We start from the raw sequence: 230,686 nt of genomic DNA on the forward strand, positions 1-230,686 counted from the left end.
CATAAGATTTTTATGTATTTTATGGACAAGGAGTAAGGTAAGAGTTACTCTTTGCCATTTTAGGAAAGTACCAAAATTTTATAAATGCTTGGCAATAATTTTCGCCAAATTCCTCTCTTATCATTCTTATCGTCACCTTTCATTTTGGAAAAATAATATCCCCCACTTAAGAATCCTTACGTTGCATATAACTCATGAAGTTGTAACATTCTCATTCCAATATCTAAAATTTTATAATTGTTCCCTAGATACGAATCATTTCTTATAAGGGCGCTCTGTACTTGCGCCCTTATATAAATAATTTGTTCCCCCGCATATTTTTATAAATTGTATACAGTTCCATATGGAATTGTTGAAACAGAAATTCCGTATGGTGTAATATGATGCATTGGGTAATAATACTCCATAGATGGATAGTAAGGTTGCATGCCTTGCTGTATTTGTTGCATTTGCTGCTGTGCTTGTAACGCTTGTTGAACAGCTTGAATTGTACTTTGTGCTCCGCTATACGTAATACCCGCCGTACCATACGGACGCATTCTATCTCGGGTATCAAAATATGAATAAAACATTATTATTCAACTCACTCCCATATAAGTTATTACAAAGTATGTTATGATTCTTAATTTCAGTGAGTGTTAAAAACTAGTCCACTAGCTTTTATTCAAATAGCGTTTTTGTTCACCTTCCTTCTTTTGATCCTCGCTATTTTGCATTCAAGGCCGATCTTTTCACCGACAATCAATCGGTCTACATTTGCAAGCATCCACGGGTATTCATGATGCTGCAGGATTGCATTTCTGAGTTGTACCTTTAAATTCGTACGCTTGGAAAATTCTTTTGCAACTACCTCTTCCAAAACGTTTCCGAAATATGCCGATTCACTTTGTACATCTTCCTTTTCAATCGCTTGTGTTTTTTCAAAGAATACTTGAACTGCTGATTTTCATTTATTTAAACCTGCCTGCAATTGCAGAAACATCTGAGCCACCAATAGCTTGCAACCACTTAGTGTGGTCCATGTTTAGTGTGTTAACCAATACTTTTGCTTGCATGTTCTATTCACTCACCTTCCGTGGTATACTGATACCAACATATATTTTTTATGAGGACTCATTGCCGTGAGTCCTTTTTTATTGCTCCAAATACTTTTGTAACAATTCCAACACTTCATTTATGCTCCCATTCACGCCCTCAGGTTCCGCACCTTCTGGATATTACTGTAAAAATCCACCACTCGACTGATAGCATCTTGTAGCTTTTCCATAGCCATTGTGCATGGACATCTGGTTTTCTAGCATCTAGCTCACCCCCTTAAAAAATGCAGGATTTTCCTTTCTATTATCGAATTAGTAATGTTTGGAAAGGGGGTGTAGCATGGCAGAAATTAAAGTAGGACTTACACAATTTTTAGACTTCACACTGAAAAGTAGTGCAGCTAAAACAAACTTTGTAAAAAATCTAAAATCTCAACCTGAATACCAACCAGCTTTTGATTACTGGAAACAATTACGAGACACTGTTATTAAATTTCATCAAAATGAACTACCTTTTGAATGTTTCGAAACATTAGTACAAACGGTTGATCAAAAGAAAAAGCAAAACTATATCGATGTCATAAAGCAGTACAAAAAATTTATTAAAAACAACGACGTCTCTTGGTTCGATCCAGGTAAATCACATTGGATATCAGATGATTTAATCGTCCGCTCATCACCTGAACTCGGTTTGCTCATTAATGATGAGCCGCATCTAATCAAACTATATTTCAAAGGAAAAAAAGAGCGAATTGATAAATACAACATCAACTCAACACTGACATTATTAAATGAATCAACATTTTCAAATGAACATAACGATGTGAATTATACGGTTCTTAACATCCAAAAGAATAGAATGTATACGAATGACTCTATTAATAATGATCATTTAATAGCGCTTGAATCAGAAGCTAACCAGCTTTGTTATATATGGAATAAGGTGTAAAGAGTACTATTCATCTCTTTCAATACCTTTTTCATGCATAATTTGGGCACAATTTTCACAGATCCTATCAGTTTCGTTTAATTGAAGCTCACCTTCTTGTTCCTCACAAACAATGCAGGGTGGGCGTTTTTTCGAAAATAGTTTCTTTAGCCATTTCCGCATCCTAAATCAGCGTTTACCCCCTGGTTTTTTAATCGATGAAGAAGTTCTTCGTTTTTTAGAACATGCAAAAGAAAACCGTTATTATATCGCTTATCTTCTTGCTATTACATGTGAAATGCGTAAAGGTGAAATCACAGGTCTACAATGGAAAGATATTGATTTTGAGAGACGAACGTTATCTGTTAACCGTTCCCTTTCTCACATTACAAAGGGATTCCATGAACTAAAAACCTCTTCAGGAAAGAGATTGCTGATTTTTCCTGACATTACTTTAATAGTACTAAATGACCATCTGCAAAAAATCTCTGATGAAAAAGAGCGATATGATGAAAGCTATAATGACTACGATTGGGTCTGCCGTTTCAGAAGTTTGACACAGCTCTGGAAAAAGCTTATAAAGAAAAGTGAGGTTCCTGATATTCGGTTCCATGATCTGAGACATACTCGTGTAACAATTATGTTAAAACAAAGTATATATCCTAAGATTGTAAGTGAACGATTAGGACATAAAAGAGTAAGTATCACACTGAAGACCTACTCACATGTTGTACCAGGACTTCAGGAAACTGCGGTGGATCAATTTGCAAACGAATTATTTGGAAAGAAAAACTTTTGTTAAAAGTTTTCGTTTCTAGGCAAAAACACCGCCTAAATAACCCCAAATATTATAAGTGAAAAAGGAGCAACAAAACATGAAAGAAATCAAATCTGAACAAGAATTCAAAGACATCATCGCAAGCGAGGAACCAGTTGTTGTTAAGTTCTTTACTACATGGTGCCCGGATTGCGTGCGTATGGACAACTTTATCGGAGATGTAATGGAAGAGTTCAATAAGTTTGAATGGTATTCTATTAATAAAGATGAGTTCCCAAGTATTGCGGAAGAGTATCAAGTAATGGGCATTCCAAGCCTACTTGTTTATCAAAATGGCGAGAAGCTTGGTCACTTACATAGTGCTAACGCAAAAACTGAAGAGCAAGTTACTGAGTTTTTAGAAGCATACTAAGATTAAAACCCTCTGAAAAATAATTTTTAGAGGGTTTTAATCTTTTTTCACAATTATCTTTCGTAGTTGTTTCGTCATTTCTTCAGAAGTGTAGTATACAGTTTCTTCATGACCAATGTACATAATTACACTCCTTTCTCCTTCATCTCCGAGGTATAAATGTATACCCTTCGTATCACTATTTTCATATGTAATTAGTATATCGTATTGTGGTATTTCACCTCTTCTCTTTTGTTTTTTCATGCTATTAAACATATTATTAATTCCATTGATTATTTGTTTGTCTTCTATGTTTAGAAAATAATTTTCATTTAATCCACCGTAGCCATTAAAAGTAGATATGGATACTTTAGAAATATTATGTTCCTTCACATTTTCAATATTTGATGAATTACACCCAGTCATTATAAGAACAATACATAGTAAGAAAAATATTAGTTTTTTCATCACCTTACCCTCCCACTCTTTAATTGTAAATGAATTCCAATTAATTCCAAACCTAAACTTTGTACTTTTCAACATTTTTTTCCTTAACGAAACTTTGTTATCCCCTTCTTAAAAAGCTATAAAACGTCAACAATGTTTGTATAGACCCACACGAGTTTCGTTTGATACTCTATGTATAGAAAGAAATTCCTAATAGGAAGGTGAGTGATTAAAATGGATTCTCTTTCTCATAAAGAAGCTGATAAAGGTGCTATTGTCAGCATTATGGCCTACATATTTTTATCCTCTATGAAAATTATCATCAGTTATATTACCCTCTCTAGCGCATTACGTGCTGATGGATTGAATAACTTAACGGATATTGGTGCTTCTTTAGCAATATTAATTGGCCTGAAAATTTCTCGTAAGCCTCGCGACCCAGATCATCCATATGGGCATTCGCGTGCAGAACAAATCGCATCACTTGTTGCTTCTTTTATTATGGCAACGGTCGGATTAGAAGTTGTGATTAGTGCAATTCAATCGTTTTTAAATCCGAAACAAGCAGCGCCTAATGTACTCGCTGCGTGGGTTGCTTTATTTTCTGCCGTCGTAATGTATTTCGTATATAAATATACGAAAAAGATTGCGATTCAAACAAAGAGTAAGTCGTTAGAAGCCGCTGCAAAAGATAATTTATCAGATGCACTCGTAAGTATTGGTACAGTAATAGGTATAGTCGGATCACAGTTCCAAATGCCTATTTTAGACCCTATTGCCGCTTTAATTGTCGGTCTTATTATTTGTAAAACCGCATGGGAAATTTTCGTAGAAGCTTCTCATATGCTAACGGATGGAATCGATCCAGATAAGATGGAAGAGTACGCTGATGCCATTGAACATATTGGTGGCGTGGAAAACATCGTAGATATTCGCGCTCGTATGTACGGGAATCAAACATACGTTGATATTACAATCGAGGTAGATGCCCGTATGGATGTTGGAGAAAGTCACTGTATTACTGACAACATCGAGGCTATGCTTCGAAAGAAATTCGGAATATACCATGCTCATATTCATGTGGAGCCCATGCAAAAAGAACCTATTATGACATAGGTTCTTTTTTGATGAACGCCTTATGAAATATAACACATAAAACGAGCCAGCTACCGCCCGCTGCCCATCCGGCTAATATATCAGATGGATAGTGCACGCCAAGATAAATCCGGCTAACTGAAATAGATAATACAACAAAGCTCGCTATAAAAATAATCAGCAACTTTTTATGCAATGAAATACGATCTTCTGTAATTGTGACGTATGCAATAAATCCTAAAAAAGCAGTAGCATTCATCGTATGACCGCTCGGAAAACTATATCCAGTTGCAGTAACAAGCTGCGTTACATCAGGTCTTGCTCGTTCGTACCATAGTTTAAGCATACTGTTTAAATAACGAGATCCATAATAATTAATTGTTAGAAGTAATGCACTAAGCAACTTTTTTCTAACGAGAAAATACATTACAAGTATAATGAGTAACGGAAAATATATTCTTTTGGAACCGATAAAAGACACCCAAGTAAAGTAGGCTGTCAAGTAGTCGTTTCGAAAACTTTGAATAAAATGCGCAACTATATTGTCAAATTTCTCAATACAAGCGGTATGATACGAAAGTGATAATACGACAAAACAAATGAGTAGCGTAAAACTTAACAAGTATAAATGTCGATATCGTTTCACATACATAACCTCACTATGCAAAAAAATGGAGCGGTTGTTTTAGTTTTCCTCTCCATTTCTTTTTTATGCATAGTTTATTAAAAAATATAATTGTTAATTTTTTCTTTCATCGCTGGAATATCTTCATTCGTTACTGTAAAGCGAATCACTTTCTCGTCAAGATCAAGCGCTTCCGTAAATAAACCTGCTAATCCACGAGATTTTCTGTCTACTTCCATAATAATCTCTAGGCGATCGTAAGTGCTTGGCAAAATTAATAATTCTAGCTCGTCTAATTTCCCATAATACTGTCCGGAAACAGGAACAAACTCAAACTCTTGTGCGAATGGAACTTGCTTACGTAATCGATACGGCAACTCTTCACATTCTATATGACGCGCTTTAAAACCTAATTGATTTACACTCTCTAACACACTATTTAATAGTGCATTTGGCAACACTTGAATGTAATCACGATCACTTGGGTCTATACTACGTTTAATATCAAGGCCTGTATGTACCCAAACTGTTTTCATTCCAAGTGTAAGCGGTGTTTCAACTGGCAGTTTAAATGAAAATGAAATTTCCTTTTTTTCATTCGGCTCAACAGAAAAAGGTTCTGTTAAACGAACTCGCTCTAAATCATACGTTGCCGTTACTTTTTTATCATCCACTTCTCTTACATAAGACGTCGATAACGTTAAGTAAATGCTTTCAATTTGTTGGCTAACTGAGCCTCCAGTTATATGAACCTTTCCTACTATCTCTTCTCCAACTATATACTCATCTTTTTCAAGAACCGTATCTACTTTTGCACTACCAATACCAACGCTTGCTAAAAACTTTTGAAACATGGGGTCTCCATCCTTTCTAAAGTGTAAGCTACATCTTTTTTCAGATCTTGTACATTCTCATAGTATGGCGCTTTCATTTGTAACATTCGCATTAGCATTTCGCGATTATATTCTTCCAATACTAACTCTTCATACCAAGGTTTTTCTTTTTTTTCAGTTGATTCATAACTAGCATACAGTAAAAATAATACGAAATGACCGAGCGCATAAAAATCGCTACGAAAGTGAACTTCTCGCATCAAAGCTTGTTCCCCTTCATAAGTTGTAGCTCTCTCATCACCCTCACCTTTCAATTTAGCCAAACCAAAATCAATAATACTAATTTGATTTTCTTTCATTAATATATTCGGAATACGTAAATCTCGGTGAATGATACCTTTACTATGAAAAACTGAAACAATTCCTAATATTTCATATAAAATTTTAAAAACCTCTCGTTCTTTATATACATGCCCATCTAAGAAAATATAATCTTCGAAATTTTCTCCCGGCATATACTCCATCACAAAAAAGCTCTTTTTCTCCCATACGAAATGATCATATAGACTAGGAATTGCATGATGATTTAATGTTTGTAAAATCATTTTCTCTTGTTCAAATGATTTTCTACCAGACTCATATCTTTGTTTACTTTGTCTTAATTGTTTTAAGACTTTATATTTATTTATTTGTAAATCATTAACGACATATGTAATCCCATAACTGCCCATTCCAATTACCGATTCAATGCTATAACGTTCTGCAACAATTGTATTTTTTCGCAGTGGTCTATCAAATAAAGCTAGTATACGACGCCATTTCATCAACTACTTGAAAAGAAGCTACGGCTTTTACGTTTTCTTTTATAATGATGATGCCCATAATCAGATGAACGTCGTTTATAATCGCTACTTGAATAAGAGCGCCCTCTATGACGATAATCACTACTTGAATACGAACGATATTTTTTCTTTCCTAATAAAGAATCAATAATTTTTTTGAACATCCCTTCACCTCTTGTATAAAAATTTCTTTTAATTATACCAATAATTGTTGACTCTGTTTGTGACAAGTTTGTAAAGAGTAAAAAACGACGAGTTAAGCCCGTCGTTACTTTCAATCTTCCTCTTCATCAAAAACTTCATCAATCATGCATTTCTCTAATAAATACTCAAATGTAATATCTGCTAGGTCCTCAATTTCTTCTCTTTTTGGAACGTATCCTCTTTCAATTAGTTGCTCATAAAAAAACTCCGCAATCTCTTCCGTATCAATTACGACTTCAATTTCCTTCATGAGCATCACTCCTTTATTTCTGTTTTATGAAAAAATCTCAAAATTATGTATATGAGATTAGAAAAATAGTTTTTCTTTTTTTATAGGTCATATCTTTTGGACGAGGTGCATACGATGGTAGTACAAGCTATCAAAAAGGGGGAAATAATTATGGAATACCAATATGAAGTAGATCAAGAAGTAGGGCAAACAAAAGAAGAGTTCATGCATGAAGATCAATGGGCAGACTCTCTTATTAAATGGCTTTTTATTTTTTTAATAATTGTAGGCATACCTTATACTGCATATGTTGTTGTTCAATTTATTCTCTCTTTCTAGTTAACTATTTTTTCTCTGTCAATTTAACTAAATAATTATGAACAACATCCATAACAATTTTGTATTCTTCATCTTTAAATGTATCGAATAACAAATGATAATCATTATAAATATCTAATAATCCATCAATAATTTCTTGGCGATTCGTCTTTACACTTACTTTTTTCGAATTGTTAATTGACTTCAACTTTCCTAAATCCAATTTATTCATACCAGCTTTATCTTGTTTCATTTTCTTCAAAATTGCATTTGCCGTTTGTGCATTAGCAAGTAATGTTAAATCCGATTCATCAGCTTCTAACCATTCACCATCCGTAATTCGTGACAATTCATATATAGTATCTTCCCATGCATCATTTTTATATCTCCATACTTCTGTACGAAAACCAACAATACGAAAAACGTCTTTATCATACCCAGTTACTTGCACGAGATCACCAAACGTAAAGTTATAATTTAATTCAATCCACTCTGTGTCGCCCTTTTTCATTTCTTGCTCCGTCACATGCTGCAGAGTTTGCTCTACATAAAATCCATCGTGATTATTTACTTCGTATACGTAAACTCCATCTAAAACCTTCATATTTGTAACTTTCCCAACGGTTCCATATAGCGTAATCACGACAATGTCCCCTACGTTGTATTTAGGTTGTTTTTTCCTTGCCATCTATATCTCTCCTTTTTTTAACGTCGTGATTTTGATAACAGTATATGCAACCTACATAAAAACGCTTATCACAGAAGCTTATATTCATAAATTTTTTCAATAAAAAAGTAGAATGTGTGTATAACTCAAAAAAGCTAGTATATATACTAGCTTTTACTTAACATTTATGTTCTAACAGCAAGGCGAAATTTAATAAAAAAACATAAGAAATACTTCACTTTTTTAAAGTAATGTATTCCTTATGTTTTCATTTACGTAGCACTCCAATATCGTTATCTCTCTTGTATATATAAATCCCATGCTTCATCAAATATAGACATACTCTCTAGCATTCCACTTAACTCTAAATATGAACTAATTTCATCATAGTCTTCAGATTGCTTCGGAAAACTTAAATCATCATACATCGCCTCTGCTAAATCTGATATTTCATTTTTAAATAAAGCTGCACGGTGCTTCATCATATAATGGTAAAATGTCTTTTTCAAAAATATTCCCTACCTTTCTAACTTGGGTACATTATACAAGGCGAAATAGAAAAAAACCAGCATAAAAGCTGGTTAAAAGTCGAAATAATTCCTTTTTAATAGACGAGGTCTTCCCATCAACTCTTCGTACGTTAGTTGTTTTGGCAAATCTTTCGTATAGATTAAAAACAACTGGTCTTCAATTTCTTTTACAGTATGGTCTGATTGATAATCCATTCCACATGAGGAACAAGTTATACATGGTGTTTCTTGGATTTCAATGGCTTTCGTACCATCTGGTAATTCCCAATATACAGTATTCAAGCTTTCTTTCGCTTCTGTACTGTCACACCACATACAATTCATACTGCGTCACCCTCATTTTTTTTGTCATCTTCTAACTTTGCCATTTGTGCTTGATATTTTTTATCTTTTAATTGATCACGCTTATCACGTTTATCTTTTAAAGAAGCATGCGTTTCATTGACTTCATAATCTTTACGGCGATTCATACGTTGTAAATCATCTGGAACAAGATTAAATTTCTTATCACTCATCAATCCTGCAACGCCGATATCAGAACGTTTCTCTTCATAAGTCGGATAAATTTCTTTAAAGTAGCCTTCTGCTCTTCCTGGGATATAATTTTCTGGTTCTGGATACGTTGTAATAACCCCTTCAAAGTTACGAAGTACCACTTTATCCGCACTTTGTGAAATTAAATAGTTTGGCTGAAGCGCAATTTTTCCGCCTCCGCCCGGTGCATCAACAACGAATGTCGGTACTGCATAACCAGATGTATGTCCACGTAAGCCTTCAATAATTTCAAGACCTTTAGAAACTGGTGCACGGAAATGACCGATACCTTCTGATAAATCACATTGATAAATGTAATATGGACGAACACGAATTTTTACTAAATCGTGCATAAGTTTTTTCATGATTGGAACGCTGTCATTAATTCCAGCTAAGATTACAGCTTGGTTTCCAATTGGAACACCTGCATTTGCAAGCATTTCACATGCTAGTTTCGATTCTTCTGTAATCTCAATAGAAGTGTTAAAATGCGTATTTAGCCATACTGGATGGTATTTTTTAATAATGTTACATAGGTTTTCTGTAATACGTTGCGGGAATACAACCGGTGCTCTCGTTCCGATACGAATAATCTCGACATGCGGGATTGCTCGTAAATTCTTTAATACATATTCTAAAATTTTATCATTAATTAGAAGTCCATCACCGCCAGAAATTAAAACGTCACGTACTTGTGGTGTTTCACTAATATAAGCAATCGCATCATCTAATTGCTTTTTCGGTACGCCCATCCCAATTTGTCCACTAAAACGACGACGTGTACAGTAACGGCAATACATAGAACATTGATTCGTTACTAAAAATAGTACACGGTCTGGATAACGATGCGTTAACCCTGGAACTGGTGAATCTTCATCTTCATGAAGAGGATCTTCTAAATCATATTTTGTTTTATATAACTCTTCCGAAATCGGTACTGATTGCATCCGAATCGGACAGCGTGGGTCATCAGGATTCATTAGCCAAGCATAGTACGGTGTAATGTTTAACGGGATTGTTTTCGTTGAAATTTTAACGCCTTCTTCTTCTTCAGGTGTCAAGTTAATTACTTTCTTTAAATCATCTAAAGTTTTGATCGTATTCGTTAATTGCCAAACCCAATCATTCCATTGTTCCTCTGTAATATCTTTCCATAATTCGATATCTTTCCAGTGACGATTTGGTTTGTATACATCATGTAACATTGCTATTCCCCCTTTTTATACGCTCATCCTTTATATAAGCAATAATTATGCCAACTTCATATTCTTGATAAGTAAATGTGAGAAATACCCTATTATATATGAGAAAAAATATTTTCAAGTGCAGTACTAAAACAATATTTACTATCATATTCATTACTTTTTATATATGTAAACGCTCTTTTATTGGTGCAAACACACAAAAACCGCCGATTATTCGGCGGTTTTGTCGTACTTGCTCAGTTTATATTGAAGCGTTTGACGCGGAATACCTAACATTTTTGCTGCTTGCAAAATATTCCCTTCCGTTTCAATTAACGCTTGATCTATTAATTCTTTTTCCGTTTGATGAAGAGCTTCCCTAAGCGGTAATATACTTTTCTTCTTTGGAAGTTTCTCTTTCCTAAATATACGTGGTAAACACTTTGCGGTTAATGAACTCCCTTCCGCAATAATGACTGCATGTTCAATCGTATGTTTTAACTCACGAACATTTCCTGGCCATTGATAAGCTTGTAATCTTTCTTTTGCTTCCTTATCCATTTGAAGTACACCTTTTTTATAACTTTTATTATATTCTTTCAAAAAATAAGACGCTAATAACAGTACATCCTCAGTTCTTTCGCGAAGTGGCGGGATATATAATGAAAACACATTTAATCGATAGTATAAATCAGTGCGGATTTTATTTTCTCTTAAACATACTTCTGGAGGCTGATTCATCGCAGTAATAACGCGAACATCTACTTTTCTCGTCTTATTATCACCAATGCGACGAATAACTCCATCCTCTAATACACGTAGCATTTTCGCTTGTAAATCGAGTGGCATTGAATTCAGTTCATCTAAAAACAATGTTCCTCCATCTACAAGTTCAAACAATCCAGCTCGTTCAATTGCCCCTGTATAGCTTCCTTTTGTCGTTCCAAACAATAAACTTTCTAATAGCGACTCTGGCAAAGCTGCGCAGTTTTGTGCAATAAATGGCTTATTTTTCCGTTTAGACGCTTCATGAATGGCTTGCACAAATAGCTCTTTCCCTGTTCCAGTTTCACCATATATTAAAACATTTGCATCAGTTGGCGCTACTTTTTGCGCTAATTCTTTCGTCTGTTTAAACCGAGCATCATTAGTTACTATCGTCTCAAACGCAACATGCTTTTTTATCGCTTTTTTGCCAGATGATCGCTTTATTTTTGACTGTAAATCGACTATTGTATCAGTAAGTTTTTGAATTGTAGAATAGTCCTTTGCAATTTCAACAGCACCAGCAATATTTCCATCTATAAAAATAGGTAACGTCGTATTTACCGTACAAACATCTTCTCCATTTAAATTTTGATAATGCTGCGCTTGATGTACAATTGGTTTTTTTGTATCTAACACCTTCATCAATGTACTCGTGTCCCTAGATAAAGAAGGGAACGCTTCTAACAAATGCTTTCCTAACACTTTTTCAATTTTGGATCCATCATGTTTTGCTGCAACGGTATTGTAAAAAATTGTAATTCCATTTTCATCTACTGCGTGTATAGCCTCATCAATACTGCCCAAAATCGCTTCAATGACTTCTTGTGTCGAAACTGCTAGCAATGTCATCCCCCCTTTTGCCGAAAATCTGGCAAATACATGCTGAATTTTCGGCATCCCTCTGTGCGATTATAAGCATGACGATCCCGTTCCATTATTTTGATGAAATTTGTATATATTTTTATCGCTTATTTATGGTTAAGTGAAACTTTAATCAGTGGGGCTTTATTCATCCCCACTGATTATTATCCTGACTCCCACCTAACTGCTTTGCTTTACAGCCGAATTTTGAGGCGGGAATCTTACTGCGTTCGAATAGCTTGATAAATCTTTCACCCATATATTCATATCTTCCAACTTATCAAAAATGTAGCAATTATTCGCGAGCCTTCCCGTATATGTATAGCCTAATTGATGAAAGGCTGCATTCATACCGAAAGATAGCGAACGAGCAATTGTATACGAACAAAAAATAGATCTTTCTTGAAGTTCTTCCTCTAACTTAATTAGCAAACTTTTCATAAAACCATGTTTTCGATATTCAGGTAATGTAGCACAATTCGTTAATTCTGCATTACCTTCTTTCACATTCATCTCAGCAGATGCTGTACTAATAATTTTCCCTTTAAATTCATAAACATAGTAAATTGTATCGTCTTCCTTCATCGTCTGCTTTACATAACTCGCTTCATTTAAAGGTGTCGGATAAACTTCAAATACTTTCCCAAAGACAATTGCTAATTCTTCCGCGTCTTCTTCTGTCGCTTTTCTTAACACAAACTCCTCTGGGACTATTTTTTCTTTCACTTCTTTTGCTTTTACACCACTTAAAATGCTATCTTCCTCATTCCAATGAATACTATTTCGTCTTTCATTGGAATGATATTTCACGAAGAAGTACGCAGCGTGACCTTGAAAATAATGAGGTATCGTTGCTTCCAATAAGAAACCGAAAGAGAGCCATGTTGAAACATGCTCTCCCTTTCCTTTAATAATACATTTAGTGAAAGAATGTTTCTCTGCTAATTCATCGATTGTTTGTATAATGCGTTCAACATTTCCTGTATAGTGATCAACTCTAACACGTTTATTAAAATAGTCTAATACCCCTTCTACTGTGTAATACTTTGTCTGTTCACTAAAAGATTCATAGTATTTCATTTCTTCACCTCACACCAATCTAGTAATGTACATGCAATTATTTTCGCGGCAGCAATCATTTTATCAACTTCTATATATTCGTTTGGATAATGTGCTACTTTCGTCTCTCCTGGACCAAATACTATCGTTGGTACGTTAGCGATTTGTGTGAACAAACCTCCATCTGTTCCCCATGGCGATGCTTCTATAATCGGTTCGTTCCCTTCAATTTCAACAAAGTTATGCCCAAGCGTTGTAATAAGCGGATGATTTTCTTCTAGTTCACCAGGAACCCATCTCGCTCCAAACCATTCTACTTCTACAGGATTTTTTACAAACCAACTATCCACTTCTTTTAATTCACCAATCCAGCCTTCAAACTCTTCTTTTGCTGCCTCTATAGTCTCATTCGGCGCAATACCACATCTTCCTTCTAAAATTAATGAATCGGGAACAGAACTTGGCCAGCTTCCCCCTTCAATTTTCCCAATGTTAATTGGAATCGGAATCGGAATCCCCTTAAATAATGGATCTGTAATTCGACTATTTCTCTTCTCTTCTAATTTTCTCAAATGATCTACAACAAACATACTTTTTTCTATAGCACTTACTCCTTCATAACGTGTACCACCGTGTGCTGCTTTGCCTTTTATATGTAGACGAAACCACATTGACCCTTGTTGTTTCGGAAAAAATTTCATATTCGTCGGCTCAGGAATAATAACGCCATCTGCCTTATACCCTCGTAAAATAGCTGCTAATGTTCCTGCCCCACCGCTCTCTTCTTCTATTACACTTTGAAAATGTATATCACCTTTTAGTTCAATACCACATTCAATAATCGCTTCCATCGCAAGCATAAGTGAGACATTGCCGCCTTTCATATCTGTTGTTCCACGTCCATATATGCGGTTTCCTATTTTCTCTCCACTATACGGATGATGGTCCCACTGATTTACATCGCCTTCTGGCACGACATCAATATGGCCATTTAAAATCATAGATTTCCCTTCGCCACTTCCTTTTAAAGTCGCTACAATGTTCGGGCTATCTGTAAAGCTTGTACGAGGTGATACGAAATAAGGGTGATCTTTTATTTCATTAAAAGCAGGCTCCCAAATGTCGAGGTCTAGACCTAACTCACGCAACTTTTCAATAACAATTGCCTGCGCACCACTTTCATCACCAGATACGCTCTTTTCTTGAATTAATCGTGTTAAAAATTTTACGCTCTCTTCTTCATGACTCTCAATATAATCACAAACTTGTTTTTTTAATTGCTCCATATATTACAGCTCCCCTCATTCAATTACTAGTAAATTTGAGCTTATTTGAAAATCAGCCGTCGTATGTCGTTTTACATCTTCTACATTGTACGGACTCATTAATTCTTGTAAGACAAGTCCACTTGGAGTCACTTCCATTACAGCCATGTCTGTAATAATTAAATCTACACATTTTTTCGAAGTTAATGGCAATGTACATTCCGAAACAATCTTTGCATTTCCGTATTTATCCACATGATTCATCACAACAACGACTCGCTTCGCTTTTTGCGCTAAATCCATCGCTCCTCCAATACCTGGAACGCGTTTTCCTGGTACAATCCAGTTTGCTAAATCACCATTTTCACTTACTTGTAACGAACCAAGTATCGTAACATCAAGTAATCCTTTTCGAATCATGCCAAACGCCATACAGCTATCGAAATAACTTGCTCCTGTAATGAGCGATGTTGGTAAACCAGCTGCATTACATAAATTCTCATCTTCATTCCCTTTACTTGGCGTTGGTCCCATACCGACAATACCGTTTTCTGCGTGAAACATAACATTCATATCTTCTGGCAAATGATTCGGTACAAGCGATGGGATTCCAATACCTAAATTTACAATCATGCCATTTTGAATTTCTCTCGCTGCACGTCTTGCAATCTTATCTCTCACTTCTACGCCCATACCCATTTCCAATTCACTCCTTCCGATGGCACGATATAATTTACAAATACACCCGGGACGACAATTTCTTCTGGATCTAAACTTCCAAGTGGAACAATTTCTTCTGCTTCTACAATCGTTATGTCCCCAGCCATAGCTACGTGCGGATTCATATTACGAGCGCTTTTATCAAATACCAGATTTCCAAACGGATCCGCTTTTTTCGCATATACAATTGCGACTTCAGCCGTTAAAGCTGTTTCAACTAAATATGTCTTTCCATTCATTTCAACTGTTCGTTTTCCTTCTTCTACAATCGTATCGACACCAACATCAACTAAAATACCACCAAGGCCTACACCACCAGCGCGAATACGCTCTGCTAATGTTCCTTGCGGAGAAAACTCAATCTGCAATCTGCCTTCATTTAATTGTCTTCCCGCATTTGGGTTTGATCCAATATGAGAAGTAACTAAAGATTTAACCCTTTCATTCGTAACAAGACGACCGATTCCTACATCAGGAAATCCAGTATCATTTCCTATTAAATTTAAATTCGTAATGCCTTTATCTAAAACAGCTTGAATTAAAGATGGAGGGGATCCAATCCCTCCAAATCCCCCAAACATTAATGTCATATCATCATGGAACAAAGAAATTACTTCCTCTACTTCTTTTAATTTACCGAATGTATTTGTAATAGTTGTCATGCGATACTATGCCCTCCTTTTTGCATCATCTCTTCCACGCTCTTTACAAAAATTGAAAGTAATTCATCTAACTCGGAATATGTAGTTGTCATTGGTGGTGCAACAAGCAGTGCACTATCCTCTTTTCCTGCTTGCCCTGAAACAGCTTGGTATAAGAGTAATCCATTTTTAGCCGCAACCGAAATAAGTTCCGACGCTTTTGTAAACGGTTGCAATTCTATTCCAATTAGCAATCCTTTTCCACGTACATCGGCAATAATTGTCGATTGTTGCTGAACTTTCTGTAAACCTTTTAATAAATACTCTCCCTTTTCTGCTGTTTTTTCAGGTAGATTATGTTTCTCCATATATTCAATAACAGCTAATGCCGTTGCTGCAGACAATGGATTTGCACTAAGCGTATGCCCGCTCATTACAGAACGTGATCCACGTAAAATCGGCTCCATAACACGGTCACTTACAACTGTCGCTGCCATTGGTGTATATCCCGCTCCGAGCCCCTTACCAAGCGTCATAATATCCGGTTCTACACCCCAGTGCTCCATCGCAAACCATGCACCAGTACGACCAAGTCCAGTCATTACTTCATCCGCAATAAATAATATATCGTAATGACTACAAATATCTTTAATTACTTTATAATATTCTTTCGGCGGGACAATCGCGCCTCCAGCAGCCCCAATAATCGGTTCAGCGATAAAAGCTGCAATATGTTCTGCACCAATTCGGTCAATCGCTCTTTCTAGTTCAGTCGCACAAGCAAGCTGGCAAGTTGGATATACCTTCTGTACAGGGCATCTAAAACAGTAAGGAGCTGGAATAGTTGGATAATCTTCCAAAATAGATACGAAACGTTGTCTGCGCAGCGGATGCCCAGACATTGATAAGGCTCCCATAGTAATACCATGATAGCTCATCCATCGTGACAAAATTTTATGTTTCCCTTGAATACCGCGCTCCTGAAAATGCTGAATTGCAATTTTCATAGCTGTTTCATTTGCTTCCGTACCACTATTTACAAAAAAGCTCCAGTTCAAATCTCCTACACTTAAATCACTTAACTTCTTCGCTAATTTTTCAGCTGGTTCACTCGTAAACTGTGACCTATATACGAAAGCAATCTCCTCTGCTTGCTTTTTAATAACGTCTGCAATCTCCTTTACGCCATGCCCAATACCTGCCGTAATTGCTCCTGACGAACCATCAAAATATTTGTTTCCGTTTTGATCATACAAATAAACACCTTCTCCATGTGAAATCATTGGATACGGCTGACCAACAAGTGGTTTAATTAAGTAATCGCGCATAGCGCTCCCCCATTTCTCCAATTTGTATATATATATGAAGAAAATTGACGTTTCTTTCATAAAAAAGAACCCTCTGCGAAAGCAGTGAATTTATCAAAAAACTATTATAAAATATACAAATGAGTGCAAAATATTAGTTTAAAAACAGAAAATTCAGAACATGAATTAAAGACCAATCCTTATCTGTCCGCTTAAACACCCCTCCTTGATTTAAGATAACAACAAATTAAATGCTTTTTTAACATAATATCAGCTTCCTTCAATTGCCGACATTGTGTAAACTTCGACGGAACTCCCGTTAATCTCCTTCCTATTATCCTACTTTATATTGCATATTTTCAAACAAAATTCGACATTTCACTTCACTATATAGATAACAAATCACAATTATCGTAACTATTACTAAACAAGTAGTACCATCTATTTAAAACAATAAAAAAAGAACCGATTAACCACAGTAATCAGTTCGGCACGACGCTCTTTTATCCGATATTACCTTTTCCAGCCAGTTCACTTATTGGGAATAGAAATACTTATAGTGCAAATCCAACATTTGTACCACAGCCTAAAGCACGAAATCCTCCATAACTAAATTCACACTACATACCCGGGATATCCACATCCCCATTGTGCTCCTTCCTTCAAAGTCAAACTACCTTTCCTTTATAAATTATGTAGGACAATTACCGATTTGTATGTGTGTTTGCCTATAAATAAAAAAATCCCTATTTTAACTTTTCCTTTTAGAAAAACAGTTTTTTTCGCATATCTTCTTTCCAGCTTCGCATATAGTTGTAATGATGAAGGAGGAATGTTTTATGACTCAACCCGAAATTGAAAAATACGGACAAGAAGCTGCACGTTACGAACAACTTGCTCGTTACTACCAATATAGCAATCCTAAAAAGTATGTGGAACTCTATATGAAATATCATGATGCAATTACAAAACTTGTACAAGCATATGAAAAGAGAGATTCACAAGAAGCAACTTTGCCGTCACATATGAGAATTTTCCACACAGCTCCCCATACACCAGCAGTTGATATTATTGTAAATGGACAAAAAGTGATTAAAAATATTTCCTTTAAACAATTCAGTCCTTACTTATCATTAGTACAAGGTAAATACCGTATTGATATTGTCCCTGTTGGAAACGAAACTCCAATATTCTCAGCATTAGTACCCATAATGGGGAATCACACTTATACCCTTGCAGCAGTCAATAGCGATAATCATCTCCAATTACAACCTATTCTTGATAATACTCATTTACCATCTGGTCAAGCAAAAATACGGTTTGCACATTTTTCACCAGACACTCCGGTTGTAAATGTTAATTTGAAAGATGGGGATCATTTATTTGAAAATGTACTCTTTAAACAAGTAACAGATTTTTTACAAGTTAGCCCTGGTACAGCAGATATTGAAGTTTCACTTGCTGATTCAAAAAAAGTACTATTAACCATTCCTAAGTTCAACGTTGAACCAAATTCAATTTACACAATTTCAATAATAGGTTATTCAACTGAGGATCCAAAGTTAGAGGCCGTTATACTTACAAATTAAAACAGTCTACACCATTCCTATGGTGTAGACTGTTTACTTTTGAAACTCAATTTGAAATTCTGTCCAGTCGTTATTCGAACGACATAATATGGATCCTTTATGCTTTTCTACAATTTGTTTACATACAAATAGTCCAATTCCAGTTCCTAGCTTTTTAGTAGTTACAAATGGCTCAAAAATGGTTTCTACACTTTCCGCTGGAATCATAGGCCCATTATTTTTTATAACAATGCGAATAGTGGTATCCTCTTCAAATACATCAATGATAATTTTCCGCTCTTCTTTCACCGATTCAAGAGCATCAATTGAATTCATTAAAATATTTAAAAATACTTGTCTCACTTCACTCCGGTAGCCAATAAGTGGAATAGGATATGGCAATTTTTTTTCAATCAAAACATTTGCATTTACTAAACTTGGATACAAAAATTGTATAATATCTTGAAACAAATCATTTAGCCAAAAACGTTCAGATTCATTCCACATTTCTTTTTTCGACACAAGTAAAAATTGTGAAATCCTAAAATTCAATTGATCTAATTCATGTGAAATAATATCTAAATACGATAGATTAGGATGGTCTGTCTTCAATAACTTTACAAATCCCATAATTGAAGTTAGCGGATTACGAAATTCATGGACAAAACTAGCCGACATTTGCCCTAGAATCGTAAGCCTTTCTTTATGTGTTTCGTTTATATATTGCTGTTTTTCTTCTAAATTTTTCGATATAATTTCTGAGTATTTTAAAACGGTATAATAAATTAATTTGTCAAAACAAATATGTATTTTGGCCATAATCGGTTTCAGTTCACGAGCGCTTACATCCAATTCGCACATTGCTTCAAAAAGTTCATTTCTTCCCACATTTGCATTATAGACAAAATCTCCAATATTCACATCTGCCCCTGCACGCTCAATGGCAATTTTCTCACATAATGGTTGAAGATAATTAATATCTTTATCTTCCATAACAAGTTCGATAATTAACTCTAATAAATCTTCTCCATTTTGAACTACTTCTTGTTTAAATGGATCTTTTTCGGAAATTATCATTTTGTTTTTCCAGTTCTCTACGAATTGGTGCTTGTTGTTTTTCAAGTGCGAACAAAATACTTCTTTAATATCCTTATCGATTGGAAAAACCTCCATTCCCTCCATTTCCATACGACGAATACCCTTTATATTTTGAATATTAACACAAAAAATACATTTCGTTAATAGATTATTGTCACATTTTGTTAATTTCTGTTGATAAAATTTATTTTTCCTTTCTTATTAAATAAGTTTTATTCATATATCTCTTTTTCTTTCTCATTTTTTAATTATTTTTCTGTTCAAAACTACTTTTTTTTGCATCCTTTTTAATTCTTGCGTACAATAAGAATTGAAAGGTGTGAAAAATATGGTAAATAAAAATGTGGAAGATTATCTCCAAGAAGGCATATATGGCCAAAAGCAAAACAAACCAGAAGAACGTAATATGTACTTAACTACATTACGTGAGCGTGTAGAAGTCGCTTTAACAATCGGTCAAGTAATGCAAAGTAATGTGTATACAGAAGTAACGGGTAGCATACGTTCTTCTCAATCATTACAACTATTCCTAAATGGTAGCATTGCTTACCCACATTTATCAAAATACATTAAATTAGCAAATGAAAAAAATGTTCCTTTTACAATTGTTCAAAATAAAGGTACAGAAACACCAATCGGTTTAGTACTATCTCATAGCACTGCTGTTGACAAAGAACAAATTTATGTAGAAGATGCTATTTTCAAACAAGAAATGAAGTAAAAGGTACACTTGATTAAATGAAATCGTTCCGAGAAACGTAAAACAAACAATAAAAAACGAGTATGGAATCGTAAACATTTCCTGCTCGTTTTTTATTGCGATGTTTAAGCTCGATCTACTTTATTTTTTAATACACACTAATTTCATTTCTGTCATTTCTTCTATTGCATATTTAATTCCTTCACGACCTGTGCCACTCTCTTTCACACCACCATAAGGCATATGATCAACCCTGAACGTTGGAATATCATTAATCATGACACCACCGACTTCTAATTCATCAATTGTACGCATTGCTTTACATAAATTGTTTGTAAATACACCTGCTTGTAATCCATAACGTGAATTATTTACTTGTTCTAAAGCCTCATTAAATTCTATAAATGGATTTACAGTCATAAGTGGACCGAAAACTTCTTGGCACTGAACAGATACATACTCTGGAACATTTGTTAATACAGTTGGTTCAAAAATCCTTGCATCACGTTTGTTACCACCGTATACAACATTTGCTCCTGCCTTAACTGCCTCTTCTACCCATGAACTTACACGTTCTACATCTTTTTTTGAAATAAGTGCTGATACATCTGTTTCTTCATGAAGCGGGTCTCCTACTACAACGTTTTCCATTGCTTTTGTTAATTTTGTAATAAACTCATCTATTTTGCATTCATGTACAAAAACACGTTGTACAGAAATACAAACTTGTCCATTATTCACAAACGCGCCCCATTTTACACGTTCAATTATTTCGTCTGTCAATTCAACGTCTTCATCAATGATAACAGCAGCATTTGATCCTAATTCTAACGTCACTCGTTTCAATCCAGCTTTTTGCTTAATTCCAATACCTACTTTTGGACTTCCTGTAAAAGTAATACAAGCAACGTTCTCATCTTTTACTAATGCCTCACCTACAACAGGTCCAGGTCCAGAAATTATATTGAAAGCTCCCTTTGGTAAACCAGCTTCTTCAAATAATTCCACCAATGCATATGACGAAAGTGGCGTTTGGTCGGCTGGCTTTAGCACTATAGTATTTCCAGCCGCAATTGCCGGACCTACTTTATGTGCTACTAAATTAAGTGGAAAATTAAACGGTGTAATAGCACCAATAACTCCGATTGGTTGTCGAATTGTATACGCTATACGGCCCTCTGCTCCTGGTGCCGCATCTAATGGTAACGTCTCACCATATATTCGCTTCGCTTCTTCAGCTGCAAACTTATATGTTTGAACAGTGCGATCTACTTCTCCCCGTGCAGCACAAATTGGTTTTGCAGCTTCTTTTGCGATAATCACTGCAAACTCTTCTCTTCTCTCATCCATTTTTTGTGCAACCTTTTCTAAAATAGTTGCGCGATCGTATGCAGATAATTTTTTCATTTCTTTCATTGCATTTTTAGCCGAAACTATTGCTTCCTTTACGTCATCCTCTGTACCTTGCGCAATCTCCGCTAATTTTTCTTCAGAATATGGTGCATACAATGGTTTATACGTCCCTACTGATTTCCATACCCCATTTATATATAAATGCTTTTTCATAGTGGTTCTCCTTCCGAATATACGCATACAATAATACGTTACATTTATTTCACCTAGTGAAAGGTCTGACTTATGTAATTGTATCATAGCCCTAACACCCCAAAAAACATTTTGCTCAAAAAAAACTCTGCTACAAAGCAGAGTTTACGAACTAATTTGTTCTTGGAGCGAAATTTTTTTTTCATCCCCCACAATAACAATCGATTCTGAAGGTTTCGTTACTTCCAACCTCTTAATATAGTGCCCATCTAATTCCTTCACACAAAACTTATAGTTCTCAATTTCAACGGTATCTCCTTCGGCGATCTCAATATTTTTCGTTAGTATCCAGCCGCCAATCGTATCGACATCATCGTCATCAATAGTCAAACCTAATAATGCATTCACTTCACTAACAAGTACTTTTCCTTCTAAAATTGTTTTCGTCTCACTAACTTGTTGGATTTCCGGTTGTTCATCAGTATCGAACTCATCTTGAATATCCCCTACAATTTCTTCTAAAATATCTTCAACGGTTACAAGACCTGATGTACCACCATATTCATCAATTAATATAGCAATATGCGTCCTTTCCCTTTGCATTTTTAAAAATAGATCATGAATTGGGATAGATTCAATTACTAGAATAATTGGCCTAATATATTGCTCCACTGTCTTTTCACTAACAACTCGATGCTTCACAAAATCTGTAAATATATCTTTAAAATTCACAAAGCCTATTACATGGTCCTTATCGCCATCAACCACCGGATACCTCGTATATTTTTCATGAGACATTTTTTGTAAAGCCTCTTCGGCAGGCATTTCTTTATTTAATATATTCATTTCTGTTCGTGGTACCATTATTTCTTTTGCGATACGATCGTCAAATTCAAATATTTTATTTACATACTTATATTCAGATTGATTAATCTCACCGTTTTTATAACTTTCTGAAACCAACAACCGCAATTCTTCTTCTGAATGCACTTCGTCATGCTTTTTTGGTGGTTTCAACCCAAAAAATTTCGTAATTAGCCGAGCTGATCCATTTAAAAGCCAAATGAATGGGAATGCAATACGATAAAACAAAATGAGTGGCTTAGCAACAAAGAAACTCACTTGTTCTGCTTTTTGAATCGCGAATGTTTTTGGAGCTAACTCTCCTACTACCACATGAAAAAATGTGATAAACAAAAACACTAAAATTATAGCCAAAATATCTGCGAGTTGAGTGGGGACATTCCAATTTGCAAACAGCACATCAAACATGTGCTTTAGCGCAGGTTTACCAGACCACCCAATCCCAAGAGCTGTAACAGTTATTCCTAACTGACAAGCTGATAAATATTCGTCTAAGTTTGTAATGATTGTTTTGACAGATATTGCACGATTATTTCCTTCTGCAATTAAATAGTCAATTCGTGAACTCCTCACTTTAACAATTGCAAATTCTGCTGCAACGAAAAATGCCGTTAAGGCAATTAAAACAATCACTATACTTATACTATATATGTCCAAATACTTTTCCTTACTTACAGTGTAAGCAAGGAAGCCACCTCCTACTTAAATTTATTCAAGTGAAGTAAGCATTCTTATACTCTAATAAAATTCTACATTAGCAACCACCTTTTTATATATTATATGCATACATAAAAAAGATATTTATAATTATGATAATCTAATTAGATTATCATCGTCAAACTATAATAATCCCAATTTTTAGATAAATAAAAAATATTTTCTTTAAATCGTATATGCTAAACAGCTCAATTTCGTGAAAAAACACTTTCTTTGCCGATTCCACACTTCTTTTGTCACACCTGAAGGGAACTTACTACATAACTAGAAATCATTCAATAGGATATATATAGGAGGGATTATTTTGGAATATAAAACACCATTTATCGCGAAGAAATTAGGTGTTAGCCCAAAGGCTGTTGTCCGGATTGCACAACAATTAAATCTTACGATAGAAAAAAATAAATATGGTCATTTTATTTTCACACAAGGTGATTTAGATCAAATGTTAGACTACCATCGTTCTCAAGCAGACCAACCTCACAACGTTCAACCTACTCAAACAACATCATCAAATGATTTTGAGCAATTAGCAGCTCAATTAAATTCAATTACGAGAAGACTAGATCGAATGGAAGAACAAATGCTAGATAAAGCAAATGATGTCGTTACATACCAACTTTTACAACATCGCCGTGAAATGGAGGAAATGTTAGAGCGAATTCAAAAACTAGAAGCTGCCTTAAAAAAAGAAGAACCAATATATATTACTCCTGATTCAAAACCAACATATGAAAGAGAAAAGAAACCTAAGCGCCGCAAAATGATTTTTAGTATATTTGGACTATAACCTTGTAGACCCTTATTACAAGAATAAGGGTCTACTTTTTGTATGAAGAAAGAAGGCTGTAACATGACACCCTTCTTCATATTATACATATTCATATATTTTTATTTTGTTAACATAATATTTTTACTGTATTCTGCAATAAGTGCCTGCGCATGAGCATTCCCTTGAATAATATCACGGAATTCTTTCAAAGAATACAAATGTGCAGCCCCTTTTCGAGCATGAATCCGTACTGGTACACCTTGTAAAGTATCATGAAACTGGAATGGACTATCTATCGGCTCAATTGGAAAACCGAGTGTAAGTAAATACATATACATTCTTTTTGTAACTGCTGCAATATACCATTCAGCTTTGGTCTCTAACGCATGCATAAATAAAATAGCTGCCAACCTTTTGAAATGTCCTCTCCCCCGAGACGTTTTCGCAATGCTTAACTTTCCTATTTCATATACATTTTTCAAATCTTTCACTAAATCATTTTTAGAAAACGGATAGAAAAACTCCGAATTTGATTGTTCAGGTACTGTATACTTAATACATTCTACTGTACCGATATGATGTTCATCTTCTATTAATAAAAATCGTGATGGATTTAAATTACGTTCTACAAACATTAAGTTTCTTTCTTCACAAAAATCTCCCCACAGTTGCTCGAACCAAAAATGTTCTTCCTTTGTTTGAACACGCTGGAACATATTTACCCGCCTTTCCCATCGCCGCTCTGTTTTTGATAACGCTTTCACCTACTATCATATAAGAACAAACCTTCGTATGCAACTAAAAATATTTACGTCTTATTATATTCTGTAAATTGAATTAAATTCCTATTTCACACTCTGTTCCCCCACATGTACCATTTCTTACTTTCTTATACAATCGTACATACAAAAAAAGTTAATTTCTCTAATGAAAGATGATTATCATTTCAAATTCGACCCATGTTATGCTTCTTTCCTTATGGCATATAATTCTTCTTAACCTAAAGAAATCCTTTATAAAAAAAGGATTTCTTTTACATTTTATTGCTTTTTAACCATTTTTCAAAAATTTGAATCATCCCGTGCTTTCCCGCCAACTTCTCTTCTCCTTGTTTCGTCTTATACGGATATAATTGCAAAAACACACCACAACCAGATTCTATTTTTTTACTATGCATATGACTCCCTGGATATACACAAATCACTTCATAAATTGCCCTACGATGAAAAACTCGTTTTCCACTTTGTTCTTCTACATACTTAATAGACCAGTATTTATACATTTGCTCCGTCGCTTTCGTATTACCAATAGGTTGAAAAATATTATACATAGGGCTATATTTCACTTCAATAATTATAGATGATTTATATACGTACTTCTCTTCTTCCTTTACATAACAATCTAGACGTATATCTGGCTTCTTTGTGTCCTCTCCATTATAAAAATTACTTCCTTTGCTAAGTGCAATAAGGGGGTGTGTTTCAATTAGATCATTAAATGCGACGTGCACTTTTATATTATCTCTATGCAAGATAACAGTCGTTCCATCTTGTAATCCGTCTAAATAAAAATGTTCTTGTATTTGTTCACGGATAGGATTCTTATCTTCAAATCCGATTTGTTCTAATATAGAAATAACGATAAAAAAAGCGTAATACTCATACACTAAAAACGTTGGTTTATATACGAATAATAAAGATGGGGATTGCTCCGTTTGTTGCGGTAACAATTCTAAATGATGGAGTAATTGTTGATGTGGTATAGATAAAGTGTGCGAATTAATGTTAGCTGTTTCAGAAACTTCCCTCCAAAATGGAGAATACAATAAATTTCGAAAGTATTGCACGCTTTCATGTACGATATGAGCTAATATTTTATATTCTTGGATTTTCACAGAACTTTTACGTAAATCTGCTTCTTTTAGTAAATGTATATTTCTATATTTTTGTTTTTCTCTGTCCGTCACTGATCCATTTCGTTCAATCGTTTTCATAATTGTTTTAACAGCTTGGAATTCATCTGATTTTTTCTTCTTTTCTCCGTCTAGTATTTCAATCGTTTTACGTACAAAACTTTCTGCTTCAAGTAAATAATAATAGCATTGCATTGTTTTAAATTTAAGGAATGCATTTTCAATACTATTTTTTTGCTCCTTAAATTTACGGTTGTAATATTTCGCATAAAGCTTTCTTTCTGTCATAATGGCAGTTTTTCTCGTTGTCTTCCGCTCTTTCGTTTCCCAATTAAATTCGTGTACAAATTCCGCATTCGATTCTACTTTCTTAAAAATTTGTTTTATTCTTTTCATTTTTTGTGGCAATTTTCTTAACAATACCAAATAAGAAGAATCTTCAATATCGCTCAGTGCTGAGAAAGTTTTCTTGTAATAACCTCTATCTAAAATTAACTCGTTTAAAATTGACTTCACATAATCTTGAATCATTTCAAATTGGTCATCAAAAAAGTTTTTAGGAACAACTTGAAACGCCCCATAATAAGTTTTATCTTCTATACGCACTTCAAAATGATATAAGCCACAGCGCCACGGATAAAAAAATTCAGTTTTTCCATGTTCATACACTAATACTCTTTGTTTTTTTTCATTTAATTCATATTGTGACTCTTTTATATTCTTTTGTCCCTCATATACTTTATTCCATATGAATGTAATATCCATTGGATTTTGATAATGGAAATGCAATTTCAGTGGTTTTAATTCCTGTACCTTATAAATACATTGAACTAATGCTGTAGTAGACGTACAGAGCCTATTTAAAAGGATAAAATCGCCTTTCCCCTCCGTACCAATGATTAGCTTCAATACAAACGGGAGCGTTTCTTTCGTATCAACGATTGCTGTTTCATAACGCTCCTCATTTTGCATATCCATACAACTCCAGTTCTCTACGCTTTTGTCTTATATAAGCTAAAGAATGTTCAAATGTAGATACACGATTTGCAAGCGGAGACTGTAAAAGTGGTATCAATATCGCTCCCCTTTTTGCTTCTTCAGAAAGTAGAGAGCCCACTGTCATTTCTGTCCCCCTTAATTTCGTTAATACGCGTTGCTTTATTTGCAAGTCAAAGCCTTCTTCCCTGCTAATCATATAGGACTGATTATTTTGGAACGGTATATTCTGCAAATACGTAGCGATTGCGTTTGCACATCGGAAAGAAATTCCTTTTGATATATCGTGTGATGATAATACATCATGTAACTTATCCAATAACTCTAATTCCTCTTCAGTAAACACTTCAATCATCTCTTTATTCCTAAACCAATTAATTCGAAATTCTCCTGTTGTTACTTTCAGTGGGGGTTGCTGAACTACTTTCTCTTGTTCTATACTCATCTCGCAAAACGGAATTTTTTGTAACGTAATCAAATTTGTTCGATCTAATAATCGATCGGAAAGCTCTTTCGTCGTTTCATCAAAATTTACAGTACCTACGAAAATAACATTCTCACCAATTTCCACTGAAGGCGGAATTTGATTTTCTATTTCTTGTACTTTCTCATACAAATTCAAAATACGGTTTTGCTTTTCAAGTTGAAGAACGGATAGAAATGGAGTAAACCAATGCTCAATATGTGACATGTTCATTTCATCAAACACAATTATATACAATTGATTTGGGTTTTCTTTAGCCTTCAATAATGTCCGAACTAACTTCGTTTCACTTTCAATAAAATTACCATTCGGATGAAGGTAGCCGAGAATATCATGTGGTTCTTGATACGATGGTGAAATTGGAATCCAAATTAATTCTTCACCATAACGTAAGCCAAGTGCTTCTGCATATGCTTGCACAAAGCGTGATTTCCCAACACCTGGTATACCACCAACAATCGTTAACATATTGGTTTTAACACTAATGTGAAAATTATATATATCTGTATCATCCAAATATAGACCTTTTTTACGAACCATACTTTGTACATACTGCAAAAAAGAGGATTCACGCTCATCCCATTCCCAGTCCTCCTTTTGCATTTTAATATCCTCTGCTTCAACTAACTTACCTTCTTCAACAATTCGTTTATTTAATTGCTCATACACATTCTCACTCACAAAATATAAATGTTCATCTACTGCTATTTCTACATGTTTCATCCAATCGTTTATTTCAATATATTTGCATTCTTTTCTTTGCTCAAAATATGAAATTGAACTTATTGATGATTTTAACGATAAATTCCCATATAGTCTTCCTTCATACCATAATAATTCTGGAGGCTCAAAGTCTTTTGGTAATTTAGGCATAAGAAATGATAAATAACCGTTGCTTAACTTACGTTCCAAAGACGCTCTCTTTTTATAATTCGAGACCTTTGGTGAAGGAATCAATTTATATGAAGATGCTATTTCTCTAGGCTCTTCTGTACATATTAATTCCAAAAATAAATTTCCTCGATCATAATAAAGACGAAACATAACCAATTGCTTTTCTAATTTACGCTTCTTTAAATCAGTAAAGATTTTTTCATTTTTTTTATTACTGCATAATCCTTCAAATAAATATTTTCCATCCGGAAATAACTCTTGTAAAGTGAAGGGTAATGGAGAAAGGCATTGTACAAAGAAATTTTCTCCATTCTTCTCTCCCTCCGATTTTGCAAACGTTCCAATAAATCTCATATAATACATTCGTTTTATAAAACTTGGATGAAGAGCTTTATGTAATTTCAACGTAGTCACCTTCTTTTTTCATACTATTCTTAGTGTATGAACTACAATCTAAAACTAGAAATAAAAAACCTGACGTCATCCGTCAGGTTCAAAATTAAAACGTATATTAAAGAGAAGGAAATGCTTTTTTTTCTTGTAAAATAGCATTATGAGCAATTTTCATTTTAGCAAGTACGTACCGTAATCGATCTTCGGCATTTTCATCTTTATTTTGTTGCAAACTCGCCAAATTCTCTACAGAACTCGCTAAATTTTCAATCACACCTCGAAGTTCAGGATGATGATTAAAAAAAGATTCTTGTACTAATACTTTCCTCAAATCACTAGCTAAATCCATAATTCTAGACAACTGTTCTTTTTCTTCCATTTTCATCCCTCCTGAATATCTTATGTATTAAATATTCTCTAAACTAAGAAAAAAGCCCTTTAAATTTTGAACTGCACCCCAATTGTTAGACACGACTAACAATTGGAGGTGCAGTTTTTTTATGGCTAAATTTTCTTCAAAAGAAAAAATACAAGCAGTAAAACGATATTTAGAAGGCCCAGAAGGCGGGACAAGCATTGCTAAATCTATAGGCGTGGATCAGCGGGTATTTTATCACTGGATTAGCCGATATGAATATTCCGGTGAAAAAGCTTTTGAAAAACGCTATACATCTTACTCTACGCAATTTAAACTAGACGTACTTAACTATATGATTGAAAATAGGACGTCTATCAGGGAAACAGCGGCAATTTTTAATATTCCATCTTATGAAACGGTTCGTAAATGGAAAGTAGCTTATGAAACAGAAGGATTGGATGCCCTACAACTTAAAGAAAAGAGGCATCCGTCTATGAATAATAAAAATCACAAAATAGTGAAAAAGCAATTACCAGTCGAAGGCTCCATTGAAGAACTCCAAGAGGAGTTAGAAAGGTTACGTATGGAGAATGCGTATTTAAAAAAGTTGAATGCCTTAGTTCAAAACAAACAGAAGTCACAAAAAAAGACAAAGCGCAAGTAGTTTATGAATTAAGGCATCAATTTCCGGTACAATCACTTTTAGTGCTTGCCAATATTCCACGTAGCACATATTATTATTGGTTAAAAAATGCCAAACGTCCGGATCCAGATGCAGATTTGAAAGTATTAATTCAAGCTGTTTATCATGAACATGAAGGCCGTTATGGTTATCGCCGTATTCGTGATGAACTTACTAATCGTGGACATAAAATAAATCACAAAAAGATACAACGCATTATGAAAGAATTAGGATTAAAGTGTTTGGTCCGTATGAAGAAATATCGCTCTTATAAAGGAACTGTTGGAAAGATTGCCCCTAATATTTTAGAACGTAATTTCAAAGCAGAAAGGCCAAACGAAAAATGGGTCACGGATATTACGGAGTTTAAATTATTTGGAGAGAAATTATATGTATCGCCAATGTTGGACTTGTTTAATGGTGAAATTATCACGTATACAATTGGTTCAAGGCCAACCTACGCCCTTGTTTCTAATATGTTAGACCAATCCTTTGAACGCTTAACAGATGAGGATGCCCTCCTTATTCATTCCGATCAAGGTTGGCACTATCAAATGAAAAAATACCGTGATTCTCTTCATAAACGTGGTATTACACAAAGTATGTCTCGGAAAGGGAACTGTTACGATAACGCAGTTATCGAAAATTTCTTTGGTATTATGAAATCTGAATTTTTATATCGAAAAGACTTTAAGAATATGGAACATTTTGAACAAGAACTAGCAAAATATATATCTTACTATAATCATAAGAGAATTAAGGCAAAATTAAAGGGTATGAGTCCGATACAATACCGGACCCACGCCCAAAACGCTGCCTAATGAAATAACCATGTCTAACTTTTAGGGGTCACTTCATTTAAAGGACTTTTACAATTTTATATTTCCTGACATTAACATATAAATTGAAGTGATAGCCGCAATAACAATTGCCCACATCACATATCTCTCAATACCTGCAAAACAACGATTCCCTTTTTCTTTTCTTGCAAACATATACACGAGAATCCCAATACCATATACAATTGAAACAAGCAGTAAATTCTTTAAACCAGCTGCGTAAATGAGCCATACAGAATATACAGAAGCAATTAAAGCTAACAAGCCATTTTTCACCCTCGCAACTTCAAGCTCTTTCGTAATGACTAATTTCAATTGATATAAAGCTGATAATAAGTACGGCAGTAATATAGATGTTGATGCAATAAAATACATAATTTGGTATGTCGATTCTGAAAACAGAACGATTATAAAAATAACTTGGGCAACAGCATTTGAAATCCATAATGCCATATGCGGTGTTTGCTTTTTATTTGTTTTCGTAAAGACTTTCGGAAACACTCCATCTTTTCCAGCTACGTGAGAAATTTCAGAAACAAGTAAAAACCAGCCAATTAATGTACCTACAAGTGATGCAACTAACCCGATGTTTATCGCAACTGCACCCCATGGACCAACAACATGTTCTAATACATGTCCCATTGACGGAGTTTCTAAAACGGAAAGTTCTCCTCGTGTCATTGCTCCCATTGACAGAACAGAAATTAAAATATAAATAGACATTACTAAAATTAATCCAAGTACTGTCGCTTTTCCAACGTCTCTGCTATTTTTAGCTCTTCCTGATAATACAACTGCTCCTTCAACCCCAATGAACACCCATAGCGTTACAAGCATTGTATTTTTCACTTGACCAAGGATAGCGGAAAGTGAGATTGTTCCTTCTCCCCAAAAATCATGCGTAAATGTATCCCAGCGAAAGGCTGTTACCATTACAACAATAAATAATACGATTGGAACTAATTTCCCTACTGTTGCGATAACATTCATAATGGAAGCTTCACGAATTCCAAATAAAATTAGAAAATGTAGTGTCCATAATAAAAGAGATGCACCAATGATAGACGCAACGTTATTTCCTCCTTTAAAAATTGGGAAGAAATAACCTAATGTGCTAAACAGCAACATAATTGTTGCGACATTTCCTAAAATTCCTGCCAGCCAGTACCCCCAAGCACTGTTAAAACCAATATATTCACCGAAACCAGCTCGTGCATAACTATAAATTCCGCCCTCAAGCTCCGGTTTTTGTCTTGCTAACGTTTGATATACGAGCGCAAGTGGAATCATTCCCATTGCTGTAATACACCAACCAATTATCGTTGCACCACTATTTGCTCCTACTGCTAAATCATGCGGTAAACTAAAAACACCGCCTCCAACCATCGTTCCAACTACTAATGCGATTAACGGAAAAAATCCTAACTTCTTTTCTATTTGTACCACCCCATCTGTCATTCTAGGTGTTATGCTCGTTCAACTATTAAAGTCACCTTTTTCTCTAATAGACGTTTCTCTTATATTTTTTCAGGAAAACATTACTTATTCTAAAAGAAAATGAAGAAAAATGGAATACTTTTTTGAAAAAATGTATAAGTATGCACAAAAAAACCGTCCATTTTGTAATGAACGGTCATTTCAAACATATAAAATTGTATATTTCTTGTAAAATTAACGAAGTAAATTCTCTTTTTGTAAAAATTGTTTTGCTACTTCTTCACTACTTTTCCCATTCACATTTACTTCGTAATTCATTTTTCGCATTTCTTCATCTGTAATCTTTCCAGATAATTTATTTAATACTTTTTCGAGTTCAGGATATTTCTGTAACGTCTCTTTTTTTAATAATGGTGCTCCTTGATAAGGCGGGAATAATCCTTTATCATCTTTTAGCACTTTAAGTCCATATTGCTCCAATTCACTATCAGTTGAATATGCATCAATTACGTTCACATCACCCGATTGTATTGCACTATAGCGTAGTTTCGGTTCCATCGTTTTAACATTTGAAAACTTATAGTTATATAATTTTTGCATTCCTTTATAACCATCTTCACGATCAGCAAATTCTAATGTAAATCCTACTTTAGCTTCCTGTGCAATTTTTCCTAAATCAGAAATTGTATTTATGTTATTTTGATCTGCTATTTTTTTCGGCATGGCTAGTGCGTATGTATTGTTATACTCCATTGGCTTTAACATAACCATATTATATTTCTTTTCCATTCCCATGCGAGCTTGTTCATATACTTCATCACGATTTGTACTTTTCGGTTCTTCTTTCACGAAAGTAGATAAAGCTGTACCTGAAAATTCTGGGTATATATCTACTTCACCTGATTTTAACGCTTCAAATACAAATGCTGTTTTCCCAAGACCTGGTTTTAATTCTACGTGTAAATCTGTATCCTGTTCAATTAGCTGCTTGTACATTTGAATTAAAATTTCTGGTTCAGATCCAAGTTTGCCAGCAATAACTATATCGTTCTTTTGTGTATTCCAAAGAAATGGCGAAGCAATCATTACGACAACAATACATATTGTCAATATAACGCGCTTAGAAGAGCGTCTTGGGCTCTCGAGTGTGCGAAGTACTACATCAAAGAATAAAGCGAGTAGCGCGGCTGGTACGGCCCCTAAAATGATAAGCGCATGGTCATTTCGATCGATACCTAGTAATATAAGTTTACCAAGCCCACCTGCACCTATTAAAGCAGCTAATGTAGCCGTTCCAACAATTAATACCATTGCTGTACGAATACCCGCCATAATAATTGGCAACGCGAGAGGAAGCTCCACCTTCCATAACCTTCTCCAGCTATTCATTCCCATAGCTCTCGCCGCTTCTATAAGTGATTCATCTAATTCTCGTATTCCTGTATATGTATTTCGTAAAATAGGTAATAGTGCATACACAACTAATGCGATAATGGCTGGAAGTTTACCGATTCCTACTAATGGAATTAAAAGTCCAAGTAATGCAAGTGATGGCACAGTCTGCATAACAGCAGAAGTCCCTATTATAAATTCAGCCATCCGTTCTTTTCTCGTTAATAAAATGCCAAGAGGCACCGCAATAATTACTGCAAAAAATAGTGAAATAAGCGATATTTGTAAATGCTCACTTAATGCACTTAGCAATTCTACTTTTCGTTCTTGGAAGGTTTGAATAAAATCAGTCACTGTTTAGCCTCTTTCCTTCATTTGTTCAACAATGTAATTGACAATATGACGACTTGTTAACGCTCCAACATATTGACCATGCTCTTCAACCGGCACTGACTCTTCAGTTTGTAAGCGGACTAGTGCTTCTTGTAATGACGAATGTAAAGATAAAGCATTCCCTTCAACTCGTATACCATCGTCTAGCGGCAATACCTCTTCTATACTCTTCCCCTCATACCAAGGTCGTCCACGATTTCCAATGAACTCCTCTACAAACTCATTTTTCGGGTTATGTATAATTCCTTCTGGTGTATCTAATTGAACAACTTTCCCTTCTTTCATTACACAAATACGATCACCAAGTGATAAAGCCTCTTGCATATCGTGCGTTACGAACACGATTGTTTTTTGAATCTTTTTTTGCAGTTGTACGATATCCTTCTGGAGCTGCTCCCTACTTAACGGATCTAACGCACTAAATGGTTCGTCCATAAGTACAATTTTCGGGTTTGCGGCTAATGCCCGTACGACACCAACACGTTGTTTCTGTCCTCCCGACAATTCATCTGGCATACGATCACGATATACATCTGGATCGAGCCCAACCATCTGTAGTAAGTCATCGACACGTGCTTTTATTTCCTTTTTGGTCCATTTTCTCATTTCAGGGACAACTGCAATATTTTCAGCAATTGTCATATGTGGAAACAGCGCAATCTGCTGCAACACGTACCCTATATTCCAACGTAGTTCGTTTATGTTATATTGTTGAATATCTTTTCCATCGATTAAAATTGATCCTTCCGTCGTTTCAATTAAACGGTTAATCATTTTCATTGTCGTTGTTTTCCCGCAACCACTCGGACCAATGAGAACAAAAAATTCTCCTTTTTTAATTTCTAAATGCAATGAATCCACTGCTTTTGTGCCATCTTCATACGCTTTTGACACATGATTAAATTGAATCACAGACACAACTCCTTTCATGTTGTTTCCTTTATTTTGATGGAATATAGCATTCATTTCAAATGATACGCTTTATTATACAAAAAAGAGCTCTCATTTGAGCTCTAACGGTCGAACAATATTGTTTTCATAATTGCAGCATATTCACGCACATACGCTTTTTTCTTAGAGCGCCTCGGTGTTTCAGCAGCCAAAGCTTCCATCTTTATCCCTAAACGCTTGGCAATTATTTTCGTTCGGTATAAATGATACGTATTACTTACAACTACCGCATGCTTTACATCATATAAATCCATACTAAACTTTAAATTTTCATATGTATTTGTAGAGCGGTCTTCAATTAAAATACGATTCTCATCTATACCATGTACCATTAAATAGTTTCTCATACTGTGAGCTTCCGGTATATCTTCATCTTCCCCTTGACCACCTGAAACAATTACTTTCACCTCAGGGTGAGCATGTAAATATTCCAACGCTACATCCAAACGATTTTGAAGAGATAAAGACGGTCTATCTCCAAATAACTTTGCACCTAATATAAGAACGTATGGAGAGTGATTACTCAATGTTTCACGAGCAGCTTTATTCATTCGAAATGTCATATAAATGATGTATAGCGGAGGTAGTAATAAGATTATAAGTAATATCCATTTGTTCATAAATAAGTTAGCACTCCCTTTCTTTTTATTATATAGAAAAAGAAAGGGAGTAAGAAGTGTTTTTTAAACGATGGATTTATTAGACACATTCGCTTCCATTTTACGTTTTGAAATTACATAATAAAAAGCAATCCCTAATGATAGGATCAATATAAAGCTTAGTACGTAAAACGGGATCATTACCCCTGCTTTAGATACGCCTGCCGTAAACAACATTAATAATACAATTCGAATTCCTGTACCAATTAATCGAAATAAGCTGTCCACACGTCCCATTACTTCATTTGGGATTTCTTCCATCATTAATACATTTCTCGCCACTCTCGTTCCAGCATTTCCAATAGCATGAAAAATTGCAAGTCCATATAATAGCATAATGGAAGGCTCAATAATCATTACGGTAATTGAAATTACATAAATGAACATCGTCATAACGATTGAAACTTCTGTTTTGACATATTTCATCATGATTGGAATACTTATTCCTGCAAGAACCGCTCCGACACCGTACATCATACCTTCAATTGCGTATACAGAGGCACTAGCTTTGAGCATATCTGAAATATATACTGGGATTAAATAATTTGCCATCATGACACCGATAAACGGCATATAAGTCGCTAGTAAAAACCAAAATAACTTAGGGCGCTTTTTCATAAAGTGAATTCCTTCGAACAATTGCTTCTTAAATGTTATTTTCCCTTTTACCTCTTTTTTCTTTACATATGGTATACATAAGAACAGGAAAAATGCTCCTGCAAAAGTTAACATATCCACTAACAAGATCCATTTCAAAGAAATAATCTCAATTAAAAAGCTAGCAGCTGCACCTGAAATAACTTGCGTTAATTGTCCTTGTATTTCCATTGTGCCACTTAAACTTTTATAATGCTCTGATTGAAATATTTCTTGGTTAAATGCAAATATTGTGGGATAGAATAATAGATAATAGAAAGATCCTGCTATATAAATAATAATGTAATGAATAGAATTGTATGATTGCCCAGCAAATCCCCAAATAGCCATCATTCCTATAATGGCTATCCCGATACCTTCGTTACATAACAATAAAGATTTTCTTGAAAAACGATCTATGCTTTGCCCAATGAATGGCGTTAGCAAAAACATGATGAGAGTTGCAACGATAGAAATATACCCAAACGTTGTCTCTCCCCCACTTTCCTTAATCAACAGCCATGGAATCGTTATCATAACAATCCCAGAGCCAATAGCAGATAAACTATTGGCTCCTAGAATGTAATACAAGCGAGAATCATGATAAAGAGAGGACATATCACTCAACTCCTAATTGTTTTTTCACCTCTTTATATACGCTCATATATGCTTTTAATTCTTTAACTAAATCATGAATTAATGGTTTTGCATCTTCTCCAAGTTCACCATCTTGCACATGTAATCCATCAAGTACTACTTGTTTTGGGATTGCATTTGCGTAAACGCCTCTAGCGACAGTCCGCATACTATTTAATGCGTTTATTCCCCCTTTACCTCCTCCAGCAACTGCTAACAATGCGACAGGTTTATGGATGAATTCACTGCTACTTAAGTAGTCTAATGAATTTTTCAGTGCTCCACTCATCGCATTATGATATTCTGGTGTACATAGTACTACTCCATCCGCAGCTTTCACTAAAGCTTTTAATTTTTTTACTGCCTCCAATTCACGTTGTGATTCTTCTCCATTATATAAAGGTAATTCCGCTACTGCTAAATCGTATAACTCCCCTTCAAATTGCTCTGCAATGTATTTTGCCACAACGCGAGTTCTACCGAATTTTCTTGGTGTACCGTTAATAACGACTAGTTTCATAATTATTTCTCCCCTTTGTTTTCAAGTTATATTTATATATTATCAGAAATTTCTATACAAAACACAGTAAAAAGAGGGAAAAACTTTCATTAAATAGTATGAGAAATAAAAAAGAACTCATACTTTCGTATGAGTTTCACAAAACTAATATTTCCTATTTTTTCACAACCTCATGTCCACCGAATTGATTACGAAGTGCAGAAACCACTTTTCCGTGGAATGTATCATCTTCTTGTGAACGGTAGCGCATAAATAATGACATTGCGATAACTGGTGCCGCTGCTTGTAATTCAAGCGCAGTTTCAACAGTCCATTTCCCTTCTCCTGAAGAGTTCATTACACCTTTAATGCCATCAAGTTTTGGATCATCTGCAAATGCTTTTTCAGTTAAGTCCATTAACCAACCACGGATAACCGATCCGTTCGCCCATACTTTTGCAACATCTTCATAATTGAAATCAAAATCACTTTTATCTAGTACTTCAAATCCTTCAGCGATTGCTTGCATCATTCCATATTCAATACCGTTATGAACCATTTTTAAGAAATGCCCACTACCAACGCGGCCCGCATATGAATAACCATTTTCTACTGCTAAGTCTTTAAATAAAGGTTCTAGTTGATCATAAATTTCTTTTTCTCCACCAACCATTAAGCACGCACCGTATCTAGCTCCTTCCACACCGCCTGATGTACCGATATCTACGTAATGTAAGCCAAAGCTTTTCGCTTCTTCAGCACGACGCAACGTATCTTTATAGAATGAATTTCCACCTTCAATAACGATATCGCCTTCCTCTAATAATGGATATACCTCTTTTAGTACTGACTCAACAACTTCTCCTGCAGGTACCATTACCCAAATTGTACGAGGTGCTTCTAGTTCAGCGATCATTTCTTTTAATGTATGACGTGCAGTAATCCCTAGTTTTCCTGCCTTTTCAACAAGCTCATTATTTACATCGTATACAACTACTTCATGCTTGTCTTCATGTAAGTGTTCAGCTAATGGGAATCCCATTTTTCCTAATCCAATTAAACCTAGTTTCATATTAATCAATCTCCCATTCTATACAAATATATTTAATAACGAAATTAGTCCCAGTGCTACAACAGATAGTATTGTCTCCATTGCAGTCCATGTTAATAATGTTTCTTTCACAGTCATTCCGAAATACTCTTTAATCATCCAAAATCCAGAATCGTTCACATGTGATAATATTAATGATCCTGCTCCTGTTGCAAGTGCTAGTAGTTCAACATTTACACCCGGTGTACTTGCTGCAATTGGCGCTACAATTCCAGCTGCTGTCATCATAGAAACTGTAGCAGATCCAGTCGCGATTCGGATAAGTGCTGCAATTCCCCAACCTAATAATATCGGTGAAATATGAGATTCTTTCGCCATTTCTGCGATTGTCGTTCCTATTCCAGAATCTAACAATACTTTATTAAAGGCGCCGCCTGCACCAATAACTAACAGGATGTTCGCAATAGGTCCTAAGCAATCATTTGTAAATTGTAATACTTTATCTTTTGAGAAACCTTTTGCATAACCAAGACTAAAGAAAGAATATATCGTTGCAATTAATAATGCGACTATTGGATCTCCAATAAAGTGCAATATTTGTGCAAGTTGACTTGTTTTGCTTAACGCTACTTCCGCAATGGATGCACCTAGCATAAGAAATACTGGAAGTAAAATAGTAAACAATGTATTTCCGAAACTAGGAAGTTCCTTCTTCTTATCTCTTTCAATAAATTGCTCCGCTATCTCTAATGGTACTTCTTTATGTATACGAGCACCGATCCATTTCCCGTAAAGCGGACCTGAAATTATTGCAGTTGGAAGTCCGACAATTAATGCATATAAAATTGTCTTCCCTACATCTGCTTTAAATATACCTACCGCTGCCATTGCTGCTGGATGCGGTGGAACAAGTCCGTGTACAACCGAAAGGCCTGCTACTAGCGGAATACCGATTGTAATAAGTGATACCCCTGTTTCTAACGCAATTGTAAATACTAACGGAATTAATAGTACAAATCCAACCTGGAAAAACACCGGAATCCCTACTAAAAATGCAACGAACATCATTGCCCAGTGAACACGCTTTTTCCCAAAACGTCCAATTAATGTGTTTGCAATTCGTTCAGCACCGCCAGACTCAGCCATCATTTTTCCAAGCATTGTTCCTAAAGCTAAAACAATTGCCAAAAACCCTAACGTATTACCAAGACCTAATTTAATAGAATCGATAATCCCCGGATGTTGTGGTGAAGTTCCAATTAAGGGCATCCCCATTGCTAGCCCAACTCCGATTGCTGTTAAAATTAACGCGACAAATGGATGCCATTTTACTACCGTAATTAGTAAAAGTAATATGACAACAGCCGCTAGTACAATCCCAACTACCATTTCTCCCAATCCCCCTATTGTTTACGTTGGAAAGCAGCTATACAATCAAATTCTTCTTTCAAGCGATTGTAAAGTCGTTCATACATATAAAACATCTCTAAATATAAAGCCGTATTTTCTTTATTCGGTACATGGTGATGGACAATATCAATCCAATCCTTCACCTCTTCAAGAGAATCAATTTTCCCAATTGCATACAAAGCAAGTGCCGCTGCCCCAAGCGCAGATGCTTCATGACTTTCTGGAACAAGCAATTCTTTCCCCATCATGTCAGATAACATTTGTCTCCAAAACGCAGACTTTGCAAAGCCTCCTGAAACACGTATTTCAGAAAGTGGCCCCGTACAATCACGAATGGCAAGTGCAACTGAATACACACTCATACAAACCCCTTCCATGACAGCACGTATGAAATGTTCACGTTTATGCTGAAGGTTAATTCCGAAGAATGTACCACGAGCATTTGCATTCCAGTAGGGTGCACGTTCTCCAGATAGAAACGGTAAAAATAGTAATCCATCTGCTCCAGCTGGTACACTTTCTGCATATTTAATCAATAAATCATAAGGATCAATCCCAAGCTTCTTTGCAACTTCTTGCTCTGGACTACCAAATTCATCACGTAGCCATCTTAATAAAATCCCGCCATTATTCGTCGGTCCACCGATTACCCAGTGCTCTTCTGTTAATGCATAACAAAACGTTCTTCCTTTTTCATCTGTATTAACACTTGATGAAATTGTTCGAACCGCTCCACTTGTTCCAATCGTAATTGCAGCTGAGCCAGTCGATATTGCACCGACACCTACATTTGCAAGAACACCATCACTTGCACCAATAACAACCGGAGTATCCTCACTAATACCCATTTTTTGTGCTAATTCCGGCTTCATTCCCGATAAAATATATGTAGTTGGTACAGGTGTTGATAATTGTTCTGGTGACATATTTAACATAGTTAAAACATCTTCATCCCAGTTTAATGTTTCTAAATTAAATAACCCAGTAGCTGATGCTATCGAATAATCCACTACGTAACGCGAAAACAGTTGATAAATAACATACTCTTTAATGGAAATAAATTTATAAGCACTCGCATATAATTCTGGCTCTTCCTCTTTCATCCACAATAATTTAGAAAGCGGCGACATCGGATGAATTGGTGTACCCGTTCGTCTATATATGTCATGCCCATTCATATGTTGTAATAATTTTTCTGACTGTTTCGTACTTCTATTATCTGCCCAAATAATAGAGCGCGTTAACGGCGCACCGTTTTCATCTACTGCAATTAAGGCGTGCATTGCAGTACTAATACCGATTGAAGAAATATCTTCTGGTAACACGTTACTTCTTTCAATGGCAACGCTTACAGTTTTATATACAGCAGCACATATTACATCTGGATCCTGCTCAGCCCATCCGACATTCGGTTGAATAATTGGATAATCAACTGCATGTGATGCAACGACTTTTCCTTTTTCTGTGAACACAACCGTTTTTGTACTTGTGGTACCGATATCAATCCCGATTACTCTCCCCCTTGTTTCCATACGAATCTTCCCTTCATTTCTAGCAAAATACGATCTAGTAAACCGTTTACATGAATTAGTATATAAAAAATTTTTTCTTTAATCAAGGTTTAAAAAGAAAATTTTTTTCATAACGAAAAATAAATCCCCTCCTTCCATTTCAATTACATACTAAATTTAGATTTTCCACTTGGTAGAGTTGCGTTATATTCGTTACGCAACACAATCTTTTTCTTTCATTAACAACACATACATGGTCCTTCAATACGTTCTACACATTTGCATGAAAAAGAAGTTGAAAAGCCATATTCATTTTTATCGGTCACGTAACATAGCCATCAAGCTAAGAAAAGCAACTACCTCCACAATAGGAATTCTGTGCATTTTGCTCTTTTTATTGTTTTAATTTCACTCTTCCTTTGATCTTGATGGACATAGAGCCCGGCTCACTACTATCACTTTTTTACCTTGTAAATATATGCTCCATACTATAAAATCTAATAGTATTTATATTTTTCAGAAAAATAAAACAATATCTTTAAACTTTATTGTTTAATATTGTAAAAAGATGTCGGAGGGATTTAATGTTAAATAAAATATCTCAATTCACAATTAAGCTTTCATCAATTCTTTTATCACTCTTACTATTATTAAATTTACCTTATTTATTTATCACTCAACAAGGATTCACCTTTCAACCCATTTATTTTTTTAATCAGATCGTTACTATGTTAAAACAGGTTTTCTCCCCTGAATCATTAGTGGTTATAGGATCAGACCCGAAATTTGGTAGTTTCAAAAAAATACCATTATTTCCAACTGTTTTAGAACCTTACCTATATTCATTTACTGTATTATTTGTAGCCTTTTTGCTTGCGCTCTTTATATCATCTAGCATGGCATTTTTTTATTTTTTAGCAAAAGATTATATCAAAAAATGGATAAACCGAATTGTGTTCATATTAGAAGCTGTCCCTGATATGATGATGATGATTTGTTTGCAAATATTTTTCATATGGGTACTTCAGAAATTCGGGGAAGCTCCTTTCACCATTATTTCTTTTAATGAAAATCGAGCTTATTTACTCCCTATTTTATCTTTAGCTGTCTTACCTACATTACAAATGTTTCGGATGATGGTGTTATACATAAAAGAAGAACATGGAAAACATTACGTAGAGGTTGCATATGGAAAAGGCCTTTCATCAAGTTATATACTATGCATTCATTTATTCAAAAATATATCTATCCACTTTTTCCACCATTTAAAAACGATTTTTGTTTTCTTACTTTCTAACTTATTCATTTTAGAATTTGTTTTTAATATGCAAGGCATTATTCAATTTTTATTTAAGAAGGCGTTTATTTCACCTCCAGCTGCATTTATCATACTTGTCATGATTATCTTACCGTTTTATTCCATTTTTCAAATAATCTCTCTCATGATGAATAGATGGCAAAAGCAATTGAAAGGAGCAGCTCTATGAAATCTATTTGGAAATCAAAACGCTTTTTAATCGGCTTTACTTATTTATTCATACTTGTTTCAGCTAGTTTTATTTATAGTTGGTTCTTTAAAGATAACATCCCAAAACCTCCTCAGTTACTTTACAATGACAATAACGAATTACTTGGAAAGGCTCCCTTTCCACCATCATTAATGCCACCTTTTGGATCTGATCGTTTTGGAGAGTCTGTTTTCTTACAAATTGTAGAAGGAGCAAAATTCACTATTTTATTAGCCGTGGCAATTAGCTTCTTTCGAATTTTATTCGGAACATGTATAGGAATCCTCTTAAGTTTATATGCTCCAAAATTCAAGAGATTTTTCCAGTCATGCTCAGAAGTTTTTTATTATATTCCAACTTTATTTATCGCATTTATACTCATCACGCCCGTTAATATTGTAATCACCTCAAACGCTGATAGATTAGACCCAAATATTTCATTTATGTTTTATCAAGTACTCGTACTTATTTTCGTCGCTCTGCCTACACTTTCTTTATATATATCCTCAGAGGTTGATGAATTTATGAAACAAGATTACATTTTAAGTTCCCAATTGCTGGGGGCTAGTCGTTTTCATATCATCAAAAAACACTTACGAGTCTTATTACTTGATCGCTTATTTGTATTATTCATGGAACATATCGTTCAAGCACTCATACTCGTTATCCATTTAGCGTTGCTTGACATTGTAATTGGCGGGATACAAATGCGAGAACTCTATGACGGAGTGCCCAAACCTGTTTCTCTATCTAATGATTGGGCAGGCCTTATTGGATTAAATCGTTATGAAATGAATCTTTCATGGTGGATTATTTTTTATACTCTCGTTTCATTCTTTATTACGATTCTTTTTATTAAGCTTATGACCATCGGGATACAAGATGCATTGAAAGCAAGAGATTCGCAAGTTGTAGCCATTCAAACCGTTCCAGATCATAAAAAATTTGTTAAAAATAAAGATTCTTTTTCGTTTGCAAATAAAGTGAAACTTTAATCAGTGGGGGTTTTCTTCATCCCCCACTGATTATTAGCCCTCACCAATCGGGCTTTTACGGGCAGTTGATTCCCCACCTAACTTCTTTGCTTTCACCGAATTTTGAAGTGGGGGGCTTACTGCCCGGCAAATAGCGGGATAAATTGAACCTTTAATCATTTCTCATTAATCGGCATTGATATTAGTGGAATATAAAGAAGATGATCCCTGTATTCAACAGGGATCATCTTCTGGATGCCGTCTAACTTTTTTACATGTCCTTTGCTAGACTCATGCTTTTTATATTTAAAATGAATTATTTACAATCACAATTATGCTGTTTAAAATCGATTACCATACGCCCTTGAATTCTACCTTGTTCCATTTCTTCGAATACATTTTGCACTTTATCTAAAGAACAAGTTTGAACAACCGGCACTACTTTTCCTTCTGCACCGAACATAAATGCCTCTTCTAGATCCTTACGAGTACCGACTAGAGAGCCAACTACTTCAATTCCATCTAGTACAAGTCGCGGAATGTTCAAATCCATAGTTTCTACTGGTAAACCTACTGCAACGACTTTACCACAAGCACGTACTGCATCAACTGCTGAGTTGAATGCTACTTTAGAAACTGCTGTTACTACAGCAGCATAAGCGCCACCAAACGCCTCTTGAACAATCTTATCAGCAGGGCCTTGAGTAATTGGATTGATAGTCATATCAGCACCAACCTCTTTTGCTAAGGCTAATTTATCGTCATTAATATCAACTGCAATTACCTTTGCACCAAATACGTTTTTAGCATATTGAATAGCTAGGTTACCTAATCCACCACAACCATAGATTACGATAGGTTGACCAGGTTTAATGTCTGATACTTTTATAGCTTTATATGTAGTTACGCCCGCACATGTGATTGATGATGCTTGAGCAGGGTCTAATCCTTCTGGTACTTTCACCGCATAATCAGCTGTAACAATACATTGTTCAGCCATACCACCATCTACTGAATAACCAGCATTTTTCACTTCACGGCAGAATGTTTCTCTACCCGTTACGCAATATTCACAACGTCCACAAGATTGGAACATCCATGCAATACTTACACGGTCACCTATCTTTAGTGAAGTAACATCATCAGCAAGTTTCGTAACAATACCTACACCCTCATGACCAAGGATGCGGCCATCTGTGTTTCCAAAATCATGATTCGCAACGTGTAAATCAGTGTGGCAAACTCCACAATACTCTACATCTACTAGCGCTTCACCCGAGTGTAACGGACGTAATTCCTTTTCAATAACTTCAATGTTTGCTTTGCTGTTTTTATTAACTACTACTGCTTTCATATGTGATCTCCCCTTTAGTGTTTTAGAGTTTTAATGAGTTTATCTCACAACTACTGTCCTCACTATTTTGGCTAATTATTGTACCAAATTTAAGTGTTCAATCATCATTACAAGTTCATCATAACATGGAAATTCATAAGCTCATTGTAAAATATTGAACAATATTTGAATTATTACCCAATACGTATTTTGATGTATCAAGCTATGTGTTAAATTTCATATGCAAAATATCGAGGTTAAAAAATGAATGGTCTAAAAGATGAGAGATTATTACTATAGGTAAGTGGTATATTTCTATAGACACTTAGAACAAGTAGATCTAGAGGGTATATCAACAGACTACTCGCCAATATAAAAAGCTCTTCATTTGAAGAGCTTTTTATATTCGCTTCATCGAAATTGTTTCACGTATACTTTGTAAATTTTGTAGTGTTTCCTCTTGTCGCTGCAATGACAATCCCACATACAAAGTATCTAATAAACTAAGCTGTGCTAATCGTGACGAACTTGCTTCTGTACGAAATTCCGTCTCACGCGTCGAAGTATATAGCGTTATATGAGCAAGTTGGCTTAATGCCGATTTTTGATAGCTCGTAATCGCAATAATGCGAGCCCCTCTTGCTTTCGCTACTTCTAATGCTTCAAGCAATCCTTTATTACTACCCGAATGAGAAATTGCAATGACCACCGCTTCTTTTGTCAGCAAGCCAGCTCCCATAATTTGAAAATGTGAATCCGTATGAGCAATACAAGAAATACCCGTTCTCATAAACTTATGATAAGCATCCATCGCAATAATACCCGAACCACCATTTCCATAAAACTCAATTCGTTTCGCTTCATTTAGCGCACTTACTGCCTGTTCCAACGCGTTATCATTTAACAAATGTAATGTATCTTGCAGTCCTGTAATATGTGAATGAAAAACTTTTTTAGCAACAGTGACCATATTATCTTCTACCGATACTTCCTCATGAATATTTTGCATCGGGGTATGTACAATTTCACGAGCTAATGTAATTTTCAGGTCTTGAAACCCTTGAAAACCTAGGTGTTTGCATAAGCGGAATATCGTTGCTTCAGAACTATTCGTAACTTCAGCTAACTCCGTAATCGATTTATGTACAACATCTTGTGGATGTTTCAAAATATGTTCGGCAATACTTCGTAATTTCGGTGATAAACCATTTAACGAAGCCTGAATCTTTCCAATCCCGCTTTTTGTACCAGGCATATCGTATCTTCCCCTTCCATAGTAGCTATATCCCGTATTAACGGGCAGTTAGACTCCCTCCTCAAAATTCGATGAATGCAAGGGAGTTAGATGGGAGATCAACTGCCCGTAAAAACCCGATTGGTGCGGGCTTATAATCAGTGGGGATGCCCCCCACTGATTAAAGTTTCACTTTATTGTACCTAATAATCGAAAGAAGAAACAACTTTATTTAGCGCATCACTATACATTTTATTTGCTCCTATGTATTCTACCGTAACATATGACACAATTATTCATACTTATTTCTAGTTTTCCCCATGCTTTACTGCGTATAATGCAGCTTGTGTACGATCATCTACTTCTAATTTAGCCAATACGTTAGAAACGTGTGTTTTCACCGTTTGTTCTGTAATATGAAGCTCCGCTGCAATCTCCTTATTGCTTCTTCCTTTCGCAATTTCACGAAGTACTTCTTGCTCCCTTTTCGTTAACATAGAAAAAGGATTCTCTCTTTCTTTCTTGACTGCTGACCGTCCTAATAGTGCAGGTGTTACTTTTGGGTGAAAATTTGCATTTCCTTGATATACCGCAACAATTGACGCAACAAGTTGATCTGGCTGCACTTCTTTTAATTGATAACCATCTGCTCCAGCTTCTATTGCTGGTAAAACATAATCTTGTTCTGCAAAACTACTGAGCATAAGTATCTTTATCGTCTCATCGTATTGTTTTATACGTTTTGTCGCTTCAATACCATCCATTTTCGGCATTGATAAATCCATTAATACTACATCTGGCCTTTCTGTTTGGACGAATGTTAATGCTTCTTCACCATTTTCTGCTTCCCCGATAATTTCAAATTCTTCTCTCGTCTTCAAAAAAAATACAAGTCCCCTTCGAACAATATGATGATCTTCTACAAGTAATAATTTAATTTTCACAGACGTTCTCCCTCTCAAACTGGTAATTGAATTTCTATCTTCGTCCCCTTTTCTGGTTCTGCTTTTATTCGAAAAATCCCCCTCATTAATTCAATTCGTTCTTTCATACTTTTCAAACCAAGTGCGGACTCTCTTACTTGATCCTGTATAAATCCAATTCCGTTATCTTCTATGTAAAAGTGCAGCTTATTATCTTCAATCCTTAAATGAACACATACTTTTTCACACGAAGCATGCTTTTTACAATTATGTAATGCCTCTTGGCTTATACGCCATAAAACTTCTTCTATTTCATCTTCAATTAAAACCATTCCATCAATTCGAACCTCCACTTGAATCCCTAACAGTTTTCCGTAATTTTGTATCGCTTCTGCTAAACCTTTCTCTAATCCTTCAGGCCTTAATTGCCAAATCAAAAGCGTCATCTCTTGTAATGCTTCCTGTGATAATTCTCCAATATAACTTAACATCTCTTGTAAGTCTCTATCCTTCGTCATATTTAGAGTTCCTTTCGCTGTTAGCATAATTGAAAATAACAATTGTTTAACGGAATCATGTAAATCACGAGCCAATCGGTTTCTTTCAGCTACAACTACATATTTCCGTTCTTTCTCAACTAATTGAATACGTTGTATTGTCGTTCCAATTTGAAATGCAATCGCTTCTAATAACGCTAACTCTTCCTCAGAAAAATGTGTTTTATGAGGCGAGGCAACATTTAATAGACCAAATTTCTCTGATCCAGATCTTAGTGGGATTGTCGCATGATGTGTAACATCTTCGGTCTCTCCCCAATTACATTCAATCGCATCCTCTATTCGTTTACATTCAATAATATTTGTCGCTTTTTCCAATCTTCCATTCACAAAACGTTCTACACACCAACAATCTCCTTCACACATCGGCTTCTTTTCTTGCCACGTAAGAGCTGGTGGTAAGTTTTGGTCTACAAGCCTACGATGCTTTCCACTTTCATCAATAAAGAATATCCACCCTGTTTGTAAATTCATAACTTGTAATAATGTATGTAACACTTTTTCTAACATTTCCTGTAAGTTTGTCGCTTCATTCAGTAACTCAGCAATTTCTTTTAACGCTTCTAAACGATGCATCTCTTTTTCATCTATATTCATTCTCATCACCAACTACCATTATAACATTAAGAAATTTCTAAATACTACAAACAAAAAAGAGCTGAATTCCTTCAGCTCTTTTTCACGAGATATCCCATACAGTTCATTCAAATCCAAATTCTAAATAAAAACAGAAATCAGCTAATTTTCTTTAACTGTCTGATAAAGATTGTCCCCCATGAATATGCTGTAAACTTTCAGTGTTAACGAACATATTCGCTGCTGGCATTTGCACTTGATTTTTATGGAACATAGACATTAATTCAAATCTTACTTGTCTAGAAGTTTCAAAATAATCTTCCGGTTTAATCAAACCTGTAATACAAAATTCATATCCAACATATTTAAGGTTAGGATTTAGGTCTGTAACTCCAACATATTTAAATGGTTCAACAGCTTCATTATCTACTCTATAAAGATTTTGATCCAATTTTTCATTACAAATAACACATACTTCTTCTAACAATTCCTTAACTCTTGTAGGATCTTCCTGATAACTTACCGTGATGCGTTCAATAACTCGCATCCATCCTTTATTAAAATTCTGTATCGTTCTAATCTCTCCGTGTGGTATGGTAAGGAGTTTCCCTGACCATTCACGAATTTGCATAAAACGAATACTAATTTCCTCAATAGTTCCTGAATTTGTTCCGTTAAAAGTTACAAAATCGCCAACACGAAACTCTTTGTCCGCTAATCTTGCAAAGCCTAATATGACATCTTTTAGCATCTGTTGTGCAGCAAAACCGATGACAACCCCCGCTATCCCTGCACCTGCAATAATACTTTTTATATCTACAAATTGACTAATTAAATATACGATCAGACTGATGATAATGATATATCTAAAAATAGATCGAATAACACTTTGAATCGTCTGCTCTACCTCTTCATCAAAAAAGCTGGATTTTTTAAAGAACCAATCAATAATGCGGTTTATGACAAAAGAAATAATGATAAGAACTAAAGCAAATAGTAAAAACCTTAAAAGCAAAAACTCCCTTACATAATTAAAAAACTCCTCAGTATACGCTAATACACTCATCTATCCACTTCCTTATTTTTTTAAAATTTCATGCAGAGCTAATTTATTGTAATTACTTATTGATTATCTCAAAATTTGCTTTCGCAACTTTTTTCCCTGATCTTTCATTTTACTTTCTTAACTATGTATTTGTATCCCTAGTTCATCTCCAACAATATAACCCTTTCATCAATCTTTCAACTTCAGATGTCCTTTTCTATTTACTATAAATATACCCTTTTTAATAATCTAAAGGGAGATTACAATAGAAATTTTTATAAGCAACTTTGTAACTCTCACCTCGTTCAAAGGAATACATTCACATAACACCGAATAGTTCATTTGATACTTTTTTCATGGAGGTTACAATTAATGGGATATATCGAAGAACTAAGAGCAATTGTTGGATCTAGACCACTCAATCTAGTAGGAGTTGCTGTAGCTGTTTTCAATGAACAAGGTCAAATATTACTACAACAAAGACGAAATGGCATTTGGGGTGTTCCTGGAGGTTTTGTGGAACTTGGTGAATCCACAGAAGAAGCTGGGAGACGAGAAGTGCTTGAAGAAACAGGTATTGAAATTGGTACACTTCAGTTAGTAAGTGTATTTTCGGGTAAAGAGTTTTTTGTACAATTACCAAATGGAGATGAATTTTATCCCATTACAATCGCATACCTTTGCAAAGACATTACAGGTGGCTTGTTAAAAGCAGACGGAGTTGAATCATTACATGTACAATTTTCCGATTTAAACCGACTACCAGAAAAGATTAGTCCGTTCATTAAAAAGTTAATTCAACAACAATTCGTTTCTATTTAAATGCAAAAAAAGAGACCTTTTTGAAGGCCTCTTTTTTACTTCACTTCTGCATTTAAACAAGATTTAAAATGTCCAAGTGCATATTCATGTCCTTGCGCATTAAAAGATGCAACCGCCTTTTCATAAACGACAATTTTAAATCCTTTATTATAAGCATCTACTGCTGTATGTAGAACACAAATATCCGTACATACCCCTACAAGATGAACTTCTTCTATTCCTCTTTCTCTTAGCTTCATCTCTAGATCCGTTCCTGCAAATGCACTGTATCGCGTTTTGTCCATGTAATATACATTCTCATCATTTTTATATTTTTCGTATACATCTTGTAATTCACCAAACAAGTTTCTTCCATTTGTACCTGCTATATTATGAGGTGGAAACAATTTGGCTTCAGGATGATATACATCATTGTCTTCATGTTTATCGATTGCAAACACTACATAATCTCCATCTGCAATATACTGCTTCGTTACACGCACAAGTTCTTTCTCAATTTCTTGACCTGGCTTCCCGCAAGTTAAAGCACCTTTTTCAGCTACAAAATCATATGTATAGTCGATATTAATAAGAGCTCGTTTCATTACTACTATCTCTCCTTCTTCTGTTTCACAGTAAACAATAGAAAATTTGTTATTACGACATCGTATGTACTATTCGACATTTCAAATGAAATCCCTACATTTCCAACTCAATACTTACCTTAATCCGAGTTTATCATAAAGTGAAACTTTAATCAGAGGGGGGGCCATCCCCCTCTGATTATTAGCCTTCACCAATCGGGCTTTTACGGGCAGTTGATTTCCCACCTAACTTCCTCGCATGCGCCGAATTTTCAGGTGGGGTTCTTACTGCCCGTTAATACGGGATAAAATCGGTACACAATGACAAAACATACAGCTCCTATTAGCATGTCATGTATTTGATAATTGAGCGTCATTTGAATAACCTCTTGTATAGTAAACCAAATTACTGACATTATCATACTAATCAAAACGATACGAACAAACCGATTCATATCTTCAACCTCTTCCCCTTTCGTAGTAGTAAAGAGTAATTTCTTACTATTCATTCGTACTAGAAAGTGAAACATATTACTCTCAACAACCTAATTCTATCCAAATTAAAAAGCACACTACCACTTTAAGTAATGTACTTTTTATCCCTATTTAAGACGCAGGCTTCGTTTCAAACGTCGCTTGATTAAAGCTAATGACTTTTCCTTTTGGGTCATTGTTTTCAAACTGAGCTGCGGTAATCGTATGACTACCTGTCTCAAGCATTTTTTCTTTTAATTGTACTGTTGTCTGTGTTGAACTAGTTACTTGATGTTTATCTGCAAATATTTGATCTACAAATACGAATGTTTCTTTATCGTTTTGAAAATTGGAAAGTTCTAATTCGACTTGCTGAATTAAAGTATCCCTTTTTATGAATACAGTTGGTATATTTCCATTTTCAGAAGTACCATCAGGTGTAATGACTTTTACTTTCCCTTCTCCAACTGGTATTGCCCCTTCAGGAAATACAACCATATTCTCATCACTGGCATTTACAACCTGTTCTTTCTGATTAGACTGTGCGTCCTCTTTTTCCTTTGGAGTACCACAACCTACTAATAACAATACAGACAGTCCAGCGATTATGAATTTCTTCAAAATTCATCCCCCCTGTAATTTCATTATATTTTATTATACAAAAATAATTTTAATATTTTAAAACTACTTTTAACACTTTCATGAACAAATACTATCTTGCTCACGATTACTGTATCATACTTTCCTTAATAGAACATTATTTTTTTGTAAGCAATAAATAGAAATTCTTTCTTATTCATCATTTTAGCCCAAAATCACCCCACAATATCCCAAAAAATAAAAAGACATCGTTATTTCCAATGTCTTTTTTATCTATTATTTAATAAATGTTGTAATCTCATCAACTTCTTTTCGAGAAAGTTTCTTCGGCTTATCTTTCGGAAACCCGAGTGAAATTACCATATTAATTTGTTTTTGAGGCTCAATTTGTAAATATTGTCGCAGTTCATCCTGAGCTAATAATACAGGTCCTGTCATTGGACAAGTGCCAAGTCCTCTCGCATGTGCAGCTAGCATTAAGTTTTGTGCTGCTAGACAGCTACTCTTAATTCCTTCCTCTTCCCACACTGAATCAGGAACGAAGGCAATTGGATCAAATATCTTTTCCCGAAACTTGGATTCATATGGTGTTGCCAAACATACGATTAATACTGGTGCCTCAGAGAAAGCGGTCGCATACGGTCCGAAAGAACGTGTAAGTAATTTCCCTGCTTTCTCTTCTCCATTTTCTGTTGCTTTTGCTGCAAGTTTATGTAATGCATCCCATGTCATTTGTTCAATTTCTTTAATTTTCTCTCGATTCATAATGACCAAGAACTCCCACGTTTGTGAGTTCGTATCACTCGGTGCATAACGAGCACAATCAATAATTTCTTTTATGTCACTAGTGGATACTTCTTGTTCTGTAAACTTTCTAACACTTCGTCTACCGTGAATTACTTCTTTAAAATCTTCATAATTCATACATTAAATCCCCTTTTTACAGCGTTTTCAAAAATTGTCCTATGGTTGAATTATATCATGAAAAAAAGCTGGAGGAATACCAGCTTTTTTCCTCATTATTAATTTGTCACTTTAAACAAACTAATACTTTCTTCATATGCAGCTTGTAGTTTTTTCGTAATTGATCCTCTTTCACCACTTCCAAACTTCTCATCACCAATTTGAACAACTGGGAATATTTCAAGTGGTGTCGCTGTGAAAAAGCACTCATCGGATTCGTACACTTCCTGTAATGAGAATTCACGCTCTTCTACCTCTATATGTAACGCTTTCGCTAATGTAATAACGTAGTGACGAGTAATGCCATGTAAAATAAAATGATCCGCCGGATGTGTAATCAATTTATTATTTTTCACCATAAAGAAATTCGAATGACACCCCTCTGTTACAATTCCATCTCGCACCAATATCGCTTCTTGGTATCCTTGTTCGTTTATTTTATTTTTAATCATGATATTAGGGAGCAGATTTAATGATTTTATATGGCAGAACTTCCAGCGTATATCCTCTTCGACAGTAACCTTTATTCCTTGTTCCATAGTAGCAGTAGGTCTTGGAAACGAAACGATATTCGCAAAATATGTTGGTTGTAAATCTTTTTCATACACATGATTTCGTGCTTGAGCACCACGTGATATTTGAAGATACACATTCCCATCTTCCTGAAATTGATTTTTTTCAATCATTTGATGTAACTCTTCCACTAACTCTTCTTTAGTAAACGGTGGAATTAGTTTTATTTCTTCCATAGAATTAAAAAATCGTTCCAAATGTAAATCCAATAAATGTGGCTTCCCATCATATAACCTAAAAACCTCATATATACCATCACCAAATTGAAAGCCCCTCTCCTCTAATGGGACCATCGGCTGTTCTTCCTTCGTATTCACAATTCTTCCGTTAAATAAAATCCAATCTTTATGAGTAGCTTTCATTCCTTCCCACTCCTTTATTCCATAATTGATTTTATTGTACAACTTATCCACACTTAAAAGAAGGAATTTTCTGTATTTAAACAAATTAAAAAGTACATCACCTATTTAAAGTGATGTACTCAACCATTCATTTATTTCAGAAAATATTTTTCAATATCATCTAACATTAAATTTGCTGCTTTAATACCGCCTGCTGTATTCCAAATTACTTCATCCACTTGGAATACTTTATTGTCTTTTGAAGCTTGTAGCTGCTTAAAGAGTGGATCCTCTGTCCATTCTTTTGCTAACGTATTTCCTTCGTTATTCTTATCTGCATCTTTATCAGATGTGAAGTAGAATATGTAGTCCCCATCCATATTCGGAATTTGCTCTTTTGTAATTCCTTTTATCGCAAATTCATCTTTATCTTGTAGTGGTGGGCGCTTAAATCCAACATCATTTAAAACAACACCTGAGAATGAGTTTTTCTGATAAATCCGGACATCACCTGGTACGAAGCGAATAATAGAAACTTTATAATTCAATTTATCTCCTAACTTCTCTTTCATTCCTTCAATACGTTTTTTATAATCTTCAAGAGCCTTTTGCCCTTCTTTTTCTTTATTTACAGCTTTTGTATAGAGTGTAAAGTTTTCCTTCCAATCCCCGCGCAATGTTTCAGCGTATACAGTTGGCGCTATTTCGTTCAATTGCTCATATATTTTTTCATGACGCATTTTATTCCCGATAATTAAATCCGGCTTAAGCTTCATAACTGCCTCTAAATTAATATCACGCTCAGTTCCTACTGGTGTTACTCCAACAGCTATAAGTGCCTCCGCACCCTCATTTGTTAAAACAACTACTTTTTTAGGTGTACCATTTACTGATGTTTCACCCATGGCATGCTTTACAGTATACGAATCTTTTGCTTTAGCTGCTGTATCATTTTCTTTTTTCTCTTCTTTGCTACACCCTGCGATTATTACCATAAGTATCATAATGCAGAACATAAATTTTTTTACTATGTACCATATGCCCTCTCTAGATGAAATTGATTATCATTAACGATTAAAGACTAATGTATATTACATACATTGTCAATGTATATCAGAATTTTTTTAATATATACAATTTAGATTCTATCCACTATTCAAATGTTTATTTTTAAAATAAAGTGTATAAGTATGAAAATAATAAACGTTCTTAAAATGCGTATCTACGTTATACATAAATACGCATTCATATTACATTATAAATCCATTCCCTAATATTGATTATATTTAATATATGATGGATCATTGTACACCCATTGATTTCCACCAAGGTTTAACCAACCGTTTTGATTAATATATACTAAATAAGATTCTGGATTATTTAATTTACGAATAACTGAAGAAGATGTTGATGGGCCACTTCTTAAATTCACATTCGTTCCTTGTATATATGCGACACCAATTGCACTTCCATCACTATTGCTCGTCTTTACAAAATTAATGTACGAAGGGTCATTATACACCCATTGTCCATTTCCTAAGTCCAACCATCCATTACTCTCCTGATATACGACATACGACTCTGGGGAGTTTAGTTGACGAATAACTGAAGAAGACGTTGATGGACCACTTCTTAAATTCACATTTTTCCCAAGTATATAGGCAATCCCCTTCGTTTGTGGTGTTGGCTGGGGGTTTGGAGGTTGTGGATTTGGAGGATTGGGATTTGGAGCAACTCCCAAAATAGCTGCTATCCCATTTGCATACGCTTGACTTAAGTCTGCAATAAATTGTGGGTTTTTCAATAAATTAGCATCAAACGTTGTATCAATAAAAGCAGTCTCAGTTAAAATTGCATCCATCGCAGTCTCTCGTAGTACCGCATAATTTGCTTTTTTGGCTCCTCGGTCACGAAGACCATATTTAGTTAATACAGGATTGACTGCTGCATGCATTTTTTGTTGCTTTTCATATGCGGAACTACTATTAGATAGCGCATTGTAAATATAGCTTTCAAATCCAGTGCCACCGCCGCTATTAATGTGAAATGAGATAAAATAATCTGCACCAAATGAATTAGCAATATTAGCACGTTCTGATAAAGAGATGAACACATCGCTGTCACGTGTCATTTTAATATTGATTGGATAATTTGCAGATAAAATATCTCGTACACGTCTAGCAATTTGAAGTGTTAACTCTTTTTCCACTAACCCATTACCAACAGCACCAGAATCATATCCACCATGCCCTGCGTCTATAACAAGTTTCATATATCTTTTTCGTTCCTTTCGTTAAGGTAATAAGCTTACATTTCTACTCGTCCTATTTTATGTTAGTTGTACAAGTTTCGTTACAAATACAAAGAAAAAACCCCCTTATGTAAGGCGGCTTCTATCACTTTTCTTTAACCAATTTAAAATGAATATGTACGATTGATAGTGGATGTAACGTATGCAAAACAAAATAAATATAAGAGCTATTCCAACACCGCTGTATAACAATCCAAACTTTAAAAAGATGTTCAAAAGAGGTGAAAAATGAATTGCGTTTTGTAATGCAAATAACATGCAAAACAAAATTACAAACACGGGTATATATTGTAATTCATATGGTTTTCTCTTCTTATACATTCTTTTTCGAATAAAAATCTGGCATAGTTCTGCTACAATAAAACAACTTCCAACTAATACAAGACCAGCAGTCATTGTCATACATTCACCTGCCCCATATTCATTTCATCAAGTGATCAATATCCACTACATTTTCTTTACATATATTCCATTTTCCTCAATAAAACCAGATCCCACTATGAAAGATTTAGCTTGTTCCGTAAACACCTCTTGCAATACTTTTATTTCTTTCACATTTCTCTGTTTCATTATTTCTTCAAATGTAAAATACGTATTTGTCCCGTATCCATAACCTTGATAATCAAAATGAATAATTAACTGTGACAAAATAGCACTCTCTTCTTGGACACTATAATCTATTACACCAATATATGTATCATCAACTTTTACACAATACTGAACCTTTTTCATATCTAAGCTGTGTGAGTGAAACATTTCTTTTACAACGCCTTCATTTTCTGTATTTACTTTCTCAAATGTAATCATATGTTGTCCATCCTTTTACTATTATTGTATCAATTATAATTATAATTTATGAAAAAAACCTTAAGGCCGAATACGACCTTAAGGTTTTTTATTAAACTAAGCTATACGCACGCTTTGTTTCTTCGTGGAACTTATTTGTATCATATTTATGCTCAACATAAATTTGATGCCATACCATAAACGCAAGTACAGTCCAAATTTTACGGCTATAATCGCCTTTATCTGCACAATGTGCTTCCAGTAAGTTTAATACATACTGTTTGTCGATTAAATGATCCGTTTTGCTTTCTTTAATAATATTTATAGCCCAATCGTGCATTTCATCTTTTAACCAGTGACGAATTGGTACTGGGAATCCAAGCTTTTTACGATCTAATACGTGATCTGGAACAATGCCACGTGCTGCTTCACGTAAAATAGCTTTCGTAGTGCCGTTAGCAATTTTAAATTCAGTCGGAATTTTAGATGCAACGTCAAATACTTCTTTATCTAAGAACGGTACACGAAGTTCTAATGAATTTGCCATCGTCATTTTATCAGCTTTTAATAAAATGTCACCGCGTAACCATGTGAACATGTCAATGTACTGCATTTTGCTTACATCATCATAATCTTTAATTTCGTTATACAATGGTTTTGTGATATCCATATAGTTAACACTTTCATCGTAATACTTCATTAATTCAGCTTTCTCTTCTTCACGGAAGATTTTCGCATTTCCATAGTAACGCTCTTCAATTGGCGTACATCCACGCTCTAAGAAGCTTTTCCCTTTAAATCCTTCTTTAAGAGCACCACTTAATGCCTTTAGAACGCTCTTTCCTGGGCTAGGAATGTAAGAGAACATTTTTAAAGAGTTTGGCTCACGATAAATGTTATATCCACCAAATAGCTCGTCTGCACCTTCACCAGAAAGAACAACCGTTACATGTTTACGTGCTTCTTTCGCAACGAAATACAATGGTACAGCTGCTGGATCTGCTAAAGGATCATCCATATGCCAAATGATTTTTGGGAACTCATCCATAAACTCCTGCGCTGAAATGAATACGTTATGGTTTTTAACTCCTAATTTTTCAGCAGTTTCTTTCGCAACGTCAACTTCACTGAAACCGCGTTGCTCAAAACCAATAGAAAATGTTAAAAGATTTGGGTTCATTTCTCTTGCGATAGAAGCAATAATAGATGAATCGATACCACCAGAAAGGAATGAACCTACTGGTACATCACTACGCATATGCACTTTTACAGAATCGTATAATACATCACGAATTGCTTGGATATGTTCCTCTTTCGTTGCGCTTGAAGCGTTGAAATAAGGATTCCAGTAGCGATGGATTTCCATCTCTTTACCGATTTCTTTTACGAAGTAATGACCAGGCTCAATTTTATTAACATCAATTGTTAATGTTTCTGGCTCTGGACCATATTGGTACGTAAAGTAATGTTGTAGTGACGTTGGGTTTACCCCTTTGTCTTCCATTACATGCATAATACTTTTCTTCTCAGATGCGAAGAATGTAGTATCACCTTGTTGTGCGATGTATAAAGGCTTAATGCCGAAGTGGTCACGCGCACCGAAAAGTGTCTTTTCTTCACGATCCCAAATCATAAATGCGAACATACCACGAAGGTAGTCTACACATTTTTCTTTCATATGTGCATACAATGCAATGATAACTTCTGTATCAGATTGCGTTGCAAACGTCGCGCCTTTTTCAAGTAACATTTCACGTAATTCTACATAATTGTAAATTTCACCATTAAAAATAATTACATATCGATCATTTTCATAAGTTAGCGGCTGATGTCCTGCCTCTAAGTCAATGATGCTTAAACGGCGGAAGCCAAATTGTACATGTTCATCACGAAAATATCCTTCGTCATCTGGACCTCGGTGGAAAATCATCGTGTTCATATTTTCAAATTGATGTTTTTCTGTTTCTGAAAACTCTCTAGGGTTTTCACATAAACATCCTACAAAACCACACATACTTCTTACCCTCTTTCAGTTTTCATTCTGTCTCTATACTACTATATCAACCCTATTTATACTAGCATAATCAACTGAATATGGCGACCAAAAACTATAAAAAAATCACTCCATTTCACATTTTTAACAATTTTTTATGAAAACATGAAAACTAGGCAATCACCTTTCTCCGCTTTTGTCATATGATATTGCATATTGATTTCTAGGAGGGAATACCATGAGTGAAGAAAAAAAAGATTCTTCTCGCCCACCGGTTCGCAATTATTTAAAGCAAATTGATGATTTTTTCGAACAAACACCACTTCGCAATGTAATCGCTGATTTAAATCATTTTTTCCAAAAAGGAAACCGTTTATTAACATTCCCTGTAGATTTATACGAAGTTGGTGACGAACTCTTCGTAACAGCTGAACTACCAGGCATACAAAAAGAACAAATTCAAATTGAAATACAAAGTGAATACTTAAAAGTCTCTGTTAAAGAAGATATACTTGAAGAGGCAGACGAAAAAACATCTCATAACTATTATCGCCGAGAACGTTCCATTTCAGAAGCTTCAAGAATTATTAAGTTACCATATTTAATTAATAAAAAAGCAGCGAAAGCTTCTTATCAAAACGGTGTGTTAGAAATTCGTGCACAGAAACTTCCGCAACAACACGATATATTATCCATAGACTAAAAGACAAAAAAGAAGGGTGCTAAGCACCCTTCTTTTTAATCCACTAATCGCTTCATATCACGTATAATATCTTCGTATGGCGTATTACTAATACCACTATATTTCTTCATTACTTTTCCATTTTGATCAATTAAATAAAATGATGTACCATGCATTACTTGCCCATTCTCTGGTTTATCTACAAGCGATTGGAAGTTCTCTTTTGCGAACTTTGTAATATCCTCCAGCGAATAACCTGTTAACAAGTTCCAATTACTTGTATCTTCTGTAAACTTTTGAATGAATGCTTTCAAATTTTCTGGTTTATCAAGGTCAGGGTCTACACTAAACGATACAAACTGAACGTCTAATTTCTCTTCCTTCGCCATCTTCTGTAATTTCGCCATATTAGCAGTCATTGGCGGACAAACTGTTTGACAGTTTGTAAACATGAAATCAGCTACCCAAACTTTCCCTTTTAAATCTTTTGTACCAAATGGCTTTCCTTCTTGATTTGTAAATTGGAAAGTTTCTAAATCCCAGTTTAACGGTTTACGTAATTTTGAACCTGAACTGCTACAACCTGCAAGTATAAAGAGACAAAATACAACCATAAGACCAATTAACCTTTGATAACGTTTCATTATTAAACCTCTTTTCTCTTTCCTTAATTTATGTAAGTAATGTATATCATAACAAAAGTAAACACTATGAGAAAATTGTTTACGCCATTTGTTCACGAAATCGTACGATTTTACGTATGTTACTTCTTTATTTAAAGCTAATTACTAGACAAAATATATTTTACTACTATTATTTCTCTAAACATTATTTACGAGACAAAGTTCATTGTTAAATTTGTAAATGCCTATCTCCTGTTTTTTTACAATTACTTAAACATTAATCCATGTTAAACACTGTATTCCTTAACAACATTTCGGTACAATACAACTACAACGATTTTAAATGAGGTGATGTTCATGGCTAAGCGCTATGAAAATATGGATAATGTAAGTACAAAAAAATCGATTCGCTCCTTCCTACGCTGGCGTAAAGAGAGAAAACAAACAAAAAAAGACTTTTCTTTTCTAGTAGAACAATCACCTGTTAAACAAAGTAAATTTTTGCTCAATAACTTTGAAAAAACAACTGTCACATGGATTGGTCATTCCACTTTTCTCATTCAAACGAACGGCTTAAATATTTTAACAGATCCAGTATGGGCAAATAAATTAAAGTTGGTTCCACGACTTACTGAGCCAGGGCTCTCTATAAAAGAACTACCGAAAATCGATATCGTTCTTATTTCACACGGTCATTACGATCATTTAGACTTTTCATCTCTTCGCCAACTAAATGATGATGCCTTATACCTTGTTCCTATTGGGCTTAAAAAATTATTCACTCGTAAAAAATTTACCAATGTAGAAGAATACAACTGGTGGGAAAGTACAACAATTGATGAAGTCTCTTTTCACTTCGTACCTGCCCAGCACTGGACGAGAAGATCATTATTTGATATGAACACCTCTCACTGGGGAGGATGGATCATTGATAATATGACTTCTTCAGAAACCATTTATTTTTGTGGTGATAGTGGTTATTTCCAAGGTTTTAAAGAAATCGGAAACCGTTTTTCAATTGATATTGCACTTATGCCAATTGGTGCCTATGAACCAGAATGGTTTATGAAAGTGTCTCACGTTTCACCTGAAGAAGCTGTGCAAGCCTATTTAGATATAAAAGCTACACATTTCATTCCAATGCACTACGGTACTTTTGCTTTAGCAGATGAAACACCAAGAGAAGCAATAACAAGACTACGAAATAACTGGAATTTACGAATGCTACCGTGGGAACAACTACATGTTCTCTTTTTAGGTCAAACTTTCACTTATAGCCCCAGTATTTCAGAGGAAAAAACAGAAAAAATCACAGAAACCACTCATGTATAACTGCGCTACTTTTTTTTAATGATTTATCATATACTTTAGAAAATCGAAAAGGGTGATTTCTATGAAAGATTATTTACAGACTCGCTATATCATTAGCGGTAGCGCCTGTATAGCCCTTCTCATTTCCTATATTATTTTCACATAAAAAAGCTACTTGAAAATATATTTCAAGTAGCTTTTTTATTACTCTGCTAAATACATAAAACCAATTGCTCCTGGCCCTGTATGAGTACTAATAATAGGTGTTGTATAAAAAATTTCTGATTGAGTAAATCCACTCACTTTTTCAACCGCTGCTTTCATACTTTCAGCTAAAGGAATTGCTTTTGCATGCGGAATTGCAACAGCCTTTATAGACTTTCCTGCTGTATCTTGTTCAAATATTTTAGTCAGTGTCTTTACAATCTGTCCTTGACTACGAACTTTTGTCACTGGATTGTATGCTCCACCTTCAAGGTTTGCAATTGGTTTGATGTTCAGTAAAGAACCGATAAATGCTTTTCCTTTACCAATACGTCCACCTTTCACTAAGTTCTCCAATGTATCTACAACTACATATAAGCGGGTATTTTTTCTCACTTCATCAATTCGCTTTATAATATCCTCTAGTGAGCGTCCTTCATTTGCCATTTTAGCAGCTTCAATTACTTGATATGCTAAAGCATGTGTAATAAATTGAGAATCAACAACTGTTACTTTTGTATCGGTCATTGTTGCAGCACTATTGGCAGTTGCGACAGTACCACTCATTCCACTCGTCATATGAATAGAAAGTACTTCACTTCCATCTTCGCCTAACTTGTCATACATTTCTACAAATGTCCCCATTGCCGGTTGTGATGTTTTTGGTAGTTCTTCTGATTTAAGCATTTCTTCAATAAATTCATCCGGTTGTAGATCAACGCGATCTAAATATGTTTGTCCATTTACAGAGATTGATAATGGTAGAACATGAATGTCATACTTCTCAATTACCTCTTGTGATAAATCCGCCGTTGAATCTGTTACAATTTTAATTTTTTGCATATTATATTCTTCCCTTTCCAATACGCTCTCCTTGTTATTATACTAGTATTCCCATTGCTTTCAACAATTTAGAACAAATTTCACCAAATTAATTATATTTTTATATCTAAAATAAAAAAGACAGAGCTCTTAACCCTGTCCACACTCTATATCATGCATTTTTTTCAAGAGTATTTGTTTTATATACATTTGAATAATCATTCCACTTCAAACAACTTTGTAAATATTCACGGAAAGAGTACGAGAATCTTGGATTTTTATGTTTTTGAATTTTTGCAATAAACAATTGAAGACGAGACTGAATTAGAAACGCTAATGGATGCTGTGTTTGTAGGACAGGGATTTCAAATATTTTAATACAACTCCCTGTTGCATGAGTGAAATAAAAACTTTTCGTAATCACAATATCAATCCTCTTTTTCGTTGGATTTTTGAACTTCCTCCACTTTATTCTTTAACACGTTTTTCAAGTGTAGGTTTCCTATGAAAACTAAAATATTCTTAAGCGGCCCCCGTTTAGAAGTTAATACTTCATTTATATCCACCTAATTCGGCCCCTGTCCTATATATCCCTTGAGACGGGAGTCTTATTATCCATATATAGCTCGATAACTTCAGTATAAACTTATAAAAGTGAAAAGTTTGTCTAAATTTTGGAGATTCTATAATTTTTTTCTTCTATATATTGTATACGATTATATCTAGAGTATAACAAATAAATTAAAAAGTGCCTTTATAAAGAGGCACTTTTCGACTGTTTTTCTTCTCTTTTTTGTTTTCGCTTACTAACAATCTTTGATAAAGCGATGCTAATTTCATAAATACAAATAAGTGGTACCGCAACTAAACTATGTGATAAAAAATCAGGTGGTGATATACATGATGCAATAATAATCAATATTACATATGCATACCTTCTTATTTTCACAAGAAATTCTGCCGTTAAAAGTCCAATACTCGTTAAAAACATTACAACTACAGGTAATTCAAAAATGACAGCAAATGGTACTGTTAAATTCAATACAAAATGAAAATATTTTTCTGTCGTAAACATCGTATTAAACATTTCATTACCAATCGTAGTTAAAAAATGAAATAGAAACGGCATTACAATAAAATAGCCAAAACATAAACCTGCAATAAATAATATAGACAATACCGGTATATACATCACTGTCATCTTTTGTTCATTTGAATGTAAACCTGGTTTTACAAATAACCAAATTTGTATAGCAGCAAAAGGAATTGTACAAACGATAGCAAATACTGTAGCAATCGAGAAAAAAATCCACAATACATCACTTGGACCGAGAACAGTTAATTTCATTGGTAAATCTTTTACGAGCCAAAAATAAATGTCCTTCGTAAAAGTAAATCCAATAATTAAAAATAGTACAAAGGATAAAACTGTATATATTACTCGTTTACGAAGCTCAACAATATGTTCTACTACGCTCATTTCCCGATCTTCCATCTCGTTCACCACACTTTATTTATCCCATTACGAGGAAAATTCATCACATTTTTTCCTTCTTTTCCTTCTCTTGAAATGCGTCATCTGTCAATTCTTTCGTTGATTTTTTAAACTCTTTTAACGTTTCTCCTAAAGCCTTCCCGATTTCCGGCAATTTTTTAGGTCCAAATAAAATGAGTACAGCTACTAAAATTAAAATTAACCCTGGAAAGCCAATATTTGAAAACATTTCCCCATCCCCTTTTTTTAGTAGATTCCTTGTCCTACTATTACATAATTTTATTTTGTCAAAAAAGTTTGAAAACGTCAACAAGTCCGTTGTCTTTTGTCAAAAAAATTCAAAAATATAATCAATTATACAAATTTCATTTTCTATTGTCTTTGTGTATGATATGGTAAGGGAAACGACATATTATTTTATGATAGTAGAAAGGATTTGCATTATGACTGAAAAAATGACACGAATGACACATTTTGTGAAAGAAGAAATTGCAAATGCAATTACACATGGTATCGGTGCCATTTTAAGCATCCCTGCCTTAATTATATTAATTATTCATGCTTCTAAACATGGTACTGCATCTGCTGTTGTTGCATTTACTGTTTATGGTGTAAGCATGTTCTTACTGTACTTGTTTTCGACGTTGCTACATAGCATTCACCATCCAAAGGTAGAAAAATTATTTACTATTTTAGATCACTCAGCCATCTATTTATTAATCGCTGGCACATATACTCCGTTTCTACTTATTACACTTCGTGGACCTTTAGGCTGGACGTTACTCGCTATTATATGGACACTTGCAATTGGCGGTATTGTCTTCAAAATTTTCTTTGTACGTCGCTTTATAAAAGCATCAACTTTATGTTATATCATTATGGGATGGCTCATAATCGTTGCTATAAAACCACTTTATGAAAATCTAACTGGTCACGGTTTTTCACTACTATTAGCAGGTGGAATTTTATATTCTGTCGGTGCTATATTCTTCCTTTGGGAAAAGCTACCTTTCAATCATGCCATTTGGCATCTTTTCGTATTAGGTGGTAGTGCAATGATGTTTTTCTGCGTACTATTTTATGTATTACCAGCAGCATAAAAAAAAGGTTTCAGCTTAATTTAAGCTGAAACCTTTTTTTTATTACTTATGTAATTGAGATGCAATAACGTCTTGTGTATGTTTTGTTAATTCTTTAATATCCATACTTGCATATTCTTCTTGTGTAATTGGCTTAGAAATTGTTACCGTTGCATGTGCCGGCTTCATACGATTTCCATTTGCCTCAAACATTTTATATGTACCATCTAACGTTACTGGTAAAATAGCTACGCCAGATTTTACTGCAAGGTGAAAACTACCAGCTTTAAACTCTCCAATTTCGCCACCCTTACTTCTCGTTCCTTCAGGGAAAATTACGATAGAATGTCCATTCTTTAATAGTTCAATTCCATCTTTAATCGCTTGAAGAGATTGACGACGATCATTACGAACCATAAATACACAATTCATAAGTTCCATCCAAGTTGGTACAACTGGAAACTTCTTAATCTCTGCTTTTGAAACAAATCCAATTGGTTTATTTAAGTAACCTAGTAAAACAGGAATATCCATATTACTCTGATGATTACTTACAACTAGTACCGGCTTATCTTTTGGAACATTTTCAAGTCCTTTTACTTCGACTGTTCCCCCAGCTACACGTACCATTTTCTTACCAAACCAATTTGTCGTTTTGTACACAGCATTATCTTTTTCTTGCGGTGACATCGTATTTACTTGTTTTTTAAGACGCCACATTCTCGGTGTAATCGCAATTACGATTAAAATTAAATAAAAGATTTTAAAAAACGTTTGAATCATACAGAACCCCCACCTATTATCATTCCGACCTTCATTATACTAGACAAACGAAGGAAAAAGAAGAAAAAATGTCCAAACAACAAGTGTTTGGACATTTTTAAGTATTCTATATTAGAAACGTTTCGCTAATTCACGTGCGTTAGCAATTGCTGCTTCTTTAATTTCTTGTGCTTTTTCAGGATTAGCATTCATACCTTCAACTGCAATATATTCAGTTTCATTTACACCGATGAATCCTAATACTGTTTTTAAGTGATTACGGCCGAAGTCTACAGCTGCATATGCTCCTTCAGAATAAACGCCACCTGTAGCTTGAATGTGAAGTGCTTTTTTGCCTTCTAATAAGCCAACTGGACCATTTTCAGTATATTTGAATGTTTTACCTGCGATTGCTACGTTATCTAAGTATGCTTTCACTACTGGTGGATAGCTAAAGTTCCACATTGGAGTTACGAATACATAACGATCTGCATGCATAAATGTTTCTAAGTTTCCGTTCATTGCTGCAACTTTTTGTTGTTGAACTTCCGTTAAAGTTTCAAAACCTTCACCTGCTGCAAATTTACCCCAAGCAGCAAATACATCTGCATCAATTGCTGGTACAGTTGTATTGAATAAATCAATTGTTACAACTTCGTCTTGTGGATGTTCGTTTTTATATGCTTCGATGAAAGCTTCTCCTACTGCCATACCGAAAGAACCTTCTGCTGAATTTGGATTTGCTGTGATAAATAGTACTTTTGTCATTGTATTCTCTCCCTTTTTCTAATTTATCTTTAATTCAAGATTTATAATTCGAAAGTAAATAACTTACCTTATGTAAGTATAATACAAAAAGTCTTACGTAATGTCAATAAAAATAGCTACTTTTTTTTCGTAAGTTAATAAAAATTATATTGTTTATTTTTTTGTATATAAGCATTAGGATTTTAACCAATAAAAAAACTACCTCCACATTTCATGGAGATAGTCTTTATTAATCATTACTTTTGAAAAACATGTTTCACTTTTTCAGCCGGAATATTACTTCCACCTCTACCTTTTACATCTTCAATCATCATTGTAATGACCATATCAGGTGAATTTAAATCAAACGCAGCAAACCAACCTAGTTCTTTTCCTTCTGCCTCTTTTGATGCTTTTAATTCTGCTGTTCCTGTTTTACCAGCAAGAGTCATACCATCAATTTTAGCAATTTTTCCAGTACCATCTGGATCGTTAATTACTTTCGTTAATGCTGTTTTTAATATATCCTGATTCCCTTTAGAAATCACATTTTCTTTCCAAGCTTTTGGTTGTTTATCTGTTTTAATGATGTACGGCGTGGGAATCGTTCCATCATTGACAATTGGTGCATACGTTAAGGCTAAATGAAGAGGAGTCATTAAGACTTCTCCTTGTCCGTATCCTGTATCTGCCATTTGAATATCATTTTTAATGCCGTCATTTGCAATTTTAGAAGCAGGGAATCCGTATTCGATTGGTAATTTCTCATCGAATCCGAATTTTTTCGCTTCAGTCATAAATTTATCTTTACCTATTTTCAAAGCTTCTTGTGCGAAGTAAATATTATCCGAGTATTTCATCGCCTTATCAAAATCAATCGGATTTGCATCTTTTACACGTGTTACATAATAATTACCCCAAGAAGAATCTTTCGTCCATTTCAATCCTTCAATTTTCAATTCTTCTTTCGGATCAATCGTTTTTGTTTCAAGACCAATTGCCCCTGTAATAGGCTTAAATACAGAGCCTGGAACCGATAATTGTGTGAATCGATTCGTCATTGGTTTTTTCGGGTCATTATTCCAAGCTTCACGTTGAGCTTTTGATGTCCCTCTCGCAATAAGATTAGGATTGTATGCTGGACTACTCACAAGCGCAATCGTTTCTCCACTTTTCGGATTGATTGCTGCACTTGATCCAGCTTCTCCTTTCATTTCATTATAAATTTTTTCTTGTACAACACTATCGATAGTTAAAGTTACATTCTCTCCATCAACAGCATCTGTCTTCGCTAAATTTTTAATTTCTTTTCCTTGTGCATCTTCCATGAAGACACGGCCACCTTTTTTACCACGTAGCTTTTCTTCCAATATTTGCTCTAAACCAGCTTTACCTACTGGATCATCAGCTTGATAGCCTTTCTTTTGTAGCGTTTTTAAATCTTCCGCATTCACTTTTCCAATATAACCAGTAAGATGTGCTGCTGCTTCTCCTAATGGATATGAACGAACATTTACTGGTTTTGTTGCAACACCTGGTAAATCAATGTACGTATTTTGCGTTTCTCCCTCAGGTAAAATTCCAATTGGTACGAGATACCCTGGTTTTACCCATTTAGCAGCTAGTTTCTGATCAATTTCTTCTACAGACACATTTAACAACTTCGCTACAGTTTCTTTCGTTTGTGGAGCAGCATCTCCTAATTTTTCTGGAATCATTCCGATTTCAGAAGCTTTACCATTCGTCGCAAGACCTTTTCCATTACGATCGTAAACTTCACCACGTTTTGGCTGTGTTGTCTGCATACGCACTTTACTATCCTTTGTCATACCTGGGAATATAAAATCAGGAGTCCAATCTATTTTCCATGATTCTTTATCTCCGTCTTTTTCTTTCACCATTTTTGCTTCATGGCTAAAAGTGATTTTACCACCAACTGTATCCATACTTACCTTAAAAGGAACAGGGCCTTCATCTTTTTTATCTTCTTTTACTTCTCCTGTTTCTACCTTTAAGTCTTTCACTTCGATACCAGAATAAATCTTTTCATATTTCTCAGTAAACTCTTTCTTTGAAATATCTTTTTTTGCATTTTCTGATAATTGATCATACATATCAGCAAATTTTTGCTTATTCCACGCTTTTGCATATGTATCAAACGCTTCTTGTGGTTTTTCTTCTTTGCCGCATCCGACTAGCATTAATGCAAAGCAAAGAAAAAGAATCCCCCATATTTTTCTCAACCGATTCTCCTCCTCTTTCTATCTTAATACTCTTGAAAATTTTAGCATTTTCACATGCTATATTTCATTATAGCACTATCGAATATCATCTATAAACTTATATCGATGAATATAAATAAAAAGATTGATGCAAATTTTTACATCAATCTTTATTATTATTGTTGCTTCTCATATACATGGTAATAGTACGTATACGGATTTTTTTCATCCGTTAAACCTTTTTCTACAAAAATCTCTTTCCAATTTGTCATGTCTATTTCCGGGAAAAATGTATCCCCTTCAAATGCATAGTGGATTTTTGTTATATATAGCTTGTCTACGTAAGGTAAAAAGAGATCATAAATTTGCGCTCCGCCAAAAATAAAGATTTCTTCTTCATTTTTGCATAGTTCAAACACTTCTTCTACAGAATGTGCTACTTCACAGCCTTCAACATGATACCCTTCATTACGCGTTACAATAATATTACGTCTTCCAGGCAGCGGTCTACCAATCGCTTCGTAGTTCTTTCTGCCCATAATAAGCGGGTGGCCCATCGTCGTTTTTTTTACATACTGTAATTCACTTGGTAAACGCCAAGGTAAATTATTATCTTTACCAATTACTCTATTTTCATCCATTGCGACCATAAATGAAATAATCATTTTTTCATCTCCTCTACAATTACACTGCAACAGGTGCTTTAATTGCTGGGTGTGGATCATATCCTTCAATCGTTAAATCTTCCATTTCAAAATCGAACACAGATTTCACATCTGGATTTAATGTAAGTTTCGGGAATGGACGTGGTTCACGTGCTAATTGCTTTTCTACTTGTTCAAAATGATTTGTATAAATGTGTGCATCTCCAATTGTATGAACAAATTCGCCAACTTCAAGACCACATTCATGTGCAATTAAATGTGTCAGTAATGAATAGCTTGCGATGTTAAATGGAATTCCAAGGAATATGTCACCGCTTCTTTGATATAACTGACAAGAAAGCTTTCCATCTGCTACATAAAATTGAAATAGCGTATGACAAGGCGGTAAAGCCATGCTTGGTACATCCTCAGGATTCCAAGCAGAAACAATTAGTCGACGTGAATCTGGTGTTTTCTTAATCATTTCAATTACATCTTTTAGTTGATCAAGCGTTTCACCAGCTGTCGTTTTCCAAGCACGCCATTGCTTTCCGTATACGTCTCCTAAATAACCATATTTATTCGAAAAATCATCATCTTCTAGAACGTTCTTTTTAAACAATTCCATTTGCTCATCGTATTGCTTCTTAAATTCCTCATCTTGTTGTGAGCGAAGACCGAAATCTGTCATATCAGGGCCATTATATTCGTCACTTTCTACCCAGCTCTTAAACGCCCATTCATTCCAAATATTATTATTATGTTGCAATAAATAACGAATATTTGTATCACCTTTCATAAACCAAAGTAGTTCACTTGCTACAAGGCGAAATGGGACTCTCTTTGTCGTTAATAAAGGAAACCCTTTACTTAGATCAAAACGCATTTGGTAACCAAATACAGATACAGTACCTGTCCCCGTACGATCTTCTTTCTTCGTACCGTGCTCCATTACATGACGGCATAAATTTAAGTATTCATATTCAGCATGTTTCATATGTAAGAAAACCTTCTTTCAATCTTATATGCAATTTATCATAACATGAAAAACAGCGAATTTAATAATCCAAATTAATAAAAAACATTTCTATATTAACAGAATTCTACCTCATTTATTTTCTTACAAAATGTAAATTCATAATCGCCCGATCCTAGTTCCTTTTCAATCCTATCTCTCGTTTCCCATTCAGCTTCCTGAATTCGTAACGTTGCTGTAGTATTTGCTGGCACTGAGATATTTAATATAGCTTGTTCATGTTCTACACGCCAATCAATTTTAATTTCTCCATACGCTGTTTCACGCTTTATATTAATCCATTCTAGATTGGAATCAAAATGAGGCTGGATATAAAAATGTTTATATCCAGCCTTTGTTTCATTCACTTCTAGCCCAACAATATATCGGTATATCCATTCAACGATAGAACCGTATGCGTAATGATTATAAGAATTCATGCTATCCTTCCAAAGTGTTCCATCTTCTTTCACACCATCCCAATGTTCCCAAATCGTTGTAGCACCTTTTTTCACTTGATATAACCAAGATGGATAATCTTCATGAAATAGAAGCTTACAAGCAAGGTCATGACGTTTAAACTTGCTTAATATTAAATTTAAATACGGTGTTCCTATAAAACCAGTTGTTAAATGATTTTTATTTTCTTTTAAAAGCTCAATTAAGCGATTAAATATTTTCTCCTTCACATTATCATTTACCAATTCAAACAAAAGCACCAATACGTGGGCCGTTTGGGTATCTGAAATTAATCTACCATTTGGTGTAACGAATTCATTTTGAAATGCTCGAACAATATTTGCGTGTAACTCTTCATAAAACTTAGCATCTGTATTTTCACCTAAAATCTCAGCAATTTTTTGTAGTAGCGATGTAGAATACGCATAAAACGCTGTCGCAATAAAATGCTTGTCAGTTCCACCTTCATATACATCCGGTTTCGTATCTAACGCAAGCCAATCTCCTAAATGATAACCTGTATCCCATATATACTCGTTCTCACCTTGTGAACGTATGTAATCTATATACTTCTTCATACTGTCATATTGTTCTTTTAAAACCGATACATCTCCGTAATGCAAATAGTGAACCCACGGACATATAATTGCTGCATCCCCCCAACCTCCAGAAGTATCAAGATCAAAAGCTTCTCTTTTTCCAAACGCATCCGGAATAACTAAAGGCACAGCCCCATTAACATTTTGATCTAACGATAAATCTTGAAGCCATTTCTTAAAAAACGATTGAACATTCATTAATTGTGTAGCTGTTCCGATGAACATTTGCGCATCCCCAGTCCATCCAAGTCGATCATCTCGCTGAGGACAATCTGTCGGCACATCAAAGAAGTTACCTCTTTGGGACCATTCTACATTATGATGAAGCTGATTGATTAATGGGTTGGACGTTTCGAACTTAGACGCTTTTTCCATATTAGTATGTAATACGATCCCCTCAAAATTTGTTAATTGAGGTGGCTGAGTTAATCCACTTATTTTCACATACCTAAAACCTTGATATGTAAAATGAGGCTCAAACTTTTCCTCTTCTTCTCCTTTTGCAATATACACTATTTTTTGTTTTGCCTTTCGGAGGTTTCCAGTATAAAAACTACCGTCTTTATTTAATATTTCAGCATGTTGTAATTCTATTTTTTGCCCAATATAAACATGACGGACTGTAAATCGCACCCATCCTACCATATTTTGTCCCATATCAATGAGCCACTCGTGATTTGGTAGTTTTGAAATAGAGATTGGTTTTATGACTTTCATTTTACGAATCGATTCGTTTTCTTGTGCAACAATTATTTGTTTAGAATACTCAATTACTTCAACATCCTCAAGCTCTTGTCCACTTTCTTCTAACCTAGCGTCGTAAACTTCTCCTTCATAAATTTCAGAATACAAAATAGGGCTTTTTTCTACCTTCCAAGTTTCATCTGTTACAATTTTTTCTTTCGTTCCATCCTCATACGTTATATGTATTTGAGCAATGATCGCACGCCTTTCCCCGTAATAATTACGTATATGATTCATTGTAAGCGGTCCTTTAAACCATCCATTACCTACCAGTACAGAAATAGCATTGTGCTCATCCTTTAATAAATGCGTTATATCAAACGTTTGATACAATATTCTCTTATCATAACTTGTCCATCCAGGAGTAAAGTAACACTCTCCAATACGCTCTCCATTTATAGCAGCCTCATATAATCCTAAACTTGTTATATATAAACGTGCTTTTTTTACTAATTTTTCAATAAAAATATTTTTATTAAAAGACATAACTTGTGTTCGCTCTTTTTTTGCAGCAATCCAGTTTCCCGTCCAATTGTCACTTTGTAATCCAGTCTCCCAAAATGCTACTTTTGACCAAGATGACTCTTCTGCATGATTATCCCACACCTTCACTCGGTAAAAATAGCGTGTCTCCGTTCTATATAGAAAGGAATTGATCGGTATATGTAAACTTTGATCTGTTTCTACTTTCTGTGAATCAAATACTATATTTTCAAAATCTTTATCCTTCGCAACTTGCAATTGATAAGCATGTTGTTTTACATTTCGGTTATTCGATTCGAGCTGCCAACTAATTTTAACAACTTTTGAATCTATGCCTATCGGATTAATTTTATTATCGCAAAGTACTTTCTTTATTGTTAACACGCTTCTTCACCATCTTTTTATTATAATTAATTTAAATTAATTATAATAAAAATAAAATTCTAAATAAATAATAAATTTATTTATTCTTACAAAATTATTAACTTTCTGTATTTAAAAAGGGTTTCACTTTTCTATTACAGAAAGTATAGTGCGGAACATAAAAATTATATTTGGAGGTTGGAAGCATGTCTAAAATCAAAACTCCTGTTTTAAGTACGTTACAACATAAGGTTGAGAAGATGATGAAGGATTTAAACGTTCCTGGCGCTGCTGTAGCTGTTATAAAAGACGGCGAGGTCATTATTTCAGAAGGTTTCGGTTATCGTAGCATAGAGAAAAAAGAGGCTGTTACTCCGCAGACACGATTCGCAATCGGTTCCGCAACGAAAGCATTCGGAACACTTTCATTAAGCTTATTAGCACAACAAAAAAAGTTTAATTGGGATACTCCTATCCAAACTTACGTACCTAACTTCTCTCTATCCGATATGCTCGCTAACTCGCAAGTTACAGGACGAGATTTAGCTTCTCATCGAACTGGTGTAAGTCGTCATGAGGCTCTCTGGTACAGCTCTTCCTTATCTCGAAAAGATCTAGTTGAAAAAATAAAACATTTACCACTTGATGCGCCGTTCCGAACAGCGTTTCTATATAACAACTTAATGTATGCGACAATTAGCTACATTGTGGAAAACATTACAAATCAAACGTGGGAACAATACGTTACAGAACATATTTTAGAGCCTTTAAATATGAATCAAACAAATTTCTCTGTTACAGACTCACAAAATACAGACGATTATGCTTTACCTTACATGGAAAATGACGGTGAAATAAAAGAAGTTCCATTCCGTAATATCGATACAGTTGGCGCTGCTGGATGCATTAATTCTACAATTGAAGATATGGCAAATTGGGTACTTCTTCACTTAAACGAAGGAAAGTTTGGAGATCATGAATTAATCTCCTCTGAATTATTACAACAAATGTATACACCACACAATTCCATTCCAGATCAACCAGTTTTATCACTCCCTGAATCTCCATTAAATAGTTACGGCCTTGGTTGGTTTATTAGCGCTTATCGTGGTAATAAAGTGATTCATCATGGCGGTAATATTGATGGATTTTCGGCACTTGTTTCATTCATGCCAAAAGAAAATGTAGGCCTTGTCATTTTAACGAATGCTGGAAGCACATTACTCCCTACTTATCTTGCTAACCAAATTTATGACGATCTACTTGAATTAGAAGGTATCGATTGGCATAAACGTGCTGTAGAAGATACTGAAAAAATGAAGGAAATGATGAAAGAAGCAACTGAATCCCTTCCTGAACAAATTAAAGGGACTGCACCTTCTCACAAATTAGAGGACTACACTGGTACTTTTGAGCATCCTGCTTATGGAGCATTACAAGTATATAAACGGGATGATTCATTACACGTACAATTTATGGAGATGGAGATTCAATTACAGCATCATCATTACGACATTTTCTCCGCACCAGTTGACTTGTTCCAAGCAAAAATGAATCTATTATTTGCATATGAAATGAATGTGAATGGTGAATTCCCATCACTTCAGTTACATGTGCCCGCTATGCTAAGTACTCAGCCGCTTACATTTACTAAAATTGAATAGTTAATTTCATAGAGGGAAGCTTTCGCTTCTCTCTATTTTTTCACAAGTAGAAATTCCATCTAAAACCAATAATTTATTTATCCGATTAAACAAATAATACTTTAGTACTACTCAAACCATTCATCATTATATAAGCTCAAAATACTCCTTTAGCTTGTAAAAAAAGAGCAATCTTATTAGTTGGTTCATATAAACTATTGGATATTTGTAAGTCTGTAAATGCAAAGATACATAGTAAAATAGCAAAGCTAGCAATTAATATCACTTTTCTATTTTTCATCATGCTCCCTACTTTCCACTATGCTTTAATATAAAATTCCCCATTTCAATTGCTAAATCTTCACTTTGAGGATAGACACCTACGTTATCTCCATAAGCGTGCCCTAAACCACGATAAAGAACTGTTTCGGTATCAACTCCTTTGTTAGTTAATTTAGCTGCATAAGCTAAGCATTCTATCATTAAAAAATCATGCTCTCCTACCGTAATAAATGTACTTGGATAGTCTGAGGATACATCAACATATGGACTTAAATACTTAGAATTAATTTCTTTCGTACCAAGTACTTCTGACATACCTCCAACCATTGAATGCATAATATTAAGCATTTTTTCTAATCCTTTTTTATACTTTGGAGCAATTTCATATTTATCTATACTCCAAGAATAAAACTCATCTTCATAATCACACATGTTAATTGTAGGATACAGTAGCAACTGTCCCTTCACGTACTTCCTACCATCTTCCAAATCTTTAGTTGTACAATACTGTGTTAAGTTCCCTCCTGCACTATCACCTGCTACAAAGATATTATTCTTATCACCGCCTAATGTGCCAGCATTCTCATAAATCCACTTTAGAGTAGTGTAACAATCTGTATGCCCAGTTGGAAAAGGATTTTCTGGAGCTAATCGATAATCCACAGAAACGGCTAGTATATCTGTTTTTTCTACTATCAATTTCACAAGTTCTTCTACCACATCAGGTGATCCTGCCATAAATCCGCCACCATGAATAAAGTATAAAATTGGTGCATTCTCTCGTTTAGTACTACTGTTATAAATTCTTATAGGTATATCATAGCCATCTTCCGCTTTCACTGTTTTATGCGCAATATTTATGTCTTTAGTGACAATTGGAACACTTTTAATTCCATTAAATTGTTTTCGCATATTCTTTACCGATTTTTCAGAAGCATCCATTTTCATCATATTTTTAGGCATAAACCTCATTACATTCATTTGAACCTTCGTATCCTTATAAAGGCGTGGATCCATCGCTCCTTTTTCATCACAATCTGGTATGTTTTTTACTAAGACTTTTGCCCCCTTCACATTGATGGTTTCTTGTTTTTCTTGAATTTTTTCTAATAAGTCTAAGTCATATTTTCTAGTCATCTAATATTTCTCCCCTCTAAATTCAAGCGCTTTCATTATTCGGGATTATATAACTTCCCGTTTACTAAATAAAAATACGTTCCATGTACAAAATGTACCATGGAACGTATTTTTATTGTTGTTCATATTTGATTCGATTATAGTCATTTTTTGATATGATATTTTTCCTATACTGTAATGGTGTATATCCATATTTGTCTTTAAACTGTGAAATAAATGATTTCACATTTGGAAATCCATGTTTCAGCGCTATATCTTGTATAGAATTTGTACTTCTAATAATATCTTCATACGCTTTATAGAGCCTGTATCTCGTTAAAAAAGTGGTGAAATTTGATCCGAATGATTTTTTAAACATACGTGAAAAATGTTCTTCACTTACAAAAAAATGTTTAGCCACATCTTTCAGTTTTAGTTCCTCATCATAATGTTTGTAAATATACGTAATTATTTCTTTCTGTCTATTTTCAAGTTGAAAATCATTGTTTATATTCTCCCCATCTTTGCAATATCGCAATAGAATATAAACAATTTCATAAATTAAACTATTAATTTTTATGTAAGTTAAATCATCAGAGTTTGTGACTAACCCCTTTAATTCATAAAACATTTGCTGGAGGTTAGTTTTCTGAACAACTGATTCTTTTATATTAAATCTATATTTATCAAAATCTTCATTTAGCTCTTTAAGAAATTCATAAGAAATAATTAGCATCATGACTGCACAACTTGTATTTTCAACTTTTTCAAATTCATGAACATCTCCACTATTTACAAAAATAAATTCACCCGCGGATACTTTCTTTTTTTGCCCATTCACATACAAGAAAACTTCTCCATATACGACTAGACTAATTTCAATACTTCTATGCCAATGCGGAGGAATATAATAGTGAAAACCAGTAGGTAACATTGTGTCCTCTATATATTCAACCATTCCTGGAATTCTATCGTGTAATTTTATTTCTTCATATTTTCCTTGCCTGACTTTCAATATTCCACCCCCCTTTTTATATTATAAAGTAAACGTCAAGTTTCTCATTACATTTCTGCATTTGGAGTATACACAACCTCTACGATAAATCCATTAGAATCGTAAAAATCAATCGAAATGAATCATCCAAATAATGATTCATTTCGATTGGACCACGCATTATTTTCACCTTAGTATTGGAAAGAAACTCTGCTACTTCATCGACCATTTTTCTTTTAATAGCTTGCTAACAAATATGTCTCGGTCCTAACGTCCTTACACTTTCCACGTCTACTTCTTTAAAATACATTTCACTTTCTCCTGTACTTTATGCCACTTCATTTAATTTCCCACATCCAAATAAAGGATAATAAGGGTACAGTACAGAATTCTTTTATTCGACTAATCAAATTATAAGGAGGAAAAGTTGTGTACACAGAAATTTTCAAAGAAGTTGTTTCAATTACTCACCACGATTATTCGGGGTTTCTCGATAAAAAAGGATGGGACGACCCTACTACATATTTACATAAGATTGAACGATTAGAGAAACATGGAGAGTTAACACCAGTACAATTTACTGAAATTGTAGGAGATTACTTATTAGACTTTAAAGATAATCATATGTTTTTCAAAATGACTACAAAAAAACAACCACTTAATAGTGTTGGGTTTCAAGTTAAACGATATGAAGATCGGTTATACATTACATCAGCTAACCAAGAAAAACGAGTGAAAAAAGGACAGACTATTCTTGCATTAGATAACATAAAAATTCCTGAGCTATTAATAAAATATAAAAAATATTTAAATGAGACTACCTATGATCGTGAAAAATGGGACTATGCTTTATCGAAGTCATCCAATTGTACAATTATAGATGAAAATGGAGTAACCCAAACTATTCCTTTACAAAAGTATAAACAAATCGGTTACACGCCTAACTATTCATTAGAAAAGTATAATGAAGATACACTCTTAATTACTTTGACAGACTTCACAAATACTGAAGCTGTTAATCAATTAATAGATACATACAAAAACGAGCTTGATTCTTTTCCGAACTTAATTATAGACGTCCGAATGAATCTCGGTGGAAGTGATGACGTTTTTTTCAACTTACTTCCGTACTTATTTGAAGACAAAGAGATTTCGCTTTTCGATTCTTCGGATACAATGCAATTAAATCATACAGAAAGAAACTTTCATTTACGAATGAAAGACTTCGAAAATGAAGATTATGATTCTTTAGACGAACTTTCAAGATTATTCACTGATATGTTTATTCAAGATTTAAAAAAGAATTATAAAAAAGGATTCGTTACATTTGATACTTCTGGGTTACCAAAAGAACTTCAATCATTAAAAATACACGGAAGAAAAATGCCAAGTAAAGTATTAGTACTAACAGACGTAACATGCGCAAGCTCCGGCGACTCCTTTGTAGAAGTAGCAAAAAAATCATCTAAAGTGAAAGTAATAGGTCGCCCTACCGCTGGTGTAAATGATTATTCTAATTTAGCAGTAATGGAATGGGTTGATACATTTGCTCTTTGCTACCCTACTTCACGGCTTTCTATTATAGATAAAGGCGAAGGAATGTCCGGAATTGGTATACAACCGCATATACATATCCCTTGGACTCCGGAACATATACAAGAAGATGTGGATTTAAAGTTAGCATTACAACTGCTTCAAAACGAAGAATGGTAAAAAATAAAGGTAGATGTGAATCACACCTACCTTTTCTATTTCATATCAATCTTTTCTGGCTGAAACCAAATTGGCTTTGATAACTCAAAGTCTTTATGATCCTCTAAAACTATAGTAAGACGTTCTAACATATCATCTAACATATGCGGCGCTGCTCGTAAACACCAAACAACTGAAGAGAAAACCGTCATGCCAACGTACACCGCATACAATTTCCAGAACTCCTCTGGTATTCTACCATTAAAGTATCCTTCTATTTGTCCGATTGAATACGGGATACTAACGTCTCTTGCAAATAATGCAATTTTTACAAAATCATGCAGTGGATCGCCCCAATCATAGCCATTAAAATCAATAACACCTACATATTTTCCATCCCGTACAATTATATTTTCTAAATGAAAATCATCGTGTTGAAATCGATTCGGACGGTTCTTTACATACATTTCATTTTCATCTATAAACTTAATAATTCTATCATCATTTTCTATTTTGATTCCGCATGTTTTATATGCCTCTAAATATTTTCTATGTTTTTCCATTGCTCTTTCATGCCAAGGCAGTAAGTCCTTGGGAGCTTCATATACATGCATTTTTGCTAAATCTTTTCCTGCTTCTATACCAATTTCATATTGTTCTTTTGGCGTATATGTAGGCAACAGCTTTTTCGCATCTTCCCCCTCTAAATATGAAAAAACACTATAGCATAAACCTTCTTCTTCCAATATGCTAAGTTCAATTGGTCTTTGTACCTGCACGTTTCGTTCCTGCATTTCATTCAAAATTTGAAACTCTATTTTCTTTCTTTCAAACTCTTTTATATCGCCTGTCCGTAACAAATACTTTTCATCTTCAGTAGTCGTAATGATATATTTTTTATCAGGAGAGAAACCTTTAGAGATTTCTTCAATATTTGCTGCATCTTTTACTATTTGTATATTGTTTTGCCATGCTGTAATTGTCTTCATGTCTATTCCCCTTACATTTCCGCATTCGGTGTATACGCAACCTCTACAATAAAACCATTCGGGTCATAAAAGTCTATTGTATAGTACCCATCCGAATAATGATTTATTTCGATAGGACCACGTATAATCTTCACATTAGTATCGACTAAAAATCCTGATACCTCATCAACTACTTTTCTATTAATAGCTTGATAACAAATATGTCTCGGTCCTAACGTCTTTACAATTTCCTCGTCTACTTCTTTAAAATATATTTCACTTTCTCCCGTACTATATGCTCCTTCGCTTAATTTTCTCCATCCAATTATTGAAAACAACATATCGTAAAAAGAAATAGACTCCTCTAAATTTGCTACCCAAAATTCAATATGATGAATACCTGCTCTAAGTGTATTCATATTAAGAATGTGCTCCTTGTACTACTTGCATTATTTCCATTGGCGTATTGACCATATAATCTGGCGCATCCCCTTTTACCGTTTCAATAACGTCATATCCCCAAGAAACCCAAATTACATTTACACCAGCTTTTTTACAAGCTGCTATATCACGTTGTTCATCACCGACATACAACATATCTTGTTCTGTTAGCTTTTTCGATTTTAAAAACCTTTTAATCATTTTATCTTTACCGAATAAGTTTTTAGAACAATACACTTCTTGTATATTTCCGATGCCATTATTATGTAAAAATGTCCTAATATGCTCTTCTGAGTTCGATGATATGACCGCAATCCCGTATCCTTTTTTATGTAATTCATCTAATACATCCTTCATCCCATGGAATAAAACGAGATCTTTTATAGCGGGTTGATATAATTTATAAAACTCTAATGCTAATATAGGTAGTTTATAAAGAGGTACATCAAGCTTTTTACATCTCTCCGACATAGTTAATTTTCGTAAAGGCTCAATTTCTTCCTCACTAACTGTCTTATACCCATGCTTTTCAGCAAGTTGATTATAAATCGGTACAAATATATTTTGTGAATCTACTAATGTGCCGTCAAAGTCAAAAACAATGTATTTTTGCATCCCCCATACTCCCTTTGCTTTTTTTCCTAAACATATGTTATTCAACAACATAAATGTCTTACCCTTTCATAAATATAAAAAAAGAACAAGATTTTCTCTTGTTCTTTTTTAAGACAGCCATTTCGGCGGCACATTCGTATTCCAATAAATATTTCCTAACTCATGGTGTCCTGAGTATCCATCATCAAAACGATGATAGTGGAAATTAAAATAATATCCATCTTGCGGTGGATGATCTCTCCTCACATGAAATCGCAGTAAATCATTTCCTGTTTTCGTGTCATAAACATGAAAAATCTTTTCATTATTTCCACCAGCTGGTCTTTGAGAAATCGCTAATGATTGTAACGATTCTTCTGGCACATCATTGGCAAGTTCCGCAATTGCCTCTTCAATTTTAGGTAATACAACATCTTTAAATTCATCTTCAATTACAGGCCCAATTTTAGAGCCAAATTTTTGCATAGATTGCTTCTCTGCTTCTTGCATCGCATAATTAATAAAGGTATCGGTGGTTAACCTATCATTCGTTTCTTCATATGTATAGGACGTACTCTCCAAATTTTGTTGCCCAGCTGTGCTCGTAGGCTTGTCCGCAGCTTTGGCATTATCAAGTAATATGGAAGGAGGCGTCACTAGACCAAATGTAAATACGGTAATTAATGCGACTAAGGTTTTTCTAAACCAATTTGGCATTTATGTTCCCTCCCCTTTCGCTCATTATATTTTATATAACGATTGTTTCTTCTATTATACAAAATGATTATAATTTTTGCACTTTACAAATTTGTTAACGTTCACATATTTTTCACTTGAATATGAAATTGTAAGATTTCATACACTATAAATACAACAACAAGGAGGCGATCAGATGACTTTAGATGCCATGTACTCCGCTGCAAGCATACTCCTTTTAGTATATTTTATTTATCAGTGTGTTACAGACTAGAAAAAGAGCCGTTTCCGGCTCTTTTTCTATGGTAAAAATACAATCCAACCAATGAATACTATAAAAATTACCCCAATAATTACTGCTGGCAATAAATAAAACTGAGAAAGGATGACCGTCCCGTATATGAATACGGCTGGAAAGAGCAAATAACGATCCGCCTTCCATCTTAATAATAGTAATTTTCCTTCGTCACAATATAAGTGTAGAAACATTTTCTTCGTAAATTCATTCCAATAATCACGTGCATAGCGAGAAATAGCAATTAAAGCAAATACAAGAATAATAGCTGTTATCCACTTCGGAGTTACGATAATGCTTACAGTACTTATTAAAACAATTTGAACATAAAACATTAAAGCACTACTTGTACGCAAAAATTCTTTTAAAAAAGATTCAATAATACGTGAATCCGCTTTTTTTCCTAATATCTTTTTAGAGTGAGGGAACATCCACGGTTTTTTATTCGAACTACTCGGTTTCGCCGCATGTCCACCAACTTGCATAATCCCTCTCATCCAGCGCATACTTTCTTCTTTTTCTTTCTCAACTTCTTTAAAAAAGTAATTTTTATAATTCATCTTTTCTTTTACTAAGACTACAGTAAGTAAAGCTGCTAGACCGATAAATAATACTGAGTACAACGGATTTTTATAAATAAAAAATATACTGATTCCAAAAAAAATTAAGCTAATAGAAAATACAACATCTTTTACTATCCATAAAACCCATCGTTTCCCCACACGTACATTTATGAATCTCATCAACAACGATAGCATAAATCGAAAAACAGTAAAGAAAATCCAAAATAGTACGATTTGTATACTTGTCGCTCCCATACTTTTCATCAATATAGGTAACATAATAAATATTACAATTACGTTCGTTATTGCAATCCGAATAAACGTATACATCATGCCAAGCCTCATTAATTTTTGCATATGATTTGGATATGAAATTAAAAATAAGCTATCTGCTTGCTCAAAAAATGAGCGAACTCCTCTTGAAAATGTGACAAAATAAAACGCGAGTAAGCCTAATCCAAAATAAACGGTCTCTTCCATCGATAATTCTTTCATCCATAGTGAACGATAGTAAATCCCCGCAAATATAAGTGCTGGAATAATAATATATAATGCGACTGTCCAATCTGTAACAGAACGAATCGACTTCCATTTTCTTTGCAATTCATGACGTAACCTTTTATTAAACTGTTGTTTAATCATGCTGCTCTCGCCTTACAACTGCATCGAAGCAATCTAACAGTGTGCTTCCTGGCATTTCTGCTAACGATTGTATCGCCTCTAAATGCCCATCTGCTACTAATGCACCTTGCGAAATGAGTAAAAATCTTTCACAAATTCTTTCAGCTGTATCTAGTACGTGCGTACAAAGTAAAATTCCAGCTCCTCGCTCTTTTTCTTTATATAAATAATTCAAAAATTCTTTCGTAGCTACTGGATCTAAACCGATAAAAGGCTCATCAATAATATAAAAATCTGGCTCTGTTAAAAATGCTAATATAAGCATCGACTTTTGTTTCATACCTTTTGAAAACTTTGATATGTATTCGTGTATATGTTTTTCCATTCGAAACGTATGTAATAATTCCCTTGCTTTGTCCTCCCAATTTCCCACTTCATTTCCACGGGCAGCCATTAGCAATTCAATATGTTCCCACAAAGTTAAGTAATCATAATAAGTGGGGTGCTCCGGTACATATGCATATGGATTTTTCTTTTCACCAAACGAAATTTCAGCATCCATATTGACTAGCAAACCGAGCATCGATTTAATTGTCGTACTCTTTCCTGCGCCATTTGCACCAATAAGAGCCACTAACTCGCCTTTTTCAATTGCAAATGCAATATCACGAACTGTCTTTTCACCAATTTCATATCCAGCTGAGCGGATATTCACCTCTAGCATACATTTCCCTTCTTTCCATTTACAATACAATCAAGGGAAATGATAACATATCCCTCTTAATATAGTATTATATCATTTCTAAAATATTTGTTTCGGTAGCAGGAAAAAAAACACTTTAACAGAATATTTAATGTTTGAAGATTTTAAAGTAAATGGGGTTGATCATATGTCAGTTCAAATTCGTGAAGCGACTATAGATGATATAGATTCACTTTGTTCTCTTACAAAAGAATTAAAAGGATCCTCTATCTCTAATGAAGATATGAAGAATCGTCTACAATTCGTAAAAATGAGCCCTTTTGATTTTTTATATGTATATGAGGAAGATAATACTATTTTTGGATTACTAGGATTTCGTATACGTGAAAATTTAGAAGATGTAACTCGTTATGGAGAAATTTCAATTATTAGTGTTGATTCTACAATACGTCGAAAAGGTATTGGACAAGTGTTAATGGATTATGCAGAACAATTAGCAAAAGAGCATGACTGTATTGGTACTTGGCTTGTTAGTGGAATGAACCGCAAAGAAGCACACCCCTTTTATGAAAAATTGGGCTATGAAGTAAATGGGTATCGATTTGTAAAATATTTTTAAACTACTGGTACAAAGAAAGGACTATAACTATGACAAACATTGAAGCAATATTCATTGATCGTGACGGAACAATTGGTGGTGATACTACAATACATTATCCAGGTTCTTTCACATTATTTCCTTTTACGAAAGAATCTCTACAAAAATTAAAAGCAAAAAATATAAAGCTTTTCTCTTTTACAAATCAACCAGGTATCGCAGATGGACTAGCGACCGTGAATGATTTTGCGAAAGAATTAAAAGAGTTTGGTTTTGATGATATTTACCTTTGTCCTCATAAACATGGTGATGGATGTGAATGTCGCAAACCGAGCACAGGTATGCTCCTACAAGCAGCGGAAAAACATGGGCTTGATTTAACAAAATGCGCTGTAATCGGTGATCGCTGGACGGATATTGTTGCTGGGACAAAAGTAAATGCAACGACTATATTGGTTCGAACTGGTGCTGGATATGATGCTTTACATACGTTCCGAGATAAATGGGCACATATTGAACCAAACTACATTGCAGAAAACTTTGAAGATGCTACAAATTGGATTTTAAATCATCAATAAAAAATTAAATGAGACGTCTTCACTTTGCAAACGTCTCATTTAACTATGTGTATTTCAAAAAGTTAATTCATAATGGAAATAACGATTATCTCTTAAATACCCATTTTCAGCATATAGTCGCTGTGCTGATAAATTATCAATTTCTGTTTGTAGTTTTAAACCTTTTGCACCATTTTCTAATGCAAATTCTTTTGCGGCCTCTAATAATTTTTTACCTGTTCCAGCTCCGCGCTTCGCCTGTTGTACAAACAGATCATTTAAAATCCATAACTCTTTCATTGAAATAGAAGAAAATGATGGATATAGTTGCGTGAACCCGATATATTCTCCATCTTCAACTGCCACGAAAATAATGGATTCTTTTCTCTCAATTCGATTTCGTAAAAATACTTTTGCTCCTTCAATATCGGAATCTTGTCGATAAAATACGCGATAATTATTAAAAACCGATGCTAGTCCATCTAAATCTGCAATTGTTGCCTCATATATTCTCATTTTACTTTATTCCCCTTCCAATATTGTTTCATAATATCCGTTGCCCATTCAGGCTGCCTTATTTCTTCTCTCGGTATAAATTCTTTCATAACAGGCTTAATATCCAATATAGGTGTACCATCAATTGCGTCTAATCCTTCAACAACGATTGTTTTTCCATCTCTTCTTATTACTTTAACAATTGTCGCTCCTATTCGGTTCGGACGATTTTTTCCACGCTGTGCCAAAATCCCTACTTTTGGGTAATTACTATTATTTCTAGGGTGTCTAGCAGAATATTGAATTTGTTCATCTGTTACTTTATGAAAATAGAAAATAACTTCAATATGGGAAAAGTCTTTAATCCCTTGTATACTTTCCTCTGTATACATATCAGTTAAAGTAATACAGGATTTTACATCTCCCCACTCATCATCTTTTATTTCCTTTCTTTCATTATGTACAAATGCGATTGGTTGAACTGAAAACATCCGCATTCCCCCTTGAATGTAACCACTTACATTATAAAATATTTTCTGAATGTTTTCCACTCACACGATCATTGTTTACATAATAAAATTATCTTCACTTTCCAAAGACATATTCACAGCTTCAATTGCGTGTATGCGCGCTGTATCAAATAAAGGAACTAATGAATCTTCCTGTTTTACTAATAGTCCTATTTCCGTACACCCTAATATTATGCCTTTTGCTCCTCTTTGTACTAAATCTTCCATTACACTTTTAAAATATTCTCTTGATTGTTGGTTTATTTTTCCTAAGCATAATTCGTTATATATTATTTTATTGACTGTCTCTCTATCTTCTTCTGTTGGTACGATTACTTTTATATCATTTTCCTCTATACGTAATTTATAGAAATCCTGCTCCATCGTGTATTTTGTCCCAAGTAGACCAACTGATTGAATTCCATGTTGTTTTATTTCCTTCGCTGTTGCATCGGCAATATGTAATATCGGGATACTGATTTTATTTTTTATATGCTTAATAACTTTATGCATTGTATTTGTACAAACTATTATAAAATCAGCACCACCCTTCTCCAAAGAAGAAGCTGCATTTCCCAATACTTCTCCCGCTTTATTCCAATCCCCTTCAGATTGATATCGCTCAATTTCTTCAAAGTTAACACTGTAAAGTAGACATTTCGCTGAATGTAATCCACCTAGCCTCATTTTTACTTCTTCATTTATAATTTTGTAATACTCAGTAGATGACTCCCAGCTCATTCCGCCAATAAGACCTATTAATTTCATATATTCTCCTTTAAAATAATATTTTCAAACAGATAATTCATACTGTAATTTATATATAATAAATAACGTTTCATTACTATAATAAATCAAATCCCCATCCTTATATGCGATTGAATGTATAGAAATATTATTCATTTCCACGGAAATAATTATAGAATATTCAGAAAACGCCTCTTGTAGTAGGCTCATATTGATAATCAAAACACTTGCGATACAATTCTTTTATTTCTTCATATGATGGAACTCTCGGGTTATTGCTTGGGCTACCACTTGCAATTGCATCTTTCGCCATTTTAGAAATAGCATTTTCAAATTCAACTTCCCCAATTCCATATTCTCTTAAATTAGGAATACGAAGATCAAAGCAAAGTTTCTTAATTTCAGCAATCGTGTAGTTGGCTACTTCTTCATCAGAATGAGAATACAAATCTTTGTTTAAGTTATGTCCTATGTCAGCTAATCTTCTTACTGCTTTCGCTTTTGTATATTCTAAAACTGTAGGTAATAGTATTGCATTCGATATTCCATGTGGTACATGGAATAATGCTCCCACTGGACGAGACATACCATGCACTAATGTAACAGATGCATTTGAAAAAGCGATCCCAGCTTGCAATGAAGCAATCATCATTGCTTCTCTTGCTTCCATATTATCTCCATCTTTATATGCGATACGTAAATATTTCATAATGCTTTCAATAGCCGACAGAGCAAGAACATCTGTAAGAGGTTGTGAAACTTTAGAAAAATAAGCTTCAATTGCATGACATAATGCATCTACCCCTGTTGCTGCAGTAATATGAGGTGGTAACGAACGTGTTAAAATCGGGTCAATAATCGCTACTTGTGGGGTGAAATTCGGATGCTTTATCATCATTTTTACATCCGTTTTTTTATTCGTAATTACCACTACACTTGTTACTTCCGATCCAGTACCAGAAGTTGTTGGAATTGCGATAAGCGGTAGCGGCTCTTTTTCTATTTCAACATCCTTTTGTACATAATCTTCAATTTCCCCACCATTTGTATATAACACTGCAATTGCTTTCGCAACATCAATACAACTTCCTCCGCCGATACCGATAATAAAATCACATTTTCCTTCTTTACAAATAGATAAAGCTTCTAATACGTGTATATTTGTAGGCTCAGCGTTCACTTTATTGTATGTACTAACAGTAATCCCTTTCGCATTTAATTGCTTAATACAACTTTTAACATACCCTAATTTCTCCATAATTGTATCACTCACAATAAAAGCCCTTTTCCCTAACTTCTTTGATTGCTCCCCTAGTTTTTCAAGCGAATTTCTCCCATATAATACAGACTTCGGCATACGAAATTCAGCAACTTCTTGCAAGTACTCCACCCCTTCTTATCCTAATTAATATTTTCTTTTCATCTATTAACTCTTATTAATAGATTCCTGTTAAAGTATAGAACGTGATGACTGCAAATACAGCAACCGTTTTCAAAACTGTAATAGCAAAAATATCTTTATATGATTGCTTATGTGTTAATCCCGTTACCGTCAATATTGTAATAATTGCACCATTATGCGGCAATGTATCCATTCCACCTGACGCCATTGATACAATTCGGTGCATAACTTCTAATGGAATGTTATATTGCGTTGCTGCAGCAATAAATTTATCCCCCATCGCACTTAACACAATTCCCATTCCGCCTGATGCTGAACCTGTAATTCCAGCTAAAATATTCGTCGTTACTGCCCCATTTACTAATGGGTTAGTAAACGTTGCAGAAATGCCATCTCTCATTATCGCAAAGCCAGGAAGTGCGGCAATAACACCACCAAACCCAAACTCAGCTCCTGTATTCATTGTTGCAAGTAGCGCTCCACCAATACTTGTATTCAAACCAGCTTGAAATCCAGTTACTACCCGTTTCCAATATAATAAAAGTGTTGATAGAATCCCTATAATAAGTGCCAATTCTACAGACCAAATTCCAACTACTGCACTTAATTCAACTTTTCCAAATGCTTTCATACCAATAGCTGAGAAATCAAAGCCATTCGGATACCACTTCGGTATCATGATTGTGAAAACTTTATTCATTACACCTACTAAAATAAGTGGTACAAACGCAATCACCTGTTGCACTCTTGTGATTTCAATACCGCTTAGTATCGGCATATCTTTTTGTTCTAATTGTAAAGATGCTGCCATTTCAGAATTTCCATCATTAAAACCAAAATACCCTTCTCCTGCGGCTTTTGCCTTCTTACGTCTACTCTCTAAATATAGTAAACCTAATGTAAGAACAAAAATTGCCCCTACAATACCAAGTATCGGCGCAGCATAAATGTCCGTTTTAAAAAAGGTTGTAGGTATTACGTTTTGAATTTGTGGTGATCCAGGTAGCGCATCCATTGTAAACGTTACTGCTCCAAGAACAATCGTTCCAGGGATTAGACGCTTCGGAATATCCGCTTGTCGAAACAACTTATCCGCAAACGGAAATATAGCGAACACCACTACATATACGCTAACACCGCTATACGTTAAAATAGCCCCCATTAGAACAATCGCTAAAATTGTACGTTTTTCTCCAACTAACTCTACAATGGTCTTTGCGATGGAATCAGCGATTCCTGACATTTCTACTACTTTTCCAAATATTGCTCCAAGTAAAAACACAGGGAAATATAATTTAATAAATCCTACCATTTTCTCCATGAAAATATTTGAAAAGAAAGGTAATACAAAACTAGGCTCTGTCAAAAATACCGCAAATAATGCAAAAATCGGTGCGAATAATATTACAGAAAATCCTTTATATGCTACAAACATGAGTAAACTAAGTGCTAATAAAATAATAACTAGCTCCAATTATAACCCTCCTTTTAAACTGAAAATTCAATCTTTTAATAACGAACTTTTACTGGGATTTCAAACCCTTTTATTTCATGACATTCCTCCTCTTTTTATCCCGCTATTTGCGGGCAGTAAGACTCCCGCCTTAAAATTCAGCAAATGCGCGGAAGCTAGGCGGGATATCAACTGCCCGTAAAATCCCGATTGGTGAGGGCTGATAATTTGTGAAGGATGGAAAAAGCCTCCACTGATCAAAGTTTCACTTTATTACAAATTTTTCATGCTAAAATTGTCTAATTATAGTATTCGATTACATATGTAAAATCCCTTTAAACAAAAACGATTTCATCGTCATATGTTATAAAGGGATTTCTAGGTTCTATTTCTATAGTTTTATCGTACTATTCTCTATACAAAATCTTTGTAATTCTTCGACATCTTTCACTATATGAATCGCCCCAGCATCACTCAATTCAATCTCACTACCATATCCATACAATACACCTATTGAAGCAATTCCGTTACTGTTCGCACCGATTACGTCATGCTTTCTATCACCAATCATCACCATTTCTTCTTTTTTAAGTTCTTCATTTGTTTGTAAAATATGAGCAATTATTTCTTCCTTTTTTATTTTTGTCCCGTCTAAATTACTCCCTACAATCTCTTCAAAAAAAGTTGTTAACTGAAAGTGCTCTATTACTTGTTTCGCAAATACAGTAGGTTTTGATGTTGCTACAAACAAACGATTGCCAGCATCCTTTAATTCTTGCAATAGAGTTGGAATTCCATCGTATACTGTATTCTCTAATAAACCACTTCGCTTTAAATATTCGCGAAAATAAAATACTGCTCGTTCTACTTCTATTTCGTTCATATTATATCTATCTATAAAAGACTGTTGTATTGGTGGACCGATAAATGAATCTAACTCGCTTATATTTACTTCTTCAATCCCGATTTTTTCTAACGCGTATAGAACAGAATTTATAATCCCTTCTTTCGGATCCGTTAATGTTCCATCTAAGTCAAATAGAAATGTTTTATACATATTTAATTCCCCCACTGATTTTATATGTACCCCATTAAAGCCATTCTCCTAATTAGCCCTTTACTATACTATCACGATTTAACTTTTCAGAAAATTACTTCTTCTAATCCTTATACTTTCAGTTACAAAATCACAAAAGATATGATAAAGTGAAAAAGTTATACTTAATTTAATAGAAACTGGTGAATCAAATGTCAATTACATTAATTTTTATTATGGCTTTCACAATTGTTATCCACGCGGTTGAAACTAGCTCTTATAGTATTCGATTAGCTGGTGTACGTTTAAAAAAAATTGCCGTTGCCTTATCCGTCGTAGGAATGGTACTGCTTATTTCAAGAACATCTAACTTACTACAAGCCTTTTTAATCGGTGGTATTGTCGATGAAGCAAAACTAGATTCTTCTATTAATTTAGAGCATATTATACGGCTCGTTCTATTATCTGCTTCTGTCGGTACTTTGCTCGCGATTATACTCTATCCAACTTTGACAAAGCTATTTGGATACGTCATTCAAAACTTTGAAACAGATGGTTCATTCATTCGAATGATGAAGACGAATAACATTCAAAAATTAAAGTACACAAAAAAATATGTACGCTTCCCTAAATTCGAAATGATTCATCGAATGAGGATCGGTGGTATCCCAAAGCGTATTATGCTTATTAACATGTTTGCTACTGCAATTTATACAGCGGGGGTACTTTCAGCCCTTTACGCTTCCTTTTTAAACCCAGATTACGCAACAAATGCAAGTACAGCTTCTGGTCTAGTTAATGGTTTTGCTACCATTTTATTAACAGTGCTACTCGATCCACGCATTGCTCTTTTAACAGAACGAGCTTTACAATCAGAAAAGGGTGCCGATGCAATGAGTAAAATGTATGGTTGGCTAATGATTTCTAGACTTCTCGGCACCTTATTAGCACAACTTTTATTTGTACCAGGTGCTTACTGGATTTTATGGATTATTGAGCTGATGCATTAATCTACAAGGAAGGTGTATTTATCAATGAATATAAAAACAGAGCAAGATTTAATTCACTTAATAGAAAACGACGAATGGATGATGAATGTATTACAAATGGCAAAATCACTAGAGCTACCTGATTGGTGGGTTTGCGCTGGATTTGTCCGTTCTAAAATTTGGGATGCTTTACATAACTACGAAGTACGAACAGCTACACCCGACGTCGATGTCATTTATTTTGATCCATTACATAAAGATGAGGTATATGAACAATCATTAGAACAGAAGCTGACGAAGATGGATGCCTCTATCCCTTGGTCAGTAAAAAATCAAACTCGCATGCATGTAGTGAATGGAATGCCGCCATACTCTTCTTCTGTTGATGCTATTTCTAAATTTCCTGAAACAGCAACTGCTTTAGGCGTTACGCTTGACGAACAAAACAATGTCATATTAACGTCTCCATGCGGAATTGAAGATGTGCTCTCATTACAAGTGAAACCTACACTTCATTTTCTTGAAACGAAAGAACGAATACATATGTACAAAAAAAGAGTTATGAAAAAGAATTGGCAAAGCAAATGGCCCAACATTACAATCACTTATCCCGAAATTTAAAAAGGGTGCTTCTCATTATTAGAAGCACCCTTTCCTTTTTCAATTCAAAAAATGAATAACTGTTTCAGCGAAGCGATCTGCTACCTCGTAATGGGGTGTATGACCACTTTCTTCGAATATGATATGCTTTCCATTTAGAGAATCTCGATTGAATATTTCAATTTGCTTTTCACACGTTACTACATCATATTTTCCTACTATTAATAACATTGGATTCTGTACATCTTTTATTTTAGATAATAATGACGTATGACATGCTCCCTCTGATTTTAATCTATCGAAATGGATTTTGGAACGATTCGAAAATACTCCCCACTCTTCGTCACTATATAAACTATCGTCTGTCTCATCTTCCTTATAATTGTAAATCTCCATTCTTTTTTCTTCTAATTCATTACTTAATCTTATATAAGCTTCTAGCAATTCTTCTGAACTAGCATTACTAGATGAATAAGCTAGGCACTCTTCTGCCGCTTCTTCTTTTCCGTACTTCTTTAATAAACTCCCTGTCTTTTGTAATAAAGCCCTACTTGTTAATGCAAAATCGAAAGTCGGACCTTCAAATATTATTTTCTCTATTGAATTTGGGTATGTCGCCGCATATAATAACGCTAAATATCCACCGAAAGAATGTCCAATTACAGACCATTTCTCAATTTGTAATACTTTTTTTAGTTCCTCACAATCTTCAATCAAATCATTTAATCCAAGAGCTTCGTCCTCATTAATTTCTTCTGAGCGACAAACACCTCTTTGATCTATCATAATTACATATAAAGAATCTTTTAAACGTTCCGCTTGATGAAATGAAAAATCATAGCAGCTTTCTCCTGGTCCACCATGCAAGTATAGGACTGGTTTATTTTTAGGGCTTCCATGCGTTTCAACGTATAACTTTTTCCCTCTAATATTCATATACTTCCCTGCTTCTATCAAATTCGCTTTTATAATCATCACCTTCTTTTTTTACTGAATATTATAACATTTAATGTTAAATAATTCCTATTACATTTAAAAAGACGATGATTATTGCAAGTGGCGCTACAAATCGAAGTAAAAATGCCCAACAAGTAAATACTTTCTTTCCGTAATTTCCACCTACAAAAAATTCTGCTTCTAACACTTTCTTTTCCATTTTGAATGATACGAAAATACTAATAAATAGCGCTCCGAGCGGCATTAAAATATTACTAGATAAGAAGTCTACTGCATCAAAAATATTCTTCCCAAAAATCGTAATATCACTCCATACTCCAAATGATAACGCAGATGGTATACCCACTAAGAAAATACAGAAACCAATGATCCATGATAGTTTTGTTCTTCTTTCTTGTTCACCATTTGCTAATGCTGAAACAACCGTCTCTAGTAGAGAAAATGCCGAGGTTAATGTCGCAAATGTAAATAGCGCAAGAAATACCGTTAAGAACAATCCTCCGAATGGAATTTGGCTAAATACAGATGGCAATACAATAAATAGTAAGCCCGGCCCCTCTGTCGGCTCCATTCCTAATGAAAATACTGCTGGAAATATAGCAAGGCCTGCAAATAAAGATACGAATAAATTCAATCCAACAATCGTAACTGCTGATTTTGGTAAACTTTCTTTTTTATTTAAATACGAACTATACGTAACCATAATCGAAATCCCTATGCTAATCGCAAAGAATGATTGTCCCATTGCGAACAAAATACTTTCTGAAGTAATCTTTGAAAAATCTGGTTGTAAGAAAAACTTCACACCTTCCATTGCATTATCAAGTGTTAGTGAGCGAACAATAAGAGCGACAAATAAAACGAACAATGCTGGCAACATATATTTACTTGCTTTTTCAATGCCATTTTGTACACCTTTTGATACAACCCATATCGTAATGAACATAAAAGCGAAATGCCCAATAATAGCCCAAACCGGATTTCCAATTGTTTCAGTAAATAACGAACCGTAATTTTGTCCCGGAGTAATAAGTTGTCCAGTTACTCCTCTGAATAAATAAATTAGTACCCATCCACCTACAACACTATAAAACGAAAGTAATATAAAACACGTTCCAACGCCAAGGCGTCCAATCCAGTGCCACCCTGTATTTGGTGCAATACTTTTAAATGCTCCAACTGCTTGTTTTTGTGTACTGCGTCCAATCATAAATTCAGCTATTAGTAGTGGTAGTCCAATTAACACAGTAAATAATATAAAGATTAAAAAGAATGCTCCTCCCCCGCTCTTCCCAGCGATATAAGGAAACTTCCATATTGCGCCAAGTCCAATTGCTGATCCTGCTGCAGCCATTATAAATCCTAATTTCGAAGTCCATTGCTCCGTCTGTTTCATCTTATTTTCCTCCTAATTAAATCTTTTTATATAAATAAATAAATTTTATATACCTATCCGAATAAACCCTCCATTTCTTTTTCTATAAAATAAAAAATGGCTCAGCATCTCTTTATATAAAGAGACGCTAAGCCATTTACTTAACGCGGTACCACCCTTATTGATTCCATTATGAATCCACCTTAGTAGTAATCGTTTGATTACAAACCTAATATCGAAGGTTAACCGTTAAGATTTACTAAGAATGTGATTCCGTTCCACCTTACTGCTCCTAGGCGAGTTCAGGATGTCATTTGACTATGTCACACCAACCCATAGCTCTCTGTACAAATATACGACCTTACTACTCCTATTCAACACATTTTAATATTTAGAATATATTTTCTTTTGAAATTAATATGAAGTATATCGGTTATATTTGTAACTGTCAAGGTATATATAGATTTTTTGTCGAAAAAAGATTTTTATAAAATCACATAGAAAATATTTACAAATAAAAATATAAGGAGAAAATACGTTATGTCACTTTTAAAGAATGGATGTTTTTTATTATCCGCTCATTTTTCATCATCTTTGGTATTATTGCGATTTTTTCCTTGCCACAATTATTTTTCGGTGCACCTCCAAGTCCAACAACATCACTAGCAATGCCGCCTACACCAACTTTACAATTGAATTTTAGTAACTATTTCGAACCATTTCATTTAACATTGCTGGTACACTTGTTTTACTTGGCCACAATCATCAGTTTTTAAATATTTTGCCTTGGATAGCATTCGGCCCCGTTTTATTTTTCACTATCGTTATTTTAGCTGTATACATGATGTTATCAGGTATGCAAAATGTATTAGAAAAAGATATAAATTATATGGAGAACTCGCTTTTATTAAGTGTTTTATCAAAAGACAAAAGAGAAAGAAAGAGAAAATATTTTTCACTTTTTAAACAAAATGTAAAAATGAAAGAACAGTAAAAAAGAATCTTCGCGATAATCGCGAAGATTCTTTTTTATGGTGTAAGACGTGTACAATCTCTCGGAAAAGCGCTCGCCTCTCGTACGTTTGTTAATTCTAAAAGTTTATATACAGCCCTTTCTAATCCAATTCCAAAACCGCCATGCGGTGGACAACCATATCGGAATGTATTTAAATAAGATTGAAATTTCTCTGGATGTAATCCTTTTTCTTTAAAAGATGCGAGTAACATTTCATGATTATGAATACGCTGTGCCCCTGATGTTATTTCTAATCCCTTATATAATAAGTCGAATGAATCGGTAATAGATGGATTCTCTTTATTCGGCATCGTATACATCGGCCTAGCTTCTTTCGGATAATGTGTAATGAAAACTAACTCACTCTTATATGTTTCCTTCACATATTTCCCTAATAACTTTTCACCTTCTGTATCTAAATCCCCAATCGGCGATTCTTTCCGGTATTTATTTTTCAAAATATCTTGTGCTTCTAACAATGCGATTTTAGGAATTTCAGTAATGACAGGTACTTCTATTTGGAGTAGTTGTAATTCTTTTTTGCAATTTTTTGCTACTTGTTGAAACATATATCGTAAAACATCCGTTTCTAATTGCATCACTTCATGAAAATCATGAATAAATCCAATTTCTACGTCTAACGATATATATTCATTTAAATGTCGTGAAGAATTATGATGTTCCGCCCTGTAAACAGGCGCAACTTCAAATACACGCTCTAGTCCCCCAGCTACCATCATTTGTTTATAAAACTGTGGTGATTGTGCTAAATAAGCTTCCTTCTGGAAATATGGAAGCTTAAAAACATTCGCGCCTCCTTCTGCCCCTTGTGAAACAATTTTCGGAGTAAATATACGTGTGAAATCGTTTTCTATCAGAAATTCACTAAAGCTCTGAGCGAGTATAGATTTCACTTTAAATATCGCCGCGATTCGCTCATGTCTTAACGATAATACCCGCTCATTCAATAATTGATCTAAGCCAACTTGTAACTTCTTTTTATTTATTTCAAATGGGAGTGATTCTGCACCATTTAGTACTTTCACTTCATGTGCAAGTACTTCAACCCCTAATTCTGTTTTCGAAGTCTCTACAATTTCACCAACTATTTCAACGACACTTTCTACATCAACTTTGTATCCAGCTAACCCGTTTTCTAATACACATTGAATAACTCCCGTTCGGTCCCTTACTAATAAAAAACTAACATTACCTAGATGACGAATTTTTTTTACCCATCCTTGTAGTAATACAACCCTTCCTACATGCTCCGTACATTCTCGTGTGAGTGAACGCTTCATTACTTGATCCATTATATTTCCCTCCATTAATTTTATTTTTATTTACGTTATTGTTATTGTTGTTGTCGTCGTCATCATCCACGGTCACTCACCTCCTTTCAAAGAATACAAAAATCCGCCCCTATAAATAGGGACGGATTTTTCCGCGGTACCACCCAAATTGTCATAATGACCATCTTAGCCCTGATAACGGTAGGTACCGTTTGCTTTTACTAATTATCACGTTCAAAGCAACACTCACAGGTGTCTTTCCATCATGCGGTATCGCAATCTTCCCAGCAACCGATTGCTCTCTGTAGACCCTTGCATCATGTACTTTTCCTAATCATCACTTTTTATATTTACAGAGTATTCTATCTCTTTAATTTATAAAACACAAGCCTTTTTTAAATATATACTGTTTTTTTTACATCCACTTTTGTACAATCTCTTCTAAAGCCATTCCACGTGAGCCTTTTAATAATACGACATCCTTTTTCGTAATAATCTTCAATACTTCCTCTGCTAACTTAGCTTTATTATTATATGACCGAACTTGCCCTGTAGCATATGTCTTCATTGCTTCTTCCGCTACTATTTTTGCCAGCTCTCCATAAGTAAACACATGTGAAATATTCTCTTGATTTAGCATTTTACCAATTTCTCTATGATACGTTTCAGCTTCCTTCCCTAACTCCAACATATCCCCAATTACTATGATTTTTTTCTGATAAACATTTAACTTCTCTAACGTATCAATTGCAGCCTTCATTGAAGATGGACTAGCATTCCATGCATCATTAATAATCGTAAAACCTGTTTTTGCAATTGAAAATTGAAAGCGCATATGAGTAATATTTATTTGCCGCAGTGCTTCCTTTATTTCTTCTGGAGATACATTGTAAAATTGACCTACAGCGATTCCAACAATCGTATTTAAAATATTATGTTTTCCATGTAAGGGGACATCATACTGTATTTTGGAATCATTTAATTTAAAATGAACACCATATTCATCTAATTGCACGTTTGTTGGAAACAAATCATTTGTATCCTTTTCACCAAATGACTTACATTCTAGACCTAGCACATTATTATTTCGAGAAAGTAATGTCTCATCACCATTATATAAAAACAGTCCTTCATCTTTTAATCCGTCTATAATTTCTAATTTTGCCCTCGCAATCTCTTCTCGTGATCCAAGTGTTTCTAAGTGAGACTGCCCAATCATTGTAATTATCGATACATCTGGCTGTGCTATTTGTGATAAGTTTCGAATTTGTCCTTTTTCACTCATTCCCATTTCAAGTATTAAAAACTCTGTATCTCGTTTCATTTCTAAAATCGTTAGCGGCAAACCGATTTGACTATTTAAATTCCCATTTGTTTTATGCACACTATAAGTTGTACTTAAAATGCCTCCTATTATATCTTTTACTGTCGTCTTTCCGTTACTACCTGTAATACCGATTACTTTTACACCTAGCTCATTCCGATAAAATTGTGCCAATTGTTGCAAAGCAAACAAAGTGTCATCTACAAATATAATTGGTATCCCTTTTGGCGGAGTACCGTAAGACTTTTTCCACATGGAAGCAATAGCTCCATTATCCATTGCCTCTTTCACATAATCATGTCCATCTTTCACCCTAATGATTGGAATAAATAAATTTCCTTCTTTAATGTTTTTTGAATCTATGCAGACACCATGTATTTCTATATGATGAAAAGATTCTTGTAATCCTTCTCCATCTACTACCTCTTCAAGTTTTTTTAAATTCATTTGAATCAAAGTATCACCTTTTTCCATTTTATTACATAGATCCCATTTCATTTACGCATATTAATAAAAATTTTGTAGCGAGGTGTTTATATGAAAAAAGTGATTAGTTTCTTTCTCCTTTTGTTATGCCTAATTGTAGTAAACGAAACGTACGCCTATTCACCAAAATCTTTACCAATCTCCCAAAACTCTGATCAATGGCAAGTGAATATTGATGAACCGAAAAAAATAAGCAAAAATATGCTTCAAGCTAAAAAAGATGAATTTCAAACATATCAATTTTCAGTAAAGAATGTCGGAGAAAATGAAGTATATAACGTACAAGTTGAAGTCTTCCGCAATGAACCAAATATGAAAACAAAATATGAACTCTTTTCCCTGAAAGAAGGTCGTCTCGCAAGTGGAAAAACTGGATTTAGACATGCTAACTTCCCTGTTTCTACAAAAGCCAATGAGGTTGACGTGATCATTACATGGCAAGAACATCCTTTCCGCTCTATGAGAAACGGTCAAAAAGTCGAGTCTAGAAAATTTAAAGAGCATTTTGTTTTTAAAGACGAAAAAAAATAAATGGAATGCGGATAAATTCACACTATCATTGATATAGCTTACTTTACTAGTACCAGTTCTTAAGCAAATTAAAAAGTCGTGGCTTATAATGAACTGCACCCCAATTGTTAGACACGACTAACAATTGGAGGTGCAGTTTTTTTATGGCTAAATTTTCTTCAAAAGAAAAAATACAAGCAGTAAAACGATATTTAGAAGGCCCAGAAGGCGGGACAAGCATTGCTAAATCTATAGGCGTGGATCAGCGGGTATTTTATCACTGGATTAGCCGATATGAATATTCCGGTGAAAAAGCTTTTGAAAAACGCTATACATCTTACTCTACGCAATTTAAACTAGACGTACTTAACTATATGATTGAAAATAGGACGTCTATCAGGGAAACAGCGGCAATTTTTAATATTCCATCTTATGAAACGGTTCGTAAATGGAAAGTAGCTTATGAAACAGAAGGATTGGATGCCCTACAACTTAAAGAAAAGAGGCATCCGTCTATGAATAATAAAAATCACAAAATAGTGAAAAAGCAATTACCAGTCGAAGGCTCCATTGAAGAACTCCAAGAGGAGTTAGAAAGGTTACGTATGGAGAATGCGTATTTAAAAAAGTTGAATGCCTTAGTTCAAAACAAACAGAAGTCACAAAAAAAGACAAAGCGCAAGTAGTTTATGAATTAAGGCATCAATTTCCGGTACAATCACTTTTAGTGCTTGCCAATATTCCACGTAGCACATATTATTATTGGTTAAAAAATGCCAAACGTCCGGATCCAGATGCAGATTTGAAAGTATTAATTCAAGCTGTTTATCATGAACATGAAGGCCGTTATGGTTATCGCCGTATTCGTGATGAACTTACTAATCGTGGACATAAAATAAATCACAAAAAGATACAACGCATTATGAAAGAATTAGGATTAAAGTGTTTGGTCCGTATGAAGAAATATCGCTCTTATAAAGGAACTGTTGGAAAGATTGCCCCTAATATTTTAGAACGTAATTTCAAAGCAGAAAGGCCAAACGAAAAATGGGTCACGGATATTACGGAGTTTAAATTATTTGGAGAGAAATTATATGTATCGCCAATGTTGGACTTGTTTAATGGTGAAATTATCACGTATACAATTGGTTCAAGGCCAACCTACGCCCTTGTTTCTAATATGTTAGACCAATCCTTTGAACGCTTAACAGATGAGGATGCCCTCCTTATTCATTCCGATCAAGGTTGGCACTATCAAATGAAAAAATACCGTGATTCTCTTCATAAACGTGGTATTACACAAAGTATGTCTCGGAAAGGGAACTGTTACGATAACGCAGTTATCGAAAATTTCTTTGGTATTATGAAATCTGAATTTTTATATCGAAAAGACTTTAAGAATATGGAACATTTTGAACAAGAACTAGCAAAATATATATCTTACTATAATCATAAGAGAATTAAGGCAAAATTAAAGGGTATGAGTCCGATACAATACCGGACCCACGCCCAAAACGCTGCCTAATGAAATAACCATGTCTAACTTTTAGGGGTCACTTCAATAAAAGCCACGACTTTTTATATTAATTTGTGCTAATTCCTCTCGCTGCCCAAATGCGATCAATTTCAGCCGCATGTTGTCCGCCATATAAAAGAGCATCCGCTTGCTTAATTGCTTTTGCCCCATCACGGAATTTAGCATTTGGCGTTAATGACCAATGTGATTGTAAAATAATTTTTGTTGCCACATCACGTCCAAAAGATTGCGCCATTTCGTATTGACCTTGGGCCCAAATTTCCCCATCATTATGCACTTCATTCGTTATATCTTTCGGGTATACTTTATTCGTATCTAATCGGCGTAAGCACGTCGGATCTGAACTAGAATAAGCAGTCGCATCCCATTCTCCAATACATGCTTTTCCGTAACCAGTTGTCGATACTGCATCTTCATACGTAGCACCTAAGAAGTCTCCAAACCCTTCTCCCATCGCTCCACCTTCTGGTGAACTTCCGAATCCTGGTACTTGATTATCTTGAATAGAATGTCCATATTCATGCGCGATAACGCCCGCATCTTCTGCGTCATCTACACCGCCAGTACCGAAAGTTAAAGCTTTCGTTGATGGGGAATAGAATGAATTATCGTCAGTTGTACCATTTACATTTACTTTAATCGAACGATTATTAATATTTTTAAAGCCCAATCCTTGAATGTAACGCTGTAATGTATCAATATGATAATATGACATAACATCTTCAAAACTATCATTTGCACGTGTGTAATTAAATTGTAAATTTGTAGATTTCGTCTTCGCTTTTGAAGAAATCGTAACATACTCTCCAATTAAAAATCCTGTACCATCTAAACCTTTTAACGTAACAGTTTTTAATTGATTCGTTAGTGCTGTCGAATCTGCATCATTATTATCTTTTAACCCTACTTTACTACCGCTAGATACGACGGGGTTAGGTAAAAACACTTTCCCAGTCCCTTCTGCTTTTCGGTTTATATCAACCTTTTTAATTAGCTTTCCATTTTCTGCATCAATAAATGTTTCCCATGCACCGAAAGGTTTATTAGAATGGACTAAAACTTTGTATACTGGGATAGCTACTCCATCCTCAATAATATATCCGAATTCTTTCTCTGTAGGAGCCCATAAGTTTTGCTCGCTTTCTCCTCCAACATACGCCATTGATTTTTGTTCTGCGTCTTTTTCACTAATCTTTTTCGCTATTTCTTTCACACTTTGAACTGCCTGGTAATCAGAAACAGCAAGTAATCCCTGTCCCTGTCCATTAATAGTAACTGTTATTTGTTTTGAAAATACAGGAGCACCATTGACCACTTGTTGGAATCTAACATATGAAGCTACTGGTGTTTCTGTTGTAGAAATATATTGTAAGTCTGAAAGGTCTGCCTTCAATCCATATTCCGTAGCATGTCCTTTTAAATATTCAATTGCTTTTTTCTGCGGTGAATAACCTTCAAGCTTTACTTCCTGTTGTTTTTCCAGTGCTGAAACAGTAGAAATTGTCCCCATTACTAATGGTACAGTCATTGCCATTGCCACCATTTTTTTATTAAACATAAAACCACTCCCCCTAATAAATTGAAACCTTTACCCCATTCTTATAAGGCTATTCCTGTCCACAAGTAGCGAAATAAAGTGAATCTACGAGTAATTCTATACGAGCAATTCTATTACCTTTCCATTTCGGATGAGTGAAATTTTCTCAATATTTATGTGTAAATGGAGAAAAATACTGTAGAAATATATTACTTTATTCATTTCCTAAACCCTATAATTTTTAATAGAACATCAAACACCATTATTCGTTTTATTATTTGCTACTGGATTTTTCATTTTCAGTGTATTATTTAGCGTTTTATGGCGAAAGAAATTTTCTAGAGGACCTATCGAATGGATTCTGCGGAAAATAACTGGTTAATTTATCTTCACACAAAAAAGGAAGTTGGAATGATTCCAACTTCCTTTTTTCTTTAATTAGCCGGGCTTAATTTAATTCGGACTTTTGTCTCACCTAAAGGAAGTTCATCGTCTTCATTCGTTAAGTTATCAAATGTAAATTGCTTAACGAGTAAGTTTTCTTCCAACAAATCTTTATGATTTGTTAAAGTTTTCTGTAGTTCTTCCTCTGTATCAAGAATAACATCCACTCTTAAATTAACTGGTAAATTCAACTGCTTACGATATTCTTGGACTGCCCGAATGAATTCACGAGCCACTCCTTCTTGTAACAATTCCTCCGTTACATTCGTGTCTAACATAACTGTATATTGTCCGTTAGTCGTATTTGAGAATCCTGTTTTTGCTACTTTTTCTACTAATACATCTTCAGACGTTACAACTACTTCTTCCCCTGATGCTGCTTCATATACTGCTCTTTCAGTTGAAACAAAGCTTTGTACTTCTTCTTGTGATAATTGTTTTAACCAGCCGTTTACTGCATTCACATTTTTACCAAACTTCGGCCCTGCTGTTTTAAAATTCAACTTTAATTGATATGATGTGTACTTCGTTTCATCCAGTTCAACATGAAATGCTTTCACATTTAGCTCATCCATTACGATATCACGATAAGATTCCCAATCGATATTATTCTCTTTATTCTCAAGTAATACAAGCTCTGCTAACGGCTGTTTTACTTTTAAAGAATGCTGATTACGGTTACTTCTTCCAAGTTCAACAACTTGTAAAACTGCATCCATTTCCACTTCTAATTTCGGCTGGATAAGTGATTCATTTACAACTGGATAATCCTCTAAATGAACGCTACGTCCTTCTAAATTCAAATGAATATCTTCAGCGACAAATGGTGTAAATGGTGCAATTAATTTACTAATCGTTACAAGCACTTCATGAAGTGTTTCATACGCCGCTGCTTTCTCAGTATTCATACCAGATTCCCAGAAACGATTGCGTGAACGTCTTACATACCAGTTACTTACTTCATCTACAAGCGCCGCGATTTCACGAGCTGCATTCGTAAATTGATAATCATCAAGTGCTGTTCTCACTTTTTTCGTTGTGCTATGCAATCTTGATAATACCCATTCATCCAATTTCGTTCGCTTTACATCATAGGTTTCATTCGGATTATACTCATCTAAATTTGCATATAAAACGTAGAAGCTATATACATTGACTAACGTATCTACAAATTTAGATTTTGCTTCCAGTACTGTTCTTTCAGAAAAACGCTTCGCATTCCATGGAGCACTGTCCACAAGTAGAGCCCATCTTAAAGCATCTGCACCAAACTGATTTACTAAATCAACTGGATCTAGTGCATTTCCTTTACTTTTAGACATTTTCTGTCCTTCTTCATCTAGAACATGCCCTAGTGATAAAACTCGTTTATATGGAACTTTTCCTGTATATAGCGCTGATACTGCCAATAAACTATAAAACCAGCCACGTGTTTGATCAATTCCTTCTGCAATAACATCTGCTGGAAACTGTTCTTCAAATAACTCTTTATTTTCAAACGGATAATGATATTGTGCAAACGGCATGGAGCCACTATCAAACCAAACATCGATTACTTCTGGTGTACGATTCATTGTACTTCCGCATTTTTCGCAGTAAACTTGCACTTCATCTACATATGGCTTATGCAATTCTAAATCTTCTGGTGTTTCTTTCGCACTATGCTTTCTTAATTCAGCAATGCTTTTCGGTGCGAATTGGTGGTCGCAGCTTTCACATTCCCATACGTTTAACGGTGTTCCCCAATATCTATTCCGGCTAATATTCCAGTCCACCATGTTTTCTAAAAACTTACCAAACCGTCCGTGCTTCATATGGTCTGGATACCACGTAACAGAATCATTATTTCGTAAAAATGTTTCTTTAATCTCAGTTGTTCGGATTAACCAGCTTTCTCCTGCATAATAAAGTAATGGTGAATCACAGCGCCAGCAATGCGGATAGCTATGTTCATATTTTTCTTTATGATATAGTAACCCTTCTTTCGCTAAATAACGAACGATATCAACGTCACAATCTTTTACAAACTTACCTTTAAGAAATGGTACTGCATCCGTATACTCACCTTTCTCATCTACAACATGTAAGAACGACAATCCTTCACTTTGAACGACTCTATAATCGTCCTCCCCATATGCTGGAGCGATATGAACGAGTCCTGTGCCACTATCTGCAGTTACAAAATCTGCTGCAATTACGTGGTACCCATTTGTAACTTCCTTCATCGGAAACGGTGCTGTATAAGATGTGTTTACTAATTCTTCGCCTTTATGAACGGATACTACTTCATAGTTTTCTTTTAATACTTCTTGTACACGCTCTTTCGCAACAATGTATACATATCCTTCTTGTTTCGCTTTAACGTATTCCATATTCGGATATACGGCAAGTGCAACATTCGCCGGAAGCGTCCACGGTGTTGTCGTCCATCCAAGGAAATATTCATTTTCACTATCTTTTACTTTAAACTTTACCGTTGCGCTTAAATCTTTAACCGTTTTGTACCCTTGTGCAACTTCATGTGAACTAAGCGATGTTTGACAGCTTGGACAGTATGGAGAAACTCTATGTCCTTTATATAACAAACCTTTTTCATGAATCGTCCCTAAAATATTCCATACACTTTCGATATATGGATTCTCTAGAGTAACGTATGGATCATCCATATCTACCCAATATCCAATGCTCTCCGTAAATTCACGCCACTGCTTCTCATATGTGAATACACTCTCTTTACACTTTTGAATAAATGGCTCAATGCCGTACTCTTCAATCTCATGCTTACCTGAAATACCAAGTTGTTTTTCAACGCCTAATTCTACAGGTAATCCATGTGTATCCCAGCCAGCTTTTCTTAACACTTTATATCCAGCCATCGTTTTATATCTTGCTACTAAATCTTTAATTGCCCGACCAAGTGCATGGCCGACGTGTGGTAAACCGTTCGCCGTTGGTGGTCCTTCATAAAACACAAACGATTGTGCGCCTTCTCTATTCTGAATTGATTGTTCAAAAATGCCCTGTTCGTTCCACTGCTTACGAATACGTGTTTCTCTCCCTACAGCTGACTCTTTTACATCTACTTTCTTCATCTACAATCACTCCTTTGAATGTTTTAAAAGCACACAAAAAACCCGTCCCTATGAAGTAGGGACGGGTTTACCCGCGTTACCACCCTAATTCTATTAGCTTTTCACTAATAGCACTTAGCAACGTACTAACATACGCGTTCTTTGTAACGGTAGACATCCGTCCGAGCTTACTTTATTCAGCCACGGCTCCTCGGAGATGATTTTCAAATAACGTCTGCACACCGGCTTTCAGCAATACACCGGCTCTCTGGAGAACAGCTCACTATTTTACTCTTTCTCGTCTTCAGATTTGTATACTTTATTAAAAGTTATTTTATGCCATTAGGCAATTAATTGTCAACTAATTCAAAATATATTTTTATTTATATCCTTTTTATCTATTTCTATACAATTACTTTTCAAATTCTCGTAATCCCGCTAAATCTTCATCTTCCTCTGCAAGTTCAGCAAAGAATCCCGTCTCATCTTCACGAAGCACAATTTCAAGTTCTTCTTTCGCCTCTTCATTTCTGTTTAATAATGCTAAGTAGCAAGCATGATCGTATCTTGCTAACAAGTGTGTAGCATCAATTTCTAATATATCACTTGTTATTTTTTCTGCTTTGGCAGTTCGCCCAGTTCTATGATACGAAGATGCTAAAGCAATAAGAATTGCCGTTTCATTTGGATGATGTACAGAAGCATCTTCTAATAAATGAATTGCATCCTCAAACCTCTCTTGACTTTGGTATATTTCTGCTAAAGTAAGGAACCCTCTACTTACAAACGATGTTTTCTCCGTTAATTGTAAACATATTTTTTCTGCTTTTCTTTCTTCCCCAGCTTTCAAGAATACTTGCGCTTGTAAAAGAAGCGTATCATAATCATCCGGTAGCTCTCGAACCATTTGTTTCGTTAATTCCAACGCATCTCGTAACATGCCTTCTTCTTCACACTCAATGAAAAGATTTACAAGTTGCTTCGCTACATCATAATCCCATTTATTTTCTAGCGACGTTTGCAATACTTCTATTGCTTCTTTATTCATTGCCGCATTCTCGTAAAATAGTGCAAATCGCTGCGCTGCCATACTATTTTTCGGATTTAATTTTAACGAGATTTCATATAAATCAATGATTGTAGTAATCATTGAAATTTCTTTCGCGCGATTTTTCATACGATAAAAAGCTCTCGTAAATATAGATTTTTTCGGCTGTTCATTTTGTTGACGTTCAATCCATCTTTCTGTAACCGCAGCTGCTGCATACATGAATGCCATACTTCTATCCGATTTTTTCACCTTTAATGTATGAAGAGAATCTCTTATGTGAGACAATTTTTTATGTTGTTCTACTGCTTTTATATATACATCAAATATACGTTCACTATCCATATTCTTTTGGATTACTTTCAGTGCAACCTCGATTGCTTTTGCATCTCTTTTTTTCACTAATACTTTTGCATAATGATATAGAACTTCTGTATGTCCCTCATCTAATTGTAGTGCTTCTTCAATTCGTACCTTTTCTTTATCTATTTCATTCATCGCTCCATACACATATGCAATCGCATCTAAGCGCCATATTTCAGGTACTTCGTCCGCTAGCTGTTCTAATTCCTTTAGCAACTCTTCCTGAAGATTTATTTCTACTGAAAGCTGTGCCAAATATTCCATATTTATATGCAATGGCTCTTCTTTCATCGCCTGAACCATATGACTTTGTTCTTTTAAACGATTTTCTTCTTTTTCATATATTTCTGCTAGTTGCAAATGTACACCCGGGAAGTTTTCATCAAGCTCTAAACATGTTTCATACGCTTGCTTTGCTTCTGTCAATTGTCCTAATGCCATAAGTGTTTCGCCAATTCGGTAATATGGCAATGTCGTTTTCTTTTGTTCGAGTGCCTTGTTGTAGCTCTTCATTGCCTGATCATATTGTCCAATAGATTCATATAAAATACCAGCATAACAACCGTATTCAATTACTTCCGTTTTTTCTTTTTGTAACGTTCTTAAAAACGCTATGCCTCGTTGCACGAAAGCTGTTTCCTTTATTCTATTTACATACTCTTCTAATACGTTCTCTATATTACTGTATAACTTTCGTATACCGTCCTCTAATTTAGAAAGTGCTGTTTTCAACTCAGCTTCATTCCCGCCTAACGCAATTTCAGCATCCCACAGCACCATACCAGCATTCATAAGGAAATCTTGATTGTCCTCAAATTGCTTATTGATACTAACAATATAATTTTTTGCATCCTCATATTGTTCCTTTGCCATGTATACTTGAATTAAACCAAAATGAGAATATACATCTTCATTATTTTCTTCTAAAGAGCGCTTATATATAGTTTCTGCTTCTTCAAGTTCATCATTTTGAAAATAAAAATCTCCTAAACGAACGTATAAAGACGCCTGATCTTCACAATTTCGAATTCCTTGTAATAAAATTTCCTTCGTACTTTTCTCATCATCCAAATCTGATTCATAGATTTCCGAAAGCTTCGTATATAAATAAGCTGCTGTTTTATCTAACTGAATTGCTACTTTAAGTCCTTTTACCGCTAAATACACTTTTCCTAAATGTTGAGCACATCTTGCACGTTCATACCAAATGTGTGCTTCATACTTATATTCTTTTAATAAATCATTAAAGAATATATATGCTTCTTCATATCGTTCTAAATCTATTAAAATTAAACCGTGATTTACAAGTGTAAACCTTTCTGGGCTACGTTCTATAGCTGTTAGAGAATACTCTATCCCCTTTTCGGATTGATCCATATACATGTATGATAATGCTAAGAAACTCCACGCAACTGGTTGGTCTGCATCCAGTTGTAATGACGAACGAAAACTAGCAATCGCTTCTGCATAATTATCTTGCTCAAAAGAATACCGCCCATTTATAAAATGATACAACGCTTGATTGCTTTTCTTCTCCACATTTTGAAGCATATGTCCTGCTTTTTCCATATCTTGCAGACGAATAAAACACTGTGCACTATGCAATTTCACAAAGTCAGAGCTCGGAAACTTTTCCATTAATTTTTCTATACAAAACTGAATAAACTCTTTATCTACTTCCGCATCTAAATGTTTAATCGTATATAACCAAGTGTTTGGATTTTCACTTGTTTCTTTTAAAAATAATACTAACTTTTCAATTCCCTCTTTATCTTGCTCAGCTAAATGATCAGTTAGAGAAAAAATTGATTTATAATAATTATGTTCTTCCTCATCCAAAAATGAAAGTTGTTCCATTCTATCTTTTGGTGTAAACGTAATAGCTAAACAATCTGTATAACGATATTTTTCTTGCAACTTATCATATTCCACAAGAATCGGTTCTAAGAAATTCGGATCTTGAATATAAAAAGCTTGCAGCACGTCGTCATAACCAGAAAGTACTTGTACATGGGAAGCGTGCTCAATATCTATACTTAATAAAACAGGAATACCTTGATCAAGTAATCTCTTATATTTTTCCACATTCCCTTGAAAATAACGATATTCGTAACCTTGCTCCTCTATATATGTAACTGTATCTGAAAACTTAGAACCTGTTACATCAAAAATATGTTGTGCTATTTCATCTTGCGTACGTTTTTCTCCCCATATCCCTAACATCATTTCTAAACTTGTCGGAACACAATAGTTATCCTTTTGTACAACCGGAACTATTGGTAAACGAACCTTTTTTCCATCAGGATTTTTTTCTATATGATGATATAGAGAATTTTTCAAACTCTTTTCACTTTTCAATAGTGCTTGCAAATCATGCATATTATTTATTTTATAAAATGCTTCTGCACGTAAATGTATAAAATAAGTTGTATATGCATGATGCGGAAGCATGTGATTGATTTTATCTATTACCGCTAACATTTCTTTATAGCGCTCTAAATCTAATAAATATTTTACTTTTTCAAAATAGAAATATGGTACTTGAGGGAACTTTGCAATCGCATCATTTATAAGTTGTAATGCTCGCTGCTGTTCACCTTTATATGCATATAATTGCGCCAATAAGTACGTAGCTAGCTCTTCACAATCTTTATGCTGCTGACCGGCTAAAAGTTGTTCCTCTGCCTTCTCCCACTCACCAGTCTGTATATATAAGTAACCCCATTTATCAAAAACTGCACGTGTACTATACTTTTCCGCCTTATGCATATAGGCATAGGCCTCTTCATTTCGCTTCATATCTAACAAACATCTAACTAACGTAAAATATGCTTTCGTTAAAACGTCCGCATCAGTTTCCTCTTCATTTACCTCTTCCAAAGAATCTTTTAATAATTGTTCCGCATCAAGGATTTTACGCTCATCAATTAACTCATCACAATATAAAGAGAGCGTTCTCATATTTGGGAATTTTTTATAAGTATAACGAATTAAAAAGGAGCTATATTGATGCATCAAACCTTCATCAGCAAGGCGAATTAATGTATCGAACTCTGTAAATGATGAAACGTTAGAAAGCCAGGTCTTCACGTATGATAACTTATTCGTTTCTTTTATATGTGCAATTTCATTATTTATCTCATGTAATCCATCTACAAATCTCTTTTCTTTCAAACAAACTTCTAATTGTTTAAAATCTAGCATGTATTCACCTCAAATAATTATTTATACTGCCATTTGCAAGCAGTATTCTAACCTACTTGCTTAGATTTTACACATCATATAGTATGCATTCAACTAAAACCTCATATAATGAACGATATTATTTAATATTATTCAAGTTTTTAACTAAATATCTTAAAAACGATACTTTTTCTCGTTATTTTGTTTAATTTGATGAAATAATGTATAATCTTTTTCTGGTAAATGAAATTATACAGACGATAATTGATATATATATCAATCGAATCTTTTATTATATCGGCGATTCTTAAAATATATCAGCGATTCAACAAGGTATATCGATTCACTCATCAAACTTTAAATCTACAAAAACACCGTAATGATCACTTGGAAATACGTGTGATGAAGTTAATGCTGAATCTCCAAATACAGCTACATTTTCTATATTTAGAGATTCAAACGAATCATTTTCTTGTATCAATATCCAATCATATCGTTCTTCTTTCTTTACATCCCCTATTAAATTTGTATTCTTTCCATAATCTAAAGTTGGCTGAGCCAAGGTGCAATCATGTTCTTCTTTAAACTGAGCTACATCTATCCATTGGTTATCTACTAAGTATTGATGAACACTCGAATCAGGATTGGCATTAAAATCACCACAAAGTACTTCATATGTACTAGTTTTACTTTTACTCTTAATCCAATTATGTACTGTGCTAATTTGTTCTTGCCTTATCAAAATTGACTTCCAATTCAAATGAACATTTGTTATTCCGAGTTTGTAATCTCGATATTTAAATATAATTCTAATTGCACAATAATTAGCTTCCTTTGCATCAGTTTCCCAAATAGCCTCTTCCATTAATATAGGAACCTTACTTAAAAAAGCTAATCCTTCATCTGGAGAATCTGGATATTCTTTAAATATACAAAATGGATAATTTACTTGCTCCGCAATATATTGTGCAACATTTGTCTTCTTTCCTTTATTATTAATACAACTCCGAACTTCTTGAATTGCTAATATATGAGGAGCAATATTTTGGACTTCTTCACAAATAGCCTCTAACCTTTCAGACCACAATGTTTCATGATTCCAAATATTAAAAGTAGCAATTTTCATTATATCGCTACTTTTTAACATTGTATTTCACCAAATGTAATTTTCATATTCGGAGCATATACTAAAGATGAATGCATATGAAATGCTTTAAAAAACCGTAGTTCCGCTTCATATTGAGCTAACGCTTCATCATATGTTAATCCTCTTACCATTAAACGTTCTATAAATTGCTGTTTATCACCTGGATTGCCCGCAATTCCCTCTTCTTTTAATGAATGATACAAACTATGTTTATCATTATGATGCATATTAGAATCTAAAAAGTTCACTTTATCACTTACTCTACACTCGATATTTTTCACACCTAATTCACTTAAATACATCGGTATTTTCATACCGATATTGCCATCGTTACCGTTTCTCTGTGTGTCCCTTTCAAATAACTTCTGCAAAACACCTAGCTGAATAATTTCCGATTGATTCTCTCCATCTAATACGTAAGAAGACATATTTGACATCCAATGTGGTTCAAAACAGATTATTTTACCACCTTCCTTAATTGAATGTATCATTTTCTCTAGCATCGTTTTTTGGGAACTCATATGTAATAAGAAAGCATGACAGACCGCAATATCGTTTTTATTTTTCAATTCAATTTCTGTAGCATTTCCTTCAATAAATTCTGATTCATATGGTAGTGTACGAAACAACTCTCTCGCTTCAGCTATTAATGCTTCCCCGCTATCAATGCCTGTATACTTTGATCCATTTGGAAGCAACGGCAACAAAACTAATCCTAAATAACCATATCCACAACCATAATCAACAATATGTACCGGCTCAGTAATCTTCCAAACTGTATTTACTAAAAAACTTAAATAATCGTCATTGTAATATAAATCTCTCGTATTTTTTAAATATGTTAGTTTACTGTTCCAATCATACTCTTCCAAAACCCACGCCTCCTTTTATATATAAAACTATAGTTCTCTATTTAATAAATGTATTCCTATGTGTCTAAAAATTTTAGAGATGTTTAATTTTAATTGAAACGTTAAATTGTACATGTTCTTTACTCTCCACCTATTTGACAAACTAATTTTGAAAAAATAAATAGGATTACATACCTGAAACGATATATAATCCTTTTCATAATAATATTGAAATAAACAGAAGTTTAGTTAGTACAATCACAATCTGAGCAATCGGTACAATCTATTACGTCACAATCTAAATTTCTCTTTTTTTTGCTTCTTTTTAAATAACAATATAGTAGCACCATAAATAATACGCAAATAACAAAAGCTATTGTGGCTTCTACATATTTTTCATGAATGATAAAACCAATTCCACTTCCACCTGATATAAAAATTAGAATTATGTAAATCCAGAACATGTAAGTAGCTACCTCCGTTGATATGTGGTTTAAGATGTAATCCATATAATACTAGATGCAATAAATAGTCCCATACCATTACCGCTTAATAAGCCGGTAGTTACTCTTAGCAAATTTGTGCTGCTTCTCCATTTCCACTTTTGGGTGAATCCATCAATTATTAATGGAATTTGGGCAAAAAAGGATAGCATTAATGAGAGACTAAACGAAGGTGTTATTAAAAAGTAAATTGGAAACATACAGAAACCAATTAACATACCCGTGCATCGCGCACATAAAGGCATGTATTTTTGTAATTTAAGAAAACTCCTTTCCGGTAGTCTATGACAAGGAATATGTAAAATGAAACCTCGAATCAATACGGACCATCCTCTCTACAAATATTTTAATTGATTTCGCAACAAAATTATAGAGTTCTTACACTTCACAGCGTATAACTCTATATAGATAAGAGTTTATTTAAGAAAATACAAAAAGACAAAACAGGATAATAATCGTCTGATTTGTCTTTTTGTTACTCTATATTACGCTTTAATTTGATCTGCAGTTTATTAGTAAAGTGATGTGAATATTTCTCTCTGCGCATAAGCACAAAATTATTATTTACATCTCCTCAGGTGCCTCCACCCCAAGTAAACGTAATCCTTCTTTTAATACAACCGTCACAGCGTAAGCTAATGCGAGTCTACTCTCTTTTTCTTCGTTCTCTTCTAAAATACGAACATTTCCATAATATTTATTGAACGCTTGTGCTACATCTAATACGTATTTTGAAATAATAGATGGCTCATTTTTGTTGAAGGCCGCTTCAATTACTTGCGGGAATTTGTTGAATAATTTTACTACACTCCAGCTATAATCATCTTTTAATTCAAAAGTACACGTTTCAAATTCTACACTTTCTTTTCTTAAAATAGAACAAGCACGCGCGTGTGTGTATTGTACATACGGTCCCGTTTCCCCTTCAAATTTCAACATATTTGCTAATGAGAATTCAATATTATGCATACGCTCATTTTTTAAATCGTGGAAGATAACTGCCCCAACACCTACTTGCTTTGCCACTTCTTCCTTTTGTTTTAAATTCGGATTTTTCTCTTCAATATTTTGTTCCGCAAGTGCAACAGCTTCTTCTAGTACTTCTTCTAATAAAATAATTCTGCCCTTACGTGTCGACATTTTCTTGCCATCTTTTAATATAAACCCGAACGGTACATGTTCCATTCCATCAACCCAAGTATAGCCTAGCTTTTTTAATACAGTGAAAAATTGATTAAAATGTAAACTTTGTTCTGGTCCAACTACATAAAGTGCTTTATCAAATCCATATGTGTTTTGACGATATAAAGCCGCCGTTAAATCACGTGTTGCATAAATAGTCGCACCATCTGATTTTCTAATTAAGCATGGCGGCATTCCTTCCTCTTCTAAATTAACGACTAATGCGCCTTCTGATTCTTCAAGCAAATCATGTTCTTCTAAAATTCCAATAAAATCTTCCATTAAATTATTATAGAAAGCTTCTCCTTGAAAATTTGTAAATTCCACACCGAGAAGTTCATAAATACGTGAAAATTCTTTTAAAGATTCGTGACGGAACCAGTTCCAAAGCACGACTGCTTCTTCATCACCTTCTTCTAATTTTTTAAACCAAGCGCGTCCCTCTTCTTCTAGTTCTTCGTCTTCTTTTACTTCTTCATGGAATTGAACATATAACTTAAATAACTCACGTATCGGATCCTCTTTAACTACCTCTTCATTTCCCCATTTTTTATACGCGGTAATTAACTTCCCAAACTGCGTGCCCCAATCGCCAATATAATTGATTCCGACAACTTCATACCCACATTTTTCGGCGATATGTTTCAGCGAATTACCAATCATTGTAGAACGTAAATGCCCCATTGAAAAAGGTTTCGCGATATTCGGAGAGGAATAATCGATAACTACCGTTTTTTCACATCCAAAGTGATTTTGACCGTACTCTTCTTTCTTAGCTAAAATCGTTTTTAATACTGCATCACTTACAGTTTCACGATTGAAAAATACATTTACATAAGGACCAACGGCCTCTATTTTCGTAAAGAACGGATCATTTAATTTCTCCGCAACTTCCTTTGCGATAATAGCTGGTGATTTTTTATATTGCTTCGCTAGTGAAAAGCATGGGAATGCTGCATCTCCGAATTCATCTTGTTTTGGTGCTTCAATTAAATCTAAAATTTGATTTTGCGTTAATTCATTCGTAAAAATATTCGATAAGCTTTTTGCAAACTGCGTTTTATAATCCATAATACAACCTCCTTATTTTTTGAATACAAAAAACTCGTCTCTAAAAAAGAGACGAGTTTTAACCCGTGGTACCACCCTTGTTGTTCATTCCGAACCACTTTCCCGTTTATAACGAGGACAGGGGGCCTCGGCTTACTCTACTATTCGTTCAAGAAGCGTCTCCGAAGTGCGCTTCATCTTTTTCTTCTGCACTAGGCTCACACCATCCCTAGCTCGCTTTCCTTCTGAAAAAGACTACTCTCTTCATCACAGACAGTATATTTAATTAATTATTGCTTATTATACATCTTTTCAAACAATTAGCAAGGGTCAATTACACCAAAGTGAAACTTAGCACTTTTTCTTTTGTATACATGAAAATTATGTTTTTCAAATCTAGAACTACGAAAATGATCTTTCAGAACGACACGCTTTCTCGCCACACGCTTCGCTTCCGCAATTGTTTCGTCAGTAATATCATGATACAAAGCGAAGTGTTTTAATCCTTTTATTCCATCTGATTCTATGACAGTTTCTTCAAACATCGGATCAAGGTAAACAACATCGTAACTATTGTCTTCACATTGCGTTAAAAATGCGAAATGCTCTGTTTGCTTTACATGAATTCTTTGCATTGCCTCATCAATTTCTGCAACGGACGAAGACCAGGTTTGCAAGCCTTTTTCCATGAAATAAGCCATATATTCATTTCCTTCAAGTCCTGTTACTTTTCCGCTTTCACCAACAATATAACTAGCTACAATACTATCTGATGCCATACCGAGCGTACAATCTAACACTGTCATTCCGCTCTCTAATTTAGCAGCTTGTACGAACGGATCATGTTCTCCGCGCATTAATCTTTTCACACGAAACATCGCTGAATTCGGATGAAAGAAAAACGATTCTTCCGTTCCTTTTGGATAAATGGCTAATCGATTTTTCCCTACAACAAGCACATCTTGTTCATGCTGTTCATGCAATTTATGTACAGGTATATCATTACGTATAACGAAAGAACTATTTAATTCTGCTGCTACCTTATTTGCATAAGCTGTCATTTCTTTATTTGTTCTTCCTGCTGTTGTTACTATCATTATTTCACCTCTATATAAAGAAAAGAGGGAGATTTACTCTCCCCCTTCTTTAGCAATTCTTTTCGAAAGCTTGTTCTAAGTTCGTAATAATTTCGTCCATAGTTGCACCTTCAATTTCATGACGGTGAATGAAGTGAACAACTTCTTTTCCTTTTAGTAATGCCATAGATGGTGAAGATGGAGGAATTTCTCCGAAGTATTCACGCATTTTTGCAGTAGCATCTTTATCTTGACCTGCAAATACAGTTACAAGATGATCAGGTTGTTTTTCAGCACGAACAACCGCTTGACCTGCTGATGGACGTGCTAAACCAGCTGCACAACCACAAACTGAGTTTACAACTACTAAAGTTGTACCTGATGCATTCTCCATAAATTCTGTAACAGCTTCTTCTGTAGTTAATTCTTCAAATCCAGAGCGCACTAATTCTTGGCGCATTGGAATTACCATTTGACGCATGTATTCTTCATAAGCATTTGACATCTTGTAATCTCTCCTTCAACTTTCATTCCAAATTCATCATATCACGCTCTATTAATAGGTGCAAAAGAAAGATAACGATGATTTCATTTTTTTGTAGGGATTTCACAAACCCCTTCACGGCAATGTCCAACTGGGACAAGTTTTCTATTGTTAGCGATATAATCGTATACTTTACTTCCAAATCCTAGTACGATAGATAGCTTTATAAAAGGCACTGCAAACCAATAAGATGGAACGGCTTTTGCTAATACGTTGATGCTATGAATTCCGTCATACCACTTATTATTTTTTAAAATATACAATCTTTGTTCCATCTTACTTTGTAATTCTTGAGAAAGTTCATACTTCTCAACTACATCTTCATCTCGAAATGAAACAAATTTCATCTTACCCTTTTTATCTAATCTTCTCGTACGCTCTGCAACTGCTGTACACATCGGACACCAACTATCATAGAAAACAATCATAAACTATTCCCCTTTACGAGACTCCGTCATTTGCTTCCATACTGATCCTTTTGCTTCTTCGCCGCCTTCAATACGTTCTAAAGCTAAACGCGCTTGCATCGCCACTTCAAACTCCGGATCATCTTCTGCTGCTTTTAGTGCCGGAATTGCACTTTCATCACCAAGTTCAAATAAGAACATTGCTGCACGCCAGCGTACTAATTTACTTGAATCTTTCAGAGATTTAATCATAACGAACATCGCTGCTGGATCACCTACGTCTGATAAGCAATCTCCTGCTGTACGACGAACACTTACAGAACGATCTAATAACGCTTTATATAATAACGGCAATACTCCATCACCTTTTACCATACCTAAATACGCTGTTGCTAAACGGCGGATAGATACTTTCTCATCATCTAATGCCATTTTCAACACTGGAATATCTTCTTCAGTAGGATCCATTTGTTCTAATGCTGCAAAACGGTTTTTCCAGTCAGAATCTTTCATCATCTCTTCTGTTACTTTATATGGCTCGCGCTTTTGAATCGTTACTTCAACAGCACCTGCCTGATTTAATAATTCTTTAACCGTTTCATTTACACGTTCTTCTGAATAAGCAGCAACAATTTCTTCTACTACTTCTTTCCCGATTTCTTCAAAATTACCGTAACGTGTACTTTGCTCTACCCATTTGCGCTCTTTCACAACGTTAGGTGCAGACATTTGCACTTTCATAATAGATTCTTTAAAACGATCAGGTAAGCCTACACGCTCTTCCGATGTTCCATCTGTTAACTTCACTTGCATTGGAATTGTAAAGAACATTTGAACAAACACTTTCACTTCCCCAAAATGAGCAAGTTGTTGTTCTTCGCTCTCTTCCACTACTTCTTCGCCGAAAACAGCACGAACTTGTTGTAATAAAACTTTCCAGTCATACTTTGCATTTCGCTCCACTGCTAAAAAGTCGGCTACATGATATACACCTTTAATGCCTTCAATTTTCAAAATTTCTTGCACTTGCATCGGTGCTTGTTCTTTATTTTCATTTGTATAATTATTACGCGCTCCTGATGGTAATACTTCATTCAAAATAACTTTCATTGTATTTGGACTTGGCGTCGGTTCAATTGCTTTAATCTTCACGTAAAAAACTCTCCTTTATTGCATGTTCTTAGCTGTATTGTAACATGTTACCCCTTTATACTCCTACTCGGATGCTTAATTTTGCTGATTTCTTCCCGCTACCATACTATTTCATTCTTTTTTTACATTTCAAATTAGGAATGAGATTTTAAAACCGTTCGTTTCCGATAAGTTTTGTTTTAAGGAGGGAATTTATGTTCTTTTCCCTACATAAAAAGAGGTATCTGTATCATAATTAGATCATTCATTTTAAAGTGAAGTTAATAAATAAATCCCTGGAGGATATTACTAAAAAAAAGAAGAACGATTAAAAACTATAAAAGCGTTGATACGAATGCGCTCTGAGGGACTTATTGATGGAGAATTGATTTCTGAAGACATTTTGATTGTGGATGTTCCGGAAGATGAATTAATGGAATTGCTACAGGCCGACAAACTGTAACTAAAACATGGAGAGTTTATTGACTGATAGTGACCTCCCTCCTATTGATGTCCATACTCCATTATGGTTGTGAAGTCGTGCAGGCCTCTCGCAACTTTCAAGTTTAGAAACATTAGGAGGCAACACTTTATAGAAATGGATAAAAAAATATAGATATATTTATTTTTTATCCATTTCTTGAGGTACCGCCAGCATTTATGAAGAACAACACGCTAAGCAAAAACATACAATAAGCTGTCCATATGGACAACTTATTTACATAATTTTCAATATTTTCGATATAGGAAGTAACCATTCTATCCTTTTAACTGTTGTTAACAGTACAAATTAATTTTTCTAATACTTGAGCTACACCATCTTTATCATTGGTATCGGTAATAAAATATGCAGCATCCTTCAATTTAGGTATTGCATTTCCCATAGCAATTGGAAAACCACACGTATAGAATAGCTCTAAATCATTCCAATCGTCTCCAAAGACCATTATGTTACCCATAGAGATATTATTTTTGGCGCAGATTTCCCTTACAGCTCGTTCTTTAGAAACACCTTTTGCCATGATTTGAGTTAAAGTTCCTGCATCGGTACATATAGTACTTACTTTATGTGCAAACTGTTTTTGTAGTTTTTCATAATAAGTATATTGTGAGATTAATAATTTTGATGCACTAACTTTTTTTAATTCATTTAATGGAACTACAATTGGATTTACAACTGCATTCATGGTTTTGTTGTAATCCAATGTTTTATTACTGTACCATGTATCTTCCGATTCAACTGAGAGGCATGCATCAGCCTGGTGAGTAATAACAAATTCTATAATTTCATTTGTGATTGCTGATTCAATCGGGTAATGTTGTCTGTAACCTAATGCGTTATCTACTACCAAAGCTCCATTGTAGTAAATCATAGTTGCAATGTCTTGAAGTTCGTGAGGAAGAAAAACTTTAACTGATCGTGGCGCCCTTGCCGTAGCAAAAATAATTTTTATTCCTTTCTTCAGACACTCCAGTATAGCCTTTCTATTTCTTTCTGACACTTTCTTTTGTGAATCTAATAAAGTACCATCTAAATCTAAAACGATTGCTTTAATCTCGGATTCTAGTTCCATATGTATGTCCCCTTATTTACAGTATAAACTCTTCCTTTTATGTTCTATATCAAATTATAAATCCCTGTATATTCTATACATGATCGGTTAACATAACGTCTCATTATAGGGATTCAATGTATTTAAAAGACTATTAAAAGTCCTCCATTTCGTTTAACTGGAGGACTTTCGTGTTCACATAATTATAGTTATCAGAAGTTGTTTTTAGATGATCAGTTCTTATATTTTATAATAGTGCCATTTGTATCTTTAAATTCTAAAACAGTCGTAATAAGATCAAAAGACTTTAAATCATCATCTAATTTATTAGGAAGGATCACGTACCATAAACTCCATCCTTTATACTTTGTTTCATTTGGTAAGAATTTATCTAAATCTACAATATGTCCTGAGGTAGATTCATATGATACCTTGCTAATAGATGGGTTCTTAAGATAACCAGAAATAACTTTTCCATTTGATATTCCCATAGTAGGTGATATACCAGAATCTTGTACTTCTAACTCACTTACATTTGTTCCTCCTGTTATCCCACTAACAGTCCATTTTCTATTTTCTATTTCTAAATCTGCTATTGAAATGTAATTATCTGGTGTAACAAAAAAGGCTATTTTTTCATCTATTTTTATAATACGTTTTAGAGCATTATATTTATTTAGTTCTGTATTATTTGTTGTTTTTAATCCTTGTTTTAATGCTTCTTGTTGTGTGTCGTATCCTTTTGAAATTGAGCAACCACTAATGATAAAAATTATGGAACCTAATATAAGCTGTTTTCTAAGTTTTTCATACAAAAGTTTTCCCCCTTTTATATTTTGGTGAAATATGGATTATTTATATTCTATCAAGAAGAAATTAGAATAAGTCATACATTTTTTAGTGTATATTTTATACATGTTCTGTTAACATAACCTCTCATTATCAGTAGCAATAAAAAAGGGGATTCCTTCTGAGAGTAAGGAATCCCTTTTTTATTTTCTATCACTCGATTCATCTTTCTATACATTCCTATCCTGGCATGGGTTTTACGGTTCTCGTTTGTTACTGAATTAACCGAAAAACTGTATAAAATCTTACATGCTCTTAACTTGTTTTTTCTAAAATATTGGCGGTATCCCTTCTTTAAGTTTATTAAAATACTTTCTACAATTTTTAGCGAAGTTATTACTTAAAATCTCCTTTTATTACGATGCCCCTTCCCTCCTTCTCTCCAAAAAGGTAATACTCTCAATCACAACTTCAGTTCTATATATTCTCTTTCCCTGTTCATCATCGTAATTACTCGTATGAATACGCCCTGTAATCCCAACAAGTGAACCCTTCGTACAATATTCTGTTACATTTTCAGCCGCCCTTCGCCAGACGACACAATTTATAAAATCGACTTGTTGTTCACCTAAACTATTTCGAAATCCTCTATTCACCGCAACACATATTCGTGAATAAGCGACTCCTTGTTTTGTGTAGTATAATTCTGGCTCCTTTGTCAATCTACCGATTAATACAACTCGATTCATCATAAGTTATACCACCTCACATATTTTTCTTCATTGTAAAGAGAAATATGCGAAAGGTAAAAAACGGAAAAAGTTATTTCTGTATGTAAAAAGTATTATTTTATACCTTACAAAAGAAAAAAAGAAACCTTACATATTTTAAACATGTAAGGTTTCAAAAAATTATACTTCACTGCAAGAGATGTAATATCCACCGCGAGCCATCTTTATTTCAGCACAGTACATTACATTTTCTAAGTAAAAAGTAATCGGTTTAGCTTTACTCTCAAATGTTAGTCTTTCATTGCATTCAGCTGCGTATCCTTCAATCGCTGAAGTAATAACTTCTGATGATGGATACGTTAAAGCTTCATCTAGTTCTATGAAAAAACTTTTAGAAAATAGTTTTTTCATAATCCCTTTCTTATCTTTCATCATATTCGATCTCCTTCAATTCAAGTTGCTAATATCCATATTATACCACGAACTCGATTTATCTTTGAAAATAAAAAAATCCTGCACATTTCATGCAGGATTTTTTTATTAGTCATTTTTCGTAAAGTAAGAAACGAAACGAAGAATTTCTAAGTATAGCCATACTAGAGTCATCATTAGACCCATTGCACTGTACCATTCCATATATTTTGGAGCTTGGCTACGTGCACCGCTTTCGATTAAATCGAAATCTAGTAATAAATTTAATGCAGCAACTACAATAACAACCGCACTAATGATAATACCGATTGTACCGCCCTGGTGAATATATGGAACAGTTACACCGAACATATTTAATAAGAATACGATTAAATACATAACCATAATTCCCATTGTCGCTGCAATTACACCCGTACGGAATTTATCAGTTACCTTTACAACGCGTGTTGCATATAAAACTAACATTGCAAATAGGATTGAAATTGTAAGTAATACAGCATTTAAAACGATAGAATCGCCAAATTTCATTGTATAAACTGCTGAAATACTTCCTAATACAACTCCTTCTACCGCCGCATAAATTGGCGCCCCAATTGGTGCCATTCGCGGGAAGAAGATAGATGCAAATGCGATGATTGCCGCAATTACTAATGCACCTATTAACACTGGCATTTTCATCGTACCCTGCATCATCTGTATGTATGAATAGACAGACGTTGCAAGTAGCAAGATAAGCATTATAAACGTTTTGCCTACTGTTCCGCCAATAGTCATCGCAGAAGCGCTTGCTCCCTCTTTACGAAATGCCTCTTTTTTCAACATTGGATTAGATGTTCTCATTTTTTCCCTCCTAAAATAGGTTCTACCAATAGTGTAAAGTTTTTCTCTTTACTTTTCAATATATGCAGCTTGTTTTTATTTTAATCCTTCAACGATGTCTGATAGCTCACTCCATCTTTCCATCGTTTTTTCTAGCTCTTCTTCTGTTTTCTGCTGTGCTTCAGATAATTCTTGTGCCTTTGTGAAGTCAGATCCAACTTTCGAAAGTTCTTCTCCAATTGACTCAATTTTCTCTTCTAGTTCGGCAATTGTATCTTCAATTGTTTCCCATTCACGCTGCTCATTGTATGAAAGTTTACGTTTACGTTGTTGTTTTGGAGCTTCTTCTACTACTTTTTTCTCTTTTTGAACTTCCGCTTTTTCAATAAGTTCTTTCGTTTTTTCCATTTCTAAATAATCTGTATAACTACCTAGGAACTCACACACTTCGCCTCCGCCAGTAAAGATGAACAGTTCATCTACTACTTTATCTAAGAAGTAACGGTCATGCGATACAGTTAAAACGACACCTGGGAAATCTTCTAAATAATCTTCTAGTACTGTTAATGTTTGTGTATCTAGATCATTCGTAGGTTCATCAAGTAATAGTACGTTTGGTTCTCCCATTAAAATACGTAATAAATATAAACGTCTTCTTTCACCACCAGATAGTTTACCAAGCGGTGTACCATGTGAATGCGTCGGGAATAAGAAACGTTCTAACATTTGAGATGCACCAATTACTTTTCCATCTGTTGTATGAATAACTTCTGCAATCTCTTTAATGTATTCAATCATACGCTGGTTTAAATTCATCTCTTCATTTTCTTGCGTATAATAAGCAACTTTTACAGTTTGTCCTACTTCAACTTCACCACTATCAGGAGATAACTTGCCTGCAAGCATATTTAATAGAGAAGATTTCCCGCTTCCATTCGCCCCAATAATTCCGATACGATCGCCTGGTTTCACAATATGATTAAAATTATGTAATACCGTCTTATCACCAAATTTTTTCGTTACATCTTTTAACTCAAGTACTTTCTTTCCTAGACGACTTCCACTTAGTGCAATATCAACTGACTGTTTTGCAGCTGGTCCTTCTTGTCCCTTTAGCTCATCAAAACGCTGAATACGTGCCTTTTGTTTCGTAGAACGGGCTTTTGCGCCACGACGAATCCATGCTAATTCACGACGATATAAATTTTGGCGTTTTGATTCTTGTGCCGATTCTTGCTCTTCACGAAGTGCTTTCGCTTCTAAAAATGTACTATAGTTTCCTTCGTAGCTATATAGTTTACCGTTATCTAATTCAAAAATACGGTTTGTCACACGATCTAAGAAATAACGATCATGGGTTACAAGTAATACCGCACCTGTATATCTTGCTAAATATTCTTCTAACCATTCAACTGTCTCATGGTCAAGATGGTTCGTAGGCTCGTCTAAAATTAATAGATCAGGTGTTTCAATAAAACATTGTGCCATTGCGATACGTTTTTTCTGTCCACCAGATAAATTTCCAACAGTTGCAGTGAAATCTGTAATTCCTAATTTTGTTAAAAGAGATTTCGCATTTGCATTTGCTTCCCATGCACTCATTGCATCCATACGTTGCTGCACTGCAAATAATTGTTCCTGTACTTTTTCATTACTTGGATCTTTTTCGATATTTAATAGTGCTTTTTCATAATCACGAAGAAGACGAATTAAAGGTGTATCACCATGGAACACTTGCTCTAATACTGTTAGTTTTTCATCAAACTCTGGTTGCTGTGATAAATAACTAATTGTATACCCACGTGAATGCGTCATATCACCTGTATCAGGAGTTTCTAACCCTGCAATAATTTTTAATAATGTCGATTTACCAGTACCGTTTACACCAATAATTCCGACACGTTGTCCTTCTGTAATACTACATGATAATCCATCAAATAACGGTTTTTCTCCGTATGATTTCGATAAGTTCTCCACAGTTAACATTTTCATATTTGTGCATTCCACTCTTTCATAAATTGTTCAATAAACTCTTCCATATAACGATGACGAACTTCAGCCTCTTGTTTTGCCGCGTTCGTATTCATTAAGTCTTTTAATTTTAAAAGTTTTTCATAAAAATGATTTAAAGATGGATCGTTATTTTTTCGGTATTCATCTTTGGTCATCACTTCACGAGGCGGAACATTTGGATCATACATTAATCTCCCTTTCGCTCCTCCGTATGCAAATGTACGAGCTATTCCAATTGCACCAAGAGCATCTAAGCGATCCGCATCTTGAACAATTTTCCCTTCAAGTGACTCTACTATGCCGCCGTGACCACCCTTATAAGACATATTGGCGATGATATGAAGAACATGCTTACCTTCCTCTTCTTCAACATGTAACTCTTCTAACCAATCAGAAACTTTTTTCATTCCTGCTTCTTCACTATCATTTAACTTCTCATCTGCCACATCGTGAAGTAATGCTGCCATTTCAATTATAAAACGATTTCCTCCTTCTTGCTCGGATAAAGAAATCGCCAATTTATGTACGCGTTCAATATGATACCAATCATGCCCACTCGCATCTTTTTCTAAAATATGCTTTACGAAAGTTATTGTCTTTTTTATTTTTTCTTGTTTTATCATTTTATCTTCACCCAGTTACTTATTGTAACACGCCTACATTTTTTCATCACATATTTTCTTGTCCGCCCATACACTAGGTGGTAGGCATCATTATGAAGGAGGAATCAATATGTTCTATAATAATCAACCGCCTTATCCACAGCAACCATTTTATCCTCAGCAGCAGGAACAAAGATACACAGAACAATATGAGGAACAAGAGCTTCAACAGCAAGAACAACAATACGAACAAAATCCATACGCAACACCGCAAAATCAAGAAGCTGAATATCCACAAAATCCATATGACACACGTCCAAATTATGAATATCCTCAAATTCCATATGCAGCACCACAAAATCAAGAACAACAATATCAGCAAATTCCATATACAGCACCGCAAAGTCAAGAACAACAATATCAACAAATTCCATATGCAGCACCGCAAAATCAAGAACAACAATATCAGCAAATTCCATATACAGCACCGCAAAATCAAGAACAACAATATCAACAAATTCCATATCCAACTCAGCCACAACAACCGCAATACCAACAACAAATGTATCAACCACACTATGACGCACGTGTTTCACCACCTGCACCACCAACAATTGATCCGACACAACCACAAATCTTACCTCCTGGACCGACACTCGATATTACACAGCCTCAAATTTTACCACCTGGACCTATTACAGAACCAACGCAACAACAAATCCAGCAAGTTGTCGGCACACAGTTTTTACCTTTAAAGAAACCTGTACTTGATTTCGTAAAACCTTGGGTAGATTACGGTTTAAATGAAGCGAAACATACATCACACAAACATGCTTTAACAGAAGTTGCTGCGATTATGTTCTTAGTTGGTAAAGGATTTAATCCGACGATTGCACATTATATCGTTGAATCTTGGGAGAAGAATGAGCAATTTTAGGGTTGTTCATTTTATTTTAAATGAAACTATAAAAGTGCCACAAACGCCTGTTATACAAGCATTTGTGGCACTTTTCATTTGAAATAGTATATTCTATTTCAAAAAGGTATTTCATATTTTTTCACGTGTTTTTATATTATTTGTGAGCAAAATGCGAGCAAATAATAGCCTTTTAATTAAACTTTATTAGATCGATTTTTATTTTAAAAACCATTCATTTAACATAAATTCTACAATAAATCTTGTATTACAATCACCTTGATAAATAGGTATTACCGTTCCCATTGTTGAACATTTGCTTATTTCAACGGAATTGTAAATAACTTAATGGACAAGTTCTATTTTGATAGTGAATCTATGGGAGCATAAAAAAAGCTCCCATACATTGAGGAACCAATAAGGGGATTTTTTCAAAAAGCATACGGAGCGGGATTTTCTACAACCGTAATACATGTTTTCATATTGTTAAAACGCCCAAAATTCCTCTTAAGGATGAGAAAACTTCATATCTTATTTATTTAATTTATGCTATGGTACAATATGTTAATTAATTACAATAATTTCTAAATGGAGGATACATAATGAAAGCAACGAAACTCGTATCATTAGCAATACCTATTTTATTATTAGTAGGTTGCGGGATAGGAGATAAAGGTTCTACCCCTAAGACTGAGGAAACTAGTAAAGTAATGTCGAAAACAGTAATATCTGAAAAACAGTATCCGTATTATATTTGTGAGCAACTGGTAGAGTTTCAATACAAGAAGGATTTAATAGTGTTAAAACTAGGAGAAGCTACAAAGAATAATAAGGGGTATAAAGATGTATTCAAAACAGCAGACGATATGGTTGAAGCCTTAGACCGTATGGAGAACATAGAAGCACCTGATAAATACAAAGACATTCATAGACTCATACAAGAAGGAGTAACAGATGCAAGAAAGGGAACAAAGTTAATACAAGACGCTAATAAAGAAGATGGACAGGAGATTCAACTAGCTATATTAAAAAGCGCTCCATATATGTCAGGTGTAGATGGAGAACAGTGGAAAGAAGCAATTTATAAGTTAAATCAGGAAACTAAGGATGCCTACGCCAAAGCACTTGATAAGCAAATGGAAGAACATACAAAGTAATAGAGTAACTTATAATAATACATACTTGATATATTATTTGATTTAGGGGGCATCTTCATGAAGGTTGTACGCTCTATATTTAAAAGTTTTCGTTTAATAGGTCTGATTATAAAACCAATATTAAAGGCATTATCTAAAAGTAAATTTTAAATATCATAGCAATAAAAAGGAGCCAACTCATAAAGCAGTGTCCTTGATTCTTATGGACGAAGACGGATATATGAGAGTAACTAATTAAAGTAAGGAATAACGTATATGAAAATTAAAGTATTACTAGCAAGCATAATCGGACTGATAATCGGACTGATGCTCGTATGGTGTCTATCAGCTAAGGATACTATTACTATAGAAGAAGGGTTCACACATCAATTAGACTTTGAAAACAAGTTGAAAGAATACTCAAACGGTATGATTGAGATTGAGGATTCAAAGATAGAGTACCGTGAAAAGGAAAACGACAGGGTCTATTCCGCAAACTGGAATGGATTCACGATTTATTCAAAGATGGGTAAGAGTGATTGGGTATCAAACTCCGTTTCAGTTGCAACAAACATGAGAGTATTTGAGGATAAGACAAAATATGAACAGTATCATAAACTAATGGAATGTTTGATTCGTATTGCAGACACAAAACTATCTATAGAAGAGATAGATAAGTTAATCGCTAAAGGGGTAGACGAAAACGAGTCACCAAACACGTATGATTTTGGATATGATAGGTACGTAGGAAAAGACAAGACAAATAACATTAGTTTTACCATAACGGATAGAAAATGATAAGACCATAGTGATTGGTCTTATTTTTTTGTCTCCTTTTAACCAATAGCATTTTGAAAAAACACGCTAAGCAACAAATAAAAAAAGCCGCCCAATTAAGGACAGCCCTTGTTTTTACTTCACATACACATAGGCTTCATTTGCTGTTACATAGTATGTTTTGCCTTTGCTATTGTGTACTTTATATTGTGACGATCCATTGACAGTTACTTTCACATCAATTGTGAATCCTAACCCTGCATCTACAGAGCCAGCAACATCTTTATCCTGCCAAGATGGAGCATCATAGAAACGTAGATTGTTAACTTTTGAAACAACATGCTTCCCAACAATAGAAGAATCTACTGTGCTTTTCTTACTAAACTTCACATAAGATGGATCGTTTTTAATCCATTGCTCACCGCCAAGATTTAACCAACCATCCTTTTCGCCCCACACAATATATGATTCTGGTTTATTTAACTGACGAATTTTAGAATAGCTTGTACCTGGTCCTTTACGTAAGTTAACATTGTACCCTTCAATATAAGCGATACCATCTGTTACAGCTGTTGGCACTTCTTCTGGTTTAGATGGCTTTTCAGGAACTGAAACTTCTACATTAGAATTATTGTATGCACGTTGCACATCAGCACGAAATTGAGCATCTGAAACACCGTGACTACATAAATAATCAAGTGGATCTTCATGGTCTGTACCGCCAAGGTACTTTGTAACATCGTAGTGAGTCCATAATCCTTTTTCATAATTTTTGTGTGGTCAAATAATCCACTTGCAGATAGTCCAATGATGATTCCTTGAAATACATTTGTTTTGATATCTCCGCCCAAAAATAAAACGCCTAGCACAATGCCAAGCGTTAAATTCAATAACGGAACATATTTTGTTTGTAATCCAATTGTTTTTACGATTTGTGAAAGACCAACTACAATTCCAATCATTACAGTAATTTCAAACATTACATACCACCTCCTTTCATTAAAAAAGTGAGTGCTGCGCCTATAATCCCACCTACAATAAGCCGTAAGATCCAGGTAGTATTGGCGCTAATTTTATCTAACTGTTTGTTGATATTGATAATATCTTTTTCGTTACCCGTTGTTCGCATCTCTAAACTTTTAATTTCTAAACGAATGTCCTTGATATCTTGCTTTATTTCATGAACATCGTTCCTTACATCTTGTAATCCTTCCACTTTGACCACCCCATTCCAAAATAAAAAGAGAGACATTTATTTGTCCCTCTTTTGCTATAAAAGCCGTATTTTATTAAAATTTACTAATATAAAACTCACCGTTGGCAAAAACTAACTAACCAATCTTTACAGTAGTGAAAACTTGGCGCTACAATCTTCATCCACCCCACAAATGAAGTCCACAAAATTAGAGAAAATAAGCCACCCCATAATAACCCTACAAAAAATTTAACGTCTTTATCCATAATATCTACCCTCTTATTTCTGTATGAAATTTACCGTAGAATATTTTATCTTATATTTTTGAAATTTTAAAGGTATATATGATGTATACTTATTGAAAAAACAAAAAAGAGTAGATCAGAACCACTCTTTGCTTACCTTGTTCATTTGTTGTAATAGAAAGCTGGCCGACATTACTTTCTAGACCCTCTAATGATGTTTTAAATTCTGCTGTTCGTTCATCAAGTTCTTTTACATCTTCTCCATAGTCAGGAACAAGTTCTTCCCATACCATACCAGTCCATATCTTTAAAACACCTGGCTTCCCTTTGCTAATATCACGCCAAAGTGTTTTATTTGGTTTTAAATTTGCTGTTGGTGGATTAATAGATTCAATGATATCTACAGTATTATTTTGTAGATTTTCTTGTACTTTTTCAGCTAACTTTTTCGCTGCTTCAGATTCTTTTTGAGCATTGTTAGCTTTCTCATCGGTTTCTTTTATCAATTTATCTAGCTGATCTAGTATTTCTTGTTTGTTCCCTAATGAAGCAAGGATTTTATTATATAACTTACGTAATTCTTCATTAGGATCAATAATCTCCCGATAGTCACCAAATACATATTTATCTTGTGTAGGATCGGTAAAAGATTCATCACCCGCGATAACGCGTGCTTCAAGATATAATTTAGGCGTAAAACCTGTATCTTTAATTTTGATTGTATCGCCTTCATTAATTAATTCATGCACTAATCCGAATACGCGGCCAATAGACTGCGCCTCCACCTCATAAGAAACGAAAGTATTTACACGTTTTTTTAACTCCGTTTCATGGTAATTCATACGTTTTGTTATAAATTCTTCACGGTTTGAAGGATTATTTTCTAATTGTTTATATTGAGTTAATACCTTTTTAAATAATTGTTTAGCATAAGAACTTCTCGGCTCGCTAAACATCGGATTCGCTTTTTCCCATACATCAGGATTATCAATTTCTTCTGGATTATCTATCTTGCAAATGAAAGGAAACAATGGATCTTCTAAATCTTTTCCTTTTAGAATGTTCATTGCTCGCTCTTTCGTCTTGTCCAGGAATCCATCACGAACAAAACCATCTGTACCAATAAAAAATTCTCTAGCATTTGGCACTTTTCCAAGTCCACTAGAGAATACATTTACTACATCAAAGTTTTCATATCGATGTATTTCATCGTAAATAACACAACCGTCACGAAGTCCATCCTTAGAACCAGCATTAGATGTATGATATTGCATAATGCTTTGAGTATCGTTACTCAGTATCTCTACCTTAGTTCGATAAAACATATCTTCTAGTATTTCTTTTCCTTTAATAGCATCATAGACTTCACGAAAAGAAACTTTAGCCTGCTTCTCGTTGTTAGCCACAATCGAAACATTGTAGCGATCTATTCCGTGTAGTGGACTAATAAAGAAATGGCATAACGATGAAATTAAACCGTTTTTACCACCACCACGAGCCATCATAATTAAGAATTGCTCGTAAAAAACAGAATCATCTTCTTTATAAAAAAGAAAGACAAATGCTGTTAGGAATTTTTGAAATGGTTGCAATTCAAAATACCATTTCTCAGTGAATTTTATATAGTCTTCATGCATTTCATTATCGAAATACAAATCATCACGTATTAAGATGTATTTCTCCAGGTACTCAATTAGCATTATGCGCTCTTTATTTAGCTTAATTTTCCCTGTACGATACATTTCGATATATTCACTGACGTATTGATTATGAATCATGTTAAATCTTTCGCAGAGCTCTTAGGTTTTGAAGGTGTTTTCTGTTCTTCAGCTGATGCTTCCAAGCCAAGTGCATCTAAAATCTTTATCATTCGATCATTGGTTTTATGTAAATCAGTAATAGAAGGATTGGATTTTGGACCGTGCATGCCAGATACTTTTATTCCTATTTCCTCAATGTCATCAAAAAGAACACACTTTAAATCCCACAATGATAAATAGTCTTGAATTAAGTCTGCATAGTGATTACCTACAATCTTTTTTTCTTTTAATTGATTCATTAAATCCTTTTCAATTCTTTTTCTCATTGTTTCACGCTTAACTCTAGCCACAACATCCCCCTTCTGATTTATATCTTTTTCCAATTTGATATAACGCGCGAATTTGCTTATAAATTTAGAAAATCGACCCCCTCCTCCGGTGCCCTTTAGACGAAAAAAAGCTGAAATATTTTAAGGGGGGGTTATTACCGAATCATTTTTACCACTTTTCATCGTTTTCCCATTTGTTCTGTTTCTTTTTGAATGTTCTACCGTGTTCTTTATTGTGGCAATCCACACAGACTGTTTCTAGATTATCTATTTCTAATGCAAGTTCTGGATGATGTTCGAGTTCTTTTATATGATGGACAACGAGCTGTATCTTCTTACGCTTTGCACTCTCACTGTACTCATTGGTGTCCACACGAACACTACCATTACGTTTGCATTCCTGACACTCACTGTTGTCTCGCTTCTTTACTTGTTCTCGTATACTCTTCCACTCACCACTGTCATAAAACTTACGCTTCTGTTGTTTGGTTTTATATTCATTCATCTGTCTTTACCCAACGTTCTTGATTACCTTTATCTCTTCCCAATAAATCTTTTATTGGTGTTTGCGTGAGATATTCTACAGAGTAGAACATTGGCTTCTGTTCATACAACTTATAATATTTGAATCGATTAACATCAATCACAGCCTTCTTGTACGCTTTCTCATGTGACTTAAGGTATTTGATATATGCTTTCTTATCAATAGGTATAAGACCAAGCGCAGCAATCTTACCATTTAAAACGCTGTTCATCTATCCTCACTCCTTAATCCCCAGGAATTCAACCATTGTCTTATCTAGCAAACTAACCATCGATTCTCTCTTTTGCTTTGGTGTTGTATTATCTTCTAACTCATTAAAGATTGGAATTACACTTTCTAATTTCTGTTTATCGATACGTTCGTTTACAAGATCTTGTCCTAACATTGAAATGAATGTACCAATTACAATTGCTTGTTCTTGTTTATTTGGTTTCATTTTTTACTCCTTAATTTTTTGTAAGATTTTCCACTCTGTGTCGAATTAATCAGATGGAAGGAAGTGATATTATGCCAGAGTATAAACACACATACACTGCTACTGCCACTGATGGTGAATTTTAAATTAATACTGATTTCGGGATAGACTTTTCTGAAATTAAACACAATCAAATTGAGCACTCAGACGATAGAATAGTTAGAGAATCTATCTATCCAAATGGTTTTGCAATTAAATTCGAACAAACAGCGGATAAAATTGTATGTCATACAAACAAAGAATTAATTAAGGGCAATGACGGTAGTTATTCTGTTAAATTAGATTAGTTGTATAGCCTATCTTTAAATTCAACGCTACATTTACCCTAAAAAAAGAACCTATTAGAGTTATATAAAGGTATAAGAATAGAGGATAATTAGTCTATTTTAGAGCTGTACAGTCATTTATGAGATAAAAGTAAAAGCCACTCCAAAAGTTTGGAATGGCTTGTTTATTTATTTATTTCACATTATCCTTTTGCCATGGTTTTTGGAAGCTTTGTCTTAATTCATCTGCAACACTCACTAATTTACCCCTCAATCCAACAAACCAAGATGGAGTTTCATTTATTTCACCGTAATCCAAAGACTTTAATATCTTGGAGAACTTATATAAGTTTGCATATCTTTGAAACTGTGGAAATTGAGCCACTACATCATTTTCTAAATCCATTTTGGAACGATATCCGTTAAAAAAAGATTGAATCAGTAATTTTGAATGAGGATTGTCATCGTCATTAAAATCATCAAGTGCTGTTACAATATCAAGTGCATACCAGTGATATATTGCATCATCAAAATCGATTATATTGAAACTATGGTCATTATCCTCTTCAAAAAAGATATTATCCAATTGAAAATCATAGTGTATCAATCCGAACACATCTTTATTGGTAGGTAATGATTGAAGCCAATTCGTCACCCTACTTAGCTCTTGGAGAGCTATTTGTTCTCCTGGATGCTTTTTAAATACACTTTCCATGAATTGTACTGTGTCCAGCCAACTCTTTCTTCTTTCGGACACTGGCTCAAAAGTTTTTGACAAAAAATGAAGTGAAGCAAGTGACCTTCCCCAATCCTCCATCTGCTTAGCAGTAATTGCATTGGAATCCAAGTTGATTCCGTTTGCTGCACTAAAGACAACAGCTATATACATTCCTTCTGGTGTTTTTAGTGTTTCAATTAGTTCTCCACTTATTGATTGAATTGGTGTTACCGATGGAAATCCATTTAATTGTAAATAATGCATAAACTCTAACTCAGCTTTTATTTGTTCAATAGATTTATCCTGCTCAAAACTAAATCTCAAAAAATATTGAACTTGATTACGTTCAAAAGCATACACAAAGTTTGAACTTACACGCCACAATTCCAAAGTTCCCTCGTCATATTCCCAGAATTGAACTAAACTCTGAGCGACTGCATCAGAAGCTACTCCTCTTACCATGTTTCCTAAATTCATCATCTTTTATTTTTCCTCCCATTACCTTTGAGAGGATTAAACTTTAATTAAGAAGTAATCCCTCTCATTAGCATGCTATTTTGAAATTCTATCATTTTCAATATGTCACCCCTTCCTTAAGTTTCGGCTATAAAAACTAAATAGCCCAATATAAACTGTTTCTACATAAAATTACAAATGCCTCTATTGTAACTTCTGCCCTGATATTACTAAAGTCCGAAGAAATGCATAAAAAAAGATGCTCTAATAGGTTCTTTTTTATGTTTCCTCTCACAATCAAGATACTATCACCTCAAAAACTACCATTTTACTATAATCGACTCTACATCTTGATTAATTAGAGATTTAATTGACTTTCCATCACCTTTTATATGCTCGACTTTGGTCTCCAAGCTTTTATTATTTACTTGAATGATTGATTTATTTTTATTCATTACTTCAACCCCTTTCTCAAAATAAAAAGCACCCGAAATGGATGCTTTAATATCAATTATTGATTTGTATTTTAATTGCGGTAAATGAAGTTTTATTCTTCTTCCAATCACTTAATGTCGCTACATTCATCTGTGCCAACAATATTAAGTAACTGGAAGAAGAGCAAAAGCCCTTCTTAATAACGGTAGCATTCAATCGTTTCCATCTGCTGGTTTCGGATTTTATGTGCCGTCATTATGAAACCGTTTAGACATACAGATTATAAAGGAATCTTTATGAGTCGTGTTTTCCGCCACTTCTCACAATACAAATATAACACGATGATTCCAAAACAACCGGCACATTTACTGCCAAAAAGCGGTCACGACTCTGCCACTTATTTTATTCCCGTTATTCTCATTTATAATAGTTCGATTCCACTTAATTGAACATAGTTACTATTAGCCTGCACTTTTTTAACTTCAGCAATTCCTTTAATGCCAGTTGCATAAATTGTAGAAAATGTAACCTCCACTTCTTTATCATAGTATGCTGCCATTATAAAATAATCTTTTGGTCCTGGATATTCAACGTCTATTGTCCATTTACAATTCTTTTCTCTATTTATCTTAAAATAAGCTTGATCATAATTGATTTCCTCTCCTAGCCCTTCTATAAAAAGGCTCTTTACAATATAGGTCCTCATCTTCTCAACTCCTTACTATTTTAATTCTAACAAACAGCACCAATCTTTTAACAGTGCTTAGTTACCCATATCTTATATTGTGTGTAACTGACCCCTTCGCTGAATCCCTTGCAATCATTGACTTAATTAAACTTTCTCTTTTGAGTTACACAGTACGAAATTTATGAGTAACTGTATAGGAGTACCACCAGCATTTTTGAAAAAAACAACACTAAGCAAAAAACACAATACTAGTAGAAAAAATATTTTTAAAAGGACATTTATAGGAACTCTTTTTTTGATATATCATACAATAACCCAGAAAATAGCTTGCTGTTTCAGCATAGAACAAAAAGGGAGTATGATAATTGTGGCTATAACAGCTTTAATCACCATTTTATTACTTTCGTTATCCTCTAGTATAGATAATTTTGGAGTAGGCATATCTTATGGTATTCGTAATATTCGTATAGGTTTTTTAGCTAACTTTATAATTGCGATTATTGCTTTTGTTTTTAGTGAAATGGGTATTTTATTTGGGCAATATATTTCAAAAGTTTTTCCTGGTACATTATCTGACGTTATTGGTACAGTGTTTTTGTTTGTAATTGGTTTGCGAATTATTTTAATGACAATTCCAAGAAAAAAGAAAGTTAATCAAGAAGTATTTGATGACGATGAATCTGTTTCAAATGTTATTACTGGATATTTAAAATCTCCTGAAAAAGCTGACCTTGATAAATCAGGAAATATTAGTTTTTTTGAAGCTATTGTTCTTGGTATTGCTATATCTATGAATGCTCTAACGAATGGACTAGGTGCAGGGCTATTAAAATTATCTCCATTTGCTATTTCACTATCAGCAGCAATATTCAGCTTTTTAACTGTTTGGTTAGGAGTTAAATTAGGAAAAAAAGTTGCAAATGTAAAAATTGGATCCTGGACATTAGGACAATTTAGCACAGCTTTAAGTGGATTTATATTATTATTAATCGCTGTGCACAATTTGTTTTAAGTATAAATTGAGGTGAATACATTGGAGTTTTTTTAGCTTTATTATCAATCGTTATCATTGATTTAGTAATTGCTGGTGATACCCCTAGATTTAAAAAGAAAAAAGCAATGATTAGATTCTAAACCTAGTCATTGCTTTATCCATTGCATCTTGATTTACACCTATATAACGTAACTTGACCTTCTCTGAAGAGTGATTGAATATCTCCATGAGTAATGCTATGTTTTTCGTTTGCATGTACATATGATATCCGTACGTCTTTCTTAGCGTATGTGTTCCTATTTCATCTAATCCAAACTCTGCGGCTGCTCCACTTAATATCTTATATGCCATGCTACGCCCAATAGGACGATTCTTCCCTTGTCTACTTTGTAATAAATACTCATTATCTTCTCTTTCTTCAATAAACCATTTAAGTTCTCTTTTCAGTGCTGCAGTGATTTGTATTCGTTTCTGTTTCCCTGTTTTCTTTTCCCTCATAGATATATGACTACCTTTGACATCCCCTACCTTCAATTTCAAAATATCCGAGATTCTCAGACCCGTATTGATTCCCATAATGAAGAGAATGTAATTACGTAAGCTCTTTTCCTTAAAATAATCTTTTAGCTGCTGTATTTGCTCTGAATCACGTATTGGTTGAACGAAATTCATTATTCATTACCTCCCTTTTCTTCTGTCTCGTAAACTTCTAATCCAAGTGCAAAAGCAAGTTTATAAAACGCTTTAGACTTCCAACGTCGATAAGTGCGCTCTGACATCCCTATTTCGTTATAAACCATATAATCACATACATCCTCTTCTTCTAAATAACGTTTATAAATAATATCTCTTTGAATACTTCCTGCACGTCCGTTCCCTAATCGATTTAGAAACTGATCAATACGTAATGACATTCTTTCAAGCCACTCTTCTCGTTTGCTTTGTTGAATATTTGCTATGGCAACATCTTCTAATGGCTTCCCAACCGCATGTGTAGGACCGTGCTCACGTATTTCATAAGAAGGAGTGACTTTCATTTCTTTACGTATCATCCAAAATTGCCTATGTATACGTACGCTTTCCAACACACCTTCTAATTCCTCTTGTGTTGCCGTTCTATCAATTTTTGGTAAGAAAGATAATTGTTTAGTCATGTAAGACCACTCCTTTTTATTTTTAAATTACTTTTGTCTTAAAGCTCCGCGTCTACGTTCATAACGTGGGCCACGAATTCTCATTAAATCTTCAATGTCACGAGTACTTAATTTTCCTTTTCGTTTTTTCTTGTTTTTCTTATTTTTCTTCTTTTCTTGTTTTGATTGCTTTTTCCACTCACGTAGCTGATCCTTTAATGCCTTCATTTCCCCATCTTCCTTTTCAAAATAAAAAGGACACCTATTCCTAAAACAGTTTTAATTGCTGCTTTAGTGAATTGGTGTCCTCTAGTTTTTTAGCCGGACTATATTCTGTTCACTTATATTTCAATTTTGTAATTAAATATGCCTAAAGGAAACATATTAAGAGCACTTCAATTTTTATTGTCTTTCACAAAAAGGTTGCTATAGACCCACTGTATTTTGAACTGATAACATAAAATGGTAAATCATAAGAGTTTAGGGGGAATAAATAACAATGGATTCATCAAAAGTAGCTTTTTTATCAGTATTAAGTAACTCTTTTGTTGTTGTTTTAAAAGTTGTTATTGGTATATTTACTGGTTCAGTCGCTATTCTTTCCGAGGCTATTCATTCATCATTAGATTTATTAGCTTCAATCATCGCTTTCTTTTCTGTCCGAATTTCAAATAAACCAGCGGATAAAATCCATCCCTATGGACACGGAAAGGTGGAAAACATATCCGGAACAATTGAAACATTACTAATTTTCATAGCTGGTTTTTGGATTATTTATGAATGTGTTCTTAAATTGATAAACCCTGAACCAATTCAACTCCCATTTTTAGGAATAGTCGTTATGTTGATAGGAGCACTCATCAATTCTGTAGTATCACGAATTGTTAACAAAACTGCTGAAAAAACAAATTCAATTGCAATGAAATCTAATGCACTACATTTACTCACTGATGTTTACACTTCCTTAGGTGTTGCAATTAGCTTATTTTTAGTTAGTTTAACTAAATGGTATTTCCTAGACCCAATCATTGGAATTATTTTAGCTGTTTATATTATGACTGAAGCCTTCAAATTAATGAAAGAGTCCTTCCCTCCATTAATTGATGCGTGTCTATTACCAGCAGAAGAACAAAAAATCATAAATATCATTGAAACTTATAAAGATGAATATATTGAGTTTCATGATTTTCGCACAAGACGCTCAGGTTCAATGGAATACATAGATTTTCACCTTGTTGTTTTATCTCACTATGACATCAAAACAGCGCATGAGTTATGTGATCGAATAGAACAAAGTATCAAGAAAAAATTTAATCGTGCTCACATACTAATCCATTTAGAGCCAGAACATGAAATTTATATTAAATTAACCTGAAAAACCATTAAATTTATTAAAGTAATTAGGAAAAAGAACGCTTACTACTAAAATGAAGCTTTTCTCCATTCACTTCCGCATAACATTTCTAATCCGGTTTATACTAAAACTGTAACTTTAAAGCTACACATCCCAACTTGTAGGGCCTATTTTTCTTTTGTACAACAAGTGGCTAGCTAATTAAGCTAGCTGCTCTTATTTTGTAAATACATCCTTTGCAATTAGTTCTTCATCCTCTACAAGACCATTACGAACTTTATCAATTGCTTTATCTAGATCAGGTGCTTCCACAAATGCTTCATAAGATTTAGTTTCAGTAAATTCAACGCGATATCTTTTCAAATCCATTCCTCCTGAATAAAATTTAATAATTCGCAAATGCTATACACAGGCGATAAGCCAGAACTCATTTAACTGTCCCTGTAATTCTTCTCTCCTCTGTATTAAGCAGTTAGCTTTTGCTAGCTGCTCTTTTTCTGCGATTGGTTACATTCGCCTGATGTTTTCAACGTAATATTACGTTACAATATAAAAGATTAAAATATATTGAGCTGTTATACCATTACCCTAGGAAACTAGGGTTTTTATTTCTACAAAATGAAATTTTTATTATATAACTCATAAAAAACGGACAAGCCTACAAGCTAATAAACTTCAAAATTCATAAGATAATTTATAATAAAAAATTTTTATATAAATGAGGTGCTATTTTGAGTCCACATAGAAAACATCGTTCATGCAATGAATGGCGTCGCTCTTGCAATGAACGACCTCACTGTCCTACCGGGCCTACCGGACCATCCTCACTAGAAACAGATTGTTTTCAAGATATTAAAAATACACTCCAACACTGTACAGGTCGTATAGTATCTCTTCTTCTTTCAAGAAAGAGTGATCCAATCCAAGGTCGGATTTCTAGTGTAAATAATGGAAGTGTAGTCTTTGATTCTGAAAACGGAACAAGTGTTATTTCTATATGTAGTATTTTATCGATTGCCCCTATTCTTTTTGCTTACGTTGCAAATAGTGATGATAATACTGTATCTGTCATTAACACTTTTACTAACACAATTTTTAGCGCACCTATAACCGTTGGACTTAACACTATTGGCGTAGCAATTACACCCGATGGCTCTAAGGCTTATGTTACAGGAGGTAATGCAGTAAAAGTGATTAACACTTCTACTAATACAGTCGTCGGCGATATAATTGTCGGAAATAAAGCTCGAGGAATGGCCATTACACCGAGCTGTATTTAACAAAGATATTTAATGAATTAATGTCATTTATAAATGTATCTAGGAGACTAAAATGTTCTTTTTGAATTTATAGAGTCCTAGATACATCATCTAAGCTCTATAGTTGCGATAGGTAAGACTTTGAATTTATCTCCATCTTTTCCCCCGCTTAGCACTGTACGTGCGACTTTCATCGCATACAGCGCCCCATCTTATTCTTCTATACTAAAGCAACTAGATTACAAACAATGTTGTACTCACCAACGTGTTAATTCCCTTTTCTTACGAAAAGTCACATCATCTTACTCGATCCTGTGAGTTACATCTAATTGATTTAGTTTTCAAAGAACAAGACTAAGGACTATCCCTCCACATTCGTTACATGCTTCTTCGGTACTATGTCCCTACCTTCACAAGAATGAAGCAATTTCGGTTCGTTAGAACCTTATATGCATCTGTCCGCTAGTAGACGTTGGTGACGGTTTCTTGCTTACCACGTTCCGATTGACTTAGCTATACATATATCCTTAGGTGCTTGCTTTAAGCCTGTTATCTTTACATCCTCATCGTTAGATGTTCCGAATTTCATATCATTTACTCTTACTTTTCGGTAGATAACGTCGTCATTAACGACATACATATTTCTAATGTATTAAGCGTTTAGACCCGTACATTCGCAAGTTCGCCAGTCCATTTGGACATTCTCACCATAGATATTTTGTAGCATCCCGACCTATCCATTACCATATGATTTCTCACTTAGGTTTTGTTCAGCCGACTTCACCTAGCTTCATACAATTTGTGACTACTATCACGCTTTGCATGTAGGAGTATCAGATAAGTAGTTTCAGCTCAACCTGACGGCTTTCATTCCTACTTTCAGTCAATCAGTTGTTGTTATCAAATTGATAACCCTCCTATTTCGTGTTTGCACACTTATGAGGAAACGTGTCGCACAAATAACGCTTTTGTTAAGATCCATGAATCCAATTCTTAGGTGAAAAACTTTTATAGAAGCACCTTTTTTGGACAAATTTACCGGATGAATTAACTGAAATTTCATGTTATTCTTAACGTGTTGAATATCCCAATACATTCAACAATGCTCTTGATTGCATACTTAGTATGCAGCCATCCATCCAGATACCTTAGCTAATACGTCCCCCTAATCGTCGTTATTGCTAAGGTATCTTTTAGATGCCCTGTGTGCAGGGCTTTTTCATTTCAGTCATGATGCTCTTTTTCCCATCTCATTATCGATGCTTTTAGTCCAATTTTTTAATAAAATTCAAATTTGATTAAAGTAACTGTGTTTTTCGTTCTTCCATACGAATTACTTTTCCACTTTGATATACAAATGATTGTTCACCAAATCCACCTTGAGGTGGTTCTATTAGTTGGACTTGACCATTTTTAACAACATATATTCCGTTTATTTTCAAATCTATTTCAGCTGTCATTTCTACAAGATTTTCTTTTCTGATTCCCACTAAGATCACTCCCATATGTTATAATTACTTTGTCGAAGTAGGTCGGGAGCAATCTCGGCTTTTTTGTTTGTCTACAAATATCGCACAACATTTTCTGGAACAAATGATTGTTCAAGTGATAAATGGAGCCGTATTGGAATCGGCTTTTTTTCATCCCGTGCTTGCTTACACATTTTTTCTGCTTCTTCCCATACAAATTCTTTATCCTCCGATCGCTTATAGCGCCAAATTCCAATTGTATAATCTTCAAATAACTCATACCGCTCATCAGGCGCTGGCGTTTGTTTTAATTCATCGATCGCTTTGGCTTGAAGTGGTATTTGCACTAACATGGAAAGATATTGACTTTGATAATAAACGTATCCTAGTTAATAAATCACTTGTAAAAACTGAAGAAGGACTATTTAAAGCTGCTACTCAAACTAAATCTTCTAATAGAAACATTAGTATCTCTTCCTTTGTTGTAACAGAGTTACAAGCATACTATTTTTATAAAAAGAAAGCGTTTTTCCGTTGGGGTATCTCATTGAATGAGGAGGCCTATATTTTCGCTGGCAATACAATTCATTCTCCCTTACATATAGATGCTCCCCATCGTTTTTTGAAAGACCATTATAAAAAAGCTGGTGTTCCACGAATTCGTATTCATGACTTAAGACACACACATGCAACACTTATGCTTCAAGCTGGTGAGCATCCTAAAATTGTTCAGGATCGCTTAGGACACTCTTCTATTCAAATGACTTTAGATAAATATAGCCACATCACACAAAACATGCAGCAACAAGCCGCAGAAAATTTTGAGAATGTAATAAAACCTTATGAAAACATCAAATAAAAACTGAAGAATTCTTATGTGAGCAAAATGTGAGCATTAATAAAAACTAGAGCCTATAAACCTTGATATGACAAGGTTTATAGGTCTATATCGTTGAATCTTGGGAGAAGAATGAGCAGTTTTAGTATCTATTTAAAAAAATATAAAAACTTCAAAAATGCAAAATCCCTTATGTATCTTATCAAGACCTTTTTTTAAAAAATCCAGTAAAAATAACCCCCCTCACATATTTTACATGACTAATATGTGAGGGGGGTTTATTACTTTTCGTGCTCCCGCTAAATAGACAACTTAAATCCCACTTTGAGAGCCCCTAATGACTTCTATGATAATAATTGGATTTAACAATTACTGCAGAGAAAAATTCTAGATAATCATTTATTAAGATTTAATAAATTATTGCCATGAGCTTAATTGATGCAAAAAAGGAGTCCAATGTCATTCGGACTCCTACCTATATTCTAAACGTACTTTCAGGAATATTTTTGTCAAGTTCATTAATAATTATTTATTTTTTCTAAAACTATAAAAATTGTACATTTAACTTAGTAGTTTTTTAAATTGCAGTAGATATAAATACAGAGTATACAGCACTTTGAGTAATCCCCGGAGTAATAAAAAGTGATATAGCATCCGATCTTGCAACTGGATTACCAGGTATCGTACTAGTCCATGTAACAGTTGCGGGTGCAACTACTGGATTTGGGTCAAATACTTTTACAGGCTGTGGTCCAATATCAGTAGGTTTAATTGAAAATACTATAGTTCCAGTAATATTAGCTGTAAGGGTAAGGGTAATTGTAGATACTATTTGACCAGCTCCGGGTGAAGTTAGATTAATAGGTACATTATCACATACTTGCAGTACATATACACCCGTAGCTAAATTATTTATATTTATAGAAGTGGAAAAACCAACAATACTACCAGCCCCACCTGTTACATAAGGCAGTGTTAATGAATCTGCACCAGGTGATCCTGCTGTACGCTGAAATCCTGAATTAGTACCACCAAAAAGGATAGCCTTTGTAGAAGTTGTTGCCGTAGGACCGGTGGCTCCAGTAGACCCGGTTACTCCGGTTGGTCCCGTTGATCCGGTTACTCCGGTTACTCCTGTTGGTCCAGTTGATCCGGTTGACCCGGTTGATCCAGTTACTCCGGTTGATCCAGTTACTCCGGTTGACCCGGTTGATCCCGTTGGCCCGGTTACTCCGGTTGATCCGGTTGATCCGGTTGATCCGGTTGATCCGGTTGATCCAGTTGGCCCGGTTACTCCGGTTGGTCCCGTTGATCCAGTTACTCCGGTTGATCCAGTTACTCCGGTTGATCCAGTTACTCCGGTTGACCCGGTTGATCCTGTTGGCCCGGTTACTCCGGTTGGTCCCGTTGATCCAGTTACTCCGGTTGATCCTGTTGGCCCGGTTACTCCGGTTGGTCCCGTTGATCCAGTTACTCCGGTTGGTCCAGTAGACCCGGTTGACCCGGTTGACCCGGTTGACCCGGTTGATCCTGTTGGCCCGGTTGGTCCCGTTGGTCCAGTAGATCCGGTTGATCCTGTTGGCCCGGTTACTCCGGTTGATCCGGTTGATCCTGTTACTCCGGTTGGTCCGGTTACTCCGGTTGATCCAGTTGATCCCGTTGGCCCGGTTACTCCGGTTGATCCTGTTGGCCCGGTTACTCCGGTTGGTCCCGTTGCTCCGGTTGATCCTGTTGGCCCGGTTACTCCTGTTGCTCCGGTTACTCCGGTTGGTCCCGTTGCTCCGGTTGATCCCGTTACTCCGGTTGATCCTGTTGGCCCGGTTGATCCGGTTGATCCCGTTACTCCTGTTGGTCCCGTTGGTCCCGTTGATCCTGTTGGTCCCGTTGATCCTGTTGGTCCGGTTACTCCGGTTGACCCGGTTGATCCCGTTGGCCCGGTTACTCCGGTTGATCCTGTTGGCCCGGTAGGCCCTGTTGCTCCCGTTGATCCTGTTGCTCCCGTTGATCCTGTTACTCCTGTTGCTCCGGTTGATCCCGTTACTCCGGTTGATCCTGTTGATCCGGTTACTCCGGTTGGCCCCGTTGGCCCGGTTACTCCGGTCGGTCCCGTTGGTCCAGTAGATCCGGTTGACCCTGTTACTCCTGTTGGTCCCGTTGGCCCTGTTACTCCTGTTGGTCCCGTTGGCCCGGTTAACCCGGTTACTCCGGTTGGTCCCGTGTCCCCAGTTGATCCGGTTACTCCTGTTGGTCCCGTTGGTCCAGTAGATCCGGTTGACCCTGTTACTCCTGTTAATCCCGTTGATCCTGTTGCTCCAGTTGATCCGGTTACTCCGGTTGGCCCTGTTGATCCTGTTGATCCGGTTACTCCTGTTGCTCCGGTTACTCCAGCGGGTCCCGTGTCCCCAGTTGGTCCCGTTGGTCCCGTTGGTCCAGTAGATCCGGTTGACCCTGTTACTCCTGTAGATCCCGTTGATCCTGTTGGTCCTGTGTCCCCAGTTGATCCTGTAGGCCCTGTTGATCCGGTTGATCCTGTTGATCCGGTTACTCCGGTTGGCCCCGTTGGCCCGGTTGACCCTGTTGCTCCTGTTGGTCCCGTGTTCCCAGTTGATCCTGTAGGCCCTGTTGATCCGGTTACTCCAGCGGGTCCCGTGTCCCCAGTTGATCCTGTAGATCCCGTTGATCCTGTTGGTCCCGTTGGTCCAGTAGATCCGGTTGACCCTGTTACTCCTGTTGATCCCGTTGATCCGGTTGGTCCTGTGTCCCCAGTTGATCCTGTAGATCCTGTAGGCCCTGTTGATCCGGTTACTCCAGCGGGTCCCGTGTCCCCAGTTGATCCTGTAGATCCTGTAGGCCCTGTTGATCCGGTTACTCCAGCGGGTCCCGTGTCCCCAGTTGATCCTGTTGGTCCCGTTGATCCTGTTGATCCGGTTACTCCGGTTGGCCCCGTTGGCCCGATTGACCCTGTTGCTCCTGTTGGTCCCGTGTCCCCAGTTGATCCTGTAGGCCCTGTTGATCCGGTTACTCCTGTTGGTCCCGTTGATCCCGTTGATCCCGTTGATCCTGTAGGCCCTGTTGATCCGGTTACTCCTGTTGGTCCAATAGGACCACCTGATGCCCCAGTAGGCCCGGTTACTCCAGTAAACCCAGTTGGTCCCGTTGATCCAATTGATCCAGTTACTCCAGTTACTCCAGTTGGTCCCGTTGCTCCAGTAGACCCTGTTGCTCCAGTAGACCCTGTTGCTCCAGTAGACCCTGTTGCTCCCGTTGATCCAATTGATCCGGTTACTCCAGTTGGTCCCGTTGATCCAGTTGGTCCGGTTACTCCAGTAGACCCTGTTACTCCAGTAGACCCTGTTGCTCCAGTAGACCCTGTTGCTCCAGTAGACCCTGTTGCTCCAGTAGACCCTGTTGCTCCAGTAGACCCTGTTGCTCCAGTAGACCCTGTTGCTCCAGTAGACCCTGTTGCTCCAGTAGACCCTGTTACTCCAGTAGACCCTGTTGCTCCAGTAGACCCTGTTGCTCCAGTAGACCCTGTTGCTCCAGTAGACCCTGTTGCTCCAGTAGACCCTGTTGCTCCAGTAGACCCTGTTGCTCCAGTAGACCCTGTTGCTCCAGTAGACCCTGTTGCTCCAGTAGACCCTGTTGCTCCAGTAGACCCTGTTGCTCCAGTAGACCCTGTTGCTCCAGTAGACCCTGTTGCTCCAGTAGACCCTGTTGCTCCAGTAGACCCTGTTGCTCCAGTAGACCCTGTTGCTCCAGTAGACCCTGTTGCTCCAGTAGACCCTGTTGCTCCAGTAGACCCTGTTGCTCCAGTAGACCCTGTTGCTCCAGTAGACCCTGTTGCTCCAGTAGACCCTGTTGCTCCAGTAGGTCCAGTAGGTCCAGTAGATCCAGTAGGTCCAGTTGGTAATGTAAATGGCGGTATTGGTGGTAATGTAGGTCCTACAAGGTTAGGATCAAGTGCTCCAGCAGATATAAAATCATCTGGGTTTAATCCTTTCAAATAGTCTCCACTCTCATATGACATATAACCCCCCCTTGCCATTTGAAAATTTTATTCACTGTATGACTTACACATGCTGTTAAATAGTTAATTAACTGGTTTTTAAATTTCATTAAAAATATAAGTTAAATTTGTCAAAGATTTATTTACTACTAATGAAGTTTAATCACATATGTATCTTATGATTAAATTCTTTGAATATGCCCTAACCAAATATCTTTATAATAAATGAACCTTCGGTACAACAAACTTATATAATAGAAAAAATAACTTCAAGTGAAAGCAGCAATAAATAACTGGAAAGAAATTTATGGAAATGTTAGAGCTACAGAAAAATATATCGCATGGTAATTTCTTCGAAATGTATCCTCCAAGACTTCAATTCCAACAATTTCTTATATGCAAATTCTCAGGATTTCCCTTATCTCCATTACATAAAATGTATATTTATTATCCAGTCTAAATCTGTATTATAGTTAATAAGACAAATAGCAATTTCCGATTAGACCAAGCTTGTTGAACATCCGCGTATGCAAACTTTAATTGCTCACGTAATTCCTTATTTTCTCCTTCCAATTTCTTAATTCGACGTTTCAAAGAATCTATGATGGCATCTTTGTTATTCTCATTCATCTCACGTTTGATTTGCTTCAAAGTTGGTGCTTGTGCTTGTTGTTGCCGCAAGGATTCAACCCTTCCGCGTAGGTATGACGGAACAAGTGAGGGTGAACATCAATTCCTGTTTTCTGCCGCAACCGTTTAAACAGAGCTTCCACATCGCTATATGTCATGGGCTTTCCTGTGTTCTCACCACGTAACTTTACAAATACAAAGTTTGTATCGATACTCAGTTCATCAACGACTTCATACAGGTAGTCATCATATAAATCCATTAGAGCTTGTGATATAAAAATCTCTCGTTCACCTGTTTTGATTTTTGCTCCGTTTTCCAATTCCCCACGGTCCGTCAAGCGAATGCGGTGCCCTTTTCCATAATCAAATTGGAAGTCCTCCAGGAATAGGGAAAGTATTTCTCCAATCCGCAATCCAGTTTCAAACAAAAGTTGAATCATAAATGTATCCCTTATATTTGTGGTAGCCCCTAAGATCTTTTGCACCTGTTCCTTTGTGAGTATTTGTATCCTCTTGCGAGGCTCTTTTACCTTTAACACATTCCTTACAGATGGCTGGTCTTTATTGACATGGTGAAGAAAGCTCTTGTAACGTGTTCGCCCGCCTGTAAAAACCTGGCGCATTAACTTCTCGCCCATATCACGTGGCAACGCTTCGTTACGATACAAGTAGTCATAAAATTTTGTTACAGTGGTGGCCGTCAGGTTCACCGTTCTCTCTGCTTTCTTTGCTTTCACAGGAACAAGCGGTGTTACCCTGTTACTCTCATAAGGATTCCGTAACCACCCCACAAACTCTACCAAGTCCTCCAGTCGTATTTCTCTATAATCCTTTTCTATCTCCTGTAAGTAAGAGAAATACTGTTTTAATGCATAACAGTACGTCTTCTGTGTATTGGGACTTTTCCCTGTGGCATCCAAATATTTAAGGTACTTCAACACAGGAATTACAGGAATGCCTTTTTCATCTACTAAAATGTATCTTTTACCTTCTTCTAGTACTATCTCTTGTACACGTATAGTTTTTCACTCCTAAACTCTTTTTCTTTTACGCTCGATTTCACGACTTCTCTACGCCTCCCGCTATGGGCTAAATCCTCTAACTCAAAAAACTAACTAAGTTCCCTAAACATTATATACATACTAAACTATATCTTTTATATCTGATTATACATTCTAATATGTATGAAAAAAGAGGATATATGCTCTCATACTGAACATAGTATCCTCTTCTAATTATAGTCTGTTTAAATGTAACAAAGGATTTGGCATTTTTAAGTTTCTAGAAAAATCCGATAAATATACGTGGAAATTAAAAGTCATGAATCCGGTACAATACTGTATCCAAGCCCAAGGAACTGTCAAATGAAATAACGTGTCTAACTTTTTGGAGTCTATTGACCTTTTCAAATCCCCTTATATTAGTGCTCGCTATTAAGACCTTTTTCTTCTAGGACCTACAATTAATTTGATTGCTGTTCTTTCTTGATTATCGATAGTAACCTCTTGAAACGCTGGAACAAGAACCAAGTCAATTCCACTTGGAGCGACAAAACCTCTTGCAATCGCAATCGCTTTAATCGCTTGATTTAAAGAACCAGCTCCAATTACTTGGATTTCTACATTGCCACTTGCTCTTAGTACGCCCGCTATTGCACCTGCCACTGAATTCGGACTTGATTTTGAGGATACCTTTAATATATTTTCCATGTAAGTTGCTCCCTCTATTATTTAATCTCTCTTTTCTTACTGTTTGAAATATGACTAACGTATCTTTAACTACTATTCATAATAAATACAAACAATTCTGTATAATTACATTCATTCGATATTTTTTTCCTTCTTCCTGCACAACTACATAAATAAAAAGCGACGACTAAGTAAAAACTTAATCATCGCTTTATCCATTTCTCTGTTTCACTAAAATGCTGTCCTTTAAATACTTCTCTTCTTTACTTTGGCGATATACTATCTTAAAGTTTAAATACTTCAACATTTTAAAACCTTGGATAGAGTTATCTGCTAAGTATTCATCCTTTTTCTTCTCCAAAATTCATTACATTGAATATTCTAACTCCATTTTTTTGAAAACTATATCTCCTCATTAGAGCACTTTATATTATGCCAGCTTTTTATCCCAAATCTATTACCTTATATATGGACAAGTATACACGCCAATTGCTTTTCGATTGCATAAACTACTATGTGTAATACATTTATTAATAATAGGAGGTAATATATTGGGTTCATACTATCATTCTTCAAGTTCATATAAAAGATGTTCATGCCACTCTTCTTCTAGTTCATATAAAAAATGTTCATGCCATCAATCTTCCCGTTCGTATAAAAAATGTTCATGCGACCATTCACATAAATCATCTAGGCCTGCTTACGGCACTTTTTGGCAAACTGAGTTTATCACTGTTCCTTTTGGCGGTTCTTTTCCGTTTAATCACGTTGGCCCTTTGGCAGGAGGAGTTTCCTTACTAAATCCGACTACTATACAATTTAGTAAAGCTGGTGATTATAGAATTTCTTTCATTTCAAGTATTAACACTACGTTAAATCCTGTATTTCCCCATATTCCAGTCATAACTATATTTTTAAATAACAATCCACTTGCTAATAGTCAAGGTGATTTCGCTTTTCAAATGAATACTTCATCAAATAACGAATGCCTTCAACTAGTTGGCGAAACTATTGTTACGGTACCCGCTAATTCAACTCTTCAACTTAGAAATAATAGTGGCTTCAATCATCAAAGTATTGTAACTTGTGATAATGGTATAAATTCAGTTGAATTAACAGTTACAAAACTAAGTTAATACTATTCCCTCACATTCAGATACTAATTTAGTATCTTTTTTTATTGCATAACGTTTTTTGATTCCTATCGTCCTCTTATACAACATAAACTCCCATTTCACTTTTCTATTCATTTACTAAATATGAAAAAGTGCCGAAATCCTTCTACCACAAGAATTCGGCACTTTTTTTATTAAAACCTATTCATTCTTTCCTACTTCTCCACATAAACCGACTTAACTATCGTACGATTATAAGGTTGTCCTTCCTTATTCATCCCTTTTATATCAATTGTAACGTTATATACACCCGGCTGTTCTATATTTTTCAAAGCACCTGTAAATGTATTTGTATTAATATTTTGCGATTCATTTGATTCAGAAACTAACTTTCCATCTTTATTAATTACTCTTACTGTTACTGAAAGATCGCCTTTCATTTCTGGAGCTACAGGTGATTTTTTGAGTTTATACTCTGCTTTATTTACTTTAACTTTTACCGGCATTTGAAGGACGAACGGAGCATCTTTTTTGTAATCGGTTACGATTAAATATGCATCATTCGGCTGCTTCGCCATCATTTTAACTTGCCATTCTCCTGCTTCCATTTTATCAAATTTAAATGTTCTTATAGTCGCTCCTTTAAAGAAAGATTCACCTTCACCAGTAGATACAGCACTATCTTTATTTGTATAAATTTTTCCTTTTGGAGATATTAGTTGTATTTCTACATCCGAAGAAGCTGTTAAAACAGAAACTACCCCTTCTGCCTTTTTATCAACTGCGACAGTTTGCCCTACCCACTGATTTTGTGACAACTCTCCTCCTAAAATAGCTTGATTAGAGGTTGTGTTTAATTGTTCTACCTTTTCCTCCGAACTATTACTTGGGGTTAATAAAACCGGTACTGGTACATTCGCTGTCCGTAAATATGGTTCAATTCGTGCGAAAACAGCTGAACCTTTTCGTATATTATCATGATCAAACCGTGAATCTGTAAATAAATGTGTTCCATATGGTAACTTAGCACTCCACTCGTTCACTAACCCATCATTAGAACCGTATGATGACAAATACAACCCGCCCATAGATAATGCTGAAAAAACAGGTCCCCAGCTTGTCCCAGTAGCCGTATAGTAACGGTTTAATTTAGCTGCAGGATTATTATCTATTGTAGAACGAAACTTTGCCATTTCACCTATTTGTAATGAATATGTCCCATCATCTTTTTGACCTAATATAGAGGCAAGCCACCCTGCCCACCAACTATATGATAAATCCGCTAAATTTGATCCGTAATGTGGAGTGGCAAGCGTAATAACATTTCCAACAAATCGATTTGCTCCATATCCAACTACCGCAGCTTGTGTATCAATACCACCTTTACTGTGAGCTACAATATTTACTTTTTTGCCAAAATGATTATAAATCTCTTCAAGCTTTTGTGCTAACAATTTTCCATTATCCCATTGGCTAGCAGATCCTTTCCCCGCGGCATCATATAATTGAATAAATACAGTTTGATAGCCTGCTTTCAAAGCATAATCGTACATATCATTCATCTCATGATATACTGTCTTTCCATACCAACTATCCGCATTACCATTTCTTCCTTGTACAAAGAGAATTGGTGGTTTATTCTCATCATAATTAGCAGGTTTCTGACCTAAAAACCATTCTCCAGGAGTAAATACTTCTTGATCTGGAAAGCCAGTCTTAATCTCTGTTACAACCTCTGCGTGTACATTTGTACTAACAACCATCGGACTCATAAAACAAAGTACAATAAGTAATACGATACACCTTTTCATAATCCCCATTAAAATCCCCCTTTTCCCGCCCGAAAGAAAGCGATACCATTACATTGAACACCAATTGTTTTAAATTCCATTTAATCAATTATTTTTACGATACATTTGAATAAGAAATTAATAGCCACATTCCTTTCTTATCAAACGTTATTCTCTCAGCATCCCTTCATTCCTTTTTGCAAGAAGCGTTTTAAATATTTCTCAATAAAGCTTTCTCTTTACAAAAAAAGCTGCGTATAAAAGGTCTCTTTAATAACCTTTTATACGCAGCTTCTTTATTTAAAACTCGATGATGTACTCATCATCATATTTATCGTATTGCAAACCAGCTCCTATTTTCAATTCTGTAACTTGATCTCTTAGAAATGGTGCATCTTCTATTTTACTATTTGCAATTTCAATTCCGTATTTCTTTGTTAAATGCGCTAACTCTATTAAAAACCATTCTCTTCGCAACGCGACTGGAATATCATACGTCCGTCTTTTCATATATACTAGCACCTCATATTTTTTCATTATTAAAAAAAGTATCACTTCTACTTTCGATACACTTTTTAAAACTATCGTTTCTCATCAAAGGCCAATGAAACATTATAGTATATGCATGTCTGTTTTAAACGTGCTATGGCAAAAATAATATTAAAAAACTCATTTAGTTTACATAAAAAAATTATGTAATAGTAAAAGGATAAGGCTTGTCCCCCATCCTTTTACTATCAAAAGCTAGATTAAGAACATCTTGGTACACCTAAAGCTAAAAACAAACCTGCTACTCCTGCTGTAATTGGCACTTTCAACGTAATAACATCATCTACTTTTGTTACTAAAAAGTAAGCATTCCCTTCTTGTAACACGCAATTCACTAATAATTGAAATTCCATTCAAATCTCCTACTTTCAAATGAGATACTATAATCTATGAAATTTTTTTCAAAAAGTAATAGTAATTAAATCCATTTTTCTTTATATATAAAATAACTGTTTATCTATCTATTAAAAATAATATAAATCTTTTTATTTTATTAAAAATCCTGTAATTCCCAATGGATTTTTATATAATCAATAGAGAAAATCTTACAAATGGAGGTATTCAAATGACAGTATTGAGTAATATTGGTGCGGCTTTATTTTTTATTGCTTTTATCCTTTTAATTCTTTGCATCATCTCGTTCTTTAAGAAAAATGGTAAAGTAAAACAATATGGTCGTTCTACCGTTATTCTTTTTATGATTTCAATCGTCTTAATAATAACTGGCGCAGAGACTTCTAATCACCCAATTGTTGAATTCTTTTCTATTTTAAGCTTTGTTTTATTTATTTTCTTCCTTGTTCTAGCAATCTTATCTGTAATTAAGAAAACCGGTGTAGCAAAAAAACAATTTATTATTACAGCTATTTTATTTGTCATTTTTGTTGCGCTATTAGGTATTTCAGGTCCTTCTTCTGAAAAAACGACAGCAACGAATAAACAAGTCGCTTCTAATAGTGAAGAGAAAAAAGATGACGAAAAGAAAAAGGAATTAGAAAAGAAAGAAGCGGACGAAAAAACTCGTAAGCAAGAAGATGAGAAACGTCAAGCTGATGAACTGGCTCGTAAGCAAGAGGATGAGAAACGCCAAGCTGATGAACTAGCTCGTAAGCAAGAAGAGCAACAGCGTCAAGCTGTAGAACAGGTCCGTAAACAACAAGAAGAGCAACAGCGTCAAGCTGTAGAACAGGCCCGTAAACAACAAGAAGAACAACAACATCAAGCTGATGAACAAGCTCGCAAACAACAAGAAGAGCAACAACGTCAAGCTGATGAACAAGCTCGCAAACAACAAGAAGAGCAACAACGTCAAGCCGCTGAACAAGCTCTCGTACAACAGGAACAACAAAAAGCACAGCAAACTCAAACACAACCAGCTGCAGGAAATACTAGTAACGCATATTACAAAAATTGTGCCGCAGTTAGAGCTGCTGGGAAAGCTCCATTATATAGAGATCAGCCAGGTTACAGCTCTCACCTTGATCGTGATGGTGATGGAGTCGCGTGTGAAAAATAGTAATAAAAAAGAAGCTTCTAGTAAGCTTCTTTTTTATTATCAGAAACTATTGCGACGAATTACCCTCCCCCTTCCTTTTATAAAACTCATTTTATTATTCTCAAAAATGACACATAATAAGTGATTTCAATCACCACATTGATTTTAAATTATCGCTATTCTTGATTTAGATATTACATTTAAACTTTATGGAGGTATTCATATGGAACATACATTTACTGAAACTTCAATTGTTGGTGAGATTGTTACGCAATTCCCGAAAGCTAGTGACCTTTTTAAATCATATAGAATAGACTTTTGCTGTGGTGGTAATAGACCACTGATTGATGCAATTAATGAAAGAAATTTATCAGCTTCTGAAGTAATTACAGAGTTAAATACGCTTTATCATAAAACGAAACTATTAAATGAATCGGAAATTGATTGGAAAAATGCTTCATATCGTGAATTGATTGATTATGTAATTAATAAGCATCATCGCTATTTGAATGAAGAGTTGCCACAGTTAAGTCCATATGTGACTAAGGTATTACGTGTTCATGGGGCAAATCAGCCTCATTTAGCTCAAACTCATAAACTATTTCATGAACTTAAGATTGAATTAGAACAACATTTAATTAAAGAAGAAACAGAGGATTTCCCATTAATTTTAGAATTCGAACGAAATCCAACTGATGAAAACTATACAAAGTTACGTAAAGTAGTAGATGAGTTGGAGAATGAACATAACCATGCTGGCAATATTATTAAAGAACTTCGTAGGGTGACAGATGACTTTACTCCACCAGAAGGAGCTTGCGGCACTTATCGCCTTGTTTACCAGCGCCTTGAAGCCATTGAATCTGATTTATTTGAGCATATTCATTTAGAAAATAATATTTTATTTCCGCGTGCAATTACAAAAGCATAAATAAAGTGAAGGACATGAGTATAAATGCTCATGTCCTTCACTTTATTTATACTTCCCCTCCCCCTCTATCCATATAACCAAATTCCCTTTCGCTTCTCCCTTCACATAAATCCGAATTTTAACAATTTGTGAATCATTATAAAAATGTGATAAACATCACATCTTCCCCTTTTTTGATTTTCTATAATGAGAATATAATACTTTGTTCAGCATTTCACATAAAAGGGGAAATAAATATGAAAAAACGTTTAGTTATGATCGGAAATGGTATGGCTGGCATACGCTGTATGGAAGAAATATTAAAACATGATAGTGATTCATATGAGATTACTATTTTGGGAGATGAACCGCATCCAAACTACAACCGCATTATGCTCTCTCATGTTTTACAAGGCAAAACAAATATGCAAGATATCATTATGAATGAATATAGTTGGTACGAAGAAAACGAAATAACTTTGTATACAAATGAAAGAGTTCAAAGTATTAACCGAGAAGATAAAATCATTATCACAGAAAAGAGTCGTACTCTTACATATGACAAACTCATTATCGCAACAGGTTCTAGTGCTTTTATTTTACCAGTCGAAGGTTCCACCCTTCCTGGTGTAACAGGATTTCGAACAATTGAAGATACACAATTTATGATTGATACCGCTAAAGAAAAGAAAAAGGCCGTTGTCATTGGTGGTGGATTACTTGGTTTAGAAGCTGCAAGAGGTCTTATTGACTTAGGAATGGACGTACATGTTGTTCATTTAATGCCGAGCTTAATGGAGCAACAACTAGATTCCAAAGCAGCTTCTCTATTACGTGAAGATTTAGAAGCGCAAGGCATGAAGTTTCTAATGGAAAAGAAAACGGTAAAGATTCTTGGTACAGACCATGTTGAGGGCATTCTATTTGAAGATGGTGAAGTTGTAGATTGTGAGTTAATCGTAATGGCTGTCGGAATACGTCCGAATACTCAAATAGCAAAAGATGCTGGTTTACTTGTAAATCGCGGTATTGTAGTCAGCGACTATATGCAAACAAATGATGAATCCATTTATGCAGTTGGCGAATGCGCGGAACATGATGGTATCGCATATGGACTTGTTGCTCCTCTTTATGAACAAGGTGCAACATTAGCTAAGCATATAACAAATTTACAAACTGATGGATATGTGGGCAGTATCGTCGGTACGCAATTAAAAGTTGCAGGTTGTGATTTATTCTCTGCTGGCCAAATATATGAAGATGATCAAACGAAAGCAATATCAATCTTTGACGAATGTAAACGTTCCTATAAAAAGGTATTAATTCGTGACAATAAAGTCGTTGGTATTGTTTTATACGGGGATACTGCTGATGGTACACGCCTCTTTAGCATGTTAAAGAAAGAAGAAGATATACAAGAATATACAGCAACTTCCCTTCTTCACAAAGCTGGTGAAGAAAGTGAACTTAACGTTGCTACTATGAGTGCGGATGACACGATTTGCGGATGTAATGGTGTTACGAAAGGTACAATCGTTCATGCCATTTTAGAACAAGAGTTAACTACTTTTGAAGAAGTAAAAGGATGTACGAAAGCGGCGGGGTCTTGTGGAAAATGTCGTCCGCTTGTGGAACAAGTTTTATCTCATACACTCGGAGATGCTTTTGATGCTTCTGCGCAGTCTACCGGTATGTGTGGATGTACAACTTTATCACGTGATGAAGTCGTAGCGGCGATTCATGAGAAAGGTTTAAAATCACCAAAAGAAGTACGAAATGTTCTTGATTTTTCACATGAAGATGGCTGTTCAAAATGTCGCCCTGCTCTAAATTACTATTTACGTATGGTGATTCCAGAAGAATATGCAGATGATAAATCATCCCGTTTCGTTAATGAAAGAATGAATGGTAACATCCAGCACGATGGTACATTCTCTGTTATTCCACGTATGTACGGAGGCGTTACAACAGCTGATGATTTAATGAAAATTGCTGAAGTTGCGAAAAAGTATAATGTTCCTCTTGTGAAAATTACTGGTGCTAGCCGAATCGGCTTATATGGTGTTAAAAAACAAGATTTACCTAACGTATGGGCTGATTTAAATATGACTTCGGGATATGCGTATTCAAAATCTCTACGTAATGTAAAATCATGTGTTGGTTCTCGCTTCTGCCGATTCGGTACGAAAGATTCATTAGGACTTGGTATGTTACTTGAACAATCATTAGAAATGGTAGATACGCCTCATAAAATGAAGATGGGTGTAACAGGTTGTCCACGTAACTGTGCGGAAGTACTGACGAAAGATTTTGGCGTTGTTTGTGTCGAAAATGGATTCCAACTTTATATTGGCGGAAATGGTGGTACTGAAGTACGCGAGGCTGATTTTGTAATGATTGTCCCTACTGAAGATGATGTCCTTCGCATCGCTACAGCTTACATGCAATATTATCGTGAAACTGGTATTTACGGAGAGCGTACTGCCTACTGGACAGAGAGATTAGGCTTCAATCATATAAAAGAAATACTACAAAATACAAGTATGGTCACGATGTTAAATGCGCGTTTCCAAACAGCTCGTGGCACATATAAAGAAGCTTGGGGACAAGCACTAGAAACGAAATCATTAAAAGCGATGTATGAAGTTGAAACTGTGAAATAAGGAGCTGTGATCCATATGTTACAAACGAAAGAAAAAATAAAAGTTATGCGGGCAGAAGATCTTCCTATTCAAATCGGTAAAGAGGTACAAATGCAAGGTATGTCTATCGCCTTATTCCGCCTTTCAAATGGCGATATTCGAGCTGTAGAAAATCGTTGTCCTCATAAAAACGGACCGTTAGCAGAAGGCATTGTATCTGGAGAATTCGTCTTTTGTCCACTACATGATTGGAAAATTTCATTAATAACAGGTGAAGTTCAAAAACCTGATGACGGTTGTATTCAAACGTATGAAGTAGAAGTTATTGACGGGGATATTTATATATACATGTAATTTACAAAAGGAAGCTTCCCCTGGCTTCCTTTTAAATAAAAATAGACGAGGTGCGAATATGAACGGATATGTATATTTAGTTGGTGCAGGACCAGGTGATGAAGGGCTTATTACAAAAAAAGCAATAGAGTGCTTAAATCGTGCAGATATCGTCTTATATGACCGCTTATTAAACCCTTCCTTTCTTAATTATACAAAAGAAACATGTGAACTTATTTATTGCGGAAAAATGCCAAACAATCATACTATGCGTCAAGAAATGATTAACGCACACCTCCTTCAATTTGCAAAAGAAGGAAAAATCGTAGTCCGCTTAAAAGGCGGAGATCCATCTATTTTTGGCCGTGTTGGTGAAGAAGCAGAAACTTTAGCAGCAGCAAATATTCCATATGAAATTGTACCAGGTATTACATCTAGCATCGCCGCTAGTATCTATGCAGGTATCCCCCTCACCCACCGTGACTACAGTAATAGTGTCACTTTATTAACCGGACATGCAAAAGGTCCTTTAACCGATCATGGAAAATATAATTCATCTCACAATAGCGACACGATTGCCTACTACATGGGTATAAAAAACTTACCTACAATTTGTGAAAACTTACTACACGCAGGAAAAAAAGAAGATACGCCAGTAGCAGTCATTGAATGGGGTACAACTGGTAAACAGCGTGTAGTCACAGGGACACTTTCCACCATTGTCCCTATCGTCAAAAACGAAAATATTTCTAACCCTTCCATGACAATTGTTGGTGATGTTGTTACTTTACGGAATCAAATCGCTTGGAAAGAACGTAAACCATTGCATGGCAAGAAAGTTTTACTTGCATCTGCAACAAATAAAAAAAGCGCAATAAAGCAAATGTTACAAGAGTCCGGTGCAGAAATATATCAAATTCCAACTTTCAAAAAGAAAGAATACACTTTAACCTCTGAACAAATCAATGAAGTTTTTAACGTTGATCGCCTTGTATTTTGTTCGGCTGAAAGTGTAGAAATTTTGATGCAATCATGCAGTAAAAACCATAAAGATATTCGATCCTTACAAGCGGAACTTCAATATATGAGCCTTTCTGTTCAAGAAAAGCTTATGCAATATGGATTGTTAAGTAAACAAGCAACGTTCTCTTCCGATACAACTATTTATTTAGGCAGAAATATTAATCGAATTGCTTTCATTCAAGAAAAAATCGGTGCTGGATCTTATATTATGACTCATGAGTATACAATTGATTATCGTTTCGATGAAATTCATTCCCGTATGCTTTCTGAATTCTCATGGGATAGTATTGTATTTGAAGGTCGTGCTTCTATTGATACGTTTCTAGCAGAAATAAAACGCCTTGGCTTTATCGATATTCTTACTCTTCCATTCTCGTATACCGATGTTCCAACTTTACACTATGCAAATAAAGTCGGGTTTCATAACGTAGACCATCAATTACAAGAAACTCTTATAAAGAAAGACATGGTGAGACAATGAAAGGAATTGTATATGTTGGACACGGGAGCCGGCTACAAGAAGGTAACGAACAATTCATTCACTTTATTCAATCTGTTATGAAAGAACGTAACAAAAGAATTCAAAAAATTGCTTTTCTAGAACTAACGATACCTACCATTTCGGATGCAGTTACAGAAACACTACTAGAGGGAGCAACTGAAATAATGATTGTACCTGTTTTATTATTTGCAGCAGCTCACTTTAAACGTGATATTCCTTTTGAGATAGAGAAAATGCAAAAGCAATATCCACATATAACATTTTCAGTTGTACCACCTCTTAGTACGCATCCGCATATGGTTGAACTTGTAGTGAAAAGAATACGTGAAGCTATGCCACTGCAAGGTAGTAGTATTTTACTCGTAGGACGAGGTAGCAGTGACCCTCAGCCGATACATGAATTACAACAAATCGGAGCAGCTGTCGAACAAAAACTCGGTATGCCAATATCCTGTTCTTTTTTAACGAAAGGAACTCCCTCTTTTACTGCTGAGCTCAAGGCTATAACATCGACTGCGTCCCATGTATATGTCATGCCGTACCTCCTCTTTACCGGATTATTACTTCAAAAAATTAAATTGCATGCAAAAAAATACAATCACGTTACAGCTTGTAACTGTCTTCAGTTTGATACGTATATGAAATTAACATTATTAGAACGAATGGAGGAATGTGTGTATGTATAACATGTACCCTCTTATGCTTAATCTAAATAAAAAATTGGTCGTTATCATTGGTGGAGGTAAAATTGCATATCGAAAAGCGTCTGGATTAAAGGATACAGGCGCTTTTGTCACTGTTGTTAGCCCAGATATTTGTGAGGAAATGAAGGAACTTCCTTATATTACTTGGAAGCAAAAAGCTTTTAGTAATGATGATATTAAAGATGCCCACCTTATTTATGCAGCTACAAATCAACATGCTGTAAATATGATGGTCAAACAGGCCGCTCATGATTTCCAGTGGGTTAACGTTGTAAGTGATGGTACAGCATCATCTTTTCACACACCTGGCGTCATTCGAAATGATGAATATGTTGTTACTATTTCAACTTCAGGTAAGGATCCATCGTTTACGAAGCGTATGAAGCAAGAATTAACATCTATATTTCCTAAACTTATAAAAAAATTTTCTCATACTCGCAAATTGTAATCTATCACTCAGCTAAAATAGTAATTAACTTTGAACAAACGTTTTTTAGAGGCGTTTGTTCTTTTTGCTTTAGTTTCGTTTTTTAAGCTCAGACAAACAATTGGACAAGAATCTGTGAAGAAAAATAACGGCAACAATTACGGACATAAAAAACAGTTGCTTGAGAGCAACTGCTTCAATACAGGTTTTATATTGGATATTCATTCAACCAAATTAGCGCATGTTCATAATCATCAAAAAATCTCACAGATTCTTTCGTATTAGATTGTTGTAAAAAATTCATTATCTCTCCCTCTTCAAGGAGAAATGCAATTGCCTTACTGTGATTCAAAATGGTTTCATTGAAGAACTTCTCTTTCCATACTTTTTGAACAGAAAAATGATTTGGCGTGTATCCTTTTCTATCTACCAACAATTTGTATTTCCGCCCTTCGGAAATGAATTGCTGACAAACCTGCTCGAAACCATTAAACCATTCATACACATCATCTGTTTTTATATTGCCAACTAGATGGGTAACAATTATATTTCCTGAAACTGTTGTGCTGATATTCTTTTCACTCAACTTGGAATCATCCCCCTTAGTTACAATTATATGGAAAAACCGCTTGAAATCAATAAAGATAAAATTCTTACTTGACACTCCCCCCATCGCTATCAACCTAAGCTTATGTAACGTCAATTATAAGCGAGATTGTGTCTTTTTTCGCAAGTCTATATGTAGATGCTTTAAAGATTTGCATACGAAATAGCCCCTAATGAGTTTCCTTTTTTTGAATTAAGCTGCTTGATTATCAGACATGGTACAATTGTAAACGACACCCAATATATCTAAGACTGTTTTCTTCTCATATCGATGGGATTTCCGTCCATCATTTACCGCCTCAAATCTATTCGCTTTTGCACGTATATTCAAAACAAAATATATGACAAATAAATAACGACAGTTACTGTAATAATGCTTAAAAGTGTTGAAAATAAAACGATTTGTGCATGTAATTCAGGCTCTATTTGATACTCCATAGCAATGGTTGATGTATTTCTTGAAGTAGGAAAAGAACTTGCAATCAATAATGATTGTGCAACAATACCATTAATGTTTAGTAGGTATATCATGGCAAGTGCTAATAATGGTCCCATCAGTAACCTTCCAATTAAAGCCCATGTTATGACTCGATGGAAAAAATTAAGCTTAATGTTGGATAATTGTGCCCCTAGCAATATGAGTGCTATTGCAACAAAACCATTCGCAAGCTGATTAAGAGGTAGCAAGATAGAATTAGGTATTTGAATTTTAAAAGATTGAAAGAGAACCCCTAATACGAGCGCATGAAATACAGGCAGTCTTAGAAATGATTGAATAATACCTCCGATTGTTTTTGTTGCTGATAGTAAATTATATATCCCATATGAATAAGTTAAAAGATTCTGGAAAATCATAATAAAAATCTGAATGGAAACCCCCACTGGATTGTGACTGAAAATCAATTGACTTACTGGTAACCCATAATTACCGGAATTCATTAACGAAATGCTATTTTTTAGAGCTGCACTTTCTCCTTTTTCTAACTTTAATGTTTTTGAAATGAAATGACTTACTATGATCAGACTCAGACTATAAAGCATTAAATAGTATATTATCTGGAGCAACAAACCTGTCTCTATACTAATATCATATATATTCACAAATACAGCCGCTGGCATCAAGCAATAAGTAATAAGTGTAGAAAGCTGCTTCAAGTTAAATTGGAACTTTCTTTGTAAGATTGCACCAATTAGCATCAATATTAATATTGGTAATATTACGTCTAATATAATAAAAACAAACATTTAAAACCTCATTCTAAATATATTATAGTTGGATTAAACTCTTTACTAAATATGGACACATTTAATTCAAATGTAGCCCCTGACGGTACCAAAAATACCATTTAAAAGCATTCGTATACAGGATGTTATCGGTAGCTTGTTCATCAAATAGCTGTTGAATCAATTTGATATCTCCATACTCAAAAGGTCTTTTTGCTCTGGTAGATGGTAAATCTGTTCCAAACATAAGTGCATCTGGGTTAACTTCATAAATCGACTTTAAGGCATTCTCAACATCTAATTCGACACGACCAAAACCAGTAGCTTTCACATGTACCCCTTTATCAACTAGTTTTAATAAATGTGCTAAACCTTCTTCTGATAACCCTAAATGGTCAATTGATATAGCTGGTAACTTTTCTATAGTGGATGCAATTTCGGGCAACTCTATTGCATCAATATAAAGCTCACTATGCCATCCTACTAAATCATGAACTCTTCTAGCAAAGTAATCCAGCTTCGATAAATCTTCTGAACCACCTCTTTTAATATTAAAACGTAATGCTTTTATCCCATTTTCATTTAAATTTAGTATTTCTTCGTCCGTCACTGTAAAAGGTAATTGTGTTACGCCACAAAATGTTGAACCCAATTGTTTTATTGCCTTTAATAAATATTCTTGGTCAAATCCTTGGAAAGAACCAGATACAATTACTCCACCAATTACATTCAAATCAGGAGTTTCATTCTGATAATCTTCTACAACAAAGTTGGGTGGAAAATATCCTTAGTTCTCAATAATCGGAAAATTATAATCAATAATATGAAAATGTGCATCAAAAATTCTCATTTCATTTCCCTCCCCTCTCTTTTCTTTAACATATCAAATATGACTTATAAAGAAAATTATGGATTATTTATACAAATTCATAATTTTATCTTATCGACCTAAACTGTATTCTTTATTTTAAGTGTACTTTTTCACAATATCCATTAGCCTTACCCAAAAATCTGGCCCTAAAAAATATGAAGTTTTTTCTTGTTATAGATACCGTCCTATGTTTTTAAATTTCGGAACATCTCAATCTATTGATATATTTTTTATATAGATTAATATATAGTTTTTAGAAAGGAGCGACTATTTATCGATTCGTTAGCGATTAATAGTCATCGTTTAATTCAAAAGTTATTATTTTCGTTCTCGATATATTCCGAATGTTTTATGAGGATTTTTCGTTTGTTCATTTCAGTCTTATAACAATTGTACTGTTGCTTTTACTTTGGAAACTTTCAATAGACAAAAAACTGAGTTCTCGACTAGAGAAACAATCATCAAATGCTGTCGGTAGTGCAGAACAGAATGAAGGTCATCGACAAGTAGAGCTGTTATCTAAGCTTATTTTGATTCTAATTCTTACTGTTTCCTTGTTACCTTAGCTTGATAGCAATGCACTCCCACCCCTAAAGAGGCAAGCTGACTAAAATCAGTTGGATTCTTACTACCAAAATCGAAGCCCCTTTCTAGTACCCTAGACGTGTAAGAGGCGGAGTGCCTTTATCTACTCGTTCCATTAAAGTTCCCGATTGTGTGGAATTAGATTTAAGTTCATAAATTTATCCCTTAATTTCTTTATCTGTAGGCAAAACAATTGCAGCTATTATGTAAATTAGCACTGTTAATCCACTAGTAAAAAAGGCTGATAATGCAGTTACTATGCGAAGGATACTTACATCAATTCCATACTTGTCGCTTAAGCCACCCAATACACCTGATACTTGTTTATCCTTAGTGGACTTATATAGTTTTTTCATCTAAGCACCCCGATCCAATTAAATATTTGCATTCTAAAAATTAGTTCGATCTTTGAAAAAATTTTAAGATTCCTTTAACTAACCAGCCCTTTAATTGAATAACTTCTGACATCTATATTTTAACATAAAATTCCATAAACCTTCTGTTTTTCATTTTAAAAGCACATTCTTTTAGAAAACAAGCGTTTGTTGAGATAGCAATAAAAACATGTTGAAGCCTATTACTAAAAGAACCATCCCAATATACTTTGGGACGGTTCTTTTTCCTTATTAATGATTCTTTAACATCACTAACAATTTCTCTTGGCTATACATCCACACTGTAATGATTAAACAAGCAAGTGCGACTTCTGATAACGCCATAAATCCAATTGCATAATGACCTGTCAGTTGGAATAGTAATGTTAAAATTAATGGTGGGAAGAACCCTCCTAGTCCACCTAAAGCTGACACAACCCCATTTACAATCCCTGCTTGCTCAGAGAAGTACATTGGAACAAGCTTAAAGATTGTTCCATTTCCAATACCTGCACAAAATGCAACTAGTAAGCAACCAAATGTATACACATTCATACTAGGCATAAATGATAAAACAATACCAGACAGTGTTAAACCGATAAATACGAAGATTAATATTTTAAATGGATTAAATTTATCACCGAGCCAACCACCAATTGGGCGCATCATTGTTGCTAATACGATGAATCCAGCTGTCCGCATGCCTGCATCTACTTTCTCTAATCCGAAGTGAGACACTAAAAAGTTTGGTAAATATACTGTAAATGCGACGAATGATCCGAATGTTAAAAAGTAAAAGATACATAAAAACCAAAGTTTTTCATTTTTATATACACCTTTTATTTGTTCCATTAATGGTGTATTCACCTTTTTTTCTTTACGATCGCCTAATAAAAAGTTCATAAGTGCAAATGCTGCAAGTAAAACTAAATAACACTGTACTGTCGTTCTCCATCCAACTGATGTCGCAATTACAGGTGCTAAAAATGAAGTAATTGCTGTTCCGGCGTTACCGACACCGTAAATACCATTTACAAAACCGTGACTCTCTTTCGGGAAGTATTTCGGTAGAGAAGTTACTCCTACAGAGAATACAGCACCACCGATCCCTACAAATAATCCACCAATAATTAAATCCATCATAGAATTGGCAATACTAATGTAAAAGACAGGGAATAATAAAAGTATAAAACTAATAAAGAACAATTTTCTTGCTCCGTAACGATTCGTCCAATAACCAATTGGAATGCGAAGAATAGAACCTAAAATAACCGGTACTGCTGTTACCATAGAAATTTGTCCCGCAGTTAATGGAATATCCGCTTTAATATATGGCATTAATGATGATAAGATAACCCATACCATAAAACCGATAACTAGATTAGAAGTTTGTAAACTTAATTGAAAATTAGGACTTTTCATCCTGTTCCCTCCTATGTATTCATCGTTATATTCATTCTCTCCAGCCTAATCACGTCCTAACATGATTAGGCTGAAAAGAATCAACCACCACTTACTGGCGGAATCATCGCTACAATATCGCCAGTTTGAATGATGTCATCCTCATTTGCATACTCTTCATTTATGGCGAACGTAATCTCGTTTGAAATTGCTACGTTATATTCCTTAACCAGAACTTCCTTTAGTTCAGCAACCGTAATATTTTCACAATCTATGTGCAAGGCCGGTTTGCTTACTTCTTCTTGCAAATGTGCAAATAATAATACTTCAATCATATTCTCATCTTCTTTCCAGGCTCGCCATTTACATATGCTATTTTCTCTAACTGATCACCTATCCATGACTCACCATCTTCCCAAAACTCTTTCTTCCAAATCGGAACAATTTGTTTTATACGCTCCATAATATATTCATTCGCCTCATAGGCCGCTTTCCGATGTGGTGTAGAAACAGCGACAACAACCGCAAGATCAGAAATTTGCAATGTACCAATGCGATGTGTAATTGCCACATATGTCCCAGGCCATTTCTCTCCTACTTCAGTACCAATTTTCTCAAGTTGTTTTTCCGCCATTGTTTTATAAGCTACATACTCTAAATAAAGCGTACGACGTCCTTTCGTAAATTCCCTAACAGTACCAATAAAAGTAGTAACCGCACCACACTCATGCCGAATTACTTTGCTAGTAACACTTTCAATTGAAATAGGTGTATCAATTACTTCATAATACGTATGTGTCATCTTGCACCTCTTATCTTTGTATAAATTAGCAATCTATTTTTCTATTACTTGTATGATCGAAGCGGTTCTTCCCATGGCCACTCACTTCCCATGTTCGATTCCAATAATAATACCGAAACAATTATCCCTGCTTCAAATCCTCTCGTTCCTCCCGGCAGGACGATAAATGCATTCGTCTCTGCAAGTGAAGAAATTGCACTAGATTTATCTAAACCGACTGGTGTAACTTTCAATTGGCCATCTACAAATTCCACTCTCCCTCTTACAAAACGAGTAAATGGATTCGCTTTTGGAAAGTCTTTCTGTAAAATTGCTTCTGCACGATATAAGTGGGGATTTTTCTTATGCAAGTATGTTTCAATGACTGGTCGAACATATAATTCACAACCGACATAACAAGCAGAAGGATTACCAGATAGACCAAATAATAGTTTTCCTTCTAGCTCAGCTACAGTTGTCACACTTCCTGGTCGCATCGCTATTTTGTTGAAAAGTACATTTGCTTGTAATTTCTCATAAATAGCCGGTAAATAATCATAGTCTCCTACTGAAACGCCACCAGTTGTAATTAATATATCAACTTCTTTTATCGCTTTTTTCACAGTGTTATAACACGTCTCAAAATCGTCAGCGAATTGCCCATAATACTGTACAACTCCGCCCGCTCGTTCAATTTGAGCAGCTACCATATAGGAGTTACTATTTCGAATCTTCCCTGGCTTTAATTGTTCATGTACTTCGAGCAGTTCACTTCCTGTCGTTACAATTCCAATGACTGGCTGTTTTACAACATGTACGGAACTATAACCAAACGTAGCAAGAAGTGCTGCTACCCCTGCGTTAATAACAGTCCCTTTTTTCACAAGGATAGCATTTTGCTTTACATCTTCTCCTTTAAAAGAAATGTTATCACCAGAAGCGAAAGAGCGTTTTAATTTCATATAAGTCTTTTCTTTTTCTTCAAATCCTTCCGTTAGCTCTAACATAACAACAGCATTACACCCTGCTGGAATTGCGGCTCCTGTCATAATACGGACAGCTTGAAATGCTTTCACTTCTTCTGTAAAAACAAAACCTGCTCCGATTTCACCAATTACTTCAAACTGAATAGGGTTACTGCTACTGGCTTCTTTCGTATCTTCTGCTCGAATCGCAAACCCGTCGTACGGAGAGCGATCAAAATGCGGGACATCATGATCTGCAATAACATCTTCTCCAAGCGTTCTACCGTAGCTTTCTATAAGAGAAACCTTTTCTATTTCACCCTGGTAAGCATATTCCATTACTCGTGCAACTGCTTCTGCCACTGGAATTGGATTACGTTTTAATAACATTCTTTTTTCACCTCGTTTTTGGAAAGTGAAACTCACTTTCTATTCAGCCTATATATTTTGCGTATAATCGTTTTGCTATTTTCACATCATTTGTTCCATGAATAAATGCCCTACCGTCTGTAAATAAAACGAAACGATATTCATCAATTAGAAATGATAGTAAGTAAGACGTTTTTTGGACATTTACACTTTTTTGTAATCGTTTTTGAACTTCCTCTAAATGAAGAACACGTTTTATCCCTGGACGGATTTGAACCGTATTCCGTCCACATAGCACTTCCGTTTTCATCTGTGCTTCAAATGTTAAACTTGGATACGTGCGTGTATTTCCACAAGATGGACATGTATTTTTCTTCTGTCTATTTACTTTTAATGAGAGATATTGATTGTTCCAAATATCAAATGATAACATTGTCCCTCTTAGCGCCTCGAAATCATCCACCAATATTTTCATCGCCTCTGTTACTTGATGAGCAACGACCATTTGTACAGCTGGCTGAATGATTCCTGCTGTATCGCATGTTGCTCCGCCCATAGGATGATCCATTAAGCAGCGAAAACATGGTGTTTCTCTAGGAAGAATTGTATACGTTACACCGTAACTTCCAATGCATCCACCGTATATCCAAGGTATATTTTCTTTTTGTGAAATGTCATTTATAAGTAGGCGCGTATCAAAATTGTCAGTCGCATCTAATATGAGATCCACTTCTTTTGTTAACTCTTTTATTTCTTGCAGTGTGACATCCGTTACAACTGGTACAATTTCCACTTCAGAATTAATCTTTCTTAAATGTTCTGCGGCTGCAATTGCTTTCGGTTTGCACTGCTGTGCATCTTCTTCTGTATATAACTGTTGCCGTTGTAAATTACTCCATTCGACGTAGTCACGATCAGCAATTGTCAATTTCCCAATTCCCATTCTAACAAGAGCTTCTGCATTTGCAGCTCCTAGTGCACCCGCACCGATTAGGAGCACATGCTTTTCTCTTATTTTTCTTTGTCCCATTTCACCAATTCCAGAAAACAACACTTGTCTTGAATAACGCTCTTGCATAAGAAATCCTCCTTTCACTATCCACCAATGTAAGACATTTCAACTTTTGGACGTTTACTTGTACTTTCAACCGTTCTTTCATCTGAATATCGATCTGTTCTATATCGCCATGTATGTTGTAAAATTTTTAATAATGAGGCGTCAGAAATATTTTCTCGAAGAAGCGTTCGCAAATCCGTTCCTTTCGCTCCAAATAGGCACGTAAAAAACTTACCGTCTGCCGAAATACGGGCTCTCGTACAAGAAGAACAAAATGACTCAGAAACAGAAGTAATAAATCCAACTTCTGCATTACTCCCTACATATCGATACAATTTCGCAACTTCTCCAAAGTAACGAGGCTTAACAGGCTCAATTGGATACACACGATTAATTTTCTCAATTAATTCTTCCTTCGTAATAACTTGTTCAAAGTTCCAGCCGTTTGTACTGCCCACATCCATAAACTCTATAAAGCGGAGCTGAATTTCTTGTTCTTTAAAGTAACGAGCCATATGAAGAATTTGACTATCATTCATTCCTTTTTTTACGACCATATTTACCTTTACTTCTAACCCTACGTTCTTTGCTTCTTCAATTCCTTTTAATACAGGCTTTGTGCTTACGTTTCGTCCATTAATTTTTTTGAAGACACAATCCTCTATCGCATCTAAACTAATATTTACACGTTTTAATCCCGCTTCTTTTAACGCCCTTGCTTGTTTTGCTAAATGAATACCGTTTGTTGTGAGTCCAATATCTTTTAAGCCTTCTAGCTTTGCAAGTCTTGCAATTAACTTCGGTAAATCTTTACGCAACAAAGGTTCACCGCCAGTAAGCCTAATTTTTTCCACTCCCATACTTATAAATAATCTCGCCAATCTTTCTATTTCATCGAACGTTAATAAAAACTCTTCCTGTAAAAAAGCGTAATCTGGTCCGAACACTTCAGCTGGCATACAGTATGTGCACCTAAAATTACAACGGTCAATAACTGAAATACGTAAATCTTGAAGTGGCCGTTCTAAAGAATCTTTCATGTTCTCGTGCATCTATATCCCTTCTTTTCTGCTGTAATCCTTAGTAAGCTTTCAATTTTTTTATTTGCCTTCATTATAAAAAAGAAGCTACATATTCAATGTGACTTTTCTCACATTACTTTCCCCATTCAAAAATTCTTCACAAATCCGTTCGAATTTTGTTCACATCTTTAATCTCATCCACTTTGTCTATTGAATTTTTCAAACTAAAAACTGAAAATCTCTTCCCCTTACGGTCATTGAAATTTCAATTTATTTTTAAAATAGCTCTTGCATTTTCATCATACTTACATTCAAAATAGGAAATGTATTGCTTAAAATAAGAAAGGTGATCGCTGTGGCAAACAGTATGACATTATCTCAAGATTTAAAGGAGTTACTTGCATCTGTTGAATATAAAATGCAGATTAAAAAAGGAAGTTTTATTTTTCAAGAAGGTATGGAAGCAACAGAACTCTATATCATCCACTCAGGAAAAGTACAAATTAGTAAACTAAGTGCTGATGGGCAAGAATTAACACTTCGTATTTGTTCGGCATACGACATTATTGGTGAATTAACATTGTTCACGGACAATGCAAAGTATTTATTAAATTCAAAATGCCTTGAAGATGTTGAAGTAGGAGTTATAAAACGTGAAACCTTAGAAAAAGCATTACTCCAAAAGCCCGCTCTTGTATTTGAATTTATGAAATGGATTAGTGAACATTTAAGAAGAATGCAAACGAAATTCCGAGATTTAGTATTACACGGCAAAAAAGGTGCCCTATATTCTACTCTCATTCGAATGACAAATAGTTATGGTGTGTTAAAGGAAAATGGTATTCTCATCGATTTACCATTAACAAATCAAGAACTTGCTAATTTCTGTGCAACTTCACGCGAAAGTGTAAATCGAATGTTAAATGAATTAAAAAAGCAAGGAACAATTTCTATCCATAAAGGCAAGATTACAATTCACGATTTACAGTTTTTAAAATGTGAAATTGCTTGTGAAGATTGCTCTGCTTCTGTTTGTAGCATTGATTAGCATCTAATTTAGATGCTAATCTTTTTTTCTTGCATACAGCTATTTCCTAAAAAAAGACGAGGCCTTCCATTAGACCTCGTTTCATGTTTGCTGTTAACTCTTATCCGTTTACAGCGGTATTATTTTTTCAATTCATTAGGAATACGTCTTCTGTAAATTACATAACTACGGCTTAAGTATTTAATTGGAGCACTAAATACATGTACAAGTCTAGTAAATGGCCACACTGCGAATAGCCCCAGCCCTGCAATAATATGAATTTTAAACCATACAGGTACTTCCGTCATATATTCAATCTTTGGTTGGAAAATAAAGAGACTTCGGAACCATGGACCGATTGTTGTACGATAATCAAACCCTTTTGAGTCGATATTTAAAAAGGTTGAAGAAAGTCCTGCTAGCATTACGATAAGTAATAAAATAAGCGCAATATAATCTCCCTTTGTACTCGTTGCAATGATGCGTTTTACTGTTACACGGCGGTACGTTAATATAATTAAACCGATGATAGAAGCAACACCTGCCGGAAGCCCGAAACTAATTGCTACTACATGATACATATGCTCAGAAATACCTATTGAACGGTATACAGACTCTGGAATTAAAATCCCCATAACATGACCACCAATGACGAACATGATCCCAAAGTGGAATAACAGACTTCCGATTCGGAGCATTTTCTTCTCTAATAGTTCACTAGATTTCGATGTCCATCCAAATTGATCATAGTTGTATCTGAAAATATGTCCACCGATAAAGATTGCAAAAATGATATAGGGAAGCAATACCCATAGAAATTGATCCATCATTTTGACAACTCTCCTTTCTAATTTGTCTGTACACCCCATGCATCGATAGCGAGGAGAACAGCTGCAAGAATTGGTTCATACATACTATTTGCGTCTTTTAATTGAACGTGCAATGCTTGTATATTTTCCTTGTATTTACTCATAATTGGTTCACTATCTTGCTCATTTGCATTTGCAAAAAACTCAAGTAATAGCGGTAAATAATCAGGTAGTTCTTTATCTGTTACTTCAAAACCAGATTTTTTATAATGCTGTTTTAGCTCTAATAATTCAATCCCTCTTTCTCTTTGTTCACCGGTGTTCATATAAGTAAGATACATATTTGTCTTTTTACCAAAATCGAATGTATATACGTAACAATCAATTAATTGATCATTCGTTTTATCTAGTGCTTGTTTTATAAATGCTGTAAGTGCTACTTTAACGTCTTCCTGTTCAATCGCTTCAATCTCTTCTTGTAATTCAGTTAAAGCTTCTCCCCACCCAAGTTCCGGATAGGAGAGAAGAAAAGAAGAACAAGAAAAAGCAGTTTGTAAACTTTGTTTCATAATTTTCTGCCCCCTTTATTTAAGAAATTGTCGTGCAAGAGCCTGGGCCACCTGTGAAGGAAAGGCCACAGCTTCCTTGTTCGCTATATAAATCTGCAACTTGTTCGCGGTGAGACGTTGGAATGACGAAGCGATCTTTATATTTCGCAATAGCAAGAAGACGATACATATCTTCTACATCCTGTCTCGTTAATCCAAGCTCTTTTAATACAGCTTCATTTGGTTCTTTATTAATTTGCAATGCTCTCATATGCGTTCGCATAACAGCCATTTTTTTCAATGTAAGACGAATATGTGATTCATCTCCTGCAGTGAGTAAATTCGCTAAATATTGAATCGGAATACGCATATTATCAATAGCAGGGAAAATCTCTTCTGCTTGCCAGTTACTTCCTTTCCCTTCCACCATATTCATAATTGGGCTAAGTGGCGGGATATACCAAACCATTGGCATTGTACGGTACTCTGGATGAAGAGGAAGAGCAATTTTCCAATCGATAATCATTTTATAGATTGGTGACTCTTGTGCTGCTTTAATCCATTCTTCAGGAATGCCTTGTTTTTTCGCTTCAGCTGCTACTTCTGGATCATTTGGATCTAGGAAAACAGTAAGCTGAGATTCATATAAATCTTTTTCATCTTCAACAGAAGCTGCTTCTTTCACTTTGTCAGCGTCATATAGCATTACCCCAATATATCGAATACGTCCTACACATGTTTCCGAACAAATCGTTGGCATACCAGCTTCAATACGTGGGAAACACATTGTACATTTTTCTGCTTTATTCGTTTGCCAGTTAAAATACACTTTTTTATATGGACAAGAAGATACGCAGAACCTCCAAGCACGACATGCATTTTGATCCACAAGAACAATCCCATCTTCTTCACGTTTATACATCGCACCAGATGGACAAGAAGATACGCAAGATGGATTCATACAATGTTCGCATATGCGTGGTAAATACATCATAAAGACATTTTCAAAATCTGTTTTAATTTCTTCTTCCATTTTCTTTACGTTCGGATCTTGCAATCCTGTTATATGTCCACCAGCTAAATCATCTTCCCAGTTTGGACCCCATTCAATTTTGTCGATAAATTCGCCTGTAATTGCCGATTTCGGACGAGCAACTGGTTGATGCTTACGTTGCGGGCTATTTGTTAATGTTTCATAATCATAGTTCCAAGGTTCAAAGTAATCATCGATTGTTGGCTGATCTGGATTGTGGAAAATATTCATAAGGCGTTTCATTTTCGAACCGGATTTCAGCTGAATTTCACCATTTTTCAATTCCCAGCCGCCTTTATATTTCTCTTGATCTTCCCATTGTTTCGGATAACCAATTCCAGGTTTCGTTTCTACGTTATTGAAGTACATATATTCAGCACCTGGACGATTTGTCCAGGTGTTTTTGCATGTTACGCTACAAGTATGGCAGCCGATGCATTTATCTAGGTTCATTACCATTCCGACTTGTGCTTTAATCTTCAAGCCAATCTACCTCCTTCAGTTTACGGATTACAACATTTAAGTCACGCTGGTTCCCAGTCGGACCATAATAGTTAAATCCATAGCTTAATTGGCCATATCCACCAATCATATGTGTTGGTTTAACATGAATACGGGTTGGACTATTATGCGTTCCCCCGCGGGTGCTTGTTAATTTCGTACCAGGCACGTTAATGTGGCGATCTTGTGCATGGTGCATAAACGCCATTCCTCTCGGTATACGGTGTGTTACGACAGCACGCGCTACAACAACACCGTTACGGTTAAAGCACTCAATCCAATCATTATCTGCAACACCAGCTTCAGCAGCGTCCTCTTTATTCATCCAAACAGTTGGACCACCTCTAAACAGCGTTAACATCGGTAATGAATCGAAATACATACTGTGAATCGACCACTTATTATGCGGTGTTAAATAGTTTAGTGTAATTTCTTTTCCTTCTACTTCAGGTCTAGATTTACGGAAAGGTTTATGTTGCAGAATTGGTTTAAATGTTGCCATCGTTTCACCAAATTCTTTCATCATGTCATGGTCTAAGTAGAAAGATTGTCGACCAGTTATCGTTCTCCAAGGGATAAGACGTTCCACATTTGTTGTAAACGGTGAGTAACGTCGTCCACCTTTTTCAGAACCTGTAAAGGCCGGAGAAGTAATTACTGTTTTAGGCTGTGCTGTAATTTGTTCGAATGTGAAGCATTCTTCTTCACGTTCTTCTGCTAAATCACGTAATTTTAGATCTGTTTGTTTTTCAAGTGCTTCCCATGCCTTTACAGCCATATGACCATTTGTTGTAGAAGAAAGTGTTAATACCGCCTCAGCAGCATTGATTGCTTCTTTTATGTCTGGGCAACCTCTCGCAATAGAATCCGTTCGAACAACTCCTAATCGGCTCTTTAATTGCTCATACTCTTTTTCTGCAGACCAAGAAATCCCTTTCGTACCAATCGGTTGTTTTCCGGCATTTGGTCCTAGCGCAGTCATTTTGTCATAAATCGTTTTATAATCCCTTTCAACAACATGAATTTGCGGCATCGTTTTACCTGGGATCGGTTCACACTCACCTTTGCTCCAGTCTTTAATCTTGCCAAGTGGTTGCGCTAATTCTTGCGGTGTATCGTGAAGAAGTGGCGTTGCAACAACTTCTTTCATTGGTTCAAGATCAATTTTCTTCGCTAAATCTGACACAGCTTTAGAAAGTGAAGTGAAAATATCCCAGTCAGAGCGTGCTTCCCATGGTGAACCGATTGCTGGATTAAATGGATGCACAAATGGATGCATATCCGTACTGCTTAAATCGTGCTTTTCATACCAAGTTGAAGCAGGTAAGACGATATCAGAATAGAGCGCTGTTCCAGCCATACGGAAATCTAAATTAATGAGTAGATCAAGCTTCCCTTCTGGTGCTTCTTCATGCCACTTAATTTCTTCTGGTCGTAATGAATCACTATCGTCATTCATTAATCCATTTGTTGTGCCTAATAAATGTTTTAAGAAATATTCGTGGCCTTTACCAGAACTTGAAATTAAGTTGGCACGCCATACGAATAAGTTGCGCGGGAAGTTGTTTTTATTATCTGGATCTTCAATCGCAAATTTTAGTTCTTTTTCTTTTAGTTTTTGTGCAACGTATTTTCCGATTTCTTCTTGCGTTGTTGCACCAGCAGCAACAGCTTCTTTATATAATTCAATTCCATTCTTCTCGAATGTTGGATAGGAAGGTAACCAACCAAGTCGTGCTGCCAATACATTGTAATCACCATGATGTTGATAACGAGAGTTGCCCTCAATTGGTGATGCTAAATGTCCAACCGGTGTATCTTCATAACGCCATTGATCTGTTACGAAATAGAAGAAAGATGTACCGTTTTGTAATTTCGGTGGCCCTTGCCAATCTTTTGCCATCGCGATTGTTTGCCATCCTTCTGCTGGTCGTAATTTTTCTTGCCCAACATAATGCGCCCAACCGCCGCCGTTTACACCTTGTGCCCCGACGAGAAGAACAAGATTTAAAACTGCGCGATAAATCGTATCAGAATTAAACCAGTGGTTAATACCGGCCCCTACAATAATCATCGAGCGCCCATCCGTATCAACTGCGTTTTGTGCAAACTCACGAGCGATTTGAATAATAAGCTCTCGTTTCACTCCTGTCATTTTCTCTTGCCATGCAGGTGTAAACGGTACGTCATCATTGAAATCTTTCGGTTCTTGTCCACCGAGTCCTCGGTTCACACCGTAATTTGCTAACGTTAAGTCGTATACAGTTGTAACGAACACTTCGCCTTCTTCTGTCATAATTTTTTTCACTGGAATTGTACGTTCCAATACTTTATTTCCCTCATCTGAGAAGTACGGAATTTGTACCGTTCCAACAGTGTCTTCCATTCCAAGTAAAGAAAGACGTGGATCAATCTTTTCACCTGTTTGTTCATCTTCTAAACGTAAATTCCATTTCTTTTCATTATCCCAACGTGACCCCATTGTGCCGTGAGGTGTTGCAAAATCTTTCGTGTTCTCGTTCCAAAGAACAGGCTTCCATTCTCCTAACTTTGTTTCACGTCCAATATCAGTAGCATTTAAGAAACGATCAGCGACGAATTGATCTCCTTTTTGTTTCAATGTAACGAAGAAAGGAAAATCAGTATATTGCTTCGCATACTTTGTGAAGTATTCCACTTGATTATCTACGTAAAATTCTTGTAAGATCACGTGCCCCATTGCCATCGCAAGTGCACCGTCTGTACCTTGTTTCACACTAATCCAATCATCCGCAAACTTTGTAGATTCAGCGAAATCAGGACTTACAGAAACGACTTTCGTTCCTTTATATCGAACCTCAGCTAAAAAGTGTGCATCTGGTGTTCTCGTCATCGGTACATTTGAACCCCATGTCATAATGTAACCAGAGTTGTACCAGTCACTACTTTCTGGTACATCAGTTTGATCACCCCAAATTTGCGGAGAAGCTGGTGGTAAATCTGCATACCAATCATAGAAACTAAGCATTGGTCCACCCATAAGTTGCATAAAACGGCTACCAGCAGCATGACTTAACATCGACATAGCTGGAATTGGCGAAAAACCAACATTTCGGTCTGGACCATATTTAATTACTGTGTAAAGTAAAGAAGCAGAAACGAGTTGTAACACTTCATCCCAATTCGCACGAATGAATCCCCCTTTACCACGCGCCTGCTTATACGTACGTGCTTTTTCAGGGTTTTCCACAATGCTTTTCCAAGCATCTAATGGTGACTCATTATTTTGTAATTCCTCTTGCCACATACTCCAAAGAACACCACGTACGTATGGATATTTCACACGAAGCGGGCTATAAATGTACCAAGAAAAACTTGCTCCACGCGGACATCCTCGTGGTTCAAAATCAGGCATATCAGGACCTGTCGTTGGATAGTTAAGCTCTTGCCCTTCCCACGTTACAATTCCATCTTTCACATAAATGTTCCAGCTACAAGAACCAGTACAGTTCACACCGTGTGTAGAGCGGATTACTTTATCATGTTGCCAACGCTTTCTGTACACCTTCTCCCATTCGCGATCTTCATATGTTTCTTGTGTATGATTATCGTTATAACGATCTATTGGTGAAAAATATTTTAAACGTCTCATTAGTGCTGAAGGTTTCTTCTTCATACTGTTCACTCCCTTAATACGTCTCTCTTACATACCCTTACTATAAGAGAGGTTGTAAAATACAGATGTGACATTTCGCACAGTTCAAGAGATTGTCAAAAATTCATAAAAAATAAGCTCGAAAGAAAATCTTCGTATACAAAGGTTACTTTGTTCCCTTGTGAAGGTTTATGGTCAATCCTGATTATTAGGAGAATAGTATTTGGGGGATTAATCTTTTTTGCAAAAAAAATACGCAGGAAAAGTTCCTACGTTTTTCTCTATAAATATATTAAATAGAGTTTTGATATTATTTCAAAACTACTATAAGGAAACGATTATAAATTGTATGTAAGGAATTTATTTTCTTCAACGATATTACTTTATATCAAGACATATTTTACATAAGAGTAGAAATCATTATTTACCGTATTGCCCTTGGTTACGGAAACAATTATACTAGTTGTAATCGGAATAAATAATCTGAATATTCCCAGAATTCAAGATAAGAGTTTTACTACCCGCAAATAGAGGGATAAATTCTATTTTCTACTAAATAAATTAGAAAACGATAATAAAATTAGGAGGATTACGATGCCACAGCTTGATTCATTACATCCCATTGTAGAAAAAATAATTAACAATATTGAAAGATTAATGGTCGGGAAACGAAAAGAAACGATTTTAGCTTTGACAGCTCTCTTAGCTGAAGGTCATGTACTATTGGAAGATGTTCCTGGTGTCGGGAAAACAATTCTAGTACGTGCTCTTTCTAAATCCATTGATGCCGATTACAAGCGAATTCAATTCACACCTGATTTACTGCCGTCAGATGTAACAGGTGTTTCTATTTACAATCCAAAAGAGCTCCAATTTGAGTTCAAGCCTGGGCCAATCATGGGGAATTTTATACTTGCTGATGAAATTAATCGTACATCTCCAAAGACACAATCTGCCTTACTTGAAAGTATGGAAGAAGGCAATATCACAATAGATGGCATTACTAGACCATTACCAAAACCGTTCTTTGTAATGGCTACACAAAATCCGGTCGAATATGAGGGAACATATCCTTTACCAGAAGCTCAACTCGATCGTTTCTTGTTAAAGCTAAGAATGGGATATCCTACACCTGAAGAAGAATTTGAAATTTTAAACCGGATGGAAAAAACAAATCCACTCTCTCATTTACAAGCTATTACTACAATAAAAGAATTGCTTTATTTACAACAAAGCATACGGGATATAAGCATGGACAAAGCAATCAAGCATTACATTGTAAAGCTTGTTAGTCAGACTCGTTCTTACAGTTCTATACAGCTAGGTGCAAGTCCACGCGGCTCAATTGCTTTAATGAAAGCTTCACAGGCTTATGCATTCATCCATGGCAGAAATTATGTTATTCCAGACGATGTTAAATTTTTAGCTCCTTACGTTTTAGCACACAGACTCATTCTAAAAATGGAAGCAAGATTTGAAGGAATAACAGGAGAACAAGTTATCGCCAAAATCGTTGCACGAACTACCGTTCCTACTCAAAGAAAGATGAACCTTTGATGAAACGGATACTACGAGTACTATATCATTTTACTAAGTTATCATTCATTCCGTTATGCCTAGTCTTAACATTTGTATACGCTATGCTTCAAGGAGGATTTGTAAGTTGGTTTCTGTTTTATAGTATGATTCCTATTGGCCTCTACTCACTACTACTCCCCTTCTATACTTTACGGGGCGCTGAAGTAAAACGAATAACAAATCAAAACGATTATGTAGCTGGAGAACCATTTGTAAGCACCATTACAATAAAAAGAAAATTTCCTTTCCCCTTACTTTATTTAGTTATAGAAGATGAACTGCCACCACATTTTACAAGTTGTATACAAACAAAGATGAATAAGGTCATACTCTTTCCAGGATTAAAACGAAATATTTCGTTTCAATATACTATTGACACAATCCCTAGAGGAGAGCACGCTTTTTCAAGCGTACGTGTCAAAACTGGTGATCTATTCGGTATGATAGAGAAAGAAGTAACTTTTTCAGTTCCAGATACATTTTTAGTCTATCCTCAGTATGTAGATATAACGTATCGACAATTGGAAAATCATTTCGAACAAGGAGCGCTTTCAGCAAATATAAATTTAGCAAAAGACTCTACAGTCTCTGTCGGTGTCAGAGAATATAAACCTGGTGACCGCTTTTCATGGATTGATTGGAAAGCAACTGCACGAACAAACAATATTATGACGAAAGAGTTTGAACAACAGCGCAGCCATAATATCATGATATTCATGGACAGAACCCCATCTTCTTTATTCGAATCAGTCGTAACGTTTACTGCCTCTATTGTGAGGGCTGTCTTGAAGCAAAATTCACCAGCGTCATTCGTGTCTGTCGGAAAAGAACGAACTTTTTTCCCTTTAGACAATGGAGATACGCAGTTACAACAAATCTTTTGTCATTTAGCGAAAGTACAAGCAGACAGTGTATTCCCGCTCTCCCAGAGTGTAGAAATGGAATTAAGAAAAATTTATGAGCCCGTAACGATTATACTCGTGACAAGCGACCTTTCTCCCGATATTCAAAAGGCGGCCGACTATGCTGCTATTAAAAATAGAAAATTAATGGTGTTTGTCGTGAAAGAAAAAGCGAATCAACTCTCACATCGAGAACTAAGTATTCTAGAAACTCTACAAAAACGAAAAATATTTGTAAATGCGGTTTATGAAAACCGGTATACAAACGTGTTTTTTGAGGTGAGCAAATGATAACATTACGAACAAAATACAAATGGGATATGAGCAGATTCTTCATGCATGTATGTGCACTTCTACTTTTACTAGAATGGCTAAGACCCCTTATAGGTATTACAAACGTAGGTAGATTAGATATTTTTGTAATATTTATAGGAATTTGCTTCACACTCTCTTTTTTTCAAACAAGGTGGCAGATTCCAATAAAGATCGTCACGATCTTATTCATCATTCATTTCTTGTATTATAAAAATGCTTTTATAAATCCATCTTGGCTAACAAAATTTTTTTCTGATATTTCTCGAAATTCCTCCCTGTTATTTCAAGGGAATTTGCTAGATATTTCTCCAGTTTTTCCAACATTTTTATTTTTTCTATCATTTTGGTTTTTGAGTTCTTTCATCTCTTTTTGGATGATTCATAAAAAACGTGGGTTGTTATTTCTTGTATTGACTATTATTTATATCACAACTTTTCATAACTTACATTTATACAATGCAAACTACGCTATCATTCGTACTGTTGTCATCGGCTTTTTTATGCTTAGTCTTCTTCAAATTGAACGAATAAAAGAGATGGAACACTTACAAAATTATGCTAGAGAAATCTCGAAATTACTTAAACCTCTTACACTATTTATTGTATTGTCAGCAACCGTCGCATACTTTGCTCCAAAATTTGGCCCTCAATGGCCAAATCCAATAGATTTTTTAAAATTCAACACATCCGAAGCAAGTAAAGAACAAAAAGTTTCTACAATTGGGTATGGTTTAGATGACTCGCAATTAGGTGGTCCCTTTAAGGCAGATAATACAATTGTTTTTACAGCACAAACGCAAAATAAACAATATTGGAGAGTAGAAACGAAAGATTTTTATACAGGAAAAGGATGGGAAGTTTCTGAGAATCCGAAAAAGGTTTCTTTTAAAAATAAAAACGACGTCGTAAGCTGGTACGAACAAAATACAAAAACGGAGACAACCGAAGCAACAATCACCATGCAAAAAAGTTCTCCTCACCTTACCTATCCAGCGGGATTGATATCAGTTGAGGCTTCTTCTGATGTATCATACAGCGTTGACCCCTTTTCAGAAAAAATTTATACGATGCACGGAGACTCTTCTACTACTTTAAATTCGTATAAAGTAACATATGAGATTCCGGAGTTTCCCATAGAAAACTTGAAAGCTGTAAAAACGAATGAAGGTCATGAAACAAGTTCTTATTTCATGACAAAGTACACACAACTTCCCGAATCATTACCACAGCGAGTAAAAGACTTGGCTGCCAATCTTACAAATGATAAAGACAACCAGTATGATAAAGTATTAGCTATTGAAAAGTACTTCACAGACAACTCTTTTGTATACGAAACAACGAATGTCTTATTTCCTGACAAAAACCAAGATTATGTAGATCAATTCCTTTTCGATACGAAAAGCGGCTACTGTAATAATTTTTCAACATCTATGATTGTGCTACTTCGTTCTGCCGGAATTCCCGCTCGCTGGGTAAAAGGATTTACAGAAGGAACTCCCCAGAATACAAGTGCTAGTGCTGAAGGTGAGAATGTTTATAAAATCGCGAACGATAACGCACACTCTTGGGTCGAAGTATATTTTCCAGGATACGGGTGGATTCCATTCGAACCAACAAAAGGATTTACAAATCCCTATAATTTCACAAATAATACTCCTGCTCCTACTTCACAAAATAGCGAAGAAACTAATTCTCAAAACGCGCAAATGCAAGAGCGGAACAATGAAGCAAAACTCAAAAATTTAATAGAAACTACAGAGGAAGCCTCTACTAAAAAGATTACAAATTCTAAAAATAGGATTTCTTGGTGGTACGTATTCCTCTCTACGATACCGATTAGTATTATAGGATACATTCTCTTCACTACTAGAATGAAATGGATTACATTTTTTATTATTCTTTTCTATAAATACCGAAAAGATGATGCTGTTTATCAAAAAGCTTACAGTGCACTTTTAAAACAATTTGCGAGAATCGGCATACCACGGGATGAAAGTCAAACATTCCGAGAATACGCTCTTCGCATCGATACACTTTACAACTCGGCCGATATGCAACAACTTACTTTCAGCTATGAGAACGCTATGTATCAAAAGGGACAGACCACAGCCGAATGGAAGAAATCCGTACACTTATGGGAATTGCTTATGAAAAAAGCAGCTTCTCCGCCTAAATCAAATGACTTCCATTCAGTGATTTAATCTTGATAATGTGAGTTTAAAGAAAACGCCTCAAAGAACAAAGTAGTTCTTTGAGGCGTTTTTTAATAAAGTGAAACTCCTAGTTATTCCCCAAGTACCTTTTCAATCTCAACCTCTAAATCCACCGGCTTCGTCTGCGGCGCAAAACGCCCTACTACTTTCCCGTCTTTTCCAATTAGAAACTTCGTAAAGTTCCATTTCACTGCTTTCATACCAAGTAAACCTGGTGCTTGTTCTGTCATGTATGTATACAGAGGATGAGCCTTATCACCTTTCACATCAATCTTTGCAAACATCGGAAAGTTTACACCATAGTTTAATTCACAAAAACTAGTAATATCAGCTTCTGTTCCCGGTTCTTGTCCTCCAAATTGATTACAAGGGAAACCTAGTATTTCTAATCCTTGATCTTTATATTTATCATATACTTCTTGTAATCCTTTATATTGCGGTGTAAAACCACATTTGCTAGCTACATTTACAATAAGCAGTGCTTTTCCTTCATAATTTTTTAACGATTTATCTTCTCCTGTTATTGTTTTAGCTGAAAAATCATAAACTGTCATTGTTCCTACCCCTCTCTTCATTATCATTCTATGTTTTTACTATACTACATTCGTGAATATACAGCTCTTATTACGTACTTACACACTGAAATGATAGCGCTTTATTTTTGTTCAAAAATTCGACACAATATACTAGACTTTTATGTTGGAAAGTTTTACAATTGAATTGTGAACAAAATGTGACAGTTTATATTTCCATTATAAAAGAAAAGGATGGTGTTCATTATGAAAACTGCACAACATGAAACGATTTCAAATCGCGAGTTTTATTTCGTACTATATATGATGTTATTGTATGTTACTGGTTGGGTAATCGATGTAAATGGTTTATTCTTAAGCTCCTACTTTAATTTAGCAGGAGAGATTATGCTTCCAATAGTTGGAGGTATTGTCGGACTGTTCGTTATGTCTATAAATAAAGATCAAACGAAATAACTACATTACAAAAAGGCAGAAGACGAGGTTTCGTTTTCTGCCTTTTTGCATTTTTAGCGTATAATAAAAAACATAAAAGTATATAAGGAGTGGTAAAGATGAAAAAAGTAGAACAATTATCTTCTCACCTATATCTTATTGATGATTACGACTTACAACATATTGAACGAACAGGTACGTACGTTTTATTAGGTGACGAAATTACTTTAATTGAAACTTGTGCAGCCCCTTCTCTTCCTTACATTTTAGATGGCTTACAACAATTACATATTGATTTAAAAGATGTAAAAAACATCATTGTTACACATGTTCATTTAGATCATGCAGGCGCAGCTGGGCTAATGATGGAAAAATGCCCAAATGCTACTTTATTTGTGCATTCTCGCGGTGCTCGTCATATGATTGATCCAACAAAACTCATTTTAGGTGCAAAAGCTGTGTACAAAGAAGATTTTGATAAACTTTTTGATCCCATTCTTCCAATTGAAGAAGAACGTGTTCGTATTGTACAACATGGTGATACGTTAAAAATTTCAGAAGACCGTACACTTACATTTTACGATACACCGGGACATGCGAAGCACCATATTAGCATTCATGATTCATTAACAAACGGCATTTTTACTGGCGATACAATAGGAATTTATTATAGAGAACTCGCAGGTCTTGATGTAGAACTATATCTACCATCAACGTCTCCTTCACAATTCCAGCCAGATGCGATGATTGCTTCTAAAAATCATATTCAAAGTATGAATGTAGATACTATTTATTTCGGTCATTACGGCGCATCATCCAATGTTACAGAAGTATATAACCAACTTGAACATTGGTTACCTATTTTCGTTGGTACTGGTAAAGAGGTCTTTGAAAAGTATAATGATTTCGATGAAGCGACTAAAGCTTTGCAAACTTTATTAATGGATAAAATCTCTTCTCATCTTACAAAGTTAAACGTTCCATCAAATCATTCCGTTTATAACATTTTACATCTAGATATAGAAATTAGTGCAATGGGCATTATTGATTACTTAACGAAACAAACAAAATCCACAACTAACTAATTGAAAACGAAGATATATACAACGCAGTTTTCGTATATATCTTCGTTCCTTGAATATATTTTTAGTAAAGGATGGTGGAATGGAATGCAAAAAGTGATACTTTACCTCTGCTTTACATTATTTATCATCTTATTATTATTTGTAGGAGTGAAAATTCAATTTTATTTAGAAACAGATGCGCAAGTGAACTTTAACTTTTATCCAAGGTTATTCTACTATACACTCTTCCCTCTTTTGGTCGGCATTTTATTACGATTCCTTCAATCCATTAATCACGAAACAAGTAAACACAACTGGGGCTTTCAGCCGGATAAGTTTATCGCTATTACAGTCCCTACAATATTAATTTCCTTTTCTCCTGCTCTACTCTTTTCACCAGTTGGCAAATACCTACCCTATTTAACTAATATTATTCTTGTAAATACAACTTTCGTTACCATTATTAGCTTAATAGCTGGTTACTCACTTTTAGATTGTTTTATCCAAAAGGACAATGCGAATATGAAAAAATATAACTGATGACCAATTTTTAAGTATCGTTAGTTACGGCGGCTTATTTATAATTGCGATATTACTTGTAAAGGTCGCTATATATGCCGTAAGGAAATTTAAATAATAGCAAAACGAGTATGAAATCCCGTAGATTTTATACTCGTTTTTTTATTATTCATATATTTAATATGTAACAGGAATTTTATGTTAAATTAAAGGGAATCGTGAACTAAATCAAAATACCTTTCAAACAAGGGGGACTTATTATGAAATTAGGGACTTTCTCGTTTCTAACGTTTATCGCAAGTATATGTTCTTTCTTTATTTTAAGAGGACCTAATGCGAATTTAACATTAATTATTGTGCTTCTAAGTATTTTTTCATTACTCGGTATTATTTTTGCGATCTCATCAAAGAATTGGCTATTTAAAATAGTTGGTACGGCATTAAATGGGGTAATACTAGTATTTGTATATTTCTTATTGCTAGCAAAAGGAATAGGTGGTTAATATATTTACATTTCAATAAGGAAAGCTCTAAGCTAAAGCTATGAGCTTTTTACTTATCTCACCTTTTCATCTACATACTCCATAAACTGTTCTGCTTTAATAAATTTTTCTTTGTACGCCTCAGGTACTTTGTCTGCTGTTATTCCGCCACTCGATTTCGTTTTTACCAATATGGTTTGATACGCCATTAATGCTTCCATATATTGTTCATACTCTTCAGGAGTTAATACTTCTTTACTAGATTTATGACCATTTAATTTATCAAAATACGGCTGAAGCTCCATTTCTACCTTTTTCAATTCCTCTTTTTTAGCTGGTGATAATTGATCATAATCAATATTACCGTTCGAATCCCCATACTCAAGCTTTGCATTTGTTAATTTCTTTAGTTCTTTTGAAAACTCTTCATATTCCTTTGCACCCATTTCGTCTTTCGCTTGTGATAACTTTGCATTAAAACGCATGTATCCTTCTAATGTTATAGCTCCGGCATGCTTCTTTAAATTTTCAAACGACCCGTATATACCATCCGCCATAATAGATTGATAAGCAAAACCAGTTGTCGGAATTAAAAATGCGGCTGCAAGCACCCCAGCGATGAGGCGCTTCTTCTTTTTACTCCCCCCGCTCTTCATTTTTATTTGAACGATTACTTTTTCTTTTAACTCTGGCGGGGCAACAATCCCCTTCGCTTCTTCTTGTATAGATTCTCTAACTCTACAATCTAAACTCATTTCACATTCCCTACCTCTCCTAAAAAGATTTCTTCTATTTGCTCTTTTTGACGTAGTTTCTTTAATGCGGCATGGATTCTAGATTTCACAGTACCGATTGGAATATGTAATATTTGTGCTACTTCCTCTTGTGAGTAATCGTGTAAGTACCTCAAAATAATAACTTGCTTCAATTTATACGGCAATTTATGAATGAGTTCGATTAGTTTTTGATTTGATAGTTTACTTACAACATCGCTAGAAAAATCCATTTGTACTGGTTTTCTTTGCTCTTCTGCTTTTTTTACAATTCGCAGTCGCATCCATCTCTTTCTTCTATAAGAATGAATTTGTTTAATTGCAAGTCCAATTAGCCAAGGACGAAATGGCTTCTCGCTATCATATTTACGAAGCGATTCATATAGCTGTATGTATATTTCCTGAACGATATCATCTACATCCGTTTTATCTTCTATTAAAAAATGTGCTGTCTTATATACTTCTTGAATCGTTTTATCATACAATTCGCTATATGCTTCTTTATTGCCTGATAAAGTTAATTGGATTAAATCTGTATACACCGTTTCATCCTTCATGTACCTTCCCTCCCTTGTCATACACTATATATTGGCAAGTAATTGATATTTCGTTCGATTTTTTCAATTTTTTTATATACATTAATATAATAATCCAATGAGTTCATAAGCTTCACTTATAGCCTTGCATAACAATTATATAATTTTCCAATTCCTAATGAAGATTTAAAATAATTTATATAGTCAAATTTAGGAGGATGTATATGAAAGCTATCGTTGTAACTTCATTCGGTGGTCCTGAAGTGTTGAAATATACAGACATGGATATTCCTACAATTTCAGATAATCAAGTTTTAATTCGCGTTGTTGCTACTAGTGTTAATTTTGCCGATATTAAATCACGTTATGGCAAAAAAGGAAACAAAGCCTTACCTTTTATCCCAGGGATAGATGCAGCTGGTATTGTAGAACGCGTAGGTTCTCATGTAAAAAACATTTATCCTGGCCAACGAGTCATTACTTTTCCTCAAAATGGTTCTTACGCTGAATATGTTGTTGCAAATGAAAAGCTTACTTTCGTATTACCTGATGAAGTTGATTTCCAAACTGCAGCCGCTTGCCCTATCGTATCTTTTACAAGCTACAATTTACTTGCAAATGTTGCAAGACTTCAACAAGGTGAATCTGTTCTAATTCATGCAGCTGCTGGAGGAATTGGTACTACCGCGATTCAACTCGCAAAATTATTAGGGGCTAAAAAAGTAATCGGGACTGTCGGAAGTGAAGCAAAAAGAAAAATTGCTTTAGATGCTGGCGCTGATTATGTTATTTGTCATCAAGATGAAGATTTTGTAGAGAGGGTAAATCAGCTTACAAACAGAGAAGGCGTTAATATTGTTTTAGATTCTATTTCTGGTACTGTGTCCGAAAGAAGTTTAGAATGCCTTGCCTATTACGGTCGTCTCGTCCATTTCGGCAATGCTAGCGGAGAAGTTGGTAGTTTTCAAACGAAAGATTTACACGCAAGTTGCCGTTCTATACTCGGTTTCAGCTTTGGCACTACACGGAAAAAACGTCCTGAATTGCTTCAAGAAACTGCGAATCAAGTTTTCCGTTATTTACGTGATGGAAGGTTGCAAATTAAAGCTACGAAATCTTTTCCTCTTCAAGACGCAGGGAAAGCACATGAATGGGTCGAAAGTAGACAAAGTACAGGGAAAGTAATACTAAACGTTCAGACAGCTCCCTAGAGTGAATACTTGAAATAGAGGTGTTATTCATGGGATCACGAATTATGCATGTTATTATCGCTAACGGTATTGCAGAGAAACTATCTATTCAAGATAAAGCGTCTTTCTTACTTGGAGGTGTAGCCCCTGATGCGGTGCATTCAAAAGAAGAAAAAGGAACCTCACATTTTTACGCTGGCACAACGAAGAACTATACGAGAAGGATAGATTTCAATTCTTTTTTTCATAAATATAAAGTTCATATGGATTCCCCTTTCCTCTTAGGCTATTATACCCACCTGATTGCCGATGATAATTGGCTAAGTGGATTTTTTCTACCTTGGCTAAAAAATAGAATAGAAAATGACAAAACTATCGCTCCTATGTACTATAACGATTTTAAATTGTTGAACGCAAAGTTGCTTCATCATTACGATAAAGGACAACAACTCTTCTCTCTTCTCAATCAAGAGGCTCACATTGTGGATATCGAAGAAGTTTCTAAAGAAAACGTTTTAGCTTTTCGAAAATACCTTTTTGAAGATATGCTATACCCTGAGCAACACTTGCACGAAAACTTACAAGTGTTTTCATTTGATCAAATCGTTGGTTATATTGAGACTGCAATTGAAAAAGGAACATTTTTTATAGAACAACTCGCTAACAAAAAATTCACTTCAAATATTTAATCCCCCTCATTATATACAAGGGGGATTTTTACATAACTATATAATTATTTATTTTTTTCCATAACCGCAAAGTAATTCCCTTCACTATCAGCAAAGTTAAACACTTTACCAGAAGGCATATTTACCATTTCTCCAACAGTAACATTTTTATTTTTTAAATCTGTATATAATTGATCAAGATTTTCTGAGAAGAACATTAAAGACGGTGTACCAAGATTCAATTCTGGGCTCATTTTTGAAATAACTTCTTTATTATGTAATATAATGCTCGTTTCAGCACCGTTAGTTGGAGCAATTTCAATCCATCTCATTCCTTGTTTGTTATCTTCCTCTGCAACTACATGAAACCCTACCTTTTCCGTCCAAAAATTTACTGCCTCATCTTGATTATTTACATATAACATAATTTGTCCGACTTTATGAATCATTTATTTTCCCCCTAATGGTTTTTATATTCTAAGTAGCTTTCTACAGGTGCTCTTATTAATCCTTTATATTTTATACGTGTTTCTTCACGAAATTTATCGACTGACTCATTCCATTCAATGCACATACAAAATTAGAAACTAACACTATTGCCGTTTTTTTTTCGATAAATCGATATCCCCTATAGAATCGTTGATATATTTGAAATTACTATATGACAACTTACAAACAAAAAAGACGTAACTACGCATAGTTACGTCTTTCCGTTCATTTATCTAGGTTTTTTCTTCCCAGTAAATGCTGGTTTCTTTTTCTTTGGTTCTTGTGGTTTCGATTCTACAAATGTTCCTTTGAACATTTCTTGTTTCGTAAACACGATACCCAGTTTTTTCGCAAATTGCAGTAATTTACGTTCTTCTTGTTGTGTTACAAGAGAAACTACTGTTCCTTCTTTCCCCATACGTCCAGTACGTCCTGAACGGTGAATGTATTGGTCTACAGTGTCAGGTAACTCTAAGTGAATTACATGTGTTAAATCATCAATATCTATACCACGTGCTGCAATATCAGTAGCAAGTAGAATTTCTAATTTCCCACCGCGGAATGCACGCATCGTTGCTTCACGCTCTTGCTTGCTTGCCTCTGCATGAAGAGCTGCTGCTTTCATTTTACGGAATTTCAATTTCTGAGTAATTTCATCTAAACGGAATGGGTCATTTAAGAAAGCAACTGCTTTTACATCGCCCATATGCATAATTCTTCTTACGTAATCATTTTTTTCGCGTCGCTCACAAATGATATACGTATGCTCAACTAAGCTTTTTGATTCTGCACGTGTTACACGTACTAATTGTGGTTCAACTGCTAAATCACGTGCTGCATCTTCTGCCGCTTTTGTCATCGTTGCTGAGAAGAATACTAATTGACGATCGCGCATCGTTGATTTAATTACATCCTGTGCAGCGCCCATCATTTTTTGCTTTACAATTTGATCAAACTCATCAAATACAATTGTTTTCACTTCATGCATTTTTAGCTTTTTCATACGAATTAATTCTAAAATACGGCCTGGTGAACCGACAATTACTCTCGGGTGTTTCTTTAATTTTTCAACTTGGCGCTTAATATCTGCACCACCAATTAAAGATGCACCTGAAATTTCAGTTCCTGCTGTAAACTTTTGAACCTCTTCATGAATTTGCATAACAAGTTCACGAGTTGGCGCTAAAATTACAACTTGAGGTTGTTTAACTTCAGGATTAATTTTATGTAAAAGGGGTAATAAGTACGCTAATGTTTTTCCTGTTCCAGTTGGAGATTCAGCTATAACGTCTTGTCCTTCTAAAATAGTTGGAATCGCTTGTTTTTGAATTTCAGTTAATTCTTTAAAACCAGCCTTCTCCCAAGCTTGTTGTAAAAATGGTTGCATATCTTTTATCATTTGTTTTTCTCCTTTATCTCTATTTTTGAAGAAAATGTTGTATTGTTCGCACCGTTTCTATCATGTGTGAAATAACAGCTATTAGATCATCAACATGGTCTTCTGTAATCGCTTTTTGAAATAGAACCTCTACCTTATTATGATATGAAATCGCTTGCTTATTATATTCGTATGAAATTTTCTGCTTAATCATTCTTTCTTTTCCCCATATAGAATGCAATAAATCTTCAATTTCTTGACATCCTATCTCCGGTTGTTCCATTTCGAACGAGAATTCTAACTTCATTTCACACCCTGGTATAAACTGAGGTACTTCTAATATTTCACCTGATAAGTTCTTTGCATCAACAGATAGTGAAAATGTCGCCTCTACCATCGTATTAAATTTTTCTGTTAGTTGAAATGAAATACAATACATACGACTTAATGAAGCAAGGTCCATCAAATCTTTTCGATCTGTTACGAGAATATGACCGTGTAAATCGAAATCATAGACAGCTCCTTCCACAATTACCTTTAAATTTTCAAAAGCAGTTGGATCAAACATAATTTCCTCCAAAAAACAGGCGCCTTTCTATGGAAAGGCGCCACTTGATGTATATATAGTTTACAGATAAACGAGATGAATTACAACCTTTTAGAATAAACCTACTGCTTTTCCATCTTCATTTACATCCATTTGAAGTGCAGCTGGCTGTTTCGGAAGTCCCGGCATTGTTAACATTGTTCCTGTTAACGCAACGATAAATCCTGCACCGATAGATGGTTTCAATTCACGAATTGTAACGATAAAGTCAGATGGGCGACCTAATTTCGTTGCATCATCAGAAAGAGAGTATTGTGTTTTCGCCATACATATCGGTAGGTTACTCCAGCCTTCTCCTTCATATTGAGCTAATTGCTTACGTGCTTTCGGAGCAAATTCAATATCTTTTGCACCGTACACTTTTTGAGCAATTGTACGAATTTTTTCTTCTAATGGTAATTCTAATTCATAAAGTGGTGCGTAGTTGTTTTCACCTTTTTCAATTTCTTTTAACACTTTCTCAGCAAGGTCAACTCCGCCTTGGCCACCCTTCTCCCAAACCTCCGTTAAGGATACTGCATAGCCACGCTCATTGCACCATTCTTGTAAGTATGTAACTTCTGCATCTGTATCAGTAATGAATTTGTTAATAGCAATTACGAACGGAACACCAAAGCTTTGAATTGTTTCAACATGTTTCTGTAAGTTTTCCATTCCTTTTGCTAATGCATCTACATTTTCTTCTTTTAATTGATCTTTTGCTACACCGCCATGCATTTTAAGCGCACGAATAGTCGCAACAATAACAACTGCTTCTGGTTTAATGCCAGCTGCACGAGCTTTAATGTCTAAAAACTTCTCAGCACCTAAATCCGCACCGAATCCAGCTTCTGTAATAACATAATCACCTAATTTTGCTGCCATTGTCGTAGCGATAACACTGTTACAACCGTGAGCGATATTCGCAAATGGTCCGCCATGAATGATAGCTGGTGTATTTTCTAATGTTTGTACTAAGTTCGGTTTTAATGCGTCTTTTAATAATAATGTTAACGCACCTTCTACACCTAAATCTTTTACTGTTACTGGTTGATTTGCAAAATTATAAGCGACAACAATGCGAGATAGACGCGCTTTTAAATCTTGAATATCTGTTGCAAGGCAGAATACGGCCATAATTTCAGATGCTACTGTAATATCAAAACCGTCTTCACGTGGTACACCTTGAACCGGTCCACCAAGGCCAATTACTACGTTACGAAGGGCACGATCATTTAAGTCAACACAGCGTTTCCAAACGATTTTACGCGTATCAATCCCAAGTACGTTTCCTTGTTGGATATGATTATCAATAAACGCCGCTAACGCGTTATTGGCAGTTGTGATCGCATGAATATCTCCAGTAAAGTGAAGGTTAATGTCTTCCATTGGTACAACCTGTGAAAAACCGCCACCTGCTGCTCCGCCTTTTAATCCCATTGTTGGTCCAAGAGATGGTTCGCGAAGTGCAATTACTGTTTTCTTACCAATTTTATTAAAAGCTTGACCTAAACCAACTGTTACTGTTGATTTACCTTCTCCTGCTGGAGTTGGGTTAATCGCTGTTACTAAAACAACTTTACCGTCTTTCTCATCTTGTAAACGCTTAAAAATATCAAGAGATAACTTGCCTTTATAATGTCCGTATGGCTCTAGTTCTTCTTCTAAAATATTTAAATTAGCTGCAATTTCTTGAATCTTCTTCATACTTGCTTCTTGTGCGATTTCAATATCAGATTTAACTGTTGTAGTAGTTGTCATATACCCTAGTCCCCCTTTAATTGGTTCTGATGATATTGTATCAGTTTTTTGTATTTTCTGCACTTATTTACCTCCTAAAAATTCTTTGATTTCGTTATACATTTTTTAACATAAATACCCATAAGAATGTTAACGATTGTTGTAACTCTGTAGGTAGTTGACCTAACATCTTCTCATTTACTCCGCGCTTATATACGCCGGTGCCATCTACAACTTCAAAACCTTGTTCTTTCGCTAACTGTTCAAATTCCCAAGGCATCATTGTATTGCAAACAACATCTTTGCCGTATAAGCGCGGATAACTATTCTCTCTCGGTTTTGCTGTCGGTCCTAAAATTGCAATACATGCGTATCCATCTTTCTTTAAAACACGTTTTATTTCATTTAATGCTTGTAATGGCTCCTCAGTCCATTCTAAAGAATTAATTGCCATTATTGCTTCAAATTGCTCATTTTCAAATGGTAATGCAGAAAGATCACCTTTTATAAAAGATAAATTTGAGCCCTCTCCGCGTTCCTTACCCTTTTGAATCATCACTTCCGATAAGTCCACTCCAACTGCTTTATACCCAGTAATACTTAATTTATATGTACCATACCCATCACCACAGCCAACATCTAACACTTGTGCTTCTTTTTCCACGTACTGCTCAAAAAATGGAATGATTGTACTCCTGCTCCCGCTATCCCACATTTCTTGACTATTTTGATTCCAAAACTCTGCATTGTTATCCCATTTTTTCTCTGCCGATTCATGCCAATTAAACTTCGCCATACATTCCCCTACCTTCAGTTATTATCATTCATTTCATTCTACATCATTTTCCAAAATTCCTGTTTATCTTCATAAGGAGATAAAGTGAAACTTTAATTAGTGGGGATTTTGTTCGTCCCAACTGATTATTAGCCCTCACCAATCGGGCTTTTACGGGCAACCCGGTTCCCACCTTACTTCTTTACTCCAGCCGAATTTTGAGGTGGGATCCTTACTGCACGGCAAATAGCGGGATGTACAGAATAACAACGGAATCTATTTTCTCCAATTTTTGCTTTACTTGGGTTTAACTCATACTCATGTTCTTTTCCTTATGAAAGATACTATAGATACACCCAATTGAAAGAGAGGGATGTACATGCGAAGAAAGAGAAATCATCATTTTAAAAGTGGTGAAAAAAACGAAGAGTATGCAGCTGAAATATCACCAGCTGGTATTCCGATAAGACATGAGCGCAAAGAAATTGCAAATGAAATAGAAGGTACAAATACCGGAGCAATGATAGGCTATGTCGCATTATTTCTTTCGTTATTCTCCATTGCTTTTTATCCTGTTACACTCGGCTCCCTTGCGATTTTAGTCGGCTTATTAGCTGTCAACTTTGGAGCGAGAACACTTGGATATACCGCAATTGGTTTTGGCAGTTTTTCTGTTTTATTCACTTTACTATATCCGCTTGCTTTATCAGCGTTTTAAAAAAAACACACCAAGTTATACTTGGTGTGTTCATTCATGATACAACATGATATGACCGCATCCACAACAATGCTTGGCTGTAATTTCTTGAAAGACTGGATAATTTTCTTCGTCCCTTTGTTCAATAAACACCTTTTCAAATCGGTACATGTTTGGTGCATATGCCCAATCTTGTTTCGTACGTGCATATAATGTTGAAGAAAAAAACTCCTCACCACCACAAACGATACATTCCTTCTTCATTAATACCCCTCCTATGCTTGTCTTACTTCATCTATATGAACATAAGCATAAAAAAAAGACCTTCTATTACTAGAAAGTCTTCTCTGAAACAAAAAGAAATGTACCAAACATCCCTACTCCGCTATATTCTTTTGTAACACCAGCTTCTGTTTTATACGTTTGCTTTACAGTCATAAAGAAAACACCATTTCGCGCATCAATACTTTCAAACTGTAATTTTTCTTTTTTTTCATCTACATTTTGCGTGCATTCAAAGCTATTCTCGTCACATTTCAATGCATACTTATCCTCTAAATACAACTTGAAATCTGATTCTTTCGGACAAGTTATAAGTAATATCGCCACGAGAATAATACTTACCATACCCACAATTGTATAATATTTCTTCATTTGTTCTCCTTTCAAAAGACAAGAAAACTTGACTTCATGCGCCAAGTTTTCTTAGTCTACTACCCATTGCCACTCTTGTTCTTTCTTATCAAAAATGAGCCAACCTGTTTCTGTTGCGTCCGCTTTCAATTCATCGATATTATCTAGTACCTCATCCGTACTTTCGAATGATCCTACTACATATACCGGAATTTCAAGACCTCTCCTTGACTCAATTTTCCCCGCTAAATCAATGTATAACCCATCTTCCATTAACGGAACAAGCCCAAGGATAACTTCCTTTGAAATTGCTGGGAAAATTTTTGATTTTTGGAAGAAAGTAAAACGTTTCTTTCCAAACGAACCGAGTTTATATGGAATTACTTTACTTAGCATTCCTACAAAATCACCGATTCTACGGTAATACACTTTGTTGTACCAACCGTCATCATGTGAAAAATAAACGAATCTATTTTTCAGTAACGGGAAGAACGTTCTTCCAAGTGGTTCTTTTTTGTGAGCCAAATATAATAATTCTGCAATTTCTTTTGGCTCTAACTCATCTAAATCGCTTGCATCATCAAAATCTACCCAACAAAATTCATCAAATTCATCAATCTCTGCTTGAATGAGTTTATGTATGTTTTCTTCCTCGACATATTCAAATAAAGTATGATAATGAAAATCTGTCCACTCAAAATTATGCTTTAAAAGTAATACTTGATGAAGCGGTGAAGGGATGTTACTTGCAAACTCTTTAAACGTAATTCCAGATGTAATAAAACAATGACCCCGACGATTACCATTAATATATATCATATTGTTTACTTGGTCAGATCCTCCAGACAAAGCACCTAGCCACCTTCGTTTTATATGTTTCAATTCTATAGCATATTTTAACATGAAAAATTTTAGAAACATAGAAAAAACTTCAAAAACTATTTACAATTTCATGTGTTTTATTACATACTGATTACAAGAAAAAACGCCTGCTCATAAGCAGGCGTTTTTAAAGGATGTCATCTGGGTTTTGAGGGTGATGATTTTCCTCTTTCTTTTCTTCTTTTTGGAACATCGATTGGATTTTATCGATTGTTTGTGGAGCTAATTCAATCATTTTTTCCGCTAAATGTGTCGCATTTTGTAAATGAAGAATATTTACCCCGTCTTTATTCACAACTAGAAATGCTACCGGTGTAATTGAAACTCCACCCGCGCTACCGCCACCAAATGCAGGGTTACCACTCGCTCTTTGTCCATCATTCGTCTGGAAATCAGAACCTCCTGCTCCAAAACCGAACGCTACTTTAGAAACCGTTAACACTACACCACCGTCAGCCGTTTGAACAGGCTCTCCAACAATCGTATTTACATCGACCATTTCCTTCAAATTTTCCATTGCTGCTTTCATTAATCCTTGAATTGGATGATCCACCGTTCATAACCTCCTTTGTCATATCTTTCCTAGTTTTTCCGAAACTTTGTGAACTAAACATAAAATTTTATATTGATTTCAAAAATTAAAAGTTGTAATATTTAGAAAAAATAAAAAAGAGGTCGATTCGTTATGATGCGAAAATTAACAAAGAAAGACCATGAACAAGTATTCTCTTTTCTAAAAGAAGAAGCAGCCCTTAACCTGTTTATTATTGGAGATATAGAAGCTTTCGGTTACGAAACAGACTTTCAAGAATTATGGGGAGCATTCGAAGAGAATGGAACATTAAAATCGATTTTACTTCGCTTTCACGATACATTTATACCGTATAGTAAAGATGAGTTTGTGGTTACTTACTATGAGGCACTTCTTTCCGCATATAAGCCGCTTAAACTCTCTGGCAAGTCGACTATTGTAGAAAGATTTGAAACTGCTCCAAGTGTACAACTAGGTACCAAAAATGAAATGTATTTTTGCGAATGTCTAGATGACAACAACTTACCTAGCACACCAATTCATGAAACAATTAAACTTGCCTCACTCGATGATATAGAACGAATTATGAAATTACGAAAGAACATCGCTGAATTCCCGACTGCTAATGAATCAGAAAAAATTTTAAGGCAAGCTATCGAAACAAATACAGGACGTACATACTATATTGAAAAAGACGGTGCAATCATCGCATCCGCCTCTACATCCGCTGAAAATTCATTATCGGCTATGGTTGTTGGAGTCTGTACACATCCGAATCATCGCGGGAATGGATATGCTTCGTTCATATTACAGAAAATGATCCAAGACTTTACGAAAGAAGGCCGAACGCTTTGCTTATTTTATAACAATCCAACTGCCGGACGAATTTATAAGCGATTAGGATTTAAAGATATTGGGATGTGGACGATGTATCGATAATAAAAAGCCGTGTTCGCTTAATTACGATACTTTAGAGGTTGAAAACGTATAATGAGGAATGTTTTTGTTCAATACGGTTGTTGATACCGTTCACTCTTAACGATGTTTATCGTTATCCACATTTTACCGCACATCTTACTATTTGTACAAGCCGTAAAGTGTGGATTTCGTTAAATAAATACCGCAATAAATTGCGTTTCCGACGAATTTATCAAAAAAAAAAGACGTAGATAATGAAATCCACGCCCCCCTCTCGCAATTATTGCGCCTTATACTTCTCGAAAAATTCATAGAGCGCAATCTCTACAATTTCATCACGATTCAAACGATGCTTATCTTCGAATCTATCTAACATGGTACACGCTTCCTTGTCGAGATTCACCGTTCTGCTGGCTCTCTCCCTCGCTTCACTTTTTCCGATACGCACATATAAAGAATGAATCGCATTTGTATTCTTCTGCGGATCGCTAGATTTCGAAACCTTCTCCTTTTGTTGAGCGATATGATTAACTGCGGTTTTAGTCGCATCCCATCCGTTAATTATCTCTCGCAGCACGTTCACTTCATTTTTCGTTAAGCCCTCGTTTAGAGTTTCCGATCGTGAATTATCAGTATCTACTATAAATTCTCTAATATCCACATCCAAAGGTTGTTCGCCTTTAGACGTAAAATGCCAACCTAAACCGCGGTTATATTCATAACCCGCTGCTTTCAGTGCTTTGGATAACTTCTTGTGACTTATCTCAATCTGTTTTGCTACTATTAATATTCTATTTTCTTTCAACATCTGTAATAAATCTTTTATATTCATAGTTGTTTTCCCCCTTTTTATGCTTCTCTTTCTATTATAGGGTTTCGCAATTTGCGAAATAAATATAAATGCATAATTGCATTTTAAAAGAAAGAAAGGCGAGATGATCCCCGCCCATTTTCGCTAAACCTATCGACCTCTTGCCCGATCTTGCTGACATACAATTACTCCCTTATGAAGTCACTCGAAGTTCTTCGAATTTAGATCGATTGAAATTTTCACGTCTTTTAGTCTCATAACAAGCCTCTCCATTTCGTTATACGTATCCTAAAAGCATTCGTCGCTTGTATAGCCTCGTTGGCGTTTCTCGTATGCGTCAATGCCCGCATTACCTCGCTTAACCTTCCTATATACTTGCCATTTGCTAGACTCTTCGCAACGTACTAGATTAAAACCGTCGCGACCGTATATTTCCGCCCCTACTCGTAACATAGTACCTACATTTTCTTTATCTGATTTCGTTAATTTGTCTAAATGGTCTAAGAATCTCGCTCTTCTTAATCGTGTCATTTCGTAGCCCCCGATAATTACAATAGTTGGGGCGATATCGTCCGCCCCTGACATTTATTACTTCTTCTTATTTTGCTCGACCGTGTGAGTACCGTCCGTCTTGAATTTAACCGTGATATCATTGCCGTAACGGTCGTTAATTCCGTACATGATACGACTAATATTGCGATGTTTAATTTGCTCGCCTTGCTTCGCTTCGATTTCGATTACTGTTTTCATTTTGTAATACCTCCGATTTAATCAGCGCGGGACGTTCGGTGGTATACCGATCGTTCCCGCAGCCTTGTTATTTATTTGATCGTTTTATTCGGTAATTAATGCGCCCTGCATATCTTTATTTTGCATTTGTACCTTTAGAACGCGATCGCGATGATCTGTTAAATAATCGTCTGTTTTATTCGCATATTCCATTAACGTATGTCCGCCGCTGATTTCTTCGAATGGACGACCTAAAATCGGCTCTGATGCGAATTGCATCTTTTCCATTTCCGATACTGCTGCGATCGTTTGTAGCGCCTCTTGGTGTTCGATTGGCTTGCTCGCCTTGTTTAATTTATTGAATTCGTTTAGTAATCCGTATCGCAGTTTCTTCACCTCTAGTCCGTTAGGCTCTCGACTGATTACCAATTGGCTTAGCGTTAAAAATTCCTCTTGTACGCTCGCTGCTAACGATGGGTGTTTCGAAGCCTTTTCCACTAGCGTTTTTAAATGCTCGACGCTGCGATTATGATCGAAATTCAACATAATATTTCCGCGTAATTGGATTAAGTCCGCATCGAATAAGCGTTGTGCGTGCTCGTCCACTTTCGGCAACTGCTTTACGAGCTCTTTCTCAGCGATTGCCTTCGCCATTGATAGCGCGTGTTTATACTTATTGTGGCGATCATTTAGAAGTGATATCGCAGCTACTTCGTGTTTTTCTTGTAGTCGTTTCTTTTCGTGTGCAATCCCGTCCGCGGATAACATTTTATTTTCTCCGATCTTCGTTTTTTGATCGCGGTATAGTTGCACCATTCCCAGTACTTCACCTGTTAGTGTTTTTTTGATTTCTCTAGCCTCTAGAATTCGTTGTTTAGATGTTTTCATTTTGTAATACCCCCGATTAGTTTTTATTATTTGTTTGATTTTCTCTTATCGTTCTGATAGATATAATTAACGCGGCTGATCGCATATAGTGCAGCGGTATCGCGCGTTTTCTTGTGTCTCGCCTGCTCGTATAGCCATCGGAGTTCATTGACTCCAATCGGCTTTTCCTGATCGTTTAGCGGCGTCGGCTCGAATGTGAGCCCATCGACTATTTTTAAAACATCTTCGTCGTGTTCGATCGTTAGATGCTCACCATGATAGTTAACAATCATGATCTAGTCGCTACCTTTCTTTGTAACCGCTGCGTTAATTCCTGCGTTTCCATCGCATAGAATAGGGAATCTAATTGTTTGTAATTATCTTCGCCCACGAATTGAACGATCTTTTTAACGCTATATTGACTCGCTATCGATCGACCAACTTCCCATGCTGATACGCTTTTCTTGTCTGCTCCGATAAGGTCGGCAAACTCTCGTTGACTGACGCCCGCTAGCGCTCGGATCAATCGAAGCTTGTCGCTCGTAATTTGATACATTAACATTCCTCTTTTCCTCGTGTGCCGTTATCCTATTAAGTTATGAACAACGTTACATCGTATATTTAAATAAAAATTAGGCATGCGAATCGGGCAAATAATCCGCGTTACATGCAAGTTGACCTTTTTCGTATGTTGCCGAATTTGGTCTTTTATTTTGCCCTCAATCGTAATTTTCCGTAATATAATCAAGCACCACCGCAGGCGGGAAATTACCGCAGTATATAGGAGACTGGCGATTTTATGTGATTTCCTGCGATGGCGAAAAGGGGTTAAAAACGGATCGTCCGTGATCGTATTAACGCGATCCAATCGTTAACCGATCCAATGGATAGCGACGAGGAAAGGAGAGAACCCCCGCCACTTTAAAAATAATCGGATAGTATCAAAATGACAGAAAAAAAGTGATAACCCGTCGCTTATTCCCTACATACTTATGTACAACTATCTCGGTATTTATTGTATACGTTGTTACATTTTCTTTAGTTTTTATTACATCGTTTCTTTTTCCGTGGTCGATTTAGCTAGGACAATCCGCATAGCGTAGCTTTCTCGGCAATACGGACACTGTTTTTACGCTATATCGATATCACCCCCGCTCTCATATTCTTCGACTAGCTCTATAATTCCGATGATGCCCGCACGCGTTACGTATAGATGTCGATAGATCGCGCCGTTGTACTCGCGCTTAGTTTCGTGGATTCTAAACCATTTCTTTCTTCTATACTCGCCGATTGGTCGGTAAATGCCGCCAGTCTTGCGCTGCCCTAGTACGCCTAAAAGTTGTAATATGGATCGCAGTGCATTCGAGGACATCCCGTCCAAATGATTTACGCCGATATGATCGAATGGCACTAAGCTATCGTCCTCTATGAATTTCGTTACTTTTTGTTCTGCTGCTTCTCGCTTTTCCTTCTCGTATTTAATGATAGTTTCGTAGGACTCGATAACCTCGACGGGCATATCGCCAATTAATGCATCATACTTCGCAGCCTTTTCACGTAATTCGACTAACTCGGCATCGATAGCCTTTGTTCTCGTTTGGTTGTCGGCATTATCTCGGATATTTAATAACTGCGTTCGAACTTGTTCCGCAACCTTACTACCGTGTAGTAGCATTCCGAATCGTAGTACGGCACGAGCTGAAAATAGTCCGATCGTTGAGTTAGGTATTTCCGCAGTCGATCCGTCGTCTAATTCCAATCTATATAAGCCGTGTTCCACGGTATATGCACGGGTAGACAGTTTGTCTACTAGTAGTTTCTTTCCTGTTGTTAACATATACCCGTCGCTTTGAATCTCTTTTCTAAAACGTGAATACGTTTTTTGGATCGTTTTTAATGGCACTTCGTAGAATTCGGCGATTTGTCTTGTCGTTACCATTCCGATATTAGGTAGCAGTACAAGCGCCTTGACCTTCTCTAATACGTCGATGCGATCCGCCAATTCATCGCGTTTCCTTCTCGCATCGATGATCTCGGCAACCTTCTGTATCATGAGTGTTGGATTTAACTCGATTATTAGATCTTTTTCTCGCATTTGTATTACCTCCATTAATTTTTATAGCGGGCAATTAGTTTCGTAGTCCCAGTTATTGGGATCACGTCCGTAATTTAATTTGATTTCGATAAAACTTTTTTCATTTTTCTGCGGCTTATTATACAATTTTCGATCGTCCGTTGTTTTTGAATTGATCTCAGTACAGTCCGCAGACAATTGGATCATTAGATCCGCTTCCCTTATTCCTAGTTTCTTAGAATAATCATCGACTTTACGGTGTCGCTGTCGCCTTTTTCTAGCCTTCTTATTCTCTAATTTTCGCTTTTCCACATCGGATAAATCTAGATATCGCCGATCCGCTGCGGGAATCTCTATGTATCCTAAGAACATTCGTCGCCCTCCTTAAAAGCTAAGATTATCGATACTCTCCTGATCTGCCACGGCTTCTTTTTCTAATTTCGCAGCCTCGCCCGCTTTCTGACGTTCCTTAATCTTCGAATTTAGATCGTCCAACCTGTTACGATCTTCATGCTCGCGCCTCTTGATCCACGTCATTTTCTCGTCATAGATCGCTTTTACCTGTGGGCATTTCTCGAATAGCTTCTCTTTAGATAACGGAATATGCGGAACGTAACAGTTATTATTGCCGATCTTACTTTTATAGATCGTAATTAATCCGACCTCTTCCAATGTCCGCAGATGACTGCGCAGCGTTCCGATCGATGTCGCATATCTTTCTAATAACTGATATTGAGTCGGATACGCATAGCCGCGTTCTGAGTTATAATAATTTGCAATAATCCCGTATAGTATCGACATCGAAGCTTTATACTGCGGAATGTATTGATAAAAATCGAGATCCTGACATATGCGATAAAATGCACCCTTCGAAGTCTCTTTGTTATATATTCCTGTACACGCATCAATCCTTATTTTCTCTGCCTTCATTTCCCGTTTCCTCCTTATTGCTGCGTATCTTTTTAAATAAAAGAATAAATATATTTTCTTATTCTTAATTCTTATTTTTAATTCTTATTAACACATAACTCTAGCCCATTCACTCGCACGCTTTTTATCACCTATACACGCACAATATTTAATTTAGATAGCGAACACGCACAAAACTTAATCATGCCGTCAATCCCCCCTGTCTAAACATAGACTTGAGTACGCCCACGTTTTCGGCTAACTATGCGAAAAAAGTTTCAATTTATTTTATTTTTTCTGCTTACACGTACATAAACGCTCACCTTTGTTGAGTTTGGGTGAATGCCGCGAAAAATATTGGCGCACCGAATCGATCTATCGGGCGTAAAACTACCCGATTTCAAAAAATATATGCGGAAATTTTTTCGGATCTATAATAGTAGAAACTCGGCGGGGATTGGGTAAAAGGCAATTCGCTGGGCTGCGTCAGGACTTCGCGAGAGATCAACCCCCTGATTCAAAAATCACAAATACTATCTCTAAGGGACTCCTGCGACGGCTCGGTGGGTGGCTTTGGGGGGTGGCGAGATTTTTCTTCATGGGCTGGCTCGTGCCGTGGTGGTCGTCCTCTTCGCTCGTCAGCGAGCGAGAGCCTTTAAAAGAGTTTCGAAGTTCCTAATCGAAGAAAGATTCATGAAAAGAAATACGAAGAAGAAACAATAAACGAAACTTAATCGATAACTTAATTCGATGCGAAGAAGAAAGAAGAAACGAATTGCAATCGATAACTTCAATCGAAAAGAATCGCACGAACTTAATCGATAAGACTTTAATCATTCGAAACTTAATTCAAATAAGAAAGATGATCACAATCTTTTTATCAATCGAATTCAATCGATAACAATTAAAGAAGAAGACAATCGAAGAAAATCGCTTCTGCTTTCAATTCCTTTACGATTATCTCTGCGCTGATGCAGTACATCGTAGTGTAGTCGTATGATAGCCTGCGGTTATGTACCAACGTACAATACCCTATCAGATACCTTAGATTAGACCGTACAAGCTTCTAGGTTATTCGAGCATAATCGTATTAGGTGAGACGTTATAATGCAGCATATAAAGCCGTGTGAGCCTACCTATATCGGGGTATACATATCGGGCTATCCCGAATAGGTAGGCGCCTGTTGGTCGATCAGATACGTGGCTAGGTATGGTGGCGTGTTCTTCGTAGGTTGGTCGGGTTGGTCGAATGATATGGCAGTGTATCATAACACAAAACATATAGCGGGCTATTGTTATATAAATATGCGTCGTGGGTAGTAGTCTAAAAAGGTACACCTTTATGCACGTCGTGAAATACATCCTATATCAGTCTATTAATTCACGAGAATTAACCTTTATGAACGTCTATAAAATAATTGACCTTTACAGACGTACGGTGTATATTTAGGCTAACGATAAAAGGAAACGGGGTTTTCATTATGGCAATCAGCTTCGGTTACATTCGTGTATCAAGTAAGGAGCAGAACTTAGACAGACAATACAAGGCGCTAGAATCTCATGTAACGGATACAAAATACATATACAGCGATAAGGCTAGCGGTAAGGACTTCGAGCGTGAGGGCTTTCAGAATATGCTTAAAGCAATACGTGAAGGCGATACGCTCTATATAAAATCTATCGACCGACTAGGCAGAAACAAGGCGCAGATAAAAGAATATCTCGAATACTTCAAGAAAGAAAAGATTCGTGTTAAAATTATCGACCTTCCTACGACTATGGCAGACGTACCAGCGGGGCAAGATTGGGTTATTGATATGATTAATAATATTATTATCGAGGTTTATACATCTATCGCAGAACAAGAAAGAAGAACGATAAAAGAGCGTCAACGTGAAGGTATCGACGCAGCAGCAGCGAAGGGAAAACATTTAGGGCGTCCTGTTATGGCACTTCCCGAGAACTGGGATAGCTTATACTGCGATTGGAAAAGCGGAAAGTTAAAAGCAGTCGAGTTTATGGCAGCTGTTAATATGAAGAAGGCAACGTTCTATAAAAAGATAAAAGAATACGAGGCAGCGCAGTAATAGGCGGTGTCTTTTTGTGCTGAATGCGTGACCCCTTGAGTTCAGAGCCTTCCTTCCAGCAGAACGAGCAGCAGGTGTATAGCCGCCGTTCACTTCGATACTATGCGCCGTCCCGTATACATATCGTATTACCACCAATCACAGCGCTACAAACACGCCAATCTGACGACATTTCCCCCGTGACATCGCTTATTTTGTAAATAACCGTAACCAATTCGATTACAACATAACTATCGTAAACCCTACAACCGCATAGCTTTGTGCCATCTTACGTTATATTATCAGATAGTTTACATGCCGTAAATTGTCGTTACTTTACGCATATAAAAAAGAGCTACGCTTTCTTAGCGTAACCCTCCCATCAAATATTGCGGCACTACATTTCACTATGTGTCGCCATTGACTAAGAATGTAACCATTATGTGTAAGTAGTGTAAGGTTAATAAACAAGATTTAAAACAAAACACACAGATTTTACTCTCTTATTTTATGCCACTCTTATTTTTTTCATCTCTATACTTCGGCAATACAGCAGCGTCTTGGTCATTGATAGATTTAATATCCTTTACATTTCTAAATAAAACATCTTTTTTGAGTATGCTTAATTCATCGCCTATCCATTGAAGTTTCTCTCCACTTACAACCCCTGGCATAATACGATAGCATCCAAATTTTCCATAGACGGCTTTAAAATTCTCTAAATTTCTCGAATCCTTCGAAGGGTTCATTCTATGAATCCTAGAAATAAGCATAATATAGTCATCTTCTACTTCAACGCCATCCTCTTTAAAACGCGACATAACATTATCAATGTTTGTACTAATATGTACATAATAACCATCTTGCTCCCGAGGAACTTTTCCTTCTATAAAAGATATTCTTAATTCATTATGATTATCAAATTCTCCAAGTCTTGATAACCATTGTTTGAATATCTTCACTGCGGCTTCTTTGTTCTCAAATAAGAATACCAACATTGGCGGTTGCGTGAAAGTCTGGTCAATTAAATATGCAACTCCCTTCCACCCAGCCTTATCCCATTTTTCAATGTCAATAAAACTTGTTACAAAGAGGGATTTTCGTTCTTTTTCAGGCAATGGGCGCAATTTACCTAATTCAGGTTTATTCACTGGATTTACATCTCTTAATCGCCAATATAATTTATCAAATCCTTCTTGGGCTTCTACATAATAATGCGTCGCCCCCTGTAAAGGTGTAGGGATGTCCCCATAAGAACCACCATCAAAAAGAACTGGAATAAACTTAGTATTAATCCCACCATCATTATAGAGATGCTGGTAGATTAGATTCCCTTCCCATATACCGCCCAATCCTTTACCGACCTCATCCTCGCCCATCACTCGTTTGAAATATGTTGGGGTACAAACCATGATAACGAAATCTGCATTTCTAACTTGGCGATCCATCCACCTTGGCCAACCTTCTGTCGGTGAAGTTTCATATTGGTCTAGTATCGTATCAATACCTTCCGCTCTTAATCTATTAGAAAAACTTAGAATGTTATCCGCATGTTCTTCACTATCATGTGTATAACTTATAAATACCTTTGGGTGTTCATTCACCAATATCACCTCTGCGTAAGATTTAATAGGTAAATTTTATCATGATATGGGAGTATTTCCCTAACATTTTTATATTTTACTGTTTTAATTAATAATTAAAATATTCTTACAAGTGAGGATGAAAGAAGTACGCACTCAACTGCCAAACATCGAAGAGAAGGCGAGTGAAGATGTTAAAAACAATGGATATTAACAAAGAAATGCGCCTATGAATGGCAGTAAGGCAGGCATTTGCTTCGCATTAATATTTACGCATAAATAAAAAAGGCTGCAATACCAGCACTCTTAACACTGGTATGCAACCTTCATCGAATTTTAAGCCTGATAACTTTAAACTTACGTATAAAATGATAATAACAATTGTCTCTACCTATTTTATTGGACAGCAACGTCTGTAAACGAAGCATCATACGTTTTGAAGCTGTCTTTAAAATCTATTACTCTTAGACTCCCTGATACCTTTTCTGGAGAACCAACATCCTTTAATTCAGAAGTTCGAGCAGTAACAAATCCTTTAGAGTTAGGAGCAACATTATCACTCATCATAATTTGATTAGAACTAAAACCGTTGACCGATACACTATCAGCTTGAATAGTAATGTTGATGTTTGTCTTATTTTCTACAAGAAATTTAACACCCTCTGTCTCCAATTTCACAAAGCTAATTTTAACACGATCATCTTCAAACACTTGCGTAGGAGCTTTTTCAACAGGTTTTGCCGATTCCTTCTTTGATTGTCCATTTGACTTCGTTTCTGTTTTGGCAGTTTCCTCACTCTTTACAACTTCCTTAACAGTTTCTGTTGAATTGTCTCCTTTAGGCGCTACTACTATACCCAGGATAAACCCAATAAACACTAACCCTAAAGCTTTTAATATTTTTTTCATATTTCCACTTTCCTTTCATTTCATATATACGTATACAGTACTATCCCATTATACAAATAATACCTACAAAAGCAATTACTTTAACCCCTCTTATCGTTCTTTCTTCTACGTAGCCTGCGTTCAATTACAATTGCTGCACCTAGAGAGGTGAATAACAACAAACACACTAAAACAAAAGGATCTGGAATATAAATGCTAGTAGAATTACAAGTAAATCAACATACATTTACTATCGACGAGCGGTTACGAGAAAGCTACGTGGGGCGTATCGAAGCATTAGCTAGAGTAAGGGGAGTTGCTACGTGATTCCAAAGTAGCGAAAGAGGTACGCTCACAACTGCTAAATATCGAAGAAAAGGCGAGTACAGCCGTTAAAGTAATAGATATTAACGACGAAATGCGCATAAAAAAGAGGCAATGCCGTTACACATCGCCCCTCTCACGCTATCGCCTATTACTATCAGCTATTATTATCGTTATATTCTTTTATTTTATCTCGACAGCGTAACGCTGTTTCCGTAAGCTGTGCGGCTATGACAGATAAGGCGAATAGCGCCGAGACCAGCTGTACGTAAAAGTTGTCCGATACATTCAGCAGCCACAACGCGAATAAGCCCAGCGTTAATAATATAATAGACGGTTTCCGCCCCTTCTTAATTTTCATCTTAATTCGGAACATGGTAAGCCCTCCTAATTACGCGGAGCTTGACATTAAGGAGATTTTTAGTCTATATTTTTTCTCTTTTTTCATAATCAGAATTTCCAGTACCATAATCCTTTATGAAGTCTTTGAAAGTCAATATTTCTCTTAGTGTTTTTTTATCCATTGGAGCAACAACTTCTTGCTCATCAAATCCCCTAGTTCTCAAAGAAGAAATATCAATTGCCTTATCAGAAGAAATCACTACAACAAATCCTCTGCGTTCATTTTGACCAAAATAATTTGAACCAATAACATCTACACTTTTTGTAAATGATACCCAATGATTATCAAAACGAATACGCTCAACATTATTCTCATCTAGCCAGTCATTATAATTATACGCATACTCCTCGTTTTGATTTTCTCCCCGATCATCATAATCATCATAATCTGGCTCATCATTTCCACCAATATGAACTCTGAATAGCAAAGTATTTGGTTTAACAATTTCTAAATCACCTTTGTTATTTTGCAAATCTATAAACTTTTCACGCCACATTTCATCAGAGGAAACTAAATTCTTTCTTCCCCTAATGCCCATATGATGATTAGTCCATTTTGAAATTACGTCCATTATACATCCTCCTTCTATTCCGCCAGTCACCAAAAATCGGTTCCTACCGACTGTTGTAATGTGTTATTGTTGTGCACCCTTCTTCGCTACTGCTCTTCCATTTCCTTCATTTCATCTTGCCAAGTAGCACCAATACCACCGCTAGGCGTATTCCATCGAGCTTCCTCGCGCAGAATCTTGGCTTTCTCCTGTTCGGTTAATGCGGGCGCACCGTGCCGTTTTCTCCATACTCACGCTCTTTTAATTACTCATTCGCTTGCTCTACGGCTTGTCGATCTTCTTCGTTGATTAAGCCTTTAGAACGACCGTTTTCGTCTAGTTCAACTGGTGCGGGATTATGATCATGATTTCCGATAGCATGGTCTTCGTGACCTTCGTTAGCTTCTAACTCATCATCGGGTATGTATTTGATAGCTTCGTATAAATTGCTTTTCTCCTTCTTCGTAACAGTACCATTCGCATCAAAGTAAATAGTCATCGAACCAGTATCGCTATGACTTAAATACCCGTAAGTAGAGAACGTCTTGTATTTCTCAATCATACGAGGTGAACCCGCTAATTCTCGAACCTTATTCGCAGACATCCCGACTTGTATTGCGTTGTATTCATTTAACGATACACTTGATGAATCCATATTGACATCTTTATACCACGGACGTCTGTCGTTAATCTCTGAATCTTCTAGCTTAGGCACTTCTGTATTACCTTCGGTAGCCCCTTCCTTTCGGGAAGACTCTAACGCAGACGTATCAGACTTCACTTTCTCTTCTACGGGTTTCGTAGTTTCTTCGCTAGTATCTTCGGCAACTCCTTCGACCCTAGTTGGTTTAGATGCTTCCTCCTCTCCCTTCGCAACTTCAATAGAATCGTGCTTCTTATACGGCTTGTAATCCGCATCCTCCTTCGTAGAGCAAGCGCTAAAGATTGACGTTGTAGCCACCCCTAATAAAAATACTTTCTTCAATGACTTCATAGTAATTCCCCCAGTATTGTTTAATGTATATTAATCAACGTATGTTAATTCATTATATATTAATAGCAGGTTGCACAAAGGACACTCGACTTCCCATACGCAACACACTTCGATATTACCCTTTATGTATTATTCCGCCACGATCTTTATTAAATCAATCCTTCACGCGTCCCCTTCTTCTTTCCTCTTACGTATAAAATCACCAATCATCGCAGTAACAAACGCCAAACCTACCGACAATCCAAACGCCACGCCGAAAGCTGCTACGTATAGATTACCAAATGCCTTCGTTGCGCACATAAATAAAAATGCGAATATAATTAGATACCTCTCTTTACGCTTGTTTCTCATCGTACCGCCTCCTTTCTAACGTCCCTTTTACGCAGTCCCTTCTTAAAACTTCTTATCGTACTTCTAGCGGAATCAAATGATCTGATTTCATACTTTATTTTACGGGAACAATCCTCGATAAAATGCGTTTCATTGTTTATACGATACCAATTATCTTTAGCTAGTCGTTCGATCAGCGGTATGTAGTGCGCCTCGATCCTCATTATATATTTATTATCACTATCACATATTCCAGTGTAACATTCTTCCACTTCTTTCTTAGCTAATAGGTGGAGCGCCAGCATTTCGGAAAAAAGCCACACTAAGCAAAAAATACAATAGGCTGCCCATATGGACAGCTTATTTACATAATTATCGTTATTGGAAGTTAAAAGTGCCTATGTTTTAAAGTTCTGTGAAGAGTTTTTTCCATTTTTGTGCTATTTCACTATCTGTATTTATACCCTTTGAATCTATGAAGGTTTCCCATTGCCAAATCTCAGCCCCAATTAAATGCAAATCAGTAAACTTTTCAATAAACTCAATAAAATTATCTGCTACACAAGTGACTGAATCTTCTTCATGATCCCAGTAAACAACAGCTGCATCTTCGTTATTAGAATTCAAATCTAAAGCAAAATAATCACCGTTGGGAACGGTATAGAATGCTAATTTTTGTCGTAAGTTTTCACCATAATTATCTCCTACATCCTTTAAGCTATCTGCAACTTCTGTTAAGTCCTCAATCGAATCTAAATTCCAACATAGTTCACCTGCAAAAATATCATCAAATTCAGCTGGTATAGAAAGTTCATCTGGAAAGGACCATCTAAGCTCTACTTGCTTTGAAAATTTCACTAAAACTTCTTTGAAGCTAATAGGGAGAGGATAGCCTAATTGTTGTTCTGTTAATTTAATTTCTTCTTCTGTTGCTGATTTTTCAACAACGAAAGATTCAATATCCCCTTTAATTTTTTCTATTTGATGAAACGTTTCGTTCCAGTTATTAATCCAATTTTGACTGTTCAACATAGCCAGTCCTCTCTTTTTATGTATTTATAAGATTAGATTATCATGGTAAAGCTTCTTTGTATTAAAGTTTTTTTAATGAATACTCTATTCATACTAGGTTAACATAACGTCTCATTATCGGTAGCAAGGAAAAAGGGGGAACCCTACTCTTACAAAGGAACCTTCTTTTTTTGTTCTATGAATCTATGCATTTTTTTTATACATTCCTATCCTGACGCGATTTTAGGGTTCCTGTTTGTTATTGAATTAGCCGAAAAACTGTATAAACTCTTGCATACTCTTAGCGTGGGTTTTTTCTGAAATACTGGCGCTCTCCCTAATAGCGCTAGTCTGTTTAATGTTGCGTTTATGTCTTCGCCTTTATTTGCGTACTGTCTTATATTAAGTCTGCTTTCCATACGTAAGTCCTTCGCCTCTTGCAGCGCCTGTGTCGACCTTCGATATTCAAATCACTTCCGCTAGTGGCGTTTAATACCGAATTTATGCTATTGACAATCGGTGGACGGCGACTAGCCGAGGTGAGCGAAGTTAGATTGAGTTGGGCGCAGTTTTCACCCCTATTCGCATTGATAAAAAAAATAACGAAGTGTTTAAACTTCATCATAATTTCGTAGTTTCTATGCGAATAAGAGGTAAGGCGGTTTACTAGCGTCGGATCGCTTGTAGTGTATCGTAGTAACGCATTCCCCGTCCTTTACGATTTCTCGTAATATCGACTTTCTACACCACAAAACGTCCCATAGTGCGTAAATCTTTCGATACACCCTGCTACCGTAGTAACAACGTATTTCCACCCTTGCCGTACAATGCCCGCAATCGGCTAGACCTATACGACGCACGGGGAATGATATGCGTTGGTTTGTATAGCGCTAGTGTTTGCGGCGGTCTAGCTCCCCTTTTACGTTTTTATAGCGGTACGGCTTCCGCTTTTTGACTTACCGCATCAATACCTAAAAAAGACAATAGGAAACTAAGCCTTGCACCCTTCGAATTTTTTCGATAGAATGCAAAGTAGATGATCGGACTGATACGGCTTGTCCTGTATTCAGTTTCGATGTGTATAGTTTTGAGTCTCCAGTTGGCGCTGGGGACTTTTTCTTTTATCTCGTTCTTTTTAGTTTGTTTAGCGGTGAGTATTCATCATGGCTCTTTCTCATTTCTTTAACATCCATTTGTATATATCGTCTCATAGTACGTATGTCAGCCCATCCGCCGATTTTTTGTAAAGTAAAAACATCGCATCCATTTAATATCATGTTTTTTGCCCATGTATGACGATAAACATGTGCGGATACTTTCTTTCCTTTAACTCCCGCTTTGTCTGCATAATGCTTCAATCGTTTATTAAAATGAATGGTAGTCAATGGATCACCGTAACTTGTTAAAAATATCAAATCACTTTTAAAATTTGCTTTGTTTTCATTAACGAGTTGTAGAACTAATTTAGTAACGTGTGTAGAAATCGGCACTAAGCGTGGCTTTCTATTTTTGCTTCTATCTGGTGAAATTGTTATAAATCGTGATTGAAAGTCGATGTCTGCAATACGTAAACTAACAAGCTCTCGAATCCTTAATCCCGAATCAAGTAACAGATTAATCGCTACGAAGTCCCGAAACCCTACGAAATCTCTTAATTTGGGTTGCTGCAATATCGCTTTGACTTCTTCGTCTTCTAAACAATTCGTTAAATCGATATCTTGCCTCAATAATTTAACTCTTTCCATCGGGTTCACTTGAATAATTTCTTCCCGTTGTAGATGATTAAAAATTGAGCGTAACGTCCTAAGATTAATATTGATCGTCGTATCAGCTAAACCAACTTTTCGGTTGTCTGTGTGTATCACTTTATGGGTATCGTAGCGCTTTTTATCGTGTTTCATATAATTTATATATTCTCGAAAGACTTCCGCTGTTAATTCATCGATATACTCTACTTCATAATTCGCGTATAACCAATCGGTGAAATACCGCCACATTTTGATATAATCCTTTACTGTCCTTTCCCTACACCCTTCTGCACGCTTACCTGAGATAGCAAGATCGAGCGCTTGTTGAATTGTTAGCTTAGGGTATTTTTTTCCGTCATTAGATATCTTCGTAATCCTTTTTCTCTTTTTTAACGACAAAATAAAAGACCTCCCTAACGATTAGATTTCATCGTTAAGAAAGTCGTTATCCACAACCGTATATTGAACAATTTAGTATTGTTTTCATCCCCCTAATACGCTTGTTTTTATACGCCCACTCTACCGTTATCCACAACCCTTCTCCCATCTTATCGTTTTCTAAAAACGTAACAACCCAGCTGCTGGACGAATTTATAAACGATTAGGATTTAAAGATATTGGGATGTGGACGATGTATCGATAATAAAAAGCCGATTTGAAATCGGCTTTTATACATATTCTGCCATTCCAGCTTGAAAGGCTTTTTTATCATTATTCAGGACACCAAATAATGCTTCTTGAAGAGCAAATGTACTTTTGTAAAAATACATTCGTTCCTTTACTGCTTCTAAATTAGGATAATGAACCGAAAAGAGTTGTAAAAACTCCTCTCCATAACTAGCTAATATCCCCGCAAAGTCATAAGCAGGATCTCCCATGCTCGCACCACCAAAATCTATAACTCCTGAAATATCCCGCTTTGTTGCACTATATAAAATGTTTGTCATGCCAAAATCCCCATGAACAAGACTAGGGGTAAAGTTAAAATGACTAGATTCATTTAAATATAACTCAAACGATTTTGAAATCTCTTTTCTCACTTCATTTCTCATGAATGGATAAACATGTTCTTGTAATTTACTATATAAACTATTTATTTCTGAATACGTATCAGTACCATCATATTGCATAATACCTTCAAATATAGATAATGGAATTTCGTGTAACTCTTTTAAAAATCCTGCTAATGTGCACGCAAGTTTCTGTATTTGTTTTTCATCATTTATTTCTGTAAAAATGTCTTTCCAAAACGGTTCTCCCTCAATCATTTCATATCCTGTAAATACTTTCCCTGGCACTTCATCTTGAAATCTTTGATAACATGGATTGGGAATATGGAGCGTAATGAAGGGTCTTATTTTCTCTAACAGCTTTGTTTCTACTCGAAGTTTCTGAATACCTTTTTCATATTTCGGAAAACGAAATACTATATTATCATTTACAATTAATACATCATTATTTTGACCTATTTCATTTACATAAACCGATTTTATTTGTAATTGAGGATACATCCTTTGTAAATACGCAACATACTCGTTTTCTTTTCTCATTCTCTCTCTTCTCCCGTTCAGGCTATTGTACTTACTTCAAAGTCATAATTACTTGTCTTTCAACAAACCCTAATTCTTCGTACATCTCTTTTGCAAAATTCCCAGCAAATACATTCAAACGAATTTCGGAATACTTCTCCTTCAATTCCTTAATGCCAGCCTCCATCAATTCTCGCGATAATCCTCTCCCGCGATATTCTGGGAATACGTACAGCTCATATATAAATCCAAGTTTTTCACGAGAAAAATAGTCTGCATTTTCCCCTATTAATATCCATCCCATTACTTTATTTTCTTCTTTAATGACTAAATAATATGCCCCTTTTTCTATTATTGGCTTTGTAATTTCAATCGCTTTCTCTTTACTTAACTGACAGTTCCCTCTCGTCCCTTCAAAAAGCGCTTGAGCTGCATAATGTAATATTTCTTTTGTATCTTCTCGATTCGCCTTTACTATCATTTTTCACAACTCCCATCACTAATAGGCATTAATATCGCTTGTTCAAGATTCTCCGACTCCATAACAATTGCCATCAATCCCTTTTCTGTACTTGTTTCATGTAACTCACCCTTCTCCCATAACACAGCTTGTCCCGCTTCCACCTTTACCTTTACTTTATCTGCCCCGCATACATACCCTTCTCCGTCCACAATAAGAAGCAGTTGAGATACAACTGCTTCATGATATCCGATAGTTCCATTCTCTTGTAAATGCATGGCACCGATATGTATATTCCCTTGATGATTTAATATTTTTGCCATTATGAAATTAGATTGAAATGCTGATATGTACTTCCCAACCTCTACACTAAAATCAAATATTTTCATTCCTACTCCTCCCTATATGTATAAAACCATCCTTACTGTCTGCATCAAATGTCCTTCAAAATCTTCTTCAAATTGCTCTAAAGCTGCAAAACCTTTCGCTTCATAAAAGCGCTTTCCTTTTTCATTTGCTGCTTCTACATGTATGTACAGTTTCCGAATCCCTTTTAGTCCCTTAATCCCTCTTTTTAACAAAGCACTTCCTATCCCTTTTCCTTGCTGATCTGGTAACAAATAAATCGCACCTAATTCTGCTTCATTTTGCAGTCTAACAGGTGAAAAATTCGCAAATCCAATTACTTCTCCCTCTTCTTCTGCAACGAATAAATGTGTATTTTTAAGACGATATTTCATTTTTTCATCAGAGTAGGCTTCATCTAAAAAACTATCTTGAATCTCTCTCGGAATAATTCCTTCGTAAGTATCATGCCAAGCTATTTTTGCTACGTTTTGTACAGCATGAATATCTTCTTGCTTCATTTCTCTAATTACATATGTCATCTCGATGTCTCCATTCTCTTTAAATTATATTCTGCTAATATACTAGAAGAAATGGCAAAACCATTTTCATAATTTACCTTAATTAATTTTAACTTTTCAATTGAAGCTCTTGTTATTTCGAACTTTTCATATAAATACTCTATTGCACCTAAAAACTGATTTACATTTAACTGATTTGCAATTGTGCAATGTGGGACCCACCTCCCTGGTACGTAATAGGACTTTTGATTATCATGAAAAGTTTTGAAATAATCATGATAAGAATGATGAAGTCTTAATAATTCATCAGTAATGTTTGGTGCTAGAAAGATCGTTCCGTTAGTAAGAAAAGTTCCAACAGAAGGAAAAGTTACAGTGGAGATGTTCTCTTGAAAAACTACAAACTCCTCTAATCTTTTCGTATATAAATTAACATCTAACTCTTTATAATCAGCCAATGTTATATGTGGTTCTACTCCGGCTAGTTCATTTGTTTCAATTATATTCGTTAATTCATTTTGCAATTCTCTAACTTTATTAGTAAACACACAATCAAATGTAGCAATAATAGCGTACACGCTTCCTCATCCCTTCGTTGCACATAGCACTTCCCACTCTTCACGAATCATTCCCATTCGAATAGAATCATAGTATGTTCCGTTATAATATCGGCATTTTCGCATTCTACCTTCTAAGCTCATTCCTATTTTCTCCGCTACTTTCATCATTCTTTCATTGCCAGACCAAGTTGTAAGTCCTACTCTACCAATCTCCATATTTTTAAATAGTAAGTCCCTATATAATGTTAATGCTTCTGTACCGTAGCCACCATTCCAGTATGCTGGGTCATAAATTACGATTCCCATTTCTAACCAACGCGTCGGTTTATGTTCCCAATAAAAACCTACTGTCCCAATGATTTGGCCTTCATGTTCGACAATTAAATTCGATAGCGGTTCTTCTTTTAAACGTTTTTGTGAATTTTCTTTATATGGCGTGTATTCTTGCATTGATATTGGAAAATACGGTGCATCCCATTTTTTCCACTCTGGATTTTCTTCTTTAAATATGAGGCTCCATAATGTTTTTATATCTGATTCTTCAATTGTACGAATTGTAACTTTGTTCCCCTTTAATATAACGTTTTGCATAATTTCCTCCTACATCTCTCTTTATTTCATATATAATTATAATATTTTTTCTGAAAAATCAAAACAAAACTCCACTCTATATTGTATAATTTTGTTATAAGATGCGAATTATTTATGTAAATTAGCCAAATTTTTCGAGTTTAATTTAGAAACGGAACTTCGGAAAAAGTTAGATGAAGTACGAATTCGTAACATAGTTAATAAAAATAGGAGGTTATATCCCCCCCATTTTAGCTAAATATTGTATTCCCCTTCTTTTTTACCTCAAGTAGAATCCCTTTCTCTATCCAGCCTTCTACACCATCTTTTTTAATTAAATCATATCCCATGCAACTGCCATCAATTAAAGAAACTGTATCCCCTTTTCTAATACTGATTTGCGCACAAGAAATATCCGTTTTCACTGTATACTCACCTGATTCAAGTTGCTTTATATACTCGTTTTTCACATGAAGTAATTCATTTGTTCCTAGTTGTTTACATACTGTAAAACCTTTCATTCTCTCCACTGGTTCTATGTAATAATGCGGATATGTAACCCCGCCCTGCATTACTGAATTCGCATTAAAATCAGCCAATACTTCATACTGCGGAAAATGATCTACATACGTATAAGAAAACATATCACCTGAAGTTGTCCTCTGAATAATAAATGCATTTAATTGCCCTGCTTCTTTAATCGCATTACCACCATCAATCGCAATAATTTTTTTCTCTTTATCAATAACTGGATTGTTAGACGGCGCCTCATCGGAATAGTTCACAACAGGCCAATGTCCTACAATTACGTACTTATCCGCTCTGTGTGACTTATAAAAAAACTCTGGCATTGCAATTGCATTTTTCCTGTCTGTTCGTTTCCAATCCTCTCTATCTTCAAGGCCAGCATGTACAAAGATATACTCCTCAGTTTCAATAGCAGTTGGCAATTCTGTTAGCCACTTTATTTCTTTTGAAAAATGGCTCATCAATATGTTTTTCACTTCACGAATATCACTTTCTTCATTAACTGTAATGTTCAATTGCCCTATCCATTCATTAAAAATTGTATTTTTTCGCGTACATAAATAATTTATTAGCGCAGGATTTTCATTTACAAGCGCTTCAACTACAACTTCACAATTCCCTTCAACTACATAAACATTCGGCTTGCTAACTACTAAATCCATCACATAGTTTACGACGCCAATGCTATCGTTCCCCTTCTCACAAAGGTCGCCATTTATAATTAAATAATCATCATCTTTAAAATTAACTTTATGTAATAATTCCTTTAAAAGATTTAATTCGCCATGAATATCAGATATTACGATAACTCTTACACCTTTTGGAATTAATAGTTTCTGAATTTTTTCCAAGTATAAACTCCCCTAACCTTCTTTTAATTCAATATTATCGTCTCAATTATAAAGAAACTATTCGACAAAATAAGTAATTAACCCTCCTCATTCTTCAATTCTAAATTAAAAGGGGTTCCATATGTTCTCACACATAGAACCCCCTTAATATTATAATTCTTTATAAAAAGAATAGCTTACCTTATCGTAGCCTTCTCTTTCATAAAAACGATGTGCATCAACTCTTGGAAACGCTGATGTAAGAACGATAGAACTGCACCCTTTTTCTTCCCCCCATTTTTCTACATATGACAGCAGAACCTTACCATATCCTTTTGATCTGTGAGCTTTTGCAGTTACAAGGTCATATACGAAAACATGTTTCTCATTATAAAAATTCGTACAAATCGCTACACCAGCTAGACTAACAACTTCGTCATCTTCATTCTGTAACGAGAGTAGTTTATAATTTTCTTTTTTCATTTTTTGAAATAAAGAACTTGCTTCTTCTCTTGAGATTTTTGTTCGTAATTGCTGTAATACAGGGAATACATCATGTAAATCAGCTTCTGTTACTACTTCTCTAATATTCATTATGATTCTCTCCTTGCTATTTATTAAATTTTCTAAATGTTATATCATCATTATAAAAAGTAACTGCCCTTAACTTAAGTGACAGTTCGATTATTTTTTATATGGCCAGTTTTTAAAGGAGAATTCTTAAAATGGATCTTACTATCCCATTACAATTAGAAAGTAAAACACCAATTTACTTACAAATTTACGAATATATGAAACGAGAAATTTCTCAGGGATTACTACCTGCCGGTACACGCCTTCCTTCTCACAGAAATTTAGCGATACAACTTAATGTTAGTCGTATTACTGTTGAATCTGCTTATCAACAATTACTAGCTGAAGGTTATGTAGAAAGTAAACCGAAACGTGGGATTTTTGTTGCGGAAGTTGATATTGATGTCATTCAAAATAAACAACACGTTGCGTCAAACAGCGCTAACAATATTAAAAATGAACAATATGACTATGATTGTAGCCAAGGCCTTATTGATCAAAAAGCTTTTCCAATTACAAACTGGAAAAGAGCATTACAAGAAACTTTATTCCAGTATGAAAATGATTTATTTGCTAGAGAAGATCCTCAAGGTGAGTTCATTCTACGAGAACATATTTCAAAATATTTATATCATGCTCGCGGGGTACATTCTACACCTGATCAAATTATTATCGGAGCCGGTACGCAGCCTCTTCTTTGGCTACTACTCCAACTGCTTGGTTCAAAAAAAGAATATGGAATCGAAAACCCTGGATTTCACCGTATAACTGCTATGATTCAAAGTTCTGCTCTTCCTGTTCACCCTATACCTCTAGATGATAAAGGTATTCATATTTCAGCTTTACGTGAATCAAGTGCTAATGTGGCATACGTCACTCCATCTCACCAATTTCCTCTTGGAATGATTATGCCATTATCTAGAAGGCTCGAATTATTAAGATGGGCCAATGATTGCGAAGGATATATTATTGAAGATGATTATGACGGGGAATTTCGTTATGTAGGAAAACCTATCCCCTCTTTACAGGGACTAGATTCAAATGAACGCGTTATTTATATGGGAACTTTCTCGAAATCCTTTTTACCTTCTTTGCGAATGGGGTATATCGTTTTACCACCTCATCTTTTAAAAATCTATAAAGCGCTTGGAGGCATGTTTAAACAAACTGTTTCTACCCTGCAGCAACTTGCCTTTGCAGCCTTTATTCAAAATGGGGATTGGGAACGCCATATTAATCGAAGTCGTACGTTATATAAAAGAAAACATATTTCTTTAGTTAAATCTATTACAAACGAAATGGGCAATAGCGTTCATATACTCGGTGAACAATCAGGGCTTCATATCGTACTTCATGTTCATAATGGGATGAACGAACAAGAACTTATTCATGCTGCTGCAAAACAGCGAATCAAATTGTACCCACTCTCTACATATGATTCTGTACATAATTTAAGAAAGGCGTCTTATGTATTACTTGGTTTCGGCAGTATTCCCGAAGATAGTATCGAAACGGTTGTCAAATTACTGAAAATAGTCTGGTTCCCTAACTAAAAATAACTCCACGTAAGTTATACTTACGTGGAGTTATTTTTAGTTACTATTTTTCTGATACTTGCCCTGATCTCGCTGTCCTTCCTGGACGCTTTACACCAGTTGTTTCTGTTGAATAAGAAGCTTCAATTATAGCAGTTGGATCTACAGAGAGAACGAGATCTTTCATTTTTGGATAAATGAAACGGTTTGTAATACAATAAATAATTCTCTGGTGCTCTCCTAAAAAACCACCTTCTCCATGTAGATACGTAACAGACAGTTGTAATTCTTTCATAAGCAGTTCGCCAATTTCTTTATTTTTATTCGAAATAATCATGACGCTCTTTCCTTGATTAATACCGTCTAATATGAAATCTATCATCTTCGTAACAATATAGAAAATTGCTAATGAGAACATCGCTTGCTCAATTGAAAATAAAATAGCAACAAATACAAAAATAACCGCATTTACAGCAAGTAAAAATGTACTAATTGGTACTTTAAAATGCTTGTTCATCCATACAGCTAACATTTCTGATCCATCAATTGCTCCGCCCATTTTTACAACAATCCCAACACCAACACCAAATAGAACTCCTCCATAAAGTACAATTAATAATTCCGAAGTCGTAATTGCTGGAAATGGTTTTAAATAAATCAATCCGAGTGTTGTAACAACATTTGCATAGGATGTACGGATGAAAAACTTCTTCCCCATTACTTTTGCAGTAAATAGTAAAATCGGGATATTAAGTCCTAAAAACACTCCGTAAAGCGGTAATCCAGCAACTTTATTTGCCATAATAGCAATAGCCGTTACCCCGCCATCTACTAATCCATTAGGTGCTAAAATAAGCTCTAATGAACCTGCTACTATAATCGAGCCAATTGTTAATAATAGGTATTCAAATATTTTTTTCATTCATTACCCCCAAAACTTATATATTTTCTTAGTATTATTTTAACGTAATTTTACTACTAATTCAAAGATATCGGTTTATATACACAGAATTCTCACCTTTACGGCGATTTTTATGTAATTTATTTATAGAAACACACTTACTTATTACAGTAAGTGTGTTTCTAACGTTTATTGAAGTTTTGAGTATGAATTCATTTTCATTTTAAATATTTCATCAACTGCCTTATTATATCCACCAGCATTCCGAAGTGACTCTCCAACTTTACGACTATTCTCTTTAAACGTCACATCATCCATTACTTTCTTTACAGTCTCACGTAACAATTCAGAAGCTAATTCTTTACGATTAAGCCTTATTCCAGCCCCTACTTCAGTCACTCGTTTCGCCACTAAAGGCTGATCTCCTGTTACCGGAATTACAACTAACGGGACACCGTAATATAGTGCTTCACTCGAACTATTCATACCACCATGTGTCACGAATACATCAGCATGCTGTAATACTTCTAATTGTGGTACATAATTATACAACTTAAAGTTATTCGGAATGTTTTCAAATTGACTTATATTTATCTTCTTACCAACAACTAATACGACTGTCGCTTCTACATCTTTAAACGCTTCAAAACATTTTTCATATAGCCCAGGTTGTTCATTAAAAACTGTTCCCATAGAAATGAAAATCACTTTTTCATCTTTTAAATCTTCAATAGGAAAGCTGCCTGCTTCTTTTCGAGCAGCAATTGATGGACCGACAAACTTATACGATTCATCGAATACATCTGACCGCGGCTGATATTCTTTTGAAGTATATACAATAGTAATATCACCAGGATGATTCATAATATCATACATACTATTACATTTCATACCATACTGCTTATTCCATTTTGCCATTCCCGCTAAACAAGATTGATATAATGGATTCGTTTCATCTACTTGTCTTGATTCTTGTTCATCGTTAAAAGTAATGTACTGATTAAAAGCAAATGTTGTACAGGAAGAAACACTAGGTAATTTTAAAACATTCGCTATAATACGTCCTACTGGAAAATGATTATCGTATATCAAGTAATCGTATTTTTCGCCTTTTGTTTCTTCTACAATTTGAGTCACAATACGCTCTGATGCTTCAATCATATGAGATAGCATCGTCAAAGGACTCCCACCTTCATTTACTCGTTCCATAATATTAATTTGAGAGAGAAAATTCTCAAACACTCGGAATTCTGCACCTGTTGCTTCAATCTTCTTTCTATAATCTTCAATACAATACGAAACAACTGTTTCCCCTCGCTGAATTAACTCACTAACAATAGCTAAAGTCGGATTAATATGACCTTCTCCAGGGAAATTTATTACGAGTACATTTGCCATAATATTCTCTCCTATCTAATATAATTAATAATTAATCATGTTAATTAATTTAAAACTATTATAAAGGAATCTATTCTACTTCTTCATATTTTTCTCTTCATTTTATTATTGAGAAATATTTTTCAAAACCTACATTATAATCCTCATACAAGTACGCTGAACTCTTCATTTACTGAAAAATACGAGATTTACATTCAGGCATTTTTACAGGTGTATCATCAAAAACATTATTTTGATAATTCATACAAAACTAGAAAAATATAATTTCCACACCAATTTCTCACAATAGATTTATTTAAGTTCTATGTTTTCCCTATCATTATCCACTTAGTACATATTTTGTTATATAATGAATTTATGGAATTTACAGAAAAAAGGAGCACCTTCATGCTACAACAACTATTCACTTCATCTATCTTATCTGTTCAAACTTTACACCCAGGTTATGAAGATCATGCAAGCGATGTATTTCTTGTTAAAACAGCATCTGAAGAAGTTATTGTTCGTTCCTCAAAAATGACTGAAGAGCCTAGCAATGATTTTTGGTGGGGATGTAAAAACCTTTTTGGAATTGATCCAAGGAACGTACATTATTTAGAAACAATACACGCATTATTGAAAAAGCATACTACCTTACCAATCCCTACTATTTTACAAAAACATATTTTAAATGGCCAAGAGTATGTAATCGTCGAAAAACTAACCGGAAGTACACTGCAATCATTTATCGGACAACCTGATTCTATTTTATTCAGCCTTGGAAAAGGACTAGCAGAGATTCATTCGTTTCAAGCAGAGTTTATAGGAAACCCATCAAGTACTTTCCACATTTCACTAGAAGAATTTAAGTCTCACATATTAAAAGTCAGTAAAGATCTTGTAAATAGGTTCTATTCCGATAACGCGGGCATCCATAACGCATTTCATACTTTTGAGTCACAACTCTCTTCCTTGCCAGCACCAAAGGAAGCTACACTCGTTTTAATTGATATGGACCCTACTCAGTTTTTATCAGATGGTACAACTATTACGGGTTTAGTAGATACAGAAGCCTATGCAGTTGCTCCTCGAGAGTTTGATTTCATCGGCTTAGAATATGTATTTACAGAAAAAGAGGCTCATGCTTTTAAACAAGGTTACGAAACCATTATGCCCATTCCTCGTCTTAAAGAATGTAGACAACCCTATCGATATTTATATCGCTTATTATCTGTTCAGGGTAATGTGGAGTTAGAAAAGTGGCTAAGTCATCCATCCTATTTTTAAATACGAATGAGAGGGATTATGAAATGAATATTGAAAAAAAGAAATCTTTAACAGCAAACGAAATTCAGCAAATGAAAGATTTATCTCATATTTGCGGACAACACGATCAAATTGATTACTCGTCAGATTTACATGTAAACTTTTTAACTGCTCGTAATAAAGAAAAGATAAATGATTTTCTATTTTATGATGATACACAATTAATCAGTGCATTAAGTATGTATGACTTTGAAAGACCGACAAAACTGGAGTTAATAGGGTTTGTCCATCCGAACTATAGGAAACAACATATAGGCACCACTCTTTTACAAACCGCAATGAAAGAAATACGAATAAGGGAGGCAGATGAAGCTCTTCTTATTATGAATGGGGATTCTGCTTCTGGGAAAGAATTTGCAAAACAAATGAAGTTACCTTATTTATATAGTGAATATAGTATGGAGTTCAAAGCAAAAGAAGTGCAAAAAACAACAAAGAATACTATACAGCTCACTCTTGCATCTTCAGAATCACTTCTTAATCTTATTGAAATTTCCAGTAAAGCCTTTGGAGATTCTGTAGAAAATACCGCTACATGGTTACAGAAAATGATGAATTCACCTTCCCATCAAGTTTACAGTGCCCTTATCGATGAAAAAGTGATAGGAACGATTACAGTTTCTGAGCAAGGGCAATCTACTACACTATCAGGATTCGCAGTTCATCCTTCTTATCAAGGTAAAGGATATGGTAAAGATATTCTTAGTTATATGGTACATACACTTATTACAGAAGGGATTTCAACAATTGAATTAGACGTCGAAACGAAAAATAACAATGCTTTAAAACTATATACACAATGTGGTTTTGAAATTAAAACGAAGCATGACTATTATAATTTAATGAATTTTGAGGAGCATACATATGTCTAAAAAACTAATTTATTCTGATTATGATGTTTTTGCAGACATCTATAATAAACATTGGGGACATTTTGCAGAACACTCTTATCCAGCCTATCATAAATTCATTTTACAAGATGCAGCTTCCCACTCCCGTATATTAGACCTTTGCTGCGGGACTGGACATCTTACTAGGAAACTAATTGATAATAATTTTATAGTAACTGGTATAGATGGTTCTGCTCAAATGATTGAACACGCACGTCAAAACGCGCCAGATGCATCCTTCACCGTCGATGATGCACGCTCTTTCAAAGTGAATGAGAAATTCCACTATGTCATTTCAGCCGGTGATAGCTTAAATCATATAATGAAATTAGATGAGCTAAAAAACACTTTCCATCATGTTTATTTAGCATTATATGATGGAGGTACATTTGCATTTGATATGAATATGGAGAAAGGTTTTCTTGAAAGTTGGAGTGCGTCCTTTCACATTTCAGAACAAAAATATGTCTGTACGATAAACTCTACTTATGACATTGAAAGAAAAAAAGCAGAAATGAACTTTATACTATTTAGGCATGACATAAATGCTAATTGGAAAAGAAGTGACTTTTCTTTTGAGGAAGCTTGTTACTCCAATGAAGAAATAATTTCTTCATTGGAATCTGTAGGATTTAAAAACATTCAACTACATGGTACAAATAGAACATTTTTTATTTGTGAAAAATAAAAAAACTGAATCAGAACGATTCAGTTTTTTCTTAATATATTTACAACAGCAGTCATTTCATTATTTTCTTTATAAACACGTGGAATTCTTCTGTCTAACATACATGTAACTTCATAGTTAATTGTCCCTAACATATCTGCTATTTCTTCTACCGCAATTTCTTCTTCGCCTTGTTTACCATAGAATACAACTTCATCTCCAACTTGTACTGGCATTGCTTTCGTAACATCTAGCATAAGCTGATCCATACAAACACGGCCAATAACAGGTACTCGAACTCCGTTTATTAGTGCATGTCCTTTATTAGACAACTGACGATTATAACCATCCGCATAACCAATCGGGACAGTTGCAATCCATTCTTCACCCGTTGTTACATACGTATTTCCATAACTAACACCACGTTTTTTCTTCGCATGTTTAACATGAGCTACTTTTGATTTTAAAGACAACGCTGGTTTTAACGCTACAACAGTATGATCAACTTCTTTCGAAGGATACATTCCATAGATTCCAATACCGACACGAACCATATTTTGAAATGTGTTGCTAAGTTCCATTGATCCTGCACTGTTTGAACTATGAATATATGGAAAATGAATTCCCAATTCTTTTGCTGTATTTACAGCTTTTTCGAATAAACCTGTTTGCATATTCGTATATGCTTTATCAGTTTCATCAGCGGTAGAGTAATGTGTAAACATTCCTACCACTTCCACATACTCCATACGGTTTAATTCTTCTAAAAATGGTTTCACTTCTTCTTCTTGTAAACCGATACGACTCATTCCTGTATCAATTTTCACTTGAATTTGTACTTTCTTTTGAAGACGGTTTGCAATTTCATTTATACTTTGTAAATCTTCAATTCTATAAACAGTCATCATAACGTCATATTGAATTGCATCTTCCACAGCTGCTACTGATGTATAGCCCAAAATTAAAATCGGGACAGTGATTCCAGCTTCTCTTAATTCTATTGCTTCATCTACAAATGCAACTGCAAGTTGGTTTATTCCTGCTTCGATAGCAGACTTGGCAACTTCAACTGCTCCATGGCCATACCCATTCGCTTTTACAGCAGCCATCATTGTAATATTTTCATCATTCACATGTTTTTTAAATTCTTTTACATTATGTTTTACAGCATTTAAGTCAACTTCAACAATTGTATCTCTTCCATATTTCAAGCTCATTGGTCTAACTCCTAACTCAATAATTACATTCCATTCTATTTCACGTTTCATATGACCTTTTACAATATAATACTTTTCAATATGCTAGTCAAACTACTAGAATTTTCGGAATTTTGAGTATGATATAATACCCTTAAGAAACTATTATATACGGAGATGAGGAGAATTACAATGTTTGTACAATCTGCGTTGCACCAACTTAAAGTTGCTGTCGATACTTCTATTCAAATACTGAACCAATATACTGAAAGTGATTTAATAATAAAACCGATTGAATCAAAGCGTTCATTATTTGAAATGTATACACATCTTTCCCTTATTTTCCATGCGGATTTGCTCGTATTAAATGGTATTTCGGAAAAAGAGTTACATACCTTTTATATAGAACAAACACCAAAAACGATTACTCAAATGCAACAAATGATGATAAAAGGGTACGAACTACTTTCTAAAACTTTCTTATCCTATTCCAATGAAGAGTTAGCGGAAATTATGACTGCTTATTGGGGTATTTCTTATTCTCGATTCGAATGGTTGCTTGAAATCGTTGCACACTTTTATCATCATCGCGGACAAATTCATATTTTATTGTGCGAGCACATTAAAGATCCTAACATACCTTTATTTCAATAAAGGTATGTTAGACGACATGAAACTTCTCTAAGGCAAATAAAATACCACCTTCACTCGCCTTCTTTGTAACGAAATCTGCCCTTGTTTTTAACTCTTCTCCGCCATTCCCCATCGCAATTCCTAATCCTACATACTGTAACATCTCAATATCATTCCCACCATCTCCGAATGCAATTGCTTCTGACTTACAAATTTTTAGATGTTCCAATACCTTTTGAATTGCAGTTAGCTTCGATACTTTATTATCTTCCAACACATTCATAACGTAACCATGAAAACGTTCAAACGTAAGTGCTGGATATCTTTCAAAGAATTTTTGAGCTTCTGTTTCATCAGCATACAGACATACACAATAAATCTCTTCTGATAAGTTTCTAATTTTGTCAGGATAATGTTCTAAATTTAACGTTTCATTTAATGCTCGTATTACACGTTCGTCTTCTGAGGCAATACCATTCATTACAAATTCTTCTGTAAAATAAGAAACACTATGACCATGTAATTCAGCAAAACTTGAAATATCATGAACAATTTCACTTGAAAGTACCGATTTATGTACAACTTCATCAGCACATTTTATATGTGCACCATTTGCAGAAATAAACGTATTTATGCCCAGCTCTTTAAATTGTAAGCATAAACTATATGGTCTCCCTGTTGTAACAACTACGTGAATTCCTTTATCTATTAACCTTTGTACCGCTTCTTTTGTGCTTTCATGCATACTTCTATCAATCTCGCTTAAAAGAGTACCGTCAACATCAATAAATACAACTTTGTACATATCCTCTTACATCCTATCTAAATGATTTGTATCATTTATAAAATGAATAGTTTTCTGTTTATCCGTAAGTTCAATCAAGCTAATTCCCGTATCTCCCATTTTAAAATAATAGTCCATGCTAATTGGCATTTGGAAAAACGCTCGTAAAATACTATTTATTACACCACCGTGTGCAACAATTGCAATTCGGTCATATGTATTCTCTGTCACGATTTTAGAAAAGATTCCTTCTATTCTCATTCTAAATTCAATAAATGATTCCCCGTTTTCAAAACGATCATGGAGAAATTTTGGCTCTGGATATTTTTTCGCTTCTTCAAAGGATAAACCGGCTTGTACTCCATTATTAAACTCCATTAATTCTTCTTCTAGTTGAATTGGGCATCCGATTTCTTCCGCTAATGTTTCAGCCGTTTCTCGAGCACGTTTTAATGTGCTTGCCCAAATGAAATCTGGCGGGAAATCCGCTTTCACTTTCTGTACAAGTCTTTGTACTTGCTGTCTTCCCTTTTCTGTTAATTCAAAGTCAGCTCGTCCTTCATGTACATTTAAAATGTCGGCTTCTGATTCTCCGTGGCGTATTAGTAGTATTTGCATGCTTATTCCCCCTTATCAACTTAAAACCAAGATTAGATTTTAACATATTATTAAAAATTTTCAAAATAACAAAAGCAATCCCCATTCTAAAATGAATGAAAATTGCTTTTGTTAACACCTATTTTTCATCTAAACTAGCTTTAGACCTTCCTCCTACTCCCCAATGTGAACTCGGGATTTCATTCACTAAAACACGCACTCGTCCAACATCTACATCTAAGTTTTTCGCAACTGCCTCTGTAACATCAAATATTAGATTTTGAATTTGCTCCTGCTTTCTACCTTCTATTATTTGAATTTGTATAATTGGCATTTTTATCTCTCACTTTACTATTTATTCACAAAACATCGCTACACTTCCTAAATCATCAAATTGTGCAATTATGGAATCTCCTGCTTTAAATGCAATCGCTTCAGATAATGCTCCACTTAATACAATATCACCTTTTTTAAATCCTTCATTTTGTAAACCAAGTTTATTTACCGCCCAAGCAATTGCCTCTGCTGGATGTCCCAGCACTGCTGCCCCCGTTCCAGTTGTAGCAATCTTACCATTTTTCGACATAACCATCCCTACACTAGCTAAGTCTATTTCTTTAGCATCCATCCATCTACTTCCCAATAAAAACTTTGAAGATGAACAATTATCTGCTATTACATCAGGTAATGTAAATTTAAAATTTAAATACCTGCTATCAATAATCTCTAAAGCTGGCGCAACATATTTTGTTGCCTTTAATACATCATCTGCTGTCACATTCGTTCCCTGTAAATCCTCACCTATTAAAAAAGCAATCTCTGGTTCTACTTTTGGATGAATCAATGTTTCGTATTGCAATGGCTCCCATTCGAACGCTAACATATCTTCCAATAAATATCCGTATATCGCTTCATCAATACCCATCATTTGTTGTTTTGCTTTACTCGTTAACCCAAGTTTCACACCAACTCTTTTAGAACCTTCGTTCATTTTCTGTTCAATTAAACATTTTTGTAATTTATAAGCATCCTCTACTGTTAAATCTGGGTGCTTATCCGTTACTTTTACTACTTCTTTCCTTTCCTTTTCAGCTTGAAGTAAATAGTCAATAATTTCTAAATCTGCCCCTTTCACTAAAGCCATATGTTACACCCCCATTTTTATCTTTGCTAATTCTGCCGCTACATCTAAAATCATATCCTCTTGTCCTCCAACTACTTTTCTTTTCCCCAGTTCTATTAAAATATCACGGGCATCTACATTAAATCGTTTTGCCGCTCTTTCAGCATGTAATAAAAGCTAGAGTATACACCAGCATATCCCATTACAAGACTACCTTTTTGAATTTCTTGTGGTGCTGGCAATAAAGGCGCAACAACATCCTCAGCCAAGTCCATCATCTTATATAAATCTATATCTAGCTTATATCCCATACGATCTAAAACAGCGAGCAATACTTCTGTTTGGGCATTTCCAGCTCCAGCTCCAAGACACCGCACGCTTCCGTCAATACGTGTCGCACCTTCTTCAATTGCCGCCACTGTATTCGCTACTGCAACAGAAAGGTTATTATGACCATGGAAACCAATTTCAATATTTAAAGATTGACGCAAAGCACGGATACGTTCACGTACTTCATGAGGCAATAAAGCCCCCGCTGAATCTGTTACATAAACTGCTTCTGCACCATAACCTTCCATAAGCTTTGCTTGTTCTACTAACTTTTCAACCGGTGCAGAATGTGCCATCATTAAAAAACCGCATACTTCCATTCCTAACTCACGCGCAAATTGAATATGCTGAGCTGAAACATCAGCTTCTGTTACATGCGTTGCTACACGAACAATTTTCGCACCAATACTTGCAGCTTGCTTTAATTCATAGATCGTTCCAATGCCGGGAATTAATAAAACAGCTACTTTAGCTTGTTTACACTCATCTACCGCTGCTTCAATCAGCTTCATTTCATTAACTAACGACTTTCCATATTGTAATGTGGATCCTCCTAAGCCATCCCCATGACTCACTTCGATATAATGCATACCAGCCTCATCTAATGCCCTTGTAACAGATCGAACTTGTTCTTCTGTAAATTGATGTTTCATTACATGGCTTCCATCACGTAAACAAACTTCCGTTATTTTCACTGGCATTTCACTATTTCGCCTCATTCATTACACCTCTTTTCTTCTCCGAAATGATTTGCACGGCAAATTCTTCACCTACTTTTAATGCCGCCGCTGTCATAATATCTAAATTACCGGCATAAGGGGGAAAATAATCTCCAGCTCCTTCAACCTCTAAAAATACAGTTACTCGATTCCCATCAAACATCGGCTCTTGTTTTAAAGAATAACCCGGAACATATCGCTTCACTACTTCAACCATCTTATAAATAGCTTCTTGGATAGAAAATTCATCCATATTTTCAACTTCACAATATACTGTATCTCTCATTAAAATAGGCGGGTCTGCAGGATTTAATATAATAAGTGCTTTCCCGCTGTCTGCTCCACCAACTTCTTCAATTCCACGCTTTGTGGTAATAGTAAACTCATCAATATTTGCCCGTGTACCTGGACCAGCACTTAAACTTGAAATTGTAGCAACTATCTCTGCATATGTAACATTTGCTACCTCATTAATAGCATAAACAATCGGAATCGTTGCTTGT

227 protein-coding genes, 16 pseudogenes and 4 other annotated features (1 of these 247 only partly in view) are annotated in these 230,686 nt (G+C 35.3%); of the genes and pseudogenes, 59 read left to right on the forward strand and 184 right to left on the reverse strand.

What is annotated here, in order from left to right; genetic code table 11:
• Positions 1-320 precede the first annotated feature (320 nt).
• Together ACP6L7_RS00880 and ACP6L7_RS00885 are read right to left on the reverse strand one after the other, a co-directional pair.
• Entirely contained in the window at positions 321-572 is a 252-nt protein-coding gene (locus ACP6L7_RS00880; RefSeq protein ID WP_097831993.1) for a DUF3947 family protein, read from the reverse strand.
• Positions 573-703: 131 nt separating this feature from the next.
• A pseudogene (locus tag ACP6L7_RS00885) lies at positions 704-1,055 on the reverse strand (YqaJ viral recombinase family protein); the annotation flags it as partial.
• Between the two features lie 322 nt (positions 1,056-1,377).
• On the opposite strand from ACP6L7_RS00885, the gene ACP6L7_RS00890 reads away from it, so the two are divergent.
• The 3 genes from ACP6L7_RS00890 (at position 1,378) to ACP6L7_RS00900 (ending at position 3,155) form a co-directional block, all read left to right on the forward strand.
• Entirely contained in the window at positions 1,378-1,986 is a 609-nt protein-coding gene (locus ACP6L7_RS00890) for a hypothetical protein (protein ID WP_097831992.1), read from the forward strand.
• 247 nt (positions 1,987-2,233) lie between these two features.
• A complete protein-coding gene (locus ACP6L7_RS00895; RefSeq protein WP_303660213.1) occupies positions 2,234-2,767 on the forward strand; it encodes a site-specific integrase in 534 nt (177 codons plus the stop codon).
• Between the two features lie 73 nt (positions 2,768-2,840).
• A complete protein-coding gene (locus ACP6L7_RS00900) occupies positions 2,841-3,155 on the forward strand; it encodes a thioredoxin family protein (RefSeq protein ID WP_000658777.1) in 315 nt (104 codons plus the stop codon).
• A 36-nt stretch (positions 3,156-3,191) separates the two neighbouring features.
• Here ACP6L7_RS00900 and ACP6L7_RS00905 read toward each other — a convergent pair whose 3' ends face one another.
• Positions 3,192-3,602 carry a YhfM domain-containing protein gene (locus ACP6L7_RS00905; RefSeq protein WP_097832044.1) on the reverse strand — a complete coding sequence of 137 codons (411 nt, stop codon included), beginning with the start codon at positions 3,600-3,602 and terminating at the stop codon, positions 3,192-3,194.
• A gap of 213 nt (positions 3,603-3,815) precedes the next feature.
• Here ACP6L7_RS00905 and ACP6L7_RS00910 point away from each other — a divergent pair, with 213 nt between their 5' ends.
• A complete protein-coding gene (locus ACP6L7_RS00910) occupies positions 3,816-4,697 on the forward strand; it encodes a cation diffusion facilitator family transporter (RefSeq protein ID WP_141533526.1) in 882 nt (293 codons plus the stop codon).
• Here ACP6L7_RS00910 and ACP6L7_RS00915 read toward each other — a convergent pair.
• From ACP6L7_RS00915 to ACP6L7_RS00935, 5 genes are all read right to left on the reverse strand, one after another.
• The gene (locus ACP6L7_RS00915) at positions 4,687-5,322 is read right to left on the reverse strand and encodes a phosphatase PAP2 family protein (protein WP_141533525.1); all 636 of its coding nucleotides are present in this window, start codon (positions 5,320-5,322) and stop codon (positions 4,687-4,689) included. The genes ACP6L7_RS00910 and ACP6L7_RS00915 overlap by 11 nt on opposite strands.
• Before the next feature lie 77 nt (positions 5,323-5,399).
• On the reverse strand, positions 5,400-6,155 hold the full coding sequence (locus ACP6L7_RS00920) for a sporulation protein (protein ID WP_097831990.1): 756 nt from the start codon (positions 6,153-6,155) through the stop codon (positions 5,400-5,402).
• Positions 6,137-6,958, reverse strand: coding sequence for a serine/threonine protein kinase (locus tag ACP6L7_RS00925; RefSeq protein WP_097831989.1), 822 nt, complete (start codon positions 6,956-6,958; stop codon positions 6,137-6,139). Before ACP6L7_RS00925 ends, ACP6L7_RS00920 begins: the two co-directional genes overlap by 19 nt.
• Positions 6,958-7,140 carry a hypothetical protein gene (locus ACP6L7_RS00930; RefSeq protein WP_071745888.1) on the reverse strand — a complete coding sequence of 61 codons (183 nt, stop codon included), beginning with the start codon at positions 7,138-7,140 and terminating at the stop codon, positions 6,958-6,960. Before ACP6L7_RS00930 ends, ACP6L7_RS00925 begins: the two co-directional genes overlap by 1 nt.
• 110 nt (positions 7,141-7,250) lie before the next feature.
• On the reverse strand, positions 7,251-7,430 hold the full coding sequence (locus tag ACP6L7_RS00935) for a YozD family protein (protein WP_000658452.1): 180 nt from the start codon (positions 7,428-7,430) through the stop codon (positions 7,251-7,253).
• Between the two features lie 150 nt (positions 7,431-7,580).
• On the opposite strand from ACP6L7_RS00935, the gene ACP6L7_RS00940 reads away from it, so the two are divergent.
• Entirely contained in the window at positions 7,581-7,748 is a 168-nt protein-coding gene (locus ACP6L7_RS00940) for a DUF3930 family protein (RefSeq protein WP_000456534.1), read from the forward strand.
• Between the two features lie 4 nt (positions 7,749-7,752).
• Here the strand turns inward: ACP6L7_RS00940 and ACP6L7_RS00945 are convergent, their stop codons facing one another.
• The 10 genes from ACP6L7_RS00945 to ACP6L7_RS00990 form a co-directional block, all read right to left on the reverse strand.
• Complete coding sequence (locus ACP6L7_RS00945) at positions 7,753-8,415, reverse strand: hypothetical protein (protein ID WP_000101504.1); 663 nt, start codon at positions 8,413-8,415, stop codon at positions 7,753-7,755.
• Between the two features lie 272 nt (positions 8,416-8,687).
• Complete coding sequence (locus ACP6L7_RS00950) at positions 8,688-8,903, reverse strand: YozE family protein (protein WP_071745820.1); 216 nt, start codon at positions 8,901-8,903, stop codon at positions 8,688-8,690.
• A 72-nt stretch (positions 8,904-8,975) separates the two neighbouring features.
• Entirely contained in the window at positions 8,976-9,248 is a 273-nt protein-coding gene (locus ACP6L7_RS00955; RefSeq protein WP_002119088.1) for a YokU family protein, read from the reverse strand.
• Entirely contained in the window at positions 9,245-10,663 is a 1,419-nt protein-coding gene (gene kamA, locus ACP6L7_RS00960) for a lysine 2,3-aminomutase (RefSeq protein ID WP_097831987.1), read from the reverse strand. Before kamA ends, ACP6L7_RS00955 begins: the two co-directional genes overlap by 4 nt.
• 210 nt (positions 10,664-10,873) lie before the next feature.
• Positions 10,874-12,259, reverse strand: coding sequence for an arginine utilization transcriptional regulator RocR (gene rocR / locus ACP6L7_RS00965; protein ID WP_097831986.1), 1,386 nt, complete (start codon positions 12,257-12,259; stop codon positions 10,874-10,876).
• A 192-nt stretch (positions 12,260-12,451) separates the two neighbouring features.
• Positions 12,452-13,351: a putative beta-lysine N-acetyltransferase gene (gene ablB, locus ACP6L7_RS00970; RefSeq protein ID WP_097831985.1), complete on the reverse strand. Its 900-nt coding sequence runs from the start codon at positions 13,349-13,351 to the stop codon at positions 12,452-12,454.
• On the reverse strand, positions 13,348-14,616 hold the full coding sequence (locus ACP6L7_RS00975; RefSeq protein ID WP_097831984.1) for a peptidase: 1,269 nt from the start codon (positions 14,614-14,616) through the stop codon (positions 13,348-13,350). Before ACP6L7_RS00975 ends, ablB begins: the two co-directional genes overlap by 4 nt.
• Positions 14,617-14,631: 15 nt before the next feature.
• On the reverse strand, positions 14,632-15,294 hold the full coding sequence (locus ACP6L7_RS00980; RefSeq protein WP_097831983.1) for a CoA transferase subunit B: 663 nt from the start codon (positions 15,292-15,294) through the stop codon (positions 14,632-14,634).
• Positions 15,279-15,977, reverse strand: a complete 699-nt coding sequence (gene atoD, locus ACP6L7_RS00985) for an acetate CoA-transferase subunit alpha (protein WP_000208113.1) — start codon at positions 15,975-15,977, stop codon at positions 15,279-15,281. Before atoD ends, ACP6L7_RS00980 begins: the two co-directional genes overlap by 16 nt.
• Positions 15,974-17,284: an aspartate aminotransferase family protein gene (locus tag ACP6L7_RS00990; protein WP_097831982.1), complete on the reverse strand. Its 1,311-nt coding sequence runs from the start codon at positions 17,282-17,284 to the stop codon at positions 15,974-15,976. The genes atoD and ACP6L7_RS00990 overlap by 4 nt, the downstream gene beginning before the upstream one ends.
• 818 nt (positions 17,285-18,102) lie before the next feature.
• Here ACP6L7_RS00990 and ACP6L7_RS00995 point away from each other — a divergent pair.
• Positions 18,103-18,852 carry a DUF4397 domain-containing protein gene (locus tag ACP6L7_RS00995; protein ID WP_097831981.1) on the forward strand — a complete coding sequence of 250 codons (750 nt, stop codon included), beginning with the start codon at positions 18,103-18,105 and terminating at the stop codon, positions 18,850-18,852.
• A gap of 33 nt (positions 18,853-18,885) precedes the next feature.
• Here ACP6L7_RS00995 and ACP6L7_RS01000 read toward each other — a convergent pair whose 3' ends face one another.
• On the reverse strand, positions 18,886-20,019 hold the full coding sequence (locus tag ACP6L7_RS01000) for a BA2291 family sporulation histidine kinase (RefSeq protein ID WP_097831980.1): 1,134 nt from the start codon (positions 20,017-20,019) through the stop codon (positions 18,886-18,888).
• A gap of 238 nt (positions 20,020-20,257) precedes the next feature.
• On the opposite strand from ACP6L7_RS01000, the gene ACP6L7_RS01005 reads away from it, so the two are divergent.
• Positions 20,258-20,650, forward strand: coding sequence for a YueI family protein (locus ACP6L7_RS01005; protein WP_097831979.1), 393 nt, complete (start codon positions 20,258-20,260; stop codon positions 20,648-20,650).
• A gap of 120 nt (positions 20,651-20,770) precedes the next feature.
• Here the strand turns inward: ACP6L7_RS01005 and ACP6L7_RS01010 are convergent, their stop codons facing one another.
• Together ACP6L7_RS01010 and ACP6L7_RS01015 are read right to left on the reverse strand one after the other, a co-directional pair.
• Entirely contained in the window at positions 20,771-22,195 is a 1,425-nt protein-coding gene (locus tag ACP6L7_RS01010; RefSeq protein ID WP_097831978.1) for an aldehyde dehydrogenase family protein, read from the reverse strand.
• Positions 22,196-22,339: 144 nt separating this feature from the next.
• A complete protein-coding gene (locus tag ACP6L7_RS01015; protein WP_097831977.1) occupies positions 22,340-23,695 on the reverse strand; it encodes a hemolysin family protein in 1,356 nt (451 codons plus the stop codon).
• 364 nt (positions 23,696-24,059) lie between these two features.
• Between ACP6L7_RS01015 and ACP6L7_RS01020 the strand changes: the two genes are divergently transcribed.
• On the forward strand, positions 24,060-24,545 hold the full coding sequence (locus ACP6L7_RS01020; protein ID WP_097831976.1) for a chromosome segregation protein: 486 nt from the start codon (positions 24,060-24,062) through the stop codon (positions 24,543-24,545).
• Positions 24,546-24,646: 101 nt separating this feature from the next.
• Here the strand turns inward: ACP6L7_RS01020 and ACP6L7_RS01025 are convergent, their stop codons facing one another.
• The 4 genes from ACP6L7_RS01025 to ACP6L7_RS01040 all read right to left on the reverse strand — a co-directional run bounded on the left by ACP6L7_RS01025 (position 24,647) and on the right by ACP6L7_RS01040 (position 29,585).
• A complete protein-coding gene (locus tag ACP6L7_RS01025; RefSeq protein ID WP_097831975.1) occupies positions 24,647-25,243 on the reverse strand; it encodes a hypothetical protein in 597 nt (198 codons plus the stop codon).
• Positions 25,244-25,560: 317 nt separating this feature from the next.
• A complete protein-coding gene (locus ACP6L7_RS01030) occupies positions 25,561-27,411 on the reverse strand; it encodes a hypothetical protein (protein ID WP_097831974.1) in 1,851 nt (616 codons plus the stop codon).
• Complete coding sequence (locus ACP6L7_RS01035) at positions 27,401-29,218, reverse strand: DUF8727 domain-containing protein (RefSeq protein WP_141533558.1); 1,818 nt, start codon at positions 29,216-29,218, stop codon at positions 27,401-27,403. The genes ACP6L7_RS01030 and ACP6L7_RS01035 overlap by 11 nt, the downstream gene beginning before the upstream one ends.
• A gap of 106 nt (positions 29,219-29,324) precedes the next feature.
• Entirely contained in the window at positions 29,325-29,585 is a 261-nt protein-coding gene (locus tag ACP6L7_RS01040) for a LemA domain protein (RefSeq protein WP_097831972.1), read from the reverse strand.
• A gap of 121 nt (positions 29,586-29,706) precedes the next feature.
• Here ACP6L7_RS01040 and ACP6L7_RS01045 point away from each other — a divergent pair.
• Positions 29,707-31,067 (forward strand): IS3 family transposase gene (locus ACP6L7_RS01045; protein ID WP_430528870.1). Its coding sequence is split into 2 segments (ribosomal slippage): positions 29,707-30,163 and positions 30,163-31,067, totalling 1,362 coding nucleotides; the frame shifts between segments, so codons are not numbered across the junction.
• A gap of 48 nt (positions 31,068-31,115) precedes the next feature.
• Here the strand turns inward: ACP6L7_RS01045 and arcD are convergent.
• The 9 genes from arcD to gntK form a co-directional block, all read right to left on the reverse strand.
• Positions 31,116-32,543 (reverse strand): arginine-ornithine antiporter, encoded by a 1,428-nt coding sequence (gene arcD, locus ACP6L7_RS01050; RefSeq protein WP_097831971.1) that lies wholly within the window; start codon positions 32,541-32,543, stop codon positions 31,116-31,118.
• A gap of 213 nt (positions 32,544-32,756) precedes the next feature.
• Entirely contained in the window at positions 32,757-34,268 is a 1,512-nt protein-coding gene (locus ACP6L7_RS01055) for an ABC transporter permease/substrate-binding protein (RefSeq protein WP_097831970.1), read from the reverse strand.
• Positions 34,269-34,271: 3 nt separating this feature from the next.
• Positions 34,272-35,219, reverse strand: a complete 948-nt coding sequence (locus tag ACP6L7_RS01060) for an ABC transporter ATP-binding protein (protein ID WP_097831969.1) — start codon at positions 35,217-35,219, stop codon at positions 34,272-34,274.
• A gap of 101 nt (positions 35,220-35,320) precedes the next feature.
• A complete protein-coding gene (locus tag ACP6L7_RS01065; protein WP_097831968.1) occupies positions 35,321-35,878 on the reverse strand; it encodes a YdcF family protein in 558 nt (185 codons plus the stop codon).
• Positions 35,879-35,941: 63 nt separating this feature from the next.
• Positions 35,942-37,171 (reverse strand): MFS transporter, encoded by a 1,230-nt coding sequence (locus ACP6L7_RS01070; RefSeq protein ID WP_098361966.1) that lies wholly within the window; start codon positions 37,169-37,171, stop codon positions 35,942-35,944.
• 1 nt (position 37,172) lies between these two features.
• Entirely contained in the window at positions 37,173-37,709 is a 537-nt protein-coding gene (locus ACP6L7_RS01075; RefSeq protein WP_071745885.1) for an NADPH-dependent FMN reductase, read from the reverse strand.
• 154 nt (positions 37,710-37,863) lie between these two features.
• Positions 37,864-38,760: a phosphogluconate dehydrogenase (NAD(+)-dependent, decarboxylating) gene (gene gnd / locus ACP6L7_RS01080; RefSeq protein WP_097831966.1), complete on the reverse strand. Its 897-nt coding sequence runs from the start codon at positions 38,758-38,760 to the stop codon at positions 37,864-37,866.
• A gap of 18 nt (positions 38,761-38,778) precedes the next feature.
• Positions 38,779-40,128, reverse strand: a complete 1,350-nt coding sequence (locus tag ACP6L7_RS01085) for a GntP family permease (RefSeq protein WP_141533557.1) — start codon at positions 40,126-40,128, stop codon at positions 38,779-38,781.
• A gap of 14 nt (positions 40,129-40,142) precedes the next feature.
• Positions 40,143-41,681 carry a gluconokinase gene (gene gntK, locus ACP6L7_RS01090; RefSeq protein ID WP_097831964.1) on the reverse strand — a complete coding sequence of 513 codons (1,539 nt, stop codon included), beginning with the start codon at positions 41,679-41,681 and terminating at the stop codon, positions 40,143-40,145.
• A 563-nt stretch (positions 41,682-42,244) separates the two neighbouring features.
• Here gntK and ACP6L7_RS01095 point away from each other — a divergent pair.
• Together ACP6L7_RS01095 and ACP6L7_RS01100 are read left to right on the forward strand one after the other, a co-directional pair.
• Positions 42,245-43,147 (forward strand): ABC transporter permease subunit, encoded by a 903-nt coding sequence (locus ACP6L7_RS01095; RefSeq protein ID WP_097831963.1) that lies wholly within the window; start codon positions 42,245-42,247, stop codon positions 43,145-43,147.
• Entirely contained in the window at positions 43,144-44,163 is a 1,020-nt protein-coding gene (locus ACP6L7_RS01100) for an ABC transporter permease (RefSeq protein WP_141533556.1), read from the forward strand. Before ACP6L7_RS01095 ends, ACP6L7_RS01100 begins: the two co-directional genes overlap by 4 nt.
• A 295-nt stretch (positions 44,164-44,458) precedes the next feature.
• Here the strand turns inward: ACP6L7_RS01100 and adhP are convergent, their stop codons facing one another.
• From adhP to ACP6L7_RS01125, 5 genes are all read right to left on the reverse strand, one after another.
• Positions 44,459-45,496, reverse strand: coding sequence for an alcohol dehydrogenase AdhP (gene adhP / locus ACP6L7_RS01105; protein ID WP_097831961.1), 1,038 nt, complete (start codon positions 45,494-45,496; stop codon positions 44,459-44,461).
• A 379-nt stretch (positions 45,497-45,875) separates the two neighbouring features.
• On the reverse strand, positions 45,876-46,730 hold the full coding sequence (locus ACP6L7_RS01110; protein ID WP_001119626.1) for a MurR/RpiR family transcriptional regulator: 855 nt from the start codon (positions 46,728-46,730) through the stop codon (positions 45,876-45,878).
• 287 nt (positions 46,731-47,017) lie between these two features.
• On the reverse strand, positions 47,018-47,653 hold the full coding sequence (locus tag ACP6L7_RS01115; protein ID WP_097831960.1) for a response regulator: 636 nt from the start codon (positions 47,651-47,653) through the stop codon (positions 47,018-47,020).
• A 14-nt stretch (positions 47,654-47,667) separates the two neighbouring features.
• Complete coding sequence (locus ACP6L7_RS01120; RefSeq protein ID WP_489686860.1) at positions 47,668-48,786, reverse strand: GAF domain-containing sensor histidine kinase; 1,119 nt, start codon at positions 48,784-48,786, stop codon at positions 47,668-47,670.
• A 151-nt stretch (positions 48,787-48,937) separates the two neighbouring features.
• Positions 48,938-49,831 carry a mechanosensitive ion channel family protein gene (locus tag ACP6L7_RS01125; protein WP_097831958.1) on the reverse strand — a complete coding sequence of 298 codons (894 nt, stop codon included), beginning with the start codon at positions 49,829-49,831 and terminating at the stop codon, positions 48,938-48,940.
• 351 nt (positions 49,832-50,182) lie between these two features.
• On the opposite strand from ACP6L7_RS01125, the gene ACP6L7_RS01130 reads away from it, so the two are divergent.
• Entirely contained in the window at positions 50,183-50,632 is a 450-nt protein-coding gene (locus tag ACP6L7_RS01130) for an NUDIX hydrolase (RefSeq protein WP_097831957.1), read from the forward strand.
• A gap of 35 nt (positions 50,633-50,667) precedes the next feature.
• Here ACP6L7_RS01130 and ACP6L7_RS01135 read toward each other — a convergent pair whose 3' ends face one another.
• From ACP6L7_RS01135 to asnB, 10 genes are all read right to left on the reverse strand, one after another.
• On the reverse strand, positions 50,668-51,216 hold the full coding sequence (locus ACP6L7_RS01135) for a cysteine hydrolase family protein (protein WP_097831956.1): 549 nt from the start codon (positions 51,214-51,216) through the stop codon (positions 50,668-50,670).
• Between the two features lie 251 nt (positions 51,217-51,467).
• Positions 51,468-51,725: a hypothetical protein gene (locus tag ACP6L7_RS01140; protein ID WP_097831955.1), complete on the reverse strand. Its 258-nt coding sequence runs from the start codon at positions 51,723-51,725 to the stop codon at positions 51,468-51,470.
• Positions 51,726-51,801: 76 nt separating this feature from the next.
• Positions 51,802-52,290 carry a putative periplasmic lipoprotein gene (locus ACP6L7_RS01145; protein ID WP_097831954.1) on the reverse strand — a complete coding sequence of 163 codons (489 nt, stop codon included), beginning with the start codon at positions 52,288-52,290 and terminating at the stop codon, positions 51,802-51,804.
• 255 nt (positions 52,291-52,545) lie between these two features.
• Positions 52,546-53,193 carry a nitroreductase family protein gene (locus ACP6L7_RS01150; protein ID WP_097831953.1) on the reverse strand — a complete coding sequence of 216 codons (648 nt, stop codon included), beginning with the start codon at positions 53,191-53,193 and terminating at the stop codon, positions 52,546-52,548.
• Positions 53,194-53,291: 98 nt separating this feature from the next.
• Positions 53,292-54,167: a D-amino-acid transaminase gene (gene dat, locus ACP6L7_RS01155; protein WP_097831952.1), complete on the reverse strand. Its 876-nt coding sequence runs from the start codon at positions 54,165-54,167 to the stop codon at positions 53,292-53,294.
• 131 nt (positions 54,168-54,298) lie between these two features.
• On the reverse strand, positions 54,299-55,162 hold the full coding sequence (locus ACP6L7_RS01160; protein ID WP_097831951.1) for an ABC transporter substrate-binding protein: 864 nt from the start codon (positions 55,160-55,162) through the stop codon (positions 54,299-54,301).
• A 254-nt stretch (positions 55,163-55,416) separates the two neighbouring features.
• A complete protein-coding gene (locus tag ACP6L7_RS01165; RefSeq protein ID WP_097831950.1) occupies positions 55,417-56,418 on the reverse strand; it encodes an N-acetylmuramoyl-L-alanine amidase in 1,002 nt (333 codons plus the stop codon).
• 105 nt (positions 56,419-56,523) lie between these two features.
• On the reverse strand, positions 56,524-56,859 hold the full coding sequence (locus ACP6L7_RS01170; RefSeq protein WP_097831949.1) for a hypothetical protein: 336 nt from the start codon (positions 56,857-56,859) through the stop codon (positions 56,524-56,526).
• A 45-nt stretch (positions 56,860-56,904) separates the two neighbouring features.
• Positions 56,905-57,264, reverse strand: a complete 360-nt coding sequence (locus tag ACP6L7_RS01175) for a GNAT family N-acetyltransferase (protein WP_097831948.1) — start codon at positions 57,262-57,264, stop codon at positions 56,905-56,907.
• Positions 57,265-57,355: 91 nt separating this feature from the next.
• Positions 57,356-59,257: an asparagine synthase (glutamine-hydrolyzing) gene (gene asnB, locus ACP6L7_RS01180; protein ID WP_000333827.1), complete on the reverse strand. Its 1,902-nt coding sequence runs from the start codon at positions 59,255-59,257 to the stop codon at positions 57,356-57,358.
• A gap of 217 nt (positions 59,258-59,474) precedes the next feature.
• Here asnB and ACP6L7_RS01185 point away from each other — a divergent pair, with 217 nt between their 5' ends.
• Positions 59,475-59,939, forward strand: a complete 465-nt coding sequence (locus ACP6L7_RS01185; protein ID WP_097831947.1) for an Hsp20/alpha crystallin family protein — start codon at positions 59,475-59,477, stop codon at positions 59,937-59,939.
• A gap of 35 nt (positions 59,940-59,974) precedes the next feature.
• Here ACP6L7_RS01185 and ACP6L7_RS01190 read toward each other — a convergent pair whose 3' ends face one another.
• The gene (locus ACP6L7_RS01190) at positions 59,975-60,562 is read right to left on the reverse strand and encodes an SCO family protein (protein ID WP_097831946.1); all 588 of its coding nucleotides are present in this window, start codon (positions 60,560-60,562) and stop codon (positions 59,975-59,977) included.
• A gap of 336 nt (positions 60,563-60,898) precedes the next feature.
• Here ACP6L7_RS01190 and ACP6L7_RS01195 point away from each other — a divergent pair, with 336 nt between their 5' ends.
• Entirely contained in the window at positions 60,899-61,873 is a 975-nt protein-coding gene (locus ACP6L7_RS01195; protein ID WP_097831945.1) for an MBL fold metallo-hydrolase, read from the forward strand.
• Between the two features lie 183 nt (positions 61,874-62,056).
• Here ACP6L7_RS01195 and ACP6L7_RS01200 read toward each other — a convergent pair whose 3' ends face one another.
• The 4 genes from ACP6L7_RS01200 to ACP6L7_RS01215 form a co-directional block, all read right to left on the reverse strand.
• Positions 62,057-62,899: a DegV family protein gene (locus ACP6L7_RS01200; RefSeq protein ID WP_097832042.1), complete on the reverse strand. Its 843-nt coding sequence runs from the start codon at positions 62,897-62,899 to the stop codon at positions 62,057-62,059.
• 151 nt (positions 62,900-63,050) lie between these two features.
• On the reverse strand, positions 63,051-63,302 hold the full coding sequence (locus ACP6L7_RS01205; protein ID WP_000629009.1) for a DUF2535 family protein: 252 nt from the start codon (positions 63,300-63,302) through the stop codon (positions 63,051-63,053).
• Between the two features lie 330 nt (positions 63,303-63,632).
• Positions 63,633-64,373, reverse strand: a complete 741-nt coding sequence (gene tatC / locus ACP6L7_RS01210; protein WP_097831944.1) for a twin-arginine translocase subunit TatC — start codon at positions 64,371-64,373, stop codon at positions 63,633-63,635.
• A 43-nt stretch (positions 64,374-64,416) separates the two neighbouring features.
• The gene (locus tag ACP6L7_RS01215) at positions 64,417-64,602 is read right to left on the reverse strand and encodes a twin-arginine translocase TatA/TatE family subunit (protein ID WP_000492443.1); all 186 of its coding nucleotides are present in this window, start codon (positions 64,600-64,602) and stop codon (positions 64,417-64,419) included.
• A 214-nt stretch (positions 64,603-64,816) separates the two neighbouring features.
• Here ACP6L7_RS01215 and trhA point away from each other — a divergent pair, with 214 nt between their 5' ends.
• Complete coding sequence (gene trhA / locus ACP6L7_RS01220) at positions 64,817-65,473, forward strand: PAQR family membrane homeostasis protein TrhA (RefSeq protein WP_000136879.1); 657 nt, start codon at positions 64,817-64,819, stop codon at positions 65,471-65,473.
• 42 nt (positions 65,474-65,515) lie between these two features.
• On the opposite strand, the gene ACP6L7_RS01225 is transcribed toward trhA, so the two are convergent.
• The 6 genes from ACP6L7_RS01225 to ACP6L7_RS01250 all read right to left on the reverse strand — a co-directional run bounded on the left by ACP6L7_RS01225 (position 65,516) and on the right by ACP6L7_RS01250 (position 73,511).
• Complete coding sequence (locus ACP6L7_RS01225) at positions 65,516-66,235, reverse strand: lysophospholipid acyltransferase family protein (protein WP_097831943.1); 720 nt, start codon at positions 66,233-66,235, stop codon at positions 65,516-65,518.
• A 111-nt stretch (positions 66,236-66,346) separates the two neighbouring features.
• Positions 66,347-66,982: an FMN-dependent NADH-azoreductase gene (locus ACP6L7_RS01230; protein ID WP_097831942.1), complete on the reverse strand. Its 636-nt coding sequence runs from the start codon at positions 66,980-66,982 to the stop codon at positions 66,347-66,349.
• A gap of 236 nt (positions 66,983-67,218) precedes the next feature.
• Positions 67,219-69,204: a penicillin-binding protein 3 gene (gene pbpC, locus ACP6L7_RS01235; RefSeq protein WP_097831941.1), complete on the reverse strand. Its 1,986-nt coding sequence runs from the start codon at positions 69,202-69,204 to the stop codon at positions 67,219-67,221.
• Positions 69,205-69,359: 155 nt separating this feature from the next.
• On the reverse strand, positions 69,360-69,848 hold the full coding sequence (locus ACP6L7_RS01240; RefSeq protein ID WP_097831940.1) for a dihydrofolate reductase: 489 nt from the start codon (positions 69,846-69,848) through the stop codon (positions 69,360-69,362).
• Between the two features lie 19 nt (positions 69,849-69,867).
• Positions 69,868-70,824, reverse strand: coding sequence for a thymidylate synthase (locus ACP6L7_RS01245; RefSeq protein WP_002118973.1), 957 nt, complete (start codon positions 70,822-70,824; stop codon positions 69,868-69,870).
• Positions 70,825-70,919: 95 nt separating this feature from the next.
• Positions 70,920-73,511 (reverse strand): alpha-L-rhamnosidase, encoded by a 2,592-nt coding sequence (locus tag ACP6L7_RS01250; protein ID WP_097831939.1) that lies wholly within the window; start codon positions 73,509-73,511, stop codon positions 70,920-70,922.
• A 185-nt stretch (positions 73,512-73,696) separates the two neighbouring features.
• On the opposite strand from ACP6L7_RS01250, the gene ACP6L7_RS01255 reads away from it, so the two are divergent.
• A complete protein-coding gene (locus ACP6L7_RS01255; protein ID WP_097831938.1) occupies positions 73,697-75,154 on the forward strand; it encodes a serine hydrolase in 1,458 nt (485 codons plus the stop codon).
• A gap of 145 nt (positions 75,155-75,299) precedes the next feature.
• Here ACP6L7_RS01255 and ACP6L7_RS01260 read toward each other — a convergent pair.
• From ACP6L7_RS01260 to ACP6L7_RS01275, 4 genes and pseudogenes are all read right to left on the reverse strand, one after another.
• A pseudogene (locus tag ACP6L7_RS01260) lies at positions 75,300-75,434 on the reverse strand (phosphatase PAP2 family protein); the annotation flags it as partial.
• Between the two features lie 8 nt (positions 75,435-75,442).
• Positions 75,443-76,552: an alpha/beta hydrolase gene (locus tag ACP6L7_RS01265; RefSeq protein WP_097831937.1), complete on the reverse strand. Its 1,110-nt coding sequence runs from the start codon at positions 76,550-76,552 to the stop codon at positions 75,443-75,445.
• Positions 76,553-76,664: 112 nt separating this feature from the next.
• Positions 76,665-77,546: an AraC family transcriptional regulator gene (locus tag ACP6L7_RS01270; RefSeq protein ID WP_097831936.1), complete on the reverse strand. Its 882-nt coding sequence runs from the start codon at positions 77,544-77,546 to the stop codon at positions 76,665-76,667.
• Positions 77,547-77,593: 47 nt separating this feature from the next.
• Positions 77,594-77,907 (reverse strand): annotated as a pseudogene (locus ACP6L7_RS01275) (VOC family protein).
• A gap of 47 nt (positions 77,908-77,954) precedes the next feature.
• Between ACP6L7_RS01275 and ACP6L7_RS01280 the strand changes: the two are divergent.
• Positions 77,955-79,238, forward strand: coding sequence for a S41 family peptidase (locus ACP6L7_RS01280; RefSeq protein WP_098361872.1), 1,284 nt, complete (start codon positions 77,955-77,957; stop codon positions 79,236-79,238).
• A 35-nt stretch (positions 79,239-79,273) separates the two neighbouring features.
• Here ACP6L7_RS01280 and ACP6L7_RS01285 read toward each other — a convergent pair whose 3' ends face one another.
• The 6 genes from ACP6L7_RS01285 to ACP6L7_RS01310 form a co-directional block, all read right to left on the reverse strand.
• Entirely contained in the window at positions 79,274-80,206 is a 933-nt protein-coding gene (locus tag ACP6L7_RS01285) for an aminoglycoside phosphotransferase family protein (protein WP_097831934.1), read from the reverse strand.
• Positions 80,207-80,217: 11 nt separating this feature from the next.
• Complete coding sequence (locus ACP6L7_RS01290) at positions 80,218-80,604, reverse strand: VOC family protein (protein ID WP_097831933.1); 387 nt, start codon at positions 80,602-80,604, stop codon at positions 80,218-80,220.
• A 1-nt stretch (position 80,605) separates the two neighbouring features.
• Positions 80,606-81,241 (reverse strand): HAD family hydrolase, encoded by a 636-nt coding sequence (locus tag ACP6L7_RS01295; RefSeq protein ID WP_097832041.1) that lies wholly within the window; start codon positions 81,239-81,241, stop codon positions 80,606-80,608.
• 108 nt (positions 81,242-81,349) lie between these two features.
• Positions 81,350-81,937 carry a YpjP family protein gene (locus ACP6L7_RS01300; RefSeq protein WP_097831932.1) on the reverse strand — a complete coding sequence of 196 codons (588 nt, stop codon included), beginning with the start codon at positions 81,935-81,937 and terminating at the stop codon, positions 81,350-81,352.
• 279 nt (positions 81,938-82,216) lie between these two features.
• Entirely contained in the window at positions 82,217-83,416 is a 1,200-nt protein-coding gene (locus ACP6L7_RS01305; protein WP_097831931.1) for an ABC transporter permease, read from the reverse strand.
• Entirely contained in the window at positions 83,409-84,119 is a 711-nt protein-coding gene (locus tag ACP6L7_RS01310) for an ABC transporter ATP-binding protein (RefSeq protein ID WP_097831930.1), read from the reverse strand. Before ACP6L7_RS01310 ends, ACP6L7_RS01305 begins: the two co-directional genes overlap by 8 nt.
• A gap of 166 nt (positions 84,120-84,285) precedes the next feature.
• Between ACP6L7_RS01310 and ACP6L7_RS01315 the strand changes: the two genes are divergently transcribed.
• Positions 84,286-84,717, forward strand: a complete 432-nt coding sequence (locus ACP6L7_RS01315) for a GNAT family N-acetyltransferase (protein WP_071745283.1) — start codon at positions 84,286-84,288, stop codon at positions 84,715-84,717.
• A 29-nt stretch (positions 84,718-84,746) separates the two neighbouring features.
• Positions 84,747-85,274: an HAD-IIIA family hydrolase gene (locus tag ACP6L7_RS01320; RefSeq protein ID WP_097831929.1), complete on the forward strand. Its 528-nt coding sequence runs from the start codon at positions 84,747-84,749 to the stop codon at positions 85,272-85,274.
• 54 nt (positions 85,275-85,328) lie between these two features.
• On the opposite strand, the gene ACP6L7_RS01325 is transcribed toward ACP6L7_RS01320, so the two are convergent.
• From ACP6L7_RS01325 to ACP6L7_RS01350, 6 genes are all read right to left on the reverse strand, one after another.
• Positions 85,329-85,769, reverse strand: coding sequence for a GNAT family N-acetyltransferase (locus ACP6L7_RS01325; protein ID WP_097831928.1), 441 nt, complete (start codon positions 85,767-85,769; stop codon positions 85,329-85,331).
• A complete protein-coding gene (locus tag ACP6L7_RS01330; RefSeq protein WP_097831927.1) occupies positions 85,766-86,239 on the reverse strand; it encodes an SAM-dependent methyltransferase in 474 nt (157 codons plus the stop codon). Before ACP6L7_RS01330 ends, ACP6L7_RS01325 begins: the two co-directional genes overlap by 4 nt.
• Positions 86,240-86,314: 75 nt before the next feature.
• Entirely contained in the window at positions 86,315-87,025 is a 711-nt protein-coding gene (locus tag ACP6L7_RS01335) for an aspartate/glutamate racemase family protein (RefSeq protein ID WP_097831926.1), read from the reverse strand.
• 160 nt (positions 87,026-87,185) lie between these two features.
• Entirely contained in the window at positions 87,186-88,385 is a 1,200-nt protein-coding gene (locus ACP6L7_RS01340; protein WP_097831925.1) for an iron-containing alcohol dehydrogenase, read from the reverse strand.
• Positions 88,386-88,440: 55 nt separating this feature from the next.
• Positions 88,441-89,880: a GntP family permease gene (locus ACP6L7_RS01345; RefSeq protein WP_097831924.1), complete on the reverse strand. Its 1,440-nt coding sequence runs from the start codon at positions 89,878-89,880 to the stop codon at positions 88,441-88,443.
• 370 nt (positions 89,881-90,250) lie between these two features.
• Positions 90,251-90,916 (reverse strand): HAD family hydrolase, encoded by a 666-nt coding sequence (locus tag ACP6L7_RS01350; RefSeq protein ID WP_097831922.1) that lies wholly within the window; start codon positions 90,914-90,916, stop codon positions 90,251-90,253.
• 191 nt (positions 90,917-91,107) lie between these two features.
• Here ACP6L7_RS01350 and ACP6L7_RS01355 point away from each other — a divergent pair, with 191 nt between their 5' ends.
• Together ACP6L7_RS01355 and ACP6L7_RS01360 are read left to right on the forward strand one after the other, a co-directional pair.
• Entirely contained in the window at positions 91,108-91,905 is a 798-nt protein-coding gene (locus ACP6L7_RS01355) for a lipid II flippase family protein (RefSeq protein ID WP_097831921.1), read from the forward strand.
• 24 nt (positions 91,906-91,929) lie between these two features.
• Complete coding sequence (locus ACP6L7_RS01360) at positions 91,930-92,505, forward strand: nucleotidyltransferase family protein (protein ID WP_097831920.1); 576 nt, start codon at positions 91,930-91,932, stop codon at positions 92,503-92,505.
• Between the two features lie 39 nt (positions 92,506-92,544).
• Here the strand turns inward: ACP6L7_RS01360 and ACP6L7_RS01365 are convergent, their stop codons facing one another.
• The 4 genes from ACP6L7_RS01365 to ACP6L7_RS01380 all read right to left on the reverse strand — a co-directional run bounded on the left by ACP6L7_RS01365 (position 92,545) and on the right by ACP6L7_RS01380 (position 98,921).
• On the reverse strand, positions 92,545-93,459 hold the full coding sequence (locus ACP6L7_RS01365; RefSeq protein WP_097831919.1) for an alpha/beta fold hydrolase: 915 nt from the start codon (positions 93,457-93,459) through the stop codon (positions 92,545-92,547).
• Positions 93,460-93,496: 37 nt separating this feature from the next.
• Positions 93,497-94,837 (reverse strand): sodium-dependent transporter, encoded by a 1,341-nt coding sequence (locus tag ACP6L7_RS01370; protein WP_098361868.1) that lies wholly within the window; start codon positions 94,835-94,837, stop codon positions 93,497-93,499.
• Positions 94,838-94,954: 117 nt separating this feature from the next.
• Positions 94,955-95,203, reverse strand: a binding site (T-box leader).
• Between the two features lie 642 nt (positions 95,204-95,845).
• On the reverse strand, positions 95,846-97,144 hold the full coding sequence (gene aspS / locus ACP6L7_RS01375; protein WP_097831917.1) for an aspartate--tRNA(Asn) ligase: 1,299 nt from the start codon (positions 97,142-97,144) through the stop codon (positions 95,846-95,848).
• A 114-nt stretch (positions 97,145-97,258) separates the two neighbouring features.
• Positions 97,259-97,470: a binding site (T-box leader), on the reverse strand.
• A 68-nt stretch (positions 97,471-97,538) separates the two neighbouring features.
• The gene (locus ACP6L7_RS01380; protein ID WP_141533508.1) at positions 97,539-98,921 is read right to left on the reverse strand and encodes a UDP-N-acetylmuramoyl-tripeptide--D-alanyl-D-alanine ligase; all 1,383 of its coding nucleotides are present in this window, start codon (positions 98,919-98,921) and stop codon (positions 97,539-97,541) included.
• Between the two features lie 63 nt (positions 98,922-98,984).
• On the opposite strand from ACP6L7_RS01380, the gene ACP6L7_RS01385 reads away from it, so the two are divergent.
• Together ACP6L7_RS01385 and ACP6L7_RS01390 are read left to right on the forward strand one after the other, a co-directional pair.
• Positions 98,985-99,464, forward strand: coding sequence for a hypothetical protein (locus tag ACP6L7_RS01385; RefSeq protein ID WP_097831916.1), 480 nt, complete (start codon positions 98,985-98,987; stop codon positions 99,462-99,464).
• A 143-nt stretch (positions 99,465-99,607) separates the two neighbouring features.
• Positions 99,608-100,968 (forward strand): IS3 family transposase gene (locus tag ACP6L7_RS01390; protein ID WP_430528870.1). Its coding sequence is split into 2 segments (ribosomal slippage): positions 99,608-100,064 and positions 100,064-100,968, totalling 1,362 coding nucleotides; the frame shifts between segments, so codons are not numbered across the junction.
• A 58-nt stretch (positions 100,969-101,026) separates the two neighbouring features.
• Here the strand turns inward: ACP6L7_RS01390 and ACP6L7_RS01395 are convergent.
• Entirely contained in the window at positions 101,027-102,538 is a 1,512-nt protein-coding gene (locus ACP6L7_RS01395; RefSeq protein WP_430528873.1) for a M36 family metallopeptidase, read from the reverse strand.
• A 223-nt stretch (positions 102,539-102,761) separates the two neighbouring features.
• Between ACP6L7_RS01395 and ACP6L7_RS01400 the strand changes: the two are divergent.
• A pseudogene (locus tag ACP6L7_RS01400) lies at positions 102,762-102,899 on the forward strand (DUF418 domain-containing protein); the annotation flags it as partial.
• 52 nt (positions 102,900-102,951) lie between these two features.
• Here the strand turns inward: ACP6L7_RS01400 and ileS are convergent.
• The 18 genes from ileS to ACP6L7_RS01490 form a co-directional block, all read right to left on the reverse strand.
• The gene (gene ileS, locus ACP6L7_RS01405) at positions 102,952-106,053 is read right to left on the reverse strand and encodes an isoleucine--tRNA ligase (RefSeq protein WP_097831914.1); all 3,102 of its coding nucleotides are present in this window, start codon (positions 106,051-106,053) and stop codon (positions 102,952-102,954) included.
• A gap of 54 nt (positions 106,054-106,107) precedes the next feature.
• Positions 106,108-106,346 (reverse strand) — a binding site (T-box leader).
• A gap of 98 nt (positions 106,347-106,444) precedes the next feature.
• Complete coding sequence (locus ACP6L7_RS01410; RefSeq protein WP_430528874.1) at positions 106,445-110,647, reverse strand: tetratricopeptide repeat protein; 4,203 nt, start codon at positions 110,645-110,647, stop codon at positions 106,445-106,447.
• Positions 110,648-110,969: 322 nt separating this feature from the next.
• Positions 110,970-111,773, reverse strand: a complete 804-nt coding sequence (locus tag ACP6L7_RS01415) for an endonuclease/exonuclease/phosphatase family protein (RefSeq protein WP_170961044.1) — start codon at positions 111,771-111,773, stop codon at positions 110,970-110,972.
• Complete coding sequence (locus tag ACP6L7_RS01420; protein ID WP_097831912.1) at positions 111,767-112,645, reverse strand: methyltransferase domain-containing protein; 879 nt, start codon at positions 112,643-112,645, stop codon at positions 111,767-111,769. Before ACP6L7_RS01420 ends, ACP6L7_RS01415 begins: the two co-directional genes overlap by 7 nt.
• Before the next feature lie 224 nt (positions 112,646-112,869).
• Positions 112,870-113,088 (reverse strand): hypothetical protein, encoded by a 219-nt coding sequence (locus tag ACP6L7_RS01425; RefSeq protein ID WP_097831911.1) that lies wholly within the window; start codon positions 113,086-113,088, stop codon positions 112,870-112,872.
• A 29-nt stretch (positions 113,089-113,117) separates the two neighbouring features.
• Positions 113,118-113,447 carry a DUF2085 domain-containing protein gene (locus ACP6L7_RS01430; protein WP_097831910.1) on the reverse strand — a complete coding sequence of 110 codons (330 nt, stop codon included), beginning with the start codon at positions 113,445-113,447 and terminating at the stop codon, positions 113,118-113,120.
• A gap of 244 nt (positions 113,448-113,691) precedes the next feature.
• Positions 113,692-115,380 (reverse strand): arginine--tRNA ligase, encoded by a 1,689-nt coding sequence (argS, locus tag ACP6L7_RS01435; RefSeq protein WP_097831909.1) that lies wholly within the window; start codon positions 115,378-115,380, stop codon positions 113,692-113,694.
• A 44-nt stretch (positions 115,381-115,424) separates the two neighbouring features.
• Positions 115,425-115,639, reverse strand: a binding site (T-box leader).
• A 40-nt stretch (positions 115,640-115,679) separates the two neighbouring features.
• The gene (locus ACP6L7_RS01440; RefSeq protein ID WP_430528875.1) at positions 115,680-116,456 is read right to left on the reverse strand and encodes a class I SAM-dependent methyltransferase; all 777 of its coding nucleotides are present in this window, start codon (positions 116,454-116,456) and stop codon (positions 115,680-115,682) included.
• A gap of 49 nt (positions 116,457-116,505) precedes the next feature.
• Positions 116,506-116,940 carry a BrxA/BrxB family bacilliredoxin gene (locus ACP6L7_RS01445; RefSeq protein WP_000063703.1) on the reverse strand — a complete coding sequence of 145 codons (435 nt, stop codon included), beginning with the start codon at positions 116,938-116,940 and terminating at the stop codon, positions 116,506-116,508.
• 83 nt (positions 116,941-117,023) lie between these two features.
• Positions 117,024-117,407, reverse strand: a complete 384-nt coding sequence (locus ACP6L7_RS01450) for a thiol-disulfide oxidoreductase DCC family protein (RefSeq protein WP_097831907.1) — start codon at positions 117,405-117,407, stop codon at positions 117,024-117,026.
• A 3-nt stretch (positions 117,408-117,410) separates the two neighbouring features.
• Positions 117,411-118,538, reverse strand: coding sequence for a conserved virulence factor C family protein (locus ACP6L7_RS01455; protein ID WP_097831906.1), 1,128 nt, complete (start codon positions 118,536-118,538; stop codon positions 117,411-117,413).
• Positions 118,539-119,284: 746 nt separating this feature from the next.
• On the reverse strand, positions 119,285-120,091 hold the full coding sequence (locus ACP6L7_RS01460; protein WP_097831904.1) for an HAD family hydrolase: 807 nt from the start codon (positions 120,089-120,091) through the stop codon (positions 119,285-119,287).
• A 212-nt stretch (positions 120,092-120,303) separates the two neighbouring features.
• Entirely contained in the window at positions 120,304-120,885 is a 582-nt protein-coding gene (locus ACP6L7_RS01465; protein WP_097831903.1) for a hypothetical protein, read from the reverse strand.
• A gap of 390 nt (positions 120,886-121,275) precedes the next feature.
• The gene (locus ACP6L7_RS01470; protein WP_097831902.1) at positions 121,276-121,611 is read right to left on the reverse strand and encodes a single-stranded DNA-binding protein; all 336 of its coding nucleotides are present in this window, start codon (positions 121,609-121,611) and stop codon (positions 121,276-121,278) included.
• Between the two features lie 159 nt (positions 121,612-121,770).
• On the reverse strand, positions 121,771-122,025 hold the full coding sequence (locus tag ACP6L7_RS01475; RefSeq protein WP_097831901.1) for a DUF4318 domain-containing protein: 255 nt from the start codon (positions 122,023-122,025) through the stop codon (positions 121,771-121,773).
• A 105-nt stretch (positions 122,026-122,130) separates the two neighbouring features.
• A complete protein-coding gene (locus tag ACP6L7_RS01480) occupies positions 122,131-122,862 on the reverse strand; it encodes a Bax inhibitor-1/YccA family protein (protein ID WP_001260657.1) in 732 nt (243 codons plus the stop codon).
• A gap of 75 nt (positions 122,863-122,937) precedes the next feature.
• Complete coding sequence (locus tag ACP6L7_RS01485) at positions 122,938-124,833, reverse strand: ABC-F family ATP-binding cassette domain-containing protein (protein ID WP_097831900.1); 1,896 nt, start codon at positions 124,831-124,833, stop codon at positions 122,938-122,940.
• The gene (locus ACP6L7_RS01490; RefSeq protein WP_097831899.1) at positions 124,830-125,477 is read right to left on the reverse strand and encodes an HD domain-containing protein; all 648 of its coding nucleotides are present in this window, start codon (positions 125,475-125,477) and stop codon (positions 124,830-124,832) included. The genes ACP6L7_RS01485 and ACP6L7_RS01490 overlap by 4 nt, the downstream gene beginning before the upstream one ends.
• Before the next feature lie 109 nt (positions 125,478-125,586).
• Here ACP6L7_RS01490 and ACP6L7_RS01495 point away from each other — a divergent pair, with 109 nt between their 5' ends.
• The 3 genes from ACP6L7_RS01495 to ACP6L7_RS01505 all read left to right on the forward strand — a co-directional run bounded on the left by ACP6L7_RS01495 (position 125,587) and on the right by ACP6L7_RS01505 (position 128,306).
• Complete coding sequence (locus tag ACP6L7_RS01495) at positions 125,587-126,393, forward strand: hypothetical protein (RefSeq protein WP_097831898.1); 807 nt, start codon at positions 125,587-125,589, stop codon at positions 126,391-126,393.
• A gap of 581 nt (positions 126,394-126,974) precedes the next feature.
• Complete coding sequence (locus ACP6L7_RS01500) at positions 126,975-127,529, forward strand: hypothetical protein (RefSeq protein WP_097831897.1); 555 nt, start codon at positions 126,975-126,977, stop codon at positions 127,527-127,529.
• Positions 127,530-127,784: 255 nt separating this feature from the next.
• Entirely contained in the window at positions 127,785-128,306 is a 522-nt protein-coding gene (locus ACP6L7_RS01505; RefSeq protein ID WP_097831896.1) for a hypothetical protein, read from the forward strand.
• A gap of 114 nt (positions 128,307-128,420) precedes the next feature.
• On the opposite strand, the pseudogene ACP6L7_RS01510 reads toward ACP6L7_RS01505, so the two are convergent.
• The 11 genes and pseudogenes from ACP6L7_RS01510 to ACP6L7_RS01560 all read right to left on the reverse strand — a co-directional run.
• Positions 128,421-129,050: pseudogene (locus ACP6L7_RS01510) on the reverse strand (SH3 domain-containing protein); the annotation flags it as partial.
• A pseudogene (locus ACP6L7_RS01515) lies at positions 129,041-129,265 on the reverse strand (holin); the annotation flags it as partial. The pseudogenes ACP6L7_RS01515 and ACP6L7_RS01510, both read right to left, overlap by 10 nt.
• Positions 129,265-129,501, reverse strand: coding sequence for a hemolysin XhlA family protein (locus ACP6L7_RS01520; protein ID WP_097832037.1), 237 nt, complete (start codon positions 129,499-129,501; stop codon positions 129,265-129,267). The gene ACP6L7_RS01520 and the pseudogene ACP6L7_RS01515, both read right to left, overlap by 1 nt.
• Before the next feature lie 334 nt (positions 129,502-129,835).
• Entirely contained in the window at positions 129,836-131,503 is a 1,668-nt protein-coding gene (locus ACP6L7_RS01525; RefSeq protein ID WP_430528876.1) for a terminase large subunit domain-containing protein, read from the reverse strand.
• Complete coding sequence (locus ACP6L7_RS01530) at positions 131,500-131,835, reverse strand: P27 family phage terminase small subunit (RefSeq protein WP_097831895.1); 336 nt, start codon at positions 131,833-131,835, stop codon at positions 131,500-131,502. The genes ACP6L7_RS01525 and ACP6L7_RS01530 overlap by 4 nt, the downstream gene beginning before the upstream one ends.
• A gap of 148 nt (positions 131,836-131,983) precedes the next feature.
• Positions 131,984-132,319, reverse strand: coding sequence for an HNH endonuclease (locus ACP6L7_RS01535; protein ID WP_097831894.1), 336 nt, complete (start codon positions 132,317-132,319; stop codon positions 131,984-131,986).
• Positions 132,312-132,569, reverse strand: coding sequence for a hydrolase (locus ACP6L7_RS01540; protein WP_097831893.1), 258 nt, complete (start codon positions 132,567-132,569; stop codon positions 132,312-132,314). Before ACP6L7_RS01540 ends, ACP6L7_RS01535 begins: the two co-directional genes overlap by 8 nt.
• A 6-nt stretch (positions 132,570-132,575) precedes the next feature.
• On the reverse strand, positions 132,576-132,794 hold the full coding sequence (locus ACP6L7_RS01545) for a hypothetical protein (protein WP_097831892.1): 219 nt from the start codon (positions 132,792-132,794) through the stop codon (positions 132,576-132,578).
• Positions 132,795-133,292: 498 nt separating this feature from the next.
• Positions 133,293-134,297: a phosphotransferase enzyme family protein gene (locus ACP6L7_RS01550; protein WP_097831891.1), complete on the reverse strand. Its 1,005-nt coding sequence runs from the start codon at positions 134,295-134,297 to the stop codon at positions 133,293-133,295.
• Positions 134,298-134,593: 296 nt separating this feature from the next.
• Positions 134,594-134,839, reverse strand: coding sequence for a hypothetical protein (locus ACP6L7_RS01555; protein WP_170961042.1), 246 nt, complete (start codon positions 134,837-134,839; stop codon positions 134,594-134,596).
• Positions 134,840-135,129: 290 nt separating this feature from the next.
• Complete coding sequence (locus ACP6L7_RS01560; protein ID WP_097831890.1) at positions 135,130-135,414, reverse strand: hypothetical protein; 285 nt, start codon at positions 135,412-135,414, stop codon at positions 135,130-135,132.
• Between the two features lie 349 nt (positions 135,415-135,763).
• Between ACP6L7_RS01560 and ytaF the strand changes: the two genes are divergently transcribed.
• Positions 135,764-136,408 carry a sporulation membrane protein YtaF gene (gene ytaF / locus ACP6L7_RS01565; protein ID WP_205753518.1) on the forward strand — a complete coding sequence of 215 codons (645 nt, stop codon included), beginning with the start codon at positions 135,764-135,766 and terminating at the stop codon, positions 136,406-136,408.
• A 111-nt stretch (positions 136,409-136,519) separates the two neighbouring features.
• On the opposite strand, the gene ACP6L7_RS01570 is transcribed toward ytaF, so the two are convergent.
• The 3 genes from ACP6L7_RS01570 to ACP6L7_RS01580 are packed head-to-tail and all read right to left on the reverse strand — an operon-like array spanning position 136,520 to position 137,751.
• The gene (locus ACP6L7_RS01570; RefSeq protein WP_097831888.1) at positions 136,520-137,062 is read right to left on the reverse strand and encodes a site-specific integrase; all 543 of its coding nucleotides are present in this window, start codon (positions 137,060-137,062) and stop codon (positions 136,520-136,522) included.
• Positions 137,062-137,544: an ArpU family phage packaging/lysis transcriptional regulator gene (locus ACP6L7_RS01575; protein ID WP_097831887.1), complete on the reverse strand. Its 483-nt coding sequence runs from the start codon at positions 137,542-137,544 to the stop codon at positions 137,062-137,064. Before ACP6L7_RS01575 ends, ACP6L7_RS01570 begins: the two co-directional genes overlap by 1 nt.
• Positions 137,545-137,571: 27 nt before the next feature.
• Entirely contained in the window at positions 137,572-137,751 is a 180-nt protein-coding gene (locus ACP6L7_RS01580) for a hypothetical protein (protein WP_097831886.1), read from the reverse strand.
• 271 nt (positions 137,752-138,022) lie between these two features.
• On the opposite strand from ACP6L7_RS01580, the gene ACP6L7_RS01585 reads away from it, so the two are divergent.
• Positions 138,023-138,898, forward strand: coding sequence for a cation diffusion facilitator family transporter (locus ACP6L7_RS01585; RefSeq protein WP_097831885.1), 876 nt, complete (start codon positions 138,023-138,025; stop codon positions 138,896-138,898).
• A gap of 195 nt (positions 138,899-139,093) precedes the next feature.
• On the opposite strand, the gene ACP6L7_RS01590 is transcribed toward ACP6L7_RS01585, so the two are convergent.
• Positions 139,094-139,240, reverse strand: a complete 147-nt coding sequence (locus ACP6L7_RS01590; protein ID WP_170961043.1) for a hypothetical protein — start codon at positions 139,238-139,240, stop codon at positions 139,094-139,096.
• A gap of 368 nt (positions 139,241-139,608) precedes the next feature.
• On the opposite strand from ACP6L7_RS01590, the gene ACP6L7_RS01595 reads away from it, so the two are divergent.
• Positions 139,609-140,157 (forward strand): YncE family protein, encoded by a 549-nt coding sequence (locus tag ACP6L7_RS01595; protein ID WP_097831884.1) that lies wholly within the window; start codon positions 139,609-139,611, stop codon positions 140,155-140,157.
• Positions 140,158-141,434: 1,277 nt separating this feature from the next.
• On the opposite strand, the gene ACP6L7_RS01600 is transcribed toward ACP6L7_RS01595, so the two are convergent.
• Together ACP6L7_RS01600 and ACP6L7_RS01605 are read right to left on the reverse strand one after the other, a co-directional pair.
• Positions 141,435-141,626, reverse strand: coding sequence for a DUF3954 domain-containing protein (locus ACP6L7_RS01600; protein WP_000512853.1), 192 nt, complete (start codon positions 141,624-141,626; stop codon positions 141,435-141,437).
• A gap of 71 nt (positions 141,627-141,697) precedes the next feature.
• Positions 141,698-141,958: pseudogene (locus ACP6L7_RS01605) on the reverse strand (cell division protein SepF); the annotation flags it as partial.
• On the opposite strand from ACP6L7_RS01605, the pseudogene ACP6L7_RS01610 reads away from it, so the two are divergent.
• Positions 141,943-142,464 (forward strand): annotated as a pseudogene (locus ACP6L7_RS01610) (site-specific integrase); the annotation flags it as partial. The pseudogenes ACP6L7_RS01605 and ACP6L7_RS01610 overlap by 16 nt on opposite strands.
• Positions 142,465-143,020: 556 nt before the next feature.
• Here ACP6L7_RS01610 and ACP6L7_RS01615 read toward each other — a convergent pair.
• From ACP6L7_RS01615 to ACP6L7_RS01630, 4 genes and pseudogenes are all read right to left on the reverse strand, one after another.
• Positions 143,021-146,446, reverse strand: a complete 3,426-nt coding sequence (locus ACP6L7_RS01615; RefSeq protein ID WP_430528983.1) for a collagen-like protein — start codon at positions 146,444-146,446, stop codon at positions 143,021-143,023.
• A gap of 459 nt (positions 146,447-146,905) precedes the next feature.
• A pseudogene (locus tag ACP6L7_RS01620) lies at positions 146,906-147,151 on the reverse strand (hypothetical protein); the annotation flags it as partial.
• Positions 147,145-148,098, reverse strand: a pseudogene (locus tag ACP6L7_RS01625) (tyrosine-type recombinase/integrase); the annotation flags it as partial. The pseudogenes ACP6L7_RS01625 and ACP6L7_RS01620, both read right to left, overlap by 7 nt.
• A 414-nt stretch (positions 148,099-148,512) precedes the next feature.
• On the reverse strand, positions 148,513-148,788 hold the full coding sequence (locus ACP6L7_RS01630; protein ID WP_000427797.1) for a stage V sporulation protein S: 276 nt from the start codon (positions 148,786-148,788) through the stop codon (positions 148,513-148,515).
• Between the two features lie 530 nt (positions 148,789-149,318).
• Between ACP6L7_RS01630 and ACP6L7_RS01635 the strand changes: the two genes are divergently transcribed.
• The gene (locus tag ACP6L7_RS01635) at positions 149,319-149,903 is read left to right on the forward strand and encodes a preprotein translocase (RefSeq protein WP_097830352.1); all 585 of its coding nucleotides are present in this window, start codon (positions 149,319-149,321) and stop codon (positions 149,901-149,903) included.
• A 194-nt stretch (positions 149,904-150,097) separates the two neighbouring features.
• On the opposite strand, the gene ACP6L7_RS01640 is transcribed toward ACP6L7_RS01635, so the two are convergent.
• The 3 genes from ACP6L7_RS01640 to exsG all read right to left on the reverse strand — a co-directional run bounded on the left by ACP6L7_RS01640 (position 150,098) and on the right by exsG (position 152,574).
• The gene (locus tag ACP6L7_RS01640; protein ID WP_097830351.1) at positions 150,098-151,702 is read right to left on the reverse strand and encodes a lipase family alpha/beta hydrolase; all 1,605 of its coding nucleotides are present in this window, start codon (positions 151,700-151,702) and stop codon (positions 150,098-150,100) included.
• Positions 151,703-151,972: 270 nt separating this feature from the next.
• Positions 151,973-152,182: a hypothetical protein gene (locus ACP6L7_RS01645; RefSeq protein ID WP_141533549.1), complete on the reverse strand. Its 210-nt coding sequence runs from the start codon at positions 152,180-152,182 to the stop codon at positions 151,973-151,975.
• A gap of 239 nt (positions 152,183-152,421) precedes the next feature.
• On the reverse strand, positions 152,422-152,574 hold the full coding sequence (gene exsG, locus ACP6L7_RS01650; protein WP_000395676.1) for an exosporium protein ExsG: 153 nt from the start codon (positions 152,572-152,574) through the stop codon (positions 152,422-152,424).
• Between the two features lie 212 nt (positions 152,575-152,786).
• Here exsG and ACP6L7_RS01655 point away from each other — a divergent pair, with 212 nt between their 5' ends.
• The 7 genes from ACP6L7_RS01655 to ACP6L7_RS01685 all read left to right on the forward strand — a co-directional run bounded on the left by ACP6L7_RS01655 (position 152,787) and on the right by ACP6L7_RS01685 (position 160,278).
• Positions 152,787-153,737 carry an excalibur calcium-binding domain-containing protein gene (locus ACP6L7_RS01655; RefSeq protein ID WP_098361910.1) on the forward strand — a complete coding sequence of 317 codons (951 nt, stop codon included), beginning with the start codon at positions 152,787-152,789 and terminating at the stop codon, positions 153,735-153,737.
• A 202-nt stretch (positions 153,738-153,939) separates the two neighbouring features.
• Positions 153,940-154,647: an iron-sulfur cluster repair di-iron protein gene (ric, locus tag ACP6L7_RS01660; RefSeq protein ID WP_097829632.1), complete on the forward strand. Its 708-nt coding sequence runs from the start codon at positions 153,940-153,942 to the stop codon at positions 154,645-154,647.
• A gap of 236 nt (positions 154,648-154,883) precedes the next feature.
• A complete protein-coding gene (gene nirB, locus ACP6L7_RS01665) occupies positions 154,884-157,289 on the forward strand; it encodes an NADPH-nitrite reductase large subunit (protein ID WP_097829633.1) in 2,406 nt (801 codons plus the stop codon).
• Between the two features lie 15 nt (positions 157,290-157,304).
• Entirely contained in the window at positions 157,305-157,622 is a 318-nt protein-coding gene (gene nirD, locus ACP6L7_RS01670; protein WP_097829634.1) for a nitrite reductase small subunit NirD, read from the forward strand.
• A gap of 58 nt (positions 157,623-157,680) precedes the next feature.
• Entirely contained in the window at positions 157,681-159,105 is a 1,425-nt protein-coding gene (locus ACP6L7_RS01675) for a uroporphyrin-III C-methyltransferase (RefSeq protein ID WP_098361912.1), read from the forward strand.
• Positions 159,102-159,812, forward strand: coding sequence for a sirohydrochlorin chelatase (locus ACP6L7_RS01680; protein WP_430528877.1), 711 nt, complete (start codon positions 159,102-159,104; stop codon positions 159,810-159,812). The genes ACP6L7_RS01675 and ACP6L7_RS01680 overlap by 4 nt, the downstream gene beginning before the upstream one ends.
• Entirely contained in the window at positions 159,805-160,278 is a 474-nt protein-coding gene (locus ACP6L7_RS01685; protein ID WP_097829637.1) for a precorrin-2 dehydrogenase, read from the forward strand. Before ACP6L7_RS01680 ends, ACP6L7_RS01685 begins: the two co-directional genes overlap by 8 nt.
• 187 nt (positions 160,279-160,465) lie before the next feature.
• Here the strand turns inward: ACP6L7_RS01685 and ACP6L7_RS01690 are convergent, their stop codons facing one another.
• The 10 genes and pseudogenes from ACP6L7_RS01690 to moaA all read right to left on the reverse strand — a co-directional run bounded on the left by ACP6L7_RS01690 (position 160,466) and on the right by moaA (position 169,542).
• Positions 160,466-160,930 (reverse strand): STAS/SEC14 domain-containing protein, encoded by a 465-nt coding sequence (locus ACP6L7_RS01690; protein ID WP_141533550.1) that lies wholly within the window; start codon positions 160,928-160,930, stop codon positions 160,466-160,468.
• Positions 160,931-161,190: 260 nt separating this feature from the next.
• Positions 161,191-162,108, reverse strand: a complete 918-nt coding sequence (locus ACP6L7_RS01695) for an AEC family transporter (RefSeq protein ID WP_097829638.1) — start codon at positions 162,106-162,108, stop codon at positions 161,191-161,193.
• Between the two features lie 61 nt (positions 162,109-162,169).
• Positions 162,170-162,937: pseudogene (locus ACP6L7_RS01700) on the reverse strand (amidohydrolase family protein).
• Positions 162,938-163,701: 764 nt separating this feature from the next.
• The gene (locus ACP6L7_RS01705; protein ID WP_097829639.1) at positions 163,702-163,899 is read right to left on the reverse strand and encodes a PspC domain-containing protein; all 198 of its coding nucleotides are present in this window, start codon (positions 163,897-163,899) and stop codon (positions 163,702-163,704) included.
• Positions 163,900-164,169: 270 nt separating this feature from the next.
• A complete protein-coding gene (narK, locus tag ACP6L7_RS01710; RefSeq protein ID WP_016126838.1) occupies positions 164,170-165,339 on the reverse strand; it encodes a nitrate transporter NarK in 1,170 nt (389 codons plus the stop codon).
• Positions 165,340-165,419: 80 nt separating this feature from the next.
• Entirely contained in the window at positions 165,420-165,653 is a 234-nt protein-coding gene (gene moaD, locus ACP6L7_RS01715; RefSeq protein WP_097829640.1) for a molybdopterin converting factor subunit 1, read from the reverse strand.
• On the reverse strand, positions 165,650-166,120 hold the full coding sequence (locus tag ACP6L7_RS01720) for a molybdenum cofactor biosynthesis protein MoaE (RefSeq protein ID WP_097829641.1): 471 nt from the start codon (positions 166,118-166,120) through the stop codon (positions 165,650-165,652). Before ACP6L7_RS01720 ends, moaD begins: the two co-directional genes overlap by 4 nt.
• 44 nt (positions 166,121-166,164) lie before the next feature.
• Positions 166,165-167,454 carry a molybdopterin molybdotransferase MoeA gene (locus ACP6L7_RS01725; protein ID WP_097829642.1) on the reverse strand — a complete coding sequence of 430 codons (1,290 nt, stop codon included), beginning with the start codon at positions 167,452-167,454 and terminating at the stop codon, positions 166,165-166,167.
• Between the two features lie 43 nt (positions 167,455-167,497).
• On the reverse strand, positions 167,498-168,511 hold the full coding sequence (locus ACP6L7_RS01730; RefSeq protein WP_097829643.1) for a molybdopterin-synthase adenylyltransferase MoeB: 1,014 nt from the start codon (positions 168,509-168,511) through the stop codon (positions 167,498-167,500).
• 17 nt (positions 168,512-168,528) lie between these two features.
• Complete coding sequence (gene moaA / locus ACP6L7_RS01735) at positions 168,529-169,542, reverse strand: GTP 3',8-cyclase MoaA (RefSeq protein ID WP_097829644.1); 1,014 nt, start codon at positions 169,540-169,542, stop codon at positions 168,529-168,531.
• 325 nt (positions 169,543-169,867) lie between these two features.
• Here moaA and ACP6L7_RS01740 point away from each other — a divergent pair, with 325 nt between their 5' ends.
• Positions 169,868-170,560 (forward strand): Crp/Fnr family transcriptional regulator, encoded by a 693-nt coding sequence (locus ACP6L7_RS01740; protein ID WP_000013863.1) that lies wholly within the window; start codon positions 169,868-169,870, stop codon positions 170,558-170,560.
• A gap of 119 nt (positions 170,561-170,679) precedes the next feature.
• Here the strand turns inward: ACP6L7_RS01740 and narI are convergent, their stop codons facing one another.
• From narI to ACP6L7_RS01760, 4 genes are read right to left on the reverse strand one after another with little or no spacing between them, the layout of a single operon-like run.
• Complete coding sequence (gene narI, locus ACP6L7_RS01745) at positions 170,680-171,369, reverse strand: respiratory nitrate reductase subunit gamma (RefSeq protein WP_097829645.1); 690 nt, start codon at positions 171,367-171,369, stop codon at positions 170,680-170,682.
• 17 nt (positions 171,370-171,386) lie between these two features.
• Entirely contained in the window at positions 171,387-171,917 is a 531-nt protein-coding gene (gene narJ, locus ACP6L7_RS01750; protein ID WP_097829646.1) for a nitrate reductase molybdenum cofactor assembly chaperone, read from the reverse strand.
• Positions 171,918-171,936: 19 nt separating this feature from the next.
• On the reverse strand, positions 171,937-173,412 hold the full coding sequence (gene narH / locus ACP6L7_RS01755) for a nitrate reductase subunit beta (RefSeq protein ID WP_097829647.1): 1,476 nt from the start codon (positions 173,410-173,412) through the stop codon (positions 171,937-171,939).
• The gene (locus ACP6L7_RS01760) at positions 173,402-177,085 is read right to left on the reverse strand and encodes a nitrate reductase subunit alpha (protein ID WP_097829648.1); all 3,684 of its coding nucleotides are present in this window, start codon (positions 177,083-177,085) and stop codon (positions 173,402-173,404) included. The genes narH and ACP6L7_RS01760 overlap by 11 nt, the downstream gene beginning before the upstream one ends.
• Before the next feature lie 573 nt (positions 177,086-177,658).
• Between ACP6L7_RS01760 and ACP6L7_RS01765 the strand changes: the two genes are divergently transcribed.
• The 3 genes from ACP6L7_RS01765 to ACP6L7_RS01775 are packed head-to-tail and all read left to right on the forward strand — an operon-like array spanning position 177,659 to position 182,060.
• Positions 177,659-178,621, forward strand: coding sequence for an AAA family ATPase (locus ACP6L7_RS01765; protein ID WP_097829649.1), 963 nt, complete (start codon positions 177,659-177,661; stop codon positions 178,619-178,621).
• Entirely contained in the window at positions 178,621-179,835 is a 1,215-nt protein-coding gene (locus ACP6L7_RS01770) for a DUF58 domain-containing protein (RefSeq protein ID WP_097829650.1), read from the forward strand. The genes ACP6L7_RS01765 and ACP6L7_RS01770 overlap by 1 nt, the downstream gene beginning before the upstream one ends.
• Positions 179,832-182,060 carry a transglutaminase TgpA family protein gene (locus tag ACP6L7_RS01775; protein WP_097829651.1) on the forward strand — a complete coding sequence of 743 codons (2,229 nt, stop codon included), beginning with the start codon at positions 179,832-179,834 and terminating at the stop codon, positions 182,058-182,060. Before ACP6L7_RS01770 ends, ACP6L7_RS01775 begins: the two co-directional genes overlap by 4 nt.
• Positions 182,061-182,143: 83 nt before the next feature.
• Here ACP6L7_RS01775 and bsaA read toward each other — a convergent pair whose 3' ends face one another.
• Positions 182,144-182,626: a glutathione peroxidase gene (bsaA, locus tag ACP6L7_RS01780; RefSeq protein ID WP_097829652.1), complete on the reverse strand. Its 483-nt coding sequence runs from the start codon at positions 182,624-182,626 to the stop codon at positions 182,144-182,146.
• Positions 182,627-182,851: 225 nt separating this feature from the next.
• Here bsaA and ACP6L7_RS01785 point away from each other — a divergent pair, with 225 nt between their 5' ends.
• From ACP6L7_RS01785 to ACP6L7_RS01800, 4 genes are all read left to right on the forward strand, one after another.
• The gene (locus ACP6L7_RS01785; RefSeq protein WP_097829653.1) at positions 182,852-183,061 is read left to right on the forward strand and encodes a DUF3925 domain-containing protein; all 210 of its coding nucleotides are present in this window, start codon (positions 182,852-182,854) and stop codon (positions 183,059-183,061) included.
• Positions 183,062-183,159: 98 nt separating this feature from the next.
• On the forward strand, positions 183,160-184,125 hold the full coding sequence (locus ACP6L7_RS01790; RefSeq protein WP_430528878.1) for an MBL fold metallo-hydrolase: 966 nt from the start codon (positions 183,160-183,162) through the stop codon (positions 184,123-184,125).
• 84 nt (positions 184,126-184,209) lie between these two features.
• Complete coding sequence (locus ACP6L7_RS01795; RefSeq protein WP_097829655.1) at positions 184,210-184,644, forward strand: hypothetical protein; 435 nt, start codon at positions 184,210-184,212, stop codon at positions 184,642-184,644.
• A gap of 239 nt (positions 184,645-184,883) precedes the next feature.
• Positions 184,884-185,126, forward strand: a complete 243-nt coding sequence (locus ACP6L7_RS01800) for a hypothetical protein (protein ID WP_097829656.1) — start codon at positions 184,884-184,886, stop codon at positions 185,124-185,126.
• A gap of 53 nt (positions 185,127-185,179) precedes the next feature.
• On the opposite strand, the gene ACP6L7_RS01805 is transcribed toward ACP6L7_RS01800, so the two are convergent.
• Entirely contained in the window at positions 185,180-185,860 is a 681-nt protein-coding gene (locus tag ACP6L7_RS01805; protein WP_097829657.1) for a DUF3600 domain-containing protein, read from the reverse strand.
• On the reverse strand, positions 185,857-186,435 hold the full coding sequence (locus tag ACP6L7_RS01810) for a sigma-70 family RNA polymerase sigma factor (protein WP_097829658.1): 579 nt from the start codon (positions 186,433-186,435) through the stop codon (positions 185,857-185,859). Before ACP6L7_RS01810 ends, ACP6L7_RS01805 begins: the two co-directional genes overlap by 4 nt.
• Before the next feature lie 203 nt (positions 186,436-186,638).
• Between ACP6L7_RS01810 and ACP6L7_RS01815 the strand changes: the two genes are divergently transcribed.
• Positions 186,639-187,625, forward strand: a complete 987-nt coding sequence (locus ACP6L7_RS01815; protein WP_097829659.1) for a quinone oxidoreductase family protein — start codon at positions 186,639-186,641, stop codon at positions 187,623-187,625.
• Between the two features lie 29 nt (positions 187,626-187,654).
• Positions 187,655-188,293, forward strand: coding sequence for a zinc dependent phospholipase C family protein (locus ACP6L7_RS01820; protein WP_097829660.1), 639 nt, complete (start codon positions 187,655-187,657; stop codon positions 188,291-188,293).
• 44 nt (positions 188,294-188,337) lie between these two features.
• Here ACP6L7_RS01820 and ACP6L7_RS01825 read toward each other — a convergent pair whose 3' ends face one another.
• The 5 genes from ACP6L7_RS01825 to ACP6L7_RS01845 form a co-directional block, all read right to left on the reverse strand.
• Entirely contained in the window at positions 188,338-188,721 is a 384-nt protein-coding gene (locus tag ACP6L7_RS01825) for a VOC family protein (protein ID WP_097829661.1), read from the reverse strand.
• Positions 188,722-188,990: 269 nt separating this feature from the next.
• Positions 188,991-190,160: a DEAD/DEAH box helicase gene (locus tag ACP6L7_RS01830; RefSeq protein WP_097829662.1), complete on the reverse strand. Its 1,170-nt coding sequence runs from the start codon at positions 190,158-190,160 to the stop codon at positions 188,991-188,993.
• Between the two features lie 19 nt (positions 190,161-190,179).
• Positions 190,180-190,707 carry a hypothetical protein gene (locus ACP6L7_RS01835; protein WP_141533539.1) on the reverse strand — a complete coding sequence of 176 codons (528 nt, stop codon included), beginning with the start codon at positions 190,705-190,707 and terminating at the stop codon, positions 190,180-190,182.
• Positions 190,708-190,797: 90 nt separating this feature from the next.
• Positions 190,798-192,486: a formate--tetrahydrofolate ligase gene (locus ACP6L7_RS01840; protein WP_097829801.1), complete on the reverse strand. Its 1,689-nt coding sequence runs from the start codon at positions 192,484-192,486 to the stop codon at positions 190,798-190,800.
• Positions 192,487-192,580: 94 nt separating this feature from the next.
• Positions 192,581-193,261 carry a class I SAM-dependent methyltransferase gene (locus ACP6L7_RS01845; protein WP_141533540.1) on the reverse strand — a complete coding sequence of 227 codons (681 nt, stop codon included), beginning with the start codon at positions 193,259-193,261 and terminating at the stop codon, positions 192,581-192,583.
• A 358-nt stretch (positions 193,262-193,619) separates the two neighbouring features.
• Between ACP6L7_RS01845 and ACP6L7_RS01850 the strand changes: the two genes are divergently transcribed.
• Positions 193,620-193,958 (forward strand): hypothetical protein, encoded by a 339-nt coding sequence (locus ACP6L7_RS01850; RefSeq protein ID WP_001253195.1) that lies wholly within the window; start codon positions 193,620-193,622, stop codon positions 193,956-193,958.
• 30 nt (positions 193,959-193,988) lie between these two features.
• Here the strand turns inward: ACP6L7_RS01850 and ACP6L7_RS01855 are convergent, their stop codons facing one another.
• The 4 genes from ACP6L7_RS01855 to ytfJ all read right to left on the reverse strand — a co-directional run bounded on the left by ACP6L7_RS01855 (position 193,989) and on the right by ytfJ (position 196,005).
• Entirely contained in the window at positions 193,989-194,201 is a 213-nt protein-coding gene (locus ACP6L7_RS01855; RefSeq protein WP_000711203.1) for a hypothetical protein, read from the reverse strand.
• Positions 194,202-194,270: 69 nt separating this feature from the next.
• On the reverse strand, positions 194,271-194,591 hold the full coding sequence (locus ACP6L7_RS01860; protein ID WP_097829664.1) for a hypothetical protein: 321 nt from the start codon (positions 194,589-194,591) through the stop codon (positions 194,271-194,273).
• A gap of 51 nt (positions 194,592-194,642) precedes the next feature.
• Entirely contained in the window at positions 194,643-195,419 is a 777-nt protein-coding gene (locus ACP6L7_RS01865; RefSeq protein WP_000014098.1) for a hypothetical protein, read from the reverse strand.
• 160 nt (positions 195,420-195,579) lie between these two features.
• Positions 195,580-196,005 carry a GerW family sporulation protein gene (ytfJ, locus tag ACP6L7_RS01870; protein ID WP_097829665.1) on the reverse strand — a complete coding sequence of 142 codons (426 nt, stop codon included), beginning with the start codon at positions 196,003-196,005 and terminating at the stop codon, positions 195,580-195,582.
• Positions 196,006-196,137: 132 nt separating this feature from the next.
• On the opposite strand from ytfJ, the gene ACP6L7_RS01875 reads away from it, so the two are divergent.
• The gene (locus tag ACP6L7_RS01875) at positions 196,138-196,923 is read left to right on the forward strand and encodes a GNAT family N-acetyltransferase (protein WP_097829666.1); all 786 of its coding nucleotides are present in this window, start codon (positions 196,138-196,140) and stop codon (positions 196,921-196,923) included.
• A 259-nt stretch (positions 196,924-197,182) separates the two neighbouring features.
• Here the strand turns inward: ACP6L7_RS01875 and ACP6L7_RS01880 are convergent, their stop codons facing one another.
• The 9 genes from ACP6L7_RS01880 to ACP6L7_RS01920 form a co-directional block, all read right to left on the reverse strand.
• Positions 197,183-197,734: a CopG family transcriptional regulator gene (locus ACP6L7_RS01880; protein WP_097829667.1), complete on the reverse strand. Its 552-nt coding sequence runs from the start codon at positions 197,732-197,734 to the stop codon at positions 197,183-197,185.
• Between the two features lie 267 nt (positions 197,735-198,001).
• The gene (locus ACP6L7_RS01885; RefSeq protein ID WP_097829802.1) at positions 198,002-198,244 is read right to left on the reverse strand and encodes a hypothetical protein; all 243 of its coding nucleotides are present in this window, start codon (positions 198,242-198,244) and stop codon (positions 198,002-198,004) included.
• Positions 198,245-198,301: 57 nt separating this feature from the next.
• Complete coding sequence (locus ACP6L7_RS01890) at positions 198,302-198,463, reverse strand: hypothetical protein (protein ID WP_179139702.1); 162 nt, start codon at positions 198,461-198,463, stop codon at positions 198,302-198,304.
• Positions 198,464-198,547: 84 nt separating this feature from the next.
• The gene (locus tag ACP6L7_RS01895) at positions 198,548-199,330 is read right to left on the reverse strand and encodes a hypothetical protein (RefSeq protein ID WP_097829668.1); all 783 of its coding nucleotides are present in this window, start codon (positions 199,328-199,330) and stop codon (positions 198,548-198,550) included.
• 26 nt (positions 199,331-199,356) lie between these two features.
• Positions 199,357-199,602, reverse strand: coding sequence for a hypothetical protein (locus tag ACP6L7_RS01900; protein WP_097829669.1), 246 nt, complete (start codon positions 199,600-199,602; stop codon positions 199,357-199,359).
• Positions 199,599-199,865 carry a helix-turn-helix transcriptional regulator gene (locus ACP6L7_RS01905; protein ID WP_179139703.1) on the reverse strand — a complete coding sequence of 89 codons (267 nt, stop codon included), beginning with the start codon at positions 199,863-199,865 and terminating at the stop codon, positions 199,599-199,601. Before ACP6L7_RS01905 ends, ACP6L7_RS01900 begins: the two co-directional genes overlap by 4 nt.
• A gap of 573 nt (positions 199,866-200,438) precedes the next feature.
• Positions 200,439-201,404, reverse strand: coding sequence for a phage antirepressor KilAC domain-containing protein (locus tag ACP6L7_RS01910; RefSeq protein WP_128854882.1), 966 nt, complete (start codon positions 201,402-201,404; stop codon positions 200,439-200,441).
• Between the two features lie 21 nt (positions 201,405-201,425).
• On the reverse strand, positions 201,426-201,755 hold the full coding sequence (locus ACP6L7_RS01915; RefSeq protein WP_097829671.1) for a hypothetical protein: 330 nt from the start codon (positions 201,753-201,755) through the stop codon (positions 201,426-201,428).
• 12 nt (positions 201,756-201,767) lie between these two features.
• Entirely contained in the window at positions 201,768-202,313 is a 546-nt protein-coding gene (locus ACP6L7_RS01920) for a helix-turn-helix domain-containing protein (protein WP_097829672.1), read from the reverse strand.
• A gap of 1,460 nt (positions 202,314-203,773) precedes the next feature.
• Here ACP6L7_RS01920 and ACP6L7_RS01925 point away from each other — a divergent pair.
• On the forward strand, positions 203,774-204,379 hold the full coding sequence (locus tag ACP6L7_RS01925; protein ID WP_097829673.1) for a recombinase family protein: 606 nt from the start codon (positions 203,774-203,776) through the stop codon (positions 204,377-204,379).
• Between the two features lie 482 nt (positions 204,380-204,861).
• Here the strand turns inward: ACP6L7_RS01925 and ACP6L7_RS01930 are convergent, their stop codons facing one another.
• Positions 204,862-205,962: a toll/interleukin-1 receptor domain-containing protein gene (locus ACP6L7_RS01930; RefSeq protein WP_179864541.1), complete on the reverse strand. Its 1,101-nt coding sequence runs from the start codon at positions 205,960-205,962 to the stop codon at positions 204,862-204,864.
• Between the two features lie 375 nt (positions 205,963-206,337).
• A complete protein-coding gene (locus tag ACP6L7_RS01935) occupies positions 206,338-206,850 on the reverse strand; it encodes a hypothetical protein (RefSeq protein WP_097829675.1) in 513 nt (170 codons plus the stop codon).
• Between the two features lie 289 nt (positions 206,851-207,139).
• Between ACP6L7_RS01935 and ACP6L7_RS01940 the strand changes: the two are divergent.
• Positions 207,140-207,259, forward strand: a pseudogene (locus ACP6L7_RS01940) (phage antirepressor KilAC domain-containing protein); the annotation flags it as partial.
• A gap of 51 nt (positions 207,260-207,310) precedes the next feature.
• Here ACP6L7_RS01940 and ACP6L7_RS01945 read toward each other — a convergent pair.
• The 7 genes and pseudogenes from ACP6L7_RS01945 to ACP6L7_RS01975 all read right to left on the reverse strand — a co-directional run bounded on the left by ACP6L7_RS01945 (position 207,311) and on the right by ACP6L7_RS01975 (position 212,588).
• The gene (locus tag ACP6L7_RS01945) at positions 207,311-207,529 is read right to left on the reverse strand and encodes a hypothetical protein (protein WP_430528879.1); all 219 of its coding nucleotides are present in this window, start codon (positions 207,527-207,529) and stop codon (positions 207,311-207,313) included.
• 49 nt (positions 207,530-207,578) lie between these two features.
• On the reverse strand, positions 207,579-208,127 hold the full coding sequence (locus ACP6L7_RS01950; protein WP_097829676.1) for a hypothetical protein: 549 nt from the start codon (positions 208,125-208,127) through the stop codon (positions 207,579-207,581).
• 86 nt (positions 208,128-208,213) lie between these two features.
• A pseudogene (gene bamE, locus ACP6L7_RS01955) lies at positions 208,214-209,100 on the reverse strand (outer membrane protein assembly factor BamE domain-containing protein).
• Positions 209,101-209,262: 162 nt separating this feature from the next.
• Positions 209,263-209,451 carry a hypothetical protein gene (locus ACP6L7_RS01960; RefSeq protein WP_097829678.1) on the reverse strand — a complete coding sequence of 63 codons (189 nt, stop codon included), beginning with the start codon at positions 209,449-209,451 and terminating at the stop codon, positions 209,263-209,265.
• A 71-nt stretch (positions 209,452-209,522) separates the two neighbouring features.
• A pseudogene (locus ACP6L7_RS01965) lies at positions 209,523-209,720 on the reverse strand (hypothetical protein); the annotation flags it as partial.
• Between the two features lie 115 nt (positions 209,721-209,835).
• The gene (locus ACP6L7_RS01970) at positions 209,836-210,462 is read right to left on the reverse strand and encodes an SMI1/KNR4 family protein (protein ID WP_097829679.1); all 627 of its coding nucleotides are present in this window, start codon (positions 210,460-210,462) and stop codon (positions 209,836-209,838) included.
• Positions 210,463-211,562: 1,100 nt separating this feature from the next.
• Complete coding sequence (locus ACP6L7_RS01975) at positions 211,563-212,588, reverse strand: tyrosine-type recombinase/integrase (protein ID WP_097829680.1); 1,026 nt, start codon at positions 212,586-212,588, stop codon at positions 211,563-211,565.
• A 169-nt stretch (positions 212,589-212,757) separates the two neighbouring features.
• Between ACP6L7_RS01975 and ACP6L7_RS01980 the strand changes: the two are divergent.
• Positions 212,758-212,832: pseudogene (locus tag ACP6L7_RS01980) on the forward strand (GNAT family N-acetyltransferase); the annotation flags it as partial.
• Positions 212,833-212,857: 25 nt separating this feature from the next.
• On the opposite strand, the gene ACP6L7_RS01985 reads toward ACP6L7_RS01980, so the two are convergent.
• From ACP6L7_RS01985 to ACP6L7_RS02020, 8 genes are all read right to left on the reverse strand, one after another.
• Positions 212,858-213,739 (reverse strand): phosphotransferase family protein, encoded by an 882-nt coding sequence (locus ACP6L7_RS01985; RefSeq protein ID WP_097829681.1) that lies wholly within the window; start codon positions 213,737-213,739, stop codon positions 212,858-212,860.
• Between the two features lie 31 nt (positions 213,740-213,770).
• Positions 213,771-214,199 (reverse strand): GNAT family N-acetyltransferase, encoded by a 429-nt coding sequence (locus ACP6L7_RS01990; RefSeq protein ID WP_097829682.1) that lies wholly within the window; start codon positions 214,197-214,199, stop codon positions 213,771-213,773.
• Positions 214,196-214,567: a cupin domain-containing protein gene (locus ACP6L7_RS01995; protein ID WP_097829683.1), complete on the reverse strand. Its 372-nt coding sequence runs from the start codon at positions 214,565-214,567 to the stop codon at positions 214,196-214,198. The genes ACP6L7_RS01990 and ACP6L7_RS01995 overlap by 4 nt, the downstream gene beginning before the upstream one ends.
• A gap of 12 nt (positions 214,568-214,579) precedes the next feature.
• The gene (locus tag ACP6L7_RS02000; RefSeq protein WP_097829684.1) at positions 214,580-215,065 is read right to left on the reverse strand and encodes a GNAT family N-acetyltransferase; all 486 of its coding nucleotides are present in this window, start codon (positions 215,063-215,065) and stop codon (positions 214,580-214,582) included.
• Positions 215,062-215,622: a 2'-5' RNA ligase family protein gene (locus ACP6L7_RS02005; RefSeq protein ID WP_097829685.1), complete on the reverse strand. Its 561-nt coding sequence runs from the start codon at positions 215,620-215,622 to the stop codon at positions 215,062-215,064. The genes ACP6L7_RS02000 and ACP6L7_RS02005 overlap by 4 nt, the downstream gene beginning before the upstream one ends.
• A 6-nt stretch (positions 215,623-215,628) precedes the next feature.
• Positions 215,629-216,195 carry a GNAT family N-acetyltransferase gene (locus ACP6L7_RS02010; protein WP_097829686.1) on the reverse strand — a complete coding sequence of 189 codons (567 nt, stop codon included), beginning with the start codon at positions 216,193-216,195 and terminating at the stop codon, positions 215,629-215,631.
• Between the two features lie 230 nt (positions 216,196-216,425).
• The gene (locus tag ACP6L7_RS02015; RefSeq protein WP_097829687.1) at positions 216,426-217,553 is read right to left on the reverse strand and encodes a metallophosphoesterase; all 1,128 of its coding nucleotides are present in this window, start codon (positions 217,551-217,553) and stop codon (positions 216,426-216,428) included.
• A 150-nt stretch (positions 217,554-217,703) separates the two neighbouring features.
• Complete coding sequence (locus ACP6L7_RS02020; protein WP_097829688.1) at positions 217,704-218,126, reverse strand: GNAT family N-acetyltransferase; 423 nt, start codon at positions 218,124-218,126, stop codon at positions 217,704-217,706.
• A 131-nt stretch (positions 218,127-218,257) separates the two neighbouring features.
• On the opposite strand from ACP6L7_RS02020, the gene pdxR reads away from it, so the two are divergent.
• Positions 218,258-219,658, forward strand: a complete 1,401-nt coding sequence (pdxR, locus tag ACP6L7_RS02025; protein ID WP_097829689.1) for a MocR-like pyridoxine biosynthesis transcription factor PdxR — start codon at positions 218,258-218,260, stop codon at positions 219,656-219,658.
• Positions 219,659-219,704: 46 nt separating this feature from the next.
• Here the strand turns inward: pdxR and ACP6L7_RS02030 are convergent, their stop codons facing one another.
• Both ACP6L7_RS02030 and ACP6L7_RS02035 read right to left on the reverse strand, forming a co-directional pair.
• On the reverse strand, positions 219,705-220,562 hold the full coding sequence (locus ACP6L7_RS02030; RefSeq protein WP_097829690.1) for a YitT family protein: 858 nt from the start codon (positions 220,560-220,562) through the stop codon (positions 219,705-219,707).
• A 168-nt stretch (positions 220,563-220,730) separates the two neighbouring features.
• Positions 220,731-221,939, reverse strand: a complete 1,209-nt coding sequence (locus ACP6L7_RS02035) for a macrolide family glycosyltransferase (RefSeq protein WP_097829691.1) — start codon at positions 221,937-221,939, stop codon at positions 220,731-220,733.
• Positions 221,940-222,326: 387 nt separating this feature from the next.
• Here ACP6L7_RS02035 and ACP6L7_RS02040 point away from each other — a divergent pair, with 387 nt between their 5' ends.
• Genes ACP6L7_RS02040 through ACP6L7_RS02050 form a run of 3 tightly spaced genes read left to right on the forward strand, consistent with a single transcriptional unit; the run spans position 222,327 to position 224,822 of the window.
• Positions 222,327-223,205 (forward strand): aminoglycoside phosphotransferase family protein, encoded by an 879-nt coding sequence (locus ACP6L7_RS02040; protein ID WP_097829692.1) that lies wholly within the window; start codon positions 222,327-222,329, stop codon positions 223,203-223,205.
• A gap of 23 nt (positions 223,206-223,228) precedes the next feature.
• Positions 223,229-224,116 carry a GNAT family N-acetyltransferase gene (locus ACP6L7_RS02045; protein WP_097829693.1) on the forward strand — a complete coding sequence of 296 codons (888 nt, stop codon included), beginning with the start codon at positions 223,229-223,231 and terminating at the stop codon, positions 224,114-224,116.
• Positions 224,109-224,822 (forward strand): class I SAM-dependent methyltransferase, encoded by a 714-nt coding sequence (locus ACP6L7_RS02050; RefSeq protein ID WP_097829694.1) that lies wholly within the window; start codon positions 224,109-224,111, stop codon positions 224,820-224,822. Before ACP6L7_RS02045 ends, ACP6L7_RS02050 begins: the two co-directional genes overlap by 8 nt.
• A 20-nt stretch (positions 224,823-224,842) precedes the next feature.
• Here ACP6L7_RS02050 and alr read toward each other — a convergent pair whose 3' ends face one another.
• Complete coding sequence (gene alr / locus ACP6L7_RS02055) at positions 224,843-226,018, reverse strand: alanine racemase (RefSeq protein ID WP_097829695.1); 1,176 nt, start codon at positions 226,016-226,018, stop codon at positions 224,843-224,845.
• Between the two features lie 171 nt (positions 226,019-226,189).
• On the opposite strand from alr, the gene ACP6L7_RS02060 reads away from it, so the two are divergent.
• Positions 226,190-226,651 carry a DinB family protein gene (locus ACP6L7_RS02060; RefSeq protein WP_097829696.1) on the forward strand — a complete coding sequence of 154 codons (462 nt, stop codon included), beginning with the start codon at positions 226,190-226,192 and terminating at the stop codon, positions 226,649-226,651.
• Between the two features lie 7 nt (positions 226,652-226,658).
• Here the strand turns inward: ACP6L7_RS02060 and ACP6L7_RS02065 are convergent, their stop codons facing one another.
• The 6 genes and pseudogenes from ACP6L7_RS02065 to ACP6L7_RS02090 all read right to left on the reverse strand — a co-directional run.
• Positions 226,659-227,435, reverse strand: a complete 777-nt coding sequence (locus ACP6L7_RS02065) for a Cof-type HAD-IIB family hydrolase (protein WP_097829697.1) — start codon at positions 227,433-227,435, stop codon at positions 226,659-226,661.
• A 6-nt stretch (positions 227,436-227,441) separates the two neighbouring features.
• Entirely contained in the window at positions 227,442-228,032 is a 591-nt protein-coding gene (locus tag ACP6L7_RS02070) for a histidine phosphatase family protein (protein WP_097829698.1), read from the reverse strand.
• A gap of 118 nt (positions 228,033-228,150) precedes the next feature.
• Entirely contained in the window at positions 228,151-228,345 is a 195-nt protein-coding gene (locus ACP6L7_RS02075) for a 4-oxalocrotonate tautomerase (RefSeq protein WP_097829699.1), read from the reverse strand.
• A 21-nt stretch (positions 228,346-228,366) separates the two neighbouring features.
• Positions 228,367-229,155 carry a 2-keto-4-pentenoate hydratase gene (locus ACP6L7_RS02080; protein ID WP_097829700.1) on the reverse strand — a complete coding sequence of 263 codons (789 nt, stop codon included), beginning with the start codon at positions 229,153-229,155 and terminating at the stop codon, positions 228,367-228,369.
• Positions 229,156-229,158: 3 nt separating this feature from the next.
• Positions 229,159-230,183: pseudogene (dmpG, locus tag ACP6L7_RS02085) on the reverse strand (4-hydroxy-2-oxovalerate aldolase).
• Positions 230,170-230,686, reverse strand: partial view of an acetaldehyde dehydrogenase (acetylating) gene (locus tag ACP6L7_RS02090; RefSeq protein ID WP_098361929.1) — the 3' portion only. 383 nt of this gene lie beyond the right edge of the window; only the last 517 of its 900 coding nucleotides appear in the window; its start codon lies off the right edge, out of view; its stop codon occupies positions 230,170-230,172. Before ACP6L7_RS02090 ends, dmpG begins: the two are co-directional and overlap by 14 nt.

The sequence above is a fragment of the Bacillus silvicola genome, assembly GCF_050524305.1.
GTDB lineage: Bacteria > Bacillota > Bacilli > Bacillales > Bacillaceae_G > Bacillus_A > Bacillus_A cereus_AT.

Excerpts from the sequence above, each read along its gene's own strand:
- ACP6L7_RS00880 (WP_097831993.1), bottom strand. The coding sequence starts at position 572 with ATGTTTTATTCATATTTTGATACCCGAGATAGAATGCGTCCGTATGGT.
- ACP6L7_RS00890 (WP_097831992.1), top strand. The coding sequence starts at position 1,378 with ATGGCAGAAATTAAAGTAGGACTTACACAATTTTTAGACTTCACACTG.
- ACP6L7_RS00900 (WP_000658777.1), top strand. The coding sequence starts at position 2,841 with ATGAAAGAAATCAAATCTGAACAAGAATTCAAAGACATCATCGCAAGC.
- ACP6L7_RS00905 (WP_097832044.1), bottom strand. The coding sequence starts at position 3,602 with ATGAAAAAACTAATATTTTTCTTACTATGTATTGTTCTTATAATGACT.
- ACP6L7_RS00910 (WP_141533526.1), top strand. The coding sequence starts at position 3,816 with ATGGATTCTCTTTCTCATAAAGAAGCTGATAAAGGTGCTATTGTCAGC.
- ACP6L7_RS00920 (WP_097831990.1), bottom strand. The coding sequence starts at position 6,155 with ATGTTTCAAAAGTTTTTAGCAAGCGTTGGTATTGGTAGTGCAAAAGTA.
- ACP6L7_RS00925 (WP_097831989.1), bottom strand. The coding sequence starts at position 6,958 with ATGAAATGGCGTCGTATACTAGCTTTATTTGATAGACCACTGCGAAAA.
- ACP6L7_RS00930 (WP_071745888.1), bottom strand. The coding sequence starts at position 7,140 with ATGTTCAAAAAAATTATTGATTCTTTATTAGGAAAGAAAAAATATCGT.
- ACP6L7_RS00935 (WP_000658452.1), bottom strand. The coding sequence starts at position 7,430 with ATGAAGGAAATTGAAGTCGTAATTGATACGGAAGAGATTGCGGAGTTT.
- ACP6L7_RS00940 (WP_000456534.1), top strand. The coding sequence starts at position 7,581 with ATGGAATACCAATATGAAGTAGATCAAGAAGTAGGGCAAACAAAAGAA.
- ACP6L7_RS00945 (WP_000101504.1), bottom strand. The coding sequence starts at position 8,415 with ATGGCAAGGAAAAAACAACCTAAATACAACGTAGGGGACATTGTCGTG.
- ACP6L7_RS00955 (WP_002119088.1), bottom strand. The coding sequence starts at position 9,248 with ATGAATTGTATGTGGTGTGACAGTACAGAAGCGAAAGAAAGCTTGAAT.
- kamA (WP_097831987.1), bottom strand. The coding sequence starts at position 10,663 with ATGTTACATGATGTATACAAACCAAATCGTCACTGGAAAGATATCGAA.
- rocR (WP_097831986.1), bottom strand. The coding sequence starts at position 12,259 with ATGACATTGCTAGCAGTTTCGACACAAGAAGTCATTGAAGCGATTTTG.
- ablB (WP_097831985.1), bottom strand. The coding sequence starts at position 13,351 with ATGAAATACTATGAATCTTTTAGTGAACAGACAAAGTATTACACAGTA.
- ACP6L7_RS00975 (WP_097831984.1), bottom strand. The coding sequence starts at position 14,616 with ATGGAGCAATTAAAAAAACAAGTTTGTGATTATATTGAGAGTCATGAA.
- ACP6L7_RS00980 (WP_097831983.1), bottom strand. The coding sequence starts at position 15,294 with ATGGGTATGGGCGTAGAAGTGAGAGATAAGATTGCAAGACGTGCAGCG.
- atoD (WP_000208113.1), bottom strand. The coding sequence starts at position 15,977 with ATGACAACTATTACAAATACATTCGGTAAATTAAAAGAAGTAGAGGAA.
- ACP6L7_RS00990 (WP_097831982.1), bottom strand. The coding sequence starts at position 17,284 with ATGCGCGATTACTTAATTAAACCACTTGTTGGTCAGCCGTATCCAATG.
- ACP6L7_RS00995 (WP_097831981.1), top strand. The coding sequence starts at position 18,103 with ATGACTCAACCCGAAATTGAAAAATACGGACAAGAAGCTGCACGTTAC.
- ACP6L7_RS01000 (WP_097831980.1), bottom strand. The coding sequence starts at position 20,019 with ATGGAAATGGAGGGAATGGAGGTTTTTCCAATCGATAAGGATATTAAA.
- ACP6L7_RS01005 (WP_097831979.1), top strand. The coding sequence starts at position 20,258 with ATGGTAAATAAAAATGTGGAAGATTATCTCCAAGAAGGCATATATGGC.
- ACP6L7_RS01010 (WP_097831978.1), bottom strand. The coding sequence starts at position 22,195 with ATGAAAAAGCATTTATATATAAATGGGGTATGGAAATCAGTAGGGACG.
- ACP6L7_RS01025 (WP_097831975.1), bottom strand. The coding sequence starts at position 25,243 with ATGTTCCAGCGTGTTCAAACAAAGGAAGAACATTTTTGGTTCGAGCAA.
- ACP6L7_RS01030 (WP_097831974.1), bottom strand. The coding sequence starts at position 27,411 with ATGCAAAATGAGGAGCGTTATGAAACAGCAATCGTTGATACGAAAGAA.
- ACP6L7_RS01040 (WP_097831972.1), bottom strand. The coding sequence starts at position 29,585 with ATGGAAGAAAAAGAACAGTTGTCTAGAATTATGGATTTAGCTAGTGAT.
- arcD (WP_097831971.1), bottom strand. The coding sequence starts at position 32,543 with ATGACAGATGGGGTGGTACAAATAGAAAAGAAGTTAGGATTTTTTCCG.
- ACP6L7_RS01065 (WP_097831968.1), bottom strand. The coding sequence starts at position 35,878 with ATGAACAAATGGATATTACTTATAATCTTATTACTACCTCCGCTATAC.
- ACP6L7_RS01070 (WP_098361966.1), bottom strand. The coding sequence starts at position 37,171 with ATGTCCTCTCTTTATCATGATTCTCGCTTGTATTACATTCTAGGAGCC.
- ACP6L7_RS01075 (WP_071745885.1), bottom strand. The coding sequence starts at position 37,709 with ATGAAACTAGTCGTTATTAACGGTACACCAAGAAAATTCGGTAGAACT.
- gnd (WP_097831966.1), bottom strand. The coding sequence starts at position 38,760 with ATGAAACTAGGTTTAATTGGATTAGGAAAAATGGGATTCCCATTAGCT.
- ACP6L7_RS01085 (WP_141533557.1), bottom strand. The coding sequence starts at position 40,128 with ATGGTAGTTGGGATTGTACTAGCGGCTGTTGTCATATTACTTTTACTA.
- gntK (WP_097831964.1), bottom strand. The coding sequence starts at position 41,681 with ATGGAAACAAGGGGGAGAGTAATCGGGATTGATATCGGTACCACAAGT.
- ACP6L7_RS01095 (WP_097831963.1), top strand. The coding sequence starts at position 42,245 with ATGTTAAATAAAATATCTCAATTCACAATTAAGCTTTCATCAATTCTT.
- ACP6L7_RS01100 (WP_141533556.1), top strand. The coding sequence starts at position 43,144 with ATGAAATCTATTTGGAAATCAAAACGCTTTTTAATCGGCTTTACTTAT.
- adhP (WP_097831961.1), bottom strand. The coding sequence starts at position 45,496 with ATGAAAGCAGTAGTAGTTAATAAAAACAGCAAAGCAAACATTGAAGTT.
- ACP6L7_RS01110 (WP_001119626.1), bottom strand. The coding sequence starts at position 46,730 with ATGCCTGGTACAAAAAGCGGGATTGGAAAGATTCAGGCTTCGTTAAAT.
- ACP6L7_RS01120 (WP_489686860.1), bottom strand. The coding sequence starts at position 48,786 with ATGAATATAGATGAAAAAGAGATGCATCGTTTAGAAGCGTTAAAAGAA.
- ACP6L7_RS01125 (WP_097831958.1), bottom strand. The coding sequence starts at position 49,831 with ATGAGTGTATTAGCGTATACTGAGGAGTTTTTTAATTATGTAAGGGAG.
- ACP6L7_RS01130 (WP_097831957.1), top strand. The coding sequence starts at position 50,183 with ATGGGATATATCGAAGAACTAAGAGCAATTGTTGGATCTAGACCACTC.
- ACP6L7_RS01135 (WP_097831956.1), bottom strand. The coding sequence starts at position 51,216 with ATGAAACGAGCTCTTATTAATATCGACTATACATATGATTTTGTAGCT.
- ACP6L7_RS01140 (WP_097831955.1), bottom strand. The coding sequence starts at position 51,725 with ATGTTTCACTTTCTAGTACGAATGAATAGTAAGAAATTACTCTTTACT.
- ACP6L7_RS01150 (WP_097831953.1), bottom strand. The coding sequence starts at position 53,193 with ATGAATTATGAAGATTTTAAAGAAGTAATTCACGGTAGACGAAGTGTT.
- dat (WP_097831952.1), bottom strand. The coding sequence starts at position 54,167 with ATGAAAGCTACTCATAAAGATTGGATTTTATTTAACGGAAGAATTGTG.
- ACP6L7_RS01160 (WP_097831951.1), bottom strand. The coding sequence starts at position 55,162 with ATGTTCTGCATTATGATACTTATGGTAATAATCGCAGGGTGTAGCAAA.
- ACP6L7_RS01165 (WP_097831950.1), bottom strand. The coding sequence starts at position 56,418 with ATGAAACTTGTTATAGACGCAGGGCATGGTGGATATGATTCTGGTGCT.
- ACP6L7_RS01170 (WP_097831949.1), bottom strand. The coding sequence starts at position 56,859 with ATGACAATGACTGCTGGTCTTGTATTAGTTGGAAGTTGTTTTATTGTA.
- ACP6L7_RS01175 (WP_097831948.1), bottom strand. The coding sequence starts at position 57,264 with ATGATTACATTTGAGAAAGTAAATACAGAAAATGAAGGCGTTGTAAAA.
- asnB (WP_000333827.1), bottom strand. The coding sequence starts at position 59,257 with ATGTGTGGTTTTGTAGGATGTTTATGTGAAAACCCTAGAGAGTTTTCA.
- ACP6L7_RS01185 (WP_097831947.1), top strand. The coding sequence starts at position 59,475 with ATGAGTGAAGAAAAAAAAGATTCTTCTCGCCCACCGGTTCGCAATTAT.
- ACP6L7_RS01190 (WP_097831946.1), bottom strand. The coding sequence starts at position 60,562 with ATGAAACGTTATCAAAGGTTAATTGGTCTTATGGTTGTATTTTGTCTC.
- ACP6L7_RS01195 (WP_097831945.1), top strand. The coding sequence starts at position 60,899 with ATGGCTAAGCGCTATGAAAATATGGATAATGTAAGTACAAAAAAATCG.
- ACP6L7_RS01200 (WP_097832042.1), bottom strand. The coding sequence starts at position 62,899 with ATGCAAAAAATTAAAATTGTAACAGATTCAACGGCGGATTTATCACAA.
- tatC (WP_097831944.1), bottom strand. The coding sequence starts at position 64,373 with ATGGAAGATCGGGAAATGAGCGTAGTAGAACATATTGTTGAGCTTCGT.
- ACP6L7_RS01215 (WP_000492443.1), bottom strand. The coding sequence starts at position 64,602 with ATGTTTTCAAATATTGGCTTTCCAGGGTTAATTTTAATTTTAGTAGCT.
- trhA (WP_000136879.1), top strand. The coding sequence starts at position 64,817 with ATGACTGAAAAAATGACACGAATGACACATTTTGTGAAAGAAGAAATT.
- ACP6L7_RS01225 (WP_097831943.1), bottom strand. The coding sequence starts at position 66,235 with ATGATTCAAACGTTTTTTAAAATCTTTTATTTAATTTTAATCGTAATT.
- ACP6L7_RS01230 (WP_097831942.1), bottom strand. The coding sequence starts at position 66,982 with ATGACAAAAGTACTATTTATCACAGCAAATCCAAATTCAGCAGAAGGT.
- ACP6L7_RS01240 (WP_097831940.1), bottom strand. The coding sequence starts at position 69,848 with ATGATTATTTCATTTATGGTCGCAATGGATGAAAATAGAGTAATTGGT.
- ACP6L7_RS01245 (WP_002118973.1), bottom strand. The coding sequence starts at position 70,824 with ATGAAACATGCTGAATATGAATACTTAAATTTATGCCGTCATGTAATG.
- ACP6L7_RS01255 (WP_097831938.1), top strand. The coding sequence starts at position 73,697 with ATGTCTAAAATCAAAACTCCTGTTTTAAGTACGTTACAACATAAGGTT.
- ACP6L7_RS01265 (WP_097831937.1), bottom strand. The coding sequence starts at position 76,552 with ATGACTAGAAAATATGACTTAGACTTATTAGAAAAAATTCAAGAAAAA.
- ACP6L7_RS01285 (WP_097831934.1), bottom strand. The coding sequence starts at position 80,206 with ATGAAGACAATTACAGCATGGCAAAACAATATACAAATAGTAAAAGAT.
- ACP6L7_RS01290 (WP_097831933.1), bottom strand. The coding sequence starts at position 80,604 with ATGAATACACTTAGAGCAGGTATTCATCATATTGAATTTTGGGTAGCA.
- ACP6L7_RS01295 (WP_097832041.1), bottom strand. The coding sequence starts at position 81,241 with ATGCAAAAATACATTGTTTTTGACTTTGACGGCACATTAGTAGATTCA.
- ACP6L7_RS01300 (WP_097831932.1), bottom strand. The coding sequence starts at position 81,937 with ATGCCAAATTGGTTTAGAAAAACCTTAGTCGCATTAATTACCGTATTT.
- ACP6L7_RS01305 (WP_097831931.1), bottom strand. The coding sequence starts at position 83,416 with ATGATTAAACAACAGTTTAATAAAAGGTTACGTCATGAATTGCAAAGA.
- ACP6L7_RS01310 (WP_097831930.1), bottom strand. The coding sequence starts at position 84,119 with ATGCTAGAGGTGAATATCCGCTCAGCTGGATATGAAATTGGTGAAAAG.
- ACP6L7_RS01315 (WP_071745283.1), top strand. The coding sequence starts at position 84,286 with ATGTCAGTTCAAATTCGTGAAGCGACTATAGATGATATAGATTCACTT.
- ACP6L7_RS01320 (WP_097831929.1), top strand. The coding sequence starts at position 84,747 with ATGACAAACATTGAAGCAATATTCATTGATCGTGACGGAACAATTGGT.
- ACP6L7_RS01325 (WP_097831928.1), bottom strand. The coding sequence starts at position 85,769 with ATGAGAATATATGAGGCAACAATTGCAGATTTAGATGGACTAGCATCG.
- ACP6L7_RS01330 (WP_097831927.1), bottom strand. The coding sequence starts at position 86,239 with ATGTTTTCAGTTCAACCAATCGCATTTGTACATAATGAAAGAAAGGAA.
- ACP6L7_RS01335 (WP_097831926.1), bottom strand. The coding sequence starts at position 87,025 with ATGAAATTAATAGGTCTTATTGGCGGAATGAGCTGGGAGTCATCTACT.
- ACP6L7_RS01350 (WP_097831922.1), bottom strand. The coding sequence starts at position 90,916 with ATGTATAAAACATTTCTATTTGACTTAGATGGAACATTAACGGATCCG.
- ACP6L7_RS01355 (WP_097831921.1), top strand. The coding sequence starts at position 91,108 with ATGTCAATTACATTAATTTTTATTATGGCTTTCACAATTGTTATCCAC.
- ACP6L7_RS01360 (WP_097831920.1), top strand. The coding sequence starts at position 91,930 with ATGAATATAAAAACAGAGCAAGATTTAATTCACTTAATAGAAAACGAC.
- ACP6L7_RS01365 (WP_097831919.1), bottom strand. The coding sequence starts at position 93,459 with ATGATTATAAAAGCGAATTTGATAGAAGCAGGGAAGTATATGAATATT.
- ACP6L7_RS01370 (WP_098361868.1), bottom strand. The coding sequence starts at position 94,837 with ATGAAACAGACGGAGCAATGGACTTCGAAATTAGGATTTATAATGGCT.
- aspS (WP_097831917.1), bottom strand. The coding sequence starts at position 97,144 with ATGGATCAAGTAATGAAGCGTTCACTCACACGAGAATGTACGGAGCAT.
- ACP6L7_RS01380 (WP_141533508.1), bottom strand. The coding sequence starts at position 98,921 with ATGGAAAAAGGTGATACTTTGATTCAAATGAATTTAAAAAAACTTGAA.
- ACP6L7_RS01385 (WP_097831916.1), top strand. The coding sequence starts at position 98,985 with ATGAAAAAAGTGATTAGTTTCTTTCTCCTTTTGTTATGCCTAATTGTA.
- ACP6L7_RS01395 (WP_430528873.1), bottom strand. The coding sequence starts at position 102,538 with ATGTTTAATAAAAAAATGGTGGCAATGGCAATGACTGTACCATTAGTA.
- ileS (WP_097831914.1), bottom strand. The coding sequence starts at position 106,053 with ATGAAGAAAGTAGATGTAAAAGAGTCAGCTGTAGGGAGAGAAACACGT.
- ACP6L7_RS01410 (WP_430528874.1), bottom strand. The coding sequence starts at position 110,647 with ATGCTAGATTTTAAACAATTAGAAGTTTGTTTGAAAGAAAAGAGATTT.
- ACP6L7_RS01415 (WP_170961044.1), bottom strand. The coding sequence starts at position 111,773 with ATGTTAAAAAGTAGCGATATAATGAAAATTGCTACTTTTAATATTTGG.
- ACP6L7_RS01425 (WP_097831911.1), bottom strand. The coding sequence starts at position 113,088 with ATGTTCTGGATTTACATAATTCTAATTTTTATATCAGGTGGAAGTGGA.
- argS (WP_097831909.1), bottom strand. The coding sequence starts at position 115,380 with ATGGATTATAAAACGCAGTTTGCAAAAAGCTTATCGAATATTTTTACG.
- ACP6L7_RS01440 (WP_430528875.1), bottom strand. The coding sequence starts at position 116,456 with ATGATAGTAACAACAGCAGGAAGAACAAATAAAGAAATGACAGCTTAT.
- ACP6L7_RS01445 (WP_000063703.1), bottom strand. The coding sequence starts at position 116,940 with ATGTCAAATGCTTATGAAGAATACATGCGTCAAATGGTAATTCCAATG.
- ACP6L7_RS01450 (WP_097831907.1), bottom strand. The coding sequence starts at position 117,407 with ATGATTGTTTTCTATGATAGTTGGTGTCCGATGTGTACAGCAGTTGCA.
- ACP6L7_RS01460 (WP_097831904.1), bottom strand. The coding sequence starts at position 120,091 with ATGGAACTAGAATCCGAGATTAAAGCAATCGTTTTAGATTTAGATGGT.
- ACP6L7_RS01470 (WP_097831902.1), bottom strand. The coding sequence starts at position 121,611 with ATGATGAATCGAGTTGTATTAATCGGTAGATTGACAAAGGAGCCAGAA.
- ACP6L7_RS01475 (WP_097831901.1), bottom strand. The coding sequence starts at position 122,025 with ATGATGAAAGATAAGAAAGGGATTATGAAAAAACTATTTTCTAAAAGT.
- ACP6L7_RS01480 (WP_001260657.1), bottom strand. The coding sequence starts at position 122,862 with ATGAGAACATCTAATCCAATGTTGAAAAAAGAGGCATTTCGTAAAGAG.
- ACP6L7_RS01485 (WP_097831900.1), bottom strand. The coding sequence starts at position 124,833 with ATGAAAATGTTAACTGTGGAGAACTTATCGAAATCATACGGAGAAAAA.
- ACP6L7_RS01490 (WP_097831899.1), bottom strand. The coding sequence starts at position 125,477 with ATGATAAAACAAGAAAAAATAAAAAAGACAATAACTTTCGTAAAGCAT.
- ACP6L7_RS01495 (WP_097831898.1), top strand. The coding sequence starts at position 125,587 with ATGTTCTATAATAATCAACCGCCTTATCCACAGCAACCATTTTATCCT.
- ACP6L7_RS01500 (WP_097831897.1), top strand. The coding sequence starts at position 126,975 with ATGAAAGCAACGAAACTCGTATCATTAGCAATACCTATTTTATTATTA.
- ACP6L7_RS01505 (WP_097831896.1), top strand. The coding sequence starts at position 127,785 with ATGAAAATTAAAGTATTACTAGCAAGCATAATCGGACTGATAATCGGA.
- ACP6L7_RS01525 (WP_430528876.1), bottom strand. The coding sequence starts at position 131,503 with ATGATTCATAATCAATACGTCAGTGAATATATCGAAATGTATCGTACA.
- ACP6L7_RS01535 (WP_097831894.1), bottom strand. The coding sequence starts at position 132,319 with ATGAATGAATATAAAACCAAACAACAGAAGCGTAAGTTTTATGACAGT.
- ACP6L7_RS01540 (WP_097831893.1), bottom strand. The coding sequence starts at position 132,569 with ATGAACAGCGTTTTAAATGGTAAGATTGCTGCGCTTGGTCTTATACCT.
- ACP6L7_RS01545 (WP_097831892.1), bottom strand. The coding sequence starts at position 132,794 with ATGAAACCAAATAAACAAGAACAAGCAATTGTAATTGGTACATTCATT.
- ACP6L7_RS01550 (WP_097831891.1), bottom strand. The coding sequence starts at position 134,297 with ATGATGAATTTAGGAAACATGGTAAGAGGAGTAGCTTCTGATGCAGTC.
- ACP6L7_RS01560 (WP_097831890.1), bottom strand. The coding sequence starts at position 135,414 with ATGAGGACCTATATTGTAAAGAGCCTTTTTATAGAAGGGCTAGGAGAG.
- ACP6L7_RS01570 (WP_097831888.1), bottom strand. The coding sequence starts at position 137,062 with ATGAATTTCGTTCAACCAATACGTGATTCAGAGCAAATACAGCAGCTA.
- ACP6L7_RS01575 (WP_097831887.1), bottom strand. The coding sequence starts at position 137,544 with ATGACTAAACAATTATCTTTCTTACCAAAAATTGATAGAACGGCAACA.
- ACP6L7_RS01580 (WP_097831886.1), bottom strand. The coding sequence starts at position 137,751 with ATGAAGGCATTAAAGGATCAGCTACGTGAGTGGAAAAAGCAATCAAAA.
- ACP6L7_RS01585 (WP_097831885.1), top strand. The coding sequence starts at position 138,023 with ATGGATTCATCAAAAGTAGCTTTTTTATCAGTATTAAGTAACTCTTTT.
- ACP6L7_RS01630 (WP_000427797.1), bottom strand. The coding sequence starts at position 148,788 with ATGGAAAATATATTAAAGGTATCCTCAAAATCAAGTCCGAATTCAGTG.
- ACP6L7_RS01640 (WP_097830351.1), bottom strand. The coding sequence starts at position 151,702 with ATGGGGATTATGAAAAGGTGTATCGTATTACTTATTGTACTTTGTTTT.
- ACP6L7_RS01645 (WP_141533549.1), bottom strand. The coding sequence starts at position 152,182 with ATGAAAAGACGGACGTATGATATTCCAGTCGCGTTGCGAAGAGAATGG.
- exsG (WP_000395676.1), bottom strand. The coding sequence starts at position 152,574 with ATGGAATTTCAATTATTAGTGAATTGCGTGTTACAAGAAGGGAATGCT.
- ACP6L7_RS01655 (WP_098361910.1), top strand. The coding sequence starts at position 152,787 with ATGACAGTATTGAGTAATATTGGTGCGGCTTTATTTTTTATTGCTTTT.
- ric (WP_097829632.1), top strand. The coding sequence starts at position 153,940 with ATGGAACATACATTTACTGAAACTTCAATTGTTGGTGAGATTGTTACG.
- nirB (WP_097829633.1), top strand. The coding sequence starts at position 154,884 with ATGAAAAAACGTTTAGTTATGATCGGAAATGGTATGGCTGGCATACGC.
- nirD (WP_097829634.1), top strand. The coding sequence starts at position 157,305 with ATGTTACAAACGAAAGAAAAAATAAAAGTTATGCGGGCAGAAGATCTT.
- ACP6L7_RS01675 (WP_098361912.1), top strand. The coding sequence starts at position 157,681 with ATGAACGGATATGTATATTTAGTTGGTGCAGGACCAGGTGATGAAGGG.
- ACP6L7_RS01680 (WP_430528877.1), top strand. The coding sequence starts at position 159,102 with ATGAAAGGAATTGTATATGTTGGACACGGGAGCCGGCTACAAGAAGGT.
- ACP6L7_RS01685 (WP_097829637.1), top strand. The coding sequence starts at position 159,805 with ATGTATAACATGTACCCTCTTATGCTTAATCTAAATAAAAAATTGGTC.
- ACP6L7_RS01690 (WP_141533550.1), bottom strand. The coding sequence starts at position 160,930 with ATGGGGGGAGTGTCAAGTAAGAATTTTATCTTTATTGATTTCAAGCGG.
- ACP6L7_RS01695 (WP_097829638.1), bottom strand. The coding sequence starts at position 162,108 with ATGTTTGTTTTTATTATATTAGACGTAATATTACCAATATTAATATTG.
- ACP6L7_RS01705 (WP_097829639.1), bottom strand. The coding sequence starts at position 163,899 with ATGAAAAAACTATATAAGTCCACTAAGGATAAACAAGTATCAGGTGTA.
- narK (WP_016126838.1), bottom strand. The coding sequence starts at position 165,339 with ATGAAAAGTCCTAATTTTCAATTAAGTTTACAAACTTCTAATCTAGTT.
- moaD (WP_097829640.1), bottom strand. The coding sequence starts at position 165,653 with ATGATTGAAGTATTATTATTTGCACATTTGCAAGAAGAAGTAAGCAAA.
- ACP6L7_RS01720 (WP_097829641.1), bottom strand. The coding sequence starts at position 166,120 with ATGACACATACGTATTATGAAGTAATTGATACACCTATTTCAATTGAA.
- ACP6L7_RS01725 (WP_097829642.1), bottom strand. The coding sequence starts at position 167,454 with ATGTTATTAAAACGTAATCCAATTCCAGTGGCAGAAGCAGTTGCACGA.
- ACP6L7_RS01730 (WP_097829643.1), bottom strand. The coding sequence starts at position 168,511 with ATGCAAGAGCGTTATTCAAGACAAGTGTTGTTTTCTGGAATTGGTGAA.
- moaA (WP_097829644.1), bottom strand. The coding sequence starts at position 169,542 with ATGCACGAGAACATGAAAGATTCTTTAGAACGGCCACTTCAAGATTTA.
- narI (WP_097829645.1), bottom strand. The coding sequence starts at position 171,369 with ATGATGGATCAATTTCTATGGGTATTGCTTCCCTATATCATTTTTGCA.
- narJ (WP_097829646.1), bottom strand. The coding sequence starts at position 171,917 with ATGAAACAAAGTTTACAAACTGCTTTTTCTTGTTCTTCTTTTCTTCTC.
- ACP6L7_RS01760 (WP_097829648.1), bottom strand. The coding sequence starts at position 177,085 with ATGAAGAAGAAACCTTCAGCACTAATGAGACGTTTAAAATATTTTTCA.
- ACP6L7_RS01765 (WP_097829649.1), top strand. The coding sequence starts at position 177,659 with ATGCCACAGCTTGATTCATTACATCCCATTGTAGAAAAAATAATTAAC.
- ACP6L7_RS01770 (WP_097829650.1), top strand. The coding sequence starts at position 178,621 with ATGAAACGGATACTACGAGTACTATATCATTTTACTAAGTTATCATTC.
- ACP6L7_RS01775 (WP_097829651.1), top strand. The coding sequence starts at position 179,832 with ATGATAACATTACGAACAAAATACAAATGGGATATGAGCAGATTCTTC.
- bsaA (WP_097829652.1), bottom strand. The coding sequence starts at position 182,626 with ATGACAGTTTATGATTTTTCAGCTAAAACAATAACAGGAGAAGATAAA.
- ACP6L7_RS01785 (WP_097829653.1), top strand. The coding sequence starts at position 182,852 with ATGAAAACTGCACAACATGAAACGATTTCAAATCGCGAGTTTTATTTC.
- ACP6L7_RS01790 (WP_430528878.1), top strand. The coding sequence starts at position 183,160 with ATGAAAAAAGTAGAACAATTATCTTCTCACCTATATCTTATTGATGAT.
- ACP6L7_RS01795 (WP_097829655.1), top strand. The coding sequence starts at position 184,210 with ATGCAAAAAGTGATACTTTACCTCTGCTTTACATTATTTATCATCTTA.
- ACP6L7_RS01800 (WP_097829656.1), top strand. The coding sequence starts at position 184,884 with ATGAAATTAGGGACTTTCTCGTTTCTAACGTTTATCGCAAGTATATGT.
- ACP6L7_RS01805 (WP_097829657.1), bottom strand. The coding sequence starts at position 185,860 with ATGAGTTTAGATTGTAGAGTTAGAGAATCTATACAAGAAGAAGCGAAG.
- ACP6L7_RS01810 (WP_097829658.1), bottom strand. The coding sequence starts at position 186,435 with ATGAAGGATGAAACGGTGTATACAGATTTAATCCAATTAACTTTATCA.
- ACP6L7_RS01815 (WP_097829659.1), top strand. The coding sequence starts at position 186,639 with ATGAAAGCTATCGTTGTAACTTCATTCGGTGGTCCTGAAGTGTTGAAA.
- ACP6L7_RS01820 (WP_097829660.1), top strand. The coding sequence starts at position 187,655 with ATGGGATCACGAATTATGCATGTTATTATCGCTAACGGTATTGCAGAG.
- ACP6L7_RS01825 (WP_097829661.1), bottom strand. The coding sequence starts at position 188,721 with ATGATTCATAAAGTCGGACAAATTATGTTATATGTAAATAATCAAGAT.
- ACP6L7_RS01830 (WP_097829662.1), bottom strand. The coding sequence starts at position 190,160 with ATGATAAAAGATATGCAACCATTTTTACAACAAGCTTGGGAGAAGGCT.
- ACP6L7_RS01835 (WP_141533539.1), bottom strand. The coding sequence starts at position 190,707 with ATGTTTGATCCAACTGCTTTTGAAAATTTAAAGGTAATTGTGGAAGGA.
- ACP6L7_RS01840 (WP_097829801.1), bottom strand. The coding sequence starts at position 192,486 with ATGACAACTACTACAACAGTTAAATCTGATATTGAAATCGCACAAGAA.
- ACP6L7_RS01845 (WP_141533540.1), bottom strand. The coding sequence starts at position 193,261 with ATGGCGAAGTTTAATTGGCATGAATCGGCAGAGAAAAAATGGGATAAC.
- ACP6L7_RS01850 (WP_001253195.1), top strand. The coding sequence starts at position 193,620 with ATGCGAAGAAAGAGAAATCATCATTTTAAAAGTGGTGAAAAAAACGAA.
- ACP6L7_RS01855 (WP_000711203.1), bottom strand. The coding sequence starts at position 194,201 with ATGAAGAAGGAATGTATCGTTTGTGGTGGTGAGGAGTTTTTTTCTTCA.
- ACP6L7_RS01860 (WP_097829664.1), bottom strand. The coding sequence starts at position 194,591 with ATGAAGAAATATTATACAATTGTGGGTATGGTAAGTATTATTCTCGTG.
- ACP6L7_RS01875 (WP_097829666.1), top strand. The coding sequence starts at position 196,138 with ATGATGCGAAAATTAACAAAGAAAGACCATGAACAAGTATTCTCTTTT.
- ACP6L7_RS01880 (WP_097829667.1), bottom strand. The coding sequence starts at position 197,734 with ATGAATATAAAAGATTTATTACAGATGTTGAAAGAAAATAGAATATTA.
- ACP6L7_RS01885 (WP_097829802.1), bottom strand. The coding sequence starts at position 198,244 with ATGACACGATTAAGAAGAGCGAGATTCTTAGACCATTTAGACAAATTA.
- ACP6L7_RS01890 (WP_179139702.1), bottom strand. The coding sequence starts at position 198,463 with ATGAAAACAGTAATCGAAATCGAAGCGAAGCAAGGCGAGCAAATTAAA.
- ACP6L7_RS01895 (WP_097829668.1), bottom strand. The coding sequence starts at position 199,330 with ATGAAAACATCTAAACAACGAATTCTAGAGGCTAGAGAAATCAAAAAA.
- ACP6L7_RS01900 (WP_097829669.1), bottom strand. The coding sequence starts at position 199,602 with ATGATTGTTAACTATCATGGTGAGCATCTAACGATCGAACACGACGAA.
- ACP6L7_RS01905 (WP_179139703.1), bottom strand. The coding sequence starts at position 199,865 with ATGTATCAAATTACGAGCGACAAGCTTCGATTGATCCGAGCGCTAGCG.
- ACP6L7_RS01910 (WP_128854882.1), bottom strand. The coding sequence starts at position 201,404 with ATGCGAGAAAAAGATCTAATAATCGAGTTAAATCCAACACTCATGATA.
- ACP6L7_RS01915 (WP_097829671.1), bottom strand. The coding sequence starts at position 201,755 with ATGTTCTTAGGATACATAGAGATTCCCGCAGCGGATCGGCGATATCTA.
- ACP6L7_RS01920 (WP_097829672.1), bottom strand. The coding sequence starts at position 202,313 with ATGAAGGCAGAGAAAATAAGGATTGATGCGTGTACAGGAATATATAAC.
- ACP6L7_RS01925 (WP_097829673.1), top strand. The coding sequence starts at position 203,774 with ATGGCAATCAGCTTCGGTTACATTCGTGTATCAAGTAAGGAGCAGAAC.
- ACP6L7_RS01935 (WP_097829675.1), bottom strand. The coding sequence starts at position 206,850 with ATGAAAAAAATATTAAAAGCTTTAGGGTTAGTGTTTATTGGGTTTATC.
- ACP6L7_RS01945 (WP_430528879.1), bottom strand. The coding sequence starts at position 207,529 with ATGTTCCGAATTAAGATGAAAATTAAGAAGGGGCGGAAACCGTCTATT.
- ACP6L7_RS01950 (WP_097829676.1), bottom strand. The coding sequence starts at position 208,127 with ATGGACGTAATTTCAAAATGGACTAATCATCATATGGGCATTAGGGGA.
- ACP6L7_RS01960 (WP_097829678.1), bottom strand. The coding sequence starts at position 209,451 with ATGAGAAACAAGCGTAAAGAGAGGTATCTAATTATATTCGCATTTTTA.
- ACP6L7_RS01970 (WP_097829679.1), bottom strand. The coding sequence starts at position 210,462 with ATGTTGAACAGTCAAAATTGGATTAATAACTGGAACGAAACGTTTCAT.
- ACP6L7_RS01985 (WP_097829681.1), bottom strand. The coding sequence starts at position 213,739 with ATGAGAAAAGAAAACGAGTATGTTGCGTATTTACAAAGGATGTATCCT.
- ACP6L7_RS01990 (WP_097829682.1), bottom strand. The coding sequence starts at position 214,199 with ATGATAGTAAAGGCGAATCGAGAAGATACAAAAGAAATATTACATTAT.
- ACP6L7_RS01995 (WP_097829683.1), bottom strand. The coding sequence starts at position 214,567 with ATGAAAATATTTGATTTTAGTGTAGAGGTTGGGAAGTACATATCAGCA.
- ACP6L7_RS02000 (WP_097829684.1), bottom strand. The coding sequence starts at position 215,065 with ATGACATATGTAATTAGAGAAATGAAGCAAGAAGATATTCATGCTGTA.
- ACP6L7_RS02010 (WP_097829686.1), bottom strand. The coding sequence starts at position 216,195 with ATGCAAAACGTTATATTAAAGGGGAACAAAGTTACAATTCGTACAATT.
- ACP6L7_RS02020 (WP_097829688.1), bottom strand. The coding sequence starts at position 218,126 with ATGAATATTAGAGAAGTAGTAACAGAAGCTGATTTACATGATGTATTC.
- pdxR (WP_097829689.1), top strand. The coding sequence starts at position 218,258 with ATGGATCTTACTATCCCATTACAATTAGAAAGTAAAACACCAATTTAC.
- ACP6L7_RS02030 (WP_097829690.1), bottom strand. The coding sequence starts at position 220,562 with ATGAAAAAAATATTTGAATACCTATTATTAACAATTGGCTCGATTATA.
- ACP6L7_RS02035 (WP_097829691.1), bottom strand. The coding sequence starts at position 221,939 with ATGGCAAATGTACTCGTAATAAATTTCCCTGGAGAAGGTCATATTAAT.
- ACP6L7_RS02040 (WP_097829692.1), top strand. The coding sequence starts at position 222,327 with ATGCTACAACAACTATTCACTTCATCTATCTTATCTGTTCAAACTTTA.
- ACP6L7_RS02045 (WP_097829693.1), top strand. The coding sequence starts at position 223,229 with ATGAATATTGAAAAAAAGAAATCTTTAACAGCAAACGAAATTCAGCAA.
- ACP6L7_RS02050 (WP_097829694.1), top strand. The coding sequence starts at position 224,109 with ATGTCTAAAAAACTAATTTATTCTGATTATGATGTTTTTGCAGACATC.
- alr (WP_097829695.1), bottom strand. The coding sequence starts at position 226,018 with ATGAGCTTGAAATATGGAAGAGATACAATTGTTGAAGTTGACTTAAAT.
- ACP6L7_RS02060 (WP_097829696.1), top strand. The coding sequence starts at position 226,190 with ATGTTTGTACAATCTGCGTTGCACCAACTTAAAGTTGCTGTCGATACT.
- ACP6L7_RS02065 (WP_097829697.1), bottom strand. The coding sequence starts at position 227,435 with ATGTACAAAGTTGTATTTATTGATGTTGACGGTACTCTTTTAAGCGAG.
- ACP6L7_RS02070 (WP_097829698.1), bottom strand. The coding sequence starts at position 228,032 with ATGCAAATACTACTAATACGCCACGGAGAATCAGAAGCCGACATTTTA.
- ACP6L7_RS02075 (WP_097829699.1), bottom strand. The coding sequence starts at position 228,345 with ATGCCAATTATACAAATTCAAATAATAGAAGGTAGAAAGCAGGAGCAA.
- ACP6L7_RS02080 (WP_097829700.1), bottom strand. The coding sequence starts at position 229,155 with ATGGCTTTAGTGAAAGGGGCAGATTTAGAAATTATTGACTATTTACTT.